Origin of the sequence: Synechococcus sp. C9, assembly GCF_022984075.1 — a bacterium.
Lineage (GTDB): Bacteria > Cyanobacteriota > Cyanobacteriia > Gloeomargaritales > Gloeomargaritaceae > Gloeomargarita.
In genome coordinates, this window is sequence record NZ_JALAAD010000001.1 from 344,755 (window position 1) to 575,440 (window position 230,686).

Here is a 230,686-nt window from a genome sequence, read left to right on the forward strand (position 1 = left end):
CCCATTTTCTCCTATATCAATCCTGTGCGGGGTAAACAGGGACAAATTTTGGAAGTGGAGTGGTTAAACTTGGGAATTTTTGATGATGCAGGGCACTTATTAAGCATTCAATCCATTGGACGAGATATTACGCTTTTACGGCAAACGGAACGGGAATTGCGGGAAAGCCAAGAACGATTCAGTACCCTGCTAGGAAATATCCCAGGCATGGTCTATCGTTACCATCCAGCGACCCCTGAACATCCCGATGCCTTTAGCTATTTAAGTAGTGGTGCTGAGGACATCTTTGAATTCACTGTCGAGGAAATCAAGGCTAATCCGAGGGAAACGTGGATGAGGTGTACCCACCCAGAGGATTTAGATTTATTATTGTCTTCAATTCAAACAGCGGTTGCGAACCAGGGCAGTTGGTTTTGTGAATGGCGGATAATCACGCCTTCAGGCAAGCTGAAATGGCTACAAGGACGCTCCCAAATGCGCCAGCAGAGCGAAGGTGAACCCTACTGGGATGGGATTTTATTGGATATTACAGAGAAGAAAAATACTGAGCTACAACTGGCACAACAAGCGGAATTTCTCCATCGGATTCTCGTAGCTACTCAAGCTATCATTTACGTTTATGATTTGGTGGAACAACGGAATGTTTTTGTGAATAACGAAATTGAATTCTTGCTTGGCTACTCGGTTACAGAAATCCAAGCGATGGGGAATCAGTTGCTTCCTAACATTATTCACCCAGAGGACTTGCCCAAGGTGCAAGCGTTACACGAAAATTTAGCTGGGATCAGAGACAAAGAAGGGTTTGAAGTTACCTATCGGGTACGTACTAAATCGGGGGAATGGCGGTGGATGCTCAGTCAGGATCGGGTTTTGAGCCGGGATAAGCAGGGATTACCAAAACAAGTGTTGGGGGTAGCAACAGATATTACCGAGTTAAAAAACACAGAATTAGCTCTAGCGGAAAAACAGCAACTCTTAGATAACGTTTTGAGCAATCTACCGGTCGCCGTGTTGCGTTATCAGCTTTGCCCGGACGGACGTGAAGCCTTGCTCTATGTAAGTGCTGGTTGTGAAAAAGTCTATGGCGTGACCGCTGAGGAAGCGATACAAAATATACCAAAATTATGGGGTTTAGTTGTCCCTGAAGATTTGCTTTCTCTAAAACAGTTAACGCAACAATCTGCACAGAATTTATCCATTATTGAGACGGAATTTCGTATTCGCACACCCCAAGGTCAGCTCAAATGGTTACGCATTTATGGGCAACCGGAACGGCAGGCAGATGGTAGCACGATTTGGGATTCGGTATTTTTAGATATTACCTCTAAGAAGGAAGCCCAATTGGCACTGCAAAAATTGAATCAAGAACTAGAACAACGCATCCATGACCGCACCTTAATTTTGCAAAAGCAAGCCCAAAAAGAGGGTTCATTGCGCTTGATTATTGAAACGATTCACCAGGCTGTGAGTATTGAACAAATGCTGAAGGTGGTGCTGGATTCAGCCCGCCAAAACTTGGGATGTGACCGGGTAGTGCTTTACAAATTCAACCCGGATTGGAGCGGCTATTTTGTAGCGGAATCGGTGGCACCGGGTTGGGTGTCGGTCGTGACTGAACCTTTATCTACCCTATCCGATCATTGTTTGGAAGAAACCCAGGGTGGGCGGTTCCAACAGCACTATATTCTCGTGAGCAATGACATTTATCAATCAGGTTTTACCCCTTGTCATATTGAAGTATTAGAAAAATTTCAAGCCCGGGCTTTTGTGATTACACCAGTCTTTTTGGAGAATAAACTCTGGGGTCTATTAGCCGCTTATCAAAACAGTGGTTCTCGGATTTGGCAAATGGATGAAATAGATTTTTTACAGCACATTGGCTTGCATTTAGCGATTGCCCTGCGTCAGTCAGAGTTGTATCAGGCAGCACAGGCACAGGTGGTCGAATTACAGAAACTAAACAAACTCAAAGATGAATTTCTCAGCACTGTCTCCCACGAATTGCGCTCCCCCATGCACAATATCAAAATGGGGCTAAAAATGCTGGAATTGAAATTACAAAAAAGTGGCATTTTAGCGGATACTGAACTGGGGATTTCCCGGTATTTAGATATACTTAAAAGTTCAACTGAACGGGAAACCAATCTGATCAATGACTTATTGGATTTAGCCCGGTTAAATGCGGATGAATTGACATTAGAATTGACCCAGGTGGATGTGCGGGAAGTTTTAGATAAAATTCTACCCCCGATTGAGGAGCGCACCCAAACCCAAAACCAAGGATTTACTGTGCAATTACCAACGGAATTTTGCCCACTATATACCCATCAGCACTCTTTAGAACGAATTTTGCAAGAACTTTTACACAATGCCTGTAAGTACACGCCTGCGGGGGAAACCATTACCCTTGCGATTGAGCGGGAATCGGAACGTTTTTGCTGTTTCCGGGTGATCAATACGGGCGTGGACATTCCCCCCGCCGAACAGGAACGGGTGTTTGATAATTTTTACCGCATTCCCACCCATGACCCCTGGCAATATGGGGGTACGGGTTTGGGCTTAGCATTGGTGAAAAAATTGGTCGAACGTCTGGGTGGTACAATTCGTTTAACCAGTGAAAACAAGCGCACGGAATTTGCGGTCAGGTTGCCCATATCTTGCCCCAGAGAGGGAGAAATGGCGACGACCCACCAGCTATCGGATGACTCACTCGCCAGTTAATTCCACCCAGGAACTCCCGGTCAACCATCAACGGGTAGAAAATGGCTGTTGTTGGTAACATTCATTCACCTACAGCCGAAAAATGTTATCCTGCATTTGTTGAGGAGTGATCGTACCCAAAGATGCAACAGTTCGCTGGGGTCCCACGACCAGAATCCTTGCGGTCAGCGGCAGTTAATCTGAATCATTGGTATGCGGTGGCACTGAGTAGTGAAGTGCGGAAAAAACCATTGGCGATCCAAATTTGGGGTCAGGATATTGTGCTATTTCGGAACCATGATCATCAGGTGCAAGCATTAGAAAATCGTTGCCCGCATCGGTTGGTAAAACTGAGCAGTGGTTATGTGCAAGGCAATGATATTGTCTGTATTTATCATGGTTGGAAATTTGATGGCACGGGGCATTGTACCGATATTCCTTATTTGCATAAAAGTCAGAAATTACCTCCCTGTCGTATTCGGAGCTACCCGGTTCAGGAACGGCATGGGTTTATTTGGTTGTTTCCCGGCGATCCAACCCAGGCGCAGAACCAGGAACCCCTGGCGATACCGGAATGGGAACATTTGAATTATGTGGTGAGTGTGGCACCGATGAATTTTCGGGCGCATTTCTCATTTTTGGTAGAAAATTTAATGGATATGTATCACGGTCATTTGCACCGGAATTTTCAACCCTGGGGAAAGGCAATCTTACAGAAAAAACGGGTTGGTTCTGATTGGGTGGAAGCGGAATATCAGGCGGAATGTTACTTCCAAATTAACCGCCCTTGGTCAATGATTCAACTTTTTATTCCTTGGTTGCGACGGGGCTTTTTAACCGCCTTAATTGTGCGTTATGAATATCCCCATTGGCATTCCTGGTTGGGCAAGGACTTTCGCCTCTATTGTTTGATTGCGCCGGTGAGTGCCACCCAAACCCGTGCCTATTTGATCCATACGGTTTCCTTAGGGACATTTCGGGATTTGCATCGCTTGCCCATCTGGTTTCGCCGTTGGGTAAAAAATCGCTGTTTTAATGCGGCGAAAGGTTTTCTGCAAGGTTTAATTCGGGAAGATGTGCTGATGATGGAACAGGAACAACAGGCGCATTTAACCCATCCCCAAACCCGAGGGGTAGAGGTGAATCCGGTGGTGGGTGCGGTACAGAAACTTATTTATCAAGAAGCGCAGATTTACAACACCAAAGATTGAGTTTCCGTTTCCATGAGTTTGGCTAGGTCCTGCAAAAAAGCCGCCGCCTGGGCACCATAAATCACCCGATGGTCACAGGTGAGGGTGACCCGCATCCGCCGCCGCACCGCAATACAGCCATCCGCAAGTGCCATCACCTCCGGTTGCGCCGCCCCCACCGCCAAAATCGACCCCTGATTGGGGGGTAAAATCGCATCAAATTGTTCCACCCCAAACATCCCTAGGTTGGATAGGGTAAATGTACCGCTATTGTACTCCTGGGGTTGCAGTTGCTTCGCCTTGGCACGTTTGACCAAATCCTGCCAGGAGCGGGAGAGGCTATAAATATCCTGTTGATGAGGGTTTGCCAACACCGGCGTTACCAGTCCGCCATCTTCCATCGCCACCGCCACCGCCACATGAATCCCCTCCGGTTGTTGGATGCCTTGGTCGGTATAGCGACTGTTGAGCAGGGGATGTTTGGTCAATGTCAGGGCAATGGCTTTCGCAAGTAATGCGGTCATCGTCACCCCTTTGCCCTTAATTTGTTGGTACAAAGTATCCAAGGCATTGGTAGTAATGGCATAGGTCACCCGAAAAACTGGCACCGCCAAGCTCGCCACCATATTCCGTACCACCGCCTGTTGCAGGGTGCTGAGGGGGGTAATGGTGCCTGAACCGGTCACCGTTGCCGGGGGAGGAGAGGCAGGAGCCGCTGGTGGGGAGGCAGGAATGACCACCGCAGGGGCAGATGGGGTTGGACGGGACGGAGGAGATGCAATTTGCAGTACATCTTCCGCCACAATCCGCCCGTAGGGACCGCTACCTTTAATCTGGGTTAAATCCAAATGATAGGTTTGGGCTAATTTTTTCGCCCGGGGGGATGCGATCACCCGCCCATTGGTCGCTGGGGTAGCCGTTACCAATTCCGGTTCCGGGTTAACGGGAGGTTTCGCCGTTTGCGATTGGGTTTGCAATTGTGCCAGGTACTGCTGGGGATTTTGTTGCACCTGTTGCATTTCTTCCACCGTCTCCGCAATCAGGGCAATCGGTTGCCCCGTGGGTGCTTGCCCCCCTGCAGGTACTAAAATCGCCGCCAGATACCCATCATGGAAGCACTCCGCCTCCATGTCCGATTTATCCGATTCCACTACCGCAATATTTTCATTAGCCTTGACAAAATCTCCCACCTGCTTTAACCACGCCACCACCTTCCCCTCGGTCATAGTGGAACTCAGCACAGGCATCTCAAATGGGTGAATCATAACGGTATCCGACGACAAACCATCCCTATCATAGCCGTTTCGGGGACACAGGGAGCGACTATGATAAAAGCAGGCAAATCATTTTTAGGGCAATGGTCATGGCAACGTCCTGGGTTACCCAAGCGCAAACCTATCTACAGGGAAAAAAATATCCTGATCTCAGTGATTTAGCGCAAAAGATTTTAACCCAAGAGCCTGATAATCCGACCACCTACGCCTATGGAATTATTGCTTTTCTTGCGCAAGAAGAAGTGGAAGCGGCTCAGGAACTTTGGCTCCAAGCCATGCTCAATTTAAGCGAATCAGCTTGTCAAGCAATCATTAACCTCCTTGACCAAATTGCTACCGAATACCATGATAATGCCCCCTTTGCCTGTTGGTTGCGGCAATGGATTTGGGAAGTGGTACCGGACAATGTTGAGAATTTACTTTTGTTTGCCGAATTGTTGGCAATTAATCATAATTTTACTCGTTTACAAGAACTGGAACTCCCCCAATACATCAAGCAAAGATCATCGGAGCATATTAATGTAACAACCCTTAGAAATACCCTACATATTATTTTCAAAGAAATTGAAGACCAAAGCATCCAACCTTGGCAAAAAGAATTATTAGATGTAGGGGTTGAACGAATTGATAATTTTCCCAATATCATTTTTCTGAGTGCCCTGATTCAGCACCATGAAAAACAAAACACTCTGTTTACCCGCCATCTCCTAGAATGGTGTATTGAACAACAACCGAATAACTGCGATTACCATTACTTTTTGGTAAGTGTATTTTACCATCTGAATGAATATCGCACTGGTTTAGAGTTAGCCCGTGAATTGACGGAACTAGCCCAACAGCACGGTACTTTTTTACATCAACTGGATGCGATTGATAAAATGCTCCAAGGTTTGATTCATATTCGGGGAAAAAAACAGCAGGAATATCAGGAAGTTGGTCAGCGTTATATTCAGACCCTTGAGCAGGTTGTACAACAGGATGTTGACACCATCAATGATATGCTTCAACGGACAATTCGGGCACCCTTTAATGTGCCATTTTTATTGCCGTACCTACGGGATGATTTAGCCAATAATCAATACTTAAAACAAAAATTTATTGGTCTGATTACCACCTGCATCCAAAGAAGGAATGGCGTGTTTGATCATCAGCACCGGGAGCGGGATAAACTGAGAATTGGTTTCCTTTCCCATACGTTTCGGAAACATTCAGTTGGCTGGTTGATGCGCTGGTATATCAAATATACGAACCGCCAAAAATTTGACTTTTATATGTATGCCCTGGTGAATCAACCGGATCAATTTGCCCATGAGTTTTTATTACCCAAATGTCAAGCCTGTGTCTATTACCGTGACCCTAAAGCGATGGCGGATCACATTTATAAAGATCAAGTGGATATTTTGATTGATTTAGATAGTGTGACGTTGAATGCCGTTGGCGTAGTCTTGGCGCAAAAACCGGCACCGGTGCTGGTCAGTTGGCTGGGTTGGGATGCAATGGGGATTCCCACGATGGATTATTTTGTGGTTGACCCCTATGTTTTACCGGCGGATGCCCAAGCCCATTATCAGGAAACTTTGTGGCGGTTACCCCACTGCTATATCGGGGTGGATGGCTTTGAAATTGGGGTGCCAACGTTGCGCCGGGAAGACTTGGGAATTCCGGGGGATGCCACCATTTTTTATAGTGCCCAAGCCAGTTATAAACGCCATGATGAAACGGTGCGTTTGCAGTTGGAAATTCTCAAACAAGTTCCCCATAGTTATCTACTGCTCAAAGGCATTGGGGATCAGCAAGGGATTCAAGAATTTTTCAGTGATTTAGCGCAGGAAATGGGGGTGAATCCAGACCGTTTGAAATTCTTAGCCCGGGATGTGAATGAGTATGTCCATCGGGCGAATATGGGCATTGCGGATGTGGTTCTGGATACCTATCCCTACAATGGAGCGACGACGACGCTAGAGGCTTTGTGGGTGGGGGTGCCTTTGGTGACCCGGGTGGGACAGCAATATGCGGCACGCAATAGCTATAGTTTTTTGGTCAATTGCGGAATTACAGAAGGGATTGCTTGGAATGGGGCAGAATATGTGGAATGGGGGATGCGGTTGGGGACTGATGCCAAATTACGACAAAACATTCGCCAAAAATTGTATTTGTCCCGGCGCACTTCTCCCCTCTGGAATGGGCGGCAATTTGCCCAGGAATTTGATCAAATGTTAGAGCAAATGTGGCAAAATTATCTCAATACTCACGCCGGGGTTTAATCATTTGGGCACCTCTATTCAAAATTAGCGGTCGCAGGGGCACCGCCCCCGTACTTGGTTCTGGAGAATTTCTATTCACTAAATCAAATAGGACTGCTATAGGTATCAGGAGAAGTCATGAGCTAAAATCCAGAATGTTCCCCATCTCTGGCAAAACCATGATCCATGCCTATGCGGCGCACACCCCCGGTGGTGCCCTCGAACCCCTGGATTACGACCCCGGTGCCCTGCCGGAACAAGCAGTGGAAGTCCAGGTGGAATACTGCGGGATTTGCCACAGCGACCTGAGCATGGTGAACAACGAGTGGGGCATCAGCCAATACCCTTTGGTGCCGGGGCATGAGGTGGTGGGGGTAGTGGCGGCAGTGGGTGCCCAGGTGACGACCCTCCAGGTGGGGCAACGGGTGGGGTTGGGGTGGTTTTCCCATTCCTGTATGCACTGCGAATGGTGTATGAGTGGGGAACATAATCTTTGCCCAACCGCTGAGCAAACGATTGTGGGACGGTATGGCGGTTTTGCGGACCGGGTGCGTGCCCATCCCGAATGGCTGGTACCTTTGCCCGAAACCCTTGATCCCGCCCAGGCAGGACCCCTATTTTGTGGCGGCATTACCGTATTTAATCCGATCATTCAATTTGACATTAAACCCACAGATCGGGTGGGGGTGGTGGGCATTGGGGGTTTGGGGCATTTGGCGTTGCAGTTTCTCCACGCTTGGGGTTGTGATGTGACTGCCTTTTCCACCAACCCGGAGAAGGAGGGGGAAGCCAGGGCTTTGGGAGCAGATCATTTTGTCCATTCCCGTGACCCCCAGGCACTGCAAAAGGTGGCAAATTCCTTTGATTTTATTCTCTCAACGGTGAATGCGGATTTGGATTGGGGAATTTACATCCAAGCTCTGCGCCCCAAGGGACGGTTACATTTTGTGGGGGTGGTGCCCAGTGCCATCAGTGCCTTTGCGTTTCCTTTGATTGCGGGGCAAAAGTCCCTCTCCGGCAGTCCCCTGGGTAGTCCGGCGACGATTGGTAAAATGCTGGAGTTTGCCGCCCGGCATGGCATTGCCCCGGTGACTGAGAAGTTTGCGTTTGCCCAGGTGAATGAGGCGATGGCGCATCTGAGTGCTGGCAAAGCCCGTTATCGCTTAGTTCTGCATCATTAATACACCAGTGAGCCAAACCGTTGTTGTCAAAATTGGCACCTCCAGCCTCACCCAGGGGAGTACGGGGAAGCTTGCCCTCGCCACCTTGAGTAGTCTGGTGGAAACCCTGGCGGGTCTGCGGCAGAACGGACACCGGCTGGTGTTGGTGTCCTCCGGGGCGGTGGGGGTGGGCTGTCAACGCTTGGGGTGGAGCCAACGTCCGCAACAATTAGCAACTCGGCAGGCAGTGGCGGCGGTGGGACAAGGGCGGTTAATGCGTTTGTACGATGACCTGTTTTCCGTGCTGGGACAACCCATTGCCCAGGTACTCCTGACCCGGGAAGACCTGAGCGAGCGGCACCGCTATCGCAACATTCTCAATACCTTGACCGAACTGCTCAACCTGGGGATCATCCCGATTGTGAATGAAAACGACACAGTGGCGGTGGAAGAATTGCGCTTTGGGGACAATGATACCCTGTCGGCACTCCTGGCGAGTTTGCTGGGAGCGGATTGGCTGATTTTGCTCACGGATGTGGACCGCCTTTATGCCACTGACCCCCGGCACGACCCTAATGCCCAACCCATTGCCCTAGTAAATCGGGTGGCGGATTTGGCTGACCTGGGGGTACAGGTGGGGAACGCAGGTTCCGGTTGGGGCACCGGGGGTATGGTCACCAAGATTGCGGCGGCACGGATTGCCACGGCGGCGGGGGTACGGACGGTGATCACCGAGGGACGACAACCCCAGAACCTCAGTAAAATCCTGGCGGGGGAATTGATTGGCACTCATTTTTTACCCCAGGAACCGCCAGTGCGTGCCCGGAAACGCTGGCTGGTGCATGGTTTGGTGCCAGTGGGGCGGGTGGTGGTGGATGCGGGGGCGGCGGTTGCCATCCGTACCCAGGGGAAATCGCTCCTAGCCGCTGGGATTGTGGCGATTGAGGGGGAATTTCCCGCCCAGTCAGCGGTGCAGGTGATGGACGAGTCGGGACAGGAAATCGCCCGGGGCTTGGTCAATTACAGCAGTGAAGAACTCCAGCAAATCCGGGGCTGTCACTCGGAAGCGATTGGGGAACGGTTGGGTTATGTGGGACCAGAAACGGTCATCCATCGGGATAATTTAGGAATTATTGACATGGCTTAAAGGGGTATTGCGATCTCATGCTTCAGAGGAGTAAGGAGTGAGAAGCGAGAAGTGAGATTTCCTAGAACCAGGACGGGGCGGTGCCCTGCGACCCCTGTTCTAAACTCAGTGAGGATTGCGACAAACCCCATCATCCCACCGGCACTGTAGTTGTCGTTTGGGCACGGGGAATGCTGTAGGTAAAAAAATCACTCGCCAGCACCGTATTGGGGAAAATCGCCTGGGCTTCCGCCAATAAATCGCTCAATTGCAGGGGATTACCCGGAGCATAACGGGGGCTGAAATGGGTGAGGATCAACTGCTTGACCCCCGCCGCTAGAGCCACCTGCGCCGCCATCGTGGATGTGGAATGGAGCCGTTCAAACGCCAACGCCGCATCCTGGTGGGCAAAGGTCGCCTCATGCACCAACACATCCGCCCCCTGCGCCAACGCCACCGCCTGGTCGCAATAGATTGTATCTGTGCAGTACACAAAATGCCGTCCCGGTTGCGGCGAACCACAGAACTCCCGCCCATCGATCACCCGTCCATCCGGCAGGGTCACCGTTTCCCCCCGTTTCAACTGTCCGTACACCGGTCCTGGTGGAATCCCCAACGCCTGCGCCTTCGCCACGTTAAATTCCCCCGCCCGTTCCCGTTCCCCCACCCGATAGCCAAAGGCGGGCACCCGATGCTTCAACGGCGCACAGGTCACTTGAAACTCCCCATCCTCATAGACCAACCCCGGCGACACCGGATGCACCTCCACCGGAAACGCAAACCGCATCTGACTGTAGCGCAAGCAGGCTTTGATATACCCCTGCAAATCCGCCGGACCATAGATGTCCACCCGGTGATTGTCCCCCGCCAACCCGCAACTGGCAAGCAACCCAACCAAGCCAAAAATATGATCCCCATGCATGTGGGTGATAAAAATCCGACGAATTTGACTGGATTTCAAATCACTGCGTAACAGTTGGTGCTGGGTGCCCTCCCCACAGTCAAACAGCCACACCTCCGCCCGCTGGGGCAACTTTAACCCGATACTGGACACATTCCGCCCCCGGGTCGGCACCCCCGAACTGGTTCCCAAAAACGTGATTTCCACCCGTCACCTGCGGCATAACCCTACTCCCCCAGTCTAACCAACCCCCCATTTGACGCAAGCCCCAAAACTTTCTAAAATTAAAGGCAAGTTACAAAATGTAAATTTTGTTGAGCCATTGGTTAATTTACGGGTTTATTACGGAGTGATGCCAGCGATGTTTAAGTCATGTTCCTGGGTAATGGGGTGGGTGTTGGCAGTGGTATTGGGTTGGGGGCTGTGGGTGTCGCCCGCCTTTGCCTACGATAATCCCGACCTTTTGCCCAGCCAGCCCACGCCGATTATTGACCTGAATCGTTCCCTCACCGATGTCCAGGAAATGGCTTTGGCGCAGGAGTTAGAGCAATTTGAGCAGGAACATGGCTGGAAACTGCGGGTGGTGACCCAGTACGACCGTACCCCCGGCAAGGCGGTCAAAGATTTTTGGGGTTTGGATGACCGGAGTGTGTTGTTGGTGGCAGACCCCCGGGGCGGTAATTTGCTAAGTTTCAACGTCGGGGATGCGGTATATCAAAAAATGCCCCGCCTGTTTTGGATTGAACTGCAAGCCCGGTTTGGGAATATGTTTTATGTTCGGGAGCATGGGGAAGATCAGGCGATTATCCAAGCCTTGCGTTCCGTAGAAACCTGTCTGGTGCGGGAAGAGGGATGCAAAGTGGTGCCCGGTTTACCCCAGGAGCAATGGCTGTTGACCCTGATCACTTCCCTGGTGGGGGGCGTAATTTGTGGGTTTGCCGCCCAACCCCGTCGCCAAGGACAGGTGATCGCCTGGCAATGGGTACTGATTTTTTCGCCCCTGTGGGGAATGCTGTTTATTTCCTTCGGTTTAGGACCCGTTCTGAGCCGTACCAGTGATTGGTTGCCCGTCGTGCGGAACGTGGCTGGGTTTGCCATCGGTGCCTTGGTCGCCTACCTCAGCCCCATTTTTGGGGAACCTTTTCCCTCCAAAACCTGACGGGCGTGCTGGCGGGCGAGGATAACGTATTCCTGGGCATGGGTGATCAGGTTTGCCGCCTCCTGGGGGGTCACCTCCCGTACCACCTTGGCGGGAATGCCCACTGCGAGGGAATAATCCGGCAAAGATTTGGTCACGACCGCTCCCGCCCCCACGATACAGCCTGTGCCCACCGTCACCCCATTCAGGATAATCGCCCCGATGCCGATCAACGCCCCCGTGTGGATTTCCGCACTGTGAATCACCGCCCGATGCCCCACCGTCACCCAATCCCCCAAAATCGTAGGTGCTCCTGGGTCGCCGTGCAGGATACAGCCGTCCTGGATATTCGTGCCCTGTCCTACGAGAATCGGGCTGTAATCCCCCCGCAGTACCGCCTGATACCAGATATTGGCATCCACCCCCAGGCGCACATCCCCAATTAAGGTTGCATTAGGAGCTACAAAAGCGGCTAAATCCACCTGGGGAACAGCATTCATGCTTGACCAGCCAACGCCCGCAGCGCCAAAACCGGCTGGTAGGTGTCAATATCCGCATTGGTCAGCACCGTTTCTTCCCCGGGGGCGCATTCGTACACTATATAGGTCCAAATTCCCGGTTTGCCCGCTTCGGCGGATTCCGCTTCGTAAAACGTGGTGGTGCCATCCTCGGGACATTCATAGTAAGCGGAGTAAATATCCTCCCATTCCGCATCTGAATCTGCCAGACTTTCCCGGATATTCGCCAACAAACCCGCCACATGATGGGGTTGGGTTTCCACCTGCACCAGCCGTTCCTGATCCCAATAAAAATTATGCAATTCAAGCCCCATGATTGATGCTCCCATGAGAAAATGATTTCTTATTATAAAAGAGAATTAACCTTCAGGGAATGCCAGAATTAGCTTCATCGGGACTGTGAACTTTGACCCCACTTCTATAACAATGGTTACGTTACAATTCCGACAACTGGATATTCCCCCTGGTCAACGCTTGCTCATTCATGGGCTTCAATGGTCTGAATTTGAGGCGATTATGGCTGAATTGGGCGAAAAACGAGCCAGCCGCCTTGCCTATTGGGATGGAGTGTTGGAGATTAGGATGCCATTACCAGAGCATGAAGTGGATAAAGAACTGATTGGTGATCTGGTGAAAATCCTGTTAGAAGAATTAGGGCTTGACTGCGAGTGCTTTGGTTCAACCACCTTCAAACGCCAAGAAATGAACTTTGGCATTGAACCGGATCAATGCTTTTACATTCAACACCATAGACAAATGCAAGGTAAGCGTCGGCTCAACTTAGCCATTGACCCCCCACCCGACCTCGCCATTGAAGTAGATGTTACCTCCCAGACCCAGGTGGAGGCTTATACCCGTTTGGGCGTGCCGGAATTATGGGTTTATGGGGAGGCTGAGCTAACGATTTATGTTCTGCAATCGGGACAATATCAGCGTGCTGAGTGCAGTTCTATCTTCCCCAATGTGCCAATTTTAGCCTGGGTGCCGGAACTCCTGAATCAGAGCATCACCCTGGGGAGAAGCCAAGCCCTACGCAGTTTGCGCCAAAAAATCAGGTCGTTGCCCCTGCCCTAGGAACCCTCATGGGAAATCCCATCTCCCTTCCCATCTCTGGGCATGGCATATAATAGTTATTTGAGCGTAATTTCCCTTTTAATAAATTAGTAAACTCTATTCCATGACCCGTCGTTATCACATTGTTACCTTTGGTTGTCAGATGAACCGTGCCGATTCGGAGCGGATGGCGGGGGTTTTAGAGGATTTGGGCTGGGAGGCAACCGCCGATGAAAACCAAGCGGATTTAATTCTGTACAACACCTGTACGATTCGGGACAATGCTGAGCAAAAGGTTTATTCCTATCTGGGGCGGCAGGCGAAACGCAAGCACCAAAATCCCGGTTTGACCCTGGTGGTGGCGGGCTGTGTTGCCCAACAGGAGGGGGAACGGTTGTTGCGCCGGGTGCCGGAATTGGATGCGGTCATGGGACCTCAGTATGCGAACCGCCTGGGGGACATTTTGGCGCAGGTGGAACAGGGACAGCAGGTGGTGGCGACGGAAGCGATTGACATTTTGGAAGACATTACCAAACCCCGCCGGGACAGTCGGGTGACCGCCTGGGTGAACGTGATTTACGGGTGCAACGAACACTGTACCTATTGTGTCGTGCCCCAGGTGCGGGGGAAGGAACAATCCCGCCAACCGGAAGCCATCAAACAGGAAATTATTGGGCTGGCAGAACAGGGGTATAAAGAAATTACGTTGTTAGGACAAAATATTGATGCCTACGGGCGGGATTTGGGCACTCGTCCCGACGGTCGTTATCGGGTGACGTTAACGGATTTGCTGTATTTTATTCATGAGGTGCCGGGGATCGAGCGGATTCGGTTTGTGACCAGTCATCCCCGGTATTTTACTGAGCGGTTGATCCAAGCCTGTGCGGCATTGCCTAAGGTGTGCGAGCATTTTCACATTCCCTTTCAGTCCGGGGATAACGAGATTTTGCGGCGGATGCAGAGGGGCTATACCAGGGAAAAGTACTGTCAAATCATTGACAAAATTCGTCATTATCTCCCGGATGCCGCCATCAGTGCCGATGCGATTGTGGGGTTTCCCGGCGAGACGGAAGCCCAGTTTGAACGGACGTTGGACTTGGTGGCGCAGATTGGCTTTGACCAATTGAATACAGCCGCCTATTCCCCTCGCCCTGGGACACCGGCGGCGACTTGGGACGGGCAAGTTCCTGAGGAGGTGAAACAGGACCGCCTGCAACGGTTGAATCATCTGGTGGCGCAGGTGGCGGCGCAACGCTCCCAACGCTATCAGGGGCGGGTGGAGGAAATTCTCATCGAGGGGTTCAATCCCAAGGATGCCACCCAGGGGATGGGGCGTACCCGCACGAATCGGCTGACCTTTGTGGCGGGGGAAACCCAGGTGGGGCGGTTGGTGCCGGTGCAAATCACGGAGGTGCGGGCGTTTAGCCTGACGGGGGTGCCGGTGGTTTGCCTTTCCAGGGCTGGACAGGTCGGTTAAGATAGAGGGGCAATCCGTTTGGTGGGGGTGCAGGATGGAATTTGAGGCTTTATTTTTGGGCTTGGAACCGGTGACGGCTCTGGCTGTGGGGGTGGGGGTTTTGGCGCTGGCTCCCTTGGTGGGGATGGCGACCAAGAGTGAATTGGCAGATTCCGCCCGGGAAACCGCCAAAAAAGGTCTGGTGATGGTTTTTGAAGCCTTTGACAAAGCCCAAAGTGCGGTGGCAGAAGCGGGAGAATCGTTCCAGGATTTGGTGGCAGAGGCGAGGGCAGAACGGGCGGCTTCCCGAAATGGGGCAAGTGCGCCCCCGCAGGAAGTGAATTTGAGCGACTAAGTCGGCATTCCCCATGAGTAACCGGGTGGGGGGATGGGGCTGAGCGATTCGTTCAGTTTTGTTTCTCCTACCCTCGGTTTCACCCCAGAGCATTAAGCAAAATTCAGGTTTGGTTTCCTGTTGGCAGAGCAGGTGAATAGGGGGCATCTCTATTTATTTGAATCAATCATAAATCCCATCGTTGGCATACCCATATTAGCTAGAACCAAGGGCGGGGGTGCCCCCTGCGACCGCTAACTTTGAATTTAGGGAACCTCTACATAACCTCTATATTATTTGAGCCAACCAGAACTCCCATCATTGGCATACCCTTATTACCCAGAACCAAGGGCGGGGGTGCCCCCTGCGACCGCTAACTTTGAATTTAGGGAACCTCTACATAACTTCTATATTATTTGAGCCAACCAGAACTCCCATCGTTGGCATACCCATATTAGCTAGAACCCAAGGCGGGGGTGCCCCCTGCGACCGCTAACTTTGAATTGATAGAGGTGCCCTAGTTCTTATTACCAGAGTATTGGGGGTTCGTTCGGTTATCAGATATTACGGAATTGTTGCATTTTTAATACTTCAGTCACTTGGTCGCACCGCTCTGTATCGCCCATTTCTAAGAATAAATCAGCGGCTTTCCGCAGGTCATCCACTGCCCCCACCTGGTCGCCAATGGCTAAGCGCACTTTTGCCCGGTCAAAATAACAGGGAGCTAAATCCGTATCCATGCGTAGGGCTTGATTGAGTTCTTCTAAGGCACCTTTGTAGTCCCCTTTTTCCATCTTGACCAATCCCCGTTCGTAAAAATCATCCGCTCCCATCCGCTGTTTGTGGGTGGTGACTTCCTTGTGAATGTATCGGTAATTGGGATTCAAATCCAGGGCTTTTTTGTAATCAGCGGAAGCCCCTTCGTAGTCCCCCAATTTGCGGCGAGCCAGGCTACGATTGTGATAAAATTCTGCCGCTTCTGAGTTAAATTCTAAGGCTTTGCTGTAATCCTCCACCGCCCGTTGATAATCTTTGACTTTGAACCGAATTAACCCCCGATTGTAGTAGGCTTCTCCCATATTGGGGTTAAATAAAATCGCCTGATTCAGGTCAGCGAGAGCTTGGGCATAATTTTGCAAACGTCGGTAGGCAACCCCCCGCTCGTAGTAGGCTTCCGCATTGTGGGGGTCGAGAGCCAGCACCTGGTTAAAGTCCTGGATCGCCTCTTCATGGTCGCCCCGTTCTGCCTTTTGTCTCCCCATATTTAGGAAAATGTTGGCTTGACTGGGAGGTTTGACCGGGTTGGGTTTGGGGGGTGGGGGAGCCGGTGGGGCAGAGGAAACCGGGGGTGTGGCAGGGGGACTGGCTGGGGGCTGGCGTTGGGAAAGCAACCAGAGGGCTAAAACGCCGATGGTTAGCACCCCTCCGCTGGCGATTAAAATCAACGGTAATGAATTATTGGCACGGGTACTGGGGGTTTGACCAGGGCTAGGGGACGCACTCAGGGCAAGCATGACTCCGAGAATGACACCCATCCATCTACGGTCAATGTTCACGATTGTTTGACCCCGCCTACAGGTTTATTGTTTTAATGCTGGTTTCTAAATCTTAACTTTTAGCCCTAGTTTTGCCAACCATTTCACCCCCAGGCAATGACCTATATTAGGACTATTTGGGTTACTTAAGAATGCGGCGTTGGCAGTGGGGTTTATTCCTGGTGGGTCTGGTTGTGACCCTGGTTTTGGGGCTGGGATTTCTGCAAAATTTACTGGGTTTGTACACCCAAATCCTGACCCTGAGCGGGGCAACCGTCGCGAATCTCCTGCTGGGATTGGTGTTACTGGTGGTGTTGGGATTATTGCTGACCTTGGCACGCATTTTTTGGTTGGTCGGTCATCGTCCCACCCGACGACCCACGCCCCGGCATCCCCACCAGGCGGTCGGTGCCCAACTGGAGGCAATTGCCCAACAGCTCGCCCAAATCGAAGACCGGATTGCCCGGCAGGTTTTGGAAGCCCAACATCAAGAACTCGCCGCCCAGCAAGCCCGCCAACCCCTGCGCCTGGTGATCATCGGTACCGCCTCAACGGGGAAAACGGCTTTGGTCAATACATTGCTAGGACGCATTGCCGGGGAAGTTGCCGCCACCTTGGGAACCACGACCACCGCTCAGGTGTACGGGTTTCGCCTCAAAGGGGTCCCCCGTCCGATTGAACTGATGGATACCCCCGGACTCCAGGAGGGTTCGGCGGCGGGAGCCACGCGGGAACAGCAGGCACGGGCATGGGCGGCTCAGGCGGATTTGGTGATTTTTGTGGTGGATAATGACCTGCGCCAGTCGGAATTTGAGGTGCTGAAACATTTGCGGGAACAGGGGAAACGGGTGGTGTTGGCGTTCAATAAAACGGATTTGTACCTCACCAGCGACCAGGAGGAACTGCTCACCCAAATTCGCCAACGGGTGCAGGGACTGCTTGCCCCTGGGGATGTGGTGGGCATTGCCGGTGCCCCCCCTGCGGTTACGTTAACTACCGGGGAACCCTACCAGCCCCCCCCGGAAATTGAACCCCTGTTACAGCGGGTGGCAGAAATTTTACGCACCGAGGGGGAGGACTTGATTGCCGATAATTTGTTATTGCAATGTCAGCGGTTGGGTGCCCAAGCCCAGGAGATTCTCGACCGGCAACGGCAACGGCAGGCGGAGGCGATTGTGGAGCGGTTCCAGTGGATTGGGGCGGGGGTGGTGTGGCTCACCCCTTTGCCGGGGGTGGATTTGCTGGCGCAGGCGGCGGTACAGGCGCAAATGGTGGTGGAATTGGGGCAGGTCTATGGCTGTCATCTGAGTTTGGCGCAGGGGCGGGAGTTGGCGCTCTCCTTGGCGAAAACCCTGACCGCATTGGGGGTCGCCCGGGGGGTCGCCAGTCTGGTCAGCCGTACCCTCAAGGCAACGATAGCAGGATATGTATTAACATCAGCAGTTCAAAGTATTAGTGCCGCCTATTTGACCCGGGTGGCGGGGTTGAGTTTTATCACCTATTTTCGCCATCAGCAAAGCTGGGGGGCGGCGGGGATGGCGGGCGTCGTGCAAAGCCAGGTGCAAGCCCAACAGGCGGGGCTGTCCCAATTTATCCAGCAGGCATGGCAACGCCTCCAATCCCAAAATAAATCCGAATAAATCCTGAATTTGTGTTTTGATAACCGCTCCTTAATGGGTTTTTAACCTCAATCTGCGATTCGGTTTATAAAATGCCATTGGGGGTATTTTGAGCAATTTTACGCACTCCCACCATCTTTGAGAGCAGGCGAAGTTATGAGTATCACCCGGCGGGAAGCGCTGTTATTTTTGGCGAGCGGATTGGGGGCGGTGGCTTTGGGAACGGGGAAAGCGGCGGTAGCCAAGCCCACCCCTTTGAAATTTACGCCGGTGCGGGGGGTGATGCCCCTACCGACGGACGGGCTGACGGGGGCGCAACAAAAAACCGCCTATCGCCAGGTGGAGGTGCGGGATGAATTAGTCCTGCCGGAGGGTTACACCTACGAGGTGATTGCCAGTTGGGGGGATAAATTGGGGGACAGCCGGTTTGGGTATAACAATGATTATTTGTCCTTTATCCCCGCCGGTGCCAATCAGGGCTATTTGACCGTCAATTTTGAATACATCAGTGCCCTACCCTGGACACAAACCTATCAACAGGTGATTGGGGAAGCCCTGCCTTTTGAGGAGTTGCAAAAAGCCCTGGAAAAAGGGGCAGTGGATGCCTACGGTCTGCCTGCGGGCGACCCGCTGAAGGAACAAATTCAAAAAGTGGCTGTCGCCGCCCTGACCGATGTGGGGATTGGGGTGATGACGATCCGGCAGGAGGGAAATCGCTGGGTGAAGGCTCCTAGCCCGGCGGATCGGCGGATTTCTGGCATTTCCGGCTGGCGAGATGGCAATTATCTGGAATCAACCGGACCCGCTACCCTGATTTTCCGCAAGACCCAGGGGCAGGGCTATGTGGATAATTTGGGCACTAAAATCATCGGTACCCTTGGCAACTGTGCGGGGGGAACCACGCCCTGGGGGACGGTGTTGAGTGCGGAGGAAAATTTCCAGTATTTAGTGGCAGAACCAGTGTACAGTGATGGCACCTCCTTTGCGCCCGCAACCCGCCCCTTTGCCATTGCGGATGGGGAATTGGCGGGTCATGGCAGTGCCCTGGGGTTGCCGGGGAATAAGTACGGTTGGATCGTGGAAATTGATCCGGCTAATCCCAACGACCGGGGCACCAAACACACCTGGCTGGGGCGTTATCGTCATGAGGCGGTGGGGATTCGAGTGGTTGCTGGGAAACCCTTAGCCTTTTACTCCGGCTGTGACCGGCGGGGCGGGCATCTGTACAAATTTGTCAGCCGGGAGGCGGTGCAAAACCCGCAGGATAAAAACAATTCCCGCCTGTTGCGGGATGGGATGCTCTATGCGGCGAAATTCAACCCGGACGGGACGGGGCGGTGGATTCCCCTGCAACCGGAAACGCCCGTGAACCCCGACCCCCCGGAAGTCCACGCTGGCGGATTGCTCAACCTGCCCAAACGTCCTGAGGGGGGCTTTGCGCCGGTGACCACCACCAGCGAGGTGGAACAGTACAAACAGCAGTACAAAACCCTGGGGGATTTATATACGGGGAGCCGGGAGGAAAAACAGGGGGCGATTTTGATTGATGCCCACTACGCCGCCAATGCTGTCGGTGCTACCTGTACCGCCCGCCCGGAAGATACCAAGGTTGCCGCCGATGGCACGCTGTATATTGCCTTTACATCGGGTAGCCCCAGTAGCAAAGATGGGGGCCCAGACGAGCGGGTGTTTATTGGGCCCTACAACCAAAAATCCTACGAACCGGGCTGGATCATGGCGCTACGGGAGCAGGGAGGGGAACCGACGGCGATGACGTTTACCTGGCAGATGGTCGCCACCGGGGGGGAACCCACTTTGGACGGCGGCGGGTTTGCCAATCCCGATAACCTGATGGTGGACTCGGCGGGGGATTTGTGGATGGTCACGGATATGTCCACGTCCCGGTTGAATAATCCAGCGGCGGTGCCGGGGATTGGGCGGTTTGGCAACAACACCATGTGGTACATTCCCACCCAGGGGGCGCAGGCGGGGCAGGCGTTTTTGTTTGCCATTGGGCCGATGGGTTGCGAAATGACCGGGCCCTATCTGAGCGATGACCGGAAAACCCTGTTTCTGGCCGTGCAACACCCGGGTGAGGATGCCGGTATCCGCAAAGATGGTGCCAAACGCACACTGGAAGTACGGATGCAAACCAAGGACGGTGAGCGGTTTATGCAGGAGCGGGTGGTGCCCCAGGGTTCCAACTGGCCCGCCCGTACCCCCAATGCCCCCCCCAAACCCGCAGTGGTAGCGATTCGCCGTCTGGATGGGCAACCCCTTGCCTAGGGGGAGCAAGAAAATTACCTAGCCAAAAAATACTGCCGACTTGGGCATGGCCGGGGGATACCCTACCGCCAATCCTTAAATCCTTATCCCTTGGGGGGAGGGGCAAGGAGCGACCGTTTTCCCTGCCTGCTCCTGCATCCTGAAACCGGGGCGTGACTTTTGGGGCGCCTTTACCGATCAAGAGATTAAATTTGGGGAAGTTGCGGTCATTCTTGGGGTAAATTACAAAAAATCTTTATTTTAGGTGAACCGAGTGATTCCCAGTTCTGTTGCCAGCACCACATCCTATAACAATCGGGTGTTTCTTGTGGAAGTGGTTGGTCTGCGGCAAAGCCAAGCCACGGACAGCCTCAACTATGCGATTCGGCACAGTGGCTCTGTGTGGTTGCAGGTGCCCTACCCCCGCCTGAATCAGGAAATGCGGCGCATCCATCGCCTGGGGGGGCGGATTGTGAGTATGCGTCCCCAGGATGGACCCCTCCCTGCCCCGCCGGTGGCTTCCCCAAACCCCGACCCCGCCCCAGTTCCCGCCAAAACGGAAAATAAAGTGAGACAAACGGGCAGTTCCCCTGCCAAAACGACTAAAACTAAAGAGTCCGTCTCACGAAGTAAACCCATGACCCAAGCTAAGGAAAAAACCGATATTCCCGTTAATATCTATCGTCCGAATGCGCCCTTTGTGGGGCGGTGTCTGAGCAATGAACCCCTGGTTCAACCCGGCGGCATTGGCATTGTCCAACATCTGAAATTTGACCTGCGGGGCGGCAATTTACGCTACCTAGAAGGGCAAAGCATTGGGATCATTCCCCCCGGCACCGATGCCAACGGCAAACCCCACAAATTGCGCCTGTATTCCATCGCCTCCACCCGCCACGGGGATGACCTGGACGACCAAACCGTGTCCCTGTGCGTGCGCCAATTGGAGTACGAACACCCGGAAACCAAAGAAAAAGTCTATGGGGTCTGTTCCACCTACCTGTGCCATTTGGAGCCGGGCGCAGAAGTGAAAATTACCGGGCCTGTGGGCAAGGAAATGCTCCTGCCGGACGACCCGGACGCAACCATCATCATGATGGCAACCGGAACCGGCATTGCCCCATTTCGGGCTTACCTGTGGCGGATGTTCAAGCCTGGGGAAAGAGCCCTCAACCCGGACTACCAGTTCCGGGGGTTTGCCTGGTTAATTTTTGGCATTCCCACCACCCCCAATATCCTCTATCACCAGGAATTGGAAGCCCTCCAGGCGGAATTTCCCGACCATTTCCGCATTACCTACGCCATCAGCCGGGAGCAGAAAAACAGTGAGGGTGGGCGGATGTACATCCAGCACCGGGTGGCGGAACACGCCGAGGAAATCTGGGCCCTTTTGCAGGAACCCAAAACCCACGCCTATATGTGCGGTCTGCGGGGCATGGAAGATGGTATTGATGCCGCTTTGAGCTTGGCCGCCGCCAAACAGGGGGTCACCTGGGCGGATTACCAAAAAGACCTGAAGAAACAAGGGCGCTGGCACGTGGAAACCTACTAAATCCACCGGATTGACCCCAGGGCCTATCTCCTCCTGGGGTTGCCCCCCAATCTCCCCGGGGATGCTTAAGACTTGCGCCCTTTATTGCTAAATTATTATGTAGAACTGTAAAGTTTTTTTTGTAACCGGGGGTCAAAGTATGGTGACCACAACAACGGCCAGCATTTGTTTCCAAAAAGAGGGCAAAGAGGTGATTGTCGCCAATGGGGCTAATCTGCGGCAACAGGCTCTGGCCAATGGCATTGACCTGTACACCTGGACGGGCAAATTGATGAACTGTGGGGGCGTGGGGCAATGTGCCACCTGCGTGGTGGAAATTCTGGACGGCATGGAGCATTGTTCCCCCCCGACCGAATTTGAGCAGAAAAAACTCCGCAAAAAGCCCCAATGTCGCTTGGCCTGCCAAACCCGGGTGTACGGCCCGGTGACGGTCAAGACCAAACCCTAGCCACAATCCTTAAAAATTCCGCCCCCCATTCTCCGCTAGAGTAGAATCTGGAGAATTTGAGGTCACCACCGATGGAAGTGAACATCCTGGCTTTAATTGGCACTGCCCTGCTGGTGCTGATTCCCACCGCTTTTTTGATCATCCTGTACGTGCAGACCGCCAGCCGGGGGGAAGGGCAACGCTAACGCACCAACAGCACCGGGCTATCCGCATGCACCCGCACGTAGTCCGATAGGGAATTGCCGAGCAGGCGATCCAAATCCACCAAACTGCGGGCAATCGTGGGGCGGCGGTCCGGGGAACCCAACAGCACCAAGTCGGCGGCCACTTCCTTGGCCAAACGACAGAGGCTCACCCCCGGATTCCCTTCACTGACGACACAGCGGTATTTCAGCCCCCGTTGGCGCACCTTTTGGATCGCCTCAGCTAGGACAGGGCTGGCCGCTGGATTTTGCATCAATTCAGCCAGGGTCACTCCCTCCAGGTTGGGGTTCACATCCGCCAGCACCAATTCTCCTCCCTTCAGGTCCGTGAGTAAAAAGAGAGCCAGTTCCAGGCTTTGTTTGGCGCTGGGGGAACCATCGTAGGCGACGAGAATGCGCTGGATTTTTTCCACATAGGTATCATCTTTGACCAAGAGCATGGGGCGGGAAGCCAGTTGAAACACGTACTGACTGACGGAATTTTCCAAAATCGCCCGCAGTCGCCCCAACCCCCGGGAACCCATGATGATCAAATCCACCGCCAATTCATCCGCCACCCGGGGCACCACATCCTTGGGGTCGCCCTCCCGGAGCATGGTGGTCACCTGGGCGGGTTTCAAACAAGCGGTGGTATCCCCCTCCTGCCGACAGACATGGATTTTGGCGAGGGAATTTTTGAGGATTTCCACCCCCTCCGCCTGTTTGGCCACCATATCCTGGGCGGAAGCCTGGGGGGTGACCACATGGAGTACCGTCACCTGGGTCTGGGCGATGCAGGGCAGGTCAATCAGGGCATTGAGCATTTCCTCCGTGTGACCCGTACCGGACACCGCCACCAATATTTTGCGAATCATGGGGTTAACTTCCTCTGCGTAGATGCTATTTATAGGCTTAGACCAGAAACCCCTCTACCGTCCCATTTCTTCAGGTTTCTTCAAATTCCCAGTTGATTTAGATTTGTTTAGATTTGTAACCAGAGCAACTGCCGTTGTTGCAAATCCAGCACCTGGGCGGGGGTCGCCTCTGGGTTCTGGGCTAATAAATCATTCACCGTCACTGCCCCTGTACTCTGGGCCAGAATTTGCTCCTGCACCGGGGTCAAATCCACCGGCTGGTAGTCATAATCCAACAGGGAACGCCCCGGCCACCCCATCATACAAGGGGAACGCAAAGGTCGAGCCTGACGGAGCAAAGTCGGGTTGCTCCAATCGTGGCGGGTCAGGGGCGGTCGTCCCAAAAACAATTCAAAATGGGTCAACTCCGGGTCAAGGGCTTCCATCAATTCGTACTGTTGCTGTACGGGTAGCTGGCGAGCCACTTCCAACCATGCTGGCAAGGGGGCAAGCAACCGTTCCAACTGCCAATAACGGGGATTGGAAAACCCCAAAAACTCCAGCCCAGAATCGGCAATCAAGTCAAACAATGTTTGTACAGTGTAATCAATTTCTTGGGGGTGGACATACATATCCGCAAAGGTGGCATCCTGGAGATTATCCCAAGCCCACCGTTCCCGTTCCCGCCGCACCAACCGATTATCCGCCGGGAGATGGGCAAACAACTGCCGCCCCAGCGTCACCCCCGCCCGATAGTCCCCCGCTGGTTGGAGCAAACGGATCGCCTTTTGCATTAAACGGATTTCCCACCGCCCCCACTGGGCATAAACAAAAACGTGCATCAGCCCCCCAGGTGCCAACACGCCCGCCAGCGCCCGCAAACCCGCCTTGGGGTTCGGTAAATGGTGCAGTACCCCCACACAGTTAATGTACTGAAATTGTTTATCTAATTGCTGGACATCCGTCAGGCTCAACTGCCGAAATTGCACCCGTTGTCCTACCCCAGAGCGTGCCACCCGTTCCTGGGCAATTCCCAAAGCCGCTTCACTCAGGTCAATCCCCGTCACCTGCGCCGTCGGGTTCAAATGCGCCAGATAGTCCGTTCCCACCCCCGTTCCACACCCCGCATCCAGGATATGTAGTTCCCGCCACTGGGCTGGTACCCAACCCAAAGCAAAATGATGCGCCGCCGGGACACTCCAACGCCAGTTATACCCTGGGGGTGCCCCATCCGTGAGTGGCTCCGGGGGAAATGGATAGGTATTGTATAAATTTTGTACCGCTTTGGTAATGTTATGAGGATGATCCATGCTCAGTCCCAGGGAAACCAATTCAACCAAAACTGGTAACGCCAACCATTGGGTAAGGTCGCCCCTTGGCAGTGGGCACGCAGGAGGTACATTCCCTGGAGTTTTGCCCCGGTCAAATCCGCTCCCCGCAGGTCAGCCCCCCGTAGATTAGCCGCCGTCGGACTCCGCCAGAGGATCGCCACCAGATTGACCAACAGCGCCAAGCCCAAGAACCCTAAACCGGCACTCCAGCGCCCTAGGAACACCAGGACACCCATCGCTACTAAAAATAATAAATTGATCACCATCATCAGCCAGCGGGGGGGGTGGGGGCGGGGCTGGTCCAAAATGGCATTGCGCAGGTCCACTTCCCGGAGATCGGCACCGCTCAGGTCACACCAGACCAGGGAGCAAAGGCTGAGATTGCTCTGGTGCAAATTAGTCCGGCGCAAATTCGCCATGCGGAGGGACGCTCCCCGCAGGTTGGCACCACTCAAACGGCAACGGCTCAGGTTGGCACCATTCAAATTCGCCGCCTGTAGGTTACTGCCCCGCAGGTCTGCCCCCGCCAAGATAATCCCGCTCAAGTCCGCCCCAGCCATATCCAGACGGCTGAAATTCTTTTCCCCTTGGGCGTACCGTTGGCTGAGGGTTTGGGGGTGCATTGCCCATTGTTTGCGCCAAAATCACTAGGATTGTACCGCAAAACCACAGGGGTTATCCCTGATCCCAGCCGGAACTGGGGGGAGTGGTCGTAAGGTTTTGGATAAATTCCTGGTGGGCGGGGGTATGGATGCCCTGTGCCAGCACCGATAAAACCTGGGCTAAATCTCCCTGCACCAATGCCACCGGGTCCAGCCACAGCCCTGGAAACACCTGACTGCGGAAAATGCCATCCCCATTGGGACTTTGCGCCTGATACTCCCCATCCACCCAGCGGAACCAGTCCAGGGTTTGCTCCAAGGTACGCCAGACCAGATATTCCTGCACCCGATTGCGGGCGTAGGCGGATTTTTTATCATGCACATCAATGGCGGCACTACTGGCGGCAATTTCCACAATCAATTCCGGTGCCCCCACAATGAAATCATCCTCGCTAATGGTAGCCTGCCGACCGGGGATAAACAGCACCGCATCCGGTTGGGGTTCATTGTCCGGGTCAAGCCGCACGGTGGGTTCAATTCCCAAGACCACTCCCGGTGTCGCCACCTTGTAATTGCCCAGCCAAATGACCACATTGCCATGCGGTTCGCCGTGACTTTTGATCCTCAAGGGGGAGGCCATATAAACCACTCCTTCGATGAGTTGGGCATGGGTGCCGGGGGGCATAGCCTGATAACGGCGTTCAAATTCCGCTTGGGACAGATGATCCCCGTTTTCTAATGGTGGAATGGTGGGCGTGGGCAAAAGTACCATAGGGTTATGTCATGGGTATTCAGGTGGCAAGGAGACGGTTTTTAGGCAATCTTAACGCCTCTTTTCCCTTTTAACATAAGGGTGAGGAGCAAAGGTGAATGTCTGAAAATGATTTGGCATAACGGGAGCAATTACGCTTGAATTACAGTTTATTCATCAATTAAATTAAAGGCACTTCTAAAAATTAGGTCGCAGGGGGTATCTCCCGCCTTTGGTTCTGGACTAATATAAGCATTCCCACGATGGGATTTCTGGTTGGCTCAAATAAATAGAGGTTCCCCTAAATTCAAAGTTAGCGGTCGCAGGGGGGCACCCCCGTTCTTGGTTCTGGCGAATTTCTATTCGTTAATCAAGTGAATCATCATCGTTTGCTCAACATTAAAAGAGGATTACACTGATATAGCAATCCTAACTGAGAATGGAACAGGGGTCGCAGGGGCACCGCCCCCCTATTTGGTTCTGGCGAATTTTTGCTGCGTAATGGTTGAGGATTGCTATAGAAATACCCTAAAACAGGGGTAACTGTTGCTCCGGTGGTTGTTTGCCCAAATGCACCCAAGCGGGAGCCAAAGCCACCCGTCCCCGGGGCGTGCGCTGGAGATAACCGATTTGCATCAGGTAGGGTTCATACACATCCTCAATGGTCTGGGGGTCTTCGCCACTCATGGCCGCCAGGGTGTCCAAACCCGCCGGACCCCCCTGAAATTGCTCGATGAGAATCGTCAATAGGGTGCGATCCAGCCCGTCCAACCCCTGGGGATCAACGGCCAATAGTTCTAAAGCGGTGGCGGCCAATTCCGGGGTAATCACCGGGGCGTTTTGCACCTGGGCATAGTCCCGCACCCGTTTCAAAAGCCGATTGGCAATCCTGGGGGTTCCCCGTGACCGTTGGGCAATGGTTTCCGCCCCGGCGGGGGTCAAACAAACCGCCAACCGTTCGGCCGTGCGGGTAATAATTTGCGCCAATTCCGGCACGGTATAAAATCGCAGTCGTTGTACCAGCCCAAACCGGTCCCGCAAGGGGGAACTCAAGGCACCCACCCGGGTCGTCGCCCCCACCAGCGTAAATTTGGGCAACGTCAAGGAACGGGTACGGGCACTGGCTCCCTTGCCGACCGTGACATCCACCCGAAAATCCTCCATCGCCGAGTAGAGGGTTTCCTCCGTCACCCGGGGCAGGCGGTGAATTTCATCCACAAATAAAATATCCCCGGCGTCCAAATTCACCAACAGGCCAACAATGTCCCGGGGGCGTTCCAACGAAGGGCCGCTGGTAATATGGCATTGGCGACCCAGCTCCTGCGCCAGGATCAACGAGAGGGTCGTTTTCCCCAACCCCGGCGGGCCATAGAGCAACAGGTGATCCAGGGGTTCCCCCCGCCCCTTGGCCGCCCCCACCGCAATCTCCAGAACTTGTTTCAGTTCCGTTTGCCCCAGATATTCCGCTAAGGATTGGGGACGCAGGGAATCCTCCGGCAGAATTTGGGTCTCCTGCGCCGTCACCTGGGGCTTTAAGAGCGGATTGCGCCCCCCCTCACCCTGGGAGGAGACAATCGCCATGACTAGGTGGGCAATTTGACTTCAATATCCACCCCCGCCGGTAAGTCCAATTTCATCAGCGCATCAATGGTCTTGGACTGGGGCTGGTAAATGTCAATGATCCGCCGATGGGTGCGGCTCTCGAAATGCTCCCGGGAGTCCTTGTCCACGTGGGGGGAACGCAACAGGCAGTAAATCCGCCGTTTGGTGGGCAAGGGAATCGGGCCGACCGCATGGGCTTGGGTGCGGTTGACCGTATCCATGATCCGCTCACAGGAAGTATCCAACAGGCGATGGTCGTAGGCCTGCAGGCGAATACGGATTTTTTGTTTGGTCAAAGGGGTCATCACATTTACCTCCCAAAACAGCGGAGAACCACCCAATTGCAGCTCCCCCACAGGAACTAGTTGAGGATTTTGGTCACCACCCCGGCACCGATGGTACGCCCACCCTCCCGGATGGCAAACCGCATCCCCTGCTCGATGGCGATGGGATGGATCAACTCCACCGTCATTTTGATCCGGTCACCGGGCATGACCATCTCCACATTTTTGCCATCGTCGGAGGTGTAGGCCTTGATGGTACCCGTCACATCCGTCGTCCGCACGTAGAACTGGGGTTTGTAGCCGGAGAAAAAGGGCGTGTGCCGTCCCCCTTCCTCCTTTTTCAAAACGTACACCTCGGATTCAAACTCCGTATGGGGTTTGATGCTTCCGGGTTTGGCCATCACCATCCCCCGCTCAACGTCGGTCTTTTGAATCCCCCGCAACAGCATCCCCACGTTATCCCCGGCAATCCCCTCTTCCAGGGTTTTTTGGAACATCTCCAGACCGGTGACCGTGACCGTGCGGGTTTCCCGTAAACCGACAATTTCCACGGTTTCCCCGACTTTGACCTTGCCCCGCTCAATCCGACCCGTCGCCACCGTACCCCGCCCGGTGATGGAGAACACATCTTCCACCGCCATCAGGAACGGCTTATCAATCTCCCGCTCCGGCGTTTTGATGTACTCGTCCACCGCATCCATCAGTTCATAGATTTTGTCCACCCAGGGGTTTTCCCCCCGCACCGTGTTGGGGTTTTTCTGCATGGCTTCCAAAGCTTGCAGTCCCGACCCCCGGATGATGGGAATCTCATCCCCAGGGAAGTCATAGTTGGTCAGCAATTCCCGGAGTTCCAATTCCACCAACTCCAATAGCTCCTCGTCCTCGGCCATGTCCACCTTGTTCAGGAACACCACAATGTTGGGCACCCCCACCTGTTTCGCCAGCAAAATATGCTCCCGGGTCTGGGGCATGGGTCCGTCCGTCGCCGCCACCACCAGGATCGCCCCATCCATCTGGGCAGCACCGGTGATCATATTTTTCACGTAGTCGGCGTGCCCAGGGCAATCCACGTGGGCATAGTGACGCTTCTCCGTCTCGTACTCCACGTGCGCCGTGTTAATCGTGATCCCCCGCGCCTTTTCCTCGGGAGCGGCATCAATTTCATCGTATTTGCGAGCCTTCGCCTTGCCCAGAGCCGCCAAGGTCATGGTAATGGCGGCAGTCAGGGTGGTTTTGCCATGATCCACGTGGCCGATGGTGCCGATATTGACGTGGGGCTTGGTCCGTTCAAATTTTGCGCGTGCCATGGATGTCGTGTCCCTCTTTGGTTAAGCGTTCCCTTTTGCTTTGATGATGGTTTCGGCCACGTTGCGCGGCACCTCATCATAATGGCTGAACTCCATTGTAAAAACACCCCGTCCCTGTGTCATAGACCGGATGTCCGTAGCGTAGCCAAACATTTCCGCCAGGGGGACTTTGGCCGTAACCTTCGCCAACCCAGCTTCGGAGGACATACCCTCAATTTGACCACGGCGGGAGTTCAGATTACCCATAATATCACCTAAGAAGTTTTCTGGCACCTCCACCTCCACTTTCATCATGGGTTCCAGCAGAACCGGGGCGCACTTCATCACCCCTTCCTTGATGGCAATCGAACCGGCGAACTTAAACGCCATTTCCGAGGAGTCCACATCGTGGTAGGAACCGTCCACCAGGGTCACCTTCAGGTCAATCACGGGATAACCCGCTAAAATCCCTCCCTCGCAGGCTTCCCGAATCCCCTGTTCCACCGGCGGGATATACTCCTTGGGGATCACCCCGCCCACAATCTTGGAGACAAACTCCAGCCCAGTCCCCGGCTCCCCTGGGGCAATTTCGATCACCACATGACCGTACTGCCCTTTCCCACCGCTTTGACGGATGTACTTGCCCTCCTGGGTAGTGGATTTGCGGATGGTTTCCCGGTACGCCACCTGGGGATTGCCCACGTTCGCTTCCACGTTAAATTCCCGCAACATCCGATCCACCAGGATTTCCAGGTGCAGTTCCCCCATGCCGGAAATAATCGTCTGGTTGGTCTCCGCATCCACCGCCACCCGGAAGGTCGGGTCTTCCTTGGACAGGGATTGCAGAGCCTTGGAGAGCTTATCAATGTCGGCTTTGGTCTTCGGCTCAATTGCCACGGAGATCACCGGTTCCGGGATAAACAGGGTTTCCAAAATCACCGGGTGGTTTTCATCGCAGAGGGTATCCCCCGTAATCGTGTCCTTTAACCCCAATACGGCACCCAAATCCCCAGCCCGCAGTTCCTCCACCTCCTGCCGGTCATCCGCTTTCAGCACCACCAGCCGGGACAGGCGCTCCTTCTTGCCCTTGGTGGAGTTGAGCACATAGGTACCCCGCTGCATTACCCCGGAATACACCCGCACAAAGGTCAAATCCCCAAATTTATCCGACATGATCTTAAACGCCAGCGCCGCCAGGGGTTCGTTGTCATCCGCATGGCGTTCCACCTCCTCCCCGTTGGGCAGGGTGCCCTTAATCGCCGGGATGTCAATGGGGGACGGCAAATAGTCCAACACCGCATCCAGCAACAACTGCACGCCCTTATTTTTGAAGGCAGAACCGCAGAGCATGGGCACCATTTTGCCCCCAATCGTCGCCTTGCGAATGGCGGTACGAATTTCCTCCTCCGTCAATTCTTCCCCTTCTAAATACTTTTCCGTCAAAACATCATCGGTTTCCGCTGCCGCTTCCACCAGTTTCGCCCGAAACTCCTCGGCTTTTTCCCGCAGTTCCGCCGGAATCTCCACCTTGCGAATGTCCTTGCCAATGTCATCAAAATACTGGAAGGCACACATCCGCACCAGGTCAACTACCCCTTGGAATTGGTCTTCCGCACCGATGGGCAGTTGGATCGGCACCGCATTCGCCCGCAGACGATCCCGCACCTGGTCGTAAACCTTGTAAAAATTCGCCCCGGAGCGATCCATCTTGTTCACAAAAATAATCCGGGGCACCCGGTAGCGGTCCGCTTGCCGCCACACGGTTTCGGTCTGGGGTTGCACGCCCCCCACCGAGCACAAAACCGTAATCACCCCATCCAGCACCCGCATGGAGCGTTCCACTTCGATGGTGAAGTCCACGTGTCCGGGGGTATCAATAATGTTAATCGCATATTCATCGGCACCAGGCATGGGTTGGGAGGGGTCATCCGGGTTGCGCTTCGTCCAGCGGGTACTGATGGCGGCGGCGGTAATCGTAATCCCCCGTTCCCGTTCCTGCGCCATCCAGTCAGTAATCGCCGTGCCCTCATGCACTTCCCCCATTTTGTGCACCAGCCCGGAATAGAATAAAATCCGCTCGGTGGTGGTGGTCTTACCGGCATCAATGTGGGCGGCGATGCCCATATTTCGCACACGTTCAATCGGGGTAGTTCGAGCCACGGGTTCCTCCTGGATTGCCTGTGATAAGAATACTAGCGAGTCTGTTACAAATTTTATCCTTTTTTGGCAAGTGCCGGGGTGCCCTAGTAACGGTAATGGGCAAAAGCCTTGTTGGATTCCGCCATCCGGTGGGTTTCCTCCCGTTTTTTGATGGAGGCTCCGGTTTCGTTCGCCGCATCCATGAGTTCGTTCGCCAGTTTGATTGCCATGGTTTTACCGTTGCGTTGGCGGGAATAGTTGGTCAACCAGCGCATCGCCAGGGCGGTTCCCCGTTCGCTCCGCACTTCCACCGGCACCTGGTAGGTGGCTCCCCCCACCCGGCGGGCTTTCACCTCCACCAAGGGGGTGGCATTGCGTACCGCTTTTTCCAGGGTTTCAATCGGGTCGTTGCCGGTTCGTTCCTGGATGGTGGCGAGGGCTTGATAAACCAGACGGTAGGCGAGATTTTTCTTGCCACATTTGAGGATATGGGAGACCAGGATGTTCACCAGGCGGCTGTTGTACTGGGGGTCGGCTCCCACGGAACGGCGTTTGACTCGGCGACGACGGGACATAGGCTTGGGAAAGGGATAAGTTAACGGCTAACTCAACGTGCTACTTTTTCTTGGCTCCGCCTTTACCGGCAGGGGCGGCAGGTTGACCGGGTTTGGGGCGTTTGACCCCGTATTTGGAACGACCTTGGTTGCGGGGGGGAATCTGGTTGGGATGTTTGACCCCGGCGGCATCCAGGGTACCCCGGATGATGTGGTAGCGCACCCCCGGTAAATCCTTGACCCGACCGCCCCGGATCAAAACCACCGAGTGTTCCTGCAGATTGTGCCCGATGCCCGGAATGTAGGATGTCACCTCAAACCCGGAGGTCAGACGTACCCGTGCCACCTTCCGCAGGGCGGAGTTGGGCTTTTTGGGGGTGGTGGTGTACACCCGGGTGCAAACCCCGCGCCGTTGCGGACAACTTTTCAGAGCCGGGGATTTGGTCTTGCGTTTGAGGCTTTCACGCTCCGAACGCACCAGTTGTTGAATGGTGGGCATACAATCTGAGTTTTAAGCGGCAGTTATCAATCATGCCAAAAATCCTAGTGGCTTGTCAAATACCCCTGGGGTAGGATGGAACTAAACCGCCTAGGAGGGGAATGGAGGTGCGGTTTGCCGATTGGCTTCAGGACCTGAAACGGTATCGGGTGATCGGGGTGGTGCGGGCGGGGGAACCGCAGTTAGCCTACCAGCTGGGGGCAGTTTTGGCGCAGGCGGGAATCCGGTTGATTGAAATTACCTGGGATTGCCCGGAGGCGGATCAGGTGATTCCCCGGCTACAGGTGGCGTACCCGGACTGTCGGGTGGGAACGGGCACCATTTTAACCCAGGCGGATTTGCGGGCGGCGTTGGCGGTGGGGGTGGATTTTGTCTTTACGCCGCACACGGAGCGGGAGTTGATTGCCACCAGTACGTCAGCGGGGGTGCCGTTGGTGCCGGGGGCGTTCACCCCCACGGAAATTGTGCAGGCGTACCGGTGGGGTGCCCCGGCGGTGAAGGTGTTTCCCATCGGCAGTCTGGGGGGGGCGAGCTATCTGCGGCAATTGCGGGCACCCTTGGGGCATATTCCCTTGATTCCCACCGGGGGGGTGACCCGTGCCAATGCGGGGGAGATGTTGGTTGCGGGTGCCATTGCCGTGGGGTTGAGCCGGGATTTGTTCCCGGAACCCTGGTGTTCCCAAGGGAATTGGGCAGGGCTACGGGAGGAATTGGCGGTTTGGCTGAAGAGCTTGGGGCTTACAGGGGTTGCAACAGCGGGTTCGCCGTAACCAGTTCTTCCCGGGTGAGGGTATCGCCGTCCGCTTGGGGGAACCAGATAATTTCCAGCGCCAGCAAGTCATCGGCACCGATACTGCCCAGGGTGGTGAGGCTATTTTTTACATCCGTCAGGGTTTGGATCACCGGCAATTTCACCGGGGTCGTGGTTGCCACCAACAGGGTGACCAACAGGTATTCCCCCGGCTCGGTACCATTGAGATTCACGGTCGGAGCTTGTACCGAGGCATTCACCAGGGTTTCCTGCTGGACTTGCGCCCGTACCCGCAGTGCCAAACGGTTAAATTCCGCTTCCGCCTGGTTGAGGGGCACTTTTTCCTGGCTGGTGTAGGCGTAGCTCCAGTATTCCGGGTGACGGAGGAGGGCTAGGGTCAATCCCTGTACCAATTCCACCCGTCCTTTGCCCGTATCTGCCCGGCTGGTTTGTGCCAATTGGTTCAGTTCCTTTTGCAAACTGCGGGCTTGGGCGAGGAGGGCGACCTGCATTTGCGCCACGGTGACGGTGGGGTTGAGGAGTGCCTGTTCCTGCCGTTGTTCCTGGAACCGTTGCACCGCTTGGACGATGAATCCCGCCACGCCCAGGAGTAAAATTACTGAAAATAAACCGCCGCCCCCGAAGAAGAAGGGGGTAAAGATGGGAAAGCCAATGCCGCCGCCCCCGTAATAGCCCCGGTTATAGCTGTAGCTGGGGTTGGCACTGCGGCTGGGCAGACGATAACTGCTGGTGGGCGGACGAAAGGAACCACCGCTAATGCGTCCGCCGGTACGAGCCGCCCAAGCAGGGGAGACACTGCTCAGGGTCAAAATGCCGACTAAAACCAAAAGGCATAAAATCCGTACAAAAGAGCGTTTCACGATAACCACCTTTATCCAGGGAATGCAGCTTCTATATCATTCTTATTGTAACGAGTCTGCCTGCCCCTGGTTTTCCTGGGCGATTTGTTCGAGTTGCCAGCGCAGGTCTTCCGAGAGGGAAATGAATTTGCCTAAGCCCCGGATCAGCCGCTTCAGGTCTTCCCGGATTTGCGGGTCGCCGGTGATTTGATCCACGTCAGTGGCGACTTTACGAAAGGCGACGAAGGTGGATTGCGCCGTATCCAGGGTTTTATTCAGACGCAATAAACTGCTCCGAATTGTCTGTTGATTGGTGCGCACCAAACCGGTCATGGTATCAGCGGCAATGCCAACTTTGTTAGCAGACCGATCTACCTCTTGGGCGGCGGCTTGCAATTCCTTGAAGGCAGTACGGGCATCTTGAGTAACTTGTTTCACATCCTTGGTCAGCCCATCCAATCCCTTGGTCACTTGCACTAAACTTTCCAGCAATTCGGAATTATCCAATTGTTTGACAATCGTAGCCGTTGCTTGGATCAGGTCATCAAAGGTGGGGCTGGTTTGACCTACCAATTGGGCACCCTGGCAGACAATTTGTTCCGCATTGCAATCCTGGCTCCGGGGACCGGCATCAATCGCCGTCACATCCAAATCTTGCCGGGGGCTAATATCCACAAAGGTTTGACTGACCAACCCGCCGCTGAGGGCACGAAACTGGCTATTTCTGGGAATCAAAATATCCTTATTCCGAATTTCCACCGTCACCAGCACCTGATTCACCCCCGGCTGGATCGCCACCACCCGCCCCACCTCCACCCCCCGCAGACGGACGGCGGCACCCACACTCAAACCGCCAGCATGGCGAAACGCCAATTGAAACCGATAGCGATTGGCATTGAGGGAGATATTTTCCACCCACAGCACTACCCCCACTAGCAGAGCGATGGTGCCTACGACAAATAAACCCAATAGTCCTTCCCGTTGGCGGCGTGAGGGTTTGACGGCGGTGGTCATAGGGCGATGTTCCTCAAGTTTGTTTTCAGTATAACGACACCAGCCTCAGAGGATGTTAAGAAATTTACGAGCTTTTAATTCTGGTCGCACTAGGGGCATCTCACTCAGTTGATGAACCGTAATTTTGGATCATTTGGCTAATTCGATTGACTAAGTGAAGTGGGGGAATGTGGGGGCAATAGGGATGTTACTAAGAATTAAAAATGAGGCTTGATCCCTGCAACTATAGCAGTCCTATTTGATTTAGTGAACAGAAATTCTCCAGAACCAAGTACGGGGGCAGTGCCCCTGCGACCTATTTTTAGAGATACCCATAACCCATATTTCAGCGCATATAAAAATCCCCTAAAAAATCAGGCTGAAGATGATCCTGTCAATGATTGGCGATTCCCCGCCCGGAATGGGGTATCATCAAAGGCGAAGATTGTTGCGTGGTTTATGCGCCGTCGCCGTTATCTCTACCTCAGTACATTCGCCGGGTTGGGGGCAGTGGCGTGCCAATCCAAGCCAGTTCCCCCGCCAGAAACGTCCCCTCCGCCAGGGCAACCCGTGTTTTTGAATGGGGCAGGTGCTACATTTCCCTCATTTTTGTACCTGAAATGGTTCGCCGAGTACCAGAAACTCTATCCCGAAGTCCAGATTTCCTATCAACCCATTGGGAGTGCCGCCGGGATTCAGCAATTTCTCACAGGCACGGTGGATTTTGCGGGCAGTGATGTGGCGATGACCGATGAAGAAGCGGCGAAAGTCCAACGGGGTGCCCTGTTTGTCCCCATGACGGCGGGGAGTGTGGCGGTGGTCTATAACATTCCGGGGGTGCCTACGGGTTTGAAACTGTCCCGGCAGGTATTACCCGCCATTTTTCTAGGGCAAATCACCCGTTGGAATGACCAGGAACTAGCGGTTTTGAATCCCGAATTAACCCTACCCGATTTACCGATTACGGTGGTGTATCGCTCTGATGGTAGCGGTACTACAGCCATTTTTACCAGTCATTTGAGTGCTATTAACCCCCTCTGGCAAAATCAGGTGGGTACAGGTTTAACGGTAAATTGGCCGGTGGGGACGGGCATTAAAGATAATGCGGGGATCAGTGCCCAAATCCAGCAGGGGGAAGGGGTGATTGGCTATGTGGAAACCGCCTATGCCCTGCAGTTGAAACTAGCAACAGCCGCCTTGGAAAATCAAAGTGGTAAATTTCTCCTGCCGACGGAAAATTCGGTGGAAAAGGGGGTGGCAGATGTAAAATTAGATGCTAAATTGCGGGGGTTTATCCCTGACCCAGCCAGCCCGGAAGCCTATCCGATTGTAAGTTATTCCTGGTTTTTAATTTACCAGAAATATGAGGATAAAAATAAGGGTGAAACCCTGAGAAAGTTCATCAAATGGGCATTGGTTGAAGGGCAGAAATTTGGTTTAGCACTGGGTTATGTCCCCCTGCCTGGATCGGTGGTGGCGCAGGCGCAAAACCTGATGCAACAGCATACCCTTGTGGCATCCCCTTAATGGTAGGAACAACGTTGGGGAAAAAGAGGTAAACCGATGGTACTACGGCTTCATATTGGTGGCACCCGCCCCCACCCGGATTGGAAAATTCTGGATGTGGAACCCCGTCCAGAGGTGGATTATGTGATGAATGCCGCTGATCTGAGTGCTTTTGCGGATGAGTCGGTGGATGTGATTTACGCTAGTCATGTTCTGGAGCATTTTCATCACAGCTTAAATAATGAATTGCTCCAGGTGTTGGTCGAGTGGCGGCGGGTACTGAAACCGGGGGGCAAGTTATTAATTAGCGTGCCGGATTTGCGTGTCCTGTGTTGGCTGTATGGCAATCCCAATTTGCTCCCGGAAGAACGGATGCATTTGATGCGGATTATGTTTGGGGGACAAACGGATGAATACGATGTGCACAAGGCGGGGCTGGATTTTGAAATTTTGGGGATGTATGTGGAACAGGCAGGATTTAGTGACTATGAACAGGTGAGTGAATTTAATTTATTCCCCGATTGTAGCCGGATTAGAATCCTGGACACCCTGATCAGTTTGAATGTGATTGCTACCCGGTAAGGTTAAAAACCGATGAATTTTGGGTGTGAACCGCTTGAGTCTTGTTGAATCACTTAACTTGTTTGCTCATGCCAAGCCTGAAACATCAACACCGGCCAAAGTTGGGCTTGCCAATTAAAACGACCCTGTAAATGTTCTTGCCATTTTTGGTGAATCATTTGCGGTTCCAGATACCCCTGTTGTTGCAATCGCCGGGGGTTTAGCAATCCTTCTGCCCAATCCCGTAAAGGAGGATGACGCAACCATTCGCCCAGGGGCAGGGCAAATCCTTGTTTGGGACGTTCGATGAGTTTTTGGGGGACATATTGGTAGAGAATTTGCCGTAAAATCCATTTACTTTTGCCCTGGTGAATTTTGTATTTAAGGGGCAATTGCCAGGCTAATTCCACCAGATTTTGATCTAAATAAGGGGCACGGGATTCTAATCCCACCGCCATCGTTGCCCGGTCAACTTTTACCAAAATATCATCTGGTAGTTCCATTAGACAATCGGCATACATGAAGCTGTGAATTTCATCGTTTAGTAAAGGGGCATCAGCGGCTAATTTCTGAAAGATGGTTGGGTTTTGTTTCCCTAAATCAATGACCAAATCCTTTGCCAAGGGTGGTGTCAGCCAACGACGGCTTAAATAGTCATACATCAAAGCGGGATGGGGTTCTGCTAAAACAGCCGCCAAACGTGCCAAATTATCGGCTGGGGAGTAGTAGGGTGTGGTGAATAATAAATTTACCCAACGGTAGGGAATTTTTTGTAAGAAATAGGCGAATTGTCGTCGGATTATCAGGGGTAACCAAGCGATTGCCCGCCAGATGGTGCGTCCATATTGATACTGACGATACCCACCAAATAATTCATCCCCCCCATCCCCGGACAAACTGACGGTAACCTGTTGCCGGGTCAATTCCGCCACTAAAAATGTGGGAATTTGGGAGTTATCCGCAAAGGGTTCATCGTAAATCTGGGGAAGTTTGGGGATTACAGCCATCGCCAGTTCCGGCGTAGCAATTAATTCCGTATGTGCGGTTCCCAAATGCTGAGCTACCTGTTTTGCCCAAGGTGCTTCATTATAGGCGGTTTCACTAAATCCAATCGTAAAAGTTTTCACAGGTTGCGGGGATTGTTTTTGCATCAACGCCACGATTAACGAAGAATCCACACCCCCTGATAAAAAAGCTCCTAACGGCACATCCGCTACCATCTGTTCCCTAACCGTTTGCGTGAGTAATTCTTCTAGGGTTTTTACTGTTTCTGCGGGGGATAAACGCCAGGGGGTTTGAGTAGTAATGACCTGCGCCAGTGACCAATAGGATTGGGGTTGCACAACCGCTGTGGGATGGGGGATTTTTAACCAGGTTCCGGGCGGCAATTTATAAATGTTTTGGTAAATACTGGCAGGACTGGGAATATAGCCGTAATTCAGGAATAAATCCAGAGCGTGGGTATTTATTTCACCAGACCAACCAGGGCTGTACCGCAGGGCTTTTAATTCTGAAGCAAAGACCAACCCTGCCCCCGTCCAACCGTAGTACAGGGGTTTTTCCCCCATGCGGTCCCGGGCGAGGTAGAGACACCGTTGTTGGGGATGCCACAGCGCCAGGGCAAACATTCCCCGGCATCGCTGTAAACAGGGCACCAACCCCCACTCGGCAATGCCCGCCAGCAGGACTTCCGTATCCGAATGCCCCCGCCACCCCTGAGCCGCCAATTCCCGACGCAGGGCACTATGGTTATAAATTTCCCCGTTAAACACCAGCACCAGCCCATTGGCCGCCACCATCGGTTGTGCCCCCAGGGGCGACCTATCCAAAATCGCCAAGCGCCGATGCCCCAAACCCAGCCCCAGGGATGGCTCCACCCACACGCCCCCGTCATCCGGCCCCCGATGGGTTAATTGCGCCGTCATTTGCTGGACCGCCGTCACCACCTCCTGCCCGCCAGATCGGAGCCACACCCCGGCGATGCCACACATTTACGGCTCCCGCACCTGCACCAGCCGCCACCCCTCGTACACCCCCACCACCCGATAGCGACTCCGGGGTCGCAGAGAAAAATCCGGTTGCACCCACGCCCAACTCCCCCCAGGCAAAGCCGCCGGGTCGGGATACCATTGCCCCAAGTGGGGGGTATAAATGCTGAGCAAAATCTGCGCCTCATCCCCCGTCCCCTGACGGACAAAATGCACCGGCTGAACCGCCAACACCTCTGCCATCGGGGTTTCCTGCAACAGCCATTTCACATCGGGACGAAAATTGCCCACCAACCCCATCGCCCCCAACAAGGTCAACGTCAACCAGGGCCCAGCCACGCACACGCCCAGCCACCCCCGCATCCCCGGCCACCTTTGCCGCCAGCGATACCGACCCAGCCAAACCAAGGGCAGTAACCCCCAGCACAGCCCCAACCCCAAAGCCGGCCAGCGGTAGGGCATCACCTCCGGCACCTGGTCGGCAAACCGGGGGTAAAAGACCGTCGTCAACAGCACCAACACCCCCCCCACCAACCCCAGCCCATAGGCCCAACTGCGCGCTAACCACCGGGGTTTCAGCCCGCCCGCAAAAATCAACCCCAGACGGACCAGCCCCAACCCCGCCAACAGGGACAGCCAGGGCATCACCACCAAACTATAGTGGGGCAAACGGGTGGAAATAGCACTCAACCCCACCAGCACCACCAGCGGATACCCCCACAGCAAACTCCGTGCCACCGGCGGCGTTACCATCCCCCCCACCAACGCCAACAGGGGCCAGGGAAACCCCTGCAACGGCACATTCCAGAAGTAATAGAACCAGCCATTCCCCTGCCGGGTCCGCACCACCGCCCGCCCCACAAACCCCAGCAACGCCTGCACGGGTGCCCAGCCATCTTGCCGCATCACCAACCCCAGCCACATCCCCGTCGGTGCCATCCCCAACAACACCCCCAGCCACAGCCACGGACTCCGTAAATGCCCATGCCGCCGTCGTTCCAGCACCAAATAGGGCAAAAGTCCCACCAGGGGAATCAACCCCATCAGACTGCGAAATAAAATCCCCAAACCCAGCGCCACCCCCGCCCCCAACCGCCACACCTGCCCCCGTTGCTCCGATGCTTCCGCCCGAATCAGCGCCCAGACTGCCCCCACCCCCAACAGCACCGTGAGTATATCCGGGGTCGCCTGCCGACTGTAGGAAAACCAGACAAAATGCAGATTGAGTAATAACGCCCCCCACCAGGCCGCCGGTGCCGGGATCAACCGTTTTCCCAAATCATAAAGTAATAACGTTGTAATAATGCTCGCCAATTGGGACGGCAGTCGTGCCACCGACTCACTCAGCCCCCCCAGGTGAAATAGGGTCGCCAACAGCCAATAAAATCCCGGCGGTTTGTGGTAATGCACCGTATCCCAGGAGCGGGGCACCAGCCAATCCCCGGACAGCACCATGCCCCGGGCCCGCCACACATACAACCCCTCATCGTAGGGCAAAAAACTCTGTTCCCCCCCATGCCCAAACAGCAGTGGGATCAGCAACAGAATCAGGCTGATGTAGGGAAACCAACGGAACCAACGCACAGCGGTTTGTGACAAACAATCTAGGGGTAAAAACTCAATTGGGGTAACCCGGTGATTTCCGGCCAGCCCCGGCTGATATTCAGACATTGTACCGCCTGCCCCGCCTGCCCCTTCAGCAAATTATCAATCGCACTCATGACAATCACCCGGTCCGTGTGGGAGTCCAGTTCCAGACCGATGTAGCACATATTGGTTCCCCAAGCCCATTTGGTATGGGGATAAACCCCCGGTGGCAGTACCCGCACCCAAGGTTTTTCCCGGTAAAAGGCTTGGTAAATCAGCAGTAAATCCTCCGTGGTCAGCCCGGGGTCCCGCACTTGGGCATAGACCGTCGCCAAAATCCCCCGCACCATTGGCACCAGATGGGGGGTAAACTGCACCTTCACCGGTTGCCCCGCCAAATCGGCGCAAATTTGTTCAATTTCCGGGCGATGCCGGTGGCGACCCACCCCATAGGCACTGATGGAATTATCCGCCTCCGCCAGCAGGAGATGGGTTTTCGCCTGCCGTCCCCCGCCAGAGGTTCCCGATTTGGCATCAATCACAATGCTGTCCCACGCCACCAACCCCTGCCGCAACAGGGGCGCCAACGCCAACAAACTCGCCGTCGGATAACACCCCGGACAACCCACCAAGGTCGCCTGGAGCAGGGACTCCCGATACAGTTCCGGCAGACCATACACCGCCTTGGCCGCCACTGTCCCATCCGTGCGCTCAATCCCATACCAGGTTTGGTAAATCTGCATATCCCGGAAGCGGTAATCGGCGGACAGGTCAAACACTTGGCACCCCTGCGCCAACAAATCCGGCACCAATTTGGGCGCCACCCCATTGGGCAAAGAAAGAAACACCACCTGGGCTTTTCGGGCAATCACCTGCACATCCACCGGCTCCACCACCCGATGCACCTGATGTCCCAGATGGGGATAAATATCGGCAAATTCCTGCCCCGCACTGCTATCGCCGCCCAAATACGCCAACTCCAGGTAGGGATGGCTGAGGATGAGCCGCACCAATTGCACCCCCCCATAACCCGAAGCTCCCACCACGGCTACCGGAATTTTGTCCGTCACGCTGTCCCCCAGGGTTTTGCCGTTAGCCTAACATGAGTTTACGTTCAGGGGCATCCTCAAATCCCCATTTCCCCCATTTCTGCCGGTGCTACAGCCATTTGGTGAACGGATATTCCGGAAAACCGAATCCCAGGTCGGCGCTCCTGTGGCAATCGCATTGGGAATGTGAGTAAAAATTTCATACCGGGAAAATCCAGGGTCGCAGGGCATCGCCCCGTCTTTGGTTCTTGGTAACCTGGTTATGCGGTGATGCCCAGGCATCTTCTGGGATTGGGATATGACCGCCCTCACCGCCCGCTTCAAACCCTATGCCATGGGGACGAAGACATTGTTTTCTCAAGCCTGCAATGCCTGCACAAACCACCGGGTAATATCCACCGGGCGGGTGATGGCTGAACCAACCACGACGGCATAGGCTCCGGCATCAAGGGCTTGGCGGGCTTGGTGGGGCGTACGGATGCGCCCCTCAGCGATGACCGGGATGGCAACCGCCTGGGTGAGTTGCTGGATGAGGGTCAAATCCGGGGCAGAGGGGTTCAGGTTCGCCGTAGCTGGGGTGTAACCCGATAGGGTCGTCGCCACATAATCCGCCCCCGCCGCCGCCGCCTGTACCCCCGCCGCCAACGTATCCACATCAGCCAGGATCGGCACAGCACCCAACTCTTGTTTCAACCGGCGGACAAACTCGGTTCCCGACATCCCCCAAGGACGCTGACGGGTGGTGGCATCTACAGCAATCACATCCGCCCCGGCGTGGATTAAATCCAGCACATCCTGCATCGTCTCCGTGATCAACACCGACCCATCCGGGTATTGGTGCTTGGTCAGTCCAATGATCGGCACCGTTACCTGGGAACGCACCGCTTGCACATGGGCCACCCCACACAGGCGCACCGCCCCCGCTCCCCCCAACACCGCCGCTTGGGCAAACGCTCGGATAAATTCCTCCCCGTAGAACGGACTGCCCGGTTCCGCTTGACACGAAACGATCAACCCAGGCGGTAGGGAGATGATCATTCCAGAATCCCCACCCCTAGTGGTAAAAATGCCGCCTACCCGTGAACAGCATCGCCACACCCCCTTCATGGGCGGCTTGGATCGACTCCTCATCCCGGAGACTGCCCCCCGGTTGCACCACCGCCGTAATTCCCGCCGCCCCTGCCGCCATCACCGAATCCCCAAAAGGAAAAAAACCATCGCTGGCCAACACCGCCCCCTGCGCCCGTTCCCCCGCCTGCGCCAAGGCTAACCGCACCGCCCCCACCCGCTGGGTCTGCCCACCGCCAATCCCCAGGGTCACTCCATCTTTGGCGACCACGATGGCATTGGATTTCACCGCCTTTACCACCCGCCACGCCAACCATAAGTCCGCTAATTCCGAGGGCGTGGGTTGTTTTGCCGTCACCACCTGCCATTGCTGGGGTTCTACTGTCCCTAGGTCGGGAGTTTGTACTAAAAATCCCCCGCTGATCATTCGTATCTCTGCCTCCGGCGGTATTCCCAACTCCGGCATGACCAACACCCGCACCTTGGATTTCCGTTGCAAAATCGCCGCCGCCGCTGGGCTACATCCGGGGGCCACGATACATTCCAAAAATAATTCCGTCATTGCCGTCGCCGTTGCCTCGTCCAAGGGCTGATTCACTGCCACGATGCCCCCAAAGGCTGATACCGGGTCCGCCTGGAGTGCCTTTTGGTACGCTGTCAGTAAATCATCGGCACAGGCCACACCGCAGGGGTTGGTATGTTTGATAATCGCCGCCGTGGGTTGGGTGGTGGGAAATTCCCTGATCAAACGCCGGGCGGCCTCCAAATCCACCAAATTGTTAAAACTCAATTCTTTCCCTTGGAGCAATTCGGCGGTACACCAGCCGGTGGGTGTATCCCCAGTCCGGTACCAAGCCGCCTGTTGGTGGGGATTTTCCCCGTAACGCAGGGGTTGAACCAGGGTGCCCTGACAGGCCCAATGGTGGGGCCAGCGGGTCGGGGTGGGGGTCAGGTAGGCGGCAATCCGCTGGTCGTACTGACTGGTGTGGCAAAAGGCTTGGGCGGCGCAGGCTTGGCGAAATTCCCGCTGGGTCTGCCCCTGGTGCGTCCGCAGGTGGTTGAGGTACTCCGGGTACTGGCTGGGTTCACACAAAACCGTCACAAAAGCATGGTTTTTCGCCGCCGCCCGGAGTAACGCTGGTCCGCCAATGTCAATCTGTTCCACCGCTTGGGCGTGGGTGGTCGCCGGATTCTGAACCGTCTCCGCAAAGGGATAGAGATTCACCACCACTAAATCAATCAAATCAATCCCTAAATTCTCCAATTCTGCTAAATCCTGGGGCACATCCCGCCGGGCGAGAATCCCCCCGTGAATTTTCGGATGTAGGGTTTTCACCCGTCCGCCCAAAATCTCCGGCGAACCTGTGTAGTCGGATACTTGCGTTACCGGCAAGCCCGCCTTTTGCAAAACCTGCGCCGTACCCCCACTGCTCAGTAATTCATAGCCAAATTCTTGTACCAAAGCTTCAGCTAAGGGCACCAAACCCGTTTTATCACTCACACTCAATAGGGCTTTCCGGGTCATCGCTTAGTATCCATCATCCACTTGGGTTAATTCTATATTGGAAATTTCTGCCCAGGTTTGTTGAATATCTTGGCTATAATTCTGCTGTTTTAAGCATTCTGAAATTTCTAATTTTAACTCAGGAAAACGTAGTAGTAATAAGGTTAAATCCCGCCAATCTGTACCAGCTTTGGGTTGATTCTTGCGGCTATGGTAAGCCACCAATTTACTCATCGCTAATTCCCGGGGTGTTAACACTTGAATATCGCCAATCAATTCGGTTTCGGGTAATTGGTTTACAGAACGAATATCGGCTAAATGGCGATTCTCTGGCTTATGTACTTGATAAATTCGCCAAGCTTGACCGGATTTGATTTCTCGTATCCGCACGGCAATATGTAATTTTTCATGGAGATAATTTTGTAGTTCGGTTGCGAATCTATTTGCTTCTAAGGCGAGAATGTCCACATCTTGGGTCATGCGGGCTTCCGTAATATAGGCATTGACCGCATAGGCACCGAAGAGAGCCACATCCCTGCGCCCCTGCAAACATTCCAGAATCGTTTGTTGAATCTGGGCTAAGGGCAAAGGCTCAGCCATCAAAAATTCGGTGAAACTTAGCATCAAATCTGCCGTTCCCGATAGGTGCCATTCACCAATTCTACCCCATGAAATCCATGCCCGACTGTACGCATCCGCAAACGATTATTCACCTCCGAAAGTCCATGTTTTTTGTGGTGCGCTTTGATGCGATCCAAATTGGCGACATACCAATCCTGGGCGGTGCGCCGGTCACAGTGCGCCTGGAGTTCTAAAACCGCAATATCAATATAAATTTTTTGGTTAATATCCGTCGCCTGGTCGTTAAATCCCACCAGCATATTAAAGGCTTGTTCCACACTGGACATAGGGGGGGAAGGGGATGCCTCCGGGTGAATTTGAAGCATCAAACCCTGTTTCACCAATTCCAATAAAGGCTTACCCGAATTGAAGATCAATTTCTCCAAACTCGCCCGGTCCTCCGGGGTAAGTTCCAGGGCATCCAGACTGAATGGGGTTGCCGTTTGGCTCTGGGATTGGCGATAACTGGACACCAGCAGGTCAATCACCTGGGCAGGGGGCAGATGCAGTTCCTCGGCGAGGGCGGCTAAACCCGCATGGGTCGGTTGGGCGGTGGGGTTGTCCAATTTGGTGAGCAAGAAGGTCAGGACATCGTTCCAAGACCCCCCCAATTCCGATTTCAGGTCACTGAGCCGTTGATACTCTTCATCCGTCGGTGCAAAGGAAATTTTGGTAGTCATGCTCGCCCCTTGACATGCCAGTTCATACTTTTATTATGGGCGTTAATGCGCCGTTTAACCGACAAGTTATCCCATGAGTTTCACCAGTTTTTTTGCGCCGGTGCGGGGACAGAGCTTGGCGGTGATGCTTTTGGAACGGGCTTTGGGGTGCCAACGGGTGGCTCCTGCCTATCTCTTTCAGGGACCGGCGGGGGTGGGAAAAGCCCTGACTGCCCGGTGTTTGGCGCACTATTTACTAGGCAAGAACCGGGATCATCCCGATCTCCTCTGGGTGGCACCCGTGCAGAAAACCCAGGACTCAGGACGGGTCACCCAAGCCCAAATTCGCCTGGAGCAGGTGCGGGAAATTACCCAATTTGTCGGGCGTACACCCTGGCAAAGCGACCGTTCCCTGGTGGTGATTGAGTCGGCTCAATGTCTGAATGAACCAGCGCAGGATGCCCTCTTGAAAACCTTGGAAGAACCCGGTCATAGCCGCATCATTCTGCTTGCCGACCGCCCGGAGGAGTTGCTGACCACCATTCGTTCCCGGTGCCAGGTGATCCCGTTTCGCAATTTGGACAGGGACGATATGGGCGCCGTTCTCAACGAACAGGGCTACGGCGAAATTACGCACCATCCCGAACTATTGACCCTCGCCTGCGGTTCCCCCGGTGCCGCCATCGCCCATTGGCAACAGTGGCAGGCGTTACCCCCGGAATTGCCCCCGCTGTTTGACCCCTTGCCCACGTCCCTAGCCCAAGCTTTGGAACTTGCCCGTCGTTTGACCCAAGCCCTGGAACCAACAGCGCAACTGTGGCTGACGGATTACCTACAGTGGTTCTATTGGGAACGCTACCAGCGGCAGGAACTGATCCAGATTTTGGAGCAAACCCGTCAAGCCTTATTGAATTATGTGCAACCCCAGTTGGTTTGGGAAGTGACTTGGATGCGGATTTACCAACTTCAGTGTTCTCTTCCCTGAGGGCAAAATTGATGCGGAGTAAAACCTAATTAAGGGCATCTCTAAAAATAGGTCGCAGGGACACCGCCCCCGTCCTTAGTTCTGGGAAATTTCTCTTCGTTAATCAAGTAGGATGGGTATAAATTTGTTATTTTAATCCCTCGGGCGGCAAATCCGCTGATGTATGATCAAGGTATAAATACCAGGAAAAATTGAACGATGAGTTCTCCCGTAACCCTCGAAACTATTGCCGCTAGTCTAGAGAGTATTGCTCAACAGGTGCAAGCCCTAGACCATAAAGTGACGATGTTGGATCAACGGGTGGAAGCCCTAGATCAACGGGTGGAAGCCTTAGATCACAGGGTGGAAGCCCTAGAGCATCGGGTAGAGACTTTAGAGCATAGTGTAGAAGCTTTGGATCAAAAAGTTACCAAACTAGAGGCGGAACAAGCCAAAACCAACCTCATTGTTGAAACCTATCAAAAAGCCTCAACTCAGGTGGTTAATCTAGCCTTTGGGTTACTAGCGACTGCCACCATTACCGTCATTGTCACCAGCGTTTTTAAGTAAAAACTTTTCTACCGATAACATCCCCTAGGCAATTGCTAATGACTGTAACAATCACACTTCAATTATGAGTAAAGGCGTTGCTGAATGTAGATATGATTTCCCTCATCCCCCGCTTTTTCTGTAAGGAGAAAGGAGCCAGAATCTCGTCCCCTCACCCATTGGAAAAGGGTTAGAGTAAAGGCACATTTTAAGAATTCATACCTCTGTTCAGCAACACCACAGACCCTAATTTCCTACCCCGTACCACCGTTGGGGCGTTTGGGGGCGACGCTGGGATGGCTTGGTCGCCGCCGGGGCGTAGAAGCTCCCCATACTGGGTTCTGCCCGTCGTTCTAGCCGAGGGGCTGGCTCGTAAAATACGAGGGTTCGCCAGTGGTACACCGCTTGATACAGGGTGGTTTTCACCCCATTGATCCCCCGCAGGGATGGGGCTTGCCAACCCCGCACCGGTTCGTAGATGGCTTCCGTGCCTTGGGGTGTGAGGGCGGGAGCGGGTACCAAGCGTGGCTCGTACACCACATCCAGAAGCGGTTGGGGTTCACACTGGAACTGGGGTTGGTACACCGCCTGGGCTTCCGCCCGCCAAGACCGGAACATTTGCCCCACATCCAGCCCCATCGCCCGCTGGAAATGCCATAGCCCCCCTTGCAGGAAAAAGAAGGCTAGGTAAAAGTGGGCATTTGCCAACCACACCCGGGACGAATAGCCCCCCGTGCCCGTCGGGTCGAAGTAGTAGGGCGTGAACTGCGACTTGAGTTCCAGAGCAGGGCCGTAAAATTCCACCGGGTAGGCGAGGGTATTAAACCCGCAGTAGTAGGAAGCGGCAAACCCCGCCAGGGCAATCCCAAACAGGGAATAGCTCAAAATCCCATCGGCGGAAAACAAAAAGCGGTTTTTTACCCAACCAAAAGGCGGCACCAGGATATGCCACGTCCCCCCCAAAAACAACAGCAATGCCACAAGGATATGCCCACCCACCAGGTCTTCCAGGTTATTCACATCAAACAGATGGGTGCGGTAATCCCACAGGGCAAATACATCTAAATTTGGCTGGCTCACCACCCGCACCTGCCCCAAGGTGGCATCGTACAAACCGCCCAAAAACATGGCTTTGGCAACCAAAAGTAGGGCACCGAACCCCAAGATCAACAGGTGGTGCCCCAAAATGAACCCCAACTTCGCCGCATCATCCCAGCGAAAATGAAATTTGCCCACCGGCGGTTGGGACATTTCCAAACTGGCGGGTAGTTTTTGCCGATGGAACCAGGCACCCCACGCCAATACCCCGGCGGCTACCAGATGAAAACCCGCCACCGCCACGAAGGGAAACGTATTGACAATCTGCCCGCCCTCGCCCACGCCCAGCCCCAAGGTCGCCAAGTGGGGGAGCAAAATTAACCCCTGTGCGTACATCGGGACTTTGGGGTTATACTTTGCCAGTTCAAACAGGGTAAAGGCACCCGCCCAGAGCATGATCAATGCCCCCTGCGCCACGTGTGCCACAATAAACGTATTGGATTGGTGAATAAACCGGGCATTACCCGCCCACCAAGGATAGGGGGACAGGCTGGAATCTCGTTTCATAACAGCACCTTTTGCATGAATAAACATGAGTTATGGCAATCTCAAATGATTCATCAACATCGCCAATTACCTCAGAATCAGAGCGGAAAAATTTCCTTCAACCCTGGACGATTCAAAGAATTAGCTTCGCTCACGATTCACATGAGATTGCCATCCTTCTCTTGGCGATTAGGTCAAACCAGCGATGATGTGATCCAGATAAACTGCGAGTTCCTGACCCGCTTCCGCCCCCACGCTGGCATTGAGCACTTCTTTCATCGCATTCAGGGCTTCCACCACCCGGTCAATCGGCACCCCCAGCGCCGTGTAGGTTTCTTTCAAACCATTCAATACCCGCTCATCCAGAATGGACGCATCCGCCGCCAACATGGCATAGGTAGCATAGCGCAAAAAGTAGCTCAAATCCCGCAAACAAGCTGCATAGCGACGGGTCGGGTACATATTTCCCCCCGGCAGGGTAATGTCGCCGTAGAGCAAACTTTTTGCCACCGTCTTGCTAATAATGTCACTGGCGGTCGCACTAATAATACCGGCGGCTTTGACCCGCATGGCACCCCGTTGGAAGTATTTATTGAGTTGATCCAAGGCGGCACTATTGAGATATTGCCCCTGCTCATCGGCGGGGTTAATCAGGGCAGTAATCGTATCTTGCATGATGTCTCCTCTAGGTAAATCATTGGGCTAAGATTATCCATCGGTATCCTGGCAATGAACCCCATAAAATTCACCATTGATTGGCTGGAGAATGGAGTTTGATTACAGGAATTTTGGAACTTAAAATGCACGGATCAAACGGTCAAAATAGGGAGCGGCTAACGCCATTTCTTCCGCAGACATCAGACCAGCGGCTACTTCCTTGAGACTTGCCATCGCCATCCGCAAATTGGCTAAAGGCACCCCCAAAGATACATACATTTCCCGCATCCCATTCAAGCCAATATCTTCCAAAGGTTTATCATTCCCAGCCAAGACACAATAGCTCACCAAACGGATGTACCACCCCTGATCCCGTTGGCAGAGGGCGGTTTTTTGAGCATTGCCCCGATTGCTGGGAGTATTGGGACATTTTGCCCAAAAACGCTTGCTCCCTTCTTCCACAATCTTCTTTTCGTTGGCGGCGAGTTTTTCTGCCACCCGAATCCGCAATGCCCCCTTGCTAAAAAACTCTTCCAATTTGTTCAATTCGGTACTGCTGAGGAACCGTTCAGCAGCGTCCGACTGGGCGATCACCTGCGCAACAAGACTCATGGTTTTTGATTAAAATAATGGACTACAGATAACACAATAAAATGAAGCCTAAAGCAATGGAACACATTATGAAGAAAAAGTTGTGATTTGAAATAAATGTGCAACAAACAAATCCCGGTTCATGTACTACAAATTGTGTGACAAAAAATGTAACAAATTGTGTGACAAAACCGTACGGCACGGCTTCATTTAAGGGAACCTCTATTGATTTGAACCAATCATCAATCCCATCGTGGGAATGCCCCTATTACCCAGAACCAAGGGTGGGAGTGCCCCCCTGCGACCTAATTTTTAGAAATGCCCTTATGGGAGCCACGCACGACCCAGGTATCCGCTGATCCCGATGCCATGCCCGAGATGCCATAATAAACGGGATGGGCAGGAATTTTTATGGCTGATTTCATCGCCGCTATTGCGGAAAGTTGGCAGACCTGCGTGACCGCCTTGGCAGACCTATCCCTAGCCTGGCGGGCGGAGTTGGTGGCGGAGTCCAGCGATTTTGTGCGGTTTAATGGGGGGGCAATCCGTCAAAGTGGGACGGTGCAGGATGCCCAGATGCAATTAACCCTGATGACCCAGGGACGCAGTGGCTATCGGCGGTTCCCGTTGATGGGGGTGCCTGCTATAGATGAGGCGCAATTGCGGGAAGCGGTGGCGGCACTGTGCCAGGAGGTGCCCGAATTGCCCCCGGACCCGTTTTTGGTACTGCCGGAGGGGTCGCAACACAGCCGGGTTGAGCAAGAGGGAGCGATTCCCCCGGTGACGGAGGTGATCCCCGCCATTGTCGGTGCGGTGCGGGGTCTGGATTTCACGGGATTGTATGCGGGGGGACCCCAGGTGCGAGCCTATGCGGATAGTGCGGGGCAAGCCCACTGGTTTCAAACCGTATCCTTTAATTTGGACTACTCTCTATTTAATGCCCAGCAACGGGCGGTGAAGGGTTATTACGCCGACCGGACGTGGGATTTAGCCGCTTTTTGTGCCCAAATTCAGGGGTTAAGCACCCAGTTGCAGTTCCTGGCTCAACCGGCGAAAACCCTGCCCCCCGGTCGTTACCGGACTTATTTTGCCCCAGCGGCGGTGGCGGAATTGGTGGGGATGTTGTCCTGGGGGGGGGTGAGTGAGGCGGCGATGCGCCAGGGTACCAGTGCCCTTTTACCGCTCCGGCGGGGGGAACGGCGGTTGGCGGACAGCTTTCACTTGCGGGAAAATTTCCAGGCGATTCCTGCGCCCCGGTTCAATGACCAGGGGGATTTGGCACCGGCGCAGTTGGACCTCATTTCCCAGGGGGAGTTACAGCAAACCTTAATTAGTCAGCGCACGGCGAAGGAATACGGTTTAACCCCGAATGGAGCCGTACAGGGGGAGTACCTGCGGGCACCGGAAATTGCACCGGGAACCTTGGCTGAGGATGAAATTTTAACCACCCTTGACCAAGGTTTGTATATTGCCAACTTGCACTATTTGAACTGGAGTGACCAGGCAACGGGGCGGATTACGGGCATGACCCGCTATGCCTGTTTTTGGGTGGAGCAGGGGCGGTGGGTGGCTCCCATTGAAAATCTCCGGTTTGATGAAAGTCTTTATCATTTTTGGGGTGAAGGTTTGCTGGGGTTAACCGCAACCCAAACCCTCATTCCCGCTACGGATACCTATGAGCATCGGAGCTTGGGGGGGGTGTTGGTGCCGGGGATGTTGGTGCAGGATTTTAGCTATACGTTGTAATGTGTAATTCACGCCGGGGATGAATGATTGACCAGGGCTTTGTTTGAGCAATTCTGGGGCACTTCTAAAAATGGGTCGTAGGGACACCGCCCTATGCCTGGTTCTGCGGAGTTTCTGTTGATGCAATGTTCTCGGCAGCCAGGCACCTGGGCAATCCAACCGACAGGATTAAACTAGAATTAGCCACCCCTGGGGGAAGCAGATGGCTGTATCCTACCGGCAACTTTTATTGGAACGGGATGGGCAACCGCTCAATGAGTCCCAGGTGCGGCTGTTGTTGCGGCAGGTGCTGAGCCAATTGCGGGGATACCACGACCGGCATCAGGCGCATGGGGGGGTGAGTTTGAGTACGATCCAGCAGGTGCCCCACGGGTGTCAGTTGGTGCCCCCAACCCGCACGCCAGCGACCACTACGCCCCAGCAGGATATTGTGGCCTTGGCACGGGCGGCGGTGACCTTGTTGACCGGCTATCCCCCTAGCCCGGATTGGGTCTGGCAGGAACATTGTGAGATTGACCCTACCCTGGCGCAGGTGTTGACCCAGATGTTGGCCGGGGGGTTTGACCAAGCGGGGCAGGTGTTGGCGGTGTTGGTGCCGGAGGATTTTGAAGCCACGGAATTTGACACGGTACCCTACCAAACGCCGGTGGTTTCTGCTCCCACGCCCCCGCCCCCCACCCAGCCGATGGCGGCTCAGACGACACCGATGCCGCATCCCATTAACCCCCAGGGGGCGACCAAGGTGCCGGTGATGGTGCTGTTGCTGTTGGGTTTGGGATTGGGGGGAATGCTCACGGTGACGGGTGGGTTGGTTTGGTTTATGTTCCGGCGGCATTCTCCAGCGGTGGTAGCCCCCGCCCCTGAGCAAACTTCCGTGCCATCCCCGCAGGTAGGGGGAAGTGGGGGGCAAAAAAGTGCCGCCGCACCGACGACCAGCGGTTTCTCCCCTGAGGATGGGGTCGCCCTGGTGGAAGCCTGGTTAGAGGCGAAAAAAACCATCTTTGCCCCGCCCTATGATTTGGATTTGGCGGCCAATTTCCTGACGGGCCCCGCCTGGACTGATGTTTCCAAACCGGATGGTTCTGTAGATTGGTTGCGTAAAAATAATACCTATTACCGCTATGGGGGGCATCAAGTGACCCTGCAACGACTGCGGAAATCTACTGCCAACCAAGTGGTTTTAGACCTTACCATTCAGGAGCAGTTAAATATTTACAAAAATGGGCGTTTGCGCCAAAGTAAAACCGACCGGGATACCTATCGTTTTGACCTGCGCCGGGTGGGGGATACCTGGAAAATCTATGACCGCCGTAGTGTGAAATAACTAAGAAATTAAACCCATGCGTTTCCCTTTATATTCAATCTATAGCAATCCTCCTTGATTAACAAACAGCAATTCTCCAGAACCAAGTACGGGGGCGGTGCCCCTGCGACCCCTGTTCCATTCTTATTTAGGATCACTATATCTAACTAAACCCCAAGCCCGTGAGGTCACCTGTGTCCCGTCGTTCCCTCCCCAAATTCATCAAACAAGCGAAGCGACTGCGGGAACGTTGGCGGGTTTCCCCTGGGTTACGCAATTTACTGACAGCCTTAGCCCTATTTTCGGGGGTGCTGGTCTTGGGGGTTTTTGGGTATTGGGTCTTGGCGGGTTGGCCGTTTTTGGATGCCCTATATATGGTCATCATTACCATTTTTGGGGTGGGATTTGGGGAGGTGCGCCCCATCAATACCCTGGCCTTACGGCTATTTACGATGTTAATTATTATCCTAGGAAGTGCGGCGGTGGTGGGCACGATTGGGGCTGTGGTTCAGTTTGTGACGGAAGGGGAAATTAAACAGGTTTTGGAGTCGCAACGGATGCACCAAAAAATTACCCAATTACAGGATCATGTGATTATCTGCGGTTATGGACGCATGGGGCAAATCCTGGCGCAACGGGTGTACGAAGCCGGTTTGGACTTTATTGTGTTGGATATTAACGAGGAGCGGATTCGGGAGGCGACCGAACATGGCTATTTAACCCATCTGGGCAATGCGGAGGATGAGGAAACCCTGGTCTGGGCGGGGGTGGAGCGGGCCCGGGCCTTGGCAACCGTACTCCCGGATGATGCCCTGAATGTGTTTATCACCCTGACCGCCCGGGGGCTGAATGCGGGGTTGACCATCCTGGCTCGGGGGGAATTTCCGGCGACGGAACGGAAACTGCGCCTGGCGGGAGCGGACCATGTGGTGCTACCGGCGACGATTGGAGCCATGCGGTTGGCCTATTTGATTACCCACCCCGCCACGATTGACCTGCTGGATCGCAATGATGGTAGCAGTACAATTAACGAAATGCTCAACCAAATCAACCTGCGGATGGATGAATTATTGGTGCCGGAACATTCACCCCTAATTGGCTGCACGGTGGGGGATGTGGAGGTGCGGGGGGAGCGGACGTTTATTGTGGTGGCTCTGCGGCGGGCGGATGGGCTGTTGGTGGATAACCCGGAACGTCATTTAACCGTGCAGGCGGGGGATACGCTGATTGTGGTGGGGCATCGGAGTGATATGCCTTCCCTGGCGCAAAAATTTCGTCTGCGGCGGCAAATGCAGTATCGGGGTGCCCGCCAAAGTTAAGGTTCCTCAGGGTTAATAATGGTTCCCCACCTTGCGATGGTGCACCGCCGTCAACCCCTCCGGTTTGGCAACCCGCCCCGTATCCACCGTGGCATAGACAATCCAATGGTCAGAACATTCCATCCGGGTGGCTACCGTACATTCTAAGTACGCCAACGCCTCGGTCAAAATCGGCGCCCCATTGCTGGCGGTCTGGGTTTTCACCCCGGCAAAGCGGTCATCCCCTGGCGCAAACCGTTTCAAAAAGTGCTTCATCAGGTGTTGGTAATTCCCCGCTTCCAGCACATTCAAAACAAAGTGATCCCCGACCTGCATCAGGGCTTCAATCGCCCGGTCCTTCGCCACCGCAATCGTTAAACCCAAGGGCTGAAAACTCGCCTGCGCCACCCAACTGGCCAGCATCGCCCCGCTCCGTTCCCCCTGTTTGGCTGTGATGATGTACAGACCGCCGCTCAACCGTCCCAACGCCCGGTCCAGGTCATTATCCAGGGCTTTCATCTGTTGGATGGTCCGGTCCCGATTCACCCATTGTCCGAGATCGGTGCCCGCCTCTTCCGCCCGTTGATAGGTCGCCGGGGTCGGTGCCCCTGTCCAACGCAGATGGGGGAAGGCTGTTTCCAACCCCAAATCCCGGAATTTTGCCGCCAAAACATGGATGGACTCGTCCTCGCCGCCGCCCGACTCAAACAATCCTACCCGTTGCTTTGCCTGGACAGAACCCAAAATCGTCCCCACCACCGCCCGGGTGTGCGGGGCAAATTCCCCAGTCACCGGGGGCATCCCCACCACCAGCCCCTGACTGCGCTCCACCAACTCCCGCACCTCTTGCAAATCCGCCGACTTCATATCCACCATTTCCACCGTCGCCCCCGCCTTGGTCGCCCCGTGGGCAATCGCCTGGGAAATCCGGTCGCTATCCCCATAATCTGCTGTATAAAATACCGCAATGGTATTGCCCGCTTGGCTTTGCTCCTGACTCCATTGTTGGTAACGATCCAGCCAGTCCGGGATGTAATGCTGAAGTAAGGGACCATGCCCCGTGGCAATCAAACGGGGTTGCCCCAGGGGAGCCATGCGTTTCAAGGCGGCCAGCACCGACCGGGCATTCGGCCCCATCAAACAGTCGTAGTAATAGCGAAAATCCTCTTCAATTTCGGTCAGGGATTCATCGTAGAGGCGTTCCCGGCAGTAGTGCATCCCAAACACATCACAGGTAAATAAAATTTTACTGCCATGATCCCAGGTCAAAATCGTGTCCGGCCAATGCAAATTGGGGGCACTGATAAATTCCAAAATATGTCCCTGCCCCAGGTCAATTTTATCCCCCTGTTTGACCTGTAGCCGCTCGTAGGGACGATGAATAAAATTATCCAAAAATTGCAGGGCGACCTTGGAACCCACCACCGTCACCTGGGGAGCCAACGCTAAAATATCCCGCACCAAACCGCTGTGATCCGGCTCCGTGTGACTAATAATTAAATAATCCAGTTGGGTAAGATCAATTAATTCTTGAATTTGGGGGAGATATAATTCACGAAATTTGGCATGGGAGGTATCCACCAGGGCGGTTTTGTCCCCCTGAATTAAAAAGGAATTGTAGGTGGTGCCGTTTTGCAAACCAAATTCAATATCAAACCGGTCCCGGTCCCAATCTAATGAACGAATAACCGTGGTTTGGTCGCCCAAATGTTCAACCTGAAGCGTTAACCGTTTGGGTTGGGTCGGTGCAATGGTGGCAGTCATGCTTTTCCCCCCTAGTTATTTACATTTCTTAATTGATTTCCATGATAACGGAACCGGGGGGTGGCTGGGCATGGGCAGGATTGAATTTTTAATAACTGAGCCATAATGATTCATTATCTATTGGGTGCCCTGTCCATGACTACAGCTGGTTTTCGTACCCTGCGCCCCCATGCGCTCCGCAGTTTACGGGGACTCCTGCCCTGGCATGACCGGCTGTTGACGGTGGACCCCCGCTCGGGCTACCTGGCGAGCCTTGACCCGCTCAGCGATGACACCCGGATCCTCAACCCGGAGACGACCCACTACCTCCAGGACGTGGGGGGGTGGAGCCTGGAAGGGGATGCCCTTTGGTTCACCGACCGGGAACAGGTGTATGTCAGTTATGTGCATCGGGAAGCGGGGCTATGGCAGTTGGCGGAACCGGTGTTGGCACTCACCCTGGACGACCAGGCGGAAGGCATTGTCAAACGGGGAGAATGGCTGTATATCAGCAGTCAGGGGCGGGGCTGTATCTGGGTCATCCGGGTCACGGATGGGAAGGTGGTGCAAACCTGGCGCACTCCAGGGGTGGGGATTTCCCAGTTAGCCGTCCTGGAGGAAAAACTCTGGCTTTGTGATAACATTGAACAAACTTTGTACCAATTAAACTGGCAGACGGGTCAGGTGGAACTCGCCGTTCTTACCCCCTACGAGTCGCCGGTGGGGTTGGCGCAGTGGCGGGGGCGGTACTATGTCGCCTATGCGGGGGAGGAGCCGTACATCCGGGATGAGCCGAATGCCAGCCAGTCCTTGCAGTTGGGGTTTCGGGACCGGGTACTGGTGCATCCTTTGAGCTTTCAGTATTACCCGGAGGGGCAGTACACCCTCAGTAATGGTTATGTCCTGGAACTGAGCTATGTGGAGGAGTGGTGCCCCCTGGAGGAGGTGGATTTAGCGCAGGTGGAGTGGCGGATTGCCCTGCCTGCTACGACCCATCGTCAGCGGTTGCGGCGGGTGGAGCCAGTGGGACTGCCCTTTACCCTGGAGGAGGAGGCGGGACAGCCGGTGGCGGTGTTTCGCTTTGACCGTTTGACCCAACGGCAGGGGTTGATTTTTGGCTGGCGGGCGGAATTAGAAGTCTTTAGCATCAAATACCAAATCCCGGAGCATCCCGAAGTCCCCCCCCTTGAGCCGGAATTACAACAGCAGTATTTGGTAGATGACGATGAACTGAGTATGGATGAACCGATCATCCGGGCGGCGGCGCGGGAGGCGGTGGTCGGTGCCGAGACCTTCCCGGAACAATTGCTGGCGATTCGCAATTATGTCTATGACCGTCTGCGTTATCACATGAGAAGTACGATTGACCCACCCCACATTGCCCTCCAGCGGGGGACGGGTTCCTGTGGGGAATACGTGGGGATCATGCTGGCGCTGTTGCGGTTGAATGGCATTGCCTGCCGGACGGTGGGGCGGTATAAATGCCCGAAAAACCCAGAATTGTTGGGGGTGCCGCTGTTTCCCCAGTTCAACCATGTGTGGCTGGAGGTGTACTGGCCGGGGCGGGGCTGGTTGCCCATCGAGTCCAACACGGATCATTTGCCGGAACGCCCTTGGTTGCAACCCCAGCGATTTTTCTTGGGCTTAGCCTGGTATCACTTGGAACTGGGGCGGGGGATTCGTTTTGAACGTCTGCGCCTCCCGGATGGCTCTCGCCCGGAGTTGGGCTTGGGGGATTTGGCCATTAATCACATTCGCTGTATTTTGCACGAAGAGATTGCCCCGCCTACCCCACCCGATACATGAGGGACAGACCCGCCCAGGTATCCAGGTGCAGTTCGTAGGTGTCCTTGGGGGCGGAGGTGAGCTGGTGCAGGTGGGCAAGAATCGCCTGGGCGAGGGGCAGGGGTTCCGGGGGCAGGGGGGTCGCCCATGCGGAGGTGCCCAGTAAAAGGCGCAACTCCGTCAGTCCGGGGGTGGCGGGGGCGGTGAGGGTGAGGGTAACCGGGGTCTGGGGGGGCAGAACCTGGGGCGGGTGGGGGGTGATTTCCTGGTTGGCCTGGATGGTCAAGGGTAGGGCAAACAGGGGTTGGGCTTCCCGGTGGCTGACCTGGCAGGTGAGGGGGCTGGCGGCGGCCAAGGTGGGAATGTCCTGGCTGAGGCCGGTGGCGGTGGCGGTGGGTGCGGTGGTCTGGGTCAAGAGGAGCCGATCCGCCTGGGCGAGCCGGACGGTCAGGTTCAGGGGGGTGGCCGCCAGGTTATCGGTTAATTGCAGGAGTTTGACCGCCAGGAGGTTTTGCAGGCGGGGAATCAGGCGTTTGATCGCCGCCTTGACCGTCTCATCCGCCTCCCCTTCCGTGCCGAGCAGGAGGTCGTGGCCGGGGGAAAACAGCCCGTAGGTGGTGGGGGTGACCCGTCCCAGCAGGCAATCCACCCGTTGTTCCCCCACCTTGACCGTATTGACATAACTCAAACTGCCCAGGGCACTGGTGGCATCCACCCGTTCGATGCGCTCCAGGTCGGCGGCCAGGGCAATGGTCACACTTACGTTGCTTGGCACGACCCGCACCCGTTCCCGCACCCAATCCCCCACCTGGACGGAGCCGGGGTTGGTGGTTTTACCGATCAGGCCATTGCGGGAGCGCAGTACCAGCCTCACCCCCTGGGGGGTTTCCAGTTGGGATTCGGGGGCTAAAGCCGCCAAAATCCAGGGAGCCAGCCCCGCCAGCACACATTCCACCCCGTCGGCATTCACCTGCACTACCCGTCCCGCCGCCCCCACCGCCACCGGCAGTCCCCGGGGGGCACCCACCATTTCCGGTGCCTGTTGGGAACCCACGGTCTGGGCAATCTGGGCGGCCACCTCCACCAAAATCGGGGCGGGGGTCGTGCCCCACAGGGTCTGGGTGAGGGCGTAGGTTAATGTACCTGCACTAAACCCCGCCCAGAGGGCTTCGGTGGCGATACTCCCCGGGCGGGCGGCTCGGAATAGCACCCCCGGCGGGCGAGAATTAGGTGGGGGGGTGGACAACCCCTCTTGAACGGACGGGCAGGCTCGCACCCGCATATTGCCGCAGGCAAAACTCCCCGGATAGTCATACCCCGTATCCAAGACGGTGATCACCTGTTCCGTGGGCAATTGCCGCAACCAGTCCAGCAATTCCCCCTCCCCAATCCCGTTTTCAATACCGTTCCCCATGCCGTCAAACCCCGCATCGCTAGGCAGGAGCATGGGTTGAGCCGACCGAGTCCCATAGCCGCTAAAATGCACGACCACCACATCCCCCGCTCGGGCCTGCTGGGCTAAATGCTCCTGAAAGGCTTGGCGAATCTGGCTACGGCTGGCCTGGGCATCGGTCAAGGTCAGCACATCCGTCGGGGCAAACCCAAACCGCCCACAGAGCAATTCCCGCTGGAGCCACACATCCGTCCCACACCCGGCAAGGGCAGGGGTCTTGGTCAGGCGGGGGTAATGATTGATGCCAATTAACAGGGCCAGTTTGCGGGCAGTGGGGGCGGCCAACACCCGTCCGGTGCCCCAAAAAGCCCCCCCCAAGGTCAAGAGCATGGTTTGGAGCCAGGCACGCCGGGTATAGCCCATATTGCCCCCCGTTAATCCCGCATGGCCGCAATCAAAATGGCCGCCACCTCGGGTCGGCTAAATTCCGGGGGGGGAGCTTCGCCCCGGCGCAGTAATTCCCGCACCTTGGTACCCGAAAGATGGATGCGCTCCTCCGGTAAACTAGGGCTGGTTTTGCTGGTTGCCATCCCCTGGGTACGAGGGCAATAGAAGGCGTGTTCAAAAAACAGGGGGGTGATCCCCAGCGCCTGCGGGTCAAATTCCCGAAAAATCTCCTGCGCCTCGTAGGTGCCGTAGTAATTCCCCACCCCCGCATGGTCCCGCCCCACGATGAAATGGGTACAGCCGTAATTTTTCCGCACCAGGGCGTGGAAAATCGCCTCCCGGGGCCCCGCATAACGCATCGCCGCCGGATTCACCCCCAACACCACCCGCTGGGGAGGGAAATAGCGTTCCAACATCACCTCATAACAGCGCATCCGCACCTCCGCCGGGATGTCATCGCTTTTGGTCGCCCCCACCAAGGGATGCAAAAACAACCCGTCCACGATTTCCAACGCACATTTTTGGATATATTCATGCGCCCGATGAATGGGATTGCGGGTCTGGAACCCCACCACCGTCCGCCAACCCCGTTCCTGAAACACCTGACGGCTTTTACGGGGCGGCAAATGGTAGGCAGGAAAGGGCGGCGTGGGCAACCGCCACACCCAAATTGGTCCCCCCAGATACACCGACCCCTGATCCAGCAGGGCCTGCACCCCCGGATGGGCGGTTTCCGTGGTTTTATAAACCCGTTGCGCCTCCCGTTCCTGGTCCGGGCGGTAGAGTTCTTGCACTTCCATCGCCCCGATCACGGTTCCCTGGTTGTCTGCCAAACGCACCCAAATCCCCGGGGTTAACCCCGCCGCCACCGCCTCCGTCACCGCCAGGGTAATCGGGATCGTCCAGGGCAGACCATTCGCCAAGTGCATGGTGTCCACTACCGCCCGGTAGTCCGCCTCCCCCATGAACCCGGTCAGGGGACTCAACCCCCCCGTGGCGATCATTTCCACATCCGAGAGGGCACGCTCGCCCAAGGTCACAGTCGGTGCCCCCTGGGTTTGGGCCAGCCATTGCGCCTCAGCCGCCGGTGCGACCACCCGGTCAATCAACACCCCTCCGTGGGGAGCAATTCCCAAATCCACAGCCCATTGATGAATGCTACTGCTTGTATCCTACTGGATTTCGGGTCAATATCCCGGCAAACCTAACCTTCCGGGGACTCAGCAGACCCCATCGCTTTGCGTTCCGCCAGTCGGAGCAAAATTTCGGCGTGTTTTTCCCGGGTGATGGGATAAAAATAGGCAAACACCAACCCCAAAATCAACACCAGGGTGGGCAAAGGCCCAATCATCACCCGAATCGTCCACAAAGCTGATGGGGGCTGGATCGGTTCCGGTTGTCCCGCCACGGTTTTGATAAACCCCGATAGCTCCAAGGCTTGCCCCACCAGAAATAAGCCAATTGCCAAACCAATTTTTTGCAAAAACACCATCAGCGCATAAAAAATCCCCTCCCGCCGTTGTCCCGTTTGCAATTCATCCACCTCAATCACATCGGGAATCATCGACCAGGGGATTAAATAAGCCGTCGCCACCCCCACCCCAGCGCACACCGCCAGGAGAAACATGAGCGCCGTTTGCCCCGGTTGCAGAAAAAATAAACCCGTTTGCGCCCCAATCCACGCCACCATTCCCAGCCCATACACCTGTTTTTTCCCCAGGGTTTCGCTTAATTTTGCCCAGACAAACAGCATGATCAACGCCGTCACCTGCACCGCCAGCACCACCTGGGTAAAGGCTTGGTCGGTCAAACCCATCCAATTTTTCACAAAATAGGGAATAATCGCCACCGTATTTTGCACCGCCAACCAGGAACAGAGATAAATGCCAATCACAAACAAAAACGGGCGATTCCGCAAAGCAATCCGCACCTGCTCCCAAAGAGGCATGGGGGTTTCCTGCGTCGTTTCCCGGCGAGTCCGTTCCGCCCGCACCGCCCGGGGGTAAATTCCCCCCACACACCAATACAGGGGCAAGGTAATCAAAACCGCCCCCACCCCCCCCAACACCAGATATTGTTGCAACGGTTGATTGGGCAAAAGCTGAAAAATCACCAACGCCAAAATGAGCGAAAGAATACTGCCCCCAATCGAAAACCCAAAGCGAAAACTATTCAAACTGGTGCGCTCGTCGTAATCCTGGGTCAATTCCGCCGTCAAAGCCGTGTAGGGCAAATTCACCACCGTATAAAACGTATTGACCGCAATGGCGACCAAAACGTAATACCAAAACAGGAGCCATTGATTTTGCGCCGGGTCAGGGGTAAATTGGGGCACCCACCACAGGAAAAAAAAACTCACCCCAAAGGGAATCGCCCCCCAAAACATCCAAGGTAACCGGCGTCCCCAGGAATTACGGGTACGGTCGCTCAAAACCCCGATCAGCGGGTCATTGATGGCATCCCAAACTTTCCCGACCAGTAAAACCGTCCCCGCTAAACCCGGATTCAACCCCGCCACATTGGTAAAAAAAATCAACTGAAACACCACCATCAAATTGGCGGCTATGGCTGGACCCAAATCCCCCGCCCCGTAACTGAGTTTTTCCCAAAACGACAGCCGCTGATTCATCAAACCCGCCTTACAATTAAAATTGTTCTTTGCCCTGCCGATTCACCCCGTACATGGAGCGCATTTGGATTTACGATACCACCCTGCGAGACGGTGCCCAGCGGGAAGGCTTGTCCTTGAGTTTGGAAGATAAACTCCAGATTGCCCACCTGCTCGACCAATTGGGGGTGCCCTTCATCGAGGGGGGTTGGCCGGGTGCCAATCCCAAGGATGTGCAATTTTTTTGGCAGTTGCAACAGGAACCCCTGACCCAGGCGCAGTTGGTGGCCTTTTGTTCCACCCGCCGCCCCCGCACCACCGCCGCCGAAGACACGCTCCTGCAAGGGATTCTCGCTGCTGGCACCCCCTGGGTCACCGTATTTGGCAAGTCCTGGGATTTACACGTCACCGAGGGGCTGGGCACCACGTTAACCCAAAACCTGGACATGATCGCCGACACGGTCACCTACCTGCGGAGTCAACACCGGCACGTCCTCTACGATGCGGAACATTGGTTTGACGGCTACCAGGCTAACCCGGAATACGCCCTCGCCACCCTGGAAACCGCTTACACCGCCGGGGCAGAATGGTTGGTACTTTGTGATACCAACGGCGGTACCTTGCCCCACCAAATCACGGAAATAGTCCAGCGGGTCAAAGCCCATTTTCCCCAGGCGCAGATCGGCATCCACACCCACAACGACAGCGGGACAGCGGTTGCCAATGCCCTGGCCGCCGTGCAAAGCGGTGCCCGCATGGTGCAGGGAACCATCAATGGCTACGGGGAACGGTGTGGGAATGCCAATTTATGTACATTAATCCCGAATTTGCAATTAAAACTGAAGTATGACTGCATTACCCCTGCCCAGTTAACTCGCCTGGTGGAAGTTAGCCGAGCGGTGAGTGAACGGGTGAATTTGGCTCCCGATGACCATGCCCCCTATGTGGGGTTATCCGCCTTTGCCCATAAGGGCGGGGTACACGTGAGTGCGGTGGGCAAAAACCCCCTGACCTACGAGCACATCCAGCCGGAGCAGGTGGGGAATCAGCGGCGGGTGGTAATTTCCGAGCATTCTGGTCTCAGCAATATCATCGCCAAAGCCCAGGAGTTGGGTTTGCCCCTGGAGCGCACCCATCCCGCCACCCGGGAAGTTCTCCAGCGGCTCAAGGATTTGGAGGGGCAAGGGTATCAGTTTGAAGCCGCCGAAGCCAGTTTTGCCCTGTTGGTGCGGCAGGTGTTGGGACAACGGCACCCCCCTTTTGTACTGCATGGGTTCCAGGTGCATTGCCAGACCCAGGCGCAGGGGGAGGGGCATTGGAGTTCCTCGGTGGCAACCATCAAAGTGGCGGTGGAGGGGCAGGAATTACTGACGGCGGCGGAGGGCAATGGCCCCGTTTCCGCATTAGACCGGGCCCTGCGGCGAGCCTTGGAGACTTTTTATCCCCAGGTGCGGGACTTTCACCTCAGCGATTACAAGGTGCGGGTCTTGGATGGGCAATCGGGGGCTGCCGCCACCACCCGGGTGTTGGTGGAATTTACCCACGGGGCGCACCGGTGGACGACGGTGGGGGTATCCAGCAATATCATCGAAGCGTCCTATCAAGCAGTGGCGGAAGGGCTGGAATACGGGTTAATGCAGACCCATGCGCTGGTGGGTTAGTCTTTTACCCTGGTAACTATGGGTAAAATCACTGACAGAAGGGGCGGTGGTTGGTTATTCTGAACCGTAGGACGAACCTTAGGCGGGCAAGGTTGTGGCAGAATTTGCAGTGCGATTTTGGGGTGTGCGGGGTAGCATTGCGGTGCCGGGGCCGGATACGGTGCGGTATGGGGGCAACACTCCCTGTGTGGAAATGCGGGTAGGCGGGCAACGTTTGATCTTTGATGGCGGCACCGGACTGCGGGTTTTGGGCAAAACCCTGATGGGGGAAAAAAACATCCAAGCTCACTTGTTTTTTAGCCATTCCCACTGGGATCACATCCAAGGCTTTCCCTTTTTTACCCCAGCCTATATGGCGGGAAATTGTTTTCATATTTACGGCCCAGCCACCTACAATGGCTACTCGATCAAGCAAAGTTTAAGCAATCAAATGATTGACCCCAATTTCCCCGTGCCCTTGCAAATTATGCAGGCGGATTTGCACTTCCATGACCTGACGGCGGGGGAAAAAATCACTCTGGGGGAAATCACGGTGGAAACCGGCAGTTTGAATCATCCCAACTACGCCCTGGGCTATCGGGTTTCCTGGGGCGGCAAAACCGTGGTCTATGCCAGCGATACGGAACATTATCCTGACCGGCTGGACCGCAGTGTAGTGCATCTGGCCCGTCATGCGGATGTCCTGATTTATGATGCCAATTATACGGACGAGGAATACCATCACCCGGTTACGCCCCGGCGGGGTTGGGGGCATTCCACTTGGCAGGCGGGGGTACAGGTGGCGCAGGCGGCGCAGGTCAAGCAGTTAGTATTATTTCATCACGATGCCAGTCATGATGACCCGTTTTTAGACGAAATTGAAGCGCAGGTGCGGCAGGTTTTGCCCAATAGTGTCCTGGCGCGGGAGGGCATGGTTTTGCAATTATTATAGTTATCGCCATCCTACTTAATTAACGTATAGAAATTTCCCAGAACCAAATGCGGGGCGGTGCCCTGCGACCCCTGTTCTAAATACAACAATTTTACTTGATGAAAAGAGTAGAAATTCCTGAGAACCAAATGCGGGGCGGTGCCCTGCGACCGCTAACTTTGAATTGATTGAAGTGCCCATGATTCAGTTAGTATTCAGTCTGCAAACAAGATAACTTTTCATGGGGTTGCGTCAATAACAGTGTCTTTTTGATGGTACATTAGGGGAACATTTCCCTGGGTGTTATGGTTGGGTGGGGACAGCAACTGGGGCGTTATCCATTGTTGGCGGTAGGGCTGGTTGGCTGTAGCCTACTGCTGGTCTGGCAAGGGCTGGGGCATGGCTTGGGCATGGGCTTGGGGGTCGTCAGTGGGGCTTTGGTGCTGGTGCTGGTGGGGCGACAACGCTGGTTCGGAACCCATCCTGCCCCGACCCCACCCCCAAATGGTTCCCAACTCAGCCGGGGGGAGGTCATTGCCTACTTGGAACAAATTGCCCAACAACTCAGCGACCTAGAAGAGGAATTAGGGCAACCCCAACCGGATTTACACCAAAACTGGCAAGACTGCATTGCCGCCCTGGAACAGCCCCTTTCTTTGGCATGGCGGGGAACCTTGCCCCAGATTCCCATCCCCCAGGGGGCATTTCCCACCCACTCACAGCATCCCGCCTGGGTTCTCTACGGAGTGCAGGAGCGTTTGACTCCGGCGCAGGTGCAGGAACTCACCGCCTATCATGCCCAAGACCAGCCGGTGCAGGTGGTGTGGTGTGCCGCTCCCTGGTCGGGTAAGGAATTAAAAGCGGCGGTGGCGCAACAACTCCGGGATTTGGGGTATCCCCAACCCCTGCTTACCATTACCCCCCAGCCTGCCCCGATTTTAGTCCAGCGGATGCAAGGGGATGGGTCATGGGAAGATTCATGGGAAATCCCACCACCTGTCCTGGAGGAACTCAACCATTGGCTGACCCAACGGAGCCAGGAACCCCACTGGCAGTATCAGGCGATTTTACGCCGGGGGCGGGCATTGCAAACCACCATTGCGCAACGCCAGCAGTCCCATCGTGCCCAATTAGCCCAGCGGGTGATCCACCGCTATCAGGTGTGGGCGGGGGTGTGGGCGGGGGTGAATCCGGTGCCCAGTCTCGACCTGTTGGCGACCGGGGCGATCAATGCCCAGATGTTGGTGGATTTGGCGCAGGTGTACCGGCGACCCCTCACCCTCAGCCAAGCCACGGAGATGGTCAAGGCTTTGGCACCCATGTTGCTCCAAATGGGGGTCGTGGAAGCGATCACCCGACTGGCGGCGGTTTGGCTCAAAACCCAGGTGGTCACCTACGGGGTGGGGGGAGCCATTCAGGCGCTCAGTGCCGCCTACCTCACCCATCTGGCGGGGCATACTTTTTTGGAAACCCTCCAATACCCGGAGCGGGAACTGAACCCAGGGCTGTGGCAGTCCTTGGGAACACGGGTGCAAGCCAGCGCTACCGCCATGCAATTTTGGCAACGGTTTATTCCCCAATCGCTCCCTTGGGTGGTGCAAAGCGGGGCATGATCCCGTGTTTTGAGGAAAATGTTTGAGGGCAATGGCTGGCAAATGGGAAATTTTTGGTTAAAATTTGGGGGAATTACCCGGGGGTGTGAGGCATGACAGGAATACGGTCAGCGTGGGTGATCGGGGCAGTGGGATGCTGTTTGTTGGCGGCGCCCGCCCAGGCGAATACCCTGGTGAACTGGCGATTTGACCGAATTGGCAACCGTTTGGAATTTAGCACCGCTTTGCCCACCCAACCCCAGGTGCAGGTGTTGAACGACCCCCCCCGGATTGTGGTGGATTTACCGGGCACGGTCTTGGGTCGCCCCCCGGAAAGTCGGGATATTATTCCAATGGTGGGGCGGGAATCCCTGGTGCGGCAGGTGCGTTTGGGGCAATTTGACCCCCAGACCAGCCGTTTGGTGGTAGAACTTTACCCGGATTATGTCCTCACCCCGGAGCAGGTGCAACCCCGCACCGTTGGCATGAATCAATGGGTGATTGCCTTACCCAGCACCCTGGCACGCACCAATGTGCCCAGCCCCCCGGCGGTTGCCAATCCGCCCCAGATGCCCCCCCCGGAAACGGTGACCCAGACAGCGGTGATCGAAGGGGTGCGAGTGACGGAAGCGGGGCTGGCTCTACGGGTACGGGGAACTACGGCGGCGGCACAGGTACGGCGTTCCCCAGATCGGCAGGAAATTTGGGTGGACATTCCCGCTACCCTGGCGCCTCAATTCCAGACCGAGACCTTGAATTTGTCCCACCTGGGGGTACTGCGGGTGCAGGCACAGCAACTCCAGAACCAACCCCCGTTGACCCGGTTGACCTTGCAGGTGGATAGCAATAGCCCGGATTGGCAGGTCGCCACCCTGGGAAATGATGTTTTAATGTTGCCGAAAAAGCCCCGCTACGGTCCAGAAACAGCGACAACCCCAGCCCCAGCCCCAACCCGCCTCCGCCCGTTACTGCCCTCCCTAACCCCCCTGGTGGAGCGGGTGGAATGGGATGCCACCAACCAACAGGTCTTGCTCCGGGCTAACCGTCCCTTCACCTACAGCCAGAGTTGGGAGCGGGAACCGGGGTTGAGTTTTGCCTCCCTGCGGCTGGTTTTGGAGTCCGTGCGGTTGTCCCCCCAGGCGGCGCAGTCCCTAAAAAATATCCCTGGACTGGAGGTGGCGGTGGAATCCGTAGGGAATCAGGTGCATTTAATTTGGCGACCCTCCCAAGAAATGCGGGTGATTGGCATTCAAGAGGTCAGTCCCCAGTTGGTCGCGGTGCAGTTGCTCCCGGCGGCGGCGCAAACCCCAACCCTGTCCCCCTTAGCCCGGTGGCTGAATCGTCGGACTGGAGCGACCACTCCCGTGTCCCCCCCCCGCCCCATGAATCCGAATCTGAACCTGCCCCGGCCTACCCCCGGACGACCGGTGGTGGTGATTGACCCCGGCCACGGCGGCCCCGATCCGGGTGCGATTGGCATTGGCGGTCTGCGGGAAAAAGATATTGTCATGGATATTTCCCGACAGGTGGTGGCTCTGTTGGAACAGCAGGGGGTGCAGGTGGTGCTCACCCGCAATGCGGATGTGGATTTGGGGTTGGAACCCCGGGTGGTGCTGGCTCGCCAGGTCAATGCTTCAATTTTTGTCAGTATCCATGCCAACGCCATCAGTATGAGCCGCCCCGATGTGAACGGCATTGAAACCTATTATTTCCATGCGGCGAGTTATGGGTTGGCGCAGGAATTGCACCGGGCGATGGTGCGGGCAAGTGGGGCACCGGACCGGGGGGTACGGCAGGCACGGTTTTACGTGATCCGCAATACCCCAGCGGATATGCCCTCGGTCTTGTTAGAAGTCGGGTTTGTGACGGGGGCGACGGATGCGCCGCGGTTGGCGAGTGCGGAGGGACGGCGGGTAATGGCGCAGGGGATTGCCCAGGGCATTTTGCGCTATCTCCAGGTGCGGCGATGAACCGGATTGGCATCTACGACAGTGGTTTGGGGGGGTTGACCGTCCTGCGAGCCTTGCAAAAACAATTACCCCAGGAGCCGGTGCTGTACTTTGGGGATACAGCCCGGGTGCCCTACGGGACACGTTCGGCGGCGGAGCTATTGACCTTTGGGCGGGAAATCCTCACCTGGATGGGGGAGCAGGGGGTGAAAATGGTGCTGGTGGCTTGTAATACCAGTTCTGCCCTGGTGTTGGAGCAACTCCAGCGGGAATTTCCCTGGCCGATTTTGGGGTTGATTCTCCCCGGTGCCCGGACTGCTGTACAAACAGGGCGGCGAATTGGCGTATTGGCAACTCCAGCCACGGTGCAAAGTGGTGCCTACCCCCGGGCGATTCGGGAGGCTTGTCCTCAGGCGGGGGTGTGGCAGGTACCCTGTCCCGCCTTGGTGCCCTTGATCGAACAGGGACGCAGTCATACCCCGGAAACCCGCCTGGTGCTCAACAGTTATTTGGCTCCCCTGCGGAGTGTGGGGGTGGACACGGTAATTTACGGATGCACCCATTACCCCCTCTTGGATGACCTGATGGCGGAACTACTGCCCCCCCAGGTGCGGCGGATTGACCCGGCGACAGCCTTGGTACGGGCGGCGGCGCAGGAACTGGATGTATTGGGGTTAAAACATCACGGTAGCGGCGGGGTGCGCTTTGGGGTCAGCGGTTCCCCCCAAACCTTCGCTCGGGTGGCGCAACGGTGGCTCGGAGCTATTCCCCCAGTGGAAGCCGTCAATTTGCCCATGGTGCAGGCACTACCCTTGGGGGAATGAAGACCAATTCGCCAAAAAAATTCCCAATTCCAGCCCCACCCAACCAGCAACGGGACTACCAAGGAAATAAACCAGGGCGGGGGCATAACGTCTTTGTCCCCAGAGTTTAGACATATCCAACGCATAGGTAGAAAACGTCGTATAGGAAGCGATAAACCCCATCGTGACTAACCCATTTAACCAAGAGATATTTTCATCAATCAGCGTGCTACAAAAGCCCATGAATACGGAACCGGATACATTCACAAACAGGGTGCCAAAGGGGAAATCCGTTCCCATCGTTTCCGCAAACCAAATAATCAGATAATGGCGGCAGAGGGCACCGGGAATGGCACCCAAGGCGATCCACAGGGGTAACAACCAAGGGTGATCCATCGCCTCACGGTTCCTGCTGATCCACGGGGAAGCGTATCAACCGCCCCGCCAACCGACTGCCCAATTCTAAGCACAGCCACCCCAGGATACCACTGCCCATCCAATAGAAAAAAAACAACCCCCACCCGTGTGCCGTCCAGAGGTGTTTACTATCCAATTCATAGCTGGAAAAGGTGGTGTAGGCACCCATAAATCCTGTCAACAGGAATAGCCGTAACTCTGGATGCACCGGCAACTGGGGGGTAAAACAGAGCGTCGCCACCAAGCCCATTGCCCCACAACCAGTTACATTCACCACGAAGGTGCCCAGGGGCAGAGTTGTGGTAAAAATATGGCTCACCCCCATCTCCACATAGTAGCGGCTCACGGCTCCCAGCACCGCCCCCAAGGCAATCCCCAAAACCGGTCTCAGAGTGGTCAGAACCATAGACATTTCCATCGCAGGTTAGGCAGGGGTGCCCCTTCCAGTTTTACCCCATCCCCTTTAGTTTTGGTGAGGTCGGCATCTTTCAGATTAATTCAGTGGTGCTATTTTTAATGATGGTTTGCGATGACCAGGTTTACTACTACAAATAAACTGTGATTATAGGGCATCTCTACTTATTTGAGCCAAGCAAAAATTTCATCGTTGGCATACCCATATTACCCAGAACCAAGGGCGGGGGCGGTGCCCCGGCGACCCATTTTCAGAAGTGCCCTTTAATAAATGTCTCATATTTTAATCTTTTTATTACGAAAATTATCCATAAAAATCACAAACCTTAATAGTATCAGTGCCGTTGACGTCTCCGGCTATAATTCAATCGTGAAGATTCATCGTACCTAGGGGAGTCAATAGCGATGAAAACAGCCGCTAAAATTACACCACTGGCTCTATTTTTGAGTTTATTTTTTATCTCTGGATGTAATTTATTCAGTGAACCTGAAGCCAACACTCCACCCGTCAGTGGCTCCCCTGGTGTAACACCCAGCCCTGGTCAGGAGGGGGATAACCCCATTACCCTGGGCACCCAAGGGACGGAACGGAGCGGCACTGACCCCCTCGAGTTATTTCAAAATCCGCAAATTAAGAAAGAACTCAACATTACCGATGAGCAGTCCGCCAAAATCAAAGCGATTGGGGAGCAATTTCGGCAACGGGCGCGGGCTTTGGTTTCCGGCTTAAACCTGGGGCAAATGGAACCAGCGGAGCGGGAGAAAAAATTAGATCAAATCAAAGATGAATTGGAAAAAGAAGTGGGCATCGCCCGGGATGAAGTGGGGAAAGTCCTCACCCCAGCACAACTCAAACGTTTCAAAGAAATCACCCTACAAATTTATGGATTTGGCATCCTCTCCTATGAACATTTTATTCAAGAGTTAAAACTCACCCCAGAACAACAGGCGAAACTCAAAAAATTGCGGGATGATACCTGGACGAGTATGCGGATCAATTTGAAAGTGCCCGAAAAGGGAGCGGACAACAAGCAAATCATTGCCACCAACCGCAAACGGATGGATCAAATTCTCCAGGAAAGCAACGCTAAAGCCCTAGATATATTAACCCCAGAGCAAAAGAAATTAGTGGAAACCCTCCAGGGAGCAAAGTTTCAATTTACACCCCCCCAACCCGGTTGATCAAATCCTAGCACCACCCATTGCTCAATACCATTTGTTTTAGGAGTCAGAATGTACGCCTTAGTTGCTGAACCTACCGAGAGAATTTTAGGTTACTCTTTGGGGGAATTAATTGATGCTGAAGGGGAATTACAGCAGGAACTCTTTGCCCAGGCTCGGTGGGTGCGGCAACAGTATCAAATGGATCAGGTGCATTTGCGGGGTGTGATTGAAATTTCTAATTTCTGCCAAAAAAACTGTAATTACTGCGCCATGCGGGCGACCAATCAAAAGTTAGACCGCTATCGTTTATCGGCAGTGGAAATTTTAGATATTGCCGCAGAGATTCATCGCTTGGGCATTGGCACTTTATTTTTGCAGGCGGGGCAAGACCCGGAATGCGATGCCATTTTACAGGAGGTGATCCCCACCGCCAAACGGCAATTTGGTTTGCATATTTTGCTCTGTTTGGGAGAATATCCCCGGGCGACCTATGAACGGTGGCGGGGGTTGGGAGCAGATGCTTACATTCTCAAATTTGAAACCTCAGAACCGGCGGGCTATCGTCAAATTGCCCACACCCCTTTGACCCGGCGTTTGCAGTGCATTCGCTGGCTTCAGGAATTGGGTTTTCAAGTGGGAACCGGCAATATCGTCGGGCTACCCGGACAAACCCTTGATACCCTGGTGCAAGATGTATTATTGACCCAAGAAATTCAGCCGGATTTTGCCAGTTCTTCCCCGTTCATTGCCAATGAAAACACCCCTTTTTCAGCGCAAAAAGCCGGGAGTCTCAAGCGGACATTAAACATCATGGCAATTTTTCGGATGCTTTTACCCCAGGCGTTAATTCCCACGGTGAGTGCCCTAGAAAAGTTAGAACCCGGTGGACAACTGGCGGGGTTAAATGCAGGGGCAAATGTGATTACGATTAACTTTACACCGCCCCAATGTCGCCAAAAATATGTGATTTACTCCCAGCGGCGTTTTGTGGTGAGTTTAGACCATGCTAAAACGATTATTCACCAGGCAGGTATGACCGTGCGACCAGTGGCAATTTAGGGAGTAAGACGAGGGATGAAATTATCTCGTTCAATCCGTTGGTTAATTGTTAGTTTAATGACCGGCATGATCGTCTGGATTGCTTATACTTTTGCCGTGCCCCAGTTATTAACACCTCGGGTAGCGATTACGTCACCCATGTCCCTAATTCATGTGGGGAGTAATGATTCCTTTGCGATTACCCCGGACGGCATCAAAGCGGGGCGTTATATCTTGGAAATGTTAGTCAGCGGCAGTCAGGAGGCGGCACAAAAAGCCATTGAAATTTATGACGAAATCATTCCCCGGGAAAATTATGGGGGGGAATACAGTGCATTACGTTGGTTCGCTGACTTATTTTTGATGCCTGACCAAGAAAAGCAAAAAGCCTTACAAGACCCCTTTGTGGCTAGTTTTTATGATTTTTTTGCAGAAAATAATTTTGCCAATCTCAAAGAATACGTTCAACGGAAATATCTCCTACAACAATATCCAGACCAACTCACGGAAACAGGTCGCAATCGAGCCGCCTTTTTAGAGGATTTTATCCTGTTTAACAACCCGACCCGTGAGGCATGGGAACAAACTAGCAAGGTTCTTTCTGTAATACCCATTTCCCCTGGTCAAACCATTGCGGATATTGGCAGTGGACCGGGATACTACAGCACCCGTTTCAGCCAAAAAGTGGGGGCAAAGGGGCGAGTTTATAGTATTGATACGGTGCAAGCGCATTTGGATTATATCAATCGCTATATTCAACGGCAGAATATTACCAATATCACGACGATTAATAGTTATCCTGGCACCACGATTGGATTACAGGGAAAACAGGTGGATGTGGCTTTCATGTGCTCTTTGTATCACAATATCTATGGCATGAGTACGGCACCCGACCGGGACAGTTTTGTGCAAAGTATTAAAGCGGCGTTGAAACCTGGGGGTACTTTGGTATTGGTGGACAATGGACTGGTAGAGCCGGGGCAATTACCGTATCACGGTCCCTATGTGGCGAAAGAATTGGTTATCCATCAACTGCGTTTTTATGGCTTTAAGCTCAAACGGGAATATGCCTTTATCCCCCAACGCTATGTGTTAATTTTTGAAGCAGTTTAACCCCGCAAATCTGAAATTTTTCTGCGAAATCCCCTTGTAATTTACTCATTCATGGTATATCTAAAATCAACCTTTCTTTCCTATTGGTAATCAGGGGGTAATACGATGGTGGTTGTGCAGTCATCCACATACATGGAACACATTTCTGAACGACTGGCGCAGTACGAGGAGTTACAATCCTTAGGTTTAATTGTGCGCTCAGGGGATTTTTTCCCGTCGGTACATTATCCCCCAATTACCATGTATCCGCCGCTCACCCCGGAGGAATTATTAGCGACTTATACGCCCCCAGCGGATGGCAAATTTGATATTTATGCCCATGTGCCTTTTTGTCGGCAACGGTGTTTGTTTTGCCATTATCCGGTGCAATTAGGCGAGCGGAGTGCGGAGAAAGACCAGTATTTATCCGCTTTTGCCCAGGAGATGGATATTTACATGGAACGATTAGGTTATACTCGCCTCAAAGCCCGTTCAATTTTGGTGGGGGGCGGCACACCGACCTATCTGGCACTAGACCAATTAGAGCGATTTTTACAGATATTAGACCGCCGCCTTGATCGTCGGGAATGTACCCAATACAATTACGACGTTGACCCAGTGACCTTAATTGGCAAAGAGGGAAATGAACGCTTGAAAATGATGCGGGATTATGGGGTTGACCGCCTGACCATTGGGGTGCAATCCTTGAATCCAGCCACTCTGAAATTAATGAACCGGCATCATGGGACAGAGCAGGCATTAGAGTCCATTAGTGATGCTCTGAAATTTGGCTTTCAGGTGAATATTGAGTTTATTTTTGGTTATCTCGGTCAAACCTTAGAAAATTGGATAGCAGTGATTGAACAGGCAGTGGGTTTGGGAGTGCATGAAATCCAATTATATCGTTTGAAATTTGAAGCCTATGGCGATTTTCAAGGGCCAGTAAAACACCAACGGGAACGGCATCCCGAAGTGGTACCTACAGTGCAGGAAACCCTGGCGATGAAGCAGGCGGCAATTAATATTCTCAACGTCCACGGTTATCGGGAAAATTTGCGGCGGGTGTTTTCTAAACAGCCAGAATATTACTCCCACTATGCGGACAACCAATGCTGTGGTTTGTTGGATCAATTGGGGTTTGGTCTAACGGCATTTAGTAGTTTACGGGATCGGTTTGGCCTCAATACCCAAAGTTTTGATGAATATTACCGGATGATTGGTGAACGTCGTTTGCCCTTGAACCGGGGATTGATTCGCAGTTGGGAGCAACAAATTCGCTGGGCAATTGTCTTACCTTTGAAGAACCGGCGGGTGTGGAAAAATTATTTTCATAAAGTCACCAATTACTCATTAAATGAGGTATTTCGCCCCAAAATTAACGCTCTGAAAAAACACGGTTTACTGACTGAGGATGAAGAAAAAATTGAATTAACGCCCTTGGGAGCTTTTTTTGCTGATGAAGTAGCACAACAATTTCATTATCCAGACCATATTCCTTTCCCACGTTCAGACTATGCCAATGGAGATTTGAATCCCTATTATTACCAGGAAATCTTTGGGGGAAATCATGGCGGATAAAACAATAATTGCTTCCGATACAATTGTCAATTTGCACCCGGAAATTGAGGTCAACAATCAGGGACAAATTATCCGTTTTCAATTGACGGAACCACACCATGTTTTGGGGCGTGCCCCCCGTAAATCTCCGCCCGAAGGTTTAATTATTCCCGATCAATGGGTGCATATTAGTCGGGTGCAGGCGACGTTTCGGCGGACGGGTGAGCATTACACGATTCATGATGGGGATGGGCAAACCTCGAGTATGAATCGGTTATTTATTAACCATGCCATTATTACACCGGCACAGGGACATCTTTTGCATCCTGGGGATGAAATCACCATTGGTACCGACCCGAAAACAGCGATTACGATTACCTATCACCACCCCTCTACCCAAGTTAAACCCATTACACCTAAGAAACGTTCCCTATCTTTGAAAGGGCGTTCATCAGTGATTTTAGGGCGGGGACAGGAAGCGGATTTACAACTGGATGCCCCCACCGTTTCTCGCTCCCATGCAGTCATTTTTCAGGATAATAATGGGCACTATACGATCCGAGATTGTAGTGTAAATGGGGTCTTTGTCAACGGTAAAAAAGTAGTGACTATTGCTCCGTTAAATGTTGGGGATGTGATTACCATTGGTCCCTACCGTTTGGTATTGCAAGGGGATATGTTGGTGTTGTCCGACCAGGGGGATCGGATTCGCTTGGATGCCAAGGATTTAGCTAAAGTTGTTACTGGGAAAAAAGGTCAAAAAATTCGTATCCTGAATGATATTTCTCTGGTGATTGAACCGGGGCAATTTGTGGCATTGGTAGGGGGAAGTGGGGCGGGGAAATCAACGTTAATGAAAAGTTTATTGGGGATTGAGGCGGTCAGCCAAGGTTCGGTATATCTAAATGGGGATGATTTACGCAAGTATTTTAATATCTATCGAAGCATTATTGGCTATGTACCACAAAGTGATATTGTTCACACCAATCTAACAGTAAAAGAGGTACTGTATTATGCGGCAAAACTGCGGTTGCCTAAGGATGCGAATATCAACGAGATTATTGAACAGGTGATGCGCCAAGTGGAATTAACGGAGCGGCAGGATACCTTGGTGCGGAGTTTAAGCGGGGGTCAATTGAAACGGGTGAGTATTGGGGTGGAATTGTTATCTGATCCCAAATTATTCTTCCTCGATGAACCTACCTCGGGACTCGACCCGGGTTTGGATAAAAAAATTATGCAATTGTTACGGAAATTAGCGGATCAAGGGCGCACAATTATTCTGGTAACTCATGCGACGACCAATGTTACCCTCTGCGACCGTTTGGTGTTTATGGGTTTGGGGGGAAATTTATGTTACTTTGGCCCACCCCAGTCAGCGGCATCATTTTTTGACCTGGAACATCAGGATTTTGCCGATATTTATATCAAGTTAGAAACCCGAGAGGCAGTAGCGCAGGAAGCAGAGCGATTTCGCCAGTCGGAAACGTACCAAAAATTTATCCAGGAACGCTTGATTGGACAGGTGAATGAACAGCCTTTTCAGCCGGAAAAAGTGCGGGCTTCGTTTTGGCGGCAGTTGTGGGTGTTGGTGGGGCGGTATGGTCAACTCCTGAAACGGGACCCGGTTTATTTGTTTTTGTCTTTGGCAACTGCACCCTTGGGAATTGTGTTAATTCGCTTGGCAGTGCAAACCCAAAATCCCTTTGTGGGGGCACCGGATTATGTGTTGGCTTCCTTGGCACGGCGGGTCATTTTTGTAATTGTCTGTGCCGCTTTGTGGGCAGGTTTTGCTAGTTCATTGCAGGAAATTGTCAAGGAATCAGCGATTTATCTGCGGGAACGGTTGGTGAATTTGGGACTGTTTGCCTATTTGAGTTCTAAGGTGGTGACCCTGGGGGGCTTGGCAATTTTACAGAGTGTCCTGATTACCGCTGTGATCCTCCTTGGGTTTAGTTGGCCGCCGGGATTGTGTGGTGCCGATGCCCTATGTTTTCCCAACTATTTCCCTTGGCCTTTAGGGGTATTCATTACCATTTTTCTGACGATTTTAACCTCGGTTTCTCTGGGCTTAATGGTATCCGCAATGGTGCGAAATTCAGCGCAGGCGAATAGTGCCTTACCCCTACTTTTGCTCCCCCAAATTATCTTTGCGGGAATTTTATTTGACCTGGGCAATCAGGGGCGACTGGTTTCTTGGTTGATGCTGAGTCGGTGGGCCGTGGGGGCGTTGGGGGCGTTGGCGGATGTCAATTCTTTGGTGCCAGGAGTACCGGCGGGTACGGACCCGGACAGCATTCCCATCAAGGAGATGGCGATGTTCACGGCTACTTTGCCGAATTTGGGGTTGAATTGGGCAATCTTGCTCCTGCATACGGTAGTGTATTTGGGCGTGACCCTGTGGGTGCAAAAACGCAAGGATATTTACTAAACCCCCAATGCGGGGTGGAAATGGCACAATAGAGCATGACCGTCACCGGATGCCCCCATGACTGATACCCCTGTGAGCCGTCTGCGGAATTTTTGCATCATTGCCCACATTGACCACGGCAAGTCCACCTTGGCGGACCGGTTGCTCCAGGTGACAGGGACAGTGGAACAGCGGCAGATGCGGGAACAATTCCTGGACAATATGGATTTGGAGCGGGAACGGGGCATTACGATTAAACTCCAAGCCGCCCGCATGAACTATCAGGCAAAAGATGGACAAAAGTACGTTTTGAACCTAATTGATACCCCCGGTCATGTGGATTTTTCCTATGAGGTTTCCCGGTCACTGGCGGCGTGTGAAGGGGCGTTATTGGTCGTAGATGCGTCCCAAGGGGTGGAAGCGCAAACCCTGGCGAATGTGTACATGGCGTTAGAACATGATTTAGAAATTATTCCGGTGATTAATAAAATTGATTTACCAGGGGCCAATCCCGAACGGGTGAAACAGGAAATTGAAGATGTGATTGGTTTGGATTGCTCCCAGGCGATTTTGGCTTCGGCAAAAGAAGGGATTGGCATTGAAGATATTTTAGAAGCGGTGGTGCAACGGATTCCCCCGCCCCAAGACCGCCGGGATCAGCCGTTACGGGCGTTAATTTTTGATAGCTATTACGACTCCTATCGGGGGGTGGTGGTGTATTTGCGGGTGATGGATGGGGGGTTCAAAACGGGCGACCGGGTGCGCTTGATGATGTCCGGGAAGGAATACGAAGTGGATGAATTGGGGGTGATGTCGCCCAAACAGGTGCCGGTGGCGGATTTACAAGCCGGGGAAGTGGGCTATTTGACGGCGGCGATTAAAACGGTAGAGGATGCCCGGGTGGGGGATACCATTACCTTGGCTTATAACCCGGCGACCGAGCCATTACCTGGCTACAAAGAGGCGAAACCGATGGTGTTTTGCGGTTTATTTCCGATTAATGCGGATGACTATGCCGATCTGCGGGATGCCCTGGGCAAGTTGAAATTGAATGATGCCGCTTTGCACTATGAACCGGAAACTTCTTCGGCGATGGGGATGGGATTTCGGTGCGGCTTTTTGGGGCTTTTGCACATGGAAATTGTCCAGGAACGCCTGGAGCGGGAATACAATTTGGAGTTAGTAGTTACGGCTCCCTCGGTGGTCTATCGGGTGACATTAAATGATAATTCGGTGGTGGAAATTGACAACCCTGGGGATTTACCCAATCCCAACGAACGGCAACAAATTGAAGAACCCTACGTGAAGGTGGAAATCATCACGCCGGAGACCTATGTGGGGACGTTGATGGAGTTAGCCCAATCCCGGCGGGGCGAATTTAAGGATATGCGTTATCTCACTCCGGAACGTACGGTGTTGGTGTATGAAATTCCCTTGTCGGAGGTGGTGACGGACTTTTTTGATCAGATGAAATCCCGCTCCCGGGGCTACGCCAGTATGGAGTACCAATGGGTGGGGTATCGGGCGAATGATTTGGTGAAATTGGATATTTTGATTAACGATGAACCAGCGGATGCCCTAGCCACGATTGTGCATCGGGACAAAGCCTACAATGTGGGGCGGGCGTTGGTGCAAAAGTTAAAGGAATTGATTCCTCGCCATCAGTTCAAAGTGCCCATTCAAGCCGCCATTGGCAGTCGAGTGATTGCCAGCGAATCCATTGCCCCCCTACGCAAAAATGTGTTGGCGAAATGTTACGGGGGGGATGTGAGCCGCAAACGCAAATTGCTAGAGAAGCAAAAAGAGGGGAAAAAACGCATGAAAGCCTTGGGTAATGTGGACGTGCCCCAGGAGGCATTTATGGCGGTTTTGAAATTGAAAAGCGAATAACCCTTGTCGGGGGTTCCCACAGGCGGCTATCCTAAGGGAGAAAGACTGAGTTTTCCCATGCGCTACCAGCGAATCCTACTTAAGCTCAGCGGTGAAGCCCTGGTGGGTCGGCTCAGCTACGGCATTGACCCGGAGGTGGTTCAGGGAATCGCCCGGGAAATTGCCGATGTGGTCGCCAGTGGGGTGCAAACGGCGATTGTGGTGGGGGGCGGCAACATCTTTCGGGGGGTGAAGGGCGCAGCCGCTGGGATGGACCGGGCAACGGCGGACTACATTGGGATGTTGGCGACGGTGATGAATGCTATGACTTTGCAGGATGCCCTGGAGCAGATTGGGGTGCCCACCCGGGTGCAGACGGCGATTTCCATGCAGGAGGTGGCGGAACCCTACATCCGCAGGCGGGCGATTCGGCATCTGGAGAAAGGGCGGGTGGTGATTTTTGCCGCTGGTTCGGGCAACCCCTTTTTCACCACGGATACGACGGCGGCACTGCGGGCGGCGGAAATTGATGCCGAAGTGGTCTTCAAGGCGACCAAGGTGGATGGGGTGTACGATGCGGACCCGAAGGTGAACCCCCATGCCCGCCGGTTTGAGAGCCTCAGTTATAGCCACGTCCTGAGCCACGGACTCCAGGTGATGGACGGCACCGCCATTACCCTCTGCCAGGAAAACAACATCCCGATTGTGGTTTTTGACCTGTCCGTAGTCGGGAATATTCGTCGGGCAGTGCAGGGCGAACCGATTGGCACCATCGTGGGAGGTTACTGTGAAATTAAATGAACTCGAAGCCAAAATGCAACAAACCCTGGAGGCGACCCAGCGGGCATTCAACACCATCCGCACCGGCAGAGCCAATGCCTCCCTGCTGGATCGGGTGATGGTGGATTATTACGATGTCCCAACACCCTTGCGTTCCTTGGCGAATATCACCACCCCGGATGCCAGTACGATTTTGATCCAGCCCTACGACCGTTCCAGTTTGGGTTTAATTGAAAAAGCAATTAGCACCTCCGATGTGGGTTTAACCCCCAACAATGACGGCACGCAAATTCGCCTGAATATTCCCCCATTGACCTCAGAACGACGCAAAGAATTAGTTAAGAGTGTGAATAAATTGGCGGAGGAAGGTAAAGTGGCTCTGCGGAACCTGCGCCGGGATGCGGTGGATCAGGTACGCAAGCAGGAAAAAGCCGCTGAATTATCTAAAGATGATGCCTTTAATTTGCAGGAATCCATCCAAAAACTGACGGATAAATACATTGCCAAAGTGGATGAAATTACCCAGGCGAAAGAGAAAGAGATTATGACGGTTTAGGTTAAGGATTGTCATTACAAGTAATTTTGGTCGTTTGGGCAATCGTTTGTTGTTGCTGAACCATTTATAGTCATTGCACAAAAAGGTAGTGCTATCTTTGTAATGCTCAAGAAATGGTAACAAGGATTCTCAGGCAGGTGGGTGGCTTTGTCTCTCCAGGGAGAAGCGTCACGGGGTAGGGACATTGCTCAAATACCCATGAGATAAGGCTTTGCGGGAATTTACTACCTACACTTAGAGAGCCTATCGTCTGAAATGGCAGACACTCCTTTGGGAAGGCATGGCACTAATTGTAATAACAAACAATTACTTGGATAGCACTACCTACATCACGCCCGTTTCCCTCGCCCGGCTCGCCAACAATTATCACAATGACCGCAGGGTAGGGGGTCGCCCTCCTGTTCTAATCCCAAAGCCTGCACCAGAAACCACCACCGACATTGGTCGCTTTTGAGATAGGCATTGATCGCTTTTAATCCCATATCACTGGGTTGCACGTTGATTTGCGCCAGTTTTTCCTTGAGAATTGTGTAGCTGTAGGGGTCGTCCCAGTGCAGTGCCCCCACCCGATGCAGGAGTGCCAGAGCCGCCGCCGCTTGCGGATTATCTTTGAGTTTTTCCAATGTTCCTTTCGGGGGCAAAGTCTGTGCCGCTTTTTGGGCTTGGTGGTATTGCTTTTGTAATTGGTCGAGGTAATGGCGTTGGGCATTCAGTTCCGTCGGATTGAGCCAGTTAAAGAGCCAGCCCACCGGCAGTTTGCCCCACCAGCCCGTCGGTTGACTGGTAAAGGTAATCGCTTCCGCCTGCCCCCCATCCCGCCCGCCCCGACCAATTCCCTGAATATAATCCAAGGGGTTAAAGGGCGGTTGCACATGGATCACCCAGCGAATATCCGGCTTGTTGACCCCCATCCCCAGGGCACTGGTGGAAACCAGAAATGGCACACCCCCCGTCAGCCACAACTGCTCCAATTCCCGCCGCTGGGGTGCGGACAACCCCGCATGGTACGCCTGGGTAGGGATGCCCTTTTTTTGCAACCATGCCGCCCAGGTTTCCGTGTCCCGCCGGGTGGCGACGTACACCAAACCCGCCTCCCCCTCATGGGATTTGATCGTATAATACACCTGTTGTTGCCGCTGGTGCGGAGTTAAAACCGTGCGGACAGTAATGTTAATGTTCTTACGATACGGACTGCGACGCACCACCTCCGGGTTTTCCAAACGCAACACCCGCTTGATGGTTTCCTGCACCAGGGGGTCGGCGGTGGCGGTAAAAGCGGCGATGGGAATCCGGGTGCCCGCTGGTTTGGTCTTTTGCAATGCCCCCCGCACTGCCCCCAACCGCTCATAGGCAGGGCGAAAACTGTCCCCCCACTGTACCAAACAGTGCGCCTCATCCAGGATAATGCCCCGAATCGCCACATCCCTGCGGGTTAACACCTCCCATACCGGCGGACTGAGCAGGGTTTCAGGAGCCAAATAGAGCAGGCGCAATTCATTACTTTGTAAGCGTTTGAGGGTACGTTTGCGCTCAAAGGGGGACTGTTGGCTGTGCAGGGTCGCCGCCGGGAGATGTTTTTCCTCCAACGCCTGCACCTGGTCTTCCATCAGGGCAATGAGGGGGCTGATCACCAAACTCACCCCATCCTGCATCAGGGCGGGGAGTTGAAAACAAATGGACTTGCCGAAACCGGTGGGCAGGACGATCAGGCTATCCCTACCTGCTAATAATGTACTGACAATTTCCCCCTGGGGTGGGCGAAAATCCGGGTAGCCCCACAGTTCTTGAAACTTCGCCCGGGCATCCTCCAGGGTAAACGTCCCCATGCTCGCACCCTATACGACCCGCGCTTTTTCCTTAATTTCCACCCATTCCGTATGGAACGTGCCGGGTTGGTCAATCCGTTCGTAGGTATGCGCCCCAAAAAAGTCCCGTTGCGCCTGGGTGAGATTTTGGGGTAGGGTCGCCCGCCGGTAACTGTCGAAATAATCCAAAGAGGCACTGAACGCCGGTACCCCAATCCCCGTATGCGCCGCCGTTGCCACCACCTCCCGCCAAGCACTTTGCCGGTCTAAAATGCTTTGCTTAAATTCGGGAGCCAACAGCAAATTGGGCAGGGTGGGATTGTCCACAAAAGCCTGTTTGATTTTATTCAAAAAGCCCGCCCGAATGATACATCCCCCCTTCCAAATCCGAGCCAATTCACTCAGGTTCATATTATAGTTAAGCTCTTGGGAAGCGGTCGCCAACAGAGCCATCCCCTGGGCATAGGAACAGATTTTCGAGCAGTATAGGGCATCCCGCACCTTATTAATAAAGCTGTGTTTTTCGGGAATGTTGGTCAGACTGGGTCCAGGTAATTCTTGGGAAGCGACCACCCGTTCCTGCTTCATACTGGAAATGATCCGGGCATTCACGGCGGCGGTAATCGTGGGAATCGGCACCCCCAACTCCAACGCACTGGTCACGGTCCATCGCCCGGTGCCTTTTTGTCCCGCCGTATCCAGGATCATATCCACCAGGGGTTTACCGGTTGCGGGGTCTTGAACGGTGAAAATTTGGGCAGTAATTTCAATCAAGAAGGAATTTAATTCCTCCGTTTGATTCCACTCGCTAAATACCTGATGAAATTCCGTCGCCGACAGTCCCAGAATACTTTTTAATAAATCGTAGGCTTCGGCGATCAACTGCATATCCCCGTATTCAATGCCATTATGCACCATTTTTACATAGTGCCCTGACCCGCCTGGGCCGATATAGGTCACACAGGGGCCGTCATCCACCTGGGCGGCGATTTTGGTCACCAACGGCTCCAATTCCTGATAGGCTTCCCGGGTACCGCCGGGCATCAAACTGGGGCCATTCAACGCCCCTTCCTCACCGCCGCTGACCCCCATCCCCACATAGCGCAGACCCACCGCCTCGAGTTCCTTCGTGCGCGCCTCCGTGTCCTCGTACCAGGAATTGCCCCCATCAATAATGATGTCCCCCGGCTCCAACAGGGGTTTCAACTGGTCAATCACCGCCTGCACGGGTTTTCCCGCCTTCACCATAATCAAAATCTTGCGGGGACGCTCCAGACTGGCGACCAATTCCTCCACAGAATGGGTACCAACAATGTTTTTACCAGCCGCCCGCCCCTTGATAAATTCATCCACCTTTTCCGTGGTGCGGTTGAACACAGCCACCGGGAACCCGTTGCGCTCCAGATTCAGGACCAGATTTTCCCCCATCACAGCTAAACCGATCAGACCAATCTGTTGCTGTGCCATCCCTACCACCTCCTGAGCGTCGTTGGCATCAGATTAACCCCTTCCTCAAGGCACCCTGGAAACTTTACCGATTTACTTTACGATTTACTTTGCGATGCGAGCGCCGCCAACTCCCGATAAACATCCCCCACCTCTGAGCAAATATGCTGAGCCTGGGTAGTTCCGGGGGTTTTGCCCACGGCGATGGTAAGTCCCCCCCGTTGATTGACCGCCACAAAAGCCGCCTCATCCGTCACATCATCCCCGATATAGCACCCTTGGCGCAACTGCCAAAAATCCCATAAAAAAACCACACAATCCCCCTTATCAAAGGTGCGGGGCAGTACCTCCAAAACCTCTTTTCCCGGTTGCAATTTGAAGGGTGCAGTTAACTCCGTATCATGGGTAAATAAGCCATATAATAGTTCAATAATCTGGGGTTTTACCGATGCTTCCACTTGCCGATAATGCACTGCCAAAGAATAGGTTTTATCTTCAAGAAATATGCCAGAATTTAACAGGTTAGCCGCAGTTAATTGGGCGATAACTTTCTCCCGAAGTGGTTGTAATTGCTGTTGTAATTGCTCCCGGTTTGGTTGCCGTAAAAAGTGATCCTTCTGGGGCACATAAATCTCCCCCCCATGTAGCCCGCATAACGTGATTGCTTCCCCGGTTAATGCGGATAAAAAAAACCGTAATTGGGAAACCGACCGCCCGCTCACAATCGCCACCCGTATCCAAGGATGACGGCACAATTTCAGTAATAATTCCCAACCTGCCGGGGGCAAAAACGCCTGGGTGGGGTCAGGGACAATTGGAGTTAATGTGCCATCATAATCCAGCATTAATCCCAAAGGCGATTCCCGCCGCCAATAGTCAGCGATGGTTGACCGCATGGGTAAAAGCATCCATAAACGATTGCACCCAATGGTGAATATCATGGTCACATACGGTTTGCCGTAATGCCCGCATTTTTGCTTGACGAATTGGCATCGGTAAAGTCAACGCCTCATGCAATTTATCTGCCATTTCTTCGATGTAAAAAGGGTTAATCATCAGGGCTTCTTTTAACTCATACGCCGCCCCGGTTAATTCACTTAAGATCAGCACCCCGGATAAATCTATTTTCGCCGCACAATATTCCTTCGCCACCAAATTCATCCCATCGCGCAAGGGGGTGATCATCGCCACATCTGCAATCATAAAATAGGTCAGCACATCCTCTAGGGAAAAGCGCCGGTAAAAGTAATGAATGGGCACCCAATTATCCTGGGAAAATAATCCATTGATCCGTCCTATCGCCTGCTCGACTTCCTCCCGCATCCGTTGATAGGCTGGCACCGCCGTCCGGGTGGGAGAAGCAATCTGAATAAAGGAGAACTGGCGGATGTATTCGGGATATTTTTCAAAAAAGAGTTGCAATGCCTGCAAATTTTCCAAAATACCCTTGGTATAATCCAAGCGATCCACACTCACCCCAATATATTTTACTGGGTAATTGTGCCGGAGTTGTTGCGCCCGTTTTTGTAAGGTAGGCGTTGCTACTAATGCGGCGATTTTCTGGGCATCAATACTGATGGGAAATGCCCCGACTTGAATCCCCCGCCCTTGGTAATAAATACGTTGATGTTCCCGGTCTATTTGAATCTCCTCTTGGGGCAGTAATCGTTCCACCGCATCCAGGAAATAAGTAGCATAATCCGGCACATGAAACCCGATCAAATCACTGCCCAACATCCCCCGTAAAATCACATCCCGTTTCGGGAGTATCTTAAATACTTCCAGGGCGGGAAATGGAATGTGGAGAAACAAACTAATTTTATGGTGAGGGCGTTGTTTTCGCACCAATTCCGGCACCAGCAAAAGATGGTAATCCTGCACCCAAATCCAATCCTCTGAACCAGTATGAGCCACGACCGCATCGGCAAATTTTTGATTGGCGGTGACATAGCTCGGCCAGTCCTGTTCTTCAAAGAAATTACATTTAGAAATAAAGTAATGAAATAGAGGCCATAGACGGGTGTTGGCATAGCCATAGTAATAATGATTGATTTCCTCTTGGGTTAAAGGTACGGATTGAATCTGATAAGGAAGTTGAATTTTATCCCAATCAATGCTATCTTCATCACTGGCAACATCATCAACTTCTACTACTTTTTTTGACGCATCTTCCCAGCAAATCCATAGCCCATCCCTCTGGCGTAAAACCGGATCAAGAGCGGATACTAATCCCCCTGGCATCCGTTCAATCCGAATGTCATTACCGTGGGTCTGAATGGTGTAGGGTTCCCGGTTCGAAACAATCACTAAACGACCAGGTTGATTTGGTTGTACAACCACAGGGGTAGCGGTTGCGTTTACGATACTTTGTTCCGTCATAATCAACCTCCTAGTTTGTCTGGTTTTGTGCTAGTAGCATCGCTGAATTGATAATCGCCACATGGGTATATGCTTGAGGAAAATTCCCCGTTAACTCACCGGTTTTTTGGTTAATATCCTCCGAAAATAAGCCCAAATGATTGCCAAAGGATAATATATGTTCAAAGTAATTTCGTGCCTTGCGTTTTTGACCGGAAAGGGTCAGGGCATCAATCAACCAAAAGGTACAGATGGTAAAAGCATTTTCCGGCAAACCCAACTCGTCATGGTTGGTATAACGAAACATTAATCCATCCACCATCAGTTCCTCTTCGGAACGTTGAATTGTCGCTAACATCCGGGGGTCTTTGGGGTCAATGATCCCCAGAATGGGCATGAGCAAATTACTGGCATCTAAATCATCTTTGCCATAGGCTTGCGTAAAGGCTTGTCGGTCATTATTCCAGGCTGAACCCAGGATCATTTCCCGCATTAATTTGCGTTTTTGATTCCACTTGCGGTAGAGGGTTTGCCGTTTGAGTTGATAGGCAATTTTGCAACCCCGATCCACCGCCACCCAACACATCAGTTTAGAAAAGGTGTAATGGTCAGGACGGTCGCCGATCTCCCAAATGCCATTGTCTTTTTCAGGAAATTTTTGAATGGCTAAATCCACAAGTTGTTCTACACAAGTCCAGAGCAGGTCACAGTTGGGACAGACCACCCGTTCATCCACAAAAACCGGATACATACTTAATAATGCCTCCCCATAAACATCGGTTTGATGGTGCAGGGTGGCATCATTGCCAATGCGTACTGGGCGACTCCCATGAAACCCGGCTAGATAATCCAAATATTGCACCGTTGGCACATCATGACCTTCAATGGTGTATAAAGGTTTCAAGTAACCCCGATGCGCCAAAACAATTTTGGATAAATAGCCGACAAAGTTTTCTGTTTCCTCAAATTTGGATAGTTTCAATAAAGCATTTACCGTAAAAAATGAATCCCGAATCCAACAGTAGCGGTAGTCCCAATTCCGAATACCACCGACAATTTCTGGTAAGCTAGTGGTGGGGGCGGCGATGATGGCTCCGGTGGGTTCATAGATCATTTGTTTCAGCGTTAATGCCGAACGAATGATGGGCTTTTGATATTCATTGGGTAAGTAACAATGCTTTACCCAACGTTGCCAGTAGTGATTGGTTCGTACCAGCTTTTCTTTAATGGCAGAAATGGCTTGGTCTGGGATGGGTTGATAGTAGGATAAACTTAAAAAAGCATCCCCTTTCAAACGGATGGGTTCCTTGCCAATAATTTGCACCGGCGAAACGCTGGTTACCAGAAATAGGCTGTTGTCCTGGTGGGGGGATGCAATGGTGGTTTCATTGACCATGCGACAGGGAGCGAATTCCGGTTGATAACCGGGTCTCGGATGATAATGGATGATAATTTCTGGCTCTCCAAAACGCACTTCAATATAGCGACACAATTCCGGGGGGGTGTAGGAACGATTGCCGTCCCAAATTTCCCAACGGGGCATGAAATCATGAATCACGAATGAAGCAAAGGTTGATTCAAAAATCGTTAGTAAAACATTGCTATTTTTTTCATAGGTTTGCTGAATGGTGTAAAGTTCAGGATGCAGGGGTTCAATCCCAAAGTAACTCCCGTTTTCCGCATCCAACAAACGGTCAAAAACAAATGCACCTTCAAAGGTAGGCATACACAGATAATCAATGCTACCTACTGGGGAAACCAGGGCACATATCCGCCCATTACCAATCAGTCCATAGTTCAAAGAAACCGGCGACTTCATCCGTTAACCTACTCCCACATTCAACTCATGATATTAAATGATACTAATGTTTTCCTGTGTTTTATGGGTGCTTTTTCTAGGTAGCTACGTTCACCTTAGCACTCCGACTCAAATGCGGTCAAATTCACCTCTGGGCATTGCCACAGGATTTTATATTCAGGGATGAAAATTGCTACTGCCCTGGAACCACTGCGGAAAATTCAATTAGCATGGGGAAGTGGGATGTTTCACCGCTAAGGTAGGTGCAAGGCATAGGCATGGCGTATGGATGGGAACTGGTCGCCCTAACTGGGGGACTGCTGGTGTTGTTGGTGGCGGCGGGGTGGCGTTTCCGGGGACTGACGGTGGATCAGCGGCTGGCGTGGGGGCAGTGGCTTTTGCTGGGGTTGCCCTGGGGGCTGTGGTTGGGGCTGGTGGCGGGGGGCATCCGGGTAAATTTGACAATAATTGTATTGCTTTTGTTAGGCACTCAGTTGGGTTATGTGACCTTGGGGTGGTGGCGACGGCGATTATTCCCTGCTCCGACCCTATCTGCTGGGACGGCGGCGGTTTCCCCGGCATCGGAAGTAACACCTGCATCTGAGGGTACCCCGTTTTTGAGTTTGCCGGAATTGCGGGAACTGTGGGGTTGGGAGTATTTTTTTCCGACGGAACTGCGTCCTTATCGGGGTGGGGCGATTGTCGCGGGGAATTTGCGGGGCAATCCGGCGCAGGCGCATCGGGTGTTGACGGCGAAACTGCGGGAGCGGCTGGGGGATGCCTACCGGTTATTTCTGGTGAGGGATGGGCAACAGCGACCCATGCTGGTGATCTTGCCGACGGGGGAGGTGGAGACGGAAATGGTGCCCTGGTTGCGGGGGTTGAGCCTGGGGCTGTTGGGGGTGGCGTTGGTGACCTCTTGGCAGATTGCTCCCCCCTGGGGACTGCTGATGGGGCTGGTTTTGCTGGCGCATGAGGCGGGGCACGGGTGGCAGGCACGGCGGTACGGGGTACGTTTGTTGTGGCCTTTGTGGGTGCCAACGGCGGAATTGGGGTCGTTTGGGGGGGTGACCCGGTTTGCCACGGCGGTTCCCCATCGCACGGCGCTGTGGGATATTGCCGCCGCTGGCCCTGGGGTGGGAGCAATCGTCAGTTTGATCCTCCTGCTAGTGGGGTTGGGCATATCGGCGCAAGGGGGGGGGATGTGGGTGGAACCGGAATGGTTGCAGGCTTCCCTACTGGTGGAGGGGCTGGCACGGTTGGTTTTGGGAGCCGGGTTGACAGAGCCGTTGGTGCGTCTGCATCCGCTGGTGACGGTGGGCTGGGTGGGGTTGGTGGTGACGGCGTTGAATCTCCTGCCCGTGGGTTGCCTGGACGGGGGGCGCATGATTCAGGCGGTGTATGGGGATAGAATGTTGCGGGCAACGGGCTTGGTGAGTCTGGTGGTGGTGGGGTGGCTGGGGCTGAACCAACCTGTGCTGTTGTCCTGGGGGATTTTGATTTTGTTTATCCAACGGCGACCGGAACGACCCACCCTGGAGGATATGACGGAACCGGATGACCTGCGGGTGTGGCTGACGTGGGGTTTACTGTTGTTTGCCCTGGTGGTGCTATTGCCGTGGCAGGCGGGGTTCGCCCTGGGATGGGGGGGATGAGCGCGCCCCGGGTTCGGTCTGAATTGCCCTTGGCTTTGGTGGAAACGGCTTTTTTAGCCAGTACGGCGAGTTTGGGGTGGCTGGCGAGTTTTTATTTGGGGTTGACACCGGTACTGCGGTTGTTTTTACCAATTCCCCTGGCGTTGGTAACCCGTCGCTGGGGGCATCGCTGGGGTTGGTTGGGTTTGGGCACAACTTTTCTCCTGCTCTCGATATTGATGGGACCGCCCCGGGGTTTGGCATACATTTTGCGCTATGGGTTTTTGGCGTTGCTGTTGGGCTACCACTGGCGCCGGGGGACGGGTTGGGGCACCACGGTGGTGCAGGGAATTGGGGTCGGTACGGTGGGGTTTTTCGGGCAGATTGCGGTGCTGTCGGTGTTGGTGGGGGAAAATCTCTGGCTGTTGGTCACCACCCAAGGCACCCAAGCTCTGGAATGGGTTTTGGAGCGTTTGCAGATTCTGGCACAGCCGGAGGTGGCTTGGATTCAGGTGGCGACGGTGGGGTTGGTGATGGTCAATGCGGCGGTCTATACCTTTGTGGTGCAGTTGGTGTCCTGGGCGTTGCTGGAGCGGTTGGATACGCCGGTTCCCCCCCCGCCCAACTGGTTGCGGGTCTGGTTGGGGTTGGAGGAATGATCCAGGGACACCATCGCCCGGATTGGGTGCAGGCTTGGGGCGAGCAGGTGCAGGGGCAAACGCCGGGGTTGGTCTGCGTGGTGGGGTTTACGGAAACGGCGTTGATCCCAGGCATTTCGGCGGCGGGGGCGACCCCAGTGGCTCGGCGTACCACAGCGGCGGCGGATGCGGAATTTCTCCTGCGGGGCGTGCAACCCCACCCGGTTTATCCCTTGCCCCCTCTGTACCAAGGGGCTTCGCCGGTGTATATTTCCCACGCCATTGTCCGGGCATTGCATCTCCCGGTCACCCTGGTCAATACGGGTTTGCCCGTGCCCCTGTCGGTTCCGGCGGTACATCTAGGTCATACCCTCGCCCGCTGTGTCAGTACGGGGCAAGCGATGGATTTGGACACGGTACATCAGCTTTGGCAAAAGGGCTGGGACTGGGGGCAGTCTTTGCTTACGGCGCAACCAAAGCCTTACTACATCCTGGGGGAATGTGTGGTGGGGGGAACCACGACGGCGTTGGCGGTACTGACGGGGCTAGGGGTTCAGGCGCAGGGGCGGGTGAGTAGCAGTCATCCCCAATGCAACCACGCCCAAAAATGGCAGGTGGTGCAAAGCGGGCTACAACGGGCGGGGGATTTGTCCGACCCCTGGAGGGTGGTAGCGGCGGTGGGAGACCCCATGCAGGTGGTGGTGGCGGCGGTCACCCTGGCGCTCCATCGGGATGTGCCGATTTTGTTGGCTGGGGGCACCCAGATGCTGGCGGTGTGGGGCTTGATCCAGTCCATTGCCGCCCATGAAAACCTCCCCTGGCAACCGGAACGGGTACTGGTGGGCACCACCGGCTGGGTCGTCCATGACCCCAGTGCTGAAGTTATCGCCCTGGCGCAGGATTTGGGGGCACCCTTGGTTTCAGCAGACCTGGATTTCAGCCATTCCCAGTACAAAGTATTGCGGGTTTATGAACAAGGCTTTGTGAAAGAGGGGGTTGCCGCTGGGGGTTGCGCCCTGTCTGCCCATTGGTATTGCGGTTGGGGCAATGAACAGGTGTTGACCGCCGTCGAAAGCCTACTCAACGCCGCAGGGCATTCCCCAGACGTTCCAGCGCCATCTGCACCTCCGCTTCTGTAACAATTAAAGGCGGGACAAACCGCACCACCTGCGTTCCGGCGGGAACCAACAGCAGTCCCTGCTCAATCGCCCATTTGACGATATCCCCCGCCTGGAAGGGTGCCGACGGCTGTAACACCAAACCCTGCAACAGTCCCCAGCCCCGCACCTCCTGGAACCACTCCGGGTAGGTCGCCACCAAAGCCTTTAACCCCTGGCGCAACTGTTCCCCCCGCTGGTGCACCTGCGCCAATAACCCCAATTCCTCAATCGTCTGACCCACCGTGAGTGCCGCCCGACAGGCGAGAGGATTGCCCCCGTAGGTACTGGCATGATCCCCCGGTTGAAAGACATTATACTGCTCTTTACATAACACCGCCCCGATGGGAATGCCGCCCCCCAGCCCCTTGGCGGAGGAAAAAATATCCGGTTCAATTCCCAAGCATTCATACCCCCACCAATGCCCGGTGCGCCCCATGCCGGACTGCACCTCATCCAGGATCAGCAAAATGCCCCGTTCGTCACACAGCCGCCGCACCCCCTGGAAGTAATCCCAGTCTCCCGGACGCACCCCCCCTTCGCCCTGGATGGGTTCGAGCAAAATCGCCGCCACCTGTTCCAGTTCCAAAACCGTTTTGGTCAATGCCTCCAGGTCGTTGTAGGGCACATAGACAAATCCGGGCATCAGCGGGTCAAAATGTTTTTGATACTTGGGTTGCCCCGTCGCCGTCAGGGTCGCCAACGTCCGCCCATGAAAACTTGCCTGAGCCGTGACAATCAGCGGATACTCATACCCTTTCACCGTGTGGGCGTACTTCCGGGCTAATTTAATCGCTCCCTCGTTGGCTTCCGCACCGGAATTGGCAAAAAATACCCGGTCGGCACAGGAATGGTGGGTGAGAAATGCCGCCAGTTCTTGCTGGAGGGGAATGTGATACAGATTGGAAACGTGGTGCAACTGCTGAATTTGGTCATTCATCGCCTGGATCAACCGGGGATGGGCGTGCCCCAGAGAACAGGTGGCAATCCCAGCGACAAAATCCAGGTATTCCCGCCCCTGGTCATCCCACACCCAACAGCCCGCTCCCCGCACCAAGATCACCGGAAACCGATTATAAGTGGGCATCAACGCCGATAGGGTCGGGGGGGATTCCAGGAGGGTAGTCATGGCGAGAATCAATGAAATGACAATCTTTCTAATGTTAACAGATGACTCTACCTATGCTGAAATGTAACAATAGCTACCGTATCAGTTTGAAAATCAGTCTGGAGCTTGTGTAATTGTTAGATTTTACCACAGCACCAATACCGCAATTCCTAATAGGAAATAACCAAACCTCTTTTGCAAATGTTTGGGATGGATATAGCAGTCCTGTTTGATTAGCGTTAGCTGGCGTGTCGTAGGCATACAAAAATTTCCCAGAACCAAGTACGGGGGCGGTGCCCCTGCGACCCCTATTCCATACCCCTTTTGCAAATGTTTGGGATGGATATAGCAGTCCTGTTTGATTAGCGTTAGCTGGCGTGTCGTAGGCATACAAAAACTCTCCAGAACCAAGTACGGGGGCGGTGCCCCTGCGACCCCTATTCCATAACCCTTTTGCAAATGTTTGGGATGGACATAGCAGTCCTATTTGATTAGCGTTAGCTGGCGTGTCGTAGGCATACAAAAACTCTCCAGAACCAACAACGGGGGCTACACCCCTGCGACCCATTTTTAGAAGCGCCCTAAAATAATAATTAAAATTTACGCTTATATTAACAGACGGCTCTGCCTCCCCCGGGAAGTAACAACCGTTATCCCATCCATTCTCGATTCCGCCCGGGGCTTTTGTAACTTTTGATTTTGCCACAGCACCAACACCGCAATTCCTAATAGGAAATAACCAAACCCCTTTTGCAAATGTTTGGGATGGATATATTGCACCAGATACGCCCCGATCACCGTACCAATACCTGCTAAAAATGTGAAATTCACCGTTAAATGCCAGTCTAAATCCACCCGCCCCAAATAGCCCGCCAAACCCGCTAAAGAATTCGCCGTGATGATTAACAGCGAAGTGCCAATCGCTTTGGTCATGGGCACCTGCGCCAGCAGTACCAACGCCGGGACAATGGCAAAACCGCCCCCCACACCGACCAACCCGGTCAGCACCCCCACCATCACCCCCTCCGTCGGCAACCACAGCCAACAATAGCGGCACAGGGGCTGGACATAGGGACCCTCCACCGCAGGGGTACGGGAACTGCGGCGAATCATCAACCCAGCCGCCACCAACATTGCCCCCGCAAACAGGGTCATCTGCACCGTACTGGTCACAAACGGCAAAGCCGCCAACCGGGCCCCCAGGTATGCCCCCGCCATCGTCGCCAGCCCAAAGATTGCCCCCGGTCGCCAAGCCACCTGCCCCCGCCGGATGTGGGGAAGCGCTCCCACTAAGCTCACCGTGCCCACCATCACCAGGGTCATGGGAATCGCCGTCTGCGGGTCAATCCCCATCACATACACCAACACGGGCAAAGCCAGCACCGACCCCCCGCCCCCCAACAGCCCCAAACTCAGACCAATCAGCACCGCCAGGGCATAACCCACCACTACTGCCATGACTGCCCCGCCCGGCGATTGTAGGGCAACTGCGCCAACAGCATCCCCATCGCACAGGTATTGGTCACCCCGGCAAACACCAGACCTGCCCCCACCAACCCACTCAGGAGCAAAAACCAGGGAGAAACCGTCGCCCCCAACACCGTTCCGAGCAGAACCAGGGAACCCGCCACGATCTGCACCTGCCGAAACAGACTGATGGGTGCTTTGGGGTCACGCACCACCGGATAACCCGCCCGTTTCCAAGCGATCATGCCCCCATCCATCTGCCCAACCTCCGGCCAACCCGCCGCCAACAACCGCTGTGCCGCCTGCTGGGAACGTCGCCCGGATTGACAATACAACACTACCCCCTGCCCTGGGGACAAACCCTCCCCGCTGAACTGGGACAAAGGCCGGGAAATCGCCCCCGGAATCCGTTCCCCCGCATACTCCACCGGTTCCCGCACATCTACTAAAACAATCTCCCCAGCTGTCAACCGTTCCCGCACCGTCGCCACATCCCAATTTTGCAGACCTGTCTTTGTTTGTATAGACTCCATCTTTTTTGCCTCCTAAATGTAAGGTAAATGTGATGTAGGAATGATTACTCCTGCTTCTAAACCACCGCCACTTGCCCACACTGCTGATTGGCAGGCACCGCTTCCGCAATTTTTTGTGGGTCGGGCAACTTCAACCCCTGCATAAAGGCAATAAATTCCTCCCGGGAACGTCCCGCCAAACGGGGATTCCAGCGTTTTTCCTCCCCAATCGTGGAGACCGTATGCCCCCGGTAATCATGCCCCGGATACACCCAGACCGCATCATCGAGGGTAAACAGCCTTTGGGTAATCGCATCGTACAGCTTCCCCGCATCCCCGCTTTGGAAATCCGTCCGCCCACAGCCCCGAATGAACAGGGAATCCCCGGTCAACAAATGGGTATGATTCACCAAGTACGCCAGATGGCTGTCCGTATGCCCCAGCGTGGCAATCGCCTGAATGGGAATCGCCCCCACCTGCACCACCTCCCCATCCTGGAGCAACCGGTCCGCACAGGTCACCTGGGCACCCGCCGGGACGATGCCCAAACACCCGGTCAACTCCCGCAATTTCCCCGTCCCCGTAATGTGATCCGCATGGACATGGGTATCCAAGGCATAGCGCAGGGTCAACCCCAACTCCCGCAACAACTGCATATCCCGCTCCACCTGCTCCAACACTGGGTCCACCAACGCCGCCTCCCGAGTGTCCGGGTCAGCCACTAAATAGGTGTACGTCCAGGTCTCCCGGTCAAACAACTGCCGAAACCACATCTTGCCCTCCTGTGTCCCAATGGACTTTCTTTGATAGTAACATAATTATATCACTATTTAGTAATTCAAACAGTTGGCAGGGGCTATAATGGGACAATGAGCCAATAAGTTCATAACAGGGAGATTCAGCAGACTATGGCGGTGATGAATAAAGCGGTACTCCACCAGGTGGCCGAGTACTTCAAAGTGCTGTCGGAGGTCAGCCGGTTGGAGGTGTTATGTAGTCTCAAGCATGGGGCGAAAAACGTGACCCAGATTATGGCCGAGACGGGGTTAGGGCAAGCGAATGTTTCCAAACATCTCAAAATCCTCACCCAGGCAGGGATGGTCAAGCGGCAACCCCACGGGGTACAGGTGTATTACGAAATCACTGACCCCACGATTTTACCGATGTGCGAACTGGTTTCCCGGGGGTTAGCCAACCGCCTGGAATTTCAACTCCAGGAGTTTCACTCCATCTTGTGACCGCCGGGGGAATTTGCTTCCAGCCCATCTAACCCAAGGGAGTTGCCGCATGATGTAATTAATTTGATTGAATTTAATTGAATTTAATTTAACAGAGGTGGTCGTAGGGGCACACCTTTCATCTTTGGTGGTCAGCAATATCCGTATTCTATTGGGATAATATGGTGCTGGTGCCAATGATATAGACGTGCCTGCATGGGAATTTCTTGGCGATTTTTTTTGGTAATTAGGGCACCGCTACAAATGCAAAGTTAGCGGTCGTAGCACCCTTGGTTCTGGGGAATATTAAGTATGCCGACAATGCGATTTATGGCTACGCCACACAGGCTATGGATTGGCTCAAATTAATCGAGATACCTAATGGTAACTACTGGTTATTTAGGCACAGCGGCACTCAAAACTTCACAACCCGTTTCCGTGACCAAAATATCATCCTCAATCCGCACCCCAATCCCCCGAAATTCATCGGGAATCGCCGGTTGTCCCTCCATCGGTTGGGTATGGGGACCAATGTATAAACCCGGTTCAATCGTAAATACCTGCCCCGGAGCCAAAAGGGTTGCGGACTCTTTTTCCTGATAGTAAATCCCCGCATCGTGTACATCTAAGCCCAACCAATGCCCAGTGCGGTGCATATAATAAGGGCGATATTTTTGTTGTTTTTCGTCCTTTTCGTTGGCAATTTCCTCCGCATCCCCAGTGAGTAACCCCAAATCAATTAAACCCTCAACCAATACCCGCACCGCTGTTTTATGAATCTGATCGTAGGGCACCCCCGGTTTGACCACATTAATGGCCGCCAATTGCGCTTTTAATACCAGGTCATAAATCAATTTTTGGGGTGTCGTCATCCTGCCATTCACGGCAAATGTGCGGGTAATATCCGAGTTGTAACACCCCCAGCCACAGCCCGCATCAATTAATACTAAATCCCCGTCCTGAGTTTGGCGGATATTATCCCCGTAGTGCAAAATACAAGCATTTGCCCCGGAAGCCACAATGGAAGGATAGGCGGGTGCGCCCCCCTGTTGGCGAAAAATGGCTTCCATCCCTGCTTGAATTTCATATTCAAACATTCCCGGTTGGGTGGTTTCTTGGGCGTGAATGTGGGCTTTGGCGGCAATGGCGACGGCATGACGAATCCGTTCCAATTCCACCGGACTTTTGACCATTCGCAGGGGATGGATTAGAGGATTCACATCGGCTAAAACCGTTGGTCCATAGCCCTTACGCTGGCGCAAATTTAACATTTTTTGCCAGAGCCGGTAGATTCTTTGATTCATTTCTTCATCCCGACTCGGATGGTAATAAATATGCGTTGCCCCTTCCACGTATTCCGGTAATTTTTCATCCAATTGTTCGAGGGGAAAAGCCGCATCACAACCGTATAATTCCGGGGCAGATTCTGGACCAACCCGATAGCCTGTCCAGACTTCTTTTTCTAAGTCTTTGGGCAGAACAAATAACACAAATTGATGTTCCGCATGATGGGGCGCAAATACCGCCACCGCCGAGGGTTCATTTAATCCAGTCAGATAAAACAAATTACCATCCTGGCGATAGCCTGCTTCCACATCCGCATGTAGGTAGGCGTGGGGCGCGCTGGTGAAAATGGCTGTGCCACTGCCCAAAGCCGCCATAAATCGCCGTCGCCGTTCAGCGTATTCCTCGGCGGGTAGGGGGGGATGCAATTCCAGAGGGGTGGTGACCATAATTAACGAAATTAACGGGGAATGGTTGGGCTAGGGGTGACTTGCGGGGTTGGTCTTGGGCTGGGTTGAACCGTTGGGGTTGCCTGGGGCTTAGGGGTGGGTTGAGCCGGTTTGGCAGGGGTAGCAAAATTGTAGCTGAATACCTGGATGATCGACCCCTGGCTGGGTAAATCGCCGGGTCGGATGGTGACCTGGTCCCCCACCCGCCGGACGGGAACCGTGCCCATGAGTGCCAAAAAATCCTCCAACGGGAATAGATCACAGGTTGTATCCGCCGCCTGGGTGCGGAAATGGGTCGGGACAATGACCTTGGGATTGAGGGCTTGCACCGCTTGCGCCGCCTCCTGGGGATTAAACGCCTTATCTCTGCCACCAACGGGGATGAACAGGACATCCGGTTTACCCAAGAGAATTTGTTGCTCTACGGTAATCGGGGTCGCCGTCCCCCCCAGGTGCAAAAATCGGATGCCCGCCTGCGTCCAGCTCCAGCACACATTGGCACCAAAGCGGCGACCTCCCAGCCGGTCATGGTTGGTCTGAAACCCCGATATTTTGAACCCATTCGCCAGTTCGTAGTCCCCGGAAACCGCCAACACTCTGGGGTCGCCCGGTAAATCCACCACATACCCCTCATCCAACAACAAACTGCTCACCAGCACCAAATCCGCCTGCACCCGGGGTTGCCGGTAGCCCTGGGTACAGCCCCCCGGTAAAAAAGGGTTCACTAAAATCCGTAAACCGCCGCCGGTCAAGAGAAAACAGGTATGCCCCAAAAACTGAATGGTTACGCCTGGGGGTGCCCCTTGAGCCAACACCCGCCCCGTTGCCACCAACACCCCAGCCCCAATTAACATTTCCCGTCGTTTCATCCCTGATTCCCGTTTGGTTCGCACTTCAGCCTACCGCAATTTGGAGAAGTGTAAACCACTCCCGCTGTTCCCTGGCGGGCTTTTTCATAACCTCCAGCGATCCCAGGACAACTCTTCCCGGTTGACCCCCAGCTTATTCATTTTCATTTCATTTTTAGGGCACCTCTATATTATTTATTGGAACCAACCGGTAACCGGGGTGCCCCCCTGCGACCCCTGTTCTAAATTAGGAAGTGGTTGACACGAAACAATTTTTTAGATTACCTTATTAAAGGCATCAAGTTATTTTGTTGCTAACCCTCGACCAAGTAAGGAGGCAAATGGTATGGACGTTCCTGGCAGTAGTAGTTGCATAGCTACTTTGCAAGAATCTGTCCCTTCGGATGAAGACCCCTTCCAGAGTTCCTGCTGTGGTCAGTGGACGATTGAGCAGATGAATTTACCTGATTTGGTTCTGGTTTAGAGCCTGTAGGTTCATCTCTAGTCGCCGCTGGGCACGGCGATTGTACCCATAAGGAGATGAGCCATGAAAAGTCTTAAATCCCCCTTTTGGTGACGTTTTTTGCACCCCCGCTTGGAAGCATAGCGAGTGTCGGATTGGGCACGGCGGCTTTCCTGGGTGTGTTTTTAGGTGAATCCCGTACAGCATTTTGACAACCTGTGAGGTGCAGGGGCAGTTGGTAAACCTTTGTCCCCTCATTTAATTGGAATGATGCTGTGAGTTTGCTTCCGTTTCCCTAGGGCTGAAGCGGTAGATGGTTGGTGGTGAAAATTCAGCTAATTAATATGTAATTTGCCATCAATTGTTTGTTGCTTAGCGATTAAGAGAAGCGGACTGGTTTCGATTCCGTTTGGGCTGTCAAAACGGGTTGGTTTTTCATGTCTCAATGTTGAACGTTTAAGTTCTCAGCCCCATTAATTTTTGCTAATTTCCAATTTTTTGGTGAATGGAGGTGAGGTCATGTTTGAAATCTGCCTGTCCTGCGCTGTTGCCGAAGCACTCGTGGGAATCACCCTAACCGACCTATTGGCTGTCACGCTGGGTCATATGTTGCTGGTTGCCTATGAACACTCGATTGGTGATGTTTCCCGGCAGTTTTTTTCTAAAACCTGAAAGTGTTTGAATTTGTTGTTTGGTTTGGAAATGTTTGCAAATTCACTCTTTGAATTAAAAGGAGGTCAATGATGCGGAATGCGCCCAACCCCACCCGCCGCCGGGGTAATACCAATGAACGTGCCTTGGAAAATGCCCGACTGTCCTTGCGTGCCCTACAGGAAGCGAGCAGTAGTGTCGAGCAGGTGTTGCTCTCTCTGAGTAGCCATCGGCAGGGACTCACTGAGTTGGATGTGGTTGCTCGCCTGCGCCAGTACGGCAAAAACGAAGTGACCCACGAAAAGCCACCCACTTGGTATGTGCAGTTATTCAAGGCGTTCAACAATCCCTTTGTCTGGATTTTGGTGGCGTTGGCGGCGGTCTCCTATGTGATGGACTATGCCATTGCAGAGCCGGAGGACAAAGACCTTACCGCTGTGATAATTCTGTCCGTCATGGTGCTGGTGAGCGGTTTCCTGCGGTTTTTTCAGGAATACCGTTCCACCCAGGCGGCAGAAAAGCTGAAAGCCCTAGTCAGAACGACGGCTACGGTGATTCGCCGTGATCACCTCGGTTCTCCTGGAGTGCGCCGGGAGGTGCCCCTGAGCGACCTGGTTCCGGGGGATGTGGTGGCGTTGTCGGCGGGGGATATGATTCCGGCGGATGTGCGGCTGTTGACTTCCAAGGATTTGTTCGTGAGTCAGGCGGTGCTGACCGGGGAATCCCTGCCGGTGGAAAAATATGACACCTTGGGTAGTGTGGTGGAAAAACGGGCAAATGTGCAGGTGCCCTCGGATCAGGTGAGTGCCTTGGATACGCCCACCGTCTGCTTCATGGGTACTAATGTGGTGAGCGGCACCGGGACGGCGGTGGTCGTTTCAACGGGGGATCGCACCTACTTCGGTTCCCTGGCGAAAAACATTGTGGGCAAGCGGGTACTCACCAGTTTTGAACAGGGGGTCAACCGGGTTAGTTACCTGTTGATCACCTTCATGGCGGTGATGGTGCCGATTGTTTTTCTCATTCAATGGGTGACTAAAGGCAATCTTCTCGATGCCCTGCTGTTTTCCCTGTCCGTTGCCGTCGGGCTAACCCCGGAAATGCTCCCCATGATCGTGACCGCCAATCTCGCACGGGGGGCAGTCGTCATGGCAAATCAAAAGGTGGTGGTCAAGCGCATCAATGCCATTCAAAATTTTGGGGCGATGGATGTACTTTGTACGGATAAAACGGGTACATTGACCCTGGATAAGATCATTCTGGAACGCCATGTGGACATTCATGGTCAGGAAGATGAGGAACCCCTGGAATATGCCTACCTGAATAGTTACTACCAGACGGGCTTAAAAAACCTGCTGGATGCGGCGGTGCTGGAACACGTGGAATTAAATACGGAACTCAAACCGGCGGAAAACTACGCCAAGGTGGATGAAATTCCCTTTGACTTTGTGCGGCGGCGGATGTCGGTGGTGGTGGAACCGCAGGGGGGACACGCAGAAAGTAAGCATATCTTGATTTGCAAAGGGGCGGTGGAGGAACTGTTCAACGTTTGCTCCCATGCCAAATATCACGGCGAAATCATCCCCATGAGTGAGGCTGTGCGGCGGGAAGGACTGCAAGTGACCCAAAGCCTGAATGAAGATGGGTTTCGGGTGATTGCCGTCGCCTACAAGGAAATGCCCATTCCGTTGGATACCGTTCCCACCTACGGCACCCAGGATGAATGCGACCTGATTTTGGTGGGGTATCTCGCCTTTCTCGACCCGCCCAAAGATAGTGCGATTGAGGCGATTAGGGCACTGCGGGATAACGGTGTGACGGTGAAGGTGATTACGGGCGACAACGATATTGTCACACGCAAAGTCTGCAAGGAAGTGGAATTGCCCGTACAGGGGGTGCTGGTGGGTAGCCAGATTGAACGGATGAGCGATGCGGAATTAACCGCCCAACTGGACACCACCACCATCTTTGCCAAAGTTTCTCCCCTGCAAAAAGCCCGCATCATCCGGCTGTTGCGTGAACAAGGGCATACGGTCGGCTACATGGGCGATGGCATTAACGATGCGGCGGCACTGCGGGATGCGGATGTGGGCATTTCGGTGGATACCGCCGTAGATATTGCCAAGGAATCGGCGGACATTATCCTGTTGGAAAAAAATCTCATGGTATTGGAGCGGGGGGTGATTGAGGGGCGGCGCACCTTTGCCAACATTCTCAAATACCTGAACATGACCGCCAGTTCCAACTTTGGCAACGTGTTCAGCGTCATGGGGTCGAGTGCCGTACTGCCCTTTTTGCCCATGCAACCCATCCAATTACTCACCCAAAACCTGATCTACGACCTGTCCCAAACCACCATTCCCTTTGACACTGTGGATCAGGATTTTCTCCGCCGACCCCAGAAGTGGAATGTGCCCAATATCGGGCGGTTCATGCTGTTTATTGGTCCGATTAGCTCCATTTTTGACTACGCCACCTACATCGTTATGTGGTTTGTGTTTGGGGCAAATACGCCAGAAGAAGTAAAGCTGTTTAATTCGGGTTGGTTTGTGGAAGGGCTACTCTCGCAAACCCTGGTGGTGCATATGTTGCGGACGGCGCGGGTGCCCTTTGTGCAAAGCTGGCCCTCTCTGCCGGTATTGCTTTCTACGGGTACTGCCATCATCGCCGGGATGATCCTACCGTTCACGCCGCTGGGGGCAGGCTTGGGGATGGTACCGCTACCAGCCAGGTATTTCCTGTGGCTGTGGTTTATTCTCGGCTCCTATTGCCTGTTGACCCAGTACCTCAAGGGCTTCTACATCCGCACCTTTGGCAAATGGTTGTAGGGGTTTTTCTGGCTGGACACTGGCTACCCTAAAATCATGCTTGGGGTAGCTGGTATAAAGTTCTGTTTTTTTTCTTCAACCTTGTTCACTTATCGCTTAGGAGATAGTTCCATGAATTTCAATGTCTTAGAGAATCCGTTAGCCGCCCTTTTTGCTGTTGCCGCTATTTTCATCGGGTACTATGCCTTGATTTATTTCATCGTAGTTGTGTTGATGAAACAGGGCGTTCCCCAACAACGCCGACCCCGTTATTGATTTGATTTTGGCTAATACTACCAAGCCCCTCATTGCGCCGGGAAACTTGGTGTTTTTGGGGCTGGTATCCTGCCAAATTTTGATGGCAATCCCAAGGCATTGGCTGATATTTGGGAGAACCCAATTGGGGGGCAAAATTCCCTTGGGATATGCACCAGGTTTCCAGTTAAAATGCTTTGGTTGGAGCGGCGAGGCATACTGGAGAATAGCTTATGACTCAAATCGAGTTTGTCATTCGGCTGGGGGTGGCGTTTCTCCTCGGTTCAGCCCTGGGGTTAGAACGCCAGTGGCGACAGCGCATGGCTGGTTTGCGAACCAATACGTTGGTGGCGACGGGGGCGGCTCTGTTTGTCATGCTCTCGGCTCTGACTCCGGGGGATTCCAGCCCAACCCGGGTTGCCGCCCAGGTGGTATCTGGCATTGGCTTTTTGGGCGGTGGTGTGATTTTGCGGGAAGGGCTGACGGTCAGGGGGTTGAATACAGCCGCAACGTTGTGGTGTGCCGCCGCCATCGGTGCTTTAGCGGGCGCAGGACTTTTGTTTCACGCCAGCGTGGGAGCCGTAGCCGTGCTGGTAGCCAATTTGCTGTTGCGTCCCTTGGGTCATCGCATCAACCAGCAACCCCTCAAAGGCACGGAATTAGAACTTTGCTACCGCTGTGAGGTGATGTGCCGTGCCCAAGCCGAAGCCCATGTGCGGGCATTGCTGTTACAAACGGCGGCTGGTGGCAAGCTCCGGTTGCGTTCCCTTTACAGCGAAGACGTGGAAAACCATCCCGACCGGGTCAGTATCGAAGCGGATTTAATCACCCAAGAACGGGATGATGCCCTGGTGGAACAAATTATCAGCCGCCTGAGCTTAGAACCGGGCGTAATTGCCACCCACTGGCGCATTATTGAACAGGAATTTGGCTGAAACGTTATTTTGGCAACCTTTTTATCATTCACAATGGTCACAAGGACACCGCTCCCGTCCAAGGTTGCTACAGTGATATTAAATTAAGGGCACCCCTATTTATTTGAACCAATTGAAGGTTATCTCGTTGGAATACCGATCCTAATGGCTACGCCACGCAGGCTATCGAGAACCAAGGGCGGGGGGTGCCCCCCTGCGACTGCTAACTTTGAATTGATAGAGGTGCCCTTAAATAAATAAAATAAACTAAAGTAATTACTCCAAAGACTACTGCGGAAATGCCCCCGATGCCCGCCACCACCGACCAAGAACTGCTCTGCTTGAGTTTTTCCCTGTCGCCTACTAACCAAGCCCTGCTCCCTGCCCACGAATGCTTGGAAGTGCTCCCGTTACCCCTGAGCCAAGTGGTGGGGATTCCCGATATGCCCCCAGCGGTGATGGGCGTCGCCAACTGGCGGGGTGAAGTCCTGTGGTTGCTGGATTTAGCCTACTGGTTGGGTTTTGGTTCCCTCCCAGAACTGTACCCCCAACAAATGAATTACAATGTGATGATAATCACTCAGGACAAACAACGGCTGGGGCTGGTGGTCGCCCAAGTGGGGCAGATGTTTTGGTGTCCCCTCGCCGAGTTGCAGTCGCCCCCTGGGACGGAAATGACCCCGGTCTTAGCCCAGTGTTTGCGGGGCTATTGGGTGCAGGAACAGATTTTTTTGGTTTTGGATGGGCAGGGCATTGTCCAGTCCTTGGGTGCAAATTAGTAAATCCCTGGGAACAGCTTTTTCACCGTTTGTTGATAGGTCTGATACTCTGGGAATTTGGCGGTTAACCATGCTTCTTCCTGGGCGGCTTTGCGGTCAAAAAATAAACCGAAGGCTAAAGCACAAATACCGTGCCATAAACTCATCCGCCACAGGGCATAAGCCAACGCCAAAAAAATCACACTGGCGTAAATCGGATGGCGCACCCAACGATAAACGCCCGTCGTCACCAAGCGGCTGTCATCGGTCGGGTGGGGCAAAGGCGTGAGATTATTGCCCAAGTGCCAAATTCCACCCATACCTAAGCACAACCCTACCGCCCCCAGTAGGATGACAACTGGTAATTTTATGCTCAAGGGTAACGTACCTACGGGGACAACGGGGAGCAGGATAAAAACAACACCTAAAACGGCTTGACCCAGCACCCAATATTCTCCCCGTTGATTGCGCCACCAATCCGAACGAAAACCCCACTTTTCTAACATCTCCAGTTCCCCCCGTTTACGTCAAACCCGTTACGAAACTGACCATAACACCTGTTATTACCCCGATCCCCAAACCAACCGCTGGGTGCCATTTTAGCTTGCCAATCACCAATAGGGCAACCGCAAGTAATAGCATATTGATCCCAATCCGCAGGGGTTGTTCGCTGGGAATAATGGCAGGCAATAGGTTAATCGCAGCAGACAAAACCATGCCAACCACAGCGGGGTTAACCCCTGATAAAAAGTGTTTGACGGGCTGTAAATGCCGCACCTTTTGATAATAGCGAGACAGGATAAACATCAAGATAATTGAAGGTAAAAACAAACCGATGGTGGCGACCATTGCCCCGCTCAATCCCCCGACCCGAAAACCAGCAAAAGTGGCAATCACTGCAATTGGTCCTGGGGTGAGTTGACTAATCGCCACCCCATCAATAAATTCCTGTTGCGTCAACCAGTGCAAATGGTCAATTAATAACTGTTTCAGCACCGGGATCAGGACAAAACCACCCCCAAAGAATACCAATCCTACCTTCACAAACGTTAAACCTAAGGTGAACACATCAACAGCCTGGGGTGGCACGACCGTGTTGGTTGCCGAGGTGATTTGATGGGGTAAAACCTGCATGGCTAACGGTAAACCAATGACCGCTTGGGGCTGATTGACAGACTTTTTGGCGGGGGGTTTGCGGGGGGTTAATTTAAGCAGTAAACCAACTACGCCTGCCATACCGAGAATCAATATGGGATTGATGCGGGTTAAACTGCCAACACAGCCTGCTAAAGCCAGTCCCAAGGCAATCTTAGAGCCAATCGCCTTTTGTCCCATAGACCAAGCCGCCAGGAGAATAATGCCAATCACCACCGGCGCAATGCCCTCTAAAACCGCCTGCAAAGAGGGAATTTGATTGAATGTGAAATAGAACCACGATAGAACCATCACCGCCACCAAAGAAGGGAGTAAAAACAGCAGACTCGCCCATAAACCGCCCCAAAAACCATGCAGACGATAGCCAATAAATAAGGCGGCATTGACCGGAAAAGAACCTAAAATTTGACTGAGGGCGACCCCATGCAAAAACTCTTCTGTTTCCAAACACCGCCGCCGTTTGACAAATTCATCTTCCATGAGGGCAATCATGGCAATGCCCCCCCCAAAACCAATGGAACCTAATTTGAGAAACAGCCACATCATCTCGGTTAAGCTGGGCATTTTTTGCGAATAGTGCCCTTCTGGAACTGGAATGTCTGTCATTGGATTCCCTCCGAAATATCAAAATTGCTAAGTAATTGCTAAGTCATTAAAAGTGGTTGATCACCCGTTGCATGATGGCACTGGCATTCAAGGCGATTTCCTTCGCCTCGGGAGCGTAAATCATTAAAAACATGGCTAAGGGGTCAACTGCGGCAACCTCGACCAAGCCATCCGCACATTCCTGAATCACCACATTGCACGGAAACATGACGGCCGCTCGACCATCCACCTGCAACATATCAAAAGCGACTTGGGGGTGACAGGCACCGAGGACGTGGTAACGGCGGAAATCCTGGTTGAGTTTCTGCCGAAAAGCTCGCTGTAAATCCATTTCCGTCATCACCCCCATGCCTTCTTTTTGGAGTGCCTCTTTGACTAAGACGAGGACTTGGTCAAAATCCATCGCCACCGTGCGCTGAAAGTAGTACATCCCTCCCTCCCCAAGGATTGACTGTCCCTGCTTGCCACCAAGGACAAACATTCTGTATATTGAATATATAACTATTTAGTTAAATACGTCAACTGAGGTGAAGGTATGGCGAACGTGGTGGTGATTGGGGCGGGTTTGGGGGGATTACCGGCGGCCTATGAGTTGCGGCACCGTTTAGGGCGGCAGCACCGAGTGACGTTGGTTTCCGAGTTCCCCCAATTTACGTTTGTCCCCGGGCTGGTGCAGGTGGGGTTGGGGCAGATTCCCCTGGCGCAGGTGCAGTTGGATGTGGCGATGCTGGCTGGCTACCACAACCTGGACTGGGTGCAGGGGCGGGTTCGACGCATTGACCCGGTGGTGCGGCGGGTGTACACGGCGGCTCAGGAATTGCCCTACGACTATCTGGTGATTGCCAGTGGGGCGGAATTGGCGAATGATTTACTGCCGGGGTTGGGGGTGTACAGCCATTCGGTGTGCACGCCTGCCCATGCCCTAGCGGCTCGGTCAGCCTGGGAGCAATTTGTCCAAAATCCGGGTGATTTGGTGGTCGGGGCGGCGCCGGGGGCAGGCTGTTTTGGGCCGGCCTATGAATTTGTCCTGTTGGCGGAGGCGGATTTGCGGCGGCGGGGGCTACGTCAGCAGGTCAACATTACCTACATTACCCCGGAACCCTACATTGGGCATTTGGGGGTGAAGCAGGTGAAAAATGCCCAGGAATTGACGGAAAAACTGATGCACCAACGGGGGATTCAAACCGTCACCAATGCGCGGATTGTCGCTGTGCATCCCGACCGGGTGGAATTGGCGGATGGGCGGGTGTTTCCCTTTGGCTACAGCATGATTTTACCGGCCTTTCGGGGGGCGGAGTTTGTGCGGGTATCGGGGCTGGGCAACGAAAAAGGGTTTTTGCCGACCCTACCGACGCTCCAGCATCCCCAGTACCCGGAAATTTACGGGGTGGGGGTGAGTGTGCATCTCGACCAACCGGATCAAACTCTGGTGCCCATCGGTTTACCCAAGAGTGGTCAGATGACCGAAGCGATGGCGATGGTAGCGGCACACAATATCGCAGTGGCGTTGGGGGCGGTGCAGGCTCCACCTCATGTGCCCACCCTGGAAGCCCTGTGTTTTGCCGACTACGGCGGAACCGGCATTGCCTACATCGCGGCACCCGTCCTCCCTGACCCGATGACGGGACAACGGCGTTATTCCTATGCGGCGGCGGGGCGATGGGTCACCTGGGCAAAGGCGGCTTTTGAGCATTATTTTATGATTAAAATGCGTTTGGGTTTGGGGTTGCCCTGGTTTGAGAAACTGGGCATCCGGTTATTATTCGGACTGGCTCTTTCCCAACCCGCACCCGCCCATTTGCTTGCGCAACCGATGCAGGTGTAAAACCATGACCCTCTCCCTGGCTGAGGAGCAAACAACGCCCGATTTTGAGCGGTTAGCCGAATTGTTCAAACTGATGGCCGATCCGAGTCGGTTACACATTTTGTGGTGTATTGGTCAGGGGGAGTCGAGCGTGGGCGAAATTTGTACCCGCACGGGTTTGAGTCCGGCGAATGTTTCCAAGCACCTACAAATGTTACGGTTGGGGGGGATTGTCGCCTGTCGAAAAGAAGGCAATAGCCGCATTTATTTCCTCTCCGACCCTCACTATTTCACCCTGTGCGCCCAAGCCTTGATCACGTTATCCAACACCCATCAGGAGGTAGTTTCCTCATGCGACGAATAGGGATTTTACTGGTTTTTATAGCGTTGCTTTTCGGTTGGTCGCTCCCGGTTTGGGCTAGCATTGACCCCCAGCAATTGGGCGAGGCGGTCACCGAAATTGAATTATTAGACCAAATGCGTGCGGGTTTAGCCAGTAGTTTAACCGGCACAACAACGGAGCCAACGCTGGATACCTTTAAGACGGTCTGTGCGCCGGTGGGCAAACAAGCCCAAAAAATTGCCCAGGACCACGGTTGGCAGGTGCGGCAAGTGGCATTGAAGTACCGCAATCCCCAGCATAAACCCCAGGATTTAACTGAAGAAAAAGCCCTGGCGGAGTTAATCGAACATCCCGATCTCCAAGCCTTTTGGCAAGTGGATGCCCGGGGGGTGAATTACTTTCGACGGATCAATGTGGAAGCCAGTTGTCTCGCCTGTCATGGGGCAAAAGCAACCATACCCGCTTTTGTGAAAAACAAATATCCCACGGATTTAGCCTACGATTTCCAAGTTGGCGATTTACGGGGAATGTATCATGTGCTGATTCCCAACCCACCGGAACCATCAACCGCATCAGCCCCCTAAAAGTTCAACAATATTTGATTTGATAACTATAGCAATCCTACTTGATTAGTGAACAGAGATTTCCCAGAACCAAGGACGGGGGCAGTGCCCCTGCGACCCCTATTCTATTCTCACTTAGGATTGCTCTATCATGTCAATGTTCAGCGAGGGAAATGGATGGCAAAAATTTGCTGGCTGGGGGGGGTTACGGGTAGCCATTTGTGGTGGCAAAAAATGGTTTTGGTGGGGTTAAGTGGTCTATGGTTTTGGTTAGCCACGTCCGCCCCAAGTCATGCCCTCATCCGCACCATTTCCGAAACGCCCAACCAAGTGGTCATCCAAGCCCGTCATCAACTCCCCGATGAAGAGCGTTTGACCTGGCAGGTGATTCTGTTTGCCCGCCCCCATCAGTTGCAACTGCGGTTGGTGGGTTTTCCTGAACGCTATCATTTTCGCCACCCGCAACCTTTGGTACTCACCACCCCGGATGGGCAAACATGGCTGGCCGCCGATGATTTCCCGAAAGCGGCTACGGTTGCCAATGTGGGTCAATTTGACCTACTGCCCCTAGCGGATGAATTACTGCCAGAGGGATTCCCGCCGAAACAGCCCTTGCGGGTCACCCTGCCTTTGGTGGCAGGGGAACGTCACCTCACCATCCCCACGGCGGTACTTCTGGAATGGCAGGAGGTGATTCACCAGGGGAAAAAACTGGGGGCGTAGTTTGGGGCAACCTTGAGACATTTAAGGGTACTGCTAAAAATGGGTTGCAGGGGTGTAGCCCCCGTTGTTGGTTTGCGATAATGGGCATTTTAATCAGATAAACTTCAATGGGTGCAAATCAATAAAAGTGCCCTTAATTGAGCTTTTAATTGAGATGATGATTGCCAATTCCAGGGAAATGCTTGGGAAATTATTTTGCCAAACCGTGTTCCAGGGCAAAGCGCACCAGTTCCGTACGGCTGTTGGTGCCGGTCTTGCTAAATAAACGGCTCACATACTTTTCCACATTCCGCACGCTGGTTTCCAACCGATGGGCAATTTCTTTGTTCATCAACCCCTGCGCCAGCAATTCCAACACACTCCGTTCCCGGGGGGTCAAATCCAAATCCAGCGGTTCTTTGGCAATCACTCCCCCCTGGCGTGCCAAAAGTGCCTTGATTTCCGCCAATTCCTGCGCCATATCCGTGGGTTGGGGTTCCGCTTTCCGCAGAAGATTCTCAATCACCGCCACCAACTCATCCGGGTCAAAGGGCTTGGCAATATAGCCATCCACCCCGGCCCGAAAGCCAGCAATCCGGTCTTTGGTCATCCCCCGTGCCGTGAGAAACACCACCGGCAAATGCTGAAACCGGGGGTCATCCCGCAGTTGTTTCAGGAACTCATAGCCGCTCACCTGGGGCATCATCACATCGGAAACCACCAGGTCAGGTTTCTGTTTTTGCAATAGTTCCCAGGCTACCTGGGCATTGGCCGCCGTCGTCACCGTGAAGCCACTGTCTTCCAAATAGGCTTGTACTGCCTGGCGCAACCCCGGTTCGTCATCCACAAGCAGAATGTGATGGGTCATATGGCTTGCACTTAGTTAATGTTCATAACTTAATTGATATGGATAGATTACCATATTACCCAGAACCAAGGGTGCTACGACCGCTAACTTTGCACAGAGGTGTCCTTAGGTGAATCATAGGATTACTCAGAACTAGAGTTAGGTTATACCGTCAAATTATTCAGTTTCTCAACATTGATACCCACAGTTGCAGTGAGATTGCCATATAGCAATCCTACTTGATTGACAAACGGAAATTCCGCAGAACCAAAGACGGGGGCGGTGCCCCTGCGACCCCTATTCCATTTTCATTGAGGGTTGCTATAGATGTGTTCATTCCCGATAGAATCTTAATCTGTCAAAAATCTTTTGAGACTGGGTTCTGCCAAGAGGGGCTTGGTGGCGGCAATCAATTTGGCACCCCACAAATTCTCAATTAAGAAAGGGATTTTGCCATAGCGGCGGTCAATTTTCAGGGCTTCTTCTGCCATTTGAATCCCCTTTTGTTTTTGCCCTTGGGTATAGTACAAAACCGCAATCGCCAACATGGGTTCAGCCGCTTTGGGGTCAATTTTAACCGAGGCTTGCCAATGACGACGGGCAGATTCCCGGTCGCCCATTTCAAAATTCACCAAACCGATATTATTAATCGCTGGCCAGAATTTTTTATCCTGGGCAATCGCTTTTTCATACTGGGCAATCGCCTGGGGGTATTGATTTAATTTCAAGTAAGTATTCCCCAGATTAAATAGCCCTTCCACATTATCCGGTTTGATTGCCAACCCCGCCTGCAAATAACGCAACGCCTGGGGATAGTTGTCCTGGCGCAGGGCGAGAGAGCCGAGGGTAAATAAAATACCGGGATTATCCGGGGCAATTTTATAGGCTTCCTGAAGGGCATTGGTCGCCTGTTTGAGGTCATCCTGACGTAAATACAATTGCGCCAAAATTACCCAGGGTTCAAAACGATTGGGTGCCAGTTGGGTGGCAAGCCGAGCATTGGCAATCGCCCGTTTCCCATCCAGAGCCTGGACTTCACTCAGCACCCCCACTTCCCGGGCCAGGTCAACCCCCTGGGCTTCCAACTGTTCCGGGCGCAGTTCCAACACGTAGGGCACCATCGCTGGCCCCGGTAATGCCCAGGCGAGTACCCCCAATCCCACGACCCAGCCCCAAGCCAGTTTACCCTTCATCTTTGGCTCCATCGTCCTCTGTACTCCCCATCATAAGTGCGGTTGCCATCACGATTTTAATACCTTTTAATAATTCTTCCACCCAACGACCGGGAATGGGGGATTTGGGGTTACCTGCCAAATTCACAACAACCACCCTTTGGCAATGAGATATTCGGCAATTTGCACCGCATTCAGTGCCGCCCCTTTGCGAATTTGATCCCCGCACAACCACAAATCCAAACCGCAGGGGTGGGATAAATCCTGGCGAATCCGACCGACTAAAACCGCATCCTTACCCGAAGCATTGATGGGCATAGGAAAGTAATTGTTTTGCCAATCTTCAACTAATTCCACCCCCGGACTTTGGGCTAAAATTTCCCGAGCTTTGGCCACTGGGAAGGGTTGGGTAAATTCCAAATTCACCGCCTCCGAATGCGCCCGCAGTACCGGTACCCGCACACAGGTCGCCGTTAACCGCAAATCCGGGATACCCATAATTTTGCGGCTTTCTTGGATCATTTTCATTTCCTCTTGACAATACCCCTGGTCATTGCAGGGACTGTTGTGGGGAAATAAATTAAATGCCAAGGGATAGGGAAAAATCTCTGTTGTTACCGGGGCATTCGCCAAAATTTGCTGGGTTTGTTGGCGCAATTCCTGCATCGCCCGTGCCCCCGCCCCACTCGCCGATTGATAGGTCGCCACCACCACCCGCCGGAGTGGTTGCACCCGGTGCAAAGGATAAATGACCACACACAGGAGAATCGTGGTGCAATTGGGGTTGGCAATGATGCCCTGATGGGTTTGCAAAGCGTGGGGATTCACCTCCGGCACCACCAAGGGCACCTGGGGTTCCAGGCGAAAGGCACTGGAATTGTCAATCACCACCGCCCCCTGTTTCACCGCTACGGGTGCCCATTCCCGGGACACACTCCCCCCCGCCGAAGCCAGGACAATATCTAAATTTTGTAATTCTGATGTACAGACTGGTCGCACAGTCAAGGACTCCCCCAAAAAGTCCAGGGACTGTCCCGCCGACCGGGGGGAAGCCAAGAGCCGCAATTCCCCCACCGGAAACTGCCGTTGCGCCAGGAGTTGGAGGATTTCCGTGCCCACCGCCCCGGTTGCCCCCAGCACCCCCACCCGATAGGTTCCCATATTCGTGAATCCGTGAACAATAACGCTAAGATACTATATGCACAACTGGGCGAAAATTTATGAAAATTACGCAGGAACCCTTACCCAAAAGTCAACTGGGCATACGGGTGGAAATCCCCGCCGCTGATGTGGCAAAACGGCATGACATGGTTTTTCGGCGACTGATGAAAACGGTGCGCCTGCCGGGGTTTCGCCAGGGGAAGGTACCTGCTCACGTCCTGCGGCAATACGTGGGGGATGAGGCGATTCGCTTTGCGGTGGTGGAGGAACTATTGGAAACCACCATGCCCCAAGCCCTGAAAGAAATTGACGTGCCTACGATTGGGAAACCCTCCTTGCGGGAGGAGGTGGAAACTCTGGTGCGGAAGTTCCAACCCCAGGAACCCTTTGTGTTTCAGATCGCCATTGATGTCTGGCCGGAAGTTACCCTGGGGGATTACCACAATTTATCCATCCGGGCGGCTAAATATGAATTTGACCCAACCGACGTGGAGGACATCCTCCGGGCACACCAGGAGAGAAGGGCAACCCTGGTACCGGTGGAACGTCCCGCCCAGGTGGGGGATGTGGCGGTGATTGACATGGACGGCTACCGGCAGACGGAAGCGGGACGCGGGGAGGCGATTGACATCTTCGAGCACCGGGATATGCAGGTGGAGGTTGACCCGGAAGATTGGGAATTTTATCAGGAAGTGGTTGAGGCACTGGTGGGGATGCAGGTGGGGGAAACCAAGGAAGTGACCCTGGTTACCGGCGATCAGGGGTGGGAACCGGATATGCTCAACCAAACCTTTATTTTGGTAATCACCCTTAAGGAATTGAAAGAACGGGAATTACCCGAACTGGATGACCTGTTTGCCCAGGCGGTGAGTGATTGTGAAACCATCGCCGAACTCCGGGATTTTTTAAGGGAACGGCACGAAAAACAGATGGCGGAGCGCACCCAAGAGAGCGTTGAACAGGGGATCACCGATGCGCTCGTGGCAATTACCACCACCGAACTGCCCCACACCCTGGTGGAGCGGCATTTGAACGAATTACTCCATGATGTGTTGAACGACTTTGTCCAGCGGGGCATTGACCCCGAGGACGTGGAAGCCTGGTTGACCGAGGAGCGGGTGCAGGAAATGGGTAAGGCATTGCTCCCGGTAGCCGAGCGGCGGGTGAAAGGAATTCTGGCATTGAAAGCCGTTGCCGAGCGAGAACATCTCACCCCTGACCCGGAGGCGATTGCCCAAAAGATTGCCGATGCCCGCCGCACCAAAATGGGAGATGACCTGAGCGAAGCGGAGTTAACCCAGGTCGTCCAGGAGTCCCTGCGTCTGAAAATGGCAATGGCATGGCTACAGGAGCGGGCGCAGATTACCTGGGTGTCCCCGGCAGAACTGTTGCGAGAACTGGAGGAGGAGGAACTGGCATCCGAGTCAGAACCCACCCCTACAGCTTCCATTGAAGAGAACACCACCCCTGCAACAGAGCCGTTAGAAGCACCGGTAGGATCGGCGGCACCAGAATCAGAACCCACCCCTACAGCTTCCACTGAAGAGAACACCACCCCTGCAACAGAGTCGTTAGAAGCACCGGAAGCATCGGCGGCACCGGCAGAGGAACCCACCCCCCCTGTCGCATCGGAGGCTTGAGGCATAATGGGAAACAACAAGCAAACGGCGGGTTTATCAGGTGGCACAATCATGATTACCAGTACAACCGAGATGGCAGGGATTACCAGTGTGACCGGGGAGATGATCCAGGAAGCTCCGCCCCGCCCAGAGACCGGGTTTAACGTCCAGGAACGCCTGCTCCAAGCCCGGATTCTGGTACTGGGTAGCCAGGTCAACGATGCGGTGGCGAATCAATTGGTGGCGAGTTTGCTGTATTTGGATGCCCAGGACCCCACCAGCGATATTAAATTATTCATCAATTCCCCCGGCGGGTCGGTGACGGCAGGGATGGCGATTTATGATACGATGCAACAGGTGCGGGCGGATGTATCCACCATTTGCTTTGGTCTCGCCGCCAGTATGGGGGCATTTTTGCTCGCCGCCGGTGCGCCGGGTAAACGCTTCTCCATGCCCAGTTCCCGGATCATGATCCACCAACCCCTTGGGGGTGCCCAGGGACAGGCGATTGACATTGAAATTCAGGCGCGGGAAATCCTGTATCACAAACGCCGGTTAAACGAATTGCTCGCCCATCACACCCGCCAACCCTTTGAACGGATTGAGGCGGATACGGATCGGGATTTCTTTATGTCCGCCGAGGAAGCCCGGGACTACGGCTTGATTGACCACATTCTCACCCGTGATACACTCTACCCCACCGCTGTTTGAGCGTATTTGTCCTTTTTGGGAGGGTCTATGTCCCGCTACGATGCTCATCTCAAATGTTCCTTCTGCGGCAAGTCCCAGGAACAGGTACGCAAGCTAATTGCCGGACCTGGGGTCTATATCTGCGATGAGTGTGTGGAGCTTTGCAACGAAATCCTGGAGGAGGAGTTGGCGGAAGCCCGGGCGATGACCCCCACCCAAAAACGCCGTCCTGCCCCCAGCCGTCCCCCCGTCCCCGTGACCAGCGACCCCCTCCCCCGTCCCCAGGAAATCAAGCATTACCTGGATCAGCACGTGGTGGGTCAGCAGGAAGCCAAAAAGGTGTTATCCGTAGCGGTATATAATCATTACAAACGCCTGCGGGCGGAAACCCAGGGCACCGACGATGGGGTGGAATTGCAAAAATCTAATGTTTTGTTAATTGGCCCCACCGGCTGTGGCAAAACCCTGTTAGCGCAGACCCTGGCGAAATTATTGGACGTGCCCTTTGCGGTGGCGGATGCGACGACCCTGACCGAGGCGGGCTATGTGGGGGAAGATGTGGAGAACATTCTCCTGCGGCTGTTACAGGTGGCGGATATGGACGTAGAGCGGGCGCAACAGGGGATTGTCTATATTGATGAAATTGACAAAATTGCCCGCAAAAGTGAAAACCCCTCCATCACCCGGGATGTGTCGGGAGAAGGGGTGCAACAGGCTTTATTGAAAATTTTGGAAGGCACGATTGCCAATGTCCCCCCCCAGGGGGGTCGCAAGCACCCCTACCAGGAATGTATTCAAATCAACACCAGCAATATCCTGTTCATTTGCGGGGGGGCATTTGTGGGTTTGGAGCGGGTCATCGAACAGCGGGTGGGGAAAAAGTCGATGGGATTTTTGCTCCCGGAGGAACCGGCCACGCCCTTACCCATCAAGGAACAGCGCACCGCCTCGACCCTGCGGCAGGTAGAGCCGGAGGATTTGGTGAAATTTGGCATGATCCCGGAATTTACCGGGCGGATTCCCATCCTCGCCGTGCTTGACCCCTTGGACGAGGAAGCCCTAGCGGCCATCCTGACCCAGCCCCGCAATGCCATTGTCAAGCAGTACCAAAAGCTGATGCGGATGGACAATATCGAACTGGAATTTGCCCCGGAAGCCCTGCAAGCCATCGCCCGGGAAGCCTACCGCCGCAAAACCGGAGCCAGAGCCTTACGCAGTATCATCGAAGAATTAATGTTAGAAGTCATGTACGAACTGCCGTCCCGCCAGGACGTTGCCCGCTGTTACATCACCCGGGAGATGGTGGAAAAACGCTCCAGTGATGCGATTTTGTTGCACCCCACCGCCCGTTCGCAACCGGCTTAGGTTGATCCCGTATGTCCGCTTGGATTCCCGCCAACCCAATCCCATCCGCATTGGCAAAAACAGTCCAGGTAGCTGAGGGACAAGAACTTGAATGAGCCAAATGTTTAACCTGGTTTCTCCGGGGGATCAACGATAAAAAAACCGGACTTTTGGCAAAAAATGTTGGGTTATGAGTGCCCATCTTACCCAGAACCAAGGGCGGGGTGCCCCCCTGCGACCGCTAACTTTGAATTGTGAATTTATAGAGGTGTCCTTATGGTTTATGTAATATGTAATTTTTTGAATTCATAAAGATGCCCTTCATGGTAGTTACCTAAAAATTCCCATTGGGGGCAAAGGTTGCGATACACTAAACCTGAATTGCACTACCCTGGGTTTATGACCGAATTGCCCTCCCAATACTCCCCCCACGCCACCGAAGCCCACTGGCAAGCCTATTGGGAGCAACATCAGGTGTTTGTGGCTGACCCATCTGCCCCCGGCGAACCCTATTGCATTGTGATCCCCCCCCCAAATGTCACGGGGAGCCTGCACATGGGACACGCTTTTGAACATAGCCTGATTGATGTTCTGGTTCGGTATCATCGGATGTTGGGGCGCAATACATTGTGGTTACCTGGTACGGATCACGCCAGTATTGCCGTCAGTACTTTGTTGGAAAAAGAACTGCAAGCTCAGGGCAAAACCCGTCAGGATTTGGGGCGCACCGCCTATCTGGAGCGGGCATGGCAATGGAAGGAAACCTCCGGCAATGCGATTGTCACCCAAATTCGGCGGCTGGGTTTATCGGTGGACTGGTCACGGGAACGATTTACGATGGATGCGGGTTTGTCCCGGGCGGTAATACACGCTTTTGTGGAATTGTATCGGGCGGGGTTGATTTATCGGGGCAAATATCTGGTGAATTGGTGTCCGGCGACCCAGTCAGCGGTGTCGGATTTGGAAGTGGAATCCCAGGAAGTGGACGGTCATCTCTGGCATTTTCGTTACCCCTTGGCGGAGGGAAATGGCTTTGTGGAAGTCGCCACCACCCGCCCGGAGACGATGTTAGGGGATACGGCGGTTGCAGTCAATCCTAACGATTCCCGCTATCAAGATTTAATTGGCAAAAAAGTGATTTTACCCCTGGTGAATAGGGAAATTCCGATTATTGCGGATGCCTGGGTTGACCCGGAATTTGGTACGGGTTGCGTAAAAGTCACTCCCGCCCACGACCCCAACGATTTTGCAATCGGCAAGCGGCATCATTTGCCACTGATTAATATCTTGAATCCCGATGGTTCTCTCAATGAAAATGCCGGGGAATTTCAGGGGCAAGACCGGTTTGTTGCCCGTAAAAATGTGGTGCAAGCCCTAGAAAGTCAAGGCTATTTAGTGCGGGTTGAATCCTATCGCCATACGGTGCCCTACAGTGACCGGGGTAAAGTCCCCATTGAACCCCTATTGTCCACCCAATGGTTTGTGAAAATTGCTCCCTTATCCGAACAAGCCCTTACGGATTTTGACAACCACAATTCACCCCAATTTATTCCCGAACGCTGGGGCAAAGTCTATCGGGATTGGTTGGTCAAATTAAACGATTGGTGTATCTCCCGCCAATTGTGGTGGGGGCATCGCATTCCTGCCTGGTATGTGGTGAGTGAAACGGATCATACGATTACGGATACCACGCCGTTTATTGTTGCAGAAAATGAAGTCGAAGCCCAAAAACTCGCCCAGGCACAATTTGGGGACGATGCAGTTTTAGAACAGGACCCGGATGTATTGGATACCTGGTTTTCTTCGGGTTTATGGCCTTTTTCCACCCTGGGTTGGCCGGAAGCAACCGCTGATTTTAACCGCTATTACCCAACAACGACCCTGGTGACCGGGTTTGATATTATCTTTTTTTGGGTCGCTCGCATGACCATGTTGGGGCGATATTTCACCGGTACAATGCCCTTTCAGACCGTATATATTCATGGCTTGGTGCGGGACGAAAACAATAAAAAAATGTCCAAATCGGCGGGGAATGGGATTGACCCCTTGGTATTGATTGAAAAATATGGGGTGGATGCCCTACGCTTTGCCCTAGTCAAAGAAGTGGTGGGAGCCGGTCAAGATATTCGTTTAGATTACAATCGCAAAACCGATGAATCTCCCACCGTTGAAGCCAGCCGTAACTTTGCCAATAAAATTTGGAATGCGGCTCGATTTGTGTTGATGAATTTAGAGGGAAAAACCCCCGCAGATTTACCCCCTATTGACCCGGTTTTAGCGGAACTCAGCGACCGATGGATTTTATCCTGTCACCATCGCACCATTGCTCAGATTAACCAGGAATTAAGGGCATACAATTTGGGGGAAGCCGCCAAACTTTTGTATGAATATATTTGGGGGGATTTTTGTGATTGGTATATTGAATTGGTGAAATCCCGTCTGCAAGATGCCACCCATCCCACTCGCCCCCTTGCCCAGCGCATTTTGGCAGAAATTTTAGGGGATTTGATGAAACTTCTGCACCCCTTCATGCCCCATATTACGGAGACCCTCTGGCACAGTTTAGTGCGCCCAGAACCCGGGGTAAGTCTTGCCCGCCAACCCTATCCCCAAGCCGATCCCAGCCAAATTGACCGGGAATTGGAAACGGATTTTGACCTGGTAATTCAAATCATTCGCACCATTCGCAATTTACGGGCGATTGCCGAAATTAAACCCGGTCTGACTGTACCCATTACCCTGCAAACTCCTTCGTCTCGGGAAGAGGCGATCATTGAAGCGAGCCAGCAGTACATTTGCGATTTAGCCAAGGTGCGACCCCTCACCTGGGGCAAAGACCTGACGGCGCAACGGCAAACCCTGGTGGGGATCACTGGTACGGTGCAGGTGTTGTTACCCCTGACAGGGCTGGTGGATGTGGCGACCCTCAGGGCAAAGGTCGAACGGGATGTACAGAAAATTCGAGTACAGGCGGATGGGTTAGCCGCCCGCTTAAATAATGCCCAATTCCTCGCCAAGGCTCCCCCCGACGTGGTACAAACCCACCAAGCCCAATTGGCTGAACTCACCCAACAGATCGAACTCCTCCAAAGTCGTCTGCAACAACTGCAATAGGTACGCCCAGGGATAAGCTTTCAGTCCCAATCCGGGGTTTGGGTTGGGAATCTTAGCCGCACCGCCCCCGGACGTGATTCCATCGCTACACCGAACCGATTCCCTGAATATAGCCATCCTAACTGAGTTTAGAATACCGGTTGCAGGGGCACTGCCCCCGTACTTGGTTCTGGGAAATTTCTGTTCATTAATCAAGGAGGATTCCTATATTGGTTCGCCCATTGGGTAGAATCGCTATATCTTTGGTATAGTATAAAACGGCACTCATCAGGAACTGCGCCTTGCCTTCCACGTTTGACCCACCCAAAATTGACGAGTTTTTGGCAGAACTTGCCGCCATTCAACAAACCGGCTCCAAACGCATTGCCCTGCTGGGTTCTCGTCACGTTCCCATTACCCATCAGTACTTAATTGAACTGTTAGCCTACGCCTTGGTATTGGCGGGCAATCGGGTGTTAACTTCCGGGGCAACGGGGGTGAATGCGGCGGTAATTCGAGGCGCAATGCGGGCTGACCCAAATTTATTAACGGTGATTTTGCCCCAAAGTTTAAGCAAACAACCCCCGGAATCCCAGGAGCAACTTAAACAGGTGATGCACTTGGTGGAAAAACCCGAATACGATGACCTTTCCCTCGCCGAAGCCAGCACCCTTTGCAACAATGAAATTGTCTCCCGTTGTCAACAATTGGTGTGTTTTGCATTTCATGATAGCCATACCCTCATGGTCACCTGTCGGGAAGCGGAAGAGCAACGGAAAATTGTAACCTTGTTTTACTTTGATTGAGACTCGGCAAGTACTGATGGGGATGACATTTTTACAGTGCATTTCTAAATAATAAATAATATAGTCGTTTCACAAGAAAATGCAACACTTTGAAGCACTGGTAATCACTGTATCCCCTTCTAGGAAAGGGTTTGCAGGTAAAGGCGAATGTCGCAAACTTGTTTGAAATTACTATAAAAGGGTACTTCTAAAAATGGGTCGCAGGGGGGCACCCCCACCTTTAGTTCTGGGTAAGATGGCTATGTTAACGATGAGATTTATGGTTGGCTCAAATAAATAGAGATGCCCTATATTAAAAATAGGCAATTCTCAAAAATTTTTGGACTTTTACCGCCAAATACTCTGGATTAACTTTTAGCGGCTAATTCAGTCAGACGAACCGCTAAATTCAGAAGCGAGGGACCTAAATTCGCCAATACCGTTACGGTTCCAGCAGTGATAATAATTGTCGTCGCCAACCGAGTGAGGTTATCCGTAGCCTGACGAAACACATCAAATTTATAGTCCTGGTTTTCCACTTGCGTTTCCAACTTACTTACTTGAGTTTCCAAGTTCCCCACCTGAATCTCCAAGTTCCCTACCCGAGTCTCCAAATTTCCCACCTGAGTCTCTAAGTTATCCAAGCGGCTCTCGAGTTTATCCAAACGGCTTTCTACCTTATCCAAACGGGTGTTAATGCCACGCAATTCCGTAAGCACCTGATTCTGAAACTCTTGGGGTGATAATTCCATTGGCATAAGGGGGCTATTTCGCTCTTGTTCTAATTGTAAATAACCGCAGAAAATTAAAGCGCAATTAGATCAACGGTAACCCCGCATCCTGGGCAAATTGACGGCGGGTGGTTGGGTAATCAATCACCAATCCTTCCCCAGCAATGGGTGGCGCAGGTTGCCCTTCAATTTGTAGATAAATGGGGGCTTGGGGGTTCAAACTGCTGGCGGTATAAATCACCTGAGCTACCCGATAAATCACCGAGTAACTGCCCCCACCGCTGGTAAATTCTTGGGAAAGATTGACGTAAACCGCACCATTTTTTAATTCCAAATTGAGCAACCGAGTACCGTTGGGAATGGCGGTGGTCATGCCGTCGGGAGGGGTGCTGAGAATCAGATTGATCGCCTGTCGCAGAGCCGCCGTAGGGTCGTCCTTGGGGGCATTGAGCAACGGGTCGCTGACCAACATTTCCCTCCCCTGTTGCACCTTCAACCAGTACAAACGGGGTTGTTCCGCCGTGACCACAAACTGTTGGGATGCCGGTTGCCGGGAATGTTGCACCCACCAGACCGTACCACCCCCTACTGCGCCCACACATACGGATGCCGCCAGAGCCACCCACCACACCCGCCGGGATTTTCCCGCCAAACTTGAGCGAATCATCGTCGTACCCCCAGATATTTTTCTATTGTGCCTCAATCTTTTGAGGACGTAACCAACCGCCCTAAGTGTCCTTTACAATAGCTCAGGAACGACGAACAGGTGGACTATGAATCAACCTATCCCGGTCATCGTCACCGGTGCCGCTGGAAAAATGGGTCGCCAGGTGGTTAAAGCAGTGGCTAGTAGTAATGACTTCGTACTGATGGGGGCGGTGGATCGGCATCACCTGGGGGAGGATGTGGGGGAAGTGGCGGGCATCGGGGCATTGGAAGTACCGATTACGCCGGATTTGCAGTCTTTGTGTGCCCTGGTGGCTCAGGAAAAACAAGCGGGGGTACTGGTGGATTTTACCCATCCCCAGAGCGTTTATGAAAATGTGCGGGCGGCGATTGCTTACGGGGTGTATCCGGTGGTGGGTACGACCGGTTTAAGTTTAGAGCAAATTCAAGATTTGGCGGAATTTTGTGATAAGGCGAGCATGGGCTGTATTATTGCTCCTAATTTTTCGATTGGTATGGTGTTATTGCAACAGGCGGCGATTCAAGCCTGTCGTTATTTTGACCATGTGGAAATCATCGAATTACACCACAACCAAAAAGCCGATGCCCCCAGTGGCACTGCCCTCAAAACCGCCCAAATGTTAGCGGAAATGGGCAAAACCTATAACCCTGCTACGGTTAACGAAACCGAAACCTTACCCGGCGCTCGGGGGGGATTAGGTCCAGAACATATCCGCATTCATAGTGTCCGTTTGCCGGGACTGATTGCCCACCAGGAAGTGATTTTTGGTGCCCCAGGGGAACTTTATACCCTGCGCCATGACACCAGCGACCGCAGTTGTTATATGCCGGGGGTTTTACTTGCCATTCGCAAGGTACGGCAACTTAAACAATTGGTTTATGGATTGGAAAAAATTTTGGATTAGTTACTATAGCAATATGATTTGAGATTAGAATAGCGGTCGCAGGGGCACCGCCCCCGTCCTTGGTTCTGCGGAATTTTTGTATGCCTACGGCACGCAAGCTAATGTCAATCAAGTAGGATTGCTATAATTAGTTAGTCATTAATTTGACATGAATTCTATGCTGATAAGTGACCTCATGGACAAGCAGGAATTTTTATACCATTTATATCAGGATTGTCGGCAAAAAACCTTGGCTTTAGTTACGGATGTCACTGCAACACAACTGCAACAGCAGGTGCATCCCGAATTGAGTCCCCTGGGTTGGCATTTTGGGCATATTGCCTACACGGAAGCCCTGTGGTTATTAGGGGAACCATTGCCCTACCCTGAACTCACGCCCATTTTTCGGGTGGATGGGTATGCCAAATCCCAGCGTGGTTCTCTCTTACCATCCCCAGAGTTGCTGTGGGAATATGTGCATACTATTCGTGAGAAAATTTTAGTCAATTTATCCAAAATTACTCCTGAACAAGAGCGGATTTGGCACTGGGTAATTCAACATGAAATGCAACACCAAGAAACCATGACTGTCATCCGGGTTTTGCAAAAGAATTTAACACTCAAAATTCCAGCAGTTACCGTGCCAAAAAAGCTAATTCCTATTCCCACTGGACAAGCGATTCTTGGAAATAATGGCGTAAATGCGCTGGATAATGAATGTCCAACTTATACCCAAGACATTGACAGTTTTCAGATTCGTAACACTCCTGTCACCCAAGCCGAATTTGCGGAATTTATCGCCGCTGGTGGTTATCGGGAACCCCATTGGTGGTCTGAGGATGGGTGGGCATGGTTGCAAAAAACGAACATAACTCAGCCATTGTACTGGCAATTAGCAGATGAAGACCTGCCAGTGTGTGGCATTAGTTATTACGAAGCCGAAGCCTATTGCCGGTTTGTGGGGAAACGATTACCGACGGAGATGGAGTGGGAATGGGCGGCGCAACAGGGATTACCGACGCAGGGTCAGGTGTGGGAATGGACGGATTCTTGGTTTGCTCCTTACCCAAACTTCACCGCTTATCCCTATCCGGGCTACTCAGCCAATTACTTTGACCGTCAGCACAAAGTCATGCGGGGTGGGAGTTGGGCAACCCATGCCTATCTGCAACGCCCTAGTTTTCGTAATTGGTATCATCCGCATATCCAGTATATGTTCACTGGACTGCGTTGGGTTATAGATAGTTAGTTGTCATTAAGTGGTCAGATTGTGGTGTATTTCAAGCCTCACATTCTCGGTGGCATTTAGGGTTGTTTAACTCATTTCATAACTTTAGTTGCCCGATGAGAACTCAATGAAAATGGACAGAGGAAACGCATACACCTCGGCTTTGTTTGGGGGTTGATAATTCTAGGTATGTATTTAGAAATCCACCACTTTATCAGCGGCTAAAATGAGGCTGGGTATATCCTGATTTCCTGTAGCCATTTGTGCTCCTGAACGCAAATCTTCAGCGGTGATCCCTACGGCGGCTGAACACATGGGACAGGCTCTCACTTGTCCTCCTGCGGCGATGAATTCGTCATAGAGTTGTTGCAGGGTCATTGGGTCATTGCCCCAACGTAAGTCTAACGGTTGCTGTTTATCCACAATTCGCACTCCCTCTAAGGTCAATAGGAGTATCACTTGAACATTCCCTTTTTTTTGGATACCCCTAGCGAGTTTTAGTGCCATAAAAGCGGCGTGCAAATCGTCTGTTCCATGATTGAGGTGAATGATGATATTTTGCTTTCTCCCAGGGACTTCAGATTGCGCTGATTTAATTTCCGACTGGGCAGGAGATATAAACAGAGAGTTGATAGAAGGTATAAAAAGTGTAGTTAAAAGGCCGATTGAGCCAACCAGAACGCCCAGGGTCAGTTTTTTCATGGCAGTCTCCCCAACACTAATCATGAACAGGTTAAATTGTAGCACATTTCATCTGAATATGCTGTGGCCTGAATATGACTACTTTGGATGCTACGAGTGTGATTATGGTTGATTTCATCACTCAATTTTACTTGTCCTGTTACAATTCAATCAAATGATTTAACCAAATATATTGTTAGTTCACAGATTTTTTATGAAACGACTTAGGCGATATTTGAGTTGTTTCAATCGTCCCCAGATGGTATCTTGTTGCCGTAGTTTTGCTCCATCAAAAACTTGGTCAAAGACAAATTGATCGGCGGTCAAATTCCTCACTAAAAAAGGAGGATGGGTGATTTCTCCTAATTCTGCGGTGGGCATATTTGCAAAAGGACTGTGGGGATTATGGGTATGGGTGGCTTGCACCCCAAAGCCGATATTGGAAACTAGGTTGACCCTGGGCGTGGCGACCAAACCGCTCTGGCTAAAACAGGCAAACATAAATGGATAATCCCAAGTGTCAATTTTCCCCTGATACATCTGTTCAAATTTCTGTAACCAATATCGTGTTTCATATTCGTTATCACTGATGGATTCGACATAGCCACCGTCCCGAAATTCTGGCCAAAGTTGCATCGTCACATCGTAATACTGCCAGGCCCGCCGCCAGGTTGCCCAACCCCAACAATGAAAATACTTGGAAAAATAATAACTATAGGGAGTTACTTCCCGCCCCCGTTGATGGTTGTTGCCATTGATAGCCATCACCCGTTCTTGATCCTGATACCGTTCTAATAATTCATCACAAAAGTGAAAAAATGAATGATTTGGCAAACAGTCATCTTCTAAGATAATTGCTCGCTCTGTCCGGGAAAATACCCAATCTAAACCACTCGATACCCGCTGACGACACCCTAAATTACTTTCAGCATAATTCCGCTCCACCTCACAATCCCAATCCATATTCGCCACAATCGAGCGGGTTTGTTCACACAACACTGCTTCTTCCGCACTTCTTGGTCCATCCGCCACAATGAATAACTTTTTAGGTGCCACTTGGCGGATTACTTGAAATACTTTGGCGGTGAGTTGTGGACGGTTGAAAATTAAAAAAACGACCGGTGCTTTCAGGTTCATTATAACCTACTATTAAAAAAGCATTGACGCAATTTTTACCCTATCACATATCACTAAATTAAAAAAACTAAATTAATTAATCACGGACAGTCATACCCATCCCACAATCGGGTGGTACTGCGTAAACTACAGTGGTTGCCCTGCCCCAAGATGAGATGATCCAAAATCGGTACATCCAAAATTTTACTACATTGTAATAATTGTTTGGTCAGTTCCAAATCCGCTGGGCTAGGGGTGAGATTGCCGGAGGGATGGTTGTGCCCGACCACCAAACGGGTTGCCCCCAAGCGGATGGCTTCCCGAAAAATTTCCCGGGGGTGCGCCAGGGTTTCCGTTGCCGTGCCAATGGTCAGCACCCGAGTGCCCAGCAGACGGTGTTTGACATCCAGAAGCACAAGACCGAACCGTTCGGTTTCCGCCCACATGAGTTCCGGTGCCAGGGCGATGGCGGCCAATTCCGGGCTATCAATGGGGGTGCGCTCCAGGGGACGGCTCAAAAAGACCCGTTTGCCCAGTTCAATGGCGGCTAAAATTTTGGTGGCTTTGGCGGGACCAATGCCGGGAATGGTCATTAACTCTGCCGGTTTGATGTCCCGTAATACCGCTAGGGCATCCTGTTGATGTTGCCCCAAGGTCTGCAGGAGGTATTGCCCCAAGCCAACGGCGGAGAGTTGGCCCGACCCGGTGCCCAGGAGAATCGCCAACAATTCCCCCGTCCCCAACGCCCCTGCCCCCTGTTGCAACAGCCGTTCCCGGGGTCGCTCGGTGGTGGGCAGGTCACAGATCCGCAATCGGTAGGAATTCGTCATTTCTCAACCTATACTAGAAAAAGTGCCCTAATGTTGACCTATGCCCCGCACCAAACTTACTCCCGCTGACCGCACCCAAATTGCCCAGCGTTTTCGGGATACCCCAGCCACAGCCACCAGTCTGGCGGCAGAGCATGAGGTAAGCATCAGCACCATTATCCGTATCTTAAAGGAAGAACTCACCGAGCCGGTGTACGAGTCCCTGGTGCCCCAAAAACGGGCGGGACGGTGGCAAGAACCCGCTCCCCCGCAACCTAAGCCTCAAAACAGAAATCCAGCGTCGGTTGCCCCTAAAATTCGTTCCTACAAACCCGTCACGGATACCCCGAACGCCCCCATTCCCCTCACCCCGGAACCGTCGGAACTAACGGAACCAACGGAATTAGTCACGCCCCCAGCCGTGCCACCCCTGGAACCACCGCCCGCAGAGACGCATTCCCCCGAGGCATTCCCCGCCCCGGAACCGCCGAGTCCTGCCGGACTGGAAGAACCCGACCCCGCCGGGTTGACGGAGTGGGATGCGGATACCCAAGATGACTGGGATGAGGATGAAAACGACGAGGAGGATAGTCCCGGCGGTAGTTTTGCGCCCGCCCCTATCAGCCAGCAAATTTTACCCTTGGCTGTTTCTGCTCTCCCCCACACCTGCTATTTGGTGGTGGATCGGTTTGCAGAATTGGTCGCCCGTCCCCTCACGGAATTTAGCCACTGGGGGGAACTACCGACGACCAGCGACACAGCCCGCACCCTACCCGTGTTTGATAACCATCGGGTCGCCAAACGTTTTTCGGGGCGAGGGCATCGCATTCTCAAGGTACCGGATGCGAATTTGATCTACAAAACCAGTAGCTATCTGTACGACAAGGGCATTACCCATTTGCTGATTAACGGGCAAGTCTATACCGTGGAGAAAGAACCAACGGAACTGGAAATGTGATCGATTGCGTACCGACACAATTTTCTATCAACTGTTTCAGACCTTTCCTACCCTACTAATGGAACTGTTGGGGGAAGACCCTGCCAGCATTGCCAGCTATCAGTTCACCTCGGTGGAAGTCAAGGAAAAAGCCTTTCGTTTTGATGGGGTATTCCTGCCCCAAAGGGAGGATAAAACTATCTGGTTTGTAGAAGTGCAGTTCCAAAAGGTGCATGAATTTTATAGCCAGTTATTTAGTGAGATATTTCTATTTTTGCAACAGTACCGCCCGGTGCAGGATTGGGGGGTGTTGGTGTTGTTTCCAGACCGGCAGACGGAACCAGCTTTAGGTAAACAATATCAGGAATTGCGGGGGCGAGTGCGAGCCATTTATCTGAATGAATTAAAACCGGGGACATCGGTGAGATTGGGGCTAGTGAAATTAATTGTTACCCCAGAAACAGAAGTCATTAAAGCGGCACAGACATTGGTGGAAACGGGGAAAGGGGTGGATGGTTTGCTAGAATTTGTGGAGACGATACTGATTTACAAGTTAAAGACCCTGAGCCGGGAGGAAATAGAGCGGATGTTTACCCTGGGAGATTTACGGCAGACGAAGGTGTATCAGGAAGCCAAACAAGAGGGAGAACAGAGGGGGAAACGCGAGATACTCCAACGGTTACTCACCCGCAAGTTTGGCAGTGTACCCGATGATCTAAACACCAAACTGGCACAGCTATCCCTAGACCAACTGGGGGAAATTGCTGAGGCGATTATTGACATCTCTTCCCTGGAGGAGTTGGAAAATTTGCTGACCTAATTAAACAAATCCGTTGCGTACCGACACAATTTTCTATCAACTGTTTCAGACCTTTCCTACCCTACTAATGGAACTGTTGGGGGAAGACCCTGCCGCCATTGCCAGCTATCAGTTCACCTCGGTGGAAGTCAAGGAAAAAGCCTTTCGTTTTGATGGGGTATTCCTGCCCCAAAGGGAGGATAAAACTATCTGGTTTGTAGAAGTGCAGTTCCAAAAGGTGCATGAATTTTATAGCCAGTTATTTAGTGAGATATTTCTATTTTTGCAACAGTACCGCCCGGTGCAGGATTGGGGGGTGTTGGTGTTGTTTCCAGACCGGCAGACGGAACCAGCTTTAGGTAAACAATATCAGGAATTGCGGGGGCGAGTGCGAGCCATTTATCTGAATGAATTAAAACCGGGGACATCGGTGATATTGGGGCTAGTGAAATTAATTGTTACCCCAGAAACAGAAGTCATTAAAGCGGCACAGACATTGGTGGAAACGGGGAAAGGGGTGGATGGTTTGCTAGAATTTGTGGAGACGATACTGATTTACAAGTTAAAGACCTTGAGCCGGGAGGAGATAGAGCGGATGTTTACCTTGGGAGATTTACGGCAGACGCGGGTGTATCAAGAAGCCAAGCAAGAGGGTCGCCAAGAAGGTCGGCAAGAAGGTCGGCAAGAGGGAGAACAGAGGGGGAAACGAGAGATACTTCAACGATTACTCACCCGCAAGTTTGGCAGTGTACCCGATGATCTAAACACCAAACTGGCACAGCTATCCTTAGACCAACTGGGGGAAATTGCTGAGGCGATTATTGACATCTCTTCCCTGGAGGAGTTGGAAAATTTGCTGACCTAATTAAACAAATCCGTTGCGTACCGACACAATTTTCTATCAACTGTTTCAGACCTTTCCTACCCTACTAATGGAACTGTTGGGGGAAGACCCTGCCAGCATTGCCAGCTATCAGTTCACCTCGGTGGAAGTCAAGGAAAAAGCCTTTCGTTTTGATGGGGTATTCCTGCCCCAAAGGGAGGATAAAACTATCTGGTTTGTAGAAGTGCAGTTCCAAAAGGTGCATGAATTTTATAGCCAGTTATTTAGTGAGATATTTCTATTTTTGCAACAGTACCGCCCGGTGCAGGATTGGGGGGTGTTGGTGTTGTTTCCAGACCGGCAGACGGAACCAGCTTTAGGTAAACAATATCAGGAATTGCGGGGGCGAGTGCGAGCCATTTATCTGAATGAATTAAAACCGGGGACATCGGTGAGATTGGGGCTAGTGAAATTAATTGTTACCCCAGAAACAGAAGTCATTAAAGCGGCACAGACATTGGTGGAAACGGGGAAAGGGGTGGATGGTTTGCTAGAATTTGTGGAGACGATACTGATTTACAAGTTAAAGACCTTGAGCCGGGAGGAGATAGAGCGGATGTTTACCTTGGGAGATTTACGGCAGACGCGGGTGTATCAAGAAGCCAAGCAAGAGGGTCGCCAAGAAGGTCGGCAAGAAGGTCGGCAAGAGGGAGAACAGAGGGGGAAACGAGAGATACTTCAACGATTACTCACCCGCAAGTTTGGCAGTGTACCCGATGATCTAAACACCAAACTGGCACAGCTATCCTTAGACCAACTGGGGGAAATTGCTGAGGCGATTATTGACATCTCTTCCCTGGAGGAGTTGGAAAATTTGCTGACCTAATTAAACAAATCCGTTGCGTACCGACACAATTTTCTATCAACTGTTTCAGACCTTTCCTACCCTACTAATGGAACTGTTGGGGGAAGACCCTGCCAGCATTGCCAGCTATCAGTTCACCTCGGTGGAAGTCAAGGAAAAAGCCTTTCGTTTTGATGGGGTATTCCTGCCCCAAAGGGAGGATAAAACTATCTGGTTTGTAGAAGTGCAGTTCCAAAAGGTGCATGAATTTTATAGCCAGTTATTTAGTGAGATATTTCTATTTTTGCAACAGTACCGCCCGGTGCAGGATTGGGGGGTGTTGGTGTTGTTTCCAGACCGGCAGACGGAACCAGCTTTAGGTAAACAATATCAGGAATTGCGGGGGCGAGTGCGAGCCATTTATCTGAATGAATTAAAACCGGGGACATCGGTGAGATTGGGGCTAGTGAAATTAATTGTTACCCCAGAAACAGAAGTCATTAAAGCGGCACAGACATTGGTGGAAACGGGGAAAGGGGTGGATGGTTTGCTAGAATTTGTGGAGACGATACTGATTTATAAGTTAAAGACTCTGAGCCGGGAGGAAATAGAGCGGATGTTTACCCTGGGAGATTTACGGCAGACGCGGGTGTATCAGGAAGCCAAGCAAGAGGGAGAGCAGAGGGGTAAGGTTATAGCTTTGCGGGAGACCCTTCACCGCCAAATCACCCGCAAGTTTGGCAGTGTACCTGATGATCTAAACACCAAACTGGCACAGCTATCCTTAGACCAACTGGGGGAAATTGCAGAGGCGATTATTGACATCTCTTCCCTGGAGGAGTTGGCGCATCGATTGGGTTGAAATCAGTCTTGTCATGGGACATAGCAATCTTATCAGAGATTGAAACAGTAATCCCATAGGAAGTGTGATGGAAATTGATTTCCGTAACCAGCCGTTGCGTAATCTGCGTAATCATTGAAGATGGCTATAGTTTGCAACCAGATTGCTGTAGTTTTTCCATAAAAAAAGCCCCCACTTGGAGATGGAGGCGAATCGCAACTTAGGAGGTTTCCATTACGACCGCATCAACCGTCGTAGTAGAGCGCAAATTCGTAGGGGTGGGGCCGCAAACGCATCGGGTTGACTTCGTTATCCAGCTTCCAGGCGATCCAATTTTCGATAAAGTCTTCGGAAAACACCCCGCCCGCTAACAGGAAATCATGGTCTTTTTCCAGGGCGGCTAGGGCATCTTCCAAGGAACCGGGGGTGGAAGGTACCTTGGCCAATTCCTCCGGGGTGAGTTCATAGATGTTGCGATCCAACGGTTCTCCGGGGTCAATTTGGTTTTTGATCCCATCCAATCCGGCCATCAACATGGCAGAAAATGCCAAGTAGGGGTTGCTCATGGCATCGGGACAGCGGAATTCCAAGCGTTTGGCCTTGGGATTGGCACCGGTGATGGGAATCCGAATCGAGGCGGAGCGGTTGCCCTGGGAGTAGGCTAGGTTTACGGGGGCTTCAAAGCCGGGCACCAACCGTTTGTAGGAATTGGTCGTCGGGTTGGTGAAGGCCAGAACCGCCGGGGCGTGTTTCAAAAGCCCGCCAATGTACCACAGGGCCAACTGGCTCAAACCGGCGTATTTATCCCCGGCGAATAGGGGTTGGCCGTCCTTCCAGAGGGACTGGTGGGTGTGCATCCCGGAACCATTATCGTTGAACAGGGGTTTGGGCATAAAGGTGGCGGTTTTCCCCCACTTGCGGGCGACGTTTTTGACCACATATTTATAGGTCATCAGGTTGTCCGCCGCTTGGATGAGTTTTTCAAACCTGATCCCCAGTTCATTTTGGCCACCGGTGGCGACTTCGTGGTGGTGTTTCTCAATCGGCACCCCCAGCTTGCCCATCGTCAACAGCATTTCCGTGCGGATGTCTTGCTGGGAATCAATCGGCGGCACCGGGAAATAGCCCTCCTTGTAGCGGGGTTTGTAGCCCAGGTTGCCCCCTTCTTCCTTTTTCCCCGTGTTCCAACGGCCTTCGCTGGAATCCACATGGTAAAAGCCCTCGTATTCTTTCTGGTCAAACCGCACATCATCGAAGACAAAAAATTCCGCCTCGGGACCAAAAAAGGCCACATCCCCAATGCCCGTGCTGTAGAGATAGTCCAAGGCCCGCTGGGCAATCGCCCGGGGACAACGGCCATAGAGATTGCCGGTGCGGGGGTCCTTAATCGTACAGATCATACTCAGGGTGGGGGTGCTCATAAATGGGTCAATCCAGGCCGTCGCCGGGTCAGCACACTTGAGCATATCGGATTCGTTGATCGCCTTCCAGCCCCGGATACTGGAACCATCAAAGGGCATCCCAGTCGTAAATGTATCCTCATTAATCAGGCTACTGGCGTAGGTACAGTGTTGCCACGTCCCCAGCATATCCACGAACTTCAAATCCACCACTTCAATATTCTGATCCCGGATCATCTGCAAGACTTCTTGCGCGGTTTTCGCCATGAACTTACGCTCCTAAAAACAGATTCCGTCCACAATGCGCCAATCTTAAAGACCTGTGGGGCAGGAGTTTGTATCTTGAGATACCATTTGTCCAGGAAGAGCCCCACCAAAATCGTTACGGAGCGCAACGAAAGTGGGTGTGGGGGAATTGGCGTGGTAAGCTAAGGACTGCTGTAAAAACCGCTTTTCGTCATCAGGGTACTGCCATGCAAGATGCCATTACCAGTTTAATCGCCCGTTATGATCTGGCCGGACGCTACTTTGACCGGAATGGAATTGACCGTTTACAAAGCTATTTTGATACGGGTCTGGCTCGGATTCAGGTGGCGCGTCTGATCAATGGGGAGGCGGCCAATCTGGTACGCACGGCGGCTTCCCAGTTGTTTACCGAACAGCCGGAGTTGATCCGGCCTGGGGGCAATGCCTACACCACCCGCCGCTATGCCACCTGTCTGCGGGATATGGACTATTTCCTGCGCTATGCGACCTACGCTTTGGTGGCGGGGAGTACGGATGTCCTGGATGAGCGGGTGCTAGAGGGTCTGCGGGAAACCTACAATTCCCTGGGGGTGCCCCTGGGGCCTTCGGTGCGGGGGATTCAAATCCTGAAAGAGCAGGTACAGGCAATCGCCGCCCAGGCGGGGATCGCCGGGGATTTTATCAGCGAACCCTTTGACCATCTCAGCCAAGGGTTGAGCGAACAGGACATTTAGCCGACGGAACATCACCCTTGAAAGAACGTCTGGATACCCTGCTGGTCACCTTGGGACATTGCCCCAGCCGCCAACAGGCCCAACGGGTCATCCAAGCGGGTTGGGTGCAGGTCAATCAACGGGTGGTGGATAAACCGGGTACCCTGGTGCCGATGGACAGTTGCATTACCCTCCATGCCCGTCCGCCCTACGTGTCCCGGGGTGGGGAAAAACTGGCCCATGCCCTCCACACCTTTGGGCTAGGGGTCGCTGACCGGGTGGCGTTGGACGGGGGCATTTCCACCGGGGGTTTTACCGATTGTTTATTAAAGCATGGTGCCCGCCGAGTGTATGGGGTGGATGTGGGCTACGGGCAGGTGGCCTGGGAATTGCGTCAAGACCCCCGGGTGCGGCTGTGGGAACGCACGAATCTTCGGCATCTGCAACCTGAGCAACTCTACCAGCCCGATGACCCCTGGGCGGATTTGGGGGTGGTGGATGTGTCGTTTATTTCGGTGACGAAGGTGTTACCGGCTCTATGGCAGTTGTTGGCTCCGCCCCGGGAAGCGGTGATTCTGGTCAAGCCCCAATTTGAGGTGGGTCGGGCGCAGATTGCCAAAGGCGGGGTGGTCAAGGATGCCCAGGCGCAGGTGCAGGCGATTAGGCAAGTGGCAACGAGTGCCGAAGCTCTGGGTTGGCAGGTGCAGGGGTTGACCCCCTCCCCCCTCAAAGGCCCGGCGGGAAATTGCGAGTATCTGCTGTGGCTAGGGACAACCGGCAACCGCATCGCCTGGGATGAATCAGCCCTTGTCCCCCTGATTTCCCCATGATTGCCCCCACACCCCCAGGATTTTAGGTTTGGTTAGGGAATGATTGAGAATAACCTCCAGATGTCCTGGTCTCAGACCGCAAAGTAATCCCGCACCGTCGCCCCCAAATGCGCCACCACTGCCTCCAGGGAAGGGAGCCGCACGGGCGGGGGTGCCACACTCCCAAAAACCTGTACCCACAAATCCGGGTCAGGATGGAGTTGCATCGAACCCTGGTAGAGAACGCTCCGCCCCCGCCGTAGTTGGGCACTGCCAATGAATTTCTGCCCCGTCTCCGTCACCAAATCCGCTGGGGTGGCTTCCGCAAAACAACTGACCTGCCCTCGGGATGGGGTTGCTTGCCCCTGGTGCAAATGAACTCCTAGGGCGTGCCAGCCGTGGATTAACCAGTCCTGCAACCGTTGGTACTGTTGCCGACAACCCCCAGGCACCATTTCCGTCACCAGAGCGTAACACAAGTCCCCTTGGTGCAAAACAGCGGCTCCCCCGGACGGACGACGCACGACCTCCAGGGGTTGCCCTTGGTAATGGCACTGCCGCCAATGCTCCGGCCAGTCCTGCTGGTGATAGCCCAGGGAAATCGCCGCTGGTTGCCAAAGATAGAAACGCAGGGCGCCCCGAAATTCACCCCGTTGGTGAGCCGTCAGGAGGTCAAGGTCCGTTTGCATCTGTTGTTGCCCCGACCCTACGGTTAAAGGGAGCAAAATCCAGGGCACCGATGATGTTAAAGTAGGATCACGCATCAAATTTGCTTCGGCGGGATGTAGCGCAGCTTGGTAGCGCACTTCGTTCGGGACGAAGGGGCCGTGGGTTCGAATCCCGCCATCCCGATTTAATCTAAATCTAATCTAAGGGCACTTCTATTTATATTTATTGGACACCTCCATAGCAGTCCTAAATGAGAATGGAACAGGGGTCGCAGGGGCGTAGCCCCCGTTTGAGGTTCTCGAATTAGTATGGGGATTCGAGCCAGATAACCTTTATTTTCGGAGATGTTTTAAGGTGTCACCCGGTCAATGACTTTAATTTTGCCTTCGGGTGTCACCTGCCACACGTCATAACTGCCCACCACATCCCCAAATTCGTCAAAATCCACATTGCCGCTTGCCCCCTGGTAATCAATTTTTTTCCCCTGCTTGAGTAAAGCCAATCCCTCACACACATCACTCACCGGCTCACCCCCTGACCCGGAGATTTCTCGAATTTTGGGGGCAATGTCCACCCCCCGATTGCTCCCGGCTGCCTGCGCCGCCAACAGAATCACCGCCGCCGCATCCCAGGTTTGGGGCATATAGGGTCCCGGTGCTTGCCCCCGTTTTTCCTGCCAGAGCTTCGTCAAAGCCGCCAAAGCCGGTCCATCCGCCCCCGGCACGGTGCCAATCGCCCCACTGATCAACGATTGCCCCTGCTGATTCTTGCCCACACTGGCGACAAATTCCTCCGACTGCACCGCATCCGTGAGCAGTACCTGCACCCCCGGCAGTAACCCCTGTTCATAAGCCGATTTGAGCAGTAACGCCCCGGTTTCCGCATACACCGCCGCCATCACCGCCTGGGGTTGACCGGCAAAGGCACTGCGGGCTTCACTTTCCAAAGTGCTGGCATTGGGGTCATAGCGGGTGGGACGGTTGACAATCTGCCCCCCCTTTTGGCGAAACGCCTGGGTAAATTCCTGCTCAAACCCCAGCCCATAGCTATTATTAATCACCACCGTACTCACCCGGTTCAACCCCCGCTTGCGCGCCAACTGCGCCAAAGCCGCCCCCTGGTAGGTATCCGGGGGAGCCGTGCGAAACCAAAACCCCTTGTACTCTCCCTTTTTCGCCCGCTCGGTAAATTCCGGGCTGGTACTTCCCGGCGACACCATCGGCACCTGATTCCGCACCGCCACATCCAAAGCCGCCTGGGACACACTGCTGGCGAAGGAACCCACCACGCCCCCGACCCGGTTCACCTCCACCAACTTGGTCATCGCCGCCGCCCCCGCTGTCGGCTGGGTTTGGTCATCCTCCTGAAACACCTGCACCGGCTGACCGTTCACCCCACCACAGGCATTCACCTGATCCACCAACATTTGCACTGCTGGAATCATCCCCTGCCCAATCGGTGCCAAATCCCCCGTCGCCGGTAACAATACCCCCAAACGCAACCCTTCCGATGCTGGTTGACAGCCTGCCCCCACCCACGCTAAAAGTAATGCCGTTGTCATCATCCGTTTCATAACTTCCCCACCGGTGAAAATTGCTGTTAACTATAGCATTATCCTGGAAATTTTCATGTTTTATCCGGGGTCAATACGATGATCCACAAAGTAGGTAATCCGGCGAAATTTTTCCAGATTTAATTCCCTCATGGTTTGTTCCATATATTGCCGACTGGCTGTTAAATCATGACAAACCGGGTCATTTGTATGCAATTTTACATAGCCCACCTGATAGATGGGAACCTTACCATAAAAAGCCGCCCAATTGCTATAGGTACTAGGGGGGGCAATGATATAGTCACAGCGGGCTAAGGCATATAAATCCTCAACCACGTGACCCGTGCCAAAATGAACCGAAAAATCAGCAAAAATATTCACTTGCTCTCGAAAACTCTCGTCAGAAAAAATTAAAAATCCCACCCGTTTTTCTGGAAAAAAATTGACCATCTTTTCCATCACAATTTGCCACATTTCTAACCCATGAAACCCACCATAAAGGCGATAATCTCCCGCTCGGACATGTAAACCAACCAACACATCATGGTGATCCCGCAGGGGTTTTAGGAGTTCTTCCACTCGTTTTTGATAGATAGGTAGGGGGGTGAAGCATTCCCGAATGGTGTCTTGATATTTGCTAAAACAACGGGGTGCCCGGACATACCACGCCCGGATCAATAGCATTTTTTTGACCAATAAATCATCAATCAACAAAGGATTACCCCAGTGTTTGCCCGGTTCCGGTAGCACCTGTACCTGGGACTTCAAAGCAGGATAAAAATTCACCAATTTCCGCACCGCCCGCACCCCCGTATAAATCGTATTTCTCACCCAGGGTTGGTTCACGGGCAGATGATTCCACACATCCCGACGGACGGGGAACCGAAATACATGGGGATCGGGAGCCGTACCTACAAAATAGGGGGCATATTCTGCCAGTCCCCAATCCATTAAGGTGTGATGGGTTTCCAAGGCATAAGCCATTAAATGGGCGGTAATCAATAAACGATTTCCCAGTCGCCCAAATCGGTGGGTTAAAACGATCATGGCTGTTTCATCACACAAGGGGTAGTACGCTATAATATTCCAGCTTGATTGATGTTAATGGATTAGGGTAGCTTAGGAAAAGGTTTCAGTCCGATTGGCATACCCATGTTCAAATCCCTAACGTGGTGTCCCCACTCGCCGGGGAATCCGAGAATAATCGCTTTCAGGAAGTAGGCTATGGCAACCCTACTTGATTAACGCACAGAAATTCCCCAGAACCCAGTACGGGGGCAGTGCCCCTGCGACCCCTGTTCCATTTTTCATTTAGGATTGCTACAAATATTTTTCTAAGTAGTATTTTGAATAGTCTTTCCCGAATATCTCTCCAATAAAGAAACTATTTATTACATAGGGTTCTACGGCGGGATATTTCAGAAACTCTTGATTATCCTTATTTATTTCAACAAAACTGCTTAAGTATTCAGCAGTCATTTGGTTTGATTTTTGACAAATAAATAGCTCAATAAGCTCTATATGTTCTTCGGGAATATGAGACTCTGAAAGGTTTAATTCCTCTAGCTGTAGTGCCATACCTGCACTCATAAAGCTTGTGACAATTGGTTTTATATTCGTAATGATAATGCCGCTTATGGCACTATGGGTTACTTCTCCTTCAATACGAACAATTTCTCTATTGAGCTTTTCATCGAGAGGTAATTTACCCTCTTCAACAAATACATCTGCTTTCCTTGTTAAGATAGTACCTGAAATGTCCGTAGGACTAAAATTACTAATAATTGCATTGATCTCTGCTTGTCTAGGGAGTTCTTCAAAGTATGCCTTTATTTCTTGCATAAAGTCTTGATAAATTTTTTCATATTCTCTTGCAGTCATTTTGTTGTCCTTTTAGAGTTTACTGATGTATCTTCAGAGCATTATACTTGCTATTCTCTTGGGTTGTAGGGTAGGAGCGACTTTAGAGGGATCAAGCCGCTTCACTCGCCGGGGAACTCAATTCATTGGAAATGAGACTATAGGGTTATGAGTTCAGGTGTTGCACCAGTGCGTTTGCTGATGGGTCTAGGGTTGTGTAGTTGGATGCTGACTATTGCGCCAAGCATAATCACGATTCCAACTCCAAAAACTCCATTTCTTACCACACAAACGGGTTTTCAAACCTATCTCAATGCCCGCTTTGGTTATCGCATTGTCTATCCAACCGACTTTATTCCCCAGGGGGAATCCGAAAACGGGGATGGGCAGGTTTTTATGGGTCGAGATGGTGCCAAACTGCGGGTTTGGGGTGGGTACAATGTCCTGCAAGAAACCCCCGCCAGTGCCCTACAGCAAGAACTCCGCCGTTGTCGAGAAAACCGCCGCCAGGTGACGTACCGCACGGTTGGGCAAGGATTTTTCGTCCTATCGGGCTACGAATCGGATCGCACTCGGATTTTTTACCTCAAAAAAATGGTTCGCCCTTCGCTCCAGGTCGGTTTCGAGTTTGTTTATCCCGTGAAAAACCGTAGTCGCTATGACCGGGATGTGACTTTTATGGCGAATTCCCTGCGCCTGCTGACTCCTTAAACACAAATTTATCAAGTTTCTACCGTTCGATCACCTGACCCAGTGTTATTGCTGTGCCTTTGGACGAAAACGCAGTTCCATGCTGACAATTCTATTGGTTTTTAGTCCCTAATTTTTTCCCAAGACCAGCGGCGTATAGTCAGACTTTATTATTACAATTGGATTTCTGGGTCAAGCTGGTGGACGGATTTGAACCGACGACCTACTGATTACAAGTCAGTTGCTCTACCAGCTGAGCTACACCAGCCTATCACTTTCGCATCATAGCATTAATTCAGGATTGTGAAATGATAGGGCACCTCTATTTATTGCCACCACTAGCAGATTATTTCGTTAAGATGCCCATAGTATCAGGAACCATACACCGCAGGTGCTTCCTTGACGGGGACTACGCCCTTGCAACCCATTTTTAGACGTACCATATTATGCAATGCCTCTATAGCTGTACCACGCCAGCCATCAGTTTGATCCATCCCAAATTATTCATCATTACCAACATATAGCAATCCTAAATGAAAACGGAATAGGGGTCGCAGGGGCACCGCCCCCGTATTTGGTTCTGGAGAACTTCTGTTCACTAATCAAATAGGACTGCTATAGGACTACCGAAAATTATTTGTGGTGAAAAGAATCAAAAATTCAGCGGTTGAAATAAATCCGCTACGGGTAGCTTGAATCCGGGGATCACCATTTCTCCATCCAGGGTGTCATTCATTTTTAACAATCGCTCTGGCTCCTGGGCAGAATGATAAACCAGGATGTAATGTTGCGTCGGACTAATTACCCAAACCAAACGCCCAGAATTAGCAAAATATTCTTCAATTTTGCCCTCCATTTCCGCCACCGTATTGCCTGGGGATAAAATTTCCACCGCTAGGTCGGGGGCACCTTCTAAAAAACCGATGGGTAATGCGGTCATGCCTTGCAGGCGTTCCTTGCTAAAAAAAGCAATATCCGGCGAACGGCGATTGCCATTTTTCATCTTAAAAGCTGTGCTGGAATCGAATAAAACACCTAATTTTTGAGCATGAACCACAGAAAATAAAGCAGAGCTTAAAATGATAGCGATATTGCCATGCAACGCTCCAGAACTACCCATATCTACCAGTTCTCCATTGACAACTTCATAACGATGGCCGTCCTGGGGCAAAGCCATAAATTCTTCATCAGTCCAGTTTTTTTTAGGGGCAATCGTGCTGGTCATGGGAACTTCCTAGGTGACTTTTTGTTCTAATACCCGATACAGGGCTTTCAAGGCATCATTTTCATCTCGGGTAATCTGTTGATCCATCAGTGCCAAACCAATGGCTTTGGATAAAACCAAGGCACTTAACTCGGGTTCCAAATTATCAATTAAATCGTCTAGATCGGTAGGAACTTTCAACGCCGCCCGGATGCCCAACACCATCTCCTCAGACAGCCCCAGGGCATAAAGTTGGGGTTGAATTTGCTCCCAGTCCTGGCTAAATTGGGGATTGCCGACTCGAATCACATGGGCAAGCAGGCGGTTGACCTGATTTTGTTGCGCCGGCGTCATCTGGGGATAGGTTATTTCCCCAGCCGTGGGTGCTTGGGGTTGACTGGTTTCTAAATTTTGTAAAATTGACCGCCATTCTTCTTCGGTGCAGAGTTCCGGTCGCCCCACCCGCAGGGAAACCCGGATGTGGTTGCCGGTTGTGGAGAGTTCCGTCACCTGCGCCTGCACCCCCAGGTAGCCGAGCCACTGGGACACCATCACCACCAGTTTGCTCCCCGCCGATTGGGCTTGCGTCAGCAGTTGAATCTGGGCACGAACGAGGGGGCGTACCAACTGCGCCAGCATGGCTCACATTCCACGACAACACCCCCATCCTAGCCGATTAGTAACGGGGGAGGGTCGGGTCAACTTGGAGGGCATAGGCTTCCAACCCGCCCGCTAGATTGGCGACCTGGGCATACCCCTGCTCCAGCAACCAGGCGCACACCTGGGCGGAACGCACCCCGTGATGACACACCACGACCACCGGTTGGTTGGGGTCGAGTAATTCCTGAACCTGGACAGACCACTGGGCAAACTCACTCAAAGGGAGGTGTAAACAGTTGGGTAATTTCGCCCGTTCCACTTCCCACCACTCGCGCACATCCAAAATTTGTAAGCTTGGGTTTTGAGCCAGCTGTTGGGCTAAATCTGAGCCACTAATTTGGTTGATCATGGTTCCGATTACTGTCCAAAGGTTTGGGATATTGGGGAGCATCCAGCTATTAGATTAATATAGCAGTCCTAACCCAATGGGGGAAACAAATTTGCAAAAGATATGGCAATGCTCAATGGTTTATGTTGTGTGAATTATAAGTAAGATAACCAAGTAATATGGGAGTCGGTGTCGAGCGACCCTTGATGCTCTAAATATGTAATTTTACCTAATTTTTGCCTACAATCACAGCTTGATTACTATAGCAATCCTAAATGAGAATGGAACAGGAGTTGTAGGGACACCACCCCCGTATTTGGTTCTGAAAAATTTTTGTCTGAAAATCAAGTGGATTGCTATATGTATTTATATAATGTTTACGTTTGCAATTGGTTCCTGAAATACTAGTTGGGCGACAGGAATGCCATAGTGGAGGGGTAATATGGGACAAGAAAAAGTATTCCAAAGACACCAGCAACGCGTCTTTTTCAAGAGTCAAGACCTTGATTTCTACCTGGTATGGGCAATGGGCTTCTCGACCTATCAAGGGGCTGAACTTGGAGAATGCTTGCGTATTGCATCACAAATCAACGAGAGTGATCTGGCAAGCTGGGTAAGAGCATGGAAAACGATGGCCGCTCACCTGGAACAAGTGGCTGCGGTTATGCAGACCAAGGGTCACCTAGTGAGTGCCCATGAAACCTACCTGCGCGCGATGACCTACTACCGCTTCGCCTCCGTTTGTCAACCTCCTCAAGACCCCGATTTGCCTGCAACCTGGCAAAGGATGAGGGAGTGTTTTCGCAAGGTGGCCGAGTTGTCCAATCCACCCATCACCCCGCTTCAGATACCCTTTGAGGGCAAGACGCTCACGGGTTACTTTATGCGACCCGCTATGTCGGGCACGAAGCGCCCGACCTTGCTGGCAGTCAGCGGCGGCGAAGGTGTGGCCGAAGATATGTATTTCTTCGGTGGCTTAGCTGGCATTCGGCGCGGTTATAGTGTCTTGATGTTTGAGGGGCCAGGACAAGGTCAGGCAATCCTGGATGGAATGACCGTTCGTCTAGACACCGAAGTAGTTGCAAGACAGATTGTAGACTTTGCATTAGAGTTGCCCGAAGTAGACGGTAAGCGCCTGGCGATTTACGGGATTAGCGGCGGCGGCTATGCGGTCACAAGAGCCGCCGCTTTCGAGAAGCGAATCAAGGCATGTATTGCTAATCCGCCAATCATTGATCTTCCGCGCGTTTTGCAGTCGGAATGGGGTGCCTTCCAGAAAGCCCCAAATACAGTCAAGGAGATGGTGCTGGGAATTCTTACCCGCCGAAATCCCGTGGCGCGGCTTGCATTGAGCAAACTTCTCTGGTCGGCGGGCGTTGACCGAATTACTGAATATATGATGAAAGTCAGCGAGGCACGCGTTGAGGTGGAGAATATCGAGTGTGCCCTGCTATGCATGGTTGGTACTGCTGATCCAGTAGAGTGTATTCGGCAAACGCACGAGTGTTACGACCGACTGCGAGGGCAAAAAGCTATCCGCGTATTCACCCCCGAAGAAGGTGCCGACGCCCATTGCCAGGTGAACAACTTGAGTCTTTCTAATCAAACGCTGTTTGATTGGTTAGATGAGGTTCTAATGTAGCGTCAAAGTGCCGCCCAACCTGCGCTTGCACCTGACGCCGCTCCGCTGCGCTTCGCGGCGCAGGTGAAGCGCAAGCCGCTAGGAGGATTTGACAATTTTTATCCACCCGAAAAGTGGAGTTAGAAACGGAATTTCATCTGACGTTCAACTCCCCAGCCTGGATTCGAACCAGGGACCAATCGATTAACAGTCGATCGCTCTACCGCTGAGCTACTGAGGAATGCGTTTTTTATCATAGCAAGCTGGGGGGTATTTCAGCAACCTTTAGCGGGGAAGGACTTGTCCCTGCACCACCTGAAATTGTTGCGCTCCCGCCAGCCAGGGGGGATAAAACCGCTCTAAATCCGTGGTGGTAATGATGGTTTGCACCCGCTCCCCAATTACGGTGAGCAACTGCTGTTGCCGTTTCAGGTCTAGTTCCGCCAGTACGTCATCCAAAAGTAAGAGGGGGGTTTCGCCCAGGACGGTTTCCAAAAGCTCTAATTCCGCCAATTTGAGAGCCAGAACCAGGGTGCGCTGTTGCCCTTGGGAGGCGTAGGTGCGGGCGGGCTGACCGTTGAGACGGAAATGCACCTCGTCCCGGTGGGGGCCAACCAGGGTGGTTTTTTGGGCGAGTTCGGCGGGCAGTTTCATTTCAAGGTGTCGCTGGAATTGCGCCCGAATCACTTCGTTGTCATTCTCCGGCACGGGCACACAGGGGGCGTAGGTGATGTCTAGGGTTTCTGCGGCTTGGCTGATGCGTTGGTGCCAGGTCTGGGCGAGGGGTGCCAACCGTTCCAGGAGACGAAAACGACGGCGGATCAGGCGGGTGCCGGTTTGGATCAGCAGGTCATTCCAGGGGGTGAGGTGGGCTGGGGTCAAGGGTTCCTGCCGGAGGAGCGCATTCCTTTGCCGCAGAACCCGTTGGTACTCCTGCAAAAGTTGGCTGTACAGGGGTTCCAGTTGCACCAGGGTTTGATCCAGCCAATCCCGGCGTTGCCCCGGGCCGCCCCGCACCAGTTCTAAGTCCAGGCAGGAGAAAAATACCGCCCGCAGATACCCCAAAAAATCCACCTGCCGCCGTTGGGTCTGCTGATTCACCGCCAGGGTACGCCGCCCAGAAGCCCGCAGGGTCAAGGTTAACTGCGCCGGGTCGGGTTGTCGCTCCACTTCGGCGTGCAGGCGTGCCATGGCCTGATTGGTTTGGATCAGGTCCCCATCCCGCTGGGCCCGGGGGGAATGGAGGGTTGCCAACAGCAAAATCGCCTCAATCAGGTTGGACTTGCCCTGGGCGTTGTCCCCCAGCAGGATGGTCTGTCGGCCGGTGAAGGTGATCGCCTGCTCGGTGTAGTTGCGAAAGTGCCATAGGTGCAGATGGTGTAAATACACCGATCACCGCTGATACATGGAGGGCAGGTATTCCCCCAGGTGATGTTCCCACAGTTCCACTTCTGCTTCGAGGCGATGCACCAGTTCCTCTGTGTCGTTCAAAACCGCCGGGAGGGTGCCATCGGTGATGTGTTGGCGCAGGTCGCAGATGGCTTTACGGGCTTCGGCGGTGGATACCCGTGCCGTCAGGACTTCCCGGCGCACCTGGATGGCTTGCACCTGCTGTTCCAGATGGCGCAGTTGTTCCTGGAGTTGGCGGCAGTGGAGGCTCTGGTGGACAAGGGCCTGTTGCAATTCCTGGCGAATTTGGGGACAAACCGCCCGTTGTAGCTGACGACGGAGCCGCCGTTGGGTCGCCACCACCAAGGCCACCATCCGTTTGACCTGGAGCAATTGCCGCTGTAATTGGTTCACCCACTGCTCCAACAGCCGTTCCGGGTCAGGGGACTTTCGCCAAGGCCACAGGTTCACCGGGGCACCTCTAGGGATAAACACGGGCCGTCATGCCCTTTGCCTTTAAGTCTGCCACAAATTGTTCCGCCTGATCCCGTGCCTCAAAGGCGGCCAGTTGAATCTTGACCCCGTCGGAAAATTGCCAGACGAAGGCTTCCGGTACTACCTTTTGGGCTTCCGTGAGGCTCTGCTCATTCCGGTAGTCCGTGACCACATAGTAAAATGCCGGGCTGGGACTGGCCGCTGGGCTGGCTTTCGGGCTGGCGGTGGGAATGGCACTCACATCCGGCAGTTCCTTACGGGTGAGATTGGGGACGGGAGCGAGGTTAGAGGCATTGGGGGAGGACACCACCGCACTCTCCGGCGGCGGGGCGGGCACTGTCAACTGGGGGCTATGGGTCGGCCGGGGCTGTTCCCGGTGCAAAAGCAACAAAATTCCCAAGGTACCGAGGGTGGCCGCCGTGACCCCCAGGGCAAAACCCAAAACCGGCTGGCGCAATCCTCCCTGGGACAGGGTTCGCTGGTGGGGTTCCGAGAAGGTCTCTACCCAGGGGTCCCCTACCGCCTCCGGGGGCACCGCCAAGGTTCCCGCTGGGGCATGACGGCGCGCAAACACCCGGTTCAGACGCTCCGACCAGGAGGGCCGGGGGGGCACGGACAGGACGGATGCCACGCCTTCTGGTTGTATTTGCTCTTCTGGTGCCACTTCTGCGAGCAAGTGGGCGACCTCATCCGTAATTTCATCCTCCCCCGCATCCAATTCCCCTGTATCCAAAAGAGCCAGGGCATCCGGGGGTGGGGCCGCTGGCGGCACAAAAGCCACCGTTGCCTCCAAGTCTTCCGGTTCTTCCGGCAGTTTGGTCATAGCCACTGTCGCATCCAATGCCGGTGCAACCTCTGGGGAGGGCATGACTGCCTCCGTCGGTTCCAGGGGCGCATCCGCACTGGCCGCCGGGGGAAACGTCCAAGCGGTGTCCGGGGGTGGGGTGGGGTGACTGCTCAAAAGCGACTGCCAAAATTCCGGTTGCCAACGGTGCCGCTCCGTCTGTAATTGGCGCAATTCCTGCTCCAGGTCAATATCCAGGCAGGCTAAAGCCCCCATCAAGGTCGTCCGCTCCGCAGTGGTTCTCATGGTCACACCTCACAGAAAATTAAAGGTTGCGGGGGAGGAGCGAAGTCAGCGACGAGAACCTAATTACTCCCGGCAAAAATGACATTCGGGAATCGGTTTTGTGCCTCTTGGAGGGTATGGAAACGGGTGGCTCTACCCTCCTCCCAATAGTTAATCACTTCCGTCGCTTGATTCAATAATTCTACTTTATCCGATTCAGGAATCCAGGATTTGGCATCCAGTTCATTTTTCAGTTGTTCCCAGGCGTTGTCCCGGGGCCAAAAAAAATAACAGGTCAAGGGACTGCTCCCCGTACCCACAATCTGATCCACCGCCAGCCCCACATCTTTTTGCAACCAGAGGGCTTTCAACTGAAATTTAAGCAAACGAACCTCCAGAATCAATTTATTGATGGATGATGACAATGATAGTCTATTACGATAACTTATTCCTGCCGTTTTTGCCATCCTGCGCTTGCCATGTCGAAGTTGGGGCTATTGATCTGCGATATTGATGGGGTGATTCGGGATGTGCGCCATTCCTACCGGCGGGCGATCCAGGCGACCGTTGCCCACTTCACCCAGGGACAGTACGAACCGACTTTGGCGGCTATTGACCAACTCAAAAGCGAAGGCTATTGGAACAACGACTGGTCGGCGACCCAGGAATTGCTCCGGCGTTGGGGGAAAAATGTGCCCCTGGAGGCGGTTATCACCCACTTTCAAACACTGTATTGGGGCGATACGGAGACCCCCACCGGCTTGATTACCCAGGAGGAATTGTTAATTACGGCGGAGTATTTTCACCAATTAAGCCAACGGGGTTGGGGATGGGGATTTTTCAGTGGTGCCCCCCGCCGGGAAGCCCAGTACGCCCTGGAACGGTTGGGGGTGAGTTCTGCCCCCTTGGTGGGGATGGAGGATGCACCGGCAAAACCTGACCCGACGGGACTTTTGCGGCTGGTGGCGACCTGGAATTGCCCCCCCGGTACGCCCGTGATTTATGCCGGGGATACGGTGGCGGATATGCTGACGGTGCGGGCGGCGGAGCAGGAACAACCGGGGTATCGCTGGGTCGCCGTCGGGATTCTCCCCCCCCATGTACAAGCAAATCAGCAGGCGATTGATAGTTATACAAAAACATTACAACAGCAGGGAGCCGACCTGGTTTTGCCTAAACTTAATCTGTTGATTCCCGAATCTGTGCTACCTTAGCGGCGGGAACTGGGGCAGGTATGAATCAAGACTTAGACGCACTTGAGGAAGCCGGTATAGAACCTGGGGAGCCGGAGGTGCCGGTGGTGGTGGAGCGGTTGAGTCGTTGGGAGCGGCGGATTCAGGCGACCATTGCGATTCCCCAGCCGGTGGAACCGATTTGGCGGGTGTTGACTGACTATGAAGCCCTGGCGGATTTTATCCCCAATTTGGCGGTGAGTCGCCGATTGGCACACCCAGAAGCGAAGATTCGTTTGGAGCAGGTGGGCACCCAGCCGCTGTTGAAATTTAATTTTCGGGCACGGGTAGTAGTGGATATTGAAGAATTTTACCCGCAACGCATCGCCTTCACGGGGGTGGAAGGGGATTTTAGCCGGTTTGATGGGGCGTGGTCTTTGCAACCCCAAGCCACGGCAACCCAGTTATGTTACCTGGTGCATTTGCGTCCCCGGGCGAGCTTACCGGTGCGATTGATTGAGGGGCGGATCACCCGGGGGATTCAGAGGAATTTACTGGCAATTCGGGAGCGGGTGAATCAGTTGGTCATGACATAGCTAGGGAACGTTCCCGATGGGAAACCAGCATTTCTAAACCGACGGTGCCGGTCAAATGTTGCCAGGGTAAAAAGGCATTTTCTACCCAGTTGTCATGCACATAAAAATCTAGGGGCGGCAGTTGTCCTTTTAATTCCTTAAATGCCCGTCGAATACCCCCCAGGGAAACCCCATAACTGCGGGTGAGCAAAAGAATTTCCGTTAAGCGGCGATCCCCCCGGGAAATTAACGCCTGTACCAGGGAATCTTTGTAGCTTTCCGGGCGAAATTCTACCCCCGATTTCCCCAATTGTTTGCCCAAGAATTGCAGACGTTTTTCCGCCAGGGGATTCACCCCCAACCACTGCCAAGGGGTCTGGGCTTTGGGGACAAAAGTACTGCATCCCAGGGTTAAACGTAGCCGGGGCGTGAGTTTGCGTAATTCTTGCGCTAGGTTAATCGTAGCTTGTATATCGGTTTCAGTTTCCGTAGGTACGCCCACCATTGTGTAAAGTTTTAAGCCTTTTAAGCCCCCGGTTTGGGCAGTTTGAGCCGCCTGGAAAATTTCCGCCTGGGTGAGTTTTTTGTTAATTACCTGGCGCAATCGTTCCGAACCACTTTCTACGGCAATGGTTAGGGATTGGGTCTGATGTTGCACCAGGGTTTTTACGAGTAATTCATCCACCGTTGCCGCCCGCACGGAAGCAATACTGAGGCGCATGGCATCAAATTCTGGTTGGTTGAGATAGGTTAATAATTCAGGAAACTCCGGGTGTTGCGTCACCGAAGGACCGAGTAAGCCAATCCGGTTGGTCACCTGTAACCCCCGTGCAATGGCAGGAATTAACCCCTGTGCCATCCCCGCCTTGCGAAAGGGCAAGGTTAAATAACTGGCGAGGCAAAACCGGCACATTTCTGGGCAACTGCGTACCACCTCCACCATGTAAATGTTTTCCCAGGCGGCATGGGGGGTAACAATCGTAGAAGTGGCGAGGGTATTGCCTTTATGGGTTTGTCGTTGAATGTTTGACGGCGCATCCGGGTGGGGGATAATTGTCTCAATTGCCCCCGTGATATTGGTATAAATGGGTTGATAAAATTGGGGCACATAAACCCCCGGAATCTGGGCTAATTTTAATAACTTTTCCAGTCGGTCACTCTGACGGATTTCTTGATAGTGATCTAAAAAATTGGGGATTAATTCTTCCCCATCGCCGAGCAAAATTACATCAAAAAAATTGGCAAACGGTTCCGGGTTGGCACTCAACACGGGACCACCCCCAAACACCAAAGGATGGTGATTTTCCCGTTCCCGGCTCAACAGGGGAATACCGAACTGCTCCAACAGGTCAAAAATGCGGGGATAATCCAATTCCCAACCACAGGAAAACCCCACTAATTCCGGCGGCTCCGGCACCGGTTCCCCCCCATCCGTGAACCAACGGCTCACCCGCACATCGGTTCGTTGCGCCAACATTCCCCAAATCCACTGGTACCCCAGACTGGTAATGCCCACCGTGTACGTATTGGGAAACGCCCACACCACCGGCACTGCCCCCACAGAAGGCATGGCTGGGGTCAACAGGTGAATTTCATCCGCCCAAGGAAGATTCACTGGGGTTTGCTGAGGGTAATGTTAAGTGATATTAAGAAATGGCTAGGGTTTTCCAGAGGTTTCTTAGTAAAATGTAACCTAAGTTTCGTTGCCGTCCCACTGGCGGTGGGGGGGTGGCTGGTTCTCCTAGCCTAATTAACCCTTACAATCGAAGCTGTCGGTACAAAAAAGATTTAAGACGAAGGAGGCGTGTAGTCAATGGGACTACCCTGGTATCGTGTTCATACAGTCGTCATTAATGACCCGGGGCGGCTGATTTCGGTGCATTTAATGCACACGGCGCTGGTGGCGGGCTGGGCTGGTTCGATGGCGCTCTACGAGTTGGCTATTTTTGACCACACCGACCCGGTGTTGAACCCCATGTGGCGGCAGGGGATGTTTGTTCTGCCGTTCATGGTGCGTTTGGGTGTGACCCAATCCTGGGGGGGCTGGAGCATCACGGGTGAACCGGCGACGGATGCGGGCATTTGGTCGTTTGAAGGGGTGGCGGCGGCGCATATTATTCTGTCGGGTCTGTTGTTTTTGGCGGCAATTTGGCACTGGGTCTATTGGGATTTAGAACTGTTCCGTGACCCCCGCACGGGCGAACCGGCTTTGGATTTGCCCAAGATGTTTGGCATTCACCTGTTCCTATCTGGTCTGCTGTGCTTTGGGTTTGGGGCATTTCACCTCACGGGGCTGTTTGGACCGGGGATGTGGGTGTCTGACCCCTACGGGTTAACGGGTCATGTGCAACCGGTGGCACCGTCCTGGGGACCGGAAGGGTTTAATCCCTTCAATCCGGGGGGCGTGGTGGCGCACCATATTGCTGCGGGCATTGTGGGGATCATTGCGGGGCTGTTCCACCTGACCGTGCGACCGCCCCAACGGCTCTACCGGGCACTGCGGATGGGGAATATCGAAACCGTGCTTTCCAGCAGTATTGCCGCCGTATTTTTCGCCGCTTTTATCGTGGCGGGGACGATGTGGTACGGTTCGGCGACCACCCCCATTGAACTGTTTGGTCCCACCCGTTACCAATGGGACAAGGGCTATTTCCAGCAGGAAATTCAACGGCGGGTGCAGGCGGATTTGGCGGCGGGTCTCACCAAGGAGCAAGCCTGGTCGAACATTCCCGAAAAATTGGCTTTCTACGATTATGTGGGCAACAGTCCCGCCAAGGGCGGTTTGTTCCGGGTCGGACCGATGAACAAGGGGGATGGGCTGGCTCAGGGTTGGCTGGGTCATCCCGAGTTCAAGGATGCCGAGGGGCGTATCCTGACCGTGCGCCGTTTGCCCAATTTCTTTGAAACCTTCCCGGTGGTGCTGGTGGATCAGGACGGGGTGGTACGGGCGGACATTCCCTTCCGGCGGGCGGATTCCCAGTACAGTATCGAGCAAACCGGGGTGACGGTCACCTTCTACGGGGGCGAAAACAACGGCAAAACCTTTACCGACCCGGCGATGGTGAAGCAGTTTGCCCGCAAAGCCCAACTGGGGGAACCCTTCGCCTTTGACCGGGAAATTTTCAACTCGGATGGGGTGTTCCGCACCAGTCCTCGGGGTTGGTTTACCTTCGGTCATGCCTGTTTTGCTCTGCTGTTCTTCTTCGGTCACATCTGGCACGGCTCCCGCACCCTGTTCCGGGATGTGTTTGCCGGGATTGACGAAAGCGTTACCGAGCAGGTGGAATTTGGTGCCTTCCTGAAAGTGGGGGACAAAACCACCCGCCGCACGGAAGAAACAGCGGTTTAATTTACCCTAATATCCATCCCTTGGGGGGTCAGGGGTTTCCTGGCTCCCTATTTTTTGAGTATGGCAACACTAAATTAAACGAGATAAATAAATTAAATTAACACTGGAACAGGGGTCGCAGGGCACCGCCCCGCCTTGGTTCTAGGGAATCTCACTTCTCGCTTATCACTCCTTACTCCTCACTGCTCGTTGCAGGGCACCGCCCCGCCCTCGTTCTGGAAAACTTTTATTGTTAAGACTTTTTCGGCAACAAACTGCGAATCCCCAACAGGAAAAAACCAACGGCAGCGACAATTTGCACCGCATCCAAGGGCAAAATCTGCGTCAGTTGCTCCCCCAGAAACACCCCCAAAAAACTAGCCGTGATCAGGGCAGTCGCCGTACCCAAAAACACCCACCGGGGCGCTGTCGAACCCCCACTCAGGGCAATAGTTGCCAATTGGCTTTTATCCCCAATTTCTGCTAAAAAAACCGTTAAAAAAGTCAATCCCAATAACTTCCAATTCATGCCTGCCAACCCTGAAGAATATCCCAGCTCAACCACAGGGCAACCACCAGGAAAATTAAACCAGAAATGATCTCAATGCGCCGGGGATCAAGCCGTTGACTAAGCCATTGCCCCACAAACACCCCCAAAAAACTGGTGGCAATTAACGCCAAAGCCGCCCCCCCAAAAATCACCCAAGGTTGTTGGGAAGAACCCGTCATCAATAGGGTGGTAATTTGGGTTTTATCCCCCAATTCCGCCAGCAAAACCGTTGAGAAACTGCCCAGGAAAATTTTTAGCCGTGCCGGATGGATGGGCTGGCTGACGGTTTCCGGGTGCTCCGTTTCTGGTATCATTCCCCTCCCTGACGCTTAAACCCCCTCATCCTAGCATTCCCAGGGATAGGGGCACCCTAAGCATCAAATAATACCGGGGTAAAGGAGCCATGTAGCCCGTAGGGAATGTGATGGTGGAGATGCAAGGTCGCCACCGGGGTCACATCCGCCGCATTTAGAATGACAATATCACTACATTGACGGGCGGCATTATAGACAAACGTAATTAACCAGCCCTGGTCTTCCGCCTCACCCCTGGGCACAAAGACCGGTTCACTCACAAAGCCCCGACTGCCCGCCAGCCACATCTGTTGCCGCCCGGTTTGGACATCCAGCGCCATGATCCCTTGCAGGGGCGCATTCGCCACCGGGTCAGCCGCCACCCCCAAGTAAACCCGTTGGTACTCCCGTCCCACCCGTTGGGGATGCACCTGGGGAAATTCACAACACCGTTCCAACAACAGGGTATGGGTCACCTGATGGGTGGTTAAATTCACCCGAAACCGCCGCAGTTGACCGCTCGGCAGACTGGCAAAATCAATGGTTTGGTAGTCCGTTTGTTGGTCAATAGTGGGAAAATGGCTGTAACAAATCGAATCTAAAACCAATTCATTCCCTTGCTCATAGCCATTGGCGTGGTGAAACACAAAACAGGGATCCGTTAAAAATACCCGCACGGCGCCACCCCGACGGGGAATCACCAAAATCCGGGTGGGTTGTTCCCGGTCAAACTGTAAACATTGTGCCGCCCCAGTTAATCCCAAAACGTAGGGAAGGGGGTTAAAATTCACCGGATTTTGAAAGAAAATATAGTAGTTCTCAGTGACAATAAAATCGTGTAAAAAGGCAAAGCCACTGATGGGGTGTTCTTGCTGACGAATCAACTGCCAGCTTTGGTCAAATTCATAAAGGTTGATCTGACTGTTGGGTCCCGTTTGTACCCCAAAATTCACCAAAAAGCCCTGGGGATCAATACGAGGATGGGCGGAAAATCCTTGACCATTGGGGACAAGTCCGCCGAGATTATCTAAACCCAAAGTATCTAAAGTTTGGGGGTCAAGCCGGTAGGGGGGAGCCGCTTCCCAAAGGGCTAACAATTTGCCACCCCAGTAAATCACATTCGTATTGGCGATATTTTTCAAACGCAGGTCAAAAATGTTATTGAACCAGCCCCCCGGTTTCAACGTGCCAAATACGCCCCGGTAGAGAATTTTGTCTGCCCGTTGTTCCGCCTGAAATTCCGGGGTTTGCACATAACGGTTGCGATAAAACGCCCGCCCTTCCCGAAAACTCACCTGATTCACCATGCCGTCCCCGTCAAAGGGATGGTGGTACTTCTGCCCACCCCGATCCAAACGCCCTGGTCCATTGCGAAACAGGGTGCCGGTCAAATCCGCCGGTATCGTGCCCGTGATGTCCTCAATCCAGTAGGCAAACTCCTGGGGTTGGGTGCGGTGCCCCCCCTGCCAATCGTCCAAACGGTAGGAAAACGAGGTGGTGGCGGTCATAACGGTCAACAGATGGGATGTTAAAGAATCGCAACAAATTGATTTTAGCGTGGGGGTGGGGGCATTTGATGGCAGAATTAAATGTGGGCAATTTTGAGTCATCCCATGCGCTGGATTTGGTTGGGGTTAACGTTTCTGGCTCTCTGTTTGGGGGGGTGTGGTGTCGCTACGGCGGGGCTGAATCCCTACATTGACACGGTGGATGGCTACCAGTTTCTCTATCCCAATGGCTGGGTACAGGTTCAGTCCAACCAGGGAATGGATATTTTATTCCACGACCTGATTGACCCCAGCGAAACCGTCAGTGTAGTCATTAGTCCCGTGAAATCCGGCAAAACCCTGGCGGAGTTGGGTTCGCCCCTGGAGTTGGGGGAGCGGTTGATGAATACGGCTTTGGCGCAGGCGGCGGTGGATCAAAAACCCCAATTGGTCAGTGCGGACAGCCATCGGGATGACCAGCAATTGTATTACACTCTTGAATATATTGTTAATACGAATACCGGCACTCGTCACAATATTGCTACCATTGCCACCAGTCACGGCAAACTGTACACCCTGAATGCTTCGGTGCCCGAATCCCGCTGGGCGAAATTAGCCCCGACCCTCCAACAGGTGGTAAATTCTTTGCAGGTGTATTAATATGGAAAATTACAAGTTAGAAAAGAGTACCTCTATTTATTGCCATCACTGGAAGATTAGTTCGCTAAAATGCCGATATTAATGGCTACGCCGCGCAAGCTATTGAGAACCAAGACGGGGGCTACACCCCTGCGACCCATTTTTAGAAGTGCCCAAAAGAGTAAAGAGTATTAGTTTAGTAAAAAGGTGTACCGATGCCCTACGATGCGCATACGACCCTATGGATGGACAGGGAGGAAGCGTTTTTTCGTTCAGCCACCTTTGAGGTGCAACAACAAGAGGGACCCCACTGTGTTTCTACGGTTTTAGCCATCTTGACCGGGCAAACCCCAGAGCGGTTTCAAGGTCGGGTCAATACCCAAAATCCGGTTTCCTGGTCGGAAGCCCTCGCCGAGTATGGCATGAAGTTAGCCTATTGCCCGACGGATGTCCGCACCCTGAAAAACTACCTGCCGGAACTGATTGCCCTGGATGATTTGTTCACCCTCAGTTATTACACCACCCGGGACCCGGAGCGGATTTTGGCAGAACCCAACGCCAAGGGCTGGGTAACTGGTTCCCATATCGTGCTTTTGCACCGGGATCGCATCCTGGATTCCGCCAGGGGTACGGTGGAGGATGCCCGCGCTCACCCCTGCAATGACTATCACACCAAACGGATTTTTCGGGTGGTGCCCGTGAACCATCCCCGGGGGCTGTAGGGTTCCCCGTCCGGCAAAAACGAAAAAATTTATTAAGATTGATAAAGTCATGGATTTCCACCCCGATGTTGGGCAGGTTTCAACGGGAGATTACTGCGGGCAAGGTCAAAATCCGGTGGCGGTGGGTGGCGCTTGGAGTCATTGCCCCGGGACTCTTGTTTTTAGCCGTCCGTTGGGGGTGGAATCGTTGGGCGCAGTCTCAGGCTCCCGCACCAGTTGTCCCCGTTCCTACAGCACCAGCCATGATTGCCGCCCTGGGTCGGATTCAGCCGGAGGGAGAAATCATTACTTTGTCTGCACCGAGTTCGATTGAGGGGGCACGGGTGGCAGAGCTTTTGGTCAAGGAAGGGGATCGGGTACAACCAGGGCAGGTGTTGGCAACCTTGGATACCACACGCAAACGCCAGGTGGAGGTGCAGTTAGCCCAAAATGAGGTGGCGATTGCCCAAGCCCAGTTGAATCAGGTGTTGGCGGGGGCGAAAACGGGGGACATTCAGGCACGGCAAGCCCAGGTGAACCGTTTGCAGGCGGAATTACGCATTGCCGAGACGGATTTACAGCGCAACCAACAGCTTTATCAGGAGGGGGCAATTTCGGCGTCCGCTTTGGATAATTTTCGCTTGCGGGTGGACACGGTGCGCCAGCAGTTGCAGGAAGCCCAGGCGAATCTCCGCAGTGTCCGGGAGGTGCGGGCGGTGGATGTGAACTTGGCACGGGCGCAGGTAGCCCAGGCGCAAAATCGGTTGGCGTTGGCGCAGGTGGAACTGGATTTGAGTTTGATCAAGGCACCGGTGGCGGGGCGGGTGTTGAAAATCCACGCACGGCTGGGGGAAACCGTTGGCAATGAGGGGATTTTAGACCTGGGGCGCACGGAGCGGATGTTTGTGGTGGCGGAGGTGTACGAAACGGACATTTTAGGGGTGCAGGCGGGACAACGGGCGGTGGTCACAGGGACAGCTTTACCGGCACCCTTGCGGGGAACCGTGACCCAGGTGGGCTGGCGGGTGGCGAAAAAGGATGTCCTGAACACGGACCCGGTGGCGGATGTGGATGCCCGGGTGGTGGAGGTGAAAATTGCCCTGGATGGGGCGGACTCGGCGCAGGTGCAACGGCTGACCAATATGGTCGTCAATGTCCAAATTCAGCGGTAGCGATGGGCATTCCTCTGGCGTGGTTACAGTTATCCCGGGAGCGGATGCGTCTGTTGGTCGCCTTGGCGGGGATCACCTTTGCGGATGTGTTGATGTTTGTGCAGTTGGGGTTTCGGGATGCCCTGTTTGAAGCCGCCGTGCTTGTCCATCGCAAATTGCGGGCGGATTTGGTGCTGATCAACCCCCAATCCCAGGCGTTTTTTGCCATGCAACGGTTTCCCCGCCGCCGCTTGTACCAGGCGTTGAGTTTACCAGAAGTGGCGAGTGTTGCCCCGTTGTATGTGGACTTAATGCCCTGGAAAAGCCCGGTGTGTCCCCCCACGCCCACAGCTACCAGTTGTACCCGTTCGATTTTGGTGATGGGGTTTGACCCGGCGGTTTCCGTGTTGGATTTCCCGGAGGTGGAGGCTAATTTGGCGCAAATACGGCAGGCGGATGTGGTGCTGTTTGACCGGATTTCGAGGGAGGAATTTGGCACGGAATTTATCCTGCGGGAATTTGCCAGCGGACGACCGGTACAAACAGAGGTGAATAAACGCCGGGTGACGGTGGGGGGCTTGTTTGAGTTGGGAGCATCCTTCTCCGCCGATGGGAATGTGATCACCAGTGATTTGAATTTTTTACGGATGTTTCCGGGACGGCAAGCCTCGCAAATTGATGTGGGATTAATTACCTTGCAACCGGGGGCGGATGTGGAGCAAGTCCGGGCGAAATTACGGCAATTACTCAACACGGAACTGAAAATTCCCGGTCAATTTCTCTGCCAAGGGGCGACGGGGGCTTCGGAATTTGCCAACGATGTGTGCATCCTCACCCACGATGAATTTGTGGAATTGGAACGGCATTATTGGGCGACGGGCACTGCCATCGGGTTTATTTTTGGGCTGGGAACCGTGATGGGATTTGTGGTGGGAATTGTGGTGGTGTATCAGATTCTTTACACGGACGTATCGGATCATCTGGCGGAGTATGCCACCCTCAAGGCGATGGGTTACACGGATGGGTATCTGTTAACGGTGGTGTTCCAGGAGGCGATGATTTTGGCGGTGTTGGGCTTTATTCCCGGCTTTTTGGTCTCTCATGGGTTGTATGCCCTCACCCAGGCGGCGACCCGTTTGCCGATTGCCATGACCCTAGGGCGAGCCACGACCGTTTTTACCATGACGGTGGTGATGTGTTTTGTGGCGGGGGCGGTATCGGTGCGGCGATTGCAGGCGGCAGACCCGGCGGATATTTTCTAAGCGGTGATAATAATAAGGGCACCTCTATCAATTCAAAGTTAGCGGTCGCAGGGGCACTGCTGTCGTCCTTGGTTTTGAAAAAAAATTTCTGTTCGCTCATCGCATCGGCTCGCTAGAGAATTGCTATATTTGGTCAAATAGGGAGTCAAAAAAACGCATCCCCAAATGAGCAAAACTTGGGCAAAAATCCCCATCACTTGGAGCCAATCATGTTAGCCAAACGGATTATTCCTTGCCTGGATGTGCATGGGGGGCGGGTGGTCAAAGGGGTGAATTTTGTCAACCTGCGGGATGCCGGTGACCCCGTTTGCCTCGCCCAAGCCTACAACCAAGCCGGGGCGGATGAGTTGGTTTTTTTGGACATTACCGCTACCCACGAGGACCGGGGGGTACTGCTTGACATCATTGAGCGTACCGCCAGCCAGGTGTTTATCCCGCTCACGGTGGGGGGGGGCATCGGGGATTTGGACACCATCAAAGCCATTTTGCGGGCGGGGGCAGACAAGGTGAGCCTCAATTCCGCCGCCGTGCGCCACCCGGATTTGGTCAACCAGGCTAGTGAACGCTTCGGTCGTCAGTGCATCGTGGTCGCCATTGATGCCCGCCGGGTGGGGGAGCGCTGGACGGTTTGGGTGCGGGGGGGACGGCAGGACACGGGTAAAGATGCCATCGCCTGGGCGGAAGAAGTGGTAGAGCGGGGAGCCGGGGAATTGTTAGTCACCAGTATGGATGCTGATGGTACAAAAGCAGGCTATGATCTGGATTTAATCCAGACAATTGCCCAACGGGTATCGGTGCCGGTGATCGCTTCGGGGGGAGCGGGAACCTGTGAGCATATTGGGGAGGTTTTGACCCAGGGGCAAGCCGGGGCGGCACTTTTGGCTTCCTTACTGCATTACGGGGAAGTGACCGTGAGCCAGATCAAGCAGTATTTGACCGACCGGGGGATTCCGGTGCGCCACACCCCAGGGTAATGCAGATAACCCCCAAACTGGGTGATCTCTGGTACAACTATACCAGGGCTGTTTCAGGGGGTTCGCCATGCCTAAAAATAAAATTTTGGTGATTGATGACAGTTTTTTGATTCGCAAATCCCTAGTGGATCAATTAGCCGGGGAACGGTTTGAGGTGTATGAAGCCAAGGATGGTCCTGCCGGTTTAGCGAAGGCAGAAGAGGTGAACCCGGATGTGATTTTGCTGGATTTTGTCATGCCGGGGATGAATGGCTATGAGGTTTATCAAGCCCTGCGGGCAAATCCCAAGTTTGCCGATACGCCAGTCATTGTTATTTCCAGCAGTTACGATGAGGTGGTGAGCAAGTTTGGTTATCCCTTTGTCGGGTTTGATTTTTTAGCCAAACAATTCACCAAAGACCAGTTGGAGGAGCGGATCAATGCGGTATTGCCCATGATCGCTTCTTCCCCGGAACACGTGGGCATTGCCGTCACCGGTGAAACGCCAGCCCCCAGCGAAGCCGACGGGGTCCTCAGCCACATCCAAGCCCAGTTGGCGGAAATTAGCCAGAAATTGCAGGAAAAACCGGTTTGGTTGCCGGAATTGCCCACCGGCGAGCGAAGCGACACCGCCATTCTCAACCAACTGCAAAACCTGGAAGCCCAAATCCAAGCCCTGGAACAACGCCCCCCGGCGGATACCCTGTCTGGGCATTTGCAGGAATTGAGCGTGGGACTCACCCAGTTGCACACCGCCCTGCGGTTGGAACCCCTGGTTCAAGAGCTACGCCACCTAGGGGAAAAAGTCGCCGCCTTGGAAGCCCAAGGTCAAGACAGCCGCCTTAGCCAAGACACCCTTACCCAGTTGGTGACCAGTTTGCAAGGGTTGAACGAAAATATCGTGAACCTACCCCGCACCGATGCCGTTCTGGAACGGTTGACCGCCCTGGAAGCCAAATTGGAAACCAAGACCCCATCTCCACCCCCGAACCTACCTCTGCTCATCGGTGCCGTCGCCCTGGGAGCGTTTATCGGTGCCGCCATTGGTGCCAGCGTGGTGGGGGGACAACGCCAATCCCACCTGCCCCCGCCTAACTCAATTTCCGGTGCAATGATTTGCGAACGCTCAGGATAATCAACCCGTCAAACAGGGTCAAAATCAGCAGACAGCCGCCCAGGGACAAATTCCCCCAGGGGGTCGCCATCACCGTCCCCGACCACTGCCAATCCGAGTGCAGGTACAGGTAACGAATCGGCTCGATGGCGTAGCTGAGGGGATTAATACTGGCAATTGTTTGCAACCATTTCGGCATAAACGCCAGGGGAGCCAACGCCGTGCTGGCAAACAGGAGGGGCAAATTCACCACAAAAATCACCGCCAGCAATTCCACGTGCCCCGGCAGGGTAAAGGTCAGCCCCAAACTCAAAGCCGTCATGCCCAAGACCAACAGCATGACAATCCCCACCACCAGGAAAAACCCGCCGACCCCAGGCAAACCGCCCCCCAGCAGATAGCTGGTCACCATCACTGCCACCGTCTGCACCAAACTCAGGAGGGTAATAAAAATCGTGGAGGCTAAAACGATGGAAAAACGGGACACCAAAGGTGCCACCAAAAAGCGATTCAAAAAGCCAAATTCCCGGTCAAACATCACCGGCAAACCCGCATTCAATGCCCCAGAAAATGCGGTGAATACAATAATTCCTGCACTCAAAAATTGGGCATAATTCACCCCGTCACTAAAAAAACCACTGGGGGCATTTTGGAATAAGGCTCCGAATAAAATCAACCACATCAAGGGCTGAATAATTCCCGCCACCAAAGTTGACGGACGGCGTTGCAGTTGAATCAGTAACCGCCGGGTCAAAGCCCAGGTTTCCTGGATGAGTTCCGCAGTGGGATGGGCGGTCGTCTCGAGTTGCCAAGGCGGGGAAGTGACAGTTGAACTCATAGGAATATCGGTTGGCTAAGCATTGCTAAAATTAGGCTAACGCATCCCCCCGGGATTTTTCCACCCATGACCCTGGCTTTGATCACCACCACCCTCCCCTGGGATGGGCATTTGCCCCAATTAATTCCCCAAATTCAGGCGCATTTACAGACCTACGGTACCCCCCTGCGCTGGGCGATTACAGCGGTACACGGGCGGCAGTTGAGCCTTGAAGCCGTGGTGATCCAGGATGATGCAACGCTTGATAGCTAATTTGGGGCACGTTTTATGGAAGGTTCATCTATAGCAATCACACTTGAATTGTGAGTAAAATAACCCGTTTTTATATATGGCAATCCTACTCGATTAACAAACAAAAAATCTCCAGAACCAGGGACGGGGGCGGTGCCTTTAGAAATGCCCATGAGATCAGCACGACCTAAAACGTTACTAACAGTGGCTAGAGGACCTAATCTTGAGGGGTTGAGAATACTGGCAGATGCGTGTTGAACAACGAGCTAATGGGGATCTAAAACTGATCTGCCGCCGCTGACCAGGAACCTGATGCAACTCAACTAGAACGCAAAACCACTTCCCCATTTTGTACCGCCACCAATTGGATGTCCAACGGGCCAGCGGTGTAGATGGGACGGCGAGCCACGGATTGTACCTGCACCACCCCCTTGAGATTTTGCAACTGTTCCACAAATTGCACCAGCGCCACTTGGCTAAAGGAACCCACCTTGTTGGTCAAAGGGTCGGCGAGGATGCCACTCTGGCGGGCACGGAGATTGGAAGCCAGGAACAACCGGTCCAACTGGCTGAGAATCGCTGGTTCATCCATCGTCCCCAAGTCCAGGGGAATCTGCGCCACCACCGCCCCGGCGGGAAAAATCAGCCGATTGGGGGTCAGGTCGGTAAAAACCCCCACTTCCGGTTCCCCACTGGAATAATTGGCAGAGGCCAACACCCGCATTACATAGTCCCGACCGTTGCTGAGGGTATTGACCAGGTTATTGACTTCGGTGGTACTGATGCGAATCCGGGGGGGATTGGGAATGCTGACGTTGGTTTGACTGAGGCACACCTCCGGCGGACTCTGACTTTGCCCCAGACACCCGGCGACCCGACTGGCTTCCTGGAGGGTTTGTTCCACCGCTTGGCGCGCCAATTCCTTATCATAAATTGCCCGGATGGTGGCTGTGGCTAAAACCTGTTCCCGCCGGATCGCCACATTTCCCTGGCGCAGTTGACCGATTTCCTGCTCCAACCGCCCCCGTACCAGTTCCAATTGGGCAATGCTGGTTTGCAGTTGTTGTCCCTCTCGGCGGAGCCGTTCCGCCTGGGCACGGGCTTGGGCGACCTGGGTCTGGGCCTGTTGCAGTTGGGCTTGCAGTTGACCCCGGTCCTGTTTCAGTTCCTGAATCTGGGCTTCCAGGGTGCGGGATTCCTGCTCGGCGGTGGCTAATTTGGCCAAAGCATTTTGGTAGTTGCGGTTGACCTGGGCAAGTTTGGCTTCAATCGCCTTCACATTCCGGTCGGCGGCCTGGAGTTGGGCTTGGGTGCGTTGGAGTTGGGTGAGGGCGGTGGTCAATTCGGTTTGGGCTTCATTTTTTTGCTTTTCCACCCGTTCCAGGTCTTCCTGGATCTGGTGCAGGCGAAACAGGCCATCCCGCAACTGCTGGTCAGCGGCCAAAAGCACCCCCAAGGTGGTGGCGGAAATCACCCCGCCGGTGGCAATGGTGACCAATACCGCCGTGGTGCGAGGCCGTAATTTGAATAAACTCAAGCGGGCTTTCCCCACCCGGGTGCCAATCCGATCCCCCAGGGTGGCGATCAACCCCCCCAGCACCAGAATCACCAGTATTAGGGTGTAACCGGCTACCACACTTCACCCCTCGCCCACCAGGGCGACCAGTTCCGCTTCACTCAGTAGAGGAATGCCCAACGCCACCGCCTTCTCTAGCTTAGCACCCGCCTCCTCGCCCACCACCACGTAGTCCGTCCGGGCGGTAACGCTTGACCCCACTTTGCCCCCGGCTCGCTCGATCAGGGCTTTAGCTTGACTGCGGGTCAAATTCGGTAAACTGCCGGTGAGCACCAGGATTTTACCGCTCAAGGGGCCAGTGGCGTTCCCACCGGGGTCATGGCTGAGGTGTAACCCCGCCTGGGCTAACCGAGCCAGTAGGGCTTGATTTTCCGCATCCGCAAACCAGGTCTGCACCGCCTGGGCAATCTCCGAGCCAATGCCAGGAATGGCGCAGAGTTCTTCTAAATCCGCATCCCGCAGACGGGTGGCACTGGGGAAATGGGTCGCCAAAAGTGCCGCTGTCCCCGTCCCCACATGACGCACCCCCAACCCATACAACACCCGAGTCCAGGGCTGTTGGCGGGAGCGGTCAATGCCAGCGATCAAATTAGCGGCAGATTTTGCCCCCCAACGTTCTAGGGATGCCAACTGTGCCTCGGTCAAATCGTACAAATCCGCCACACTCTTGACCCAGCCCATCTCCACCAATTTTTGCGCCGCCTTGCCCCCCAACCCCCGAATATCTAGGGCATCCCGGCTCGCCCAATGGTTAATCTGCTCCCGCAGTACCCCCGGGCAGTGCCGATTGATACACCGGGTCGCCGCCTCCTGTGCCACTTGGACGACGGGTTCCCCGCACTCCGGGCAATGGGTAGGGAACTGGTACGCCACCGCCTCCGCTGGGCGCAACTCCCGCAACACCTGCACCACCTCCGGGATAATCTCCCCCGCCTTGCGCACCACCACCCGGTCGCCGATGTGCAAATCCAGTTCCTGAAGCCGTTGGTTGTTGTGCAACGTCGCCCGACTCACCTGCGTCCCCGCCAACCGCACGGGGGTCAATTCCGCCACCGGGGTCAACGTGCCCGTCCGCCCCACCTGCACTGTCACCCCCAGGAGCGTCGCCACCCCAGTTTCGGCGGGAAATTTCCAGGCAATCGCCCAGCGGGGGGATTTATGGGTAAACCCCAGGGCGGTCTGCATTCCCAGGTCATTGACTTTCACCACCACCCCATCGGTGCCGTAGGGCAATTCCTGCCGTTTTTGTGCCCAGGTTTCGTAATAACGTTGTACCTGTGCTAAATCGGCACAAACTTGGCTATGGGGATTGGTGCGAAACCCCCACTCTGCCAGCAATGCCAGGGTTTCCGATTGACTGGTCACATCCACCCCCCTGCCCACCCCGTAGGCAAAAAAGTCCAACCGCCGTTGCGCCACGACCCGCGGGTCAAGCTGGCGTAAGGTGCCAGCGGCGGCATTGCGGGGGTTGGCAAAAAGAGGTTCGCCCCGCTCTTGCCGTTCCTGATTCAACTGGCGAAACACCGGCTGGGGTAAAAAGGCTTCCCCCCGAATTTCCACCTGCGCCGGGGGCTGGCGGGTCTGCAACCGCAGGGGAATACTCCGAATCGTGCGGACATTGGCGGTAATTTCCTCCCCCGTCACCCCATCCCCCCGGGTGGCACCCCAGACCAGCACCCCCTGTTCATAAAATAAATTCAACGCCAAACCATCAATTTTTAGCTCGCAAATATATAAATCCTCGGGCAATTTCTCCCCCCACAATTTCTGCCAGCGGTCTTGCCAAGCCCGCATATCCGCCAGGTCAAACGCATTATCCAAACTGTACAAAGGGGTGGGGTGGGTAATACTGGGAAATTCCTGACTGGGGGCACCGCCGACTCGCTGGGTGGGACTGTCCGGCGTGACCCATTGGGGATAACGCTGTTCTAAATCCAACAGTTCCCGATACAGTTGGTCATAGGTTTCATCCGCCATAATGGGCTGATCCAAAACATAGTAGGCATGGGCGGCTTTGTGTAATAATTCTCGCAATTCCCACAGGCGTTTTTCATCCCGTTCGGCATGGTTTTCTAACGCCCCTTGTTGTCCGTCCATACCCGCAATTTGCCTTATTTCTGAACTTATTTTTTGGACTGTACTGAACCTATTGTAACCCGTTCATTTTGTGCCAAAAACCGCCGCCACAACGCCTGCCCTAGGGAAATCGCCTGCGGTAAATAGAGAGAACTTTGGGTGTCAATCTCCGGTACTGGCACGGGGTGATCAGCCTGGGCACACCAAGTCTGAATGATTGCCCCATCCACCTCCGGGTGAAATTGCACGCCCCACACCCGCTCCCTGTAACGAAACCCCTGTTGTGGGTACAACGTACTGGTTAATAACCCCTCGGCTCCCGTGGGCAATTCAAACGCATCCCCATGCCACTCAAAAAAATAACTTTCCGGGGGCAAATGTCCGACCACCGGGTCATGGAGGGCTGTCCCCAAGCGGTGAATGGGTGTCCAACCAATTTCTTTGCCATACTGCCCAACCGCCACCTTTGCTCCTAGAAAATGCGCCAACATCTGCGCCCCCAAACAAATCCCCAGCACGGGAATTTGGTAGTGAAAAATCTGCTCTAAATAATCATATTCCCGGCGCAAAAATTCATAACGTTCCTGCTCATAGGCACCCATTGTCCCGCCTAATAAAACCACATGGGAATAGCAGTCTAAAGGTAAACCGGGTGACTCACCTTGCCACATTTTTAGATATTCATAGGGGATACATTCCTGATGCAAAACCTGGGCAAAGGTTCCCAAAGTTACCTCCGGGGAATGGGCAAATACCAACACCCGTAGATCATTAGGATTATCAATTAGTACCATGAGTCACTGGGTCTAAATTCACCGCAAAAAAAGTTCTAAAAATGGCATCATCTAACCGATTAAATTCTACCTGTAAATGATCCAGAAATTCATGCAGACCCCCCTGGATAATTTCATCAATGGTAATATATTCCAATTCCGCACAAAGCCGTCCCAAACTCCGTTCTACCCCGGTATTCCAGTTATCTAATTCCGTGCCCGTGATCCGGTACAGGGAAATCTGCATCTGCCGTAAACAAAACAGCACCGAACGGGGAAATTCCCGATTTAAGAGCAAAAATTCCGCCACCTGACGGGGAGTAATCAAATGCCGTCCCCGCTTCCGATACATTTCATAGGCACTCGCCGATTTCAACAACGCCATCCATTGAATTTCATCCAAAGTTGTCCCCACATCCTGTACCGAAGGCAGTAACACATAATATTTTACATCTACAATCCGGGTGGTTTTATCCGCCCGTTCCAACAGCCGCCCCATCTGCCCAAAATGCCACGCCTCATTGTGGGACATGGTGGCATCCATCACCCCCGCAAACCGATGACTGGCAAGTTTCACCTCCTGAAAAAACTGATTCAAATCCACCTCTTGACCACATTCAGCCGCCTGTTGTACTAGCAAATAAAAAGAGTTGACTTCTTGCCACATTTCTGAGGAAATAATTTCCCGTATGGAACGGGCATTTTCCCGGGCGGCATACAGGCAGGAAACGATGGAATTGGGATAATCCGTATCAAAGGTTAAAAACTGAATCACCTGCTCCTGGGTGGGCAGTCCATAACGCTCTTGAAAAAGTCCCAAATCCCCCGTCACTACCACCAAAGGTTCCCACTGCGCCATGCTTTGGTTGGGCAAATCCAGGATCAAATTTAGGTTCACATCCACAAATCGTGCCACATTTTCCGCCCGTTCAATGTAGCGGTTGAGCCAATAAATTGAATTCGCCACCCGACTTAACATGACCTGTCCCCCGCCAACACCCAAGTATCCTTACTGCCACCCCCTTGGGAAGAATTGACCACCAGGGAACCCTTTTTCAACGCCACCCGCGTCAACCCCCCCGGATGGACATAAATCTCTTGCCCATGCAAAATGTAGGGACGCAAATCCACATGACGACCCTCAAAATGATCCCCCACAATCGTCGGCACCCGGGAGAGGGAAAGGGTGGGTTGGGCGATAAAATTACGGGGAAATTGCTGGATTTTTTCTGAAAATTGGGCCCGTTCTTCAGGAGTTGCCGTTTTGCCCATCAACATCCCATATCCCCCCGATTCATTCGCCGATTTCACCACCAACTCTTCCAGATGATTCAATACATATTCCCGATCCGATTCCCGCCAACATAAATAGGTGGGCACATTCCCTAAAATCGGTTCCGCATCCAAATAATAACGAATCATCTCCGGTACATAGGCATAAACCACCTTATCGTCCGCCACCCCTGTCCCCGGTGCATTGGCAAGTGCCACTTTTCCCTGCCGATAAACCTCCATAATCCCAGGAATTCCCAGCAAAGAATCCGGGTTAAATACCTGGGGATCAAGGAATGTATCATCCACCCGGCGGTAAATCACATCCACCCGTTTCAAGCCCCGGGTTGTCCGCATTTGCACATAGCCATCTACCACTACCAAATCCCGCCCTTCCACCAATTCCACCCCCATTTGTTGGGCGAGAAACGAATGTTCAAAATAGGCGGAATTATACACACCAGGAGTTAACACCACCACGCAGGGATGATCCAGATAGGCAGGGGCAAGATTTAACAACGTTTCTAACAAATGCCCTGGGTAATCATCCGTCGGACAAATATCCAACATCCGAAATAACTTCGGAAAGGTATTTTTCATCACCCGGCGATTTTCTAACACATAGGACACCCCAGATGGTACCCGTAAATTATCCTCCAAAACCAACCAATTGCCCTGCTGATCCCGCACCAAATCACTGCCGGTAATGTGGCACCAAATTCCCCCCGGCGGTGTCAACCCCTGACAGGCGGATAAATAGCCTTGGGAAGAAAGAATCACATCCTGGGGAATCACCCCATCTTTGAGGATTTTTTGGTCGTGGTAAATATCCTGCAAAAATAAATTCAAGGCTTGAATGCGTTGTTTTAAGCCCCGTTCCAGGTATGCCCATTCCTGAGCATTCACCACCCGGGGAATCACATCAAACGGCCAAATCCGTTCCTTTTGACTGGGTTCACTATAAACTTGAAACGTCACCCCCATCTGCATCAAAATCGCTTGGGCGGCCTGCTGTCGCTGTTGCAATTCCCCCGGCGGAAACTGATTAATTCGCTCCACCAACACCCGCACTTCGGGACGGGGTTCCCCCTTGCGGATGAACCATTCATCATAAAACCCGGACGGGTCGTAGTTGCTAAAATTCACAGGGAAAACCGCTCCCAGGCGACGGATTGGCAATTATTTACGGGCTACTGATCGTCACTTACGCCCATAACTATTTATTATATCTGAGCTATGTCCGCTGGCAAGGGCACTGTTATCGAGCCTAGTGAGCATCAGCCGTTCCAGGGGTACGGGAAATTCGGAAATTTCAGTGAAGATACGGCTTCCCAATGCCAACCAAGGTTAGATGATATAAGGTATGCTGAATAAACCTTTAGTCAAAGATACTTAAGCAAATGATGATTGAACAGTTAATATCCACATGGGACATTTGGTCACGGGAAAATTGTATTGCTATTTGTAGTACTTTTGTGCCCCTGATGTTTGGCTTCACCGGTCTCACGGTTCTGGCTTTGTGGTTCCCATCCCAACGCCGCTGGATGCCTTTGACGGCTGGTTTCGCCTGGGGTTGTGGGCTGTTGTTGTGCTTACACGTGCTGTCCTGGTTCCACCTGGGGGTGGTGCATCCGGTGACCTTTATCCTGGCGGGGCTGAGCCTGATGTGCGGGATGGTGAATGGTGGAGCAATTTGGCTGGGGCGGACTCGCTTTGCCCTGAGTCCCTGAAAGCGATAAATTGCATCCAATTTGTGTTTTAATCCAAGGTATTTGAGGTACTTCGTTTATGTCCCTGCGTGCGTCCGCCTACCGTTTGGGGGGTTACATTGCCGCCCCGGCACCTGCCCAAGCGAAAAAGCACCAAATTGGCACCTATCAAAACCTGCCCCCCAAGGTGGACTTGCGCCCCTGGATGACGGCGGTGGAATCCCAAGTGGGCAATAGCTGTGTGGCGAATGCGTTTGTGGGGGCTTATGAATATCTCGCCAAACAAGCCCTGGGGGAGGCGGGGGATGTGAGCCGGTTGTTTGTGTATTACAATGCCCGGTGCCAGGATGGGGATGACATCCAAGACCAGGGCACCCGCATGATTTCCGCCATTCAAGCCCTGGTGGACTACGGCGCCTGTACGGAAGCGACCTGGCCGAATGATGAAGCCTTAATTTGCGATGAACCCCACGAGGAAGCCTATGCGGAAGCGGAGCGGTTCAAAATTGTGGAAGCAGAGCAAATCGAAACCCATTTAGACCATTGGCGGCACACCCTGGCGGAGGGCTATCCCATCGCTTTTGCCTTAAACACTTTTCAATCTTTTGATGAGGCGACCCGCAATCGGGGACGGGTTCCCCTGCCCAAAGCCGCTGATCATATGCGGGAAACCCACGGTTGGCACGCCATGTTGTGCGTCGGTTATTCGGACAAAGACCAGATGTTTATTGTCCGCAATTCCTGGGGTTCCGAGTGGGGGGATCGGGGGTATTGTTATATTCCCTATAGAACCTGTTTGCAATCATTTTAAGCGATTCTACGTAGGATTAAGCGTATGGCACAAATTCTGATTTTTGTTTGACTTGTCTTGATTAAGCCTTCACAGTTTTTCCATAATACTCTGCATTGATTTATCCACGCATTGGTTCTTTCTACTATCCATCGCTTCGCAATCACCACAAATCCTTGCTTCTGTGGATTCTCTTTCTTCGATTTGGCTTTCTGTTCCGGTGTAATTTTTTTTGATATCTCAATGATTATCTTATTCCGCAAAAGTGGTTCCATTTTTTCTATCTCTTCTTCTAAATATCTTTTTTGATAGCCGTTATCTAGTAAAATTGTTACCTCTTGAGGCAGTTCTAAAAAGAATTGTTTATGCTCTCTTATTATTTCTAATAATCCATGATTGTCGCTCAGGCTTGCTTTACTACATAAGATATAGTAATTTCAAACAAGTTTGCGACATTCGCCTTTACCTGCAAACCCTTTCCTAGAAGGGGATACAGTGATTACCAGTGCTTCAAAGTGTTGCATTTTCTTGTGAAACGACTATAAAGTAGGGATTCCCTAAAGTATCCACCAATAAATGCCGTTTGATTCCGTTAGTGCATTTATAGTGACAAAATCCTTTCGTTTCAATGCCTGCTGTATCTGTGTTCTTCACACACATAGAGTCCCCTATGAGCAAGCTAGGATATTCTTTTTTTTAATCTCTCTCTTTCAATTTTCTCCAATGCTACCAATACCCTTTCCCAAGTACCATTATTTTGCCATCGCCGAAACTGAGAGTACACAGTCTGCCACTTGGGGAAATCTCGAGGTAAGTCTCGCCATTGACAGCCATTTTTGAGCTGATACATGATGGCATTGACGATGGCATGCCTTGAAACTACATGCTTTTTTGTCTTACTCTTTGGTAGATATTGGTCTAAAATCTCAAATTGTGATGCGCTTAAATTGGTTGTGTATGTCATTGCTCTACCTGTAATTTCTTTCTCCCAGTATAATTGCAAACAGGTTCTATAAATATGTGATTCATCCCGAATTTAACGGTCATGATTCCTGGATTATCAAATCAGTGGCTGACCTGGAATTTAGCCCGGATAATTGGGGCGATGGGGAATCATTTTTCGCTGGAGAAGATGAACTCCTCCTGTTTGATTTTTATGTCATTACGGATGAACCGGAAGAATTTATCGAAGATTTAGATGCCCTATGTGATGAATACGCCGATGAGGATGAGGAAGATTATTACTTTGACTATGAGTACGAAGAACATGAAGAAGGGGATGGTTATCTTTTGACGATTAGTAATTTTTCGTTGACCATTCATGAACCGGATGATTTTTTAGAAGACCTAGATGATCTATGCGAAAACTACGCCCTAGATGGGGATTACGATTACACCATTGACGGGGAGGAGGATGAATGGGACGAAGAGGCAGAGTAAGGGTAGCTCTATCAATTCAAAGTTAGCGGTCGCAGGGGGGCACCCCCCGCCCTTGGTTCTGGGGAATAGGGGCATTCCCACGATGGGATTTATAGTGATTTCAAACAAGTTTGCGACATTCGCCTTTACCTACAACCCCTCTCCTAGAGGGGGATAGAGCGATTAATTGATAATTACCAATCAAGGAATGGGATTTATGGCTGTGCCACGCTGTGCTATCAGCCCCATTGTGTAAATACAAAAATCAATAAATAGAAGTGCCCTATCCTTAATTTTTGACCCATCATTTTGGGATTGCTTAATTTACTTCACAACTTTAGTGGTTGCAGATCGGATGAAACGCACCTCAATCCGACGGCGAGAGTTATCAGGGTTGCGGTCAGGAAGAGCAAAACTACCATTGGGCAAGTAAAGTTGTCCTGCAGAGTAAGCACGAAACTGTAGTCCTTTAAGTTCAGATTTCTTTGTTTGCACTTTGTACAGTTCAATAGTAATTGCCAATGCCCGCATCAGTCCTAAATCTACATTTGAGCTTGGAACTAAGGAATCTAATTTCTTTACGGCGACTGAATTTTCTAATAATGAATCGAGGTTACCATTGGGTACCTGATTAGGTTGACCATCCGTATGACCAATGACTTCGATTGTGTCAATCTTGTATTTCCGGCGATTAGTTACAATAGTTTGAGTTAAGCTTCCCCAAATATACTGTCGCAAAGGCTGGGACAATTGAGCACTACCTATAGGAAAACGAAATGCCTTATCATCAGGAATAATGATGATGGGTGGAACATCAGAGCGCAGTTCTTCCTTCTTCTTGCTTAAAATAGTAAAAGCAAAGAATAAAAAACTCATCAGACTTAAAATCAGAAGGCTTCCAGCCATTAAATCGCTCAGCGATATCCACACATTGAGCTCATCAGATTTTTGTACTGAGTAGCGACGAGTCTGACGCATAGGAACTTAAAGGTAAGATAGCACTGGACAACAATCAATGAAAATATTAACAAATTTTATCATCACTTTCATCCATTTGCTCATTAGTAAACTCCTGTACCCGAAATTGATTTACTCCTTGATTGACTACCTTAGCAATCGTTGCACTTAAATTATCAAAGTAGGCAGACAATTTGTTCTGAAACTCCAGATTTAAAGTAATCAGTTCTTGCATCTTATTAATGCTCCTGATAATTTCTTGCTGATTCAAACTAGAAGCTTCGACAACACTTTGATTTACGCTTTCAAGTCGAGCGAGTAGTTGGTTATATGTTTCCTGGTTATCTCGGCTAAGGGTCATCAAAACCCCTAGGTTATCAATAATGCTTGTGATTTTTCCCTGATTCAAATTAGAAGCTTCAATAATGCTGTGATCTATACTTTCAAGTCGAGCGAGTAGTTGGTTATATGTTTCCTGGTTATCTCGGCTAAGAGTCATCAAACCCCCTAGATTATCAATAACGCTTGTGATTTTTTCCTGATTCAAATTAGAAGCTTCAACAACACTTTGATTTACGCTTTCAAGGCGGGCAAGTAGTTGGCTATATGTTTCCTGGTTATCTCGGCTAAGAGTCATCAAACCCCCTAGATTATCAATAACGCTTGTGATTTTTTCCTGATTCAAATTAGAAGCTTCAACAACACTTTGATTTACGCTTTCAAGTCGAGCAAGTAGTTGATTATATGTTTCCTGGTTATCTCGGATAAGAGTCATCAAAACCCCTAGGTTATCAATAATACTTGTGATTTTTTCCTGATTCAAATTAGAAGCTTCAACAACACTTTGATTTACGCTTTCAAGACTATTAGGTAGTTGTCCAAGAATTGCCAGAATGTGATCTAGTACATTAGTGATATTACCGAATTGCTCAGCGATCCTTTGCAAATTGATTTGTGTCTGACTAGCTTTATCTACAGCTTGAATGAGTTGTGAGAGTTGTCTTACAGACCTACTGAACTGTTCGGAAAGAACGATTTCTTGTAGAGAACTAACAGCAAGTTCAAAAGTCTGTGAGCTACGTATAAAAGTTCCGCTGACACTGTCAAATCTCATGAATATATTATTGGCAAGTTCTACATTTGCTTGATTCATTTGTCTAAGTTGTGCCATTTCCCGCTCAAGCGGTCTTTCGATTGCATCCCTCACAGTTACCTGAAAATTATCCAAAAAAATTCTAAAGTTATCTGAAATTGATTGAATTAGTCGTCCCGTAGGATTTTGTCTCTGACCCGCTAGTTTATCAAGGCGAAATTCTAATTCTGATAAAAGATATTGCTTTGCCAAATCGGTATTCAAGAATGAGTTCGCTAGGGTAACCAATATTCCTAATACCAAGCAGAAAAAGCTAGATACAAAAGCAACTGCCATACCCTCTAAGGGCTGTTTAAGTCGTTCAATCAAATCTGTTACAGAAATAGTAGTCGTTGTCGAACTATCTATTTCCATAAGACCACTGGCAACACTACTAAGATTCATAGTAATTCCTAGAAATGTTCCTAATAGACCAATAGCAACTAGTAAGTTTGGGGTAATTCGGGTAAGATGCTCTGCTTTCTCTAGTGTTAACTTTCGGAAGAGTTTTTCACCAGTAAAGTTATACATTACTAAGGCAACTGTGTTAACATTGTCTAACTCTTCTGCCGAAAGGTTCATGATACTCTCCCGTAAACTGCGAATGAGTTTTGGGGCTTGAGCACTAAAAGAATCAACAGTCGATGCCCATCGGATAAGGTCTATCAACCTTCGATACAATAACCATCTTAAAACAAAACTAATTAAAGCAATTACTAACCCTATTCCTAGGAATATCTTCAGTAAGAATGATCTGTCAATATATTCGGTAATTAAACTTATCAGATTATCCATTATTTTCTTCCACAGGTACAGGCAAAACTGCTTGATCACCAGATAAAACTGATTGATTATGTGGTTCTACAAGGCTATCTATTTCGTCAATTAATTCTTCAAGAATACCTCTATGAGCCCTCGATCCTAGGTTTTCAATAGTCGTACCTGCAAAGATTTTTACCAAGGAAAAGTTTATGTGCTCAGAAGGATAAGCACGCATCTCGTTAATCAGGGTTTCAATTCGAGGACGGTATTCACCATACCACTTTTGCGGATTATGCCTTAGATGATCAATTTTTTCCTCTAGCTTCCGATTCATAAAATCCACAGGTGTTTTATATTGAGTACGTTGTTGTTGTGCTTGCCATGCCACCTCACTGAGCTTATCAATTATAAATAACCAGTCTGACCCTAAAAACATAGGTTCACTAGAGTCTCTAAGCCAGAGTACATCATCACCTCTCAATTGGAGGATTCCGAGACCTAGGCATTTACAGAATAACTCTCTAATTCTTTGAATAATTTCAGGGGCTACAGGTAAAATATCTGTAAAGAATAGGGCTGGTCTGTTGTGGTCACTACTTTGACCTGTTCTGCGGGTGTGCAACAAGAATTCTCCTCTTTCTGCGCGATTGTTGTATGCGATTTTGATATTGTTTAGACCATTAATTATCCGTAGTGGAAAGCCAGCATACTCAGTCATAAAAATAATTTGATGTTTTTCGGAATCTGGTAAGTTAACAATCTGGGCATTCGCTTGAATTCCCATTTCTCTCAGTAAATTCTCAAACTGCTCTACATTAGGATCATTTCCAGGGGGCTGATGATAGGCAATGAACATTGTTAGCTTGTTACCTCCATCGCTAAAGTGACCGTCTGTAAGATTCAATGGGAGAAGAGGCTCCGACTGATTCCTGAGAACATCCAGATAAGCTCTTAACTGATCATTAGTTCCCTTTTTGATAAACCGCTCAATAGCTGATCCTCTAAGGGTGTCTGCAACATCTGAAATAGACTTATCAACCACTTGATTAATTGCCCTAGAAATTTCCTCAAAGTTAGAACCATAAAAGTTAGAATCATATAAGCTAGGATTAGATTTATCTCTCGCTACGTTTTCAATTATGTGCGTAGAAATTTGACCTAACTTAACACGGTGCTCCGCCGTAGTCCTACCTAACGTATTAGTAATGACATTGTTGATATCCTCAGGACTAATAATTGCCGTACCAATCCTCTCTTCTACATTCAATTCTTCTAGTCTTCTCCCCAATTCCTCAAATTCTAGGATAGCCCTTTGAATAGAGTCCTTAAGTTGGCTCATATCCCTAATTTTGTGACTGATAAACTCAATCAATTGCTCTACTGCCAAGTTTACTTGACGGGTTAGTTGCCACTGGTAGTTTTGTTCTGCTAAGTTCCGAACTTGACGCACTGCCACCTGAAAACTACTCTGAATTCCTCGCACTTTCCCAAAGGGCCACCAGCGGCTTTGTATAATTTGCACCTCCCTCTGCATTTGATCAATAATTTTCTCAAGCTCTTCGTCAACATTCTCAGGTCGATCAGGTTCTTTTGCAATACGAATTTGTTCCAGGTTGGTTTTCATCGCATGGAGCCAGATTAGGGCGTTATCGACACAGAAAAATTGATGATCCGGCTGTAGAATTTTTTCCAAAAAATTGTTAATGCTTTCCTCTATACTCCTAACTAATTCCGGAGTTTGTTCAACTATTACAGTAAGCCAAGTTCCTCGTTCAGTGGTTTTTTCTGAAAGCCGCAGGTTATTTAACAAATCCCTGAATCTTCCAAGTAACTCCATTTTCAACGTATCGCAATCTGCACTAGATTCAGCCTGGCGAATATGTTGTTGCTGTACCTCAAACCATGACCTTAGTTTACTACCGACTGTTTGCCCATCAATTTGAACTTCTTTAAGCCGGTTTTCCAATACTTGTTTTAGGTTCTCGGTTTCCCAACCAGCCTGTCTGAAATAAACTGTTTGCATTTGAGTGATTGTCGGGGCTTGAACCAACCCAGTTTTCCAAAATTGGAGAACATCAAGCTTAATTTTATTACTAGCTAGTTTACAAATTTTATCTTGAGGAAAATAAATACTAGCCAGTCCAGCAGTCATGTAACGTTGCCGGTTTGGACGTGGATGCTTATCATACTCTTCGGCAGCGTCAATAGTGCGTAAATTATCACGTGCAGAAATAGCAGCGTCAGCCAGAACATTACTTGTAACAAACATACAAATTTTTTGGGCAATAGTATTAAAGATTTTACCTTTGGCATTCGGATCAGTAGGAGGAATAACAAACTTATGGCTAGGGGTTGAGTTAGAGATTAAGTAAACATAATCATAGGGAGGTCGAGACTCACTTAGCGGCAGACTATTTGGGTACTGAGCGTCAAAATTTGTGCCTTTGCGAGTGTAGTAATCTAACTCCTTTAGAGCTGCGTAGCAATTAGCCTTAACGACATCATGATCCCCATAAAGGTCGGCACTAATAACAAAGTAGGCATGTGTTTCAAGATCAGGGGCATTTTCTGCAAACATTTGCCGGAGTATGTATGCAATGTCCAAAAAAATGCCACTGCCCGTTCCTCCACACAAAGAACCAGCCACAAAAACTCTCAGACCAGGTCTCACTTCAATGCCACGAGCAATTAGGGATGCATGATTAGCACCAACAACCTGACCATAGGCTAAATTCAGTGCCCCCCTAATTTTTTCATAATTTTTGAAGAGTGCAAAACGACCTACTGCCCGTACTGCTCCTGCTCCGTGCTCAATAGTATTCAAATTCCTTACCAATTCGCCAGGAAACCACTCCAGAATATTCCTATCAGGATTGTTGATGTTGGGATCAGTTTGGTATCGATTGTAGTTTTCCTTAAACTCATTTACTTCACTGGTAGATACACGAATATGTACTTCCTCAGGAGGCTTAAACGCAATAGATTGTCCACGATGGTCAGGAATTGTGGGACTGCGGTCTGTATCAATTTGTACAAAACTAATAATTGGTAACTGATCAAGCGAACCAAATTCTTCAACAATAATTCTTCGCACTCGAATCAAAACTTCCCGTCCGGTTCCTCCTAGACCCACGCATATTGTCGGTGTAATGTTCCGTGCTTTCTCTCTGTCACGCTGGCTGGAAAATTCTGTAGAAACCATTAAAATTTCCTCCTTCTATAACTTAACGCAGTGAATCGGGGGCAAACACAATAGGTGTAGAGTAGCAGTACACAATCGGTTACATCACTCAAACCAATATACTAATGGTCACAGTTTTGTAATCAAGTGTTACAAACCGATTCTTCTTACTTATCCTAAGAGGATTGACTAAGTGAGTCCCATTATACCTAAGATCAGGAGTGAGTGCATAGATTTTTAGGGTCTGGTTGCAACGCTCAAGATAACCAACTGCTTGTGAACCAGGTAAATCTACATAATAGAATGTCCCTGGAACTGAACCACCTAAGCCAATTTTTTGACCATGTTTGAGAGCAAAGGTGTAGTCCTGATCATTGATTTGTAATGTTATTTTCCAGGGGATTTTTCGGCGTAACCAATGCATTAAGCTCCAAGAACTGCCACCTAGAACTGCAAGTCCCAGAAAGCTTCCTAGTAGAATTTGCCACCAAAGTTGTCCCCACAAATAGCTATTGACTAAGCAAACTTCACCACCACCTGGCTTTGGGGTACAAAACTCCTGGAGAGTGGGTTGAATGTCCACGACTGTAAGCCGGAAGTTACCGGGCTGAATGCTCCTTTGGGTCATGGGTAAGGCTTCCATCCACTTGGTTCGCTCTATGGCTGTAGGACTGTCCTTTAGACCACAGGAACTCGTCGGAGCCTCAACCCATTGATTAGCTTCACCCTGAGGAAGGTTCAGAGGTGCATCTGTCAACCAAATCACCGACTGGGCTTTGATGGGGGATTGCGCCTGTAACCGGTTTTGATTCTGTTGGGCAAGATACCGATAGACGTAGAGTTCAGCACATTGAATATCAGTTCCTTGCTCTGTCCCAGGGTTTTGGGGAATGGCTTGCAGGATTTGAGGGATGTCATTTACCCCTTTGTAATCGAAAGAAACTGGTTTTTGTGTTGTGGTCGCAAAAGAGATAATATGTAATGTATCGCCCTTGACAAGACTTTTCTCAACAATTTGTCTCAGGTGTAAGCGTCCTGGATCGTTCAGTCCAACACTTTCCGTTAAGTCAATAGCTAAAACTACGTCTCGTCCACCCCAACGTGCAATCCAGCCTAAAGCAGTCTGTTGTAAGGGGGAAAGGGAACGGTTCCCAGGAACAGTTAGGGCAGTCATGCGATGCGTGTAAGTATTGAGTCCGACTGCCTGCAATTGTAGACACTAATTCTGATGGGTGCAAAGAGTAATTGTTAAGGTAAGGGTAACGCCACTCCGTTTACTACCATAGCAGTTCTAAATGAATTTATGAATTTAGAATATCGGTCGCAGGAGCACTGCCCTTGTCCTTGGTTCTGGAAAATTTTTGTTTGTAAATCAAGTAAGATTGCTATACAGTAATCCTAAATAAGAATGGAACAGGGGTCGCAGGGGCACCGCCCCCATAAAAGAAGCACCTGCGGTGTATGGTTCTGGAAAATTTCTGTATGCCTACGGCACACAAGCTATAGCTAGGTAGGTTAAGGTTGTCGCCTTAAGATTCTGGGAAACCAATGTGGGGCTACGCCCAGCGACCCATATCATGTCAACCTTTGTATGCTTAGCTATAACGTTAATCAAGTAGGATAGCTATATAAATAAAAAAATATAAAAATTACCTACGTCCGCTGAGCGGTTGTTGGTTATAGACCGCTTGAGCTGCCAATTTACCCAAGTAGGCACCCGTGCAGACTTTCCGTTCCTCAATGCGCCCGACGGTGGCCGCCAAGCCCGGAAATCCCGCCGCCCCGCCAATGACCGCAAAATTCTCCAGTCGTGTCAGGGAACTGCCCACCCCATAGCGAAAGGTGACCGTAGGGGGCAAAGGATGCGGCCAACCGGGAATCCCACCCCGGGCGTCAAAGGCATAGCGAAATTCCCCAATCGCCTCCCCCGGCGGCACCCCCCCGGCCAGGATTTGCTCCACATCCAGGGGGGCCAGGACTTCCGTTATGGTGACCAAATGCCGCACATAAATTTCCAAAGGCGGGAACACCTCCACCTGCTGCGCTTCCGGGAACCGTCGGAACCAGGTTTGCAGATGGCGCAACTCCTGGAGCATGAAGGGCGTGGGCTGGCGATGGTTGCGGATTAAGTGTTCCACCTCGCGAGTGGGCAGTTGGAACAGTAAGCCATTAAAGGACAGACGCTCCGAGCCAATTGCCGCCACATTCCCCCGATCCAAAAAAACGGGCGACCCCAGGCGCAAGGGCATCCCCCGAAACCGATGGTAGGCCGCCCCCAGCGCTGTGCTGTAGATGTCCGCATAATCCCCCTGCACCTGCATCGGCACGTGGAAATTGCGGAGCAAAAAGTCCGCATCCGCTGGGGTATTCTCCCGCCGGATTTGCTGGCGTAATTCCTGCATCAACAGGGGATTCTGTAAAATCCGTGCCTCAATGGCCGCCAACTGAGCCAAACTGAGGGGTGCCAGTTCAAACACCGGTGAGACCGCCAAGGTCACCCCCGGCAACCCCACCCCAGCAAACCCCTTTTCGTAGCGCAATCCCGCCTTTTGCGCCAGTTCCGCCTCCGGGCTGGCATCAATGACCACCGCCGCCTGGAACTGCCCCTGGGCATGGGTTAACCGCACCACCCGCTGGCCTTGCACCTGGGGCGTTAACTGGGTTTGGTGCAGTAATTCCACCCCCGCCTCCTGGAGCAAGGTGCGCATCGCCCAATCCATCGCCCCTGGGTTGGCGGCAATCCGTTCCACCTGGGAAGCCGTTAACAGCTCCTGATAAAACCCACAGGCAGGGGGATGGCCCCGCATCTGATTCCGGTCCAGGTAGGCCAACCCACCCCGGGTCCACACCCCGCCCACCCACGCCCATTCCGGTTGGGGGCGCACCAACAGCACCGAGCCATTGCCCTGTAGTCCCCGTCCCGCCTGGATCGCCGCCGCCACCCCCGCCGGTTCGTCCCCATAGACCAGCACATCCACCGGGGTCACGGGCAGTTCCGGATGGGAACGGGGTTGTTGTTGCCAGACCCACCCCAGCAACCCCAGACATAACCCGAGGGTGAAAATTCTAATCCCCGCCGATGACCACATCCCGAATCAGCAAACTGGGCCCGCCACACCCCACCGGCAGACCGTTTTGCCCCCCCTTGCCACAGCCGCCCGATTCATCCCAAGCCAAATCCTTGCCAATCCCCTCGATCTGCGCCAGGGTTTGGAACACATTGCCCGTCAGGGTGACATCCCGCACCGGCTCCGCCAATTCCCCCCGCCGCACCCGCCACGCCTCCCCCGCCGTAAACGTAAACATTTCCCCGTTGGTCATCCCCCCCAACCAATTGCGGGCGTAAATCCCCTCCCCCAACCCCGCCAACAAATCCGCCAGGGAAGCCGTCCCCGGGGCAATCCAAGTATTGGTCATCCGCACCAACGGCGAGTAATGGTAATTCAAACAGCGAGCATTGCCCGTTGGTGGTTCCCCCAATTTCCCCGCCGTCTCCCGGGAATGTAACCGCCCCGTCAGCACCCCATCCGTAATTAATTGAGTCATGCCAGCGGGCACCCCCTCGTCATCATAGGCATAACTCCCCCGATGCCCCGGCACCGCCGCCCCGTCCCAAATCTGCAACTCCGGTGGCCCAAACCGCCGCCCCAGGCTCATCACCTCCAACATATCGGGATTTTCGTAGAGCATATCCGCCTCCGACAGATGACCGAACGCCTCATGCACAAACAACCCAGTCAAAATCGGGTCAATCACCACCCGGTACACCCCGCCCGCCACCTTGGGCAAGGACAACGCCCGCACCGCCCGTTCCGCCGCCCCCCGCACCTGGGCATCCAACCCCAGCAAATCCCCATAATCCCGGCGAGAACCCGTCGTCTCCCGCCCCACTTGCACCATCCCCTCCCCCGTCGCCGTCGCACTAAACCGCATTTCCATATCCACCCAGGACTGGTCAATCCACGTCCCCTCCGAAGTCGCCAACAGCACCCGATGCGCCGCATCCCCATAGCGCACCGTCGTGGTGGTAATTTTGTCCGACACGGAATGCAGTACCTCCTGGTAATGGGCACAGAGGGCTTTTTTCTCCGCCAGGGGCACACGTTGCGGGTCAATGCCGGTGATCTCAGTCCGGCAGGTCGCCTGCACAGGGGCAACGGGAGCAAGCTGGGTCACCTCCGTCCCTACCGCCTTAGCCGCCGCAATGGCGTACTGCACTTGTTCCGCCAAAGTGTCCAGGGCATCAAAACTGGTAAACCCCCAGCCCCCCCGGTGACACGCCCGCACCTGCCCGCCAATCGCTACCCGTTCCCCCAGGGCTTCGATGCGCCGATTCCGCAGAACCATATCCGTGCTTTGAATGGTTTCCAACCGAATACTCAAAAAATCCACCTGCCCTTGGTACTGTGCCAGGGTGTCAGCGAGCAGGGAGCGATAGTCCGGTAGATGCGTCATAGATGGAACATCATTGTATTTATTAGTTTATTTATTATGAGCAAAAATGGGTCGCAGCCGCCGTTTTGGTTCTCGATAGCCTGCGTGGCGTAGCCATTAATATAGGCATTCTAGCGACATAACCTGCAATGCGTACAGATAATACATAGCAATCCTAAATGGGAATGAAACAGGGGGTCGCAGGGGTACTGCCCCCGTCTTTGGTTCTGAAAAATTTTTGTATGCCTACGGCACGCAAGCTAATGCCAATCAAGTAGGATTGCTATAGAGGTGTCCTTATTAATTATTAAATTAACAGGGATGAATGGGAACGAAAATTAAGACCGAAAGGCGATGAGAAACTGCTCCAGTCCAAAGCGCAATACGGGAGCCAAAATCGCCACAATCACCCCAGAAACGATGACATAGCGGGCAAACCCCAACGTATCTTTAGAAAGTTGGTAATAGCGTTCATCCCAGCGCTTCACTTCGGCATTGAGTTCCTGTTTCAGACCATCCACTTCCCGTTTTAAGTCGTCCACATCCTGTTTCAAGTCATCCACGTCCCGTTTCAGACCATCCACATCCTGTTTCAATTCGCTCACATCTTGCCGCAGACCCCGCAATTCTTGTAAAACATCCGCCAGGGTTGGTTCCGAAGGACTATTCATGGGATTGACCGGTGGGCGTGACTTCTCCAATGATATAACTTTTTATCCCCAGTTCAGCCAACACCTGCTGTGCCCGTTCCACCTGCACCGGGGGCACAATCATTCCATAGCCAATTCCTAAATTAAACGTTTCCCGCATCGCCATTTCACTGACATTTCCCTGTTCAGCTAACCATTGAAAAATGCCCGGCCACTGCCAATTTCGCCATTGAATGTCAATCTGTTGATCCGCCCCTAAACAGCGGGGTAAATTTTCCGGCAATCCCCCCCCCGTAATGTGCGCCATCCCATGAATTTCTATCCCTTGCGCCCGCAGGGCATTCACCGCCGGGACATAAATGGTTGTGGGGGTTAATAAAACTTCCCCCAAAGTTTTGCCGCCCAATTCTCTAGGGGTTTGTGCCAAAAGTTGGCTCATTTGCATCGGGTCTGGTGCCAAGGTATCTAAAATTTTGCGGACTAAACTGTAGCCGTTGCTATGCACCCCACTGCTCGCTAATCCCACCGCCACATCCCCAATCCGCACCTGGGAACCATCGAGCAATTCCCGCCGCTCCACCACCCCCACACAAAACCCCGCCAAATCATACACCCCCGCTGCGTAAAACCCTGGCATTTCCGCCGTCTCCCCCCCCAACAGGGCACAGCCGCTCTGCACACAACCCGCCGTGATGCCCTGGATAACCGTCGTTAAGGTTTCCCCATCCAGTACCCCGGTCGCCACATAGTCCAGAAAAAACAGGGGCTTGGCGTTGCTCGTTAATACATCGTTCACACACATTGCCACCAAATCAATGCCGATGGTATCGTGCCGGTTGAGGATTTGTGCCAGTTTTAATTTGGTGCCCACCCCATCGGTGCCCGCCACCAACACCGGCTCTTGGTACCCCGCAGGCAGTTGGAAATAGCCCCCAAAGCCGCCGATGTCCCCCAACACCCCCGGCGTGCGGGTCTGGGCAATCCCCGGTCGAATCCCTGCCACAAACGCCCGTGCCGCCGCCAAATTCACCCCTGCTTGTTGGTAGTCCATCCCCTAGGCTTGTGAAAATTCGTGATAATCTGTTACAGTCTGTGGGGGTCGCAGTCATGCCAACCCTGCTTCCCACTGTGCCACACAAGTGCCCTTCCCAGGAATAACCCGTTCCACATTTTTGGGGCGTTTGGATTATGAATGTCTTGATGTTGTGAGGATTGAGTGATGCGAAACACCCTGAGAATAATCGGTGTGGGAGCCGCAAATCTTATTTCTTTAGTCGTGGGGACATCGGTGTTGGTTCCCGCCCGTCCGGTGAGAGCCGAGGTGTTAAAAGTGGGGGAACGTGCCCAGGCTCCCGCTCCCCTGGTGTTGGTGCGCCCCCATCGCCTGGAAGGTCAACCGGCAGCGACCCTATTCATCCGGGATTTACCGATGCTGACGTTCCTGGGGCGAAGCTCGGGGGTGACGACGGGGAGCAAGATGGCCAATGTCCAGGTGGAAGGCGACCCCCTGGTACCGGCGACCCAATTCGCCGCCCGGTTAAATCGTCTCACCCAACAACGGTGGGATGCCAAGGATTTACAGGTGGTGCAAACCGCCTCCCAAGAGCTGTGGTTGCAGTACAAAAATGAGCGGTTGCTCCGTTTTGACAATACGGTCACGTTTGACGGAGCCACCAATGACCCGGTGCAAAATGCCCTACAAATGACCAATCGTCTGCGGTTACGTTTGGGGAATGCACCCCCGTTAACGGCGGTCACCCCTGGGACGATGCCCCCCTCCCTGGCCCAACGGGTGGTGACGGCGGCGGTGGGTTCGGTGCGCTCGGTGTTGCAGGGGTGGGCTTCCTGGTATGGGCCGGGATTTCAAGGGCAACGAACCGCCAGCGGGGAACCGTTTAACCCCCAAGGATTGACAGCGGCCCATCGAACCTTACCCTTTGGCACCCAGGTGCGGGTCACCAATTTACGCAATGGACAGGCGGTGGTGGTGCGGATCAACGACCGGGGACCCCACATTCCGGGGCGGGAGATTGACATTTCCACCGGTGCCGCCCAGGCGTTGGGGTTGATTCAGATGGGGACAGCCCCCGTGCGACTGGAGGTTCTGGGCCCCTGAGGTGCGTCTGATCCGAACCTTGGCGGGGTTGCAAACCGCCCTGGCTGATCAAAATGATCGGGGATTTGTCCCCACGATGGGGGCATTGCACGCAGGGCATGAGGCCCTGATCCGGGCGGCTCGCCAGGCCCATCGGCTGGTGGTGGTGAGCATTTTTGTCAACCCGTTGCAATTTGCCCCCCAGGAGGATTTTGCCCAGTATCCTCGCACGCTGGCGGCGGATCAGGCGCTGTGTGAAGCCTTGGGAGTGGATATTCTCTTTGCCCCCACTACCGAAGAATTGCTGGGGTCTGTTCCCCTCACCCAGGTGGTACCCCCGGCGACCCTGACCCAAACCCTCTGTGCGGTGCACCGACCGGGACATTTTACCGGGGTGGCAACCATTGTGACATTATTATTACAAATTATCCGACCGCATACCCTGTATTTGGGGCAAAAAGATGCCCAACAGGTGGCGGTACTGCGACGGGTGATCCAGGATTTACGCTTGGGGGTGCAGGTGCGGGTGATCCCCACCGTACGGGAAGCGGATGGTTTGGCCCTCAGTTCCCGGAATCGTTACCTCAACCCCGCACAGCGGCACCGGGCAGGGGCAATTTATCGGGGCTTGCAGGGGGCGGAACGCCAGTTTCAGCAGGGGGAACGGCAGGCGGCGGTTCTAATGGCGGCGGTACGGCAGGAATTGGCTCAGGAAGCGGATATAAAAATTCAGTACATTGAACTCGTGCATCCCGACACCTTGCAACCATTGGATGCGATTGAAACAGTAGGTCTATTGGCGGTGGCGGTGTTTTTAGGGGAGGTGCGGTTGATTGATAATGTCCTGCTCAAATGCCGCTTACCAGTGGTGGCCATTGACGGGCCAGCCGGGGCGGGAAAATCCACCGTGTCCCGGTTGGTGGCGCAACGGTTGGGGTTGACCTATTTGGATACGGGGGCGTTGTACCGGGCGGTGACCTGGGCGGTTTTGCGTTCCGGGGTGCCCCTTACGGATGCGGTGGGGGTGGCGGAAGTGGCGGCGCAGGCGCAGGTGGAATTACGCTGGCAACCGGATTTGCGGGTATTTTTAGCCGGGGAGGATTGTACGAATATCATTCGCACTCCAGCTGTCACCCAGGCGGTGTCCCAGGTGGCGGCGCAACCGGCGGTACGGCAAATTTTGTTGGGGATACAGCGGCGGTACGGTCAGCGGGGGGGCATTGTGGTGGAGGGGCGGGACATTGGCACAACGGTTTTTCCCGATGCGGACCTCAAGATTTTTTTAACCGCTTCGGTGCAGGAGCGGGCCCAACGGCGGTGGCGGGAACTCCAGCAACAGGGGGTCGGGGATGTGGACGTGGCGGCCATTGCCCAGGCGATTCAGGAGCGGGATGCCCAGGACAGTCAGCGGCAGGTGTCCCCCTTGCGACAAGCGGCCGATGCGGTGGTGATTGATTCCGATGGCTTGGACGTGGCGGGGGTGGTGGAGCAAATTGTGCGGGTGTGGCATACTCGGAACCAGACAGGGGCGGGGTTATAATAAAATTCAAGCCACAGGCCTGGGCGCAATGCTGGATATTATCATTATCGGCTCGTTAATTTTGGTCGCCGGAGCCTTGGGGTTTCGGAGTGTGGAGCTTTTACCCCCGGAAACACTCATGCCGGTGAGTAACTTGGCGGGTTTACGCTGGGTCATTAGTGGCTTTGCGGCATTGATTTTGGGATTACCGGCGGGGGTGATCCTCCAGGGAGCCTACCGACGCTTGGAACAACGCCTGCGCCAGTGGCCGATTGAGGTGATTTTGACCCGGGCGGTGGGTCTGGTGGTAGGGTTACTTTTGGCGAATTTGCTCCTGGCTCCCCTATTTATCCTGCCCATTCCGGTGGGGTTGGAATGGCTAAAACCCTTGGCCGCTGTTGTGACTAGCCTTTCCCTGAGTTATGTGGGGGTGACGGCGGCGGATATTCACGGGACTGCCCTACTGCGGCTGTTGAGTCCCAATACGGTACAGCCGATGCTCTTGGCGGAGGGGACCTTACGCCCGGCGGCGAGTAAATTGCTCGACAGTAGTGTGATTATTGATGGGCGCATCGAGGCGATTTTGGCAACCCAATTTTTGGAGGGACAATTAATTATTCCTCGGTTCGTGTTGGCGGAACTGCAAACCCTGGCGGATAGCAGCAATGACCAACGGCGCAGTCGGGGGCGCAAGGGGTTAGAGTTATTAAAGCGTTTGCAACAAAATTATCCCCAGCGATTGGTCATTCACAGTGCGGATTACCCGGATTTGGATACGGTGGATGCCAAATTGGTGCGATTGGCGCAGGAACTGAATGCCATGTTACTCACCAATGATTATGGGTTAAATCAAGTGGCTTCGGTGCAAAATGTGACGGTTCTCAATATCAATGAATTAGCACAGGCACTGCGGGCGTTGTACTTGCCGGGGGATACTTTAGACCTAAAAATTCTCAAGGAAGGGAAGGAACCCAGTCAGGGGGTGGGTTATTTGGACGATGGCACGATGGTGGTGGTGGAGCAAGGGCGGGCATACATTGGGGATGAATTGCCGGTGGTGGTGACGGGAGCATTGCAAACTTCGGCGGGGCGGATGATTTTTGCGCGCCCCAAGGCATCCTTGAAAACGTGAATTTGGGGTAATTTGTATTAACTTAAATTGTAAGTAACTTTTCATAATGAGAATCATAATTGGGCAATAAAAAATTTGAGGGCACCGCTCCACGTTGGTTCTGATTCCCACAGATCATGGGCGATTCAGATCACCTGAGAGTACTACTCACATCAAAGCGATGGAGATCACACCGTTGGGGTCGGATTGCCGCCACAATAGGAATGCTTGTGTAGGCTGTCTTTTTTTGGAGTATAACCATGAAATCCCTCAATCTGTGGGCAGCGGTGGTCATCACTGGTTTGGTTGCTCTCCCCGTGGGAGCCGAGGATGCGTCCCAGGTACGGCAATTGTTGAGTTCCAAAGCCTGTGCCAACTGTGACCTGCGGGGGGCGGACCTGCGGGGCGCAAAATTAGGTAATGCCAATCTCCAGGGGGCGGATTTGACCCGTGCCAACCTGCGGGGAGCGGACTTGACTGGGGCGGATTTGAGCGGTACGGATTTGCGGAATGCGGATTTGCGAGGGGCGAACCTGAGCTACGCCAAGTTGGATGATGCCGACCTGCGGGGCGCAAATTTGGAAGGGGCAAACCTGCGGGGAACGGATTTGGAACGGCGTCAACCTGGGGAGTTTGGTGGCAAATCTACCCTGAGGAGCATCCCTGCCCCCCGTTAATGGTTTGGCGATGGTTGGTTGGATTATTGATATTACTCTTGCCTGGGGGGGTGTGTGCCTTACCGCCGCCCCTCCTCCCTGCCTCTGTGGTGGATCAAGCCCTGACCGATTTACCACGCTGGGAACGACGGGGGCAAACCCTAATCCTGACTACCACATTTCCTGATTTTGTGCAGGCGATGGCATTCGTGAATCAGTTGATAGCACCGGCGGAACGGTTGGGGCATCATCCTGAGATAACGATTATCTACAATCGAGTAACCCTATTGTTGACCACCCATGATGCGGGTGGATTGACTCAGTTGGATTTAGATTTAGCACAGGCAATTCAGGGGTTATTGAGTGCGCCGTGATCACTAATCAATTTCCAAGTAATTAAGTCATAAATTAAAAATTAAGGACATCTCTATTTACTGCCACCACTGGAAGATTATTTCCCTATTGCACAAACGTTCAATAAAAGGAATTTTTTATAGATTTCTATAGAGCAGTTCTAGCAATTACAAAGTATTATAAATTAGCAGTCGCCGGGGCACTAACGGGTGAGATCGCTATAGTAGTCAATAGGAGCTTTAATGGATACAACCTATGACTACAGCCGAGGCAAAGGCGGTAATTTATCCCGATAGCGATGGAGAACCTTTGGCAGAGACCCAAACCCATGTGTGGGTGATCTTAAGTCTATTAAGTATGCTGAGCCGGTATTTAGGGGAACGGGCGGTGGTGTTTGCTGACCAATTTTTCTATTACATTGAGGGAAATCCTAGGGCGAGGGTTGCCCCGGATGTGATGGTAGTCTTTGGGATAGAACCGGGAATGCGCCGCAGTTACAAACTTTGGGAAGAGGGTCAAGCACCGGGAATGATTATGGAAGTCACCTCGGAAGGGACGAGGGAGATGGATTGGGGATTTAAGAAAAGGTTGTATGAACAAATTGGGGTCAGGGAGTATTGGTTATTTGACCCGTTGGGGGAGTGGATTGAGGGGCAATTGCAGGGTTATCGCTTGGATGAAGATGGCGTATATCGTTCTATCAAGAATCCTGTGAGTGAAGTGTTGGGTTTGCGTTTGCAACCGGGTATGGGGCGTTTAGATTTGTATCGTTTGGATAACGGGGAAAAGTTGCTCACCCCTGATGAATTAGCGCAGGAGTTAATTCAAAAAGAACAAGTGTTGGAACAAACTCATCAACAATTAGCACAAAAAGAGCAGGAATTACTCTTAGAACGGCAACGGGCGGAACGGTTAGCGGCATATTTACGCAGTCAAGGCATTAATCCTGATGAAATTGGAGGTTAGGGCGATGACATTAACTCCCAGTCGCAAGCTCATTTATCCTGATAGTGATGGTCAACCGATGGCGGATAATACCCTGCAATTTCGTTGGATTGTCTTATTCAAAGAGAATTTGGAATGTCTATTTCGGGATAATTTGGATGTATTTGTGGGGGGTGATTTGCTGTGGTATCCGGTGGAAGGACATCCAGAGATACGGGTTGCCCCGGATGTCATGGTGGTGTTTCATCGTCCCAAGGGGGAGCGGGGTTCCTATCGGCAATGGGAAGAAAATGGGATAGCACCGCAAGTGGTATTTGAGATATTATCACCGGGAAACCGATTGGCAGAGATGGCAAAGAAATTGGAATTTTACGAGCAGTATGGGGTGGAAGAATACTATATTTATGACCCCCAATTGAATGAATTAAGTGGTTATCAAAGAGTAGGGAATCGGTTGAGAGTAATTGAGGAGATGAATGGGTGGGTGAGTCCCCGGTTGGGCATCCGATTTGCATTAACTGATGATGAATTGCTGGTGTATTATCCCAATGGCGAACGGTTCAAGACCACAGTGGAATTGGCGCAGGAATTAGAACGAGAACGACAGCGGGCGGAACGATTAGCAGCATATTTACGCAGTCAAGGCATTAATCCTGATGAAATTGGAGGTTAGGGCAATGACATTAACTCCCAGTCGCAAGCTCATTTATCCCGATAGTGATGGTCAACCGATGGCAGATAATACCCTGCAATTTCGTTGGATTGTCTTATTCAAAGAGAATTTGGAATGTCTATTTCGGGATAATTTGGATGTATTTGTGGGGGGTGATTTGCTGTGGTATCCGGTGGAAGGACATCCAGAGATACGGGTTGCCCCGGATGTCATGGTGGTGTTTAACCGTCCCAAGGGAGAGCGGGGTTCCTATCGGCAGTGGGAAGAAAATGGGATAGCACCACAAGTGGTATTTGAGATATTATCACCGGGAAATCGGTTGGCAGAGATGGCAAAGAAATTAGAATTTTATGAGCAGTATGGGGTGGAAGAATACTATATTTATGACCCCCAATTGAATGAATTAAGTGGTTATCAAAGAGTGGGGAATCGGTTGAGGGTGATTGAGGAGATGAATGGGTGGGTGAGTCCCCGTTTGGGCATCCGATTTGAATTAACTGATGATGAATTGCTGGTGTATTATCCCAATGGGGAGCGGTTCAAAACTACAGTGGAATTGGCGCAGGAATTAGAACAAACTCATCAACAATTAGCACAAAAAGAGCAGGAATTACTCTTAGAACGGCAACGGGCGGAACGGTTAGCGGCGTATTTACGCAGTCAAGGCATTAATCCTGATGAAATTGGAGGTTAGGGCGATGACATTAACTCCCAGTCGCAAGCTCATTTATCCTGATAGTGATGGTCAACCGATGGCAGATAATACCCTGCAATTTCGTTGGATTGTCTTATTCAAAGAGAATTTGGAATGTCTATTTCGGGATAATTTGGATGTATTTGTGGGGGGTGATTTGCTGTGGTATCCGGTGGAAGGACATCCAGAGATACGGGTTGCCCCGGATGTCATGGTGGTGTTTAACCGTCCCAAGGGAGAGCGGGGTTCCTATCGGCAGTGGGAAGAAAATGGGATAGCACCACAAGTGGTATTTGAGATATTATCACCGGGAAATCGGTTGGCAGAGATGGCAAAGAAATTAGAATTTTATGAGCAGTATGGGGTGGAAGAATACTATATTTATGACCCCCAATTGAATGAATTAAGTGGTTATCAAAGAGTGGGGAATCGGTTGAGGGTGATTGAGGAGATGAATGGGTGGGTGAGTCCCCGTTTGGGCATCCGATTTGAATTAACCAATGATGAATTGCTGGTGTATTATCCCAATGGGGAGCAGTTCAAAACTACAGTGGAATTGGCACAGGAATTAGAACAGACTCAGCAAGAGTTGATCCAAAAAGAACAAGTACTAGAACAAACTTATCAACAATTAGAACAAAAAGAGCAGGAATTACTCTTAGAACGACAGCGGGCGGAACGGTTAGCGGCGTATTTACGCAGTCAAGGCATTAATCCTGATGAAATTGGAGGTTAGGGCGATGACATTAACTCCCAGTCGCAAGCTCATTTATCCCGATAGTGATGGTCAACCGATGGCAGATAATACCCTGCAATTTCGTTGGATTGTCTTATTCAAAGAGAATTTGGAATGTCTATTTCGGGATAATTTGGATGTGTTTGTGGGGGGTGATTTGCTGTGGTATCCGGTGGAAGGACATCCAGAGATACGGGTTGCCCCGGATGTAATGGTGGTGTTTCATCGTCCCAAGGGGGAGCGGGGTTCCTATCGGCAGTGGGAAGAAAATGGGATAGCACCACAAGTCGTATTTGAGATATTATCACCGGGAAATCGGTTGGCAGAGATGGCAAAGAAATTGGAATTTTATGAGCAGTATGGGGTGGAAGAATACTATATTTATGACCCGCAATTGAATGAATTAAGTGGTTATCAACGAGTAGGGAATCGGTTGAGAGTAATTGAGGAAATGAATGGGTGGGTGAGTCCTCGTTTGGGCATTCGATTTGCATTAACTGATGATGAATTGCTGGTGTATTATCCCAATGGGGAGCGGTTCAAATCCACAGTGGAATTGGCACAGGAATTAGAACAAACTCACCAGGAATTACTCCTAGAACGGGAACGGGCGAACCAAGAAACAGCGCGAGCAGAACAAGAACGACAACGGGCGGAACGGTTAGCGGCGTATTTACGCAGTCAAGGCATTAATCCTGATGAAATTGGAGGTTAGGGCGATGACATTAACTCCCAGTCGCAAGCTCATTTATCCCGATAGTGATGGTCAACCGATGGCAGATAATACCCTGCAATTTCGTTGGATTGTTTTATTCAAAGAGAATTTGGAATGTCTATTTCGGGATAATTTGGATGTGTTTGTGGGGGGTGATTTGCTGTGGTATCCGGTGGAAGGACATCCAGAGATACGGGTTGCCCCGGATGTAATGGTGGTGTTTAACCGTCCCAAGGGGGAGCGGGGTTCCTATCGGCAGTGGGAAGAAAATGGGATTGCACCGCAAGTGGTATTTGAGATATTATCACCAGGAAACCGATTGGCAGAGATGGCAAAGAAATTGGAATTTTATGAGCAGTATGGGGTGGAAGAATACTATATTTATGACCCCCAATTGAATGAATTAAGTGGTTATCAAAGAGTAGGGAATCGGTTGAGGGTGATTGAGGAAATGAATGGGTGGGTGAGTCCCCGTTTGGGCATCCGATTTGAATTAACCGATGATGAATTTCTGGTGTATTATCCCAATGGGGAACGGTTCAAAACCACAGTGGAATTGGCACAGGAATTAGAACAAACTCAGCAAGAATTACTCCTAGAACGGCAACGGGCGGAACGATTAGCGGCGTATCTACGCAGTCAGGGAATTAATCCTGATGAAATTGGAGGTTGAGAGCGATGACATTCACCCACAGTCGCAAGCTCATTTATCCCGATAGTATTTGAAAAGTGCCCTGATGAATAATTGCGATTACTTGGTGCAGGCATTACCGGTTGACCAATTGCCGGATGCACCCCGCTATTTCCCGATGGAAAGGGGACGGTATGAGGTCAAACCAGGGTTAATTAAATTCGGCACTGATTTAGGTCAAGGAGTCTGGGATCAACGGGTATTTCACATTGATGGGAATTTCAGCCATTACTACCAAATGAAACAATTAGCTCGCCGGGAATGCCTAGAAAAATATTATCAAACCCAGAATTTTACCCCGGAAGTTGAGCAGGTGATTGCTAAATTTATCCTTGAACATTTAGCCAAAGAATATCCCCAATATTTTCAGATCAATGTACAATCAGATGGCTGGATATTTCATAATCAATTAACCGGCGAAATCCTATATTTTGACGCTAATTATCACTTAAAAACGACAACTGGTTTAACCCTAGAACTTCCCCCCTATCGTTCGGCTTTGGATGCCCTTGCCCATCAAGTTCAAGAGGATATAACTGTGGTCATTCAAAGGGGGGAACGGCATTGGGTGAGTGCCATTCATGCCTGTTTTCCGAACCATTGGGCAGTACAGGCGAAAATTGGTCGGGAATTTGCCCAAATCCATGCCCCTGTTGCCGGGATGACCGCCATGAATCGCCGGGGGGGTGCCCTCGTGCAAACGATGATTACCCAGCCGCCGATGGTGCGCTTTGCCTGGGGGTTGAGTACGGATACCCGGCTGAACCATCACCCGGAATCCCCGCCCCACGTTGATCCCCAACGATGGCAGGGGCGCAATTTTCATCCCCATGACCCCCGGTTGTACCTACGGGTGGAACGGCAGGTGATTTGGGGGTTTCCAGCGGTTAATGCGGCTTTGTTCACCATTCGCACCTATTTTCAGGATGTGGCAGTGCTGAAGCAAAACCCAACCCAATCTGCCCTCCTCCAGTCGGCGATTCAATCCATGTCACCCGCATCTTTGGAATATAAAGGTCTGGCGGATCAAAAAGCAGAAATTCTGGCTTGGTTGGGCAGTCCTGGATAAAAGCAGAAATGATGCCTCCCATAAGCATAATTCATGATCATTTTGCCCCAAATTTTCTTCCAATTGAGCAATCCATGCCGCACAATAAAGAAAGTTATTCCGGCAGTCAAAAATGGTTCAGCATCCCCCCCGTGACGTGCAAACCGTGCCCATCGCTACGGATACCCTGGCGTTACGTTCCCGGAGTTGGCAGAGATTGCGTTTTGAGATGGAATACGCCCTGGAGCGGGGGACGACGGCGAATAGTTATTTGATTCACGGGGAAAAAATCGCCCTGATTGACCCGCCGGGGGAGACCTTTGCGGAATTATTTTTAACGGAATTGAGCCGCCATGTGGCTTTTGACCAACTGGACTATGTGATCCTGGGGCATATTAACCCCAATCGGGTAGTGACCCTGGTGCAACTGTGGCAAAAAGCACCCCACATTACCTTTATCTGCTCCAATCCGGGGGAGCAAACCCTGCGCTCCCTATTCGCCCAACGTGCCCCGGAATTGACCGCCCAACAGCCGCTCCAGACCCAGATTATCCGGGGGGAAGAAACCCTGGATTTGGGCTTGGGGCATCAATTGGAGTTTGTCCCCACCCCTACCCCCCGCTTTCCCACTGGTCTTGCCACCTTTGACCCCCGAACCGGCATCCTGTTTAGCGGCAAATTTTTCAGTGCCCATCGTTGTAGCGACCAGGTGTTTGACGAGGGCTGGGCGGCACTCAAAGAAGATTATCAGTATTACTTTGACTGTATCCATGCCCCCCAAGTCCGCCAGGTGGAGCAGGTTCTGGAACGGTTGGGGCGTTGGGCAAGCACCTGTTATGCGAATGGGCATGGTTCCCTGGTGCGCTACCATCTGCCGGAATTGACCCGCAGTTATTACCGCTGGTGCGAGCGGCAAAGTGGCTATGACCTGATGGTGGCTTTGCTCTATGCTTCCGCCTACGGGAATACGGCGACCCTGGCGCAGGCGATTGGGCGGGGGTTGACCAAGGCGGGGGTGCGGGTGGAATCCCTCAACTGTGAAACTGCCAGCCCGGAGGAAATTCGCCAGGTGATTAGCACGGCCCAGGGGGTGATCCTGGGTTCCCCAACCCTGGGGGGTCATGCGCCCACCCAAATCCAAACCGCTCTGGGAATTGTGGTGGATCATGCGCCCCGGACGGTGGTGATGGGGGTGTTTGGCTCCTACGGCTGGAGTGGGGAAGCGGTGGATTTGCTGGCAAACCGGCTGAGGGATGCGGGGTTTTCCCTGGGGTTTGAGCCGATCCGGGTGAAATTCACGCCTACGGATGCGGATTTGCAGACCTGTGAACAAACGGGCACGGATTTTGCCCAAGCCCTACGGCAAAAGCAACGCAAGCAGGTGGCTCGTCCGACGGATGCCCAAGCCGCCCGCACCGAACAGGCGATGGGACGGGTGGTGGGACCGCTGTGTATTTTGGCCGCCCGCCGGGGGGAATTGACCAGTGCCATGCTCGCCAGTTGGGTTTCCCAGGCCACGTTCAATCCGCCGGGGATCACCGTCGCCGTTGCCAAGGACCGGGCGGTGGAATCCCTGCTCCACGTTGGTGACCGGTTTGTGTTGAATATCTTGCCTGAAGGTAGCCCCCTGCCCCGCCATTTTTTGAAACCCTTTGCCCCCGGGGAAGACCGGTTTGCTGGGGTGGCGACCCGCCTGACCGATGATGGTTGCCCGATTTTGACCGATGCCCTGTCATACTTACATTGTCAAGTGGCACAACGGATGGAATGTGGGGATCACTGGCTGATTTATGCCACTGTTGATGAGGGGAAAGTCCTGAATGCCTCCGGGTTAACCGCCGTACATCACCGCAAATCCGGGAATCATTACTAAATTATTACTATGGCAATCCTACTTGATTAACCAACAAAAAATGCTGGAGAACCAAGACGGGGGCGGTGCCCCTGCGACCCATTTTTAGAAGTGCCCATAATCCTACTCGATTAACCAACACAAAATTCTTGGCGCTCCTGGATTTAGGGTGATAATTTTTTCTAATCAGAGAATGCGGCTAAAGTTCTCGCCCGGAAGTTGTCAAAACTTATAGTAATTTCAAATAAGTTTGCAACATTCGCCCTTACCTACAACCCCTGTCTTAGAAGGGGATAAAACAATTGCAAATACCTAAAAAGTGTTGCACTTTCTTATGAAATGACTATATTATTAAGTAAAGATTATTAAGGGCACTGCCCCTGGAGCATTAGCTTTATAGTCGTTTCGATTTAGAATGCAACACTAACTTGTGCAATAATTACGAACGACTTCATCAATGGTGGTGCCAGGGGGAGCGTACATCCTCAATTTTTTTAATGCGCTAAAGTCATGCTCAATGTCATTGAGGTCTGGGGAATAAGTTGGCAAAAATAATACGATATGCCCCGCCGCTTCCACTAATTCTCGAATGCGTTTCTTACGATGAATCGGTGCGTTGTCCAAAATTAACACCGATAGTCTCGTCAATGCTGGTAATAAATGCACCTCTAACCATCGCTCAAAAGTCACCGCATCTAAACTGCCGTCAAATAGCATGGGAGCAATTAAATCCTTGCTATGTTTGCGCCGACCCGCTACGAGATTCTCTCGTTTATACCGCCGTCCCTGACGCTCTCCATAAATCTTTTTTCCCCGTTTAGCCCAACCATAAATCAGACTGACGAACCTCTCAAAGCCCGTCTCATCAATAAATAGCAGACTTTCTATCCCATACTTCTTGATTAATTCTCTCAATGTCCGGTAGTGTAATATTCTATCGGAATGATTTCTTTCTCGATAGCGAAACTGTTTTTTTTCTCGTGATATTTAGCCGCTTCAATTGATAATATATTGAGCTTGGCACTACCCCAAACTCTTGTGCTCTTTGCTGAAGAGTCTTATCGGGGTATTTCTCCACATCTTGATTCAGTCTGGCAATATCGATTTTCCTCTTCCTTCTCACTACTCTCGTGCGCTCCAGATTGGGTCTGTCTAGCCACCGGTACACGGTTGCTCGGTTGATGCCGAAGATTCGCGCCGCTTTCGTGATACTATTCCCGTTCTCAATGAAACTTATCACCTTTTTCCGTAAATCCAGACTGTAACACATCCTGATTCTTCTCCTTAATTCCTACTTCTCTTCTATCTTACACCCTCTTCTCATAAAATGTTGCATTTTTATTAAAAATGACTGTATTTAGGATTATTATAGTAATTTCAAATAAGTTTGCAACATTCGCCTTTACCTACAAACCCTGTCTTAGAAGGGGATAGAGCAATTGCAAATACCTAAAAAGTGTTGCACTTTCTTGTGAAATGACTATATTATCTGTTGGTTAATGCTTGTCAATCGGGTGGATGTTCAAGCTATGTCCTTAAGTTTTGCTTACATTCAGAGCGTTGGTTGCCCAGATTCGTTAGGCTGGATTTATGCCGTAATTTAGACGCACCTATGGCCAGCCCGGATGCCGTCCGTCAATATCTCGCCTGTTGGTTGCAGGTGGGGAAAGGGATTGTGGATGGTCAAACCACTTGGCGACCAGAGCGGATTAGTCAAGGGGATGACTACAGCCCGGAATTTCTCTCCCGCTGGCGGGAAATGGAACAGCGGGGACTGCATCGCTATTATTTGGCCGGTACGGAGGTGAGTTTGGGACAATTGTGTGGGGATGATTGGGAAATTGTCGCCTGTAGCCGTTGTACCATGCCCATCCCGGTTAAAGTGCTTGGCATGATGACCAGTCCTTGTCCTTGCAGTGATTTAAGCCTGTGGCCGCATTTGGGTTTACCGTTACCGCATGGGGTGGTGGACAGTCGGGTGCGTTTGGCAGAACTCCAGGTGCGTTTGCAGGAAGAGTCCTAATCGGCATAACCGACCTGCTTCAGCGGGGCATGGGCTGGGTGCGTTCCAGTTCCCGTTGCAGAGCCTTGTAGAGGGAAAATTGCTTGCGGGTTTGGGCGATGGCCATCCCCTGTTGGAAATCCTGAATCGCTCCAGGAATGTCCCGCATTTCCCGCTTGATCGTCCCCCGGAGTCCGTAGGCGGCGGGTTGTTGACTGTCCAAGGTGAGGGATTGGTTTAAGTCCGCCAGCGCTGGTTCCAGTTGCCGCCGCCGGAAGTGCAAGGACCCCCGCAGGGTGTAGGCTGGGGCGTAGTTCGGATTCAGTTGGATCGCTTGAGCCACATCGCTGAGAGCCGCCGTGTCGTTTTGCAGGAAACTGTAGGCCTGGGCGCGCTGGTAGTAGGCTTCAAACCGCTGGGGCTGGACTTTGATCGCCTGGGTAAAGGCGGCAATGGCGGCCGGGTAGTCCCGCAGGGTCAGGGATTCTTGCCCTAGTTCTAGGTGGTCGAAATAGGTTTGTAGGGCGGGGGTCAATTTGGGGGATTGCGCTAGGTTGGGATGGGGAGACAAGCCAAAAACCACACCGAGCAACCCGCCTAACCCAAAACTAACCCACCGAGAGCGTCGGCTCATCTCACTTCTCCCTGGGGCAGGCAGGACATGAATCAACCTAATTGATTAACCCATTATTTTTTATTTTATTGTAATTCCCACCCAAACCTGGGTGAGCGCGCCCCCCAAAACTGGTACATTAAACGAATATCGCAAAACATGGGCAGAGATTTATGAACGTTCTGGTGATTGGTGGGGATGGTTACTGCGGCTGGGCAACGGCACTGCACCTGGCAAATCGTGGGCACCGGGTCGGGATTATGGATAGCTTGGTGCGCCGGTATTGGGATATGCAGTTGCAGGTGGATACCCTCACCCCGATTACCCCGATTCAGGAACGACTGCGCCGCTGGCAGGAACTCACCGGGCGAACCATTGATTTGTTCCTGGGGGATATTACCGACTATCAGTTTTTGATCACTGCCCTGCGCCAATTTCAACCGGAAGCGATTGTCCATTTTGGGGAACAACGCTCGGCACCCTTTTCCATGATTGACCGGGAACACGCCGTCTTGACCCAGGTGAATAATGTGGTGGGGACGCTGAATATCCTCTACGCCATGAAGGAGGAATTCCCGGAGTGTCATCTGGTGAAGTTGGGGACGATGGGCGAGTACGGCACCCCCAATATTGACATCGAAGAAGGCTATATCACGATTGAACACAATGGGCGCACGGATACCCTGCCCTATCCCAAACAACCCGGCTCCATGTACCACCTGAGCAAGGTGCATGATTCCCACAACATCCACTTTGCCTGTCGGATTTGGGGGCTGCGGGCGACGGATTTGAACCAAGGGGTGGTGTACGGGGTGCTGACGGAAGAATGCGGCATGGACGAGGCGTTGATCAACCGCCTGGATTACGACGGGGTGTTTGGCACCGCCTTAAATCGCTTTTGTATTCAGGCGGCGATTGGACATCCCCTGACGGTGTACGGCAAGGGGGGGCAGACCCGGGGCTTTTTGGACATCCGGGATACGGTGCGCTGTATCGAGTTGGCGGTGAACCATCCGGCGCAATCCGGGGAATTTCGGGTGTTTAACCAGTTCACGGAACAGTTCAGCGTGGCGGAGTTAGCCCATAAGGTGCAACAGGCGGGGGCGGCGATGGGTCTGAAGGTGACGGTGAATCACTTGGACAATCCCCGCATCGAAAAAGAAGAACATTATTTCAACGCCAAAAATACCAAGCTGTTGGATTTGGGCTTGCAACCCCATTACCTGTCGGATTCCCTGCTGGATTCCCTGCTGAATTTTGCCATCCGCTACAAGCAGAGGGTGGACCACACCCAAATTTTGCCCAAGGTGACCTGGAAGCGTTAACGGCTCCCCACCCCTAGCCGCTGATGTAATGGCGCATATCCGCCCGGCGGCGTTTTAAGCGGGTGAGGGCTTCCCGCTCAATTTGGCGTACCCGTTCCCGGCTGATATTCATCACTTCCCCAATCCGGGACAGGGTGAGGGGGGCTTCCCCATTCAGTCCGTAACGCAGGCGGATCACCTGCCGCTGTTGGGGGGTGAGGTCATTCAGCACACTGTCAATATCCGCCATGAGGGAATTTTGGGCGGCATAATCCTCAGGACTGGGGCCCTGGTCTTCGAGTAAATCCCCCAACTCCGTGTCCAGGTTATCCCCCACCTTCACGTCCAAGGACAGGGGCTGGCGTAGCCGCTCCAGGTATTCCCGCACCTGGTTGGGGGTCAGGTCTAGGGCTTCCGCCAATTCCGGGATGCTAGCCGCCCGTCCCAATTTTTGCGCCAATTCCCGTTGGATGCGCTTAAATTTGTTCATTTTTTCGGTGATATGAATCGGCAGACGGATGGTGCGGCTTTTTTCGGCAATCGCCCGGGTGATCGCCTGGCGAATCCACCAATAGGCATAGGTGCTGAAACGATAGCCCTTGCTGGGGTCAAATTTTTCCACCCCCCGCTGCATCCCAATCGTCCCCTCTTGGATCAGGTCAAGTAAATCCACATTGCGCTTCACATATTTTTTCGCCACCGACACCACCAAACGCAGGTTGGCCTCGATCATCTTGCGCTTGGCTCGCTCCCCCGCTTTACAGTGCTGCTCCAATTCCGCCAGGGAACACCCCACCACCTGCGCCCACTCCGCCTGGGTAATGGGACGACCCAATTCCTGCTCCCGCTGGGTACGCTGAGCCTGCAACTGCGCCAAGGTCTGCACCTGTCGCCCCAAGGCCACCTCCTCTTCATGGCTCAACAACGGAATCCGGCCAATGTCACGCAAATACACCCGCACCGGGTCAAGGGAAGGGTCAAGAGTCGCCATAGGAGCCATGACTAAAACAATTGCAAGGTTGCTTAACTCTTTCTTAGCCTACTTTAACAACAGCAATGTTGTCAAAGTCTTGCCCAGGAAATTCTGCCCCCAATTGGGATAAAAAAAAGCAGGGGGGTACCCTGCCGGTGGAAGTTGAGAGCTTAAATCTGCCTTTAGGCGGTGGCGGCGGCGTACTGGGCGCTCACAAAATCCCAGTTAATCAGATGGTCAATAAAGTCCTGGGCGTAGTCGGGGCGGCGGTTTTGGTACACCAGGTAGTAGGCGTGTTCCCACACATCCATCGTCAGCAAGGGAATTTGGTTGAAGCAGAAGGGGTTGTCGGCGTTGAGGGTTTTGGTCACCTTGAGGGTGCCGTTGTCCAGCACCAGCCACGCCCAACCACTGCCAAATTGGGTCACCCCCGCCTGTTTGAAGGCGGTCTTGAATTGGTCAAAGCTCCCGAAGTCAGCGTTAATTTTCTCCGCCAAGGCTCCCGTGGGGGCACCCCCGCCGCCGGGTTTCATACAATTCCAGTAAAAGGTATGGTTCCACGCCTGGGCACCGTTGTTGAAAATCCCCACTTTGCTGGGGTCGCCGTAGGTTTTTTTGATCACCTCTTCCAGGGGCAGGTCGGCGTACTCCGTATCCTTGACCAGGTTGTTGTAGTTGGTCACGTAGGCGGCGTGGTGTTTGCCGTAGTGGTAGGTGAAAATTTCCGCCGTCAGGTACGGGGCTAGGGCATCCGGGGCGTAGGGCAATTCGGGCAATTCGTAAGACATAATCCAAGATTCCTCAGATGGAATGGTTCGCCTTTACTGTAGCGCATCCCTGCCCCGGTCGTACTCGTAACGAGTGTGAATAATCCCTGCGGGGCATGACGAAGCACGACTCAGTACATAGGATAACCTGCGTGTTACAGATGGTTACGGTTAGGTAGAAATACGGGGCGGGTTGGGTCTTCACGGTGGGAATTGCCCCCTGAGCGGCGAACCATTTCCCTAACCCTGCTACACTGCAAAATGACCCTGAGAGGGCATCCCCCATGAGTTTGTTTGATTGGTTCGCCAACCGTCCCAAGGCCGCCCCCTTGAGCCAGGAGCAACAACAACGGGAAATTGCCGATGGTCTCTGGACCAAGTGCCTTGCCTGTGGGGCTTTGACCTATACCAAAGATTTACATTTGAATAACAAGGTCTGCCCGGAATGCGGCTACCATCACCCGGTCAAAAGCCATGAACGGCTCAAGCAATTGCTGGATGCGGATACCTGGCAACCCCGGAATGAACATCTCACCGCCTGCGACCCCTTGCATTTTGTGGACCGCAAACCCTACAGCGAGCGCCTGCGGGAAATGCAACATAAAACCGGCTTAAACGATGCGATTCAAACGGGTTTTGGCAAAATTGACACCCATCCGGTGGCCCTGGGGGTGATGGATTTTAATTTCATGGGCGGCAGTATGGGGTCGGTGGTGGGGGAAAAAATTACCCGCCTGGTGGAGGAAGCCACCCAAGCCCGTCTGCCGGTGATCCTGGTCTGCGCTTCGGGGGGGGCCCGGATGCAGGAGGGGATGCTGAGTTTGATGCAGATGGCGAAAACTGCCGCCGCTTTGGGACGACACCGCCAGGCGAATTTGCTGTACATTAGCATTCTCACCCATCCCACCACCGGGGGCGTGACCGCCAGTTTTGCCATGCTGGGGGATTTGATTCTCGCCGAACCCAAGGCATTGATTGGTTTTGCCGGTCGGCGGGTGATCGAGCAGACCCTGCGGGAAAAATTACCCGACAATTTCCAAACGGCGGAATACCTACTCCAGCATGGGTTTGTGGATATGATCGTCCCCCGCACCCAACTCAAACATACCCTCGCCCAACTCCTGCGCCTGCACACGCCCACCAGCCCCCCGGTAGGACATCGCTATGTGACCCCCGGATTCCTGTTAAGCTAAAAGATGCTGCTGTGTGTTGGGCTTATTGAGGAGAATTATGGTCAGAACGTGCCTTTGGCTTTTCCTGAGTGTCTGTCTGTGCCTGGGCTGGATCGCTCCTGCTTGGGCGGTGGAATTGGATGCGGCAACCCGTACCGTTCCCCTGAATGATAAGGGGGATGTCGCTACGTTGACCTTACAAGAAGCCCAGCGGGGCAAACGGTTATTCAACGCCAAATGCGGTACCTGCCATGCGGGGGGCATTACCAAAACCAACCCAGTGGTGGGGCTAGACCCGGAATCCTTAGCCTTGGCGACCCCCCCCCGGAACAACATTGAAGCCCTGGTGGACTACATGAAAAACCCCACCAGTTACGACGGGCTAACCTCGATTGCGGAAATTCATCCCAGCCTGTCCAGTGCCGACATTTACCCGAAAATGCGGGATTTGACGGAGGATGACCTGTATGCGATTGCGGGGCATATTTTGATCCAACCAAAAGTGCGGGGGGTACAGTGGGGCGGCGGCAAAATTCATTATTAATCGGTGCGCTCCTGCTGGGGTGGGTGGTGTGGACGTGGTTCATGCCGCCCGCTTTCGCCGCCCGGGTTGACCCCTATGTGAGCCGCTATCTCAAGGTGACCCAGCCGGTGGACCTCCCGGCGGATGCCCAGGGAACCATGCAATCCTTCACTGCCCTCGACCTGAGTGCGGGCAAGCAATTGTTTGAAAGCAATTGTATTAACTGCCATGTGGGGGGAGCGACCCTGCCCAACCCCCGGGTCTCCCTGTCCTTGGCGGATTTGCGAGGCGCATCCCCACCCCGGGACAATATCCGTGCCCTGGTGCAGTTCACCCGCCTACCCAAAAATTACGATGGGACGGAGGACAGCTACACTTGTCGGGAATTGTCCCCCCAAACGGCGACGGATGAGGAATTAGCACAATTAGCCGCCTTTATTTTGCAAGCGGCACGGGTGGCTCCCGGTTGGGGTAGCAAGGATTTTTGAGGGATTACATGAGCAATCGTTAGGAGGCCATGGCGACCGCCACTTTTTCTTGCAATTCCCCGGATTGGTACATTTCGATCATGATGTCTGAACCCCCGATAAATTCCCCGTTGATATAGACCTGGGGAATGGTCGGCCAATTGCTGTATTCCTTGATCCCCTGCCGGATTTCCTCGTCACTGAGCACGTCAAAGGTTTCGTAAACCGCTCCAACCGCATTGAGAATTTGCACCACATTATTAGAAAAACCACACTGGGGCATGAGTTTTGTCCCCTTCATAAACACCATAATTTTGTTACCTTTCACCAGGGCTTCAATGCGGGCTTGGGTTTCCGGGAGCATAGCGTGTATCCTAATCTATGGGATTCATTGAGCTATTATACCAAGGGTTTGGTGGGGTACAATCAAAAGACAGCCGCTCGGAGGATTCCATGCGTTATTCCCCCCTGTGGGAGTGCTATCAAAATCAGGCGAAACTGACCGAATTTGCCGGGTGGATGCTCCCTGCCCAATTTGCCGGATTAACGCCAGAACATCAGGCGGTGCGCCAGAGAGCGGGATTATTCGACATTTCCCACATGGGTCAAATTGAACTGCAAAGCCCCCATATTTTAGAAGATGTCAACCCTTTAGTTCCCACCGCCATTACCCAGTTAAAACCCGGTCAGGCGCAATATACGGTTTTGCTCAACACTCTGGGGGGAATTCTCGATGATCTGATCATTTACGCCCAGGGGGAAGGGCAAATCAAACTAATTGTGAATGCGGCTTGTACGGAGAAAAACCTGAAGTGGTTGCACCAACATGTACCAAGGGCGGTGCTCCAACCAACAGCCCAGGCGTTAATAGCCGTGCAAGGCCCCCATGCCACCGGGATTTTACAAACCTTAACCCCGACCGCACTCCAGACCATTCCTCGGTTTGGGCATACAATAATAAGTACAAAATTTGGACACATCTGGGTGGCACGCACGGGCTACACGGGGGAAGATGGCTGGGAAATTCAGGCGGAACCGACGGTAGGACAAGCCCTCTGGCGGGAATTGATTGCCCAGGGAGCCACGCCCTGCGGGTTGGTCGCCCGGGATATGTTGCGCTTGGAAGCGGGACTGCATTTATACGGGCAAGATATGGATGAGAGCAGTACACCCCTGGAAGCGGGGTTGGGGTGGCTGGTGGACTGGGACAAGGGGGATTTTTTGGGGCGGGCGGGGTTAATCGCCCAAAAGAGTCAAGGGGTGGCGCAGAAATTGGTGGGGCTGATTGGGACGGGGCGGCGGATTTTTCGGCAGGGCTATCCGGTGCGGGCGCAGGGGCAGACGGTGGGACGCATCACCAGTGGCACCCTATCCTTGAGTGTGGGGCGACCCATTGGTTTTGCCTATGTGGATACCCCCTGGACGGCACTGGACACCCCCTTGACCGTGCAGGTACGGGAGCAGGAATTGCCGGTTACAGTAGTAAAAAGAACGTTTTACACCCGGACGGGATGAATCTATGGCACTCACCTACCCTGTTGAATTACATTATACTGCGACACATGAGTACGTTGCCCTAACTGATGACGTGGCGGTGGTGGGGATTACAGCCTTTGCGGTCGAGGAATTGGGAGATATTACCTATTTGGAATTGCCTGCGGTGGGGCAGACGGTCAGCCGGGGGGAACGCTTTGGCACGATTGAGTCGGTGAAGGCGGTTTCGGATTTGTATGCGCCGGTGTCGGGGGTGGTGACGGCGGTACATGAGGAATTGCTGGATGCCCCGGAAAGGATTGCCAGTGACCCCTATGGCAACGGTTGGCTATTGAAAATTCGCTTGACTCACCCGGAGGAAACGGAGAAATTGCTGACGGCGGCGGATTATCAAGCCCATTTGGGTGGGTGATTGCCCACGCTTATACAGTCTTTTCTTTGAGAGTTTCAAGTAAATAATGATGTCGTATGGTGATCAACGCCCAAAATCCTTTCAGGGAGAGAGGTTTGCTAAAATTATGCCTCATGCCAACATTAGTAAAGTGAAACTCTCTTTTTATCAAAAAACGTGGGTCTAAAACCCCGCCTAATGCCTCCGGCACGGCTACGCCTAGGAAGGCGGCTTTTGCTATACTAAACGCAGAGGCGAGGGTAATCAACCTCTCTAAAAACCCGATAGCCTAACGGCTAAAAAAACAACCAAGGTTTTTGGTTGGTTCAACGGTACCTTAGGGCATAAGGGAACCGCCATCGCTTCGCAACACTTTGTGAACGCAAGAGGGAACGCTATGGCTTGCGCCACCTGCGGAAGGGGAGAGTTTGACCGCTACTTTGAGCAATGAGAATTGTTTTCAGCAAGTCATCTCGTTGAACCAAGAATCCCCGCACCTTTAGGTCGGGGAGTGTCAAGAAGTGCCCATTAAAAAATGAGCCGATACCCTGGAAAAGTTCGGCTCTGTGAGCATGAAATTAACGATTTGGGAGTTAAAAACCAGCCACCCCTAATCCGCCAACCGAGATAGGCTGTAATTCGCCGCTGTCCGCACTTGGGGATAGTAATCCTTGGCGAGATAGTGCAGAGCCGCCCGGGTTTTGGGGCTGGGTAAATTTCCCAACGCCTCCGCCAATCGCTGGCGCACCAGCCAGTCCTCCGACTGCACAAAAGTTAACAACCGCTCCACCGCCGCCACCGCCCCAATTTCCCCCAAAGCGGCAATCACCGCCTGCTGAATCACCGGTTCCGGGGCATCCAACGCCTGAATCAGTACATCGTAGGCACGGACATCCCCCAAATTCCCCAGGGAAACGGCGGCACTAAACCGCACCAGCCATTCCGTATCCTCGTACAGCGCATGGATCAAGGGTTCCACCGCCCGCTCATCCTGTAAATAGCCCAATGCTCCGGCGGCATCCGCCCGAATCCCATAATCCGGGTCGCCCTCCAATAAGTTCACCAGCAGGGGGAAACACTCCGGCGTAGGTTTTACCCCCAGCCCGAAGACCGCCATCGAACGGATTTGCAAACTCTCATCCCCCAGGGCTTTTTTCAACAGGGGAAACGCCTCCGCTGGAGCCACCTCCCGCAACGCCACCAACGCCAACAACCGGTCCTTCAGTTGCGGACTCTCCAATTGCTCGGACAACTGCGCTAGGTTCACCATAAGCGGTATGACTCCAAGAATGTAACATTTCTTAATATAAGCATATCATAACCCAAGTCAAAGAAAATTTGCTAGGGGGTATCCCTTGCCGAAACGGGCAGGGGCGTTCATCATAGGGATTAGCAATACCCCATCGAGAGAGAGCCATCATGTTCAAATTTCTCACCAAAGTGGCGGAATACGGACGGGATGCGGTACAGGCGGCACGTTACATTGGTCAGGGCTTATCGGTTACGTTTGACCACATGCACCGGCGACCGGTGACCGTGCAATATCCCTACGAGAAGTTAATCCCCTCGGAGCGGTTTCGGGGGCGGATTCACTTTGAATTTGACAAATGTATTGCCTGCGAAGTGTGTGTGCGGGTTTGCCCCATCAACCTGCCGGTGGTGGATTGGGAATACAACAAAGAATTGAAGAAAAAAGAACTCAAACACTACAGTATTGATTTTGGGGTCTGTATCTTCTGTGGAAATTGCGTGGAATATTGCCCCACCAATTGCCTGTCCATGACCGAGGAATACGAACTTTCTACCTACGACCGGCACGAACTCAATTACGACAACCACGCCCTGGGTCGTTTGCCGGTGAATGTGACCCAAGACCCGATGGTGCAACCGATCCGGGGTCTAGCCTACTTGCCCAAGGGGGTGATGGAAGGTCATGAGGTGCCCCCCACCGAGCGTCGGGCGGGTCTGCGTCCTGAGGAAATCCTCGAACAGATGGAACCCTAGGGCGTACAATACGGGCAGATAATTTGGGAGGGAAGTCCGTGACCTTGGCAGATGGGGTACAAATTGTCAGTTTTGCCGTTTTGAGTGTGATGATGTTGTCCGCCGCCCTGGGGGTGGTTTTGCTCAACAACATCGTCTATTCGGCCTTCCTGTTGGGTGGGGTATTTATCAGCCTCTCCGGGTTGTATGTTTTGCTGAATGCGGATTTTGTGGCCGCCGCTCAGATTTTGATCTATGTGGGAGCGGTGAATGTCCTGATTTTGTTTGCCATCATGTTGGTCAATAAACGGGAGGTGTTTGTCCCCCTGCCCCGCACTGGTTTGCGGAATTTGTTGACCACTTTTGTTTGTTTTGGCCTGCTGGCACTCCTGGGAACCATGATCCTGACGACCCCTTGGGCGGTAAACTTGGGTGCCCACCCGGCCAGTTCCATCGTCCGGATCGGCCAGCATTTTTTCAGCGGGTTCTTGTTGCCCTTTGAATTGGCTTCGGTGCTGTTGCTGATGGCGTTGATTGGGGCGGTGGTGATTGCCCGCCGGGAATTGGTGCCCGAACCGGAATTTCCCCAGGGGCCATCCTTGAGCCTGCCTGAACGTCCCCGCCCCGAAGTGCCCACCCTGGCCGGTCGCAATGAGGAATAGGGACTAACGCCGCAACAGCCGGTATTCCACCATCGTCCAGGTTTCCCCCTGGGGTTCCCCGTAGGTCACGGGTTGATCCTCCCCCGGCACCGCCAAGGTCAGGCCATCCAAATTCACCTGCCAAAGTGAAGGTCGCTCCAGACCGAGGATGCGGGTTTCAAATAAAATGCTGGTCGGAGTTTCCCGGCTCCAGCCTAACAATAGGGAATGGGTATGGGCCACCGCCTGGGGGGTCACCGCCCGCACCCCCGTGCCATCACTCTGCCAGACCAAGGCACTGTCGGAAATTTCCGAAGACCCAAACCAGCCCGCCACCTGCCGCACCAGTAATTGACGGCTATCCGCCGACCAGGACACGGGCACCAGCACCCAAATTTGCCCCGGTTGGATGACCCGGGGTTGTCCCAAGGGGCGCAGGACGATGGGTAAAACTCCCCCCGGGCGACGAATGTGCAACGTACTGCTCACCTGAGTGCGGGTATAATCCCGATGCGCCAAAATCTGCACCCGACTGAAGACGCTGTACCGCCCATCGGGAGAAATCAGGGTAGGGCTTTGGGTGGTGCCCCGCACCGTCCGCCGGGTGCGTTGCGCTTGGGTTTGCAGACCCCATACCCACCGCCAAGGCATGGGATAGGCACTGGCCAACGGGTCTTCCGGTACCCAGGCTGGGACTGGCAAGGCAGGCTGACGGGGAGCCGCCACCGCAGGTAAAATAAAGTTTGCCAAAGCTGTTGCGGCTAGCGCAGTAGCAACTAGCCCACTGATGTACGCCAACCGGACTCGGTTAGCCCTTGCACCCTTCATGGTGATTGCACAACTAATTACTTTTTAATATAACAGATGCCCAAGGAGTAGCCATGCCAATTTAATATATGGCAATATCATTTGCATTGTGAGAAAAAAATATTTAGATTAGGGTACCTCTATAAATTATAAATTCAAAGTTAGCGGTCCCAGGGGGGCATCCCCGCCCTTAGCGCTGGGTAATATGGGTATGCCAACGATGAGATTTTGGATTGGTTCAAATAACTAGAGGTTCCCATCATCCAATAAATCCTCTTCCTCATCTGCCAGGAGCAGGGTTTTGCCAAGCTAGGCATTTCCCCCGTGGTTAAGTAAAAAAAATAAACAAATAAGTAAAAATACTTAACTATCCGGATCAAGGGGCGGATTTAGTCCCCCGTATAGGCAGTAACCTGATGAGAAACATCGGAACTTCCGGGGTTGGGGGGTTTCCTTTCTAGGGGTTAATGCTATAGTAAAGATCAAAAATGGTGTGAGGTTGCAGAACTCCTATGATGCGAACCAAATCTTGCCTGACTTGGACGGGGTTGGTGGCGCTGGTACTTGGGGGATGTACCGTGACCGTTGACCAAACCGCTAGCAATGCACCCACGCCCTCACCAAAACCGCCTATAACCAATAAAACATCCATGCCGGGAACTGCCACCCCCTCCCCCGCACCGGTGGCGACTCCTTTGGCGACCCTACCTGTGACCCAGGATGGGTTGATCCCTTCGGAAGACCCGAACCAACGGCGGGATCAGCTAATGCCGGGTCGGAATGACCCCTTTGCGCCCCCAGGTACGACGGGCACCCGTCCAGGGGAAGTGGTGGAGATTCCGCCGCCGCCGTTTGATATTGCCCCACCGCCGGGGCCGTTACCCCAGGTGCAAAATGCGCCCTTGCCTCCCTATGACCCCAGTGCGTCTTCCCTAGCGGATTTTCCGGGCCGGGGGGCTGACGTGGCGAATATGATCATGGTGCACGGGGTGGTGCAGGTGGGCAGTGAAGTGCAAGCAATCATCAAAACCCCCAATGAGGCCTCGGCTCGCTATGTGCGTGCCGGTCAGCGGTTGGAAGGGGGGTTGGTGCTGGTGAAACGCATCGAAAGCCGGGGGTTGCAACCGGTGGTGGTGTTTGAACAGGATGGCACCCAAGTGGCACGGGCGGTGGGTCAGGAGCCGGATTTCCCGGTGAATCCCTACACCATTGGGGCACGGGTACCGACGTTGCAAAGTCAAAGTCCCCCAGCCACTTCCGGGGTGACAGCGGCTCCGCTACCGATGCAACCGACCCAACCTGGGGCAACCCCACCACAACAGCCGGGGGCGCGGCAGAGTCAGATACCGTCCGTGCCGTCCCCAGCCACCCCTGCCGTGGTGGTTCCCCCTGCTCCTCCCGTCCGTTAACTGTAGCCAAGGGAGTTTCCTATGCGATCCATACCATTGACCTTGGGGTTGCTGTTGAGCTTGGCGGTGCCTGCTTTGGCGCAACGGCTGACCCCCAATAATGTGCAAGACGTTCATGCATTTGTCTCCGAAAATATCTGCCCTTTCCCCCGTAACCAAATTGACCTGCGTTCGGTGCGGGAATTGACCGGGCGGGAGGATTTAACCCTGACCGATATTCAACTCATCTGCGGGCGGGCGACTGGTCAGCGGGTGGCGGTGGCGCAGACGGCGGGGGGGCGGGCCCCTTTGCCCAACTTTGAACTGATTGAGCGGGCCCGGCGGGCCACGGTGGCGGTGATTTTGTCCGTGTACGACAGCATTGGTCAGCCCCAACCTTCCCCGGGGAATATCCCCAGCAATCCCACGTTCACCACCTTTTCCCGCCAACGGCTCTACGATGTGCGCCAAGCGACGGGGTTTCATCTGGGGAATGGCCTGATTGTCACCAACCTGACCTCCCTGGGGGGGATTCCCACGGCGATTGACAGTGTTGGGAGGGAGGTTCGGGTTTTGGGGAGCAATGCCAACAATATGCGTCTGCGGGTGGAGTTGGGGGATGGGTCGGTGCGGCAGGCTCGGGTGGTGTATTTTGACCCGACCACGGATACGGCACTGTTGGCGGTGAAAGGGGATACCCGGCAATTGGCGGCTCTGCCGGTGGCAACCGGATTGCCCAGCATTGGCCAGCGGGTGTTGACCATGAGCTATCCGATTGGGGTGTTGCCGGTGACGGCGACGGAGGGGATGGTGATGGGGATTCGTCCCTATGGTCGGCTAACCCTTTTGCAAATTAATGCGGCCACCAGTGACGGTTCCCAGGGCGCGCCGGTGTTGGATGAACGGGGTGCCGTGGTGGGGGTGGTGGCAGGGAAAAATCCCACCTTCTTCCAGTTGGCGGGTTCCATCTTGGGAGCGGAAAATGTGGGGTTTGCGGTGCCGATTGGCACGGTTTTGCAACGGTTGAATTTGGCAACCCGGGGAGGACACTGACATGGCGTTGAATGGACAGTTGCGGCGGTGGTATTGGCTGGCGGCTCCGGTGGGGGCAACGGCAATTTTGGCTGGGGTGGTGGTTTACGGCGGGCGGGGGGTGCATTCCCATAGCCAGTTGCCTGAACCTGCCCCGGCAGTGGCTCCGGAATCCGCTTCGGAACCGGTGGTGGCGGCACCCTCCAGGGATTGGCGGGCAGAGGCGCAGTTGGAGGCGGAAAGTGCGGCGGCGTTTGCCCAGACGGCGACCACCCCTGCGGATTACCAGGTGGTGCAGAGGAAATGGCGTAAGGCACTGGCGTTGTTGGACAAGGCACCCCAGGATGAGCGGACGGCCCAACTGCGGCGTTATTACCAAAATCAGTTGCAGGATGAGGGTGCCCCCAGTGAGGATGCAGAGGAACCGGTGGGCGGACGGCGGGTGGCTGGGGCGAATTTATTGCCGGGTACCCGGGGGATTTTCGCCCGGGAGATTGTCATCCGGGGAACGCCGGTGCCCAGCCAGACCCTCACCCCAGCCCAGATCGTCAACCGTTATCTCCCGGCGGCGGTGCGGGTGGAGCCGACCCGGAGTGTGGTGGGCAGTGGGTTTCACATCGGCGAGGGGTATATCATTACCAATCTGCACGTGGCGGAGGAAGCCCGGGGGTTTTACCGGCGGATTTTTGATGACCGTCCCATTCCTTTGACCGTGCGGCTCTATGACCGGACCCGGCGACCGGTGCGGGTGTTGCGGATCATGGAGGGGGGGTTAGCGGCGATGGCGGTGTTCAACATTCCCCACGAGCCGTTCGACATTGCTCTGATGCAAGTTCAAGGGGATGTGAGCGATTTGGGGGTGGTGCCCCTGTGCGGCAAGATGCGGACGGGGGATGAGGTGATTGCGATGGGGACGCCCTTTGGTCAGCAAAACACCATTACCAAGGGAATCATCAGCGTGATTCATTCCTTTGAGGCGGGGCACATCATCCAGACCGATACCCAAATTTTGGGCGGCAATTCGGGCGGGCCCCTGCTCAACAATCGGGGGGCGGTGGTGGCGGTGAACAGTGCCGGGATTTTTGGAGCCTCGGTGCAGGGGTTGAAATTCTCGGTACCGATTGTGCAAGCCCTGGAGCGGATGCGGGTGCGGGTTCTGAATACGGACAATCCGGGCTGTGGGGGCACTGGCACCGTGAGTCGGACGGTGTATGCGCCGGGGCAGAAGTAACGGCATTGGCGGTGGCATTGGGTGGGTACTTCTCCTGGGGTTAGCAGGATGTGGCCAACCGGAACCGCCGCCTTTTACCCAAGTCCGGGACCCCAACCAAATCATCATCGGCACCACGGCGAAGGTCACGACCCTTGACCCGGCGGATGCCTACACGGTGTTTGCCGGGAATGTTTTGCTCGCCCTGGGCGACCGGCTCTATACCTACAAACCGGGCACTACGGAACTGCAACCCCAACTGGCGACGGCTCTGCCCCAGGTGAGTGCGGATGGATTGACCTATCGGATTCCAGTGCGGCAGGGGGTGATTTTTCAGGATGGGGAGCCGTTTAATGCGGAGGCCATGCGGTTTTCTCTGCAACGGTTTATGGAGAATGGGGGGCGACCGTCTTTCCTATTAAAAAATCTGGTGGCGGACATCCGGGCTACCGGCACCTATGAATTAACCATCCGCCTGCAAAAACCCTTTGCCCCGTTTCCCCAACTGCTGGCGTTTTCCGGTTTGTGTGCTGTGTCCCCCAAGGCTTATCGGATTGGGCCAGGGCAATTTCAACCCCGGACGTTTGTGGGTACGGGACCCTATCAATTGGTCAATTTTGGCAGTGATTCCCTGAAATTGAAGCGATTTCCCAAGTATTGGGGCGCACCCCCCGCCAGTGCCCAATTGGATATTCAGTTTTTGACCAGCAGTGCCAATCTGTACAATGCCCTGCAAACTGGGGCGGTGGATGTGGCCTACCCATTTCTGGAACCCCAGCAAATCAAGCAACTGCAAGCCCAGTCGGACATCCAGGTGGTCAGCAGTGCCGGAACGGGGATCAATTACCTCACCCTGAACCGCACCCAACCACCCTTGGACAAAAAGGAAGTACGGCAGGCCCTGGCCCTGGTCATGCCCCGGCAGTTGCTCCAGGAACGGGTGTTTCAAAATTTGGTGGAACCGGCCTTTAGCATGGTGCCCAGCGGTTTACCCGGTTATCAGCCGGTGTTTCGGGTCGCTGGGGAGCCGCCGCCCGTCCGCCGGGCCCAGGAATTGCTCACCCAAGCGGGGGTCAGCCCCACCCAACCGGCACGCCTTGACCTCTGGTATCGCAGTAATATCCCCAGCCACATCCAGGTGGTCACGACCATCAAAGCCACCATCGAGCGGGAGGTGCCGGTGCAATTGACCCTCCAGCCCGTGGATTCTACCACCGCTTATCAAAACTTAGAAAAGGGCATTTATCCCCTGTTTTTGTTGGATTGGTATCCCGATTTTTTGGATGCGGACAATTATTTAGAACCCTTTATGAGTTGTCAAAAAGGCACGGTGGCCGAGGGTTGCTTAGCAGGTTCCAGCCGCACCTTTGGGTCATTTTATTACAACCCCAAAGCCAATGAATTAATCGCCCAGAGCCGCCGCACCACCAATACTGCCCAGCGGTTGGTTTTATTGGGGGAATTGCAAAAACTCATGGCCGCCGATGTGCCCTACATTCCCCTTTGGCAAGACCGGCAATTTGTGTTTGCCCGCCGGGATGTGCAGGGGGTCAGACTGGAACCCACCCAAACCTTTCCCTTTTGGCTGTTGAAAAAAACTAGCCCTAGTCCCTGATGAAACATCATCGCAAAGTTGCTTTAATAACGAACCAACATTCCGCAGAACCAAGTCCGGGGTGATAGAACCGCTATAGAATTTTTCCCTGGCTCAGGTAAGCGAATTCCATCAAGCAAAATTAAATAGGTTCCATAAAATCGCGATGTGCCAAATTTTTTTAGAAGCCTTCTGGAGCAATCCCAGCACCCAACCCTGCATATTTTGATTATGTAAAATTATCATGCAAAGTTAAACCTGACAGCTCAATCCAAAAGTTTTGCTCCCAGCCAGTTTGTCCGCTAGCATATTTAATCAGAGAACCGTTAATTTAGTAACAATGAGGCTTTGGCTAGGGGTAAAACCGTGACTCAAGATGTGAGCCAAGAATTGGTAGGGTTGCAACAGCGGCAGATCACTGGCACCCTGGTCGTGCAAGGGCAGGGGCAACAGTGGTGGCTGTACCTGTTTATGGGGCGACTGTTGTATGCCACCGGGGGCGCGCATCGGGTACGGCGCTGGTATCGGGTCACAAAAGCCCATTGTCCCCAGTTTCAGCCGGATTGGAATGCCCTGGGGAACGCCACCCCCTGGGAATACCACAGTTTGGTCTATGGCACGGCTAACGGACGGTTGACCCCTTCCCAGGCCAAGGCGGTGATTTTGGCGAGTGTGCTGGAGGTTTTGTTTGCCCTGGTGGGACGGGCGAATTTAACTCTAACCCTCCAGGCGGGGCAGGGGCTGGGCACCCAAATTGCCCTTTTGCAGGTGGAGCGGGTTTTGCAGGAAGTGGCGCAACTCCAACAGCAGTGGCACGCCACCGGTATGGATCAATTCCCAAACCCCATCCCTGGGTTATCCCCGGATTTTGCCCCCGTATTGAAACAGGCGGATAAAATTTCGGAACAACCGGGGGGAGTGCCTTGGGTCGCCCTCTGTAATGGGCAAAACACCCTCTGGGACATCATGAGTCAAACCCGGAAATCCTTGCAGGCGACGGTGCAACCCCTGGTCGGTTGGGCACAACAGGGCTGGCTGGAATGGCAGACTCTACCCGATCTGGCCTCGCCCGTGGCAGAAACTGGGCCTGTCCCCCCGCCGACCCCTCCCTTCCCCCATAGCCAAACCCATCAACCCCTGGTGGCCTGTTTGGATGACAGCCCGGTGATGTTAAAAATCCTGGAAACTAGCCTCGTCCGGGCTGGGTATCGGGTGATGACCGTGGCGCAACCCATGATCCAGATGGGACAGCTTTTGGAAGCCAAACCGGATGTGATTCTCATGGATTGGGTGATGCCGGACGTGAATGGCTACGAACTCTGTGGGCTGTTGCGGAAAACCTCCGTGTTCAAAGACCAGTAGTGTTGAATGTTAACGAAAGGGTGGAAAAGGGAGACTAAAAATGGTATTTTAGATTGGTAGAAACCACGAGTAACAGTATTTTTATGAGACGACAAATTCAGGGACTTATCAAGCCCTTGCTGAACCTTCTTCCCAAAAACGACTATCCAGTCTTGGATACTCGCTTGTTTGTACTCATATGGATGCACTTCATTTTAGATGCAAGAGTCGCCACCATGCGGGGCTTATTCTTCCTCTTGAATCATCTCAATTTTAAAGTTGACATATCAACGTTTTCTAAGGCGTGTAAACATCGTAGCACCGAGCCGTTTCAAGTGATCCTAAGAGAACTGCAAAAACGGCTTAAACATCATCAAGGTGAATTTAAGCACTTATTCCCATTAGATTCTACCATTATCACCCTGACCAGCAAATTATTCTGGCACTACAAGCAGGTAAAATTGACGCTTGGCCTGGATATAAATGAGGGCAATATCGGTGACGAATCAATTATATTTGGAAAGACTAATGACCATAAAATTGGGCATCTTGTGATTGGGACGATACCTGAGAATGCCGTTGGTATCATGGATAGGGGTTTTGCTTCCTGGAAATTAATGGACGAAATGTGTAAACGAAATACATTGTTTATTGTGCGGATTAGAAATAATATGAAGTTGCAACCTGACAATCCGGATATTCGGGTAATTCAATTTTTTAATGAAGAGGAAAACACAGAATATAGGCTAGCGACTAACGTGACTTCGATGACGGATGAAGAGATTTGTTCAGCCTATCGTTTGCGCTGGCGAATTGAGTTGCTTTGGAAGGCACTAAAGATGCACTTGAAATTGGATAGAATCATTACCAAGAATGAGAATGGTGTGCGGCTACAGATTTATGCCGTATTGATTGGTTATCTAATTTTAAGATTGCTGGAGATAGGTCACAATAAGACCTATGAATTGATTGACAAGTTGCGATATTTACAAATAGAAATAGGCCGACACTGTAGCTTCATGGAACTCGTAGGGGTAGAGCCGCTCGTAGGATAACCCTGACCCCTTATGTTAAGTTTTATTACGGACATTCAACACTACTGTTCAAAGACACCCCGATCTTTTTGGTCACCGCCCATGAAAGCATTATCAACCGCACCCGAGCTCGGTTGGCGGGGGTCACGGAAATGCTCAAAAAACCGGTGCGTCCCGACGAACTGTTGAGGCTGGTCAACCGCTATGCCCCTTTGCGGCAGGATGTCCCCCCCGTCAGCCTTCCCATCCCCGAAGCCGAACCACCCAGCCCCGAACCGGTCTCCGAACCCGAACCGGTCACGGATCACCTGGCCGACCCGGTGTCCCAGGCCAACCAACTCCTGCAACGCTATGCCGCCGGGGAACGGGACTTTACGGGCATCAGTCTGATTGGTTGCAATCTCCAGGGCGCAAATTTAGAAGGCATTAATCTAAGCCGAGCCGACCTCATGCTGGCGGATTTGAGCGGTTGTTTGCTCATCGGTGCCAAACTTACAGGTGCCAATCTGATCGGGGCGGAGATGGTCAAAACCAACCTGCGGGAAGCCAGTCTCGGCGGTGCCAATTTGATCGGCGCCAACCTCAGCCAAGCCAACCTGAATGGCAGTCAGTTGGTCGGAGTCAACCTCAGTTCCGCCACCTTATATCAAGCCCGTTTGCGGGGAGCCGACCTGAGCGAAGCCTTGGCCGCCGGTGCCAACCTCACCAGTGCCGACCTGCAATCAGCTATCCTCTACGCCACCAATCTGCACGGAGCGGTATTGAATCAGGCCAATTTCGAGCAGGCCAACCTCACGGGGGCCAATCTCTGGCAAGCCAGGATGGAGCAGACCCATCTGGAAGGAGCGAATTTAACTGGTGCTGTTTTACCCCAGATCACCGGCGATTAAACGCTAGAAAATGAACCCTGTACTGCCTATTTCATTCATGGGCATCTCTAAAAATAGGTCGCAGGGGCGTAGCCCCCGTCTGTGGTTCTCAATATAATATGGGTATCTCAGCGAAATAATCTGCCAGTGGTGACAATAAATAGAGGTGCCCTCATATCTATCTGATTTATCTGACATAGCAATCCTAAATAACAATGGAATAGGGGTCGCAGGGCACCGCCCCGTTCTGGTTCTGCAAAATTTCTGCTTGTTAATTTTGTTAATTAATCATTAGGACTACCATAGCAGTTAAAAAAAAAATAGGGTCGCAGGGCACCGCCCCGTTCTGGTTCTGCATCGGAGTCACGAAAAAATGCCGGTTAATTCCTTAACCCTATCGGAAAGAAATCGGGCTTCATGGATAAATCGCTTGCGATATTCAGGATGTAGTTGGAACCACTGTGCCGGAGGCATATTCGCTTTTTCAGCATTACATTTGTGGCAAGCGATCACCCGATTGGATGGATTGTCGAGGACTCGGCGACGCAACTTAAACTCCCGCCACCGAGATAGGGGGACAACGTGTTCAATAGTCAAGTCTTCCGTACTGCCACAGTACACACAGGCTTGCACCTTTGTCCTGTTCATACATCAATACCTCCCATCGCTGAAATCTTAACAACTTAGCGGTTAAAGAATTTTCAACCCCGTTGGACGTTTTGAGTATTCCTAATTCTTATTTTAACTGACTTTTAAGCGACTGCAAAATTGGCATCACAATATCAGGGAACCTCTATTTATTGGAACCAATCATCAATCCCATCGTTGGCATACCCATATTCCCCAGAACCAAGGGCGTTGCGACTGCTAACTTTGAATTGATAGAAGTGCCCATCATTCAGCGAACCCCCATAGGGTTTTGGCTGGCACCTATGGAGAAACAAACCGTTGACAATCAGTTCGGTAAGCGTCTAATTGCCAATGCTTATGAAGTGCATTGAAACCCATTTGATTCGCTTGTGGGCAAAACGCTTGGGGGGGAATCTCGTACTCTATGACAAAAACGGGCTTGCCTGCCTGGATGAACGGCAGAAGCCGATGACACTCTCGGTTGGTGAAGCATTCTTCATTGAGAATCCAATCAAAATAAGACAGCAGATCAGGGATTTGTTCAATATCGTTTTTTAATCCAATAGCCAGCCCCCGTGCTTTAGCCGTATGCGCAAGCCAGACATTGTAGGCGATTTGATCATCGTCAGCTAACGGGAAACCAGTGTCATGGGCGTAACCGTCAACATTATCAGGATCAACGCCATCGCAACCTTTTTGAACAGCCAAATCCAGTCGTGCTTCCATAATTGGAGCAAGCAGGTTCAGGCGACGAATATCCAGCCACTGTTCCCCTGGCCAGCCTGCCATGTTTTTTCCCAATACCTGGGATGGGAACCGGGAGGCATCGGGCCGCCAATTTTCATAAGAACCTGCACTGAAGTAACACATCACAAAAACACCACGCTGATTCAGGGTTTCAATGATATTGGGCGATGTGTCAAACAAATCCAGGTTGAACACCTCCACATCCAGATTTATGTCAATTTTGCCCGTATATTGAATTTGCCAAGATACCTTTGGGGCAAGCGGGCTGGATGTAACGTTGACGTTTGTAGGGGTTAGAGCCAATCTGCAAGCCGACCCAATCAGGTTGACCAGCAAAAATATCATCAACGTGCGCTGTATCATTCCCATTCCCTTGGGATGGTTCATCTCACCCAACAGAGGTTAAACAGCAAGCGCTGGTGGCTATGATCAGCTTACCCCCAGGGCTATGGAGAAAATACTTCCATGCCAAAATGAGCCGATGGCGATACCAACCCCATCAATGCTGTAGGACGGTGGATTCCACCAACCACCACAGGTCGCCCCCCTGGGGTCGAATCAAAGCCGCCGGGTACTGTTCCCCTGCGGGTTGGGCGGCGGTCACCTGGCGATAGGCATGGGCTTTATTGGCACCAGCCACCATAAAAATCACACACCGCCCAAAATTCAGGGTGGGAATGGTCAAGGTCAGGCGGGGTTCATTCCCTTTGTGCCCCACCGTCACCGCCCGGTCACAGACCTGCAAGGCCGCCGTCTGGGGAAACAGGGAAGCAGTGTGGCCGTCCTCCCCCATGCCCAACAAAATCACATCAAAGACGGGAAATTCCCCCGGTTTGAGGGCAAAAAACGCCTGCAATTCCTGTTCATAGGCCGCCGCCGCCGCTTCCGGGGTCAGGGGCACTGTGGGCATGGGATGGATGTTACCAGCGGGGAACGTTACCCGGTCTAACCAGGTTTCCCGTACCATCCGGTAATTGCTATCCGGGTGATCCGGGGGCACAAACCGTTCATCCCCCCAAAACAGATGGATTTGGTGCCACGGCCAGGATTGGGTGGCAATGTGTTCATACAATCGCCTGGGGGTACTCCCCCCCGCCAAAACCAAGGTTGCTCGCCCCTGTTGGTCAATGGCGGCAAAAACCCGCTTTTGGATCAGCATCAATGCCTGGGCAGTCAGCGTATCGAGGTCGGGACAGATGACTTGGTTCATGGCAGTTTGGGGAAAAGTGGTAAAATACCCGCCAGCATTTGGCATCACCTGTGAAAATCATACTTGAGAACATCCACAAATCCTACGGGCGGCGGCCGGTGGTGCGGGATGTCAGTCTGAGCATCGCCCAAGGGGAAGTCGTGGGACTCCTGGGGCCCAATGGGGCGGGGAAAACCACCACATTTTACATCATTGTCGGCATTGAACGTCCGGATTTGGGGGTGGTGCGTTTGGAAAACCAGGACATTACCCCCTGGCCCATGCACCGCCGGGCCCGCCTGGGAATCAGCTACCTGGCGCAGGAAGCCAGCATTTTCCGTCATCTGACCATCTATGAAAATATCCTGTTGGTTTTGCAGGAAACCGGCGTGCCAGAAATCGAGCGGCGACCCTATGTGCGCAAACTACTGCGGGAGTTTCGCCTAGAATCGGTGGCCCAGACCCTAGGGGGACGGGTTTCCGGCGGGGAACGGCGGCGGGCGGAAATTGCCAGGGCGTTGGCGGCTCGACCCCAATTTCTCCTGTTGGATGAACCCTTTGCCGGGGTTGACCCGATTGCCGTACAAGAATTGCAGGCGGTGATTCGGCAACTGCGGCGGCACCAGTTGGGGATTTTGATCACGGATCACAATGTCCGGGATACCCTCGCCATCACCGACCGAGCCTATATTCTCCACAACGGCTGTACTTTGGCATCAGGCACCGCCGAGGAACTGTACCAGGACCCCCAGGTGCAACAGTACTTTTTGGGCAGTAACTATCAGGCATAAACGGCGATGGAGTGGTCATCCCAGGGGTTGCCTGCACTGGCAGGTAAAATCTATTATATTTCCGTAGGGGTGTTGCAATGACGGCTGTAGCCCGTAAAATGGGAACACTAGATAGGGCATTTACTGGAATGTAACCGTGATTACCCTGAGTTTGATGAACCCTGCCCAAGGCACCTCCATCCGGGACTGGAGCTTTAAGGATGAAACGGTGATCCGTATCGGTCGTGCCCCGGACAACGAAGTGGTACTGCTGAGTTCCGTAGTCTCTCGGCATCATGTGGAACTGCGGCGGGAAAACAACCACTGGGAACTCTTTAGTCTGGGAGCCAATGGCACCTTTATTGATGGGGAACAGGTCACGGATCAGGCCAAACTCATGGACGGGGCTACCATCCGCCTCGCCGCTTCCGGACCAATCATTCAGGTCAAAATTGATTGACCATCCGTAGGAAAAAGGGCTTATCATAGAAAATTAAAACGATTTTCAGGAGTGGGGCGATTTCTGAACATTTGCCATTGACCGTAAGTTTGCGGGGCACCAGGGAGGTGACACCTACCTATCAGGTATTTCGCCTGACGGGGATGTTGGATGCCTTTTCGGAACAAAACATTCGTAAGGTATTGCAACAGGCGGTGGAAACCGGCCCCAACCAGGTGATTCTTGACCTGAGCAAGATTGAATTTATTGACAGTTCCGGCTTGGGCATCCTGGTGCAAACCGCCAAACAACTCCAAGCCAACCAAGGTCACCTGCAGGTGGTCACCAATCCCCGGGTCACCCAGGCGGTGAAGTTGGTGCGGTTGGAACAATTTTTATCCCTCCAGCCCTCCTTGGAGGCGGCTTTGGCGGCGATCCCTAGCACCAGTTAAGAATAATTAATAACTAACCCTGCGGGGGAGACACCAAACGTTCCCAGCCCAACTGCCCAAGCGCCTGGTTACGGCGCAGGGGACGGGTCACCAAATCGAGAATATCCCGCGCGCCCCCAAAGCCATGAATCTGGGCGAAGGTAAATTCCACCGACCATTTGGTGGTAATGCCCCGGGCTTCGAGGGGGTTGGCGTGGGCCATACCGGTAATCACTAAATCCGGTTGCAGTTCATAAATACGCTGAATTTGGTGGTAATTATCCGGTTTTTCCACAATCCGAGGCAGGGGCGAATTCATCTCCTGACAGGTGCGTTCCAGCAGAGCCAATTCCGCCGCCTGATAACGTTTGTCCATGTAGGGAATGCCAATTTCTAACACGGTCATGCCACAGCGCACCAGGAATCGGGCGAGGGAAATTTCCAATAAATTATCCCCCATAAAAAACACGGATTTGCCACGAATTAGCTCCAAATAGGGGGCTAAATTGATCCAGATTTGGGCTTCCCGTTCTGCTAAACCTTGGGCAGGTTTACCAAGGACTTGACAAATTTTTTCCACCCACGCCCGGGTTCCATCGGGACCAATCGGAAAAGGTGCCCCAATTAATTTACATTGCCGCCGCCGCATCAAGGTACTGGCTGTCCGGGACAAAAAGGGATTCACCCCACACACATACGCCCCTGCGGGTAATACCGGTAATTCCGTGTAACGCTTGGCAGGCAACCATCCTGAGACTTCGATCCCCTGTTTTTGCAACTCTAGGGTTAATTGCGTCACCACCGGGTCAGGCAGGGAACCAAATAATACTAAAGGTGGGTGATCACTGGTGGGTAAATGCTCTTTTTTCCTGTTAAAATTCAGCAGTCTTTGCAGGGTGGGTTCCGCCTTTTCTGTGGTGGGTAAAGACTCTGGACACCGTTGCGCCATTGCCGCCAAAACCGTATCTTCCCCCTGGGTAAAGGCGTAGTCCAAACCATTCGCCCGTGCCACCACAATCGGGATGCCAATTTCTGATTCTAATCGAGGGGCTAAACCCTCCAAATCCATCTTGATAATTTCCGTGGTGCAGGTACCAATCCAGACAATCACGCTGGGATTGCGGTCCCGTTTGATCTGTAAACAGAGGCGTTTTAATTCCTCGTAATCATTCAACTGGGCGGAAATATCCCCTTCTTCTAGTTCCGCCATGGCATAACGGGGTTCCGCAAAAATCATCACCCCCATCGCATTTTGGAGGAAATAGCCACAGGTTTTTGTCCCAATCACCAGGAAAAAACTATCCTCAATTTTTTGGTACAACCAAGCTACACAACTGATGGGGCAAAAGGTGTGATAATTGCCGGTTTCACAATCAAAAGTGAGTTGACTGGCTTGGGCAGTGGTGGTCATGGGTTCTTCTCCTTAAATTATCGATTTAAATTATCGATCAAGGTTTATCTTCCTGAAAGGGATCAAAATCGAGATATAGTGCCTCCACGATTCGGTCAAAATTGTTACCGCTTGAACGCCAGAGCAACGGCATCAATTCTGATACCTGCGGCACTAAGCCTGCCATAATTCCCACAATTAACTCTGATGGCAAACGACGGGCAACTTCTACCCCCTCCTGATTATAAATAATTTCGTAATGATCTTGTAAGATTGGGAGTAGCCAAGCAGAGTTAGCCACAGCATAATCACGCCATTTGTCGGCTAAAGTCTTCAGAAAATCATCTAAGTTTGCCATTTATCAGCCCCCTTCAAAAAATTAAAAAGGTGTGGAATCTGCTGTCGGTTGATCCCCAATGGTTTCTCTCATTGGTTCTGTTGATTCCGGCAGTTGCGCTACGGGTTTTGCCAACTCTTTGAAGGGGTCAAAATTCAAATCCAGAGCATCAATAATGGCATCGGGATTGCCCTGGCTGAGTTTGAAAAAAGTGGGCAACATATCTAACAGTTGGGGAGCCGCCATCGTGATTACACCGAGGATTAACCCCGCATCAGGGCGACGACCATTATCAGGGGTTTTGAACCCCCGTTGTTTCAGATAAACCTCCAACCAAGGGCGATGATTTCGCACGTATTCCAACCAGGTATTTCTTAAGGTCCCCTTAAACTCTTCAAACGCTGCCATAACCGTTCCCCCTATGACTACAGCCCTAGCTTAAACCATCAGGAGTTCTCCTTGGGGTTGGGTAGGGGGATGGAGGTAGAAATCCGACAGCAAATTGAACAATTCCCGATCCGGGGCATCCTGGGGAACCACCCCTTCGGGACGGGCTAAAATTTGGTCGGCAATGTTGAGATAATAATCACAAACCGGTTGTAAATGGGGGGCGGTTTCCGCCATTTCAAAAATGGTTTTGCCCTTCACCCGGGAGATGCGAATATCATCAATTAAAGGCAATACTTCCAACACCGGCATGGGCACGGCGGACGTATATTTATCAATCAAATCCCGTTTGTTCGTGCGATTGCCAATTAAACCAGCGAGGCGCAGGGGATGGGTACGGGCTTTTTCCCGCACGGAAGCGGCAATCCGATTGGCGGCAAACAGGGCATCAAAGCCATTATCGGTGACAATCAAACAGTAATCGGCGTAATTTAAGGGGGCGGCAAAACCACCGCAGACCACATCCCCTAACACATCAAATAAAATCACATCGTAGGCATCAAACGCATTTAATTCCTTGAGCAATTTGACGGTTTCACCTACCACATAACCCCCACATCCGGCACCGGCGGGCGGCCCCCCTGCTTCCACACAATGCACACCACCGTAGCCCTGATAAATAACATCCTCCGGCCAAACATTTTCGTAGTGGTAATCCCTGTCCTTGAGGGTGTCAATGATGGTGGGAATTAAAAAACCCGTCAAGGTAAAAGTGCTGTCGTGTTTGGGGTCGCACCCAATTTGTAATACTTTTTTACCCCGTTTGGCGAGGGCGGCGGAGATATTGCAACTGGTGGTGGATTTGCCGATGCCACCTTTGCCGTAAACTGCGATTTTCATGCCACACTCCTGGCGTTGGGTCTAGGTCACATTATCCCTAGTTTTTCACACCTAATCCCCAATCCTTCAACAGTTCTCTAGGGAAGATTATGTATCTTTGGGTTTCTTTAGATATTGCAATACTGGCTCGGGCAATCGTCCCTAAATCGTGAGTAAAAATTTATATTTTTTTATATTTTTTAGATGGCTCCGCCGTAGTTCCCATCACTGGCGTGGCATAGAGCTATCCTCAATGAGACTGGCATAAGGGCACCTCTATTATTTATTGCCACCACTGGAAGATTATTGCGCTAAAATGCCCATATTATTGAGAATTATTGAGAACCAAGACGGGGGCGGTGCCCCTGCAACCCATTTTGAGAAGTGCCCTAAAGATGGCAACCATAATCCTATGGAAAGTTGGCTGGAAGTTGATTTCCGTAAGTACCGTTGGCATCATCGTTTAGGATTGCTATGTCGTTGTGCGTTGCCACGTTGAATTTTTTAGTAATTTTAACCCTGGTATCAACCGTTACCCCCAGAATTAGCCGGTGCTGAGGTGGGTACCCGGGCGTAATCATCCTGAAACCGCACAATGTCATCTTCCCCCAGGTATTGGCCGTTTTGCACCTCGATTAGGATCAAGTTGATCACCCCCGGATTCTCCAAACGGTGGGGCGTACAGGGGGGAACATAGGTGGATTCGTTGGAATTTAACAACATTTCCCGGTCACCACAGGTGACTTTCGCCGTGCCGGAAACCACAATCCAATGCTCACTGCGATGGTAATGCAATTGTAAGCTCAAACGATGCCCTGGCTTGACCTCAATTCGTTTGATTTTGTAATTCCGGCCTTCCTCCAATACGGTAAAACTCCCCCAAGGGCGCAATTCGGTAGCGGCTCCCGGCATTTGCCCCGTTGGCATCGGCGGTACTGTCCCGCGGCTGACGGACATGGGCGGCACCGTATGGTTGGAACTGGGATTCATAAATACCTCATTCAGGGAAGCGCAAGGACAGGTCACTGGTTTGATTATACCCACAGCCAGGGGTTGAACCGGCACCAGATTGACGTACACTAGCTAAGCATGGATTTTGAGGGCAAGGTACGGTCATGGCAGTCATTGCGGGTAATTGGAAGATGCACAAAAATCGGGGGGAGGCCTTGGCCTATCTCCAGGAATTTGCCCCGTTGGTGGCCGGGAGTGACCAGGAGATTGTCCTCTGCGCCCCGTTTACCGCCTTGGCCGTTCTCTCGGAACCATTGGCAACCACGGGCATTGCCCTCGGTGCCCAAAATGTCCACTGGGAGGCCGCCGGTGCCTACACCGGGGAAATTAGCCCGCCCATGCTCACGGATTTGGGGGTGCGGTATGTGATCATCGGCCACAGCGAGCGACGGCAGTACTTTGGCGAGACGGATGAACGGGTGAATTTGCGCCTCAAAGCCGCCCAAAGGCATGGACTCATCCCCATTCTCTGCGTGGGGGAAACGGAGGAACAACGGCACCAGGGGCTGACCGAAGCCCATATCCTGGCGCAACTGGCCCAGGGCTTGGTGGGGGTAAAAGTCCCCCAGGTGATCATCGCCTACGAACCCATTTGGGCGATTGGTTCGGGCAACACCTGCCCTCCGGAAGAGGCCAATCGGGTGATTGGGGTGATTCGCAAGGAGATCACGCTCCTGCAACAGGCCACCAGCCAAGCCACTGATCATGTCCGAATTTTGTATGGCGGCTCCGTGAAACCGGATAATATAGACGACCTGATGGCGATGCCGGAAGTGGATGGGGTGTTGGTGGGTACCGCCAGCCTCGAACCCCAGGCGTTTGCCCGGATTGTCAACTATCGGGTGGCTCCCTAGGGCGTTCAAAATCCAGCAGACAGGCGAAATAAAAGCGGGTACTGATCTGGGTACGGCGGCGCAACTGCCAGCCCAGGGCGGTGAGGGTTTGGGTCATGCGCACTTCCGGGTGTAAATAGGCACGGGTCGCTTTGCTGGCACCGGGGAAAATGCTCCCCACCCGCTTCAGGGCACTGTAAAACCAGGTTTGGGGCGCAAAACTAAAAATGACCCGCTGGCGGGCACAACCAGCCAAATGGCTCAGCATCCCCTGGGCTTGTGGGGTGGGATAGTGAATCAGCACATCCAGGCAGATGACGATGTCATAGATGCCCTGCAATTCCTCCAAATCCCCCACCCAAAATTCGATATTTTGGTCAATAAATTGCCCCTGGGCATTGCGCTGGATCAGGGCTTGGTTTTTGGCTTCCTGCACCATTTTGGGCGAAATATCCCCCGCCCGTACCCGTGCCCCCCGTTGCGCCAAAGGAATCGTTAAACTGCCTGTACCACAGCCCACATCGGCAATCGTGACCCCGCTTAAATCCCCTGGCAACCAGTCCAAAATCGTAGTAATGGTGCGTTGATGCCCCAGGCGAATATCCGCTTGTACCTGATTCACATCCCCGGTGCCATAGATATTGCGCCAACGCTCAAAACCGGTGCCGTTAAAGTAATTTTTGACAACCAATTTTTCATCCACCGGGGGCATATGCTTCATCGCAGGTTTGGGTAACGTCACCCTTTCGAGTGTACCGAGTTTACGCAGAAATGACGGGGAAATTACTGAGGAGCGGCAGAATTGAGATGAAACCGCCAATCCCGCCCAATCCGCACCGTCACATCGGAATTGAGAATCCCCGTGCTGTCCACCCGGATTTCCCCAAACCCCAGGGCAGTCTGCACCGCCTGCGCCGCCGCCACATTCCCCTGTTGGGCAATAATCACCGTTTGATTCAAGGTCTCATGCCAGGGCACCTCCCGATAGAGGCGCTGATAGCCTGCTTTTAGCAATTGCTCGGTCAAAGCCGTCACCGCCCCCCGTTCGCCCGTACTGTCCTGGAGCACCACCTCAATCTGCGCCAAATTCATCTCCCGCTCAGCAACACCGGGAACCGTCAAGCCAAAATGTTGCACCGCCACCCTCTGAATGCGGGTCGGGTCAGGAATCCAATAGCTTGCCAATCGCCCGGAAGTCCCAAACTGTCCTGGCAACAGGATCATTTGAAACTTTTCCCGGGACGTTTCCTGGGCAAAACTCGCCAGCGCCAACAACTCCTCCCCGGTCAAATTCGTATCCACATATTGCCGGATCACCCCGAAAATCTGGGGCAAACGGGTAATATTTTGGGGAGTCAACGCCTGCTCCTGGAACGCCCGCATAAACATCTGTTGCCGCTGAATCCGCCCAATATCCCCCAGCCCATCCTGGCGAAACAGGAGAAAATGCAGGGCTTGTTTGCCGTTGAGTTTCTGCAAACCCGCCTTGAGATTGATGTACAAATGCTGGCTGTCGTCCTGATATTTCAAATCCTTCGGCACATTGATCGTAATTCCCCCCAGGGCATCCACCAACCCCTCGATCCCCATCGGATTCACCCGCACATAGCGGTCAATGGGCACCCCACCCATCAGCGCACTCACCGTTTCCGCCGCCAAAGCAGGACCCCCCTGCTGATTCGCCTCGTTCAACTTACTGTAGGGGTCATTTTTGATCAACACCTGCGTATCCCGGGGCAGGGAAATCGCCGTCACCGTAGCGGTTGTGGGGTCAAACCGGAGGAGAATCATCGTATCCGTCAAACCCTCAAAATCATTCACCCGTTTTTGATAGCCCGCTTGCGGATCCAGGCTCAGCACTTTGATGCCCATAAACAAAATATTCACCGGGCGACTGAGCCGGGGCACCCCAAAAAACCCCTTCGCCAACGGTTCTCCAAAAAAGGTTTTCGCCTCCTCCTGGCTGAGCCACCGTTGTTGGAACGGCGCACCCTGGAGCAGTACCGCCAAACCCGCCCCCACCGCCGCCGAACCCAGCCCCAACACCGTAAACAGGGTCAACCACAGCCAAGCAGAACCCCGGCGCCGTAGTTTCGGGGGGGCGACACGGGTGGGAGTAGGGGTCATGGACACAAACAGCCTCACAATCGCTAATTAAGCCTAGCTCAAATTGCCTTCAAGGTAAACGGCGAGACAACTGCGCCACCCCCGGCAGTTTCAGGGATTGCCCCCGCCAGAGCCGCAGCATTAACCACAATTGCAGGACGAAATAGGCGGAAGTCATCACACTATTCACCGCCAAAGCCGGTAGTGCCAGGGATTCCTGCTGTGCCAAACTGCCAAACAAAACATACATCACCAACCATAAACCCGTGATGGTAATGACGCTCCGACTCAAATCCCGTTCCGAGCGAGAGCGGGACGCATTGGTGAATAAATTCCATACTGCCGGAGCCAGACCCACGACCGGCAAAAGGTAAAACAATAGCTTCAAACGATGCACTGCCTGGGTGGACATCTGCCAAAAACAGCCTAATTTAGGACGATGATTGACGGTTGCACTACTAACTATAGCAAGTTGAAGGGATTAGTGAACAGTAGTACTAAAGGGCACCATGTGTTGATTAGTAATTTATGAACACTTTTCAGGCATCTCTATTTATTTGTATTACCAGAAGGTTATCGCACCAGAATACCCATACTATTGAGAACCACAGACGGGGGCTACGCCCCTGCGACCCATTTTTAGAGATACCCTAGTATTATGACAATCCTAAATCAGCATGGCACAGGGGTCGTCCTTGGTTCTGGAACATTTCTGTATGCCTACGGCACGCAATCTAACATTCATCGCATAGGATTACTATGAGGTCAGGATAAAGCGATGCCAAGTTGTGGAAAGAATGAAACTAAATCAAAACTGCATCAGTATTGACCAGGTGGCGCTATGACCCTACCCATCAGTTTGTGCATGATTGTCCGGGATGAGGCTGACCTGCTCCCCGCCTGTCTCGCCAGTGTCCGGGGGGTGGTGGCGCAGATGGTCGTGGTGGATACGGGTTCCACAGATGATACGGTCAGCATTGCCCAAAACGTGGGAGCAACGGTGGCATCGTTTCCCTGGCAGGATGACTTTGCCGCCGCCCGCAATTATTCCCTGGATTTGGCGCAGGGGGAATGGATTTTGGTGCTGGATGCGGATGAAGTTTTACTACCTAATGCCGTTCCCCTGATCCGAGAAGCGGTGGCTCAGCCCGACCTGTTGGCGGTGAATTTACTGCGGCAGGAGTTGGGCAGTCAGCAGACCCCCTATTCCCTGGTGTCCCGGTTATTCCGCAATCGCCCCGACATTCGGTTTCAACGGGCGTACCACGAATTGATTGACGATAGCATTACCCAAATTCGCCAGCAGGAACCCCATTGGCAGGTGGGCACGATTCAGGCAGTAGCTCTGCACCACCGGGGCTACACCCAGCACGCCATCCAGTCCAAGGATAAATCGGCGCGGATGGGGCGGATTTTGACCCAAGCCCTCGCCCGTGACCCCCAGGATAGCTACCTCTGCGCCAAATTGGGGGCCTGGCACCTCGCTGCAGGGGAACTGACACAGGCGTTTCACCTCCTGACCCAAGCCTTGACCAGCCAACCCCCGGAACCGATGGTGCAGTACGAAATTCACTTCCATTTGGGGTTACTGCACGGACGGCAGGGGCAGTGGGACAGGGCGCAAACCCACTACGAACAGGCGATTGCCACCCCCGTGCCCCCCATCCTCAAACTAGGGGCATATACGAATCTGGGCAGTTTGTACAAAGAACGGGGTGCCCTCAGCCCCGCTCGCAGACTGTTTGAGCAGACCATTCAAATTGACCCCACCTGGGCAACGGGTTACTACAATTTGGGGTTAACCCTGAAGGCACTCAACCAGCTTCCCGAGGCGGTTCAAGCCTATGAACAAGCCCTCAGCCTCGACCCCACGCTGGCGGCGGCGCACCAAAACCTCGGAGTTGTCCTGTGTAAATTGGGGGATTTGGTCACCGCCCAAGCCCATTGGCAAAAAGCCATTGCTTTATATCAGCAACAGGGTTCCCCCGCCGGTGAGAAATTACAGCAGGAATTGCAACATTTGGGGTTATTAGGACGTTAGCAACCCCCGGCAAAAAATCGGTTCCAAAATAATTCCCATCTCTCCCATATCCCCCTTGGAACCCCAGAACCCTTAGCCTATAATGGGGTAGGATCGGTGCGTAAAACCTTGTTGATTCCCTTCCCCCAAATTTTGTGATTCCCCGGCAATTAACCCTCAGTAATTTCCTAAGTTATCGTCAGGCCAGCTTAGATTTTACCGGCCTACACACCGCCTGTATCTGTGGGCCCAACGGTGCGGGCAAATCCTCTTTGTTGGAAGCCATGACTTGGGCGTTGTGGGGAGAATCCCGTGCCCCCAATGCCGATGACGTGATTCGTACCGGCTGTATGGAAGCCCGGGTGGATTTTAGCTTCAGCAGTGGCGGTCAGACCTACCGGGTGATTCGGGCACGCAGGCGGGGGCATAGCACCCTAGAGTTTCAGGTTCTTGCCCAGGGACGCTGGCAACCCTTGACCCAACGGGCGATCAAGGATACCCAGGATTTGATCAACCGGGAATTGAAACTGGATTATTCCACCTTTATCCATTCCGCCTATTTGCGCCAGGGGCGAGCGGATGAATTTATGCTCAAAACCCCCAGCAAACGCAAGGAAGTATTAGCGAGTTTATTGCAACTGGATCACTACGATGAATTGTCAGAGCAAGCCAAAAAACGAGCCAATGACCATGAACTTCAAGCCAAAAACCTCCAGCAAACCCTGACCGCCCAAGAATCGGAATTAGCACAGGAACCAGAAATTCAACAACAATACCAAGCCCTACAAAAAGAAATTCAGGTAACCCAAATTACTACAGAGCAATACCAAACCCAACTGCACCAATACCAAACCCAACAACAGCAACGGCACCAGTGGGTTGAACAGCACCGATGGCTCAGCCAACAACGCACCCAACTCGGCGAGGATTACGCCCAAACCCAAACCCGCATCGAGCGGTTACAACAACACATTACCCAACTCGAAAACCTTTTAGCCCAAAGCGAAACGATTACCCAAGCCTATCAAACCTACACCGACCTGCAACAACGGGAAGAACACCTGAACCAACAGTCCCAACGGCAACAACAACTCCAGCGGGAATACAATCAATTACAAGCGGAATATCAGCAGGTATTGCATCAACTCGAACTGCAAAAACAACAGCACCACGCCCAACGCCACGCCCTGCTCCAGAACCTGGAAAAACTGGATTTAATCCGCCAAAGTGCCTCTGAAATTGCCCCAGCCCTCGCCCAACTTGCCGCCGCCCGCCGACAACTCCAGCATCTCGACCAGCAAGCCGAGCAGTACAAACCCCTCTACAACCACTATCAAACCCTCCGGCAACAGCAGGAACAGACCCGTGCCCGCCAGTCCGCCCAACTCCAGGAGCAGGAACGGCAACTGGCGCATCGCCAGGAACAACTCAACCGCCTGGGCAACCTAGAGCAGGAACAGGCAGAACTTGCTCGGGAATTCGCCGAATTAGATAAAAAGAAAGTCTATTTAGACCACATCGAAGAAAAGGGAAAAGAGCGCAGAAGTTTTCAAGATAGCCTCAACGCCCGTTTACAAAACTACGAAACCCAACTGGCACAACTTATTAAAAAAAGTGAATTGCTCCAACAACCGGAAGCCGTCTGTCCCCTCTGCGCCCGCCCCCTCGATGCCCAGCACTGGCAGGTGGTGCAAAAAAAACAGGAATTAGAACGCCGAGAATTAGAAGAAGCCATCTGGCTCACCAAGGAACAAATTACCGTCACCGGCAGGGAACTTCAGGTTTTACGAGAGGAATACGAACGGATTAAAAAGCAATGCCAATACCGGGAACAACTCAACCAAAAACAAGGGCAACTCAATCAAAAAATTCAACAAAAGCAGGAACTCCAAGCCCAAATTGAGCACATTCAGGTTCACATTCAACAACTAGAAGCCAGCCTTGCTCAACCGGAAACCAGCCCCGAACTTGAGCAAATTACGGCAAGTCTAGCGGCGATCAACTACGACGAACCAGCCCACATCTGCGCCCGTGCCGAAGTAGAAAAATGGCGGTGGGTGGAAATTAAACAAGCGGAAATTCAAAACGCCGAAAAAGAACACGCCACCCTATCGCTACAACTAGCGCAATTAGAGCAAAAATGCCGGGATTTAGAACACCAAATTACCCAAGCGACCCACCATTGCCCCCTGCGTTACCAATTGGATAACATTGAACAACAACTTGCCGATTTAGCCTATGATGCCTCTACCCACCAAGCCATTCGTCAACAATTACAGCAACAACAATCTGCCCCCTTACGCTATCAAGAACTCCAACGGGCACAACAGGAATATCCCCACCTGATTGAAGAAATGCAAACCCTCACCGCCACTGCCGCTACCAAGGCACAACGGATACAGGAACTCGAACAACAATTGGATAGCATTGAAAACACCCTTGCCCAACTCCCCGATTTAACCGCCACGATTAGGGAACTGGAAACTCAAATTCAAGCGCAACAACAACGATTACAAACCCAATACATCCACAGCGGCACCCTACAACAACGACTGCAACATCTCGCCCAACTGCGCCAGCACTACCAGCAAGGGCAACAGGAACTCCAACGGCATGAACATCAACAGCAAATCTATCGGG

General features: G+C 52.8%; 214 protein-coding genes, 3 tRNA genes and 2 pseudogenes (2 of these 219 running past the window's edge). 114 read left to right on the forward strand and 105 right to left on the reverse strand.

Annotated features, from left to right (window positions below; translation table 11 throughout):
• A protein-coding gene (locus tag MLD66_RS01750) for a PAS domain-containing protein (protein WP_247215225.1) crosses the window boundary here: on the forward strand, nt 1-2,721 show its 3' portion. Its footprint begins 993 nt before the window's first position; 2,721 of the gene's 3,714 nt are visible here — the last part of the coding sequence; the start codon falls outside the window, past its left edge; the stop codon is at nt 2,719-2,721.
• 122 nt (nt 2,722-2,843) lie between these two features.
• Nucleotides 2,844-3,911 carry an aromatic ring-hydroxylating dioxygenase subunit alpha gene (locus tag MLD66_RS01755; protein WP_247215226.1) on the forward strand — a complete coding sequence of 356 codons (1,068 nt, stop codon included), beginning with the start codon at nt 2,844-2,846 and terminating at the stop codon, nt 3,909-3,911.
• Here the strand turns inward: MLD66_RS01755 and MLD66_RS01760 are convergent.
• Entirely contained in the window at nt 3,893-5,155 is a 1,263-nt protein-coding gene (locus tag MLD66_RS01760) for a dihydrolipoamide acetyltransferase family protein (RefSeq protein WP_247215227.1), read from the reverse strand. The two genes, MLD66_RS01755 and MLD66_RS01760, sit on opposite strands and share 19 nt — an antisense overlap.
• A 98-nt stretch (nt 5,156-5,253) precedes the next feature.
• On the opposite strand from MLD66_RS01760, the gene MLD66_RS01765 reads away from it, so the two are divergent.
• From MLD66_RS01765 to proB, 3 genes are all read left to right on the forward strand, one after another.
• A complete protein-coding gene (locus tag MLD66_RS01765) occupies nt 5,254-7,428 on the forward strand; it encodes a hypothetical protein (RefSeq protein ID WP_247215228.1) in 2,175 nt (724 codons plus the stop codon).
• A 158-nt stretch (nt 7,429-7,586) separates the two neighbouring features.
• Nucleotides 7,587-8,588 (forward strand): NAD(P)-dependent alcohol dehydrogenase, encoded by a 1,002-nt coding sequence (locus MLD66_RS01770; protein ID WP_247215229.1) that lies wholly within the window; start codon nt 7,587-7,589, stop codon nt 8,586-8,588.
• A 7-nt stretch (nt 8,589-8,595) separates the two neighbouring features.
• Entirely contained in the window at nt 8,596-9,714 is a 1,119-nt protein-coding gene (proB, locus tag MLD66_RS01775) for a glutamate 5-kinase (protein ID WP_247215230.1), read from the forward strand.
• Between the two features lie 130 nt (nt 9,715-9,844).
• Here the strand turns inward: proB and MLD66_RS01780 are convergent, their stop codons facing one another.
• Nucleotides 9,845-10,801, reverse strand: a complete 957-nt coding sequence (locus tag MLD66_RS01780; RefSeq protein ID WP_247215231.1) for a ribonuclease Z — start codon at nt 10,799-10,801, stop codon at nt 9,845-9,847.
• A 178-nt stretch (nt 10,802-10,979) separates the two neighbouring features.
• On the opposite strand from MLD66_RS01780, the gene MLD66_RS01785 reads away from it, so the two are divergent.
• Nucleotides 10,980-11,753, forward strand: coding sequence for a TPM domain-containing protein (locus tag MLD66_RS01785; RefSeq protein ID WP_247218889.1), 774 nt, complete (start codon nt 10,980-10,982; stop codon nt 11,751-11,753).
• Here the strand turns inward: MLD66_RS01785 and MLD66_RS01790 are convergent.
• Entirely contained in the window at nt 11,708-12,232 is a 525-nt protein-coding gene (locus MLD66_RS01790; RefSeq protein WP_247215232.1) for a gamma carbonic anhydrase family protein, read from the reverse strand. The genes MLD66_RS01785 and MLD66_RS01790 overlap by 46 nt on opposite strands.
• Nucleotides 12,229-12,564, reverse strand: a complete 336-nt coding sequence (locus MLD66_RS01795; RefSeq protein WP_247215233.1) for a hypothetical protein — start codon at nt 12,562-12,564, stop codon at nt 12,229-12,231. Before MLD66_RS01795 ends, MLD66_RS01790 begins: the two co-directional genes overlap by 4 nt.
• Before the next feature lie 112 nt (nt 12,565-12,676).
• Here MLD66_RS01795 and MLD66_RS01800 point away from each other — a divergent pair, with 112 nt between their 5' ends.
• From MLD66_RS01800 to MLD66_RS01810, 3 genes are all read left to right on the forward strand, one after another.
• Nucleotides 12,677-13,324, forward strand: a complete 648-nt coding sequence (locus tag MLD66_RS01800) for a Uma2 family endonuclease (protein WP_247215234.1) — start codon at nt 12,677-12,679, stop codon at nt 13,322-13,324.
• A gap of 103 nt (nt 13,325-13,427) precedes the next feature.
• Nucleotides 13,428-14,780: a tRNA (N6-isopentenyl adenosine(37)-C2)-methylthiotransferase MiaB gene (miaB, locus tag MLD66_RS01805; protein ID WP_247215235.1), complete on the forward strand. Its 1,353-nt coding sequence runs from the start codon at nt 13,428-13,430 to the stop codon at nt 14,778-14,780.
• Nucleotides 14,781-14,814: 34 nt separating this feature from the next.
• Entirely contained in the window at nt 14,815-15,114 is a 300-nt protein-coding gene (locus tag MLD66_RS01810) for a DUF5132 domain-containing protein (RefSeq protein ID WP_247215236.1), read from the forward strand.
• 536 nt (nt 15,115-15,650) lie between these two features.
• On the opposite strand, the gene MLD66_RS01815 is transcribed toward MLD66_RS01810, so the two are convergent.
• The gene (locus tag MLD66_RS01815) at nt 15,651-16,649 is read right to left on the reverse strand and encodes a tetratricopeptide repeat protein (RefSeq protein ID WP_247215237.1); all 999 of its coding nucleotides are present in this window, start codon (nt 16,647-16,649) and stop codon (nt 15,651-15,653) included.
• 131 nt (nt 16,650-16,780) lie between these two features.
• On the opposite strand from MLD66_RS01815, the gene MLD66_RS01820 reads away from it, so the two are divergent.
• The 5 genes from MLD66_RS01820 to psbM all read left to right on the forward strand — a co-directional run bounded on the left by MLD66_RS01820 (nt 16,781) and on the right by psbM (nt 22,694).
• Complete coding sequence (locus MLD66_RS01820) at nt 16,781-18,268, forward strand: GTP-binding protein (protein WP_247215238.1); 1,488 nt, start codon at nt 16,781-16,783, stop codon at nt 18,266-18,268.
• Between the two features lie 135 nt (nt 18,269-18,403).
• A complete protein-coding gene (locus MLD66_RS01825; protein ID WP_247215239.1) occupies nt 18,404-20,533 on the forward strand; it encodes an alkaline phosphatase PhoX in 2,130 nt (709 codons plus the stop codon).
• 253 nt (nt 20,534-20,786) lie between these two features.
• Nucleotides 20,787-22,061: a ferredoxin--NADP reductase gene (gene petH, locus MLD66_RS01830; protein WP_247215240.1), complete on the forward strand. Its 1,275-nt coding sequence runs from the start codon at nt 20,787-20,789 to the stop codon at nt 22,059-22,061.
• A 139-nt stretch (nt 22,062-22,200) separates the two neighbouring features.
• Entirely contained in the window at nt 22,201-22,509 is a 309-nt protein-coding gene (locus tag MLD66_RS01835; protein ID WP_247215241.1) for a 2Fe-2S iron-sulfur cluster-binding protein, read from the forward strand.
• A gap of 71 nt (nt 22,510-22,580) precedes the next feature.
• A complete protein-coding gene (gene psbM / locus MLD66_RS01840; RefSeq protein WP_071454786.1) occupies nt 22,581-22,694 on the forward strand; it encodes a photosystem II reaction center protein PsbM in 114 nt (37 codons plus the stop codon).
• Here the strand turns inward: psbM and MLD66_RS01845 are convergent.
• The 10 genes from MLD66_RS01845 to rpsL all read right to left on the reverse strand — a co-directional run bounded on the left by MLD66_RS01845 (nt 22,691) and on the right by rpsL (nt 32,593).
• Nucleotides 22,691-23,566: a universal stress protein gene (locus tag MLD66_RS01845; RefSeq protein WP_247215242.1), complete on the reverse strand. Its 876-nt coding sequence runs from the start codon at nt 23,564-23,566 to the stop codon at nt 22,691-22,693. The genes psbM and MLD66_RS01845 overlap by 4 nt on opposite strands.
• A gap of 107 nt (nt 23,567-23,673) precedes the next feature.
• Nucleotides 23,674-24,855: a class I SAM-dependent methyltransferase gene (locus tag MLD66_RS01850; protein WP_247215243.1), complete on the reverse strand. Its 1,182-nt coding sequence runs from the start codon at nt 24,853-24,855 to the stop codon at nt 23,674-23,676.
• Nucleotides 24,856-24,857: 2 nt separating this feature from the next.
• Nucleotides 24,858-25,499, reverse strand: coding sequence for a pentapeptide repeat-containing protein (locus tag MLD66_RS01855; protein ID WP_247215244.1), 642 nt, complete (start codon nt 25,497-25,499; stop codon nt 24,858-24,860).
• Nucleotides 25,500-25,551: 52 nt separating this feature from the next.
• On the reverse strand, nt 25,552-26,250 hold the full coding sequence (locus MLD66_RS01860; protein WP_247215245.1) for a Uma2 family endonuclease: 699 nt from the start codon (nt 26,248-26,250) through the stop codon (nt 25,552-25,554).
• 507 nt (nt 26,251-26,757) lie between these two features.
• Entirely contained in the window at nt 26,758-27,810 is a 1,053-nt protein-coding gene (ruvB, locus tag MLD66_RS01865) for a Holliday junction branch migration DNA helicase RuvB (RefSeq protein WP_247215246.1), read from the reverse strand.
• A gap of 2 nt (nt 27,811-27,812) precedes the next feature.
• A complete protein-coding gene (rpsJ, locus tag MLD66_RS01870) occupies nt 27,813-28,139 on the reverse strand; it encodes a 30S ribosomal protein S10 (protein ID WP_247218891.1) in 327 nt (108 codons plus the stop codon).
• Between the two features lie 53 nt (nt 28,140-28,192).
• Nucleotides 28,193-29,422 (reverse strand): elongation factor Tu, encoded by a 1,230-nt coding sequence (gene tuf, locus MLD66_RS01875; RefSeq protein ID WP_247215247.1) that lies wholly within the window; start codon nt 29,420-29,422, stop codon nt 28,193-28,195.
• A 21-nt stretch (nt 29,423-29,443) separates the two neighbouring features.
• Nucleotides 29,444-31,561 carry an elongation factor G gene (fusA, locus tag MLD66_RS01880; protein WP_247215248.1) on the reverse strand — a complete coding sequence of 706 codons (2,118 nt, stop codon included), beginning with the start codon at nt 31,559-31,561 and terminating at the stop codon, nt 29,444-29,446.
• Between the two features lie 83 nt (nt 31,562-31,644).
• A complete protein-coding gene (gene rpsG / locus MLD66_RS01885) occupies nt 31,645-32,115 on the reverse strand; it encodes a 30S ribosomal protein S7 (RefSeq protein ID WP_247215249.1) in 471 nt (156 codons plus the stop codon).
• A 40-nt stretch (nt 32,116-32,155) separates the two neighbouring features.
• Entirely contained in the window at nt 32,156-32,593 is a 438-nt protein-coding gene (gene rpsL / locus MLD66_RS01890) for a 30S ribosomal protein S12 (protein WP_247215251.1), read from the reverse strand.
• Nucleotides 32,594-32,694: 101 nt separating this feature from the next.
• Between rpsL and MLD66_RS01895 the strand changes: the two genes are divergently transcribed.
• On the forward strand, nt 32,695-33,363 hold the full coding sequence (locus tag MLD66_RS01895) for a bifunctional 4-hydroxy-2-oxoglutarate aldolase/2-dehydro-3-deoxy-phosphogluconate aldolase (RefSeq protein ID WP_247215252.1): 669 nt from the start codon (nt 32,695-32,697) through the stop codon (nt 33,361-33,363).
• Here the strand turns inward: MLD66_RS01895 and MLD66_RS14600 are convergent.
• Together MLD66_RS14600 and MLD66_RS01905 are read right to left on the reverse strand one after the other, a co-directional pair.
• The gene (locus tag MLD66_RS14600; protein ID WP_247215254.1) at nt 33,332-34,225 is read right to left on the reverse strand and encodes a DUF1517 domain-containing protein; all 894 of its coding nucleotides are present in this window, start codon (nt 34,223-34,225) and stop codon (nt 33,332-33,334) included. The two genes, MLD66_RS01895 and MLD66_RS14600, sit on opposite strands and share 32 nt — an antisense overlap.
• A 42-nt stretch (nt 34,226-34,267) precedes the next feature.
• Nucleotides 34,268-35,218 (reverse strand): MlaD family protein, encoded by a 951-nt coding sequence (locus tag MLD66_RS01905; RefSeq protein ID WP_247215255.1) that lies wholly within the window; start codon nt 35,216-35,218, stop codon nt 34,268-34,270.
• Nucleotides 35,219-35,656: 438 nt separating this feature from the next.
• On the opposite strand from MLD66_RS01905, the gene pstS reads away from it, so the two are divergent.
• Nucleotides 35,657-36,724 carry a phosphate ABC transporter substrate-binding protein PstS gene (gene pstS, locus MLD66_RS01910; RefSeq protein WP_247215256.1) on the forward strand — a complete coding sequence of 356 codons (1,068 nt, stop codon included), beginning with the start codon at nt 35,657-35,659 and terminating at the stop codon, nt 36,722-36,724.
• Nucleotides 36,725-36,760: 36 nt separating this feature from the next.
• Nucleotides 36,761-37,285: a methyltransferase domain-containing protein gene (locus tag MLD66_RS01915; RefSeq protein WP_247215257.1), complete on the forward strand. Its 525-nt coding sequence runs from the start codon at nt 36,761-36,763 to the stop codon at nt 37,283-37,285.
• Nucleotides 37,286-37,338: 53 nt separating this feature from the next.
• On the opposite strand, the gene asnB is transcribed toward MLD66_RS01915, so the two are convergent.
• From asnB to MLD66_RS01950, 7 genes are all read right to left on the reverse strand, one after another.
• Nucleotides 37,339-39,255, reverse strand: a complete 1,917-nt coding sequence (gene asnB, locus MLD66_RS01920; RefSeq protein ID WP_247215258.1) for an asparagine synthase (glutamine-hydrolyzing) — start codon at nt 39,253-39,255, stop codon at nt 37,339-37,341.
• Nucleotides 39,256-40,923 (reverse strand): glycosyltransferase family 39 protein, encoded by a 1,668-nt coding sequence (locus MLD66_RS01925; RefSeq protein WP_247215259.1) that lies wholly within the window; start codon nt 40,921-40,923, stop codon nt 39,256-39,258.
• Nucleotides 40,857-41,909 (reverse strand): N-acetyl-gamma-glutamyl-phosphate reductase, encoded by a 1,053-nt coding sequence (argC, locus tag MLD66_RS01930; RefSeq protein WP_247215260.1) that lies wholly within the window; start codon nt 41,907-41,909, stop codon nt 40,857-40,859. The genes MLD66_RS01925 and argC overlap by 67 nt, the downstream gene beginning before the upstream one ends.
• A gap of 336 nt (nt 41,910-42,245) precedes the next feature.
• Nucleotides 42,246-42,926, reverse strand: coding sequence for an N-acetylmannosamine-6-phosphate 2-epimerase (locus MLD66_RS01935; RefSeq protein WP_247215261.1), 681 nt, complete (start codon nt 42,924-42,926; stop codon nt 42,246-42,248).
• A gap of 16 nt (nt 42,927-42,942) precedes the next feature.
• Nucleotides 42,943-44,481 (reverse strand): bifunctional phosphoribosylaminoimidazolecarboxamide formyltransferase/IMP cyclohydrolase, encoded by a 1,539-nt coding sequence (gene purH, locus MLD66_RS01940; protein ID WP_247215262.1) that lies wholly within the window; start codon nt 44,479-44,481, stop codon nt 42,943-42,945.
• A 3-nt stretch (nt 44,482-44,484) separates the two neighbouring features.
• A complete protein-coding gene (locus MLD66_RS01945) occupies nt 44,485-45,084 on the reverse strand; it encodes a nucleotidyl transferase AbiEii/AbiGii toxin family protein (RefSeq protein WP_247215263.1) in 600 nt (199 codons plus the stop codon).
• A complete protein-coding gene (locus tag MLD66_RS01950; RefSeq protein WP_247215264.1) occupies nt 45,084-45,761 on the reverse strand; it encodes a hypothetical protein in 678 nt (225 codons plus the stop codon). Before MLD66_RS01950 ends, MLD66_RS01945 begins: the two co-directional genes overlap by 1 nt.
• 73 nt (nt 45,762-45,834) lie before the next feature.
• On the opposite strand from MLD66_RS01950, the gene MLD66_RS01955 reads away from it, so the two are divergent.
• Nucleotides 45,835-46,725 carry an AAA family ATPase gene (locus MLD66_RS01955; protein WP_247215265.1) on the forward strand — a complete coding sequence of 297 codons (891 nt, stop codon included), beginning with the start codon at nt 45,835-45,837 and terminating at the stop codon, nt 46,723-46,725.
• A 198-nt stretch (nt 46,726-46,923) separates the two neighbouring features.
• On the forward strand, nt 46,924-47,274 hold the full coding sequence (locus MLD66_RS01960) for a hypothetical protein (RefSeq protein WP_247215266.1): 351 nt from the start codon (nt 46,924-46,926) through the stop codon (nt 47,272-47,274).
• 570 nt (nt 47,275-47,844) lie between these two features.
• Here MLD66_RS01960 and MLD66_RS01965 read toward each other — a convergent pair.
• From MLD66_RS01965 to apcD, 3 genes and pseudogenes are all read right to left on the reverse strand, one after another.
• Nucleotides 47,845-48,858: pseudogene (locus tag MLD66_RS01965) on the reverse strand (chlorophyll a/b binding light-harvesting protein); the annotation flags it as partial.
• Between the two features lie 168 nt (nt 48,859-49,026).
• Complete coding sequence (locus MLD66_RS01970; RefSeq protein ID WP_247215267.1) at nt 49,027-49,512, reverse strand: allophycocyanin subunit beta; 486 nt, start codon at nt 49,510-49,512, stop codon at nt 49,027-49,029.
• 120 nt (nt 49,513-49,632) lie between these two features.
• On the reverse strand, nt 49,633-50,106 hold the full coding sequence (gene apcD / locus MLD66_RS01975; RefSeq protein WP_247215268.1) for an allophycocyanin subunit alpha-B: 474 nt from the start codon (nt 50,104-50,106) through the stop codon (nt 49,633-49,635).
• A gap of 390 nt (nt 50,107-50,496) precedes the next feature.
• Here apcD and MLD66_RS01980 point away from each other — a divergent pair, with 390 nt between their 5' ends.
• The 3 genes from MLD66_RS01980 (at nt 50,497) to MLD66_RS01990 (ending at nt 54,453) form a co-directional block, all read left to right on the forward strand.
• The gene (locus tag MLD66_RS01980; RefSeq protein WP_247215269.1) at nt 50,497-51,831 is read left to right on the forward strand and encodes a metallopeptidase TldD-related protein; all 1,335 of its coding nucleotides are present in this window, start codon (nt 50,497-50,499) and stop codon (nt 51,829-51,831) included.
• 202 nt (nt 51,832-52,033) lie between these two features.
• A complete protein-coding gene (locus tag MLD66_RS01985; protein WP_247215270.1) occupies nt 52,034-53,155 on the forward strand; it encodes an ARC6/PARC6 family protein in 1,122 nt (373 codons plus the stop codon).
• 173 nt (nt 53,156-53,328) lie between these two features.
• Nucleotides 53,329-54,453: a potassium channel protein gene (locus MLD66_RS01990; protein WP_247215271.1), complete on the forward strand. Its 1,125-nt coding sequence runs from the start codon at nt 53,329-53,331 to the stop codon at nt 54,451-54,453.
• Nucleotides 54,454-54,465: 12 nt separating this feature from the next.
• Here the strand turns inward: MLD66_RS01990 and MLD66_RS01995 are convergent, their stop codons facing one another.
• Nucleotides 54,466-56,196 carry a diflavin flavoprotein gene (locus MLD66_RS01995; protein WP_247215272.1) on the reverse strand — a complete coding sequence of 577 codons (1,731 nt, stop codon included), beginning with the start codon at nt 56,194-56,196 and terminating at the stop codon, nt 54,466-54,468.
• Nucleotides 56,197-56,331: 135 nt separating this feature from the next.
• Here MLD66_RS01995 and MLD66_RS02000 point away from each other — a divergent pair, with 135 nt between their 5' ends.
• Entirely contained in the window at nt 56,332-57,981 is a 1,650-nt protein-coding gene (locus MLD66_RS02000; RefSeq protein ID WP_247215273.1) for a transglutaminase family protein, read from the forward strand.
• Here MLD66_RS02000 and MLD66_RS14440 read toward each other — a convergent pair.
• The 3 genes from MLD66_RS14440 to MLD66_RS02020 all read right to left on the reverse strand — a co-directional run bounded on the left by MLD66_RS14440 (nt 57,962) and on the right by MLD66_RS02020 (nt 62,429).
• Nucleotides 57,962-59,776: a caspase family protein gene (locus MLD66_RS14440; protein ID WP_281438397.1), complete on the reverse strand. Its 1,815-nt coding sequence runs from the start codon at nt 59,774-59,776 to the stop codon at nt 57,962-57,964. The two genes, MLD66_RS02000 and MLD66_RS14440, sit on opposite strands and share 20 nt — an antisense overlap.
• 11 nt (nt 59,777-59,787) lie before the next feature.
• Nucleotides 59,788-60,942, reverse strand: coding sequence for a sulfate adenylyltransferase (gene sat / locus MLD66_RS02015; protein WP_247215274.1), 1,155 nt, complete (start codon nt 60,940-60,942; stop codon nt 59,788-59,790).
• A 62-nt stretch (nt 60,943-61,004) separates the two neighbouring features.
• The gene (locus MLD66_RS02020; protein ID WP_247215275.1) at nt 61,005-62,429 is read right to left on the reverse strand and encodes an MFS transporter; all 1,425 of its coding nucleotides are present in this window, start codon (nt 62,427-62,429) and stop codon (nt 61,005-61,007) included.
• 53 nt (nt 62,430-62,482) lie between these two features.
• On the opposite strand from MLD66_RS02020, the gene cimA reads away from it, so the two are divergent.
• From cimA to murI, 5 genes are all read left to right on the forward strand, one after another.
• Entirely contained in the window at nt 62,483-64,069 is a 1,587-nt protein-coding gene (cimA, locus tag MLD66_RS02025) for a citramalate synthase (protein WP_247215276.1), read from the forward strand.
• A gap of 94 nt (nt 64,070-64,163) precedes the next feature.
• On the forward strand, nt 64,164-65,000 hold the full coding sequence (locus MLD66_RS02030; protein WP_247215277.1) for an MBL fold metallo-hydrolase: 837 nt from the start codon (nt 64,164-64,166) through the stop codon (nt 64,998-65,000).
• Between the two features lie 284 nt (nt 65,001-65,284).
• A complete protein-coding gene (locus MLD66_RS02035; protein WP_247215278.1) occupies nt 65,285-66,592 on the forward strand; it encodes a YcjF family protein in 1,308 nt (435 codons plus the stop codon).
• Nucleotides 66,593-66,684: 92 nt separating this feature from the next.
• Complete coding sequence (locus MLD66_RS02040) at nt 66,685-68,541, forward strand: N-acetylmuramoyl-L-alanine amidase (protein WP_247215279.1); 1,857 nt, start codon at nt 66,685-66,687, stop codon at nt 68,539-68,541.
• Nucleotides 68,538-69,344, forward strand: coding sequence for a glutamate racemase (gene murI, locus MLD66_RS02045; protein ID WP_247215280.1), 807 nt, complete (start codon nt 68,538-68,540; stop codon nt 69,342-69,344). Before MLD66_RS02040 ends, murI begins: the two co-directional genes overlap by 4 nt.
• Here murI and crcB (MLD66_RS02050) read toward each other — a convergent pair.
• Nucleotides 69,327-69,719 (reverse strand): fluoride efflux transporter CrcB, encoded by a 393-nt coding sequence (crcB, locus tag MLD66_RS02050; RefSeq protein WP_247215281.1) that lies wholly within the window; start codon nt 69,717-69,719, stop codon nt 69,327-69,329. The genes murI and crcB (MLD66_RS02050) overlap by 18 nt on opposite strands.
• A 4-nt stretch (nt 69,720-69,723) precedes the next feature.
• A complete protein-coding gene (gene crcB, locus MLD66_RS02055; RefSeq protein WP_247215282.1) occupies nt 69,724-70,146 on the reverse strand; it encodes a fluoride efflux transporter CrcB in 423 nt (140 codons plus the stop codon).
• Between the two features lie 413 nt (nt 70,147-70,559).
• Between crcB (MLD66_RS02055) and MLD66_RS02060 the strand changes: the two genes are divergently transcribed.
• From MLD66_RS02060 to frr, 8 genes are all read left to right on the forward strand, one after another.
• Entirely contained in the window at nt 70,560-71,336 is a 777-nt protein-coding gene (locus tag MLD66_RS02060) for a Spy/CpxP family protein refolding chaperone (RefSeq protein ID WP_247215283.1), read from the forward strand.
• Nucleotides 71,337-71,387: 51 nt separating this feature from the next.
• A complete protein-coding gene (hydE, locus tag MLD66_RS02065; RefSeq protein ID WP_247215284.1) occupies nt 71,388-72,377 on the forward strand; it encodes a [FeFe] hydrogenase H-cluster radical SAM maturase HydE in 990 nt (329 codons plus the stop codon).
• A 15-nt stretch (nt 72,378-72,392) separates the two neighbouring features.
• Nucleotides 72,393-73,469, forward strand: a complete 1,077-nt coding sequence (locus MLD66_RS02070; RefSeq protein ID WP_247215285.1) for a class I SAM-dependent methyltransferase — start codon at nt 72,393-72,395, stop codon at nt 73,467-73,469.
• A gap of 132 nt (nt 73,470-73,601) precedes the next feature.
• On the forward strand, nt 73,602-75,026 hold the full coding sequence (locus tag MLD66_RS02075; RefSeq protein WP_247215286.1) for a coproporphyrinogen-III oxidase family protein: 1,425 nt from the start codon (nt 73,602-73,604) through the stop codon (nt 75,024-75,026).
• Nucleotides 75,016-77,436, forward strand: coding sequence for an ATP-binding cassette domain-containing protein (locus MLD66_RS02080; RefSeq protein WP_247215287.1), 2,421 nt, complete (start codon nt 75,016-75,018; stop codon nt 77,434-77,436). Before MLD66_RS02075 ends, MLD66_RS02080 begins: the two co-directional genes overlap by 11 nt.
• Before the next feature lie 57 nt (nt 77,437-77,493).
• Nucleotides 77,494-79,305 (forward strand): translation elongation factor 4, encoded by a 1,812-nt coding sequence (gene lepA, locus MLD66_RS02085; protein WP_247215288.1) that lies wholly within the window; start codon nt 77,494-77,496, stop codon nt 79,303-79,305.
• 57 nt (nt 79,306-79,362) lie between these two features.
• The gene (pyrH, locus tag MLD66_RS02090; RefSeq protein ID WP_247215289.1) at nt 79,363-80,085 is read left to right on the forward strand and encodes a UMP kinase; all 723 of its coding nucleotides are present in this window, start codon (nt 79,363-79,365) and stop codon (nt 80,083-80,085) included.
• Complete coding sequence (gene frr / locus MLD66_RS02095) at nt 80,072-80,620, forward strand: ribosome recycling factor (protein ID WP_247215290.1); 549 nt, start codon at nt 80,072-80,074, stop codon at nt 80,618-80,620. The genes pyrH and frr overlap by 14 nt, the downstream gene beginning before the upstream one ends.
• Before the next feature lie 329 nt (nt 80,621-80,949).
• Here frr and MLD66_RS02100 read toward each other — a convergent pair whose 3' ends face one another.
• The 5 genes from MLD66_RS02100 to MLD66_RS02120 all read right to left on the reverse strand — a co-directional run bounded on the left by MLD66_RS02100 (nt 80,950) and on the right by MLD66_RS02120 (nt 88,048).
• Entirely contained in the window at nt 80,950-82,446 is a 1,497-nt protein-coding gene (locus MLD66_RS02100) for a RecQ family ATP-dependent DNA helicase (protein ID WP_247215291.1), read from the reverse strand.
• A gap of 9 nt (nt 82,447-82,455) precedes the next feature.
• Nucleotides 82,456-83,892: a decarboxylating NADP(+)-dependent phosphogluconate dehydrogenase gene (gene gnd / locus MLD66_RS02105; RefSeq protein WP_247215292.1), complete on the reverse strand. Its 1,437-nt coding sequence runs from the start codon at nt 83,890-83,892 to the stop codon at nt 82,456-82,458.
• A gap of 77 nt (nt 83,893-83,969) precedes the next feature.
• Nucleotides 83,970-84,779: a trehalose-phosphatase gene (gene otsB / locus MLD66_RS02110; protein ID WP_247215293.1), complete on the reverse strand. Its 810-nt coding sequence runs from the start codon at nt 84,777-84,779 to the stop codon at nt 83,970-83,972.
• The gene (locus tag MLD66_RS02115) at nt 84,748-86,250 is read right to left on the reverse strand and encodes a trehalose-6-phosphate synthase (RefSeq protein ID WP_247215294.1); all 1,503 of its coding nucleotides are present in this window, start codon (nt 86,248-86,250) and stop codon (nt 84,748-84,750) included. Before MLD66_RS02115 ends, otsB begins: the two co-directional genes overlap by 32 nt.
• 10 nt (nt 86,251-86,260) lie before the next feature.
• Nucleotides 86,261-88,048, reverse strand: coding sequence for a glycoside hydrolase family 15 protein (locus MLD66_RS02120; protein ID WP_247215295.1), 1,788 nt, complete (start codon nt 88,046-88,048; stop codon nt 86,261-86,263).
• 257 nt (nt 88,049-88,305) lie between these two features.
• Here MLD66_RS02120 and MLD66_RS02125 point away from each other — a divergent pair, with 257 nt between their 5' ends.
• The 3 genes from MLD66_RS02125 to cobT are packed head-to-tail and all read left to right on the forward strand — an operon-like array spanning nt 88,306 to nt 91,438.
• Nucleotides 88,306-89,682, forward strand: coding sequence for a site-2 protease family protein (locus MLD66_RS02125; protein ID WP_247215296.1), 1,377 nt, complete (start codon nt 88,306-88,308; stop codon nt 89,680-89,682).
• Nucleotides 89,679-90,320: a DUF2232 domain-containing protein gene (locus MLD66_RS02130; RefSeq protein WP_247215297.1), complete on the forward strand. Its 642-nt coding sequence runs from the start codon at nt 89,679-89,681 to the stop codon at nt 90,318-90,320. The genes MLD66_RS02125 and MLD66_RS02130 overlap by 4 nt, the downstream gene beginning before the upstream one ends.
• Nucleotides 90,317-91,438, forward strand: a complete 1,122-nt coding sequence (gene cobT, locus MLD66_RS02135; protein ID WP_247215298.1) for a nicotinate mononucleotide-dependent phosphoribosyltransferase CobT — start codon at nt 90,317-90,319, stop codon at nt 91,436-91,438. Before MLD66_RS02130 ends, cobT begins: the two co-directional genes overlap by 4 nt.
• On the opposite strand, the gene MLD66_RS02140 is transcribed toward cobT, so the two are convergent.
• The 4 genes from MLD66_RS02140 to MLD66_RS02155 all read right to left on the reverse strand — a co-directional run bounded on the left by MLD66_RS02140 (nt 91,380) and on the right by MLD66_RS02155 (nt 95,316).
• On the reverse strand, nt 91,380-92,585 hold the full coding sequence (locus MLD66_RS02140; protein ID WP_247215299.1) for an aspartate aminotransferase family protein: 1,206 nt from the start codon (nt 92,583-92,585) through the stop codon (nt 91,380-91,382). The genes cobT and MLD66_RS02140 overlap by 59 nt on opposite strands.
• A 585-nt stretch (nt 92,586-93,170) precedes the next feature.
• Nucleotides 93,171-94,022: a sulfite exporter TauE/SafE family protein gene (locus MLD66_RS02145; RefSeq protein WP_247215300.1), complete on the reverse strand. Its 852-nt coding sequence runs from the start codon at nt 94,020-94,022 to the stop codon at nt 93,171-93,173.
• A complete protein-coding gene (locus MLD66_RS02150) occupies nt 94,013-94,564 on the reverse strand; it encodes a rhodanese-like domain-containing protein (protein ID WP_247215301.1) in 552 nt (183 codons plus the stop codon). Before MLD66_RS02150 ends, MLD66_RS02145 begins: the two co-directional genes overlap by 10 nt.
• A gap of 56 nt (nt 94,565-94,620) precedes the next feature.
• Entirely contained in the window at nt 94,621-95,316 is a 696-nt protein-coding gene (locus tag MLD66_RS02155) for an MBL fold metallo-hydrolase (RefSeq protein ID WP_247215302.1), read from the reverse strand.
• A 144-nt stretch (nt 95,317-95,460) separates the two neighbouring features.
• Between MLD66_RS02155 and MLD66_RS02160 the strand changes: the two genes are divergently transcribed.
• Entirely contained in the window at nt 95,461-95,781 is a 321-nt protein-coding gene (locus MLD66_RS02160) for a metalloregulator ArsR/SmtB family transcription factor (protein WP_247218901.1), read from the forward strand.
• A gap of 374 nt (nt 95,782-96,155) precedes the next feature.
• Here MLD66_RS02160 and MLD66_RS02165 read toward each other — a convergent pair whose 3' ends face one another.
• The gene (locus MLD66_RS02165) at nt 96,156-97,493 is read right to left on the reverse strand and encodes an aminopeptidase P N-terminal domain-containing protein (protein WP_247215303.1); all 1,338 of its coding nucleotides are present in this window, start codon (nt 97,491-97,493) and stop codon (nt 96,156-96,158) included.
• 11 nt (nt 97,494-97,504) lie between these two features.
• Nucleotides 97,505-98,362 (reverse strand): MBL fold metallo-hydrolase, encoded by an 858-nt coding sequence (locus tag MLD66_RS02170; protein ID WP_247215304.1) that lies wholly within the window; start codon nt 98,360-98,362, stop codon nt 97,505-97,507.
• 961 nt (nt 98,363-99,323) lie between these two features.
• On the opposite strand from MLD66_RS02170, the gene MLD66_RS02175 reads away from it, so the two are divergent.
• From MLD66_RS02175 to MLD66_RS02195, 5 genes are all read left to right on the forward strand, one after another.
• Nucleotides 99,324-99,476 carry a hypothetical protein gene (locus tag MLD66_RS02175; RefSeq protein WP_247215305.1) on the forward strand — a complete coding sequence of 51 codons (153 nt, stop codon included), beginning with the start codon at nt 99,324-99,326 and terminating at the stop codon, nt 99,474-99,476.
• A 68-nt stretch (nt 99,477-99,544) separates the two neighbouring features.
• On the forward strand, nt 99,545-102,283 hold the full coding sequence (mgtA, locus tag MLD66_RS02180) for a magnesium-translocating P-type ATPase (RefSeq protein ID WP_247215306.1): 2,739 nt from the start codon (nt 99,545-99,547) through the stop codon (nt 102,281-102,283).
• A gap of 111 nt (nt 102,284-102,394) precedes the next feature.
• Nucleotides 102,395-102,538, forward strand: coding sequence for a hypothetical protein (locus tag MLD66_RS02185; protein ID WP_247215307.1), 144 nt, complete (start codon nt 102,395-102,397; stop codon nt 102,536-102,538).
• 212 nt (nt 102,539-102,750) lie between these two features.
• Entirely contained in the window at nt 102,751-103,452 is a 702-nt protein-coding gene (locus MLD66_RS02190; RefSeq protein ID WP_247215308.1) for an MgtC/SapB family protein, read from the forward strand.
• Nucleotides 103,453-103,730: 278 nt separating this feature from the next.
• A complete protein-coding gene (locus MLD66_RS02195) occupies nt 103,731-104,210 on the forward strand; it encodes a chemotaxis protein CheW (protein WP_247215309.1) in 480 nt (159 codons plus the stop codon).
• Here MLD66_RS02195 and MLD66_RS02200 read toward each other — a convergent pair.
• Genes MLD66_RS02200 through MLD66_RS02210 form a run of 3 tightly spaced genes read right to left on the reverse strand, consistent with a single transcriptional unit; the run spans nt 104,207 to nt 106,380 of the window.
• Nucleotides 104,207-104,695 carry an isoprenylcysteine carboxylmethyltransferase family protein gene (locus MLD66_RS02200; protein ID WP_247215310.1) on the reverse strand — a complete coding sequence of 163 codons (489 nt, stop codon included), beginning with the start codon at nt 104,693-104,695 and terminating at the stop codon, nt 104,207-104,209. The genes MLD66_RS02195 and MLD66_RS02200 overlap by 4 nt on opposite strands.
• A 16-nt stretch (nt 104,696-104,711) precedes the next feature.
• The gene (chrA, locus tag MLD66_RS02205) at nt 104,712-105,950 is read right to left on the reverse strand and encodes a chromate efflux transporter (RefSeq protein WP_247215311.1); all 1,239 of its coding nucleotides are present in this window, start codon (nt 105,948-105,950) and stop codon (nt 104,712-104,714) included.
• Between the two features lie 46 nt (nt 105,951-105,996).
• Complete coding sequence (locus tag MLD66_RS02210) at nt 105,997-106,380, reverse strand: DUF302 domain-containing protein (RefSeq protein WP_247215312.1); 384 nt, start codon at nt 106,378-106,380, stop codon at nt 105,997-105,999.
• Nucleotides 106,381-106,485: 105 nt separating this feature from the next.
• Between MLD66_RS02210 and MLD66_RS02215 the strand changes: the two genes are divergently transcribed.
• From MLD66_RS02215 to MLD66_RS02230, 4 genes are all read left to right on the forward strand, one after another.
• Nucleotides 106,486-107,775 (forward strand): FAD-dependent oxidoreductase, encoded by a 1,290-nt coding sequence (locus MLD66_RS02215; RefSeq protein ID WP_247215313.1) that lies wholly within the window; start codon nt 106,486-106,488, stop codon nt 107,773-107,775.
• 4 nt (nt 107,776-107,779) lie between these two features.
• On the forward strand, nt 107,780-108,118 hold the full coding sequence (locus tag MLD66_RS02220; RefSeq protein ID WP_247215314.1) for a metalloregulator ArsR/SmtB family transcription factor: 339 nt from the start codon (nt 107,780-107,782) through the stop codon (nt 108,116-108,118).
• The gene (locus MLD66_RS02225; RefSeq protein ID WP_247215315.1) at nt 108,106-108,681 is read left to right on the forward strand and encodes a DUF3365 domain-containing protein; all 576 of its coding nucleotides are present in this window, start codon (nt 108,106-108,108) and stop codon (nt 108,679-108,681) included. Before MLD66_RS02220 ends, MLD66_RS02225 begins: the two co-directional genes overlap by 13 nt.
• A 156-nt stretch (nt 108,682-108,837) precedes the next feature.
• A complete protein-coding gene (locus tag MLD66_RS02230) occupies nt 108,838-109,383 on the forward strand; it encodes a DUF3122 domain-containing protein (protein ID WP_247215316.1) in 546 nt (181 codons plus the stop codon).
• Nucleotides 109,384-109,573: 190 nt separating this feature from the next.
• On the opposite strand, the gene MLD66_RS02235 is transcribed toward MLD66_RS02230, so the two are convergent.
• From MLD66_RS02235 to MLD66_RS02245, 3 genes are all read right to left on the reverse strand, one after another.
• On the reverse strand, nt 109,574-110,230 hold the full coding sequence (locus MLD66_RS02235; RefSeq protein WP_247215317.1) for a response regulator transcription factor: 657 nt from the start codon (nt 110,228-110,230) through the stop codon (nt 109,574-109,576).
• A 329-nt stretch (nt 110,231-110,559) separates the two neighbouring features.
• Entirely contained in the window at nt 110,560-111,414 is an 855-nt protein-coding gene (locus MLD66_RS02240; RefSeq protein ID WP_247215318.1) for a tetratricopeptide repeat protein, read from the reverse strand.
• A gap of 111 nt (nt 111,415-111,525) precedes the next feature.
• Nucleotides 111,526-112,542 carry an aspartate-semialdehyde dehydrogenase gene (locus tag MLD66_RS02245; protein ID WP_247215319.1) on the reverse strand — a complete coding sequence of 339 codons (1,017 nt, stop codon included), beginning with the start codon at nt 112,540-112,542 and terminating at the stop codon, nt 111,526-111,528.
• A 59-nt stretch (nt 112,543-112,601) separates the two neighbouring features.
• On the opposite strand from MLD66_RS02245, the gene tig reads away from it, so the two are divergent.
• From tig to MLD66_RS02270, 5 genes are all read left to right on the forward strand, one after another.
• Nucleotides 112,602-114,182 carry a trigger factor gene (gene tig / locus MLD66_RS02250; protein ID WP_247215320.1) on the forward strand — a complete coding sequence of 527 codons (1,581 nt, stop codon included), beginning with the start codon at nt 112,602-112,604 and terminating at the stop codon, nt 114,180-114,182.
• Nucleotides 114,183-114,284: 102 nt separating this feature from the next.
• Entirely contained in the window at nt 114,285-114,872 is a 588-nt protein-coding gene (locus MLD66_RS02255) for an ATP-dependent Clp protease proteolytic subunit (protein WP_247218922.1), read from the forward strand.
• A 27-nt stretch (nt 114,873-114,899) separates the two neighbouring features.
• Entirely contained in the window at nt 114,900-116,216 is a 1,317-nt protein-coding gene (gene clpX, locus MLD66_RS02260) for an ATP-dependent protease ATP-binding subunit ClpX (RefSeq protein WP_247215321.1), read from the forward strand.
• 378 nt (nt 116,217-116,594) lie between these two features.
• Complete coding sequence (locus tag MLD66_RS02265; protein WP_247215322.1) at nt 116,595-119,309, forward strand: valine--tRNA ligase; 2,715 nt, start codon at nt 116,595-116,597, stop codon at nt 119,307-119,309.
• Nucleotides 119,310-119,590: 281 nt separating this feature from the next.
• On the forward strand, nt 119,591-120,094 hold the full coding sequence (locus MLD66_RS02270; RefSeq protein WP_247215323.1) for a DNA recombination-mediator protein A: 504 nt from the start codon (nt 119,591-119,593) through the stop codon (nt 120,092-120,094).
• Between the two features lie 347 nt (nt 120,095-120,441).
• Here MLD66_RS02270 and MLD66_RS02275 read toward each other — a convergent pair whose 3' ends face one another.
• A complete protein-coding gene (locus MLD66_RS02275) occupies nt 120,442-120,825 on the reverse strand; it encodes a hypothetical protein (protein WP_247215324.1) in 384 nt (127 codons plus the stop codon).
• Nucleotides 120,826-120,889: 64 nt separating this feature from the next.
• Nucleotides 120,890-121,471, reverse strand: a complete 582-nt coding sequence (locus MLD66_RS02280; RefSeq protein ID WP_247215325.1) for a GerMN domain-containing protein — start codon at nt 121,469-121,471, stop codon at nt 120,890-120,892.
• Nucleotides 121,472-121,577: 106 nt separating this feature from the next.
• On the opposite strand from MLD66_RS02280, the gene dapB reads away from it, so the two are divergent.
• A complete protein-coding gene (gene dapB / locus MLD66_RS02285; protein ID WP_247215326.1) occupies nt 121,578-122,396 on the forward strand; it encodes a 4-hydroxy-tetrahydrodipicolinate reductase in 819 nt (272 codons plus the stop codon).
• A gap of 157 nt (nt 122,397-122,553) precedes the next feature.
• Nucleotides 122,554-123,624: an SUMF1/EgtB/PvdO family nonheme iron enzyme gene (locus MLD66_RS02290; RefSeq protein ID WP_247215327.1), complete on the forward strand. Its 1,071-nt coding sequence runs from the start codon at nt 122,554-122,556 to the stop codon at nt 123,622-123,624.
• A 174-nt stretch (nt 123,625-123,798) separates the two neighbouring features.
• Here MLD66_RS02290 and MLD66_RS02295 read toward each other — a convergent pair whose 3' ends face one another.
• The 3 genes from MLD66_RS02295 to radC form a co-directional block, all read right to left on the reverse strand.
• On the reverse strand, nt 123,799-124,305 hold the full coding sequence (locus MLD66_RS02295; RefSeq protein ID WP_247215328.1) for a DsrE family protein: 507 nt from the start codon (nt 124,303-124,305) through the stop codon (nt 123,799-123,801).
• Between the two features lie 180 nt (nt 124,306-124,485).
• Nucleotides 124,486-125,421 (reverse strand): glycosyltransferase family 2 protein, encoded by a 936-nt coding sequence (locus tag MLD66_RS02300; protein ID WP_247215329.1) that lies wholly within the window; start codon nt 125,419-125,421, stop codon nt 124,486-124,488.
• An 80-nt stretch (nt 125,422-125,501) separates the two neighbouring features.
• A complete protein-coding gene (gene radC, locus MLD66_RS02305; protein WP_247215330.1) occupies nt 125,502-126,230 on the reverse strand; it encodes a DNA repair protein RadC in 729 nt (242 codons plus the stop codon).
• Nucleotides 126,231-126,270: 40 nt separating this feature from the next.
• Between radC and MLD66_RS02310 the strand changes: the two genes are divergently transcribed.
• From MLD66_RS02310 to MLD66_RS02330, 5 genes are read left to right on the forward strand one after another with little or no spacing between them, the layout of a single operon-like run.
• Complete coding sequence (locus tag MLD66_RS02310; RefSeq protein WP_247215331.1) at nt 126,271-127,167, forward strand: hypothetical protein; 897 nt, start codon at nt 126,271-126,273, stop codon at nt 127,165-127,167.
• 4 nt (nt 127,168-127,171) lie between these two features.
• Nucleotides 127,172-127,966: an Rpn family recombination-promoting nuclease/putative transposase gene (locus MLD66_RS02315; RefSeq protein WP_247215332.1), complete on the forward strand. Its 795-nt coding sequence runs from the start codon at nt 127,172-127,174 to the stop codon at nt 127,964-127,966.
• A gap of 13 nt (nt 127,967-127,979) precedes the next feature.
• Entirely contained in the window at nt 127,980-128,810 is an 831-nt protein-coding gene (locus tag MLD66_RS02320) for an Rpn family recombination-promoting nuclease/putative transposase (protein WP_247215333.1), read from the forward strand.
• A gap of 13 nt (nt 128,811-128,823) precedes the next feature.
• The gene (locus MLD66_RS02325) at nt 128,824-129,654 is read left to right on the forward strand and encodes an Rpn family recombination-promoting nuclease/putative transposase (RefSeq protein WP_247215334.1); all 831 of its coding nucleotides are present in this window, start codon (nt 128,824-128,826) and stop codon (nt 129,652-129,654) included.
• Nucleotides 129,655-129,667: 13 nt separating this feature from the next.
• The gene (locus tag MLD66_RS02330; RefSeq protein WP_247215335.1) at nt 129,668-130,474 is read left to right on the forward strand and encodes an Rpn family recombination-promoting nuclease/putative transposase; all 807 of its coding nucleotides are present in this window, start codon (nt 129,668-129,670) and stop codon (nt 130,472-130,474) included.
• Nucleotides 130,475-130,698: 224 nt separating this feature from the next.
• Here MLD66_RS02330 and glnA read toward each other — a convergent pair whose 3' ends face one another.
• Complete coding sequence (gene glnA, locus MLD66_RS02335; protein ID WP_247215336.1) at nt 130,699-132,120, reverse strand: type I glutamate--ammonia ligase; 1,422 nt, start codon at nt 132,118-132,120, stop codon at nt 130,699-130,701.
• A 206-nt stretch (nt 132,121-132,326) separates the two neighbouring features.
• Between glnA and apcB the strand changes: the two genes are divergently transcribed.
• Nucleotides 132,327-132,833 (forward strand): allophycocyanin subunit beta, encoded by a 507-nt coding sequence (gene apcB, locus MLD66_RS02340; RefSeq protein ID WP_247215337.1) that lies wholly within the window; start codon nt 132,327-132,329, stop codon nt 132,831-132,833.
• Nucleotides 132,834-132,850: 17 nt separating this feature from the next.
• Nucleotides 132,851-133,642 carry a TlyA family RNA methyltransferase gene (locus MLD66_RS02345; protein ID WP_247215338.1) on the forward strand — a complete coding sequence of 264 codons (792 nt, stop codon included), beginning with the start codon at nt 132,851-132,853 and terminating at the stop codon, nt 133,640-133,642.
• A gap of 71 nt (nt 133,643-133,713) precedes the next feature.
• Here the strand turns inward: MLD66_RS02345 and MLD66_RS02350 are convergent, their stop codons facing one another.
• Nucleotides 133,714-134,427 carry a lipoate--protein ligase family protein gene (locus MLD66_RS02350; protein WP_247215339.1) on the reverse strand — a complete coding sequence of 238 codons (714 nt, stop codon included), beginning with the start codon at nt 134,425-134,427 and terminating at the stop codon, nt 133,714-133,716.
• On the opposite strand from MLD66_RS02350, the gene MLD66_RS02355 reads away from it, so the two are divergent.
• Nucleotides 134,400-134,473 (forward strand) — tRNA-Pro (locus MLD66_RS02355). The two genes, MLD66_RS02350 and MLD66_RS02355, sit on opposite strands and share 28 nt — an antisense overlap.
• Before the next feature lie 166 nt (nt 134,474-134,639).
• Here MLD66_RS02355 and MLD66_RS02360 read toward each other — a convergent pair.
• From MLD66_RS02360 to MLD66_RS02370, 3 genes are all read right to left on the reverse strand, one after another.
• The gene (locus MLD66_RS02360) at nt 134,640-135,863 is read right to left on the reverse strand and encodes an ABC transporter substrate-binding protein (protein WP_247215340.1); all 1,224 of its coding nucleotides are present in this window, start codon (nt 135,861-135,863) and stop codon (nt 134,640-134,642) included.
• 60 nt (nt 135,864-135,923) lie between these two features.
• Nucleotides 135,924-136,889: an alpha-1,2-fucosyltransferase gene (locus MLD66_RS02365; RefSeq protein ID WP_247215341.1), complete on the reverse strand. Its 966-nt coding sequence runs from the start codon at nt 136,887-136,889 to the stop codon at nt 135,924-135,926.
• Between the two features lie 273 nt (nt 136,890-137,162).
• Nucleotides 137,163-137,723, reverse strand: a complete 561-nt coding sequence (locus MLD66_RS02370) for a hypothetical protein (protein ID WP_247215342.1) — start codon at nt 137,721-137,723, stop codon at nt 137,163-137,165.
• Between the two features lie 204 nt (nt 137,724-137,927).
• On the opposite strand from MLD66_RS02370, the gene MLD66_RS02375 reads away from it, so the two are divergent.
• The gene (locus tag MLD66_RS02375; protein WP_247215343.1) at nt 137,928-138,413 is read left to right on the forward strand and encodes a hypothetical protein; all 486 of its coding nucleotides are present in this window, start codon (nt 137,928-137,930) and stop codon (nt 138,411-138,413) included.
• Between the two features lie 174 nt (nt 138,414-138,587).
• Here the strand turns inward: MLD66_RS02375 and MLD66_RS02380 are convergent.
• The 4 genes from MLD66_RS02380 to MLD66_RS02395 form a co-directional block, all read right to left on the reverse strand.
• Nucleotides 138,588-138,660: transfer RNA gene (locus tag MLD66_RS02380), tRNA-Thr, on the reverse strand.
• 384 nt (nt 138,661-139,044) lie between these two features.
• Nucleotides 139,045-139,617, reverse strand: a complete 573-nt coding sequence (locus MLD66_RS02385; protein WP_247215344.1) for a Uma2 family endonuclease — start codon at nt 139,615-139,617, stop codon at nt 139,045-139,047.
• A 9-nt stretch (nt 139,618-139,626) separates the two neighbouring features.
• A complete protein-coding gene (locus MLD66_RS02390) occupies nt 139,627-140,235 on the reverse strand; it encodes a hypothetical protein (RefSeq protein ID WP_247215345.1) in 609 nt (202 codons plus the stop codon).
• A gap of 37 nt (nt 140,236-140,272) precedes the next feature.
• Nucleotides 140,273-140,605: a rhodanese-like domain-containing protein gene (locus MLD66_RS02395; protein WP_247215346.1), complete on the reverse strand. Its 333-nt coding sequence runs from the start codon at nt 140,603-140,605 to the stop codon at nt 140,273-140,275.
• A 421-nt stretch (nt 140,606-141,026) separates the two neighbouring features.
• Here MLD66_RS02395 and MLD66_RS02400 point away from each other — a divergent pair, with 421 nt between their 5' ends.
• Nucleotides 141,027-142,226 carry an alpha/beta hydrolase gene (locus MLD66_RS02400; RefSeq protein WP_247215347.1) on the forward strand — a complete coding sequence of 400 codons (1,200 nt, stop codon included), beginning with the start codon at nt 141,027-141,029 and terminating at the stop codon, nt 142,224-142,226.
• Nucleotides 142,227-142,374: 148 nt separating this feature from the next.
• Here the strand turns inward: MLD66_RS02400 and MLD66_RS02405 are convergent.
• From MLD66_RS02405 to MLD66_RS02425, 5 genes are all read right to left on the reverse strand, one after another.
• Nucleotides 142,375-142,446 (reverse strand) — tRNA-Asn (locus MLD66_RS02405).
• 44 nt (nt 142,447-142,490) lie between these two features.
• The gene (gene recF, locus MLD66_RS02410) at nt 142,491-143,594 is read right to left on the reverse strand and encodes a DNA replication/repair protein RecF (protein ID WP_247215348.1); all 1,104 of its coding nucleotides are present in this window, start codon (nt 143,592-143,594) and stop codon (nt 142,491-142,493) included.
• 3 nt (nt 143,595-143,597) lie between these two features.
• Nucleotides 143,598-144,065: a hypothetical protein gene (locus MLD66_RS02415; protein WP_247215349.1), complete on the reverse strand. Its 468-nt coding sequence runs from the start codon at nt 144,063-144,065 to the stop codon at nt 143,598-143,600.
• Between the two features lie 10 nt (nt 144,066-144,075).
• Entirely contained in the window at nt 144,076-145,179 is a 1,104-nt protein-coding gene (locus tag MLD66_RS02420) for an SPOR domain-containing protein (protein WP_247215350.1), read from the reverse strand.
• A 59-nt stretch (nt 145,180-145,238) separates the two neighbouring features.
• A complete protein-coding gene (locus tag MLD66_RS02425) occupies nt 145,239-145,544 on the reverse strand; it encodes a 30S ribosomal protein PSRP-3 (protein ID WP_247218925.1) in 306 nt (101 codons plus the stop codon).
• A 93-nt stretch (nt 145,545-145,637) separates the two neighbouring features.
• Between MLD66_RS02425 and MLD66_RS02430 the strand changes: the two genes are divergently transcribed.
• Nucleotides 145,638-146,372, forward strand: coding sequence for a TIGR01548 family HAD-type hydrolase (locus MLD66_RS02430; protein ID WP_247215351.1), 735 nt, complete (start codon nt 145,638-145,640; stop codon nt 146,370-146,372).
• Nucleotides 146,373-146,392: 20 nt separating this feature from the next.
• Entirely contained in the window at nt 146,393-146,926 is a 534-nt protein-coding gene (locus MLD66_RS02435; RefSeq protein WP_247215352.1) for an SRPBCC family protein, read from the forward strand.
• Here MLD66_RS02435 and MLD66_RS02440 read toward each other — a convergent pair.
• Entirely contained in the window at nt 146,916-148,520 is a 1,605-nt protein-coding gene (locus MLD66_RS02440; RefSeq protein WP_247215353.1) for a radical SAM protein, read from the reverse strand. The two genes, MLD66_RS02435 and MLD66_RS02440, sit on opposite strands and share 11 nt — an antisense overlap.
• Nucleotides 148,521-148,718: 198 nt before the next feature.
• On the opposite strand from MLD66_RS02440, the gene psbB reads away from it, so the two are divergent.
• A complete protein-coding gene (psbB, locus tag MLD66_RS02445) occupies nt 148,719-150,254 on the forward strand; it encodes a photosystem II chlorophyll-binding protein CP47 (RefSeq protein WP_247215354.1) in 1,536 nt (511 codons plus the stop codon).
• Between the two features lie 232 nt (nt 150,255-150,486).
• Here psbB and MLD66_RS02450 read toward each other — a convergent pair whose 3' ends face one another.
• The 3 genes from MLD66_RS02450 to MLD66_RS02460 are packed head-to-tail and all read right to left on the reverse strand — an operon-like array spanning nt 150,487 to nt 152,584.
• Nucleotides 150,487-150,762: a TMEM165/GDT1 family protein gene (locus tag MLD66_RS02450; RefSeq protein ID WP_247215355.1), complete on the reverse strand. Its 276-nt coding sequence runs from the start codon at nt 150,760-150,762 to the stop codon at nt 150,487-150,489.
• Nucleotides 150,759-151,097 (reverse strand): TMEM165/GDT1 family protein, encoded by a 339-nt coding sequence (locus MLD66_RS02455; RefSeq protein ID WP_247215356.1) that lies wholly within the window; start codon nt 151,095-151,097, stop codon nt 150,759-150,761. Before MLD66_RS02455 ends, MLD66_RS02450 begins: the two co-directional genes overlap by 4 nt.
• 56 nt (nt 151,098-151,153) lie before the next feature.
• A complete protein-coding gene (locus tag MLD66_RS02460) occupies nt 151,154-152,584 on the reverse strand; it encodes a carotenoid oxygenase family protein (protein WP_247215357.1) in 1,431 nt (476 codons plus the stop codon).
• Between the two features lie 105 nt (nt 152,585-152,689).
• Here MLD66_RS02460 and psbP point away from each other — a divergent pair, with 105 nt between their 5' ends.
• The 6 genes from psbP to MLD66_RS02490 all read left to right on the forward strand — a co-directional run bounded on the left by psbP (nt 152,690) and on the right by MLD66_RS02490 (nt 158,404).
• Nucleotides 152,690-153,223: a photosystem II reaction center PsbP gene (psbP, locus tag MLD66_RS02465; RefSeq protein ID WP_247215358.1), complete on the forward strand. Its 534-nt coding sequence runs from the start codon at nt 152,690-152,692 to the stop codon at nt 153,221-153,223.
• Between the two features lie 194 nt (nt 153,224-153,417).
• Complete coding sequence (locus MLD66_RS02470) at nt 153,418-153,924, forward strand: hypothetical protein (RefSeq protein WP_247215359.1); 507 nt, start codon at nt 153,418-153,420, stop codon at nt 153,922-153,924.
• 65 nt (nt 153,925-153,989) lie between these two features.
• The gene (locus MLD66_RS02475) at nt 153,990-155,075 is read left to right on the forward strand and encodes an ABC exporter membrane fusion protein (RefSeq protein WP_247215360.1); all 1,086 of its coding nucleotides are present in this window, start codon (nt 153,990-153,992) and stop codon (nt 155,073-155,075) included.
• A gap of 2 nt (nt 155,076-155,077) precedes the next feature.
• Complete coding sequence (locus tag MLD66_RS02480; RefSeq protein ID WP_247215361.1) at nt 155,078-156,316, forward strand: FtsX-like permease family protein; 1,239 nt, start codon at nt 155,078-155,080, stop codon at nt 156,314-156,316.
• Nucleotides 156,317-156,522: 206 nt separating this feature from the next.
• On the forward strand, nt 156,523-157,290 hold the full coding sequence (gene hisF / locus MLD66_RS02485) for an imidazole glycerol phosphate synthase subunit HisF (protein ID WP_339397025.1): 768 nt from the start codon (nt 156,523-156,525) through the stop codon (nt 157,288-157,290).
• A 67-nt stretch (nt 157,291-157,357) separates the two neighbouring features.
• Nucleotides 157,358-158,404 carry a response regulator gene (locus MLD66_RS02490; protein ID WP_247215363.1) on the forward strand — a complete coding sequence of 349 codons (1,047 nt, stop codon included), beginning with the start codon at nt 157,358-157,360 and terminating at the stop codon, nt 158,402-158,404.
• Here MLD66_RS02490 and MLD66_RS02495 read toward each other — a convergent pair.
• A complete protein-coding gene (locus MLD66_RS02495) occupies nt 158,361-159,221 on the reverse strand; it encodes an ABC transporter permease (protein WP_247215364.1) in 861 nt (286 codons plus the stop codon). The two genes, MLD66_RS02490 and MLD66_RS02495, sit on opposite strands and share 44 nt — an antisense overlap.
• A 66-nt stretch (nt 159,222-159,287) precedes the next feature.
• On the opposite strand from MLD66_RS02495, the gene MLD66_RS02500 reads away from it, so the two are divergent.
• The gene (locus MLD66_RS02500; protein WP_247215365.1) at nt 159,288-159,473 is read left to right on the forward strand and encodes a hypothetical protein; all 186 of its coding nucleotides are present in this window, start codon (nt 159,288-159,290) and stop codon (nt 159,471-159,473) included.
• Nucleotides 159,474-159,771: 298 nt separating this feature from the next.
• On the opposite strand, the gene MLD66_RS02505 is transcribed toward MLD66_RS02500, so the two are convergent.
• The 5 genes from MLD66_RS02505 to MLD66_RS02525 are packed head-to-tail and all read right to left on the reverse strand — an operon-like array spanning nt 159,772 to nt 166,295.
• The gene (locus MLD66_RS02505; protein ID WP_247215366.1) at nt 159,772-161,088 is read right to left on the reverse strand and encodes a DUF3084 domain-containing protein; all 1,317 of its coding nucleotides are present in this window, start codon (nt 161,086-161,088) and stop codon (nt 159,772-159,774) included.
• 3 nt (nt 161,089-161,091) lie between these two features.
• Nucleotides 161,092-163,125 (reverse strand): NAD-dependent DNA ligase LigA, encoded by a 2,034-nt coding sequence (gene ligA, locus MLD66_RS02510; RefSeq protein ID WP_247215367.1) that lies wholly within the window; start codon nt 163,123-163,125, stop codon nt 161,092-161,094.
• A 26-nt stretch (nt 163,126-163,151) separates the two neighbouring features.
• Nucleotides 163,152-163,898, reverse strand: coding sequence for a type 1 glutamine amidotransferase (locus MLD66_RS02515; RefSeq protein WP_247215368.1), 747 nt, complete (start codon nt 163,896-163,898; stop codon nt 163,152-163,154).
• Entirely contained in the window at nt 163,885-164,856 is a 972-nt protein-coding gene (locus MLD66_RS02520) for an alpha-E domain-containing protein (protein WP_247215369.1), read from the reverse strand. Before MLD66_RS02520 ends, MLD66_RS02515 begins: the two co-directional genes overlap by 14 nt.
• Nucleotides 164,850-166,295: a circularly permuted type 2 ATP-grasp protein gene (locus MLD66_RS02525; protein WP_247215370.1), complete on the reverse strand. Its 1,446-nt coding sequence runs from the start codon at nt 166,293-166,295 to the stop codon at nt 164,850-164,852. The genes MLD66_RS02520 and MLD66_RS02525 overlap by 7 nt, the downstream gene beginning before the upstream one ends.
• A 329-nt stretch (nt 166,296-166,624) precedes the next feature.
• Between MLD66_RS02525 and MLD66_RS02530 the strand changes: the two genes are divergently transcribed.
• The 3 genes from MLD66_RS02530 to MLD66_RS02540 all read left to right on the forward strand — a co-directional run bounded on the left by MLD66_RS02530 (nt 166,625) and on the right by MLD66_RS02540 (nt 169,088).
• Entirely contained in the window at nt 166,625-166,879 is a 255-nt protein-coding gene (locus MLD66_RS02530) for a hypothetical protein (RefSeq protein ID WP_247215371.1), read from the forward strand.
• 58 nt (nt 166,880-166,937) lie between these two features.
• On the forward strand, nt 166,938-167,669 hold the full coding sequence (locus MLD66_RS02535; RefSeq protein WP_247215372.1) for a C1 family peptidase: 732 nt from the start codon (nt 166,938-166,940) through the stop codon (nt 167,667-167,669).
• 999 nt (nt 167,670-168,668) lie between these two features.
• Nucleotides 168,669-169,088 (forward strand): hypothetical protein, encoded by a 420-nt coding sequence (locus MLD66_RS02540; protein ID WP_247215373.1) that lies wholly within the window; start codon nt 168,669-168,671, stop codon nt 169,086-169,088.
• A gap of 303 nt (nt 169,089-169,391) precedes the next feature.
• On the opposite strand, the gene MLD66_RS02545 is transcribed toward MLD66_RS02540, so the two are convergent.
• The 8 genes from MLD66_RS02545 to purM form a co-directional block, all read right to left on the reverse strand.
• Entirely contained in the window at nt 169,392-170,045 is a 654-nt protein-coding gene (locus MLD66_RS02545; protein WP_247215374.1) for a flagellar motor protein, read from the reverse strand.
• Nucleotides 170,046-170,091: 46 nt separating this feature from the next.
• The gene (locus MLD66_RS02550) at nt 170,092-171,738 is read right to left on the reverse strand and encodes a hypothetical protein (RefSeq protein WP_247215375.1); all 1,647 of its coding nucleotides are present in this window, start codon (nt 171,736-171,738) and stop codon (nt 170,092-170,094) included.
• Between the two features lie 205 nt (nt 171,739-171,943).
• Complete coding sequence (locus MLD66_RS02555; protein ID WP_247215376.1) at nt 171,944-175,120, reverse strand: tubulin-like doman-containing protein; 3,177 nt, start codon at nt 175,118-175,120, stop codon at nt 171,944-171,946.
• Between the two features lie 88 nt (nt 175,121-175,208).
• Entirely contained in the window at nt 175,209-176,273 is a 1,065-nt protein-coding gene (locus tag MLD66_RS02560; RefSeq protein WP_247215377.1) for a VWA domain-containing protein, read from the reverse strand.
• A 475-nt stretch (nt 176,274-176,748) separates the two neighbouring features.
• Nucleotides 176,749-178,188 carry an FAD-dependent oxidoreductase gene (locus MLD66_RS02565; RefSeq protein WP_247215378.1) on the reverse strand — a complete coding sequence of 480 codons (1,440 nt, stop codon included), beginning with the start codon at nt 178,186-178,188 and terminating at the stop codon, nt 176,749-176,751.
• On the reverse strand, nt 178,166-179,554 hold the full coding sequence (locus tag MLD66_RS02570) for a TldD/PmbA family protein (protein ID WP_247215379.1): 1,389 nt from the start codon (nt 179,552-179,554) through the stop codon (nt 178,166-178,168). Before MLD66_RS02570 ends, MLD66_RS02565 begins: the two co-directional genes overlap by 23 nt.
• Nucleotides 179,555-179,871: 317 nt before the next feature.
• Nucleotides 179,872-180,204, reverse strand: a complete 333-nt coding sequence (locus tag MLD66_RS02575) for a gp58-like family protein (protein WP_247215380.1) — start codon at nt 180,202-180,204, stop codon at nt 179,872-179,874.
• Complete coding sequence (gene purM / locus MLD66_RS02580; protein WP_247215381.1) at nt 180,197-181,234, reverse strand: phosphoribosylformylglycinamidine cyclo-ligase; 1,038 nt, start codon at nt 181,232-181,234, stop codon at nt 180,197-180,199. Before purM ends, MLD66_RS02575 begins: the two co-directional genes overlap by 8 nt.
• A 168-nt stretch (nt 181,235-181,402) precedes the next feature.
• On the opposite strand from purM, the gene MLD66_RS02585 reads away from it, so the two are divergent.
• The 13 genes from MLD66_RS02585 to MLD66_RS02645 all read left to right on the forward strand — a co-directional run bounded on the left by MLD66_RS02585 (nt 181,403) and on the right by MLD66_RS02645 (nt 193,293).
• A complete protein-coding gene (locus MLD66_RS02585; RefSeq protein WP_247215382.1) occupies nt 181,403-182,299 on the forward strand; it encodes a septal ring lytic transglycosylase RlpA family protein in 897 nt (298 codons plus the stop codon).
• A gap of 1 nt (nt 182,300) precedes the next feature.
• On the forward strand, nt 182,301-183,818 hold the full coding sequence (locus MLD66_RS02590) for a bifunctional pantoate--beta-alanine ligase/(d)CMP kinase (RefSeq protein WP_247215383.1): 1,518 nt from the start codon (nt 182,301-182,303) through the stop codon (nt 183,816-183,818).
• Between the two features lie 28 nt (nt 183,819-183,846).
• Nucleotides 183,847-184,929 carry a PIN/TRAM domain-containing protein gene (locus MLD66_RS02595; protein ID WP_247215384.1) on the forward strand — a complete coding sequence of 361 codons (1,083 nt, stop codon included), beginning with the start codon at nt 183,847-183,849 and terminating at the stop codon, nt 184,927-184,929.
• A gap of 239 nt (nt 184,930-185,168) precedes the next feature.
• Nucleotides 185,169-185,585 carry a pentapeptide repeat-containing protein gene (locus MLD66_RS02600; protein WP_247215385.1) on the forward strand — a complete coding sequence of 139 codons (417 nt, stop codon included), beginning with the start codon at nt 185,169-185,171 and terminating at the stop codon, nt 185,583-185,585.
• Between the two features lie 50 nt (nt 185,586-185,635).
• Nucleotides 185,636-185,938 carry a 4a-hydroxytetrahydrobiopterin dehydratase gene (locus MLD66_RS02605; protein ID WP_247215386.1) on the forward strand — a complete coding sequence of 101 codons (303 nt, stop codon included), beginning with the start codon at nt 185,636-185,638 and terminating at the stop codon, nt 185,936-185,938.
• A gap of 235 nt (nt 185,939-186,173) precedes the next feature.
• Nucleotides 186,174-186,884 carry a Uma2 family endonuclease gene (locus MLD66_RS02610; RefSeq protein WP_247215387.1) on the forward strand — a complete coding sequence of 237 codons (711 nt, stop codon included), beginning with the start codon at nt 186,174-186,176 and terminating at the stop codon, nt 186,882-186,884.
• A 4-nt stretch (nt 186,885-186,888) separates the two neighbouring features.
• Nucleotides 186,889-187,536: a Uma2 family endonuclease gene (locus tag MLD66_RS02615; RefSeq protein WP_247215388.1), complete on the forward strand. Its 648-nt coding sequence runs from the start codon at nt 186,889-186,891 to the stop codon at nt 187,534-187,536.
• A 4-nt stretch (nt 187,537-187,540) separates the two neighbouring features.
• The gene (locus MLD66_RS02620) at nt 187,541-188,230 is read left to right on the forward strand and encodes a Uma2 family endonuclease (protein WP_247215389.1); all 690 of its coding nucleotides are present in this window, start codon (nt 187,541-187,543) and stop codon (nt 188,228-188,230) included.
• A gap of 4 nt (nt 188,231-188,234) precedes the next feature.
• The gene (locus MLD66_RS02625; protein ID WP_247215390.1) at nt 188,235-188,966 is read left to right on the forward strand and encodes a Uma2 family endonuclease; all 732 of its coding nucleotides are present in this window, start codon (nt 188,235-188,237) and stop codon (nt 188,964-188,966) included.
• Nucleotides 188,967-188,970: 4 nt separating this feature from the next.
• Nucleotides 188,971-189,681 (forward strand): Uma2 family endonuclease, encoded by a 711-nt coding sequence (locus tag MLD66_RS02630; protein WP_247215391.1) that lies wholly within the window; start codon nt 188,971-188,973, stop codon nt 189,679-189,681.
• Between the two features lie 4 nt (nt 189,682-189,685).
• Nucleotides 189,686-190,354: a Uma2 family endonuclease gene (locus MLD66_RS02635; protein ID WP_247215392.1), complete on the forward strand. Its 669-nt coding sequence runs from the start codon at nt 189,686-189,688 to the stop codon at nt 190,352-190,354.
• Nucleotides 190,355-190,418: 64 nt separating this feature from the next.
• Nucleotides 190,419-191,441, forward strand: a complete 1,023-nt coding sequence (locus MLD66_RS02640; RefSeq protein ID WP_247215393.1) for a DUF3445 domain-containing protein — start codon at nt 190,419-190,421, stop codon at nt 191,439-191,441.
• Between the two features lie 112 nt (nt 191,442-191,553).
• Complete coding sequence (locus MLD66_RS02645; RefSeq protein ID WP_247215394.1) at nt 191,554-193,293, forward strand: diflavin flavoprotein; 1,740 nt, start codon at nt 191,554-191,556, stop codon at nt 193,291-193,293.
• Nucleotides 193,294-193,695: 402 nt separating this feature from the next.
• On the opposite strand, the pseudogene MLD66_RS02650 reads toward MLD66_RS02645, so the two are convergent.
• Nucleotides 193,696-194,542 (reverse strand): annotated as a pseudogene (locus MLD66_RS02650) (IS630 family transposase).
• A 342-nt stretch (nt 194,543-194,884) separates the two neighbouring features.
• On the opposite strand from MLD66_RS02650, the gene MLD66_RS02655 reads away from it, so the two are divergent.
• On the forward strand, nt 194,885-195,295 hold the full coding sequence (locus MLD66_RS02655; RefSeq protein WP_247215395.1) for a hypothetical protein: 411 nt from the start codon (nt 194,885-194,887) through the stop codon (nt 195,293-195,295).
• Between the two features lie 19 nt (nt 195,296-195,314).
• On the opposite strand, the gene MLD66_RS02660 is transcribed toward MLD66_RS02655, so the two are convergent.
• Nucleotides 195,315-195,908 (reverse strand): tetratricopeptide repeat protein, encoded by a 594-nt coding sequence (locus MLD66_RS02660; protein ID WP_247215396.1) that lies wholly within the window; start codon nt 195,906-195,908, stop codon nt 195,315-195,317.
• 152 nt (nt 195,909-196,060) lie between these two features.
• Between MLD66_RS02660 and MLD66_RS02665 the strand changes: the two genes are divergently transcribed.
• Nucleotides 196,061-197,212, forward strand: coding sequence for an NAD-dependent epimerase/dehydratase family protein (locus MLD66_RS02665; protein WP_247215397.1), 1,152 nt, complete (start codon nt 196,061-196,063; stop codon nt 197,210-197,212).
• A gap of 13 nt (nt 197,213-197,225) precedes the next feature.
• Here MLD66_RS02665 and MLD66_RS02670 read toward each other — a convergent pair whose 3' ends face one another.
• Both MLD66_RS02670 and MLD66_RS02675 read right to left on the reverse strand, forming a co-directional pair.
• Nucleotides 197,226-198,182, reverse strand: coding sequence for an RNA polymerase sigma factor, RpoD/SigA family (locus tag MLD66_RS02670; RefSeq protein ID WP_247218927.1), 957 nt, complete (start codon nt 198,180-198,182; stop codon nt 197,226-197,228).
• Nucleotides 198,183-198,346: 164 nt separating this feature from the next.
• Complete coding sequence (locus tag MLD66_RS02675) at nt 198,347-198,955, reverse strand: superoxide dismutase (RefSeq protein ID WP_348644348.1); 609 nt, start codon at nt 198,953-198,955, stop codon at nt 198,347-198,349.
• 260 nt (nt 198,956-199,215) lie between these two features.
• On the opposite strand from MLD66_RS02675, the gene accD reads away from it, so the two are divergent.
• The 3 genes from accD to psbV2 are packed head-to-tail and all read left to right on the forward strand — an operon-like array spanning nt 199,216 to nt 201,114.
• Nucleotides 199,216-200,124 (forward strand): acetyl-CoA carboxylase, carboxyltransferase subunit beta, encoded by a 909-nt coding sequence (gene accD / locus MLD66_RS02680; RefSeq protein WP_247215399.1) that lies wholly within the window; start codon nt 199,216-199,218, stop codon nt 200,122-200,124.
• 37 nt (nt 200,125-200,161) lie between these two features.
• Nucleotides 200,162-200,647 carry a photosystem II cytochrome c-550 gene (gene psbV / locus MLD66_RS02685; protein WP_247215400.1) on the forward strand — a complete coding sequence of 162 codons (486 nt, stop codon included), beginning with the start codon at nt 200,162-200,164 and terminating at the stop codon, nt 200,645-200,647.
• On the forward strand, nt 200,620-201,114 hold the full coding sequence (psbV2, locus tag MLD66_RS02690) for a photosystem II cytochrome PsbV2 (protein ID WP_247215401.1): 495 nt from the start codon (nt 200,620-200,622) through the stop codon (nt 201,112-201,114). The genes psbV and psbV2 overlap by 28 nt, the downstream gene beginning before the upstream one ends.
• Before the next feature lie 19 nt (nt 201,115-201,133).
• Here the strand turns inward: psbV2 and grxD are convergent, their stop codons facing one another.
• A complete protein-coding gene (grxD, locus tag MLD66_RS02695) occupies nt 201,134-201,457 on the reverse strand; it encodes a Grx4 family monothiol glutaredoxin (RefSeq protein ID WP_247215402.1) in 324 nt (107 codons plus the stop codon).
• Nucleotides 201,458-201,546: 89 nt separating this feature from the next.
• Between grxD and gcvT the strand changes: the two genes are divergently transcribed.
• Both gcvT and gcvH read left to right on the forward strand, forming a co-directional pair.
• Nucleotides 201,547-202,608 (forward strand): glycine cleavage system aminomethyltransferase GcvT, encoded by a 1,062-nt coding sequence (gene gcvT, locus MLD66_RS02700; protein WP_247215403.1) that lies wholly within the window; start codon nt 201,547-201,549, stop codon nt 202,606-202,608.
• Nucleotides 202,609-202,612: 4 nt separating this feature from the next.
• The gene (gene gcvH / locus MLD66_RS02705) at nt 202,613-202,999 is read left to right on the forward strand and encodes a glycine cleavage system protein GcvH (protein ID WP_247215404.1); all 387 of its coding nucleotides are present in this window, start codon (nt 202,613-202,615) and stop codon (nt 202,997-202,999) included.
• A gap of 589 nt (nt 203,000-203,588) precedes the next feature.
• On the opposite strand, the gene MLD66_RS02710 is transcribed toward gcvH, so the two are convergent.
• Complete coding sequence (locus MLD66_RS02710; RefSeq protein WP_247215405.1) at nt 203,589-204,248, reverse strand: HEAT repeat domain-containing protein; 660 nt, start codon at nt 204,246-204,248, stop codon at nt 203,589-203,591.
• 149 nt (nt 204,249-204,397) lie between these two features.
• Between MLD66_RS02710 and ndhI the strand changes: the two genes are divergently transcribed.
• The gene (gene ndhI, locus MLD66_RS02715; protein ID WP_247215406.1) at nt 204,398-204,982 is read left to right on the forward strand and encodes an NAD(P)H-quinone oxidoreductase subunit I; all 585 of its coding nucleotides are present in this window, start codon (nt 204,398-204,400) and stop codon (nt 204,980-204,982) included.
• 38 nt (nt 204,983-205,020) lie between these two features.
• Entirely contained in the window at nt 205,021-205,623 is a 603-nt protein-coding gene (locus MLD66_RS02720; RefSeq protein WP_339396878.1) for an NADH-quinone oxidoreductase subunit J, read from the forward strand.
• Nucleotides 205,624-205,626: 3 nt separating this feature from the next.
• Here MLD66_RS02720 and MLD66_RS02725 read toward each other — a convergent pair whose 3' ends face one another.
• Entirely contained in the window at nt 205,627-206,430 is an 804-nt protein-coding gene (locus tag MLD66_RS02725) for a hypothetical protein (RefSeq protein WP_247215407.1), read from the reverse strand.
• Nucleotides 206,431-206,921: 491 nt separating this feature from the next.
• Here MLD66_RS02725 and MLD66_RS02730 point away from each other — a divergent pair, with 491 nt between their 5' ends.
• The 7 genes from MLD66_RS02730 (at nt 206,922) to MLD66_RS02760 (ending at nt 214,898) form a co-directional block, all read left to right on the forward strand.
• The gene (locus MLD66_RS02730; protein ID WP_247215408.1) at nt 206,922-207,818 is read left to right on the forward strand and encodes a hypothetical protein; all 897 of its coding nucleotides are present in this window, start codon (nt 206,922-206,924) and stop codon (nt 207,816-207,818) included.
• 21 nt (nt 207,819-207,839) lie between these two features.
• On the forward strand, nt 207,840-208,850 hold the full coding sequence (locus MLD66_RS02735) for a serine protease (protein WP_247215409.1): 1,011 nt from the start codon (nt 207,840-207,842) through the stop codon (nt 208,848-208,850).
• Nucleotide 208,851: 1 nt separating this feature from the next.
• A complete protein-coding gene (locus MLD66_RS02740) occupies nt 208,852-210,060 on the forward strand; it encodes a trypsin-like peptidase domain-containing protein (RefSeq protein ID WP_247215410.1) in 1,209 nt (402 codons plus the stop codon).
• The gene (locus tag MLD66_RS02745) at nt 210,041-211,654 is read left to right on the forward strand and encodes an ABC transporter substrate-binding protein (protein ID WP_247215411.1); all 1,614 of its coding nucleotides are present in this window, start codon (nt 210,041-210,043) and stop codon (nt 211,652-211,654) included. The genes MLD66_RS02740 and MLD66_RS02745 overlap by 20 nt, the downstream gene beginning before the upstream one ends.
• Nucleotides 211,655-211,999: 345 nt before the next feature.
• Nucleotides 212,000-212,995, forward strand: coding sequence for a response regulator (locus MLD66_RS02750; protein WP_247215412.1), 996 nt, complete (start codon nt 212,000-212,002; stop codon nt 212,993-212,995).
• Nucleotides 212,996-213,078: 83 nt separating this feature from the next.
• Nucleotides 213,079-214,029 (forward strand): transposase, encoded by a 951-nt coding sequence (locus tag MLD66_RS02755; RefSeq protein WP_247214935.1) that lies wholly within the window; start codon nt 213,079-213,081, stop codon nt 214,027-214,029.
• Nucleotides 214,030-214,097: 68 nt separating this feature from the next.
• Nucleotides 214,098-214,898 (forward strand): pentapeptide repeat-containing protein, encoded by an 801-nt coding sequence (locus MLD66_RS02760; RefSeq protein WP_247215413.1) that lies wholly within the window; start codon nt 214,098-214,100, stop codon nt 214,896-214,898.
• A 342-nt stretch (nt 214,899-215,240) separates the two neighbouring features.
• Here the strand turns inward: MLD66_RS02760 and MLD66_RS02765 are convergent, their stop codons facing one another.
• The 3 genes from MLD66_RS02765 to pgl all read right to left on the reverse strand — a co-directional run bounded on the left by MLD66_RS02765 (nt 215,241) and on the right by pgl (nt 217,509).
• A complete protein-coding gene (locus MLD66_RS02765; RefSeq protein WP_247215414.1) occupies nt 215,241-215,525 on the reverse strand; it encodes an HNH endonuclease in 285 nt (94 codons plus the stop codon).
• 282 nt (nt 215,526-215,807) lie between these two features.
• On the reverse strand, nt 215,808-216,641 hold the full coding sequence (locus MLD66_RS02770; protein WP_247215415.1) for an endo alpha-1,4 polygalactosaminidase: 834 nt from the start codon (nt 216,639-216,641) through the stop codon (nt 215,808-215,810).
• 112 nt (nt 216,642-216,753) lie between these two features.
• Nucleotides 216,754-217,509 (reverse strand): 6-phosphogluconolactonase, encoded by a 756-nt coding sequence (gene pgl / locus MLD66_RS02775; protein ID WP_247215416.1) that lies wholly within the window; start codon nt 217,507-217,509, stop codon nt 216,754-216,756.
• Between the two features lie 5 nt (nt 217,510-217,514).
• Between pgl and lptB the strand changes: the two genes are divergently transcribed.
• The 3 genes from lptB to MLD66_RS02790 all read left to right on the forward strand — a co-directional run bounded on the left by lptB (nt 217,515) and on the right by MLD66_RS02790 (nt 219,104).
• Nucleotides 217,515-218,234: an LPS export ABC transporter ATP-binding protein gene (lptB, locus tag MLD66_RS02780; RefSeq protein WP_247215417.1), complete on the forward strand. Its 720-nt coding sequence runs from the start codon at nt 217,515-217,517 to the stop codon at nt 218,232-218,234.
• Nucleotides 218,235-218,370: 136 nt separating this feature from the next.
• Nucleotides 218,371-218,673 (forward strand): FHA domain-containing protein, encoded by a 303-nt coding sequence (locus MLD66_RS02785; protein WP_247215418.1) that lies wholly within the window; start codon nt 218,371-218,373, stop codon nt 218,671-218,673.
• Nucleotides 218,674-218,780: 107 nt separating this feature from the next.
• Nucleotides 218,781-219,104, forward strand: coding sequence for an STAS domain-containing protein (locus tag MLD66_RS02790; RefSeq protein ID WP_247215419.1), 324 nt, complete (start codon nt 218,781-218,783; stop codon nt 219,102-219,104).
• A gap of 13 nt (nt 219,105-219,117) precedes the next feature.
• On the opposite strand, the gene MLD66_RS02795 is transcribed toward MLD66_RS02790, so the two are convergent.
• The 5 genes from MLD66_RS02795 to MLD66_RS02815 form a co-directional block, all read right to left on the reverse strand.
• Nucleotides 219,118-220,494, reverse strand: coding sequence for a ferredoxin:protochlorophyllide reductase (ATP-dependent) subunit N (locus tag MLD66_RS02795; protein ID WP_247215420.1), 1,377 nt, complete (start codon nt 220,492-220,494; stop codon nt 219,118-219,120).
• A gap of 37 nt (nt 220,495-220,531) precedes the next feature.
• Nucleotides 220,532-220,831: a DUF5331 domain-containing protein gene (locus tag MLD66_RS02800; protein ID WP_247215421.1), complete on the reverse strand. Its 300-nt coding sequence runs from the start codon at nt 220,829-220,831 to the stop codon at nt 220,532-220,534.
• Between the two features lie 21 nt (nt 220,832-220,852).
• Nucleotides 220,853-221,218 carry a DUF5331 domain-containing protein gene (locus MLD66_RS02805; RefSeq protein ID WP_247215422.1) on the reverse strand — a complete coding sequence of 122 codons (366 nt, stop codon included), beginning with the start codon at nt 221,216-221,218 and terminating at the stop codon, nt 220,853-220,855.
• 30 nt (nt 221,219-221,248) lie between these two features.
• Nucleotides 221,249-222,097 carry a ferredoxin:protochlorophyllide reductase (ATP-dependent) iron-sulfur ATP-binding protein gene (gene bchL / locus MLD66_RS02810; protein WP_247215423.1) on the reverse strand — a complete coding sequence of 283 codons (849 nt, stop codon included), beginning with the start codon at nt 222,095-222,097 and terminating at the stop codon, nt 221,249-221,251.
• Nucleotides 222,098-222,601: 504 nt separating this feature from the next.
• Nucleotides 222,602-223,003: a phosphomannose isomerase type II C-terminal cupin domain gene (locus MLD66_RS02815; RefSeq protein WP_247218931.1), complete on the reverse strand. Its 402-nt coding sequence runs from the start codon at nt 223,001-223,003 to the stop codon at nt 222,602-222,604.
• A gap of 188 nt (nt 223,004-223,191) precedes the next feature.
• On the opposite strand from MLD66_RS02815, the gene tpiA reads away from it, so the two are divergent.
• The gene (tpiA, locus tag MLD66_RS02820) at nt 223,192-223,941 is read left to right on the forward strand and encodes a triose-phosphate isomerase (protein ID WP_247215424.1); all 750 of its coding nucleotides are present in this window, start codon (nt 223,192-223,194) and stop codon (nt 223,939-223,941) included.
• Here the strand turns inward: tpiA and bchM are convergent.
• From bchM to MLD66_RS02835, 3 genes are all read right to left on the reverse strand, one after another.
• The gene (gene bchM, locus MLD66_RS02825) at nt 223,919-224,632 is read right to left on the reverse strand and encodes a magnesium protoporphyrin IX methyltransferase (RefSeq protein WP_247218933.1); all 714 of its coding nucleotides are present in this window, start codon (nt 224,630-224,632) and stop codon (nt 223,919-223,921) included. The genes tpiA and bchM overlap by 23 nt on opposite strands.
• Nucleotides 224,633-224,703: 71 nt before the next feature.
• Nucleotides 224,704-226,047 (reverse strand): LCP family protein, encoded by a 1,344-nt coding sequence (locus MLD66_RS02830; RefSeq protein ID WP_247215425.1) that lies wholly within the window; start codon nt 226,045-226,047, stop codon nt 224,704-224,706.
• Nucleotides 226,048-226,096: 49 nt separating this feature from the next.
• A complete protein-coding gene (locus MLD66_RS02835; RefSeq protein ID WP_247215426.1) occupies nt 226,097-226,438 on the reverse strand; it encodes a hypothetical protein in 342 nt (113 codons plus the stop codon).
• 429 nt (nt 226,439-226,867) lie between these two features.
• Here MLD66_RS02835 and MLD66_RS02840 point away from each other — a divergent pair, with 429 nt between their 5' ends.
• Complete coding sequence (locus tag MLD66_RS02840) at nt 226,868-228,067, forward strand: tetratricopeptide repeat protein (RefSeq protein ID WP_247215427.1); 1,200 nt, start codon at nt 226,868-226,870, stop codon at nt 228,065-228,067.
• A gap of 134 nt (nt 228,068-228,201) precedes the next feature.
• Nucleotides 228,202-230,686: the 5' portion of an SMC family ATPase gene (locus MLD66_RS14605; RefSeq protein WP_247215428.1), read on the forward strand. It continues 518 nt past the right edge of the window; only the first 2,485 of its 3,003 coding nucleotides appear in the window; the start codon lies at nt 228,202-228,204; its stop codon lies beyond the right edge, outside the window.

Excerpts from the sequence above, each read along its gene's own strand:
- MLD66_RS01755 (WP_247215226.1), top strand. The coding sequence starts at position 2,844 with ATGCAACAGTTCGCTGGGGTCCCACGACCAGAATCCTTGCGGTCAGCG.
- MLD66_RS01760 (WP_247215227.1), bottom strand. The coding sequence starts at position 5,155 with ATGATTCACCCATTTGAGATGCCTGTGCTGAGTTCCACTATGACCGAG.
- MLD66_RS01765 (WP_247215228.1), top strand. The coding sequence starts at position 5,254 with ATGGCAACGTCCTGGGTTACCCAAGCGCAAACCTATCTACAGGGAAAA.
- MLD66_RS01770 (WP_247215229.1), top strand. The coding sequence starts at position 7,587 with ATGATCCATGCCTATGCGGCGCACACCCCCGGTGGTGCCCTCGAACCC.
- MLD66_RS01785 (WP_247218889.1), top strand. The coding sequence starts at position 10,980 with ATGGGGTGGGTGTTGGCAGTGGTATTGGGTTGGGGGCTGTGGGTGTCG.
- MLD66_RS01790 (WP_247215232.1), bottom strand. The coding sequence starts at position 12,232 with ATGAATGCTGTTCCCCAGGTGGATTTAGCCGCTTTTGTAGCTCCTAAT.
- MLD66_RS01795 (WP_247215233.1), bottom strand. The coding sequence starts at position 12,564 with ATGGGGCTTGAATTGCATAATTTTTATTGGGATCAGGAACGGCTGGTG.
- MLD66_RS01800 (WP_247215234.1), top strand. The coding sequence starts at position 12,677 with ATGGTTACGTTACAATTCCGACAACTGGATATTCCCCCTGGTCAACGC.
- miaB (WP_247215235.1), top strand. The coding sequence starts at position 13,428 with ATGACCCGTCGTTATCACATTGTTACCTTTGGTTGTCAGATGAACCGT.
- MLD66_RS01810 (WP_247215236.1), top strand. The coding sequence starts at position 14,815 with ATGGAATTTGAGGCTTTATTTTTGGGCTTGGAACCGGTGACGGCTCTG.
- MLD66_RS01820 (WP_247215238.1), top strand. The coding sequence starts at position 16,781 with ATGCGGCGTTGGCAGTGGGGTTTATTCCTGGTGGGTCTGGTTGTGACC.
- MLD66_RS01825 (WP_247215239.1), top strand. The coding sequence starts at position 18,404 with ATGAGTATCACCCGGCGGGAAGCGCTGTTATTTTTGGCGAGCGGATTG.
- MLD66_RS01835 (WP_247215241.1), top strand. The coding sequence starts at position 22,201 with ATGGTGACCACAACAACGGCCAGCATTTGTTTCCAAAAAGAGGGCAAA.
- psbM (WP_071454786.1), top strand. The coding sequence starts at position 22,581 with ATGGAAGTGAACATCCTGGCTTTAATTGGCACTGCCCTGCTGGTGCTG.
- MLD66_RS01845 (WP_247215242.1), bottom strand. The coding sequence starts at position 23,566 with ATGATTCGCAAAATATTGGTGGCGGTGTCCGGTACGGGTCACACGGAG.
- MLD66_RS01850 (WP_247215243.1), bottom strand. The coding sequence starts at position 24,855 with ATGGATCATCCTCATAACATTACCAAAGCGGTACAAAATTTATACAAT.
- MLD66_RS01855 (WP_247215244.1), bottom strand. The coding sequence starts at position 25,499 with ATGCACCCCCAAACCCTCAGCCAACGGTACGCCCAAGGGGAAAAGAAT.
- MLD66_RS01860 (WP_247215245.1), bottom strand. The coding sequence starts at position 26,250 with ATGGTACTTTTGCCCACGCCCACCATTCCACCATTAGAAAACGGGGAT.
- ruvB (WP_247215246.1), bottom strand. The coding sequence starts at position 27,810 with ATGGCGATTGTCTCCTCCCAGGGTGAGGGGGGGCGCAATCCGCTCTTA.
- tuf (WP_247215247.1), bottom strand. The coding sequence starts at position 29,422 with ATGGCACGCGCAAAATTTGAACGGACCAAGCCCCACGTCAATATCGGC.
- rpsG (WP_247215249.1), bottom strand. The coding sequence starts at position 32,115 with ATGTCCCGTCGTCGCCGAGTCAAACGCCGTTCCGTGGGAGCCGACCCC.
- rpsL (WP_247215251.1), bottom strand. The coding sequence starts at position 32,593 with ATGCCCACCATTCAACAACTGGTGCGTTCGGAGCGTGAAAGCCTCAAA.
- MLD66_RS01895 (WP_247215252.1), top strand. The coding sequence starts at position 32,695 with ATGGAGGTGCGGTTTGCCGATTGGCTTCAGGACCTGAAACGGTATCGG.
- MLD66_RS01905 (WP_247215255.1), bottom strand. The coding sequence starts at position 35,218 with ATGACCACCGCCGTCAAACCCTCACGCCGCCAACGGGAAGGACTATTG.
- pstS (WP_247215256.1), top strand. The coding sequence starts at position 35,657 with ATGCGCCGTCGCCGTTATCTCTACCTCAGTACATTCGCCGGGTTGGGG.
- MLD66_RS01915 (WP_247215257.1), top strand. The coding sequence starts at position 36,761 with ATGGTACTACGGCTTCATATTGGTGGCACCCGCCCCCACCCGGATTGG.
- asnB (WP_247215258.1), bottom strand. The coding sequence starts at position 39,255 with ATGTGTGGCATCGCCGGGGTGTGGCTCCGATCTGGCGGGCAGGAGGTG.
- MLD66_RS01925 (WP_247215259.1), bottom strand. The coding sequence starts at position 40,923 with ATGTCTGAATATCAGCCGGGGCTGGCCGGAAATCACCGGGTTACCCCA.
- MLD66_RS01935 (WP_247215261.1), bottom strand. The coding sequence starts at position 42,926 with ATGATCATCTCCCTACCGCCTGGGTTGATCGTTTCGTGTCAAGCGGAA.
- purH (WP_247215262.1), bottom strand. The coding sequence starts at position 44,481 with ATGACCCGGAAAGCCCTATTGAGTGTGAGTGATAAAACGGGTTTGGTG.
- MLD66_RS01945 (WP_247215263.1), bottom strand. The coding sequence starts at position 45,084 with ATGCTAAGTTTCACCGAATTTTTGATGGCTGAGCCTTTGCCCTTAGCC.
- MLD66_RS01950 (WP_247215264.1), bottom strand. The coding sequence starts at position 45,761 with ATGACTACCAAAATTTCCTTTGCACCGACGGATGAAGAGTATCAACGG.
- MLD66_RS01955 (WP_247215265.1), top strand. The coding sequence starts at position 45,835 with ATGAGTTTCACCAGTTTTTTTGCGCCGGTGCGGGGACAGAGCTTGGCG.
- MLD66_RS01960 (WP_247215266.1), top strand. The coding sequence starts at position 46,924 with ATGAGTTCTCCCGTAACCCTCGAAACTATTGCCGCTAGTCTAGAGAGT.
- MLD66_RS01970 (WP_247215267.1), bottom strand. The coding sequence starts at position 49,512 with ATGCAAGATACGATTACTGCCCTGATTAACCCCGCCGATGAGCAGGGG.
- apcD (WP_247215268.1), bottom strand. The coding sequence starts at position 50,106 with ATGAGTCTTGTTGCGCAGGTGATCGCCCAGTCGGACGCTGCTGAACGG.
- MLD66_RS01980 (WP_247215269.1), top strand. The coding sequence starts at position 50,497 with ATGGCTGATTTCATCGCCGCTATTGCGGAAAGTTGGCAGACCTGCGTG.
- MLD66_RS01985 (WP_247215270.1), top strand. The coding sequence starts at position 52,034 with ATGGCTGTATCCTACCGGCAACTTTTATTGGAACGGGATGGGCAACCG.
- MLD66_RS01995 (WP_247215272.1), bottom strand. The coding sequence starts at position 56,196 with ATGACTGCCACCATTGCACCGACCCAACCCAAACGGTTAACGCTTCAG.
- MLD66_RS02000 (WP_247215273.1), top strand. The coding sequence starts at position 56,332 with ATGACTACAGCTGGTTTTCGTACCCTGCGCCCCCATGCGCTCCGCAGT.
- MLD66_RS14440 (WP_281438397.1), bottom strand. The coding sequence starts at position 59,776 with ATGGGCTATACCCGGCGTGCCTGGCTCCAAACCATGCTCTTGACCTTG.
- MLD66_RS02020 (WP_247215275.1), bottom strand. The coding sequence starts at position 62,429 with ATGAATCAGCGGCTGTCGTTTTGGGAAAAACTCAGTTACGGGGCGGGG.
- cimA (WP_247215276.1), top strand. The coding sequence starts at position 62,483 with ATGGAGCGCATTTGGATTTACGATACCACCCTGCGAGACGGTGCCCAG.
- MLD66_RS02035 (WP_247215278.1), top strand. The coding sequence starts at position 65,285 with ATGGTTGGGTGGGGACAGCAACTGGGGCGTTATCCATTGTTGGCGGTA.
- MLD66_RS02040 (WP_247215279.1), top strand. The coding sequence starts at position 66,685 with ATGACAGGAATACGGTCAGCGTGGGTGATCGGGGCAGTGGGATGCTGT.
- murI (WP_247215280.1), top strand. The coding sequence starts at position 68,538 with ATGAACCGGATTGGCATCTACGACAGTGGTTTGGGGGGGTTGACCGTC.
- crcB (WP_247215281.1), bottom strand. The coding sequence starts at position 69,719 with ATGGATCACCCTTGGTTGTTACCCCTGTGGATCGCCTTGGGTGCCATT.
- crcB (WP_247215282.1), bottom strand. The coding sequence starts at position 70,146 with ATGGTTCTGACCACTCTGAGACCGGTTTTGGGGATTGCCTTGGGGGCG.
- MLD66_RS02060 (WP_247215283.1), top strand. The coding sequence starts at position 70,560 with ATGAAAACAGCCGCTAAAATTACACCACTGGCTCTATTTTTGAGTTTA.
- hydE (WP_247215284.1), top strand. The coding sequence starts at position 71,388 with ATGTACGCCTTAGTTGCTGAACCTACCGAGAGAATTTTAGGTTACTCT.
- MLD66_RS02070 (WP_247215285.1), top strand. The coding sequence starts at position 72,393 with ATGAAATTATCTCGTTCAATCCGTTGGTTAATTGTTAGTTTAATGACC.
- MLD66_RS02075 (WP_247215286.1), top strand. The coding sequence starts at position 73,602 with ATGGAACACATTTCTGAACGACTGGCGCAGTACGAGGAGTTACAATCC.
- MLD66_RS02080 (WP_247215287.1), top strand. The coding sequence starts at position 75,016 with ATGGCGGATAAAACAATAATTGCTTCCGATACAATTGTCAATTTGCAC.
- lepA (WP_247215288.1), top strand. The coding sequence starts at position 77,494 with ATGACTGATACCCCTGTGAGCCGTCTGCGGAATTTTTGCATCATTGCC.
- pyrH (WP_247215289.1), top strand. The coding sequence starts at position 79,363 with ATGCGCTACCAGCGAATCCTACTTAAGCTCAGCGGTGAAGCCCTGGTG.
- MLD66_RS02100 (WP_247215291.1), bottom strand. The coding sequence starts at position 82,446 with ATGGGGACGTTTACCCTGGAGGATGCCCGGGCGAAGTTTCAAGAACTG.
- gnd (WP_247215292.1), bottom strand. The coding sequence starts at position 83,892 with ATGGCACAGCAACAGATTGGTCTGATCGGTTTAGCTGTGATGGGGGAA.
- otsB (WP_247215293.1), bottom strand. The coding sequence starts at position 84,779 with ATGCTTTTACCCATGCGGTCAACCATCGCTGACTATTGGCGGCGGGAA.
- MLD66_RS02115 (WP_247215294.1), bottom strand. The coding sequence starts at position 86,250 with ATGACGGAACAAAGTATCGTAAACGCAACCGCTACCCCTGTGGTTGTA.
- MLD66_RS02120 (WP_247215295.1), bottom strand. The coding sequence starts at position 88,048 with ATGAAGTCGCCGGTTTCTTTGAACTATGGACTGATTGGTAATGGGCGG.
- MLD66_RS02125 (WP_247215296.1), top strand. The coding sequence starts at position 88,306 with ATGGCGTATGGATGGGAACTGGTCGCCCTAACTGGGGGACTGCTGGTG.
- MLD66_RS02130 (WP_247215297.1), top strand. The coding sequence starts at position 89,679 with ATGAGCGCGCCCCGGGTTCGGTCTGAATTGCCCTTGGCTTTGGTGGAA.
- cobT (WP_247215298.1), top strand. The coding sequence starts at position 90,317 with ATGATCCAGGGACACCATCGCCCGGATTGGGTGCAGGCTTGGGGCGAG.
- MLD66_RS02140 (WP_247215299.1), bottom strand. The coding sequence starts at position 92,585 with ATGACTACCCTCCTGGAATCCCCCCCGACCCTATCGGCGTTGATGCCC.
- MLD66_RS02145 (WP_247215300.1), bottom strand. The coding sequence starts at position 94,022 with ATGGCAGTAGTGGTGGGTTATGCCCTGGCGGTGCTGATTGGTCTGAGT.
- MLD66_RS02150 (WP_247215301.1), bottom strand. The coding sequence starts at position 94,564 with ATGGAGTCTATACAAACAAAGACAGGTCTGCAAAATTGGGATGTGGCG.
- MLD66_RS02155 (WP_247215302.1), bottom strand. The coding sequence starts at position 95,316 with ATGTGGTTTCGGCAGTTGTTTGACCGGGAGACCTGGACGTACACCTAT.
- MLD66_RS02160 (WP_247218901.1), top strand. The coding sequence starts at position 95,461 with ATGAATAAAGCGGTACTCCACCAGGTGGCCGAGTACTTCAAAGTGCTG.
- MLD66_RS02165 (WP_247215303.1), bottom strand. The coding sequence starts at position 97,493 with ATGGTCACCACCCCTCTGGAATTGCATCCCCCCCTACCCGCCGAGGAA.
- MLD66_RS02170 (WP_247215304.1), bottom strand. The coding sequence starts at position 98,362 with ATGAAACGACGGGAAATGTTAATTGGGGCTGGGGTGTTGGTGGCAACG.
- MLD66_RS02175 (WP_247215305.1), top strand. The coding sequence starts at position 99,324 with ATGTTTGAAATCTGCCTGTCCTGCGCTGTTGCCGAAGCACTCGTGGGA.
- mgtA (WP_247215306.1), top strand. The coding sequence starts at position 99,545 with ATGATGCGGAATGCGCCCAACCCCACCCGCCGCCGGGGTAATACCAAT.
- MLD66_RS02185 (WP_247215307.1), top strand. The coding sequence starts at position 102,395 with ATGAATTTCAATGTCTTAGAGAATCCGTTAGCCGCCCTTTTTGCTGTT.
- MLD66_RS02190 (WP_247215308.1), top strand. The coding sequence starts at position 102,751 with ATGACTCAAATCGAGTTTGTCATTCGGCTGGGGGTGGCGTTTCTCCTC.
- MLD66_RS02195 (WP_247215309.1), top strand. The coding sequence starts at position 103,731 with ATGCCCCCGATGCCCGCCACCACCGACCAAGAACTGCTCTGCTTGAGT.
- MLD66_RS02200 (WP_247215310.1), bottom strand. The coding sequence starts at position 104,695 with ATGTTAGAAAAGTGGGGTTTTCGTTCGGATTGGTGGCGCAATCAACGG.
- chrA (WP_247215311.1), bottom strand. The coding sequence starts at position 105,950 with ATGACAGACATTCCAGTTCCAGAAGGGCACTATTCGCAAAAAATGCCC.
- MLD66_RS02210 (WP_247215312.1), bottom strand. The coding sequence starts at position 106,380 with ATGTACTACTTTCAGCGCACGGTGGCGATGGATTTTGACCAAGTCCTC.
- MLD66_RS02215 (WP_247215313.1), top strand. The coding sequence starts at position 106,486 with ATGGCGAACGTGGTGGTGATTGGGGCGGGTTTGGGGGGATTACCGGCG.
- MLD66_RS02220 (WP_247215314.1), top strand. The coding sequence starts at position 107,780 with ATGACCCTCTCCCTGGCTGAGGAGCAAACAACGCCCGATTTTGAGCGG.
- MLD66_RS02225 (WP_247215315.1), top strand. The coding sequence starts at position 108,106 with ATGCGACGAATAGGGATTTTACTGGTTTTTATAGCGTTGCTTTTCGGT.
- MLD66_RS02230 (WP_247215316.1), top strand. The coding sequence starts at position 108,838 with ATGGCAAAAATTTGCTGGCTGGGGGGGGTTACGGGTAGCCATTTGTGG.
- MLD66_RS02235 (WP_247215317.1), bottom strand. The coding sequence starts at position 110,230 with ATGACCCATCACATTCTGCTTGTGGATGACGAACCGGGGTTGCGCCAG.
- MLD66_RS02240 (WP_247215318.1), bottom strand. The coding sequence starts at position 111,414 with ATGGAGCCAAAGATGAAGGGTAAACTGGCTTGGGGCTGGGTCGTGGGA.
- MLD66_RS02245 (WP_247215319.1), bottom strand. The coding sequence starts at position 112,542 with ATGGGAACCTATCGGGTGGGGGTGCTGGGGGCAACCGGGGCGGTGGGC.
- tig (WP_247215320.1), top strand. The coding sequence starts at position 112,602 with ATGAAAATTACGCAGGAACCCTTACCCAAAAGTCAACTGGGCATACGG.
- MLD66_RS02255 (WP_247218922.1), top strand. The coding sequence starts at position 114,285 with ATGATCCAGGAAGCTCCGCCCCGCCCAGAGACCGGGTTTAACGTCCAG.
- clpX (WP_247215321.1), top strand. The coding sequence starts at position 114,900 with ATGTCCCGCTACGATGCTCATCTCAAATGTTCCTTCTGCGGCAAGTCC.
- MLD66_RS02265 (WP_247215322.1), top strand. The coding sequence starts at position 116,595 with ATGACCGAATTGCCCTCCCAATACTCCCCCCACGCCACCGAAGCCCAC.
- MLD66_RS02275 (WP_247215324.1), bottom strand. The coding sequence starts at position 120,825 with ATGGAATTATCACCCCAAGAGTTTCAGAATCAGGTGCTTACGGAATTG.
- MLD66_RS02280 (WP_247215325.1), bottom strand. The coding sequence starts at position 121,471 with ATGATTCGCTCAAGTTTGGCGGGAAAATCCCGGCGGGTGTGGTGGGTG.
- dapB (WP_247215326.1), top strand. The coding sequence starts at position 121,578 with ATGAATCAACCTATCCCGGTCATCGTCACCGGTGCCGCTGGAAAAATG.
- MLD66_RS02290 (WP_247215327.1), top strand. The coding sequence starts at position 122,554 with ATGCTGATAAGTGACCTCATGGACAAGCAGGAATTTTTATACCATTTA.
- MLD66_RS02295 (WP_247215328.1), bottom strand. The coding sequence starts at position 124,305 with ATGAAAAAACTGACCCTGGGCGTTCTGGTTGGCTCAATCGGCCTTTTA.
- MLD66_RS02300 (WP_247215329.1), bottom strand. The coding sequence starts at position 125,421 with ATGAACCTGAAAGCACCGGTCGTTTTTTTAATTTTCAACCGTCCACAA.
- radC (WP_247215330.1), bottom strand. The coding sequence starts at position 126,230 with ATGACGAATTCCTACCGATTGCGGATCTGTGACCTGCCCACCACCGAG.
- MLD66_RS02310 (WP_247215331.1), top strand. The coding sequence starts at position 126,271 with ATGCCCCGCACCAAACTTACTCCCGCTGACCGCACCCAAATTGCCCAG.
- glnA (WP_247215336.1), bottom strand. The coding sequence starts at position 132,120 with ATGGCGAAAACCGCGCAAGAAGTCTTGCAGATGATCCGGGATCAGAAT.
- apcB (WP_247215337.1), top strand. The coding sequence starts at position 132,327 with ATGCAAGATGCCATTACCAGTTTAATCGCCCGTTATGATCTGGCCGGA.
- MLD66_RS02360 (WP_247215340.1), bottom strand. The coding sequence starts at position 135,863 with ATGAAACGGATGATGACAACGGCATTACTTTTAGCGTGGGTGGGGGCA.
- MLD66_RS02365 (WP_247215341.1), bottom strand. The coding sequence starts at position 136,889 with ATGATCGTTTTAACCCACCGATTTGGGCGACTGGGAAATCGTTTATTG.
- MLD66_RS02370 (WP_247215342.1), bottom strand. The coding sequence starts at position 137,723 with ATGACTGCAAGAGAATATGAAAAAATTTATCAAGACTTTATGCAAGAA.
- MLD66_RS02375 (WP_247215343.1), top strand. The coding sequence starts at position 137,928 with ATGCTGACTATTGCGCCAAGCATAATCACGATTCCAACTCCAAAAACT.
- MLD66_RS02385 (WP_247215344.1), bottom strand. The coding sequence starts at position 139,617 with ATGACCAGCACGATTGCCCCTAAAAAAAACTGGACTGATGAAGAATTT.
- MLD66_RS02390 (WP_247215345.1), bottom strand. The coding sequence starts at position 140,235 with ATGCTGGCGCAGTTGGTACGCCCCCTCGTTCGTGCCCAGATTCAACTG.
- MLD66_RS02395 (WP_247215346.1), bottom strand. The coding sequence starts at position 140,605 with ATGATCAACCAAATTAGTGGCTCAGATTTAGCCCAACAGCTGGCTCAA.
- MLD66_RS02400 (WP_247215347.1), top strand. The coding sequence starts at position 141,027 with ATGGGACAAGAAAAAGTATTCCAAAGACACCAGCAACGCGTCTTTTTC.
- MLD66_RS02420 (WP_247215350.1), bottom strand. The coding sequence starts at position 145,179 with ATGAGAACCACTGCGGAGCGGACGACCTTGATGGGGGCTTTAGCCTGC.
- MLD66_RS02430 (WP_247215351.1), top strand. The coding sequence starts at position 145,638 with ATGTCGAAGTTGGGGCTATTGATCTGCGATATTGATGGGGTGATTCGG.
- MLD66_RS02435 (WP_247215352.1), top strand. The coding sequence starts at position 146,393 with ATGAATCAAGACTTAGACGCACTTGAGGAAGCCGGTATAGAACCTGGG.
- psbB (WP_247215354.1), top strand. The coding sequence starts at position 148,719 with ATGGGACTACCCTGGTATCGTGTTCATACAGTCGTCATTAATGACCCG.
- MLD66_RS02450 (WP_247215355.1), bottom strand. The coding sequence starts at position 150,762 with ATGAATTGGAAGTTATTGGGATTGACTTTTTTAACGGTTTTTTTAGCA.
- MLD66_RS02455 (WP_247215356.1), bottom strand. The coding sequence starts at position 151,097 with ATGATACCAGAAACGGAGCACCCGGAAACCGTCAGCCAGCCCATCCAT.
- MLD66_RS02460 (WP_247215357.1), bottom strand. The coding sequence starts at position 152,584 with ATGACCGCCACCACCTCGTTTTCCTACCGTTTGGACGATTGGCAGGGG.
- psbP (WP_247215358.1), top strand. The coding sequence starts at position 152,690 with ATGCGCTGGATTTGGTTGGGGTTAACGTTTCTGGCTCTCTGTTTGGGG.
- MLD66_RS02470 (WP_247215359.1), top strand. The coding sequence starts at position 153,418 with ATGCCCTACGATGCGCATACGACCCTATGGATGGACAGGGAGGAAGCG.
- MLD66_RS02475 (WP_247215360.1), top strand. The coding sequence starts at position 153,990 with ATGTTGGGCAGGTTTCAACGGGAGATTACTGCGGGCAAGGTCAAAATC.
- MLD66_RS02480 (WP_247215361.1), top strand. The coding sequence starts at position 155,078 with ATGGGCATTCCTCTGGCGTGGTTACAGTTATCCCGGGAGCGGATGCGT.
- MLD66_RS02490 (WP_247215363.1), top strand. The coding sequence starts at position 157,358 with ATGCCTAAAAATAAAATTTTGGTGATTGATGACAGTTTTTTGATTCGC.
- MLD66_RS02495 (WP_247215364.1), bottom strand. The coding sequence starts at position 159,221 with ATGAGTTCAACTGTCACTTCCCCGCCTTGGCAACTCGAGACGACCGCC.
- MLD66_RS02500 (WP_247215365.1), top strand. The coding sequence starts at position 159,288 with ATGACCCTGGCTTTGATCACCACCACCCTCCCCTGGGATGGGCATTTG.
- ligA (WP_247215367.1), bottom strand. The coding sequence starts at position 163,125 with ATGGACGGACAACAAGGGGCGTTAGAAAACCATGCCGAACGGGATGAA.
- MLD66_RS02515 (WP_247215368.1), bottom strand. The coding sequence starts at position 163,898 with ATGGTACTAATTGATAATCCTAATGATCTACGGGTGTTGGTATTTGCC.
- MLD66_RS02520 (WP_247215369.1), bottom strand. The coding sequence starts at position 164,856 with ATGTTAAGTCGGGTGGCGAATTCAATTTATTGGCTCAACCGCTACATT.
- MLD66_RS02535 (WP_247215372.1), top strand. The coding sequence starts at position 166,938 with ATGTCCCTGCGTGCGTCCGCCTACCGTTTGGGGGGTTACATTGCCGCC.
- MLD66_RS02545 (WP_247215374.1), bottom strand. The coding sequence starts at position 170,045 with ATGCGTCAGACTCGTCGCTACTCAGTACAAAAATCTGATGAGCTCAAT.
- MLD66_RS02550 (WP_247215375.1), bottom strand. The coding sequence starts at position 171,738 with ATGAACCTTTCGGCAGAAGAGTTAGACAATGTTAACACAGTTGCCTTA.
- MLD66_RS02555 (WP_247215376.1), bottom strand. The coding sequence starts at position 175,120 with ATGGTTTCTACAGAATTTTCCAGCCAGCGTGACAGAGAGAAAGCACGG.
- MLD66_RS02560 (WP_247215377.1), bottom strand. The coding sequence starts at position 176,273 with ATGACTGCCCTAACTGTTCCTGGGAACCGTTCCCTTTCCCCCTTACAA.
- MLD66_RS02565 (WP_247215378.1), bottom strand. The coding sequence starts at position 178,188 with ATGTGGTCATCGGCGGGGATTAGAATTTTCACCCTCGGGTTATGTCTG.
- MLD66_RS02570 (WP_247215379.1), bottom strand. The coding sequence starts at position 179,554 with ATGACGCATCTACCGGACTATCGCTCCCTGCTCGCTGACACCCTGGCA.
- MLD66_RS02575 (WP_247215380.1), bottom strand. The coding sequence starts at position 180,204 with ATGAATAGTCCTTCGGAACCAACCCTGGCGGATGTTTTACAAGAATTG.
- purM (WP_247215381.1), bottom strand. The coding sequence starts at position 181,234 with ATGGACTACCAACAAGCAGGGGTGAATTTGGCGGCGGCACGGGCGTTT.
- MLD66_RS02585 (WP_247215382.1), top strand. The coding sequence starts at position 181,403 with ATGCGAAACACCCTGAGAATAATCGGTGTGGGAGCCGCAAATCTTATT.
- MLD66_RS02595 (WP_247215384.1), top strand. The coding sequence starts at position 183,847 with ATGCTGGATATTATCATTATCGGCTCGTTAATTTTGGTCGCCGGAGCC.
- MLD66_RS02600 (WP_247215385.1), top strand. The coding sequence starts at position 185,169 with ATGAAATCCCTCAATCTGTGGGCAGCGGTGGTCATCACTGGTTTGGTT.
- MLD66_RS02610 (WP_247215387.1), top strand. The coding sequence starts at position 186,174 with ATGACTACAGCCGAGGCAAAGGCGGTAATTTATCCCGATAGCGATGGA.
- MLD66_RS02615 (WP_247215388.1), top strand. The coding sequence starts at position 186,889 with ATGACATTAACTCCCAGTCGCAAGCTCATTTATCCTGATAGTGATGGT.
- MLD66_RS02620 (WP_247215389.1), top strand. The coding sequence starts at position 187,541 with ATGACATTAACTCCCAGTCGCAAGCTCATTTATCCCGATAGTGATGGT.
- MLD66_RS02625 (WP_247215390.1), top strand. The coding sequence starts at position 188,235 with ATGACATTAACTCCCAGTCGCAAGCTCATTTATCCTGATAGTGATGGT.
- MLD66_RS02630 (WP_247215391.1), top strand. The coding sequence starts at position 188,971 with ATGACATTAACTCCCAGTCGCAAGCTCATTTATCCCGATAGTGATGGT.
- MLD66_RS02635 (WP_247215392.1), top strand. The coding sequence starts at position 189,686 with ATGACATTAACTCCCAGTCGCAAGCTCATTTATCCCGATAGTGATGGT.
- MLD66_RS02640 (WP_247215393.1), top strand. The coding sequence starts at position 190,419 with ATGAATAATTGCGATTACTTGGTGCAGGCATTACCGGTTGACCAATTG.
- MLD66_RS02645 (WP_247215394.1), top strand. The coding sequence starts at position 191,554 with ATGGTTCAGCATCCCCCCCGTGACGTGCAAACCGTGCCCATCGCTACG.
- MLD66_RS02655 (WP_247215395.1), top strand. The coding sequence starts at position 194,885 with ATGGCCAGCCCGGATGCCGTCCGTCAATATCTCGCCTGTTGGTTGCAG.
- MLD66_RS02660 (WP_247215396.1), bottom strand. The coding sequence starts at position 195,908 with ATGAGCCGACGCTCTCGGTGGGTTAGTTTTGGGTTAGGCGGGTTGCTC.
- MLD66_RS02665 (WP_247215397.1), top strand. The coding sequence starts at position 196,061 with ATGAACGTTCTGGTGATTGGTGGGGATGGTTACTGCGGCTGGGCAACG.
- MLD66_RS02670 (WP_247218927.1), bottom strand. The coding sequence starts at position 198,182 with ATGGCGACTCTTGACCCTTCCCTTGACCCGGTGCGGGTGTATTTGCGT.
- accD (WP_247215399.1), top strand. The coding sequence starts at position 199,216 with ATGAGTTTGTTTGATTGGTTCGCCAACCGTCCCAAGGCCGCCCCCTTG.
- psbV (WP_247215400.1), top strand. The coding sequence starts at position 200,162 with ATGGTCAGAACGTGCCTTTGGCTTTTCCTGAGTGTCTGTCTGTGCCTG.
- grxD (WP_247215402.1), bottom strand. The coding sequence starts at position 201,457 with ATGCTCCCGGAAACCCAAGCCCGCATTGAAGCCCTGGTGAAAGGTAAC.
- gcvT (WP_247215403.1), top strand. The coding sequence starts at position 201,547 with ATGCGTTATTCCCCCCTGTGGGAGTGCTATCAAAATCAGGCGAAACTG.
- gcvH (WP_247215404.1), top strand. The coding sequence starts at position 202,613 with ATGGCACTCACCTACCCTGTTGAATTACATTATACTGCGACACATGAG.
- MLD66_RS02710 (WP_247215405.1), bottom strand. The coding sequence starts at position 204,248 with ATGGTGAACCTAGCGCAGTTGTCCGAGCAATTGGAGAGTCCGCAACTG.
- ndhI (WP_247215406.1), top strand. The coding sequence starts at position 204,398 with ATGTTCAAATTTCTCACCAAAGTGGCGGAATACGGACGGGATGCGGTA.
- MLD66_RS02725 (WP_247215407.1), bottom strand. The coding sequence starts at position 206,430 with ATGAAGGGTGCAAGGGCTAACCGAGTCCGGTTGGCGTACATCAGTGGG.
- MLD66_RS02730 (WP_247215408.1), top strand. The coding sequence starts at position 206,922 with ATGATGCGAACCAAATCTTGCCTGACTTGGACGGGGTTGGTGGCGCTG.
- MLD66_RS02735 (WP_247215409.1), top strand. The coding sequence starts at position 207,840 with ATGCGATCCATACCATTGACCTTGGGGTTGCTGTTGAGCTTGGCGGTG.
- MLD66_RS02740 (WP_247215410.1), top strand. The coding sequence starts at position 208,852 with ATGGCGTTGAATGGACAGTTGCGGCGGTGGTATTGGCTGGCGGCTCCG.
- MLD66_RS02745 (WP_247215411.1), top strand. The coding sequence starts at position 210,041 with ATGCGCCGGGGCAGAAGTAACGGCATTGGCGGTGGCATTGGGTGGGTA.
- MLD66_RS02755 (WP_247214935.1), top strand. The coding sequence starts at position 213,079 with ATGAGACGACAAATTCAGGGACTTATCAAGCCCTTGCTGAACCTTCTT.
- MLD66_RS02765 (WP_247215414.1), bottom strand. The coding sequence starts at position 215,525 with ATGAACAGGACAAAGGTGCAAGCCTGTGTGTACTGTGGCAGTACGGAA.
- MLD66_RS02770 (WP_247215415.1), bottom strand. The coding sequence starts at position 216,641 with ATGAACCATCCCAAGGGAATGGGAATGATACAGCGCACGTTGATGATA.
- pgl (WP_247215416.1), bottom strand. The coding sequence starts at position 217,509 with ATGCCAAATGCTGGCGGGTATTTTACCACTTTTCCCCAAACTGCCATG.
- MLD66_RS02795 (WP_247215420.1), bottom strand. The coding sequence starts at position 220,494 with ATGACCACCACTGCCCAAGCCAGTCAACTCACTTTTGATTGTGAAACC.
- MLD66_RS02800 (WP_247215421.1), bottom strand. The coding sequence starts at position 220,831 with ATGGCAAACTTAGATGATTTTCTGAAGACTTTAGCCGACAAATGGCGT.
- MLD66_RS02805 (WP_247215422.1), bottom strand. The coding sequence starts at position 221,218 with ATGGCAGCGTTTGAAGAGTTTAAGGGGACCTTAAGAAATACCTGGTTG.
- bchL (WP_247215423.1), bottom strand. The coding sequence starts at position 222,097 with ATGAAAATCGCAGTTTACGGCAAAGGTGGCATCGGCAAATCCACCACC.
- MLD66_RS02815 (WP_247218931.1), bottom strand. The coding sequence starts at position 223,003 with ATGCCAACGGGGCAAATGCCGGGAGCCGCTACCGAATTGCGCCCTTGG.
- tpiA (WP_247215424.1), top strand. The coding sequence starts at position 223,192 with ATGGCAGTCATTGCGGGTAATTGGAAGATGCACAAAAATCGGGGGGAG.
- bchM (WP_247218933.1), bottom strand. The coding sequence starts at position 224,632 with ATGCCCCCGGTGGATGAAAAATTGGTTGTCAAAAATTACTTTAACGGC.
- MLD66_RS02830 (WP_247215425.1), bottom strand. The coding sequence starts at position 226,047 with ATGACCCCTACTCCCACCCGTGTCGCCCCCCCGAAACTACGGCGCCGG.
- MLD66_RS02835 (WP_247215426.1), bottom strand. The coding sequence starts at position 226,438 with ATGTCCACCCAGGCAGTGCATCGTTTGAAGCTATTGTTTTACCTTTTG.
- MLD66_RS02840 (WP_247215427.1), top strand. The coding sequence starts at position 226,868 with ATGACCCTACCCATCAGTTTGTGCATGATTGTCCGGGATGAGGCTGAC.